Source organism: Rubritalea profundi (assembly GCF_002954445.1).
GTDB lineage: Bacteria > Verrucomicrobiota > Verrucomicrobiia > Verrucomicrobiales > Akkermansiaceae > Rubritalea > Rubritalea profundi.
This window is the reverse complement of record NZ_MQWA01000001.1, coordinates 1,938,243-2,127,010: the sequence shown is the minus strand read 5'-3', so window position 1 is coordinate 2,127,010 and position 188,768 is coordinate 1,938,243. Positions and strand designations below refer to the sequence as shown.

At 49.6% G+C, this 188,768-nt stretch carries 158 protein-coding genes, 3 tRNA genes and 1 pseudogene; 74 read left to right on the top strand and 88 right to left on the bottom strand.

The genetic code is table 11. The annotated features are described in order from the left end of the window. The 8 genes from BSZ32_RS09345 to BSZ32_RS09310 all read left to right on the top strand — a co-directional run. Positions 1-728, top strand: a 728-nt coding sequence (locus BSZ32_RS09345) for a type 1 periplasmic-binding domain-containing protein (RefSeq protein WP_206018791.1), incomplete at its 5' end; no start/stop codon positions are given. A gap of 273 nt (positions 729-1,001) precedes the next feature. Further along, positions 1,002-2,024 carry a rod shape-determining protein gene (locus BSZ32_RS09340; protein ID WP_105043184.1) on the top strand — a complete coding sequence of 341 codons (1,023 nt, stop codon included), beginning with the start codon at positions 1,002-1,004 and terminating at the stop codon, positions 2,022-2,024. A gap of 73 nt (positions 2,025-2,097) precedes the next feature. Beyond that, positions 2,098-2,832: a rod shape-determining protein MreC gene (mreC, locus tag BSZ32_RS09335; RefSeq protein WP_165788755.1), complete on the top strand. Its 735-nt coding sequence runs from the start codon at positions 2,098-2,100 to the stop codon at positions 2,830-2,832. 4 nt (positions 2,833-2,836) lie between these two features. Next, positions 2,837-3,442, top strand: a complete 606-nt coding sequence (locus BSZ32_RS09330; protein WP_105043182.1) for a hypothetical protein — start codon at positions 2,837-2,839, stop codon at positions 3,440-3,442. 4 nt (positions 3,443-3,446) lie between these two features. After that, on the top strand, positions 3,447-5,540 hold the full coding sequence (mrdA, locus tag BSZ32_RS09325; protein ID WP_105043181.1) for a penicillin-binding protein 2: 2,094 nt from the start codon (positions 3,447-3,449) through the stop codon (positions 5,538-5,540). Positions 5,541-5,674: 134 nt separating this feature from the next. Continuing rightward, on the top strand, positions 5,675-7,261 hold the full coding sequence (locus tag BSZ32_RS09320) for an Rne/Rng family ribonuclease (RefSeq protein ID WP_105043180.1): 1,587 nt from the start codon (positions 5,675-5,677) through the stop codon (positions 7,259-7,261). Between the two features lie 8 nt (positions 7,262-7,269). Further along, entirely contained in the window at positions 7,270-7,683 is a 414-nt protein-coding gene (locus BSZ32_RS09315) for a hypothetical protein (protein ID WP_129589676.1), read from the top strand. Continuing rightward, on the top strand, positions 7,680-8,252 hold the full coding sequence (locus tag BSZ32_RS09310) for a hypothetical protein (RefSeq protein WP_105043178.1): 573 nt from the start codon (positions 7,680-7,682) through the stop codon (positions 8,250-8,252). The genes BSZ32_RS09315 and BSZ32_RS09310 overlap by 4 nt, the downstream gene beginning before the upstream one ends. A 637-nt stretch (positions 8,253-8,889) precedes the next feature. Here BSZ32_RS09310 and rplT read toward each other — a convergent pair. Together rplT and rpmI are read right to left on the bottom strand one after the other, a co-directional pair. Further along, on the bottom strand, positions 8,890-9,258 hold the full coding sequence (gene rplT, locus BSZ32_RS09305; RefSeq protein ID WP_105043177.1) for a 50S ribosomal protein L20: 369 nt from the start codon (positions 9,256-9,258) through the stop codon (positions 8,890-8,892). Between the two features lie 150 nt (positions 9,259-9,408). Further along, positions 9,409-9,618, bottom strand: a complete 210-nt coding sequence (rpmI, locus tag BSZ32_RS09300; protein WP_105043176.1) for a 50S ribosomal protein L35 — start codon at positions 9,616-9,618, stop codon at positions 9,409-9,411. Positions 9,619-9,807: 189 nt separating this feature from the next. Between rpmI and BSZ32_RS09295 the strand changes: the two genes are divergently transcribed. Further along, the gene (locus BSZ32_RS09295; protein WP_105043175.1) at positions 9,808-10,179 is read left to right on the top strand and encodes a Dabb family protein; all 372 of its coding nucleotides are present in this window, start codon (positions 9,808-9,810) and stop codon (positions 10,177-10,179) included. Between the two features lie 213 nt (positions 10,180-10,392). Here BSZ32_RS09295 and BSZ32_RS09290 read toward each other — a convergent pair whose 3' ends face one another. The 3 genes from BSZ32_RS09290 to BSZ32_RS09285 all read right to left on the bottom strand — a co-directional run bounded on the left by BSZ32_RS09290 (position 10,393) and on the right by BSZ32_RS09285 (position 12,264). Further along, positions 10,393-11,643, bottom strand: a complete 1,251-nt coding sequence (locus BSZ32_RS09290; RefSeq protein WP_105043174.1) for a phospholipase D-like domain-containing protein — start codon at positions 11,641-11,643, stop codon at positions 10,393-10,395. A gap of 124 nt (positions 11,644-11,767) precedes the next feature. Beyond that, entirely contained in the window at positions 11,768-11,869 is a 102-nt protein-coding gene (locus tag BSZ32_RS20335; RefSeq protein WP_206018790.1) for a DUF1287 domain-containing protein, read from the bottom strand. Next, on the bottom strand, positions 11,869-12,264 hold the full coding sequence (locus tag BSZ32_RS09285; RefSeq protein ID WP_206018789.1) for a DUF1287 domain-containing protein: 396 nt from the start codon (positions 12,262-12,264) through the stop codon (positions 11,869-11,871). Before BSZ32_RS09285 ends, BSZ32_RS20335 begins: the two co-directional genes overlap by 1 nt. 222 nt (positions 12,265-12,486) lie before the next feature. Between BSZ32_RS09285 and BSZ32_RS09280 the strand changes: the two genes are divergently transcribed. After that, positions 12,487-13,278 (top strand): hypothetical protein, encoded by a 792-nt coding sequence (locus tag BSZ32_RS09280; RefSeq protein WP_105043173.1) that lies wholly within the window; start codon positions 12,487-12,489, stop codon positions 13,276-13,278. A gap of 191 nt (positions 13,279-13,469) precedes the next feature. Here BSZ32_RS09280 and BSZ32_RS09275 read toward each other — a convergent pair whose 3' ends face one another. The 5 genes from BSZ32_RS09275 to BSZ32_RS09255 all read right to left on the bottom strand — a co-directional run bounded on the left by BSZ32_RS09275 (position 13,470) and on the right by BSZ32_RS09255 (position 17,173). Further along, complete coding sequence (locus BSZ32_RS09275) at positions 13,470-13,982, bottom strand: single-stranded DNA-binding protein (RefSeq protein ID WP_105044818.1); 513 nt, start codon at positions 13,980-13,982, stop codon at positions 13,470-13,472. A 105-nt stretch (positions 13,983-14,087) separates the two neighbouring features. Next, positions 14,088-14,375, bottom strand: a complete 288-nt coding sequence (locus BSZ32_RS09270; protein WP_105043172.1) for a 30S ribosomal protein S6 — start codon at positions 14,373-14,375, stop codon at positions 14,088-14,090. A gap of 11 nt (positions 14,376-14,386) precedes the next feature. Further along, the gene (pth, locus tag BSZ32_RS09265; RefSeq protein WP_240610601.1) at positions 14,387-14,989 is read right to left on the bottom strand and encodes an aminoacyl-tRNA hydrolase; all 603 of its coding nucleotides are present in this window, start codon (positions 14,987-14,989) and stop codon (positions 14,387-14,389) included. Positions 14,990-15,044: 55 nt separating this feature from the next. After that, positions 15,045-15,674, bottom strand: a complete 630-nt coding sequence (locus tag BSZ32_RS09260) for a 50S ribosomal protein L25 (protein WP_105043171.1) — start codon at positions 15,672-15,674, stop codon at positions 15,045-15,047. A gap of 569 nt (positions 15,675-16,243) precedes the next feature. Further along, a complete protein-coding gene (locus BSZ32_RS09255) occupies positions 16,244-17,173 on the bottom strand; it encodes a ribose-phosphate diphosphokinase (RefSeq protein ID WP_105044816.1) in 930 nt (309 codons plus the stop codon). Positions 17,174-17,576: 403 nt separating this feature from the next. Here BSZ32_RS09255 and pheT point away from each other — a divergent pair, with 403 nt between their 5' ends. Further along, entirely contained in the window at positions 17,577-19,982 is a 2,406-nt protein-coding gene (pheT, locus tag BSZ32_RS09250) for a phenylalanine--tRNA ligase subunit beta (RefSeq protein WP_105043170.1), read from the top strand. 176 nt (positions 19,983-20,158) lie between these two features. Next, a complete protein-coding gene (locus BSZ32_RS09245) occupies positions 20,159-20,755 on the top strand; it encodes a transposase (RefSeq protein WP_105043169.1) in 597 nt (198 codons plus the stop codon). A gap of 53 nt (positions 20,756-20,808) precedes the next feature. Here BSZ32_RS09245 and BSZ32_RS09240 read toward each other — a convergent pair whose 3' ends face one another. From BSZ32_RS09240 to BSZ32_RS09215, 5 genes are all read right to left on the bottom strand, one after another. Further along, positions 20,809-21,447 carry an RluA family pseudouridine synthase gene (locus BSZ32_RS09240; protein ID WP_105043168.1) on the bottom strand — a complete coding sequence of 213 codons (639 nt, stop codon included), beginning with the start codon at positions 21,445-21,447 and terminating at the stop codon, positions 20,809-20,811. 5 nt (positions 21,448-21,452) lie between these two features. Then, the gene (locus tag BSZ32_RS09235; RefSeq protein ID WP_105044815.1) at positions 21,453-22,067 is read right to left on the bottom strand and encodes a DUF1287 domain-containing protein; all 615 of its coding nucleotides are present in this window, start codon (positions 22,065-22,067) and stop codon (positions 21,453-21,455) included. Between the two features lie 45 nt (positions 22,068-22,112). Continuing rightward, a complete protein-coding gene (gene pheS, locus BSZ32_RS09230) occupies positions 22,113-23,159 on the bottom strand; it encodes a phenylalanine--tRNA ligase subunit alpha (RefSeq protein ID WP_165788938.1) in 1,047 nt (348 codons plus the stop codon). A 671-nt stretch (positions 23,160-23,830) separates the two neighbouring features. After that, positions 23,831-24,415, bottom strand: a complete 585-nt coding sequence (locus BSZ32_RS09220) for a nitroreductase family protein (protein WP_105043165.1) — start codon at positions 24,413-24,415, stop codon at positions 23,831-23,833. A gap of 211 nt (positions 24,416-24,626) precedes the next feature. Then, on the bottom strand, positions 24,627-26,153 hold the full coding sequence (locus BSZ32_RS09215) for a DNA recombination protein RmuC (RefSeq protein WP_240610600.1): 1,527 nt from the start codon (positions 26,151-26,153) through the stop codon (positions 24,627-24,629). Positions 26,154-26,272: 119 nt separating this feature from the next. Here BSZ32_RS09215 and BSZ32_RS09210 point away from each other — a divergent pair, with 119 nt between their 5' ends. Continuing rightward, positions 26,273-26,932, top strand: coding sequence for a superoxide dismutase (locus BSZ32_RS09210; protein ID WP_105043163.1), 660 nt, complete (start codon positions 26,273-26,275; stop codon positions 26,930-26,932). A 538-nt stretch (positions 26,933-27,470) separates the two neighbouring features. On the opposite strand, the gene BSZ32_RS09205 is transcribed toward BSZ32_RS09210, so the two are convergent. Next, positions 27,471-28,352: a helix-turn-helix transcriptional regulator gene (locus tag BSZ32_RS09205; RefSeq protein WP_105043162.1), complete on the bottom strand. Its 882-nt coding sequence runs from the start codon at positions 28,350-28,352 to the stop codon at positions 27,471-27,473. Positions 28,353-28,474: 122 nt separating this feature from the next. Next, positions 28,475-29,335: a phosphoenolpyruvate hydrolase family protein gene (locus tag BSZ32_RS09200; RefSeq protein WP_105043161.1), complete on the bottom strand. Its 861-nt coding sequence runs from the start codon at positions 29,333-29,335 to the stop codon at positions 28,475-28,477. A 168-nt stretch (positions 29,336-29,503) separates the two neighbouring features. Between BSZ32_RS09200 and BSZ32_RS09195 the strand changes: the two genes are divergently transcribed. The 5 genes from BSZ32_RS09195 (at position 29,504) to BSZ32_RS09175 (ending at position 36,539) form a co-directional block, all read left to right on the top strand. Continuing rightward, positions 29,504-29,854: a hypothetical protein gene (locus BSZ32_RS09195; protein ID WP_105043160.1), complete on the top strand. Its 351-nt coding sequence runs from the start codon at positions 29,504-29,506 to the stop codon at positions 29,852-29,854. A gap of 9 nt (positions 29,855-29,863) precedes the next feature. Further along, positions 29,864-30,340, top strand: coding sequence for a ThuA domain-containing protein (locus BSZ32_RS09190; RefSeq protein WP_105043159.1), 477 nt, complete (start codon positions 29,864-29,866; stop codon positions 30,338-30,340). A 111-nt stretch (positions 30,341-30,451) separates the two neighbouring features. Continuing rightward, entirely contained in the window at positions 30,452-33,334 is a 2,883-nt protein-coding gene (locus tag BSZ32_RS09185) for a PVC-type heme-binding CxxCH protein (protein ID WP_105043158.1), read from the top strand. A 165-nt stretch (positions 33,335-33,499) separates the two neighbouring features. After that, positions 33,500-34,348 (top strand): NAD(+)/NADH kinase, encoded by an 849-nt coding sequence (locus BSZ32_RS09180; RefSeq protein ID WP_105043157.1) that lies wholly within the window; start codon positions 33,500-33,502, stop codon positions 34,346-34,348. Positions 34,349-34,430: 82 nt separating this feature from the next. Further along, complete coding sequence (locus BSZ32_RS09175; RefSeq protein WP_105043156.1) at positions 34,431-36,539, top strand: GDSL-type esterase/lipase family protein; 2,109 nt, start codon at positions 34,431-34,433, stop codon at positions 36,537-36,539. A 27-nt stretch (positions 36,540-36,566) separates the two neighbouring features. Here BSZ32_RS09175 and ppsA read toward each other — a convergent pair whose 3' ends face one another. After that, positions 36,567-38,954, bottom strand: a complete 2,388-nt coding sequence (gene ppsA / locus BSZ32_RS09170; RefSeq protein ID WP_105043155.1) for a phosphoenolpyruvate synthase — start codon at positions 38,952-38,954, stop codon at positions 36,567-36,569. A gap of 60 nt (positions 38,955-39,014) precedes the next feature. Then, positions 39,015-39,503, bottom strand: coding sequence for a c-type cytochrome (locus BSZ32_RS09165; RefSeq protein ID WP_105043154.1), 489 nt, complete (start codon positions 39,501-39,503; stop codon positions 39,015-39,017). 96 nt (positions 39,504-39,599) lie between these two features. Between BSZ32_RS09165 and BSZ32_RS19275 the strand changes: the two genes are divergently transcribed. The 3 genes from BSZ32_RS19275 to BSZ32_RS09155 all read left to right on the top strand — a co-directional run bounded on the left by BSZ32_RS19275 (position 39,600) and on the right by BSZ32_RS09155 (position 40,606). Next, positions 39,600-39,749: a hypothetical protein gene (locus tag BSZ32_RS19275; RefSeq protein ID WP_206018788.1), complete on the top strand. Its 150-nt coding sequence runs from the start codon at positions 39,600-39,602 to the stop codon at positions 39,747-39,749. A gap of 52 nt (positions 39,750-39,801) precedes the next feature. Beyond that, positions 39,802-40,017 carry a helix-turn-helix domain-containing protein gene (locus BSZ32_RS09160; RefSeq protein WP_105043153.1) on the top strand — a complete coding sequence of 72 codons (216 nt, stop codon included), beginning with the start codon at positions 39,802-39,804 and terminating at the stop codon, positions 40,015-40,017. A 148-nt stretch (positions 40,018-40,165) separates the two neighbouring features. After that, a complete protein-coding gene (locus BSZ32_RS09155) occupies positions 40,166-40,606 on the top strand; it encodes a host attachment protein (RefSeq protein ID WP_105043152.1) in 441 nt (146 codons plus the stop codon). 97 nt (positions 40,607-40,703) lie between these two features. Here BSZ32_RS09155 and BSZ32_RS09150 read toward each other — a convergent pair whose 3' ends face one another. The 5 genes from BSZ32_RS09150 to BSZ32_RS09130 form a co-directional block, all read right to left on the bottom strand. After that, the gene (locus BSZ32_RS09150) at positions 40,704-41,243 is read right to left on the bottom strand and encodes a cation transporting ATPase C-terminal domain-containing protein (protein WP_165788754.1); all 540 of its coding nucleotides are present in this window, start codon (positions 41,241-41,243) and stop codon (positions 40,704-40,706) included. Between the two features lie 127 nt (positions 41,244-41,370). Further along, complete coding sequence (locus BSZ32_RS09145) at positions 41,371-43,275, bottom strand: HAD-IC family P-type ATPase (protein WP_165788753.1); 1,905 nt, start codon at positions 43,273-43,275, stop codon at positions 41,371-41,373. A 223-nt stretch (positions 43,276-43,498) separates the two neighbouring features. After that, positions 43,499-44,815, bottom strand: a complete 1,317-nt coding sequence (locus BSZ32_RS09140; RefSeq protein WP_105043149.1) for an APC family permease — start codon at positions 44,813-44,815, stop codon at positions 43,499-43,501. A 552-nt stretch (positions 44,816-45,367) separates the two neighbouring features. Continuing rightward, positions 45,368-47,005: a DEAD/DEAH box helicase gene (locus BSZ32_RS09135; protein WP_240610706.1), complete on the bottom strand. Its 1,638-nt coding sequence runs from the start codon at positions 47,003-47,005 to the stop codon at positions 45,368-45,370. A gap of 446 nt (positions 47,006-47,451) precedes the next feature. Next, a complete protein-coding gene (locus tag BSZ32_RS09130; RefSeq protein ID WP_105043148.1) occupies positions 47,452-50,001 on the bottom strand; it encodes a DNA translocase FtsK in 2,550 nt (849 codons plus the stop codon). A 485-nt stretch (positions 50,002-50,486) separates the two neighbouring features. Here BSZ32_RS09130 and BSZ32_RS20080 point away from each other — a divergent pair, with 485 nt between their 5' ends. Continuing rightward, positions 50,487-50,615 carry a hypothetical protein gene (locus BSZ32_RS20080; protein ID WP_276308423.1) on the top strand — a complete coding sequence of 43 codons (129 nt, stop codon included), beginning with the start codon at positions 50,487-50,489 and terminating at the stop codon, positions 50,613-50,615. Positions 50,616-50,749: 134 nt separating this feature from the next. Continuing rightward, entirely contained in the window at positions 50,750-51,604 is an 855-nt protein-coding gene (locus tag BSZ32_RS09120) for a hypothetical protein (RefSeq protein WP_105043146.1), read from the top strand. 96 nt (positions 51,605-51,700) lie between these two features. Here BSZ32_RS09120 and BSZ32_RS09115 read toward each other — a convergent pair whose 3' ends face one another. Beyond that, on the bottom strand, positions 51,701-52,183 hold the full coding sequence (locus BSZ32_RS09115; protein WP_165788752.1) for a DUF1802 family protein: 483 nt from the start codon (positions 52,181-52,183) through the stop codon (positions 51,701-51,703). Positions 52,184-52,449: 266 nt separating this feature from the next. Here BSZ32_RS09115 and recQ point away from each other — a divergent pair, with 266 nt between their 5' ends. Beyond that, a complete protein-coding gene (gene recQ, locus BSZ32_RS09110; protein ID WP_105043144.1) occupies positions 52,450-54,642 on the top strand; it encodes a DNA helicase RecQ in 2,193 nt (730 codons plus the stop codon). Here the strand turns inward: recQ and BSZ32_RS09105 are convergent. The 12 genes from BSZ32_RS09105 to BSZ32_RS09050 all read right to left on the bottom strand — a co-directional run bounded on the left by BSZ32_RS09105 (position 54,639) and on the right by BSZ32_RS09050 (position 71,633). Next, a complete protein-coding gene (locus BSZ32_RS09105) occupies positions 54,639-55,439 on the bottom strand; it encodes a hypothetical protein (RefSeq protein ID WP_105043143.1) in 801 nt (266 codons plus the stop codon). The two genes, recQ and BSZ32_RS09105, sit on opposite strands and share 4 nt — an antisense overlap. 129 nt (positions 55,440-55,568) lie before the next feature. Then, on the bottom strand, positions 55,569-58,199 hold the full coding sequence (gene gyrA / locus BSZ32_RS09100; protein WP_105043142.1) for a DNA gyrase subunit A: 2,631 nt from the start codon (positions 58,197-58,199) through the stop codon (positions 55,569-55,571). Between the two features lie 191 nt (positions 58,200-58,390). After that, on the bottom strand, positions 58,391-60,946 hold the full coding sequence (gene gyrB / locus BSZ32_RS09095; protein WP_105044814.1) for a DNA topoisomerase (ATP-hydrolyzing) subunit B: 2,556 nt from the start codon (positions 60,944-60,946) through the stop codon (positions 58,391-58,393). Between the two features lie 141 nt (positions 60,947-61,087). Continuing rightward, entirely contained in the window at positions 61,088-62,137 is a 1,050-nt protein-coding gene (locus BSZ32_RS09090) for a ribonuclease D (RefSeq protein ID WP_105043141.1), read from the bottom strand. 45 nt (positions 62,138-62,182) lie between these two features. Continuing rightward, on the bottom strand, positions 62,183-63,541 hold the full coding sequence (gene rho, locus BSZ32_RS09085) for a transcription termination factor Rho (RefSeq protein ID WP_105043140.1): 1,359 nt from the start codon (positions 63,539-63,541) through the stop codon (positions 62,183-62,185). Continuing rightward, positions 63,538-64,137, bottom strand: coding sequence for a dephospho-CoA kinase (gene coaE / locus BSZ32_RS09080; RefSeq protein ID WP_165788751.1), 600 nt, complete (start codon positions 64,135-64,137; stop codon positions 63,538-63,540). Before coaE ends, rho begins: the two co-directional genes overlap by 4 nt. Before the next feature lie 74 nt (positions 64,138-64,211). Continuing rightward, on the bottom strand, positions 64,212-65,687 hold the full coding sequence (locus BSZ32_RS09075) for a type II secretion system protein GspD (RefSeq protein ID WP_105043138.1): 1,476 nt from the start codon (positions 65,685-65,687) through the stop codon (positions 64,212-64,214). Continuing rightward, positions 65,669-66,775 carry a tetratricopeptide repeat protein gene (locus tag BSZ32_RS09070; RefSeq protein WP_105043137.1) on the bottom strand — a complete coding sequence of 369 codons (1,107 nt, stop codon included), beginning with the start codon at positions 66,773-66,775 and terminating at the stop codon, positions 65,669-65,671. The genes BSZ32_RS09075 and BSZ32_RS09070 overlap by 19 nt, the downstream gene beginning before the upstream one ends. A gap of 125 nt (positions 66,776-66,900) precedes the next feature. Beyond that, a complete protein-coding gene (locus tag BSZ32_RS09065; protein ID WP_105043136.1) occupies positions 66,901-67,947 on the bottom strand; it encodes an Amuc_1099 family pilus-like system protein in 1,047 nt (348 codons plus the stop codon). A gap of 17 nt (positions 67,948-67,964) precedes the next feature. After that, positions 67,965-69,083 carry an Amuc_1100 family pilus-like protein gene (locus BSZ32_RS09060; protein WP_105043135.1) on the bottom strand — a complete coding sequence of 373 codons (1,119 nt, stop codon included), beginning with the start codon at positions 69,081-69,083 and terminating at the stop codon, positions 67,965-67,967. A 4-nt stretch (positions 69,084-69,087) separates the two neighbouring features. Next, entirely contained in the window at positions 69,088-70,923 is a 1,836-nt protein-coding gene (mul2B, locus tag BSZ32_RS09055) for an Amuc_1101 family PilM-like pilus complex protein (protein ID WP_105043134.1), read from the bottom strand. Positions 70,924-71,000: 77 nt separating this feature from the next. Beyond that, on the bottom strand, positions 71,001-71,633 hold the full coding sequence (locus BSZ32_RS09050) for an Amuc_1102 family pilus-like protein (RefSeq protein ID WP_105043133.1): 633 nt from the start codon (positions 71,631-71,633) through the stop codon (positions 71,001-71,003). A gap of 175 nt (positions 71,634-71,808) precedes the next feature. Between BSZ32_RS09050 and proS the strand changes: the two genes are divergently transcribed. Both proS and BSZ32_RS09040 read left to right on the top strand, forming a co-directional pair. Then, positions 71,809-73,320, top strand: coding sequence for a proline--tRNA ligase (proS, locus tag BSZ32_RS09045; protein WP_105043132.1), 1,512 nt, complete (start codon positions 71,809-71,811; stop codon positions 73,318-73,320). Between the two features lie 36 nt (positions 73,321-73,356). After that, positions 73,357-74,157, top strand: a complete 801-nt coding sequence (locus BSZ32_RS09040) for an ATP-binding cassette domain-containing protein (protein WP_105043131.1) — start codon at positions 73,357-73,359, stop codon at positions 74,155-74,157. Positions 74,158-74,223: 66 nt separating this feature from the next. Here BSZ32_RS09040 and BSZ32_RS09035 read toward each other — a convergent pair whose 3' ends face one another. Together BSZ32_RS09035 and thiE are read right to left on the bottom strand one after the other, a co-directional pair. After that, positions 74,224-75,147, bottom strand: coding sequence for a PfkB family carbohydrate kinase (locus BSZ32_RS09035; RefSeq protein ID WP_105043130.1), 924 nt, complete (start codon positions 75,145-75,147; stop codon positions 74,224-74,226). A gap of 6 nt (positions 75,148-75,153) precedes the next feature. Further along, positions 75,154-75,792 carry a thiamine phosphate synthase gene (gene thiE, locus BSZ32_RS09030; protein WP_105043129.1) on the bottom strand — a complete coding sequence of 213 codons (639 nt, stop codon included), beginning with the start codon at positions 75,790-75,792 and terminating at the stop codon, positions 75,154-75,156. Positions 75,793-75,971: 179 nt separating this feature from the next. Here thiE and BSZ32_RS09025 point away from each other — a divergent pair, with 179 nt between their 5' ends. From BSZ32_RS09025 to BSZ32_RS08995, 7 genes are all read left to right on the top strand, one after another. Then, positions 75,972-76,784, top strand: a complete 813-nt coding sequence (locus BSZ32_RS09025) for a tetratricopeptide repeat protein (RefSeq protein ID WP_105043128.1) — start codon at positions 75,972-75,974, stop codon at positions 76,782-76,784. An 85-nt stretch (positions 76,785-76,869) separates the two neighbouring features. After that, positions 76,870-77,457 (top strand): bactofilin family protein, encoded by a 588-nt coding sequence (locus tag BSZ32_RS19745; protein WP_240610598.1) that lies wholly within the window; start codon positions 76,870-76,872, stop codon positions 77,455-77,457. A 183-nt stretch (positions 77,458-77,640) separates the two neighbouring features. Continuing rightward, positions 77,641-78,579: a quinolinate synthase NadA gene (nadA, locus tag BSZ32_RS09015; RefSeq protein WP_105043127.1), complete on the top strand. Its 939-nt coding sequence runs from the start codon at positions 77,641-77,643 to the stop codon at positions 78,577-78,579. 110 nt (positions 78,580-78,689) lie between these two features. Then, positions 78,690-78,977: an ATP-dependent Clp protease adapter ClpS gene (gene clpS / locus BSZ32_RS09010; RefSeq protein WP_105043126.1), complete on the top strand. Its 288-nt coding sequence runs from the start codon at positions 78,690-78,692 to the stop codon at positions 78,975-78,977. Further along, entirely contained in the window at positions 78,974-79,453 is a 480-nt protein-coding gene (locus tag BSZ32_RS09005) for a DUF2017 family protein (RefSeq protein WP_105043125.1), read from the top strand. The genes clpS and BSZ32_RS09005 overlap by 4 nt, the downstream gene beginning before the upstream one ends. Positions 79,454-79,455: 2 nt before the next feature. Next, entirely contained in the window at positions 79,456-80,571 is a 1,116-nt protein-coding gene (gene holA / locus BSZ32_RS09000; protein ID WP_105043124.1) for a DNA polymerase III subunit delta, read from the top strand. Further along, positions 80,572-80,934, top strand: a complete 363-nt coding sequence (locus BSZ32_RS08995; protein WP_105043123.1) for a sulfite exporter TauE/SafE family protein — start codon at positions 80,572-80,574, stop codon at positions 80,932-80,934. A gap of 33 nt (positions 80,935-80,967) precedes the next feature. Here the strand turns inward: BSZ32_RS08995 and BSZ32_RS08990 are convergent, their stop codons facing one another. Continuing rightward, positions 80,968-83,679, bottom strand: a complete 2,712-nt coding sequence (locus BSZ32_RS08990) for an MGH1-like glycoside hydrolase domain-containing protein (protein ID WP_105043122.1) — start codon at positions 83,677-83,679, stop codon at positions 80,968-80,970. A 248-nt stretch (positions 83,680-83,927) separates the two neighbouring features. Here BSZ32_RS08990 and BSZ32_RS08985 point away from each other — a divergent pair, with 248 nt between their 5' ends. Continuing rightward, positions 83,928-85,094, top strand: a complete 1,167-nt coding sequence (locus tag BSZ32_RS08985; protein WP_105043121.1) for a porin — start codon at positions 83,928-83,930, stop codon at positions 85,092-85,094. Positions 85,095-85,096: 2 nt separating this feature from the next. Here BSZ32_RS08985 and BSZ32_RS08980 read toward each other — a convergent pair whose 3' ends face one another. The 3 genes from BSZ32_RS08980 to leuC form a co-directional block, all read right to left on the bottom strand. Continuing rightward, complete coding sequence (locus BSZ32_RS08980) at positions 85,097-86,143, bottom strand: SO_0444 family Cu/Zn efflux transporter (RefSeq protein WP_105043120.1); 1,047 nt, start codon at positions 86,141-86,143, stop codon at positions 85,097-85,099. A gap of 269 nt (positions 86,144-86,412) precedes the next feature. After that, positions 86,413-87,399 carry a hypothetical protein gene (locus BSZ32_RS08970; RefSeq protein WP_129589674.1) on the bottom strand — a complete coding sequence of 329 codons (987 nt, stop codon included), beginning with the start codon at positions 87,397-87,399 and terminating at the stop codon, positions 86,413-86,415. A 184-nt stretch (positions 87,400-87,583) separates the two neighbouring features. Beyond that, positions 87,584-88,990, bottom strand: a complete 1,407-nt coding sequence (gene leuC, locus BSZ32_RS08965) for a 3-isopropylmalate dehydratase large subunit (RefSeq protein WP_105044812.1) — start codon at positions 88,988-88,990, stop codon at positions 87,584-87,586. A 119-nt stretch (positions 88,991-89,109) separates the two neighbouring features. Here leuC and BSZ32_RS08960 point away from each other — a divergent pair, with 119 nt between their 5' ends. Both BSZ32_RS08960 and BSZ32_RS08955 read left to right on the top strand, forming a co-directional pair. After that, on the top strand, positions 89,110-89,451 hold the full coding sequence (locus BSZ32_RS08960; RefSeq protein WP_105043117.1) for a hypothetical protein: 342 nt from the start codon (positions 89,110-89,112) through the stop codon (positions 89,449-89,451). 161 nt (positions 89,452-89,612) lie between these two features. Next, the gene (locus BSZ32_RS08955; RefSeq protein ID WP_240610597.1) at positions 89,613-90,404 is read left to right on the top strand and encodes an MlaE family ABC transporter permease; all 792 of its coding nucleotides are present in this window, start codon (positions 89,613-89,615) and stop codon (positions 90,402-90,404) included. Between the two features lie 62 nt (positions 90,405-90,466). Here BSZ32_RS08955 and BSZ32_RS08950 read toward each other — a convergent pair whose 3' ends face one another. Both BSZ32_RS08950 and BSZ32_RS08945 read right to left on the bottom strand, forming a co-directional pair. Next, positions 90,467-91,084, bottom strand: a complete 618-nt coding sequence (locus BSZ32_RS08950) for an HAD family hydrolase (protein ID WP_105043116.1) — start codon at positions 91,082-91,084, stop codon at positions 90,467-90,469. Between the two features lie 182 nt (positions 91,085-91,266). Further along, positions 91,267-92,700, bottom strand: a complete 1,434-nt coding sequence (locus BSZ32_RS08945) for a UTP--glucose-1-phosphate uridylyltransferase (protein ID WP_240610596.1) — start codon at positions 92,698-92,700, stop codon at positions 91,267-91,269. Positions 92,701-93,064: 364 nt separating this feature from the next. Between BSZ32_RS08945 and sufT the strand changes: the two genes are divergently transcribed. Then, the gene (gene sufT, locus BSZ32_RS08940) at positions 93,065-93,613 is read left to right on the top strand and encodes a putative Fe-S cluster assembly protein SufT (protein ID WP_105043115.1); all 549 of its coding nucleotides are present in this window, start codon (positions 93,065-93,067) and stop codon (positions 93,611-93,613) included. Between the two features lie 49 nt (positions 93,614-93,662). Here the strand turns inward: sufT and BSZ32_RS08935 are convergent, their stop codons facing one another. Further along, positions 93,663-94,244, bottom strand: a complete 582-nt coding sequence (locus BSZ32_RS08935) for a LuxR C-terminal-related transcriptional regulator (protein ID WP_129589673.1) — start codon at positions 94,242-94,244, stop codon at positions 93,663-93,665. Positions 94,245-94,591: 347 nt separating this feature from the next. Here BSZ32_RS08935 and BSZ32_RS08930 point away from each other — a divergent pair, with 347 nt between their 5' ends. Next, the gene (locus BSZ32_RS08930) at positions 94,592-95,737 is read left to right on the top strand and encodes a DEAD/DEAH box helicase (RefSeq protein WP_105043113.1); all 1,146 of its coding nucleotides are present in this window, start codon (positions 94,592-94,594) and stop codon (positions 95,735-95,737) included. A gap of 313 nt (positions 95,738-96,050) precedes the next feature. Here the strand turns inward: BSZ32_RS08930 and BSZ32_RS08925 are convergent, their stop codons facing one another. After that, positions 96,051-96,863, bottom strand: coding sequence for a M90 family metallopeptidase (locus BSZ32_RS08925; RefSeq protein ID WP_105043112.1), 813 nt, complete (start codon positions 96,861-96,863; stop codon positions 96,051-96,053). A 124-nt stretch (positions 96,864-96,987) separates the two neighbouring features. Between BSZ32_RS08925 and BSZ32_RS08920 the strand changes: the two genes are divergently transcribed. The 3 genes from BSZ32_RS08920 (at position 96,988) to BSZ32_RS08910 (ending at position 98,967) form a co-directional block, all read left to right on the top strand. Beyond that, positions 96,988-97,734: an RluA family pseudouridine synthase gene (locus tag BSZ32_RS08920; RefSeq protein WP_105043111.1), complete on the top strand. Its 747-nt coding sequence runs from the start codon at positions 96,988-96,990 to the stop codon at positions 97,732-97,734. A gap of 216 nt (positions 97,735-97,950) precedes the next feature. Continuing rightward, complete coding sequence (locus tag BSZ32_RS08915; protein ID WP_105044809.1) at positions 97,951-98,409, top strand: L,D-transpeptidase family protein; 459 nt, start codon at positions 97,951-97,953, stop codon at positions 98,407-98,409. 195 nt (positions 98,410-98,604) lie between these two features. After that, positions 98,605-98,967, top strand: a complete 363-nt coding sequence (locus tag BSZ32_RS08910) for a putative quinol monooxygenase (protein WP_105043110.1) — start codon at positions 98,605-98,607, stop codon at positions 98,965-98,967. 672 nt (positions 98,968-99,639) lie between these two features. Here the strand turns inward: BSZ32_RS08910 and BSZ32_RS08905 are convergent. The 11 genes from BSZ32_RS08905 to BSZ32_RS08855 all read right to left on the bottom strand — a co-directional run bounded on the left by BSZ32_RS08905 (position 99,640) and on the right by BSZ32_RS08855 (position 115,794). Continuing rightward, positions 99,640-104,757 carry a DNA repair ATPase gene (locus BSZ32_RS08905; protein WP_105043109.1) on the bottom strand — a complete coding sequence of 1,706 codons (5,118 nt, stop codon included), beginning with the start codon at positions 104,755-104,757 and terminating at the stop codon, positions 99,640-99,642. A 49-nt stretch (positions 104,758-104,806) separates the two neighbouring features. Next, positions 104,807-105,181, bottom strand: coding sequence for a GxxExxY protein (locus tag BSZ32_RS08900; RefSeq protein WP_105043108.1), 375 nt, complete (start codon positions 105,179-105,181; stop codon positions 104,807-104,809). Between the two features lie 54 nt (positions 105,182-105,235). Then, entirely contained in the window at positions 105,236-107,320 is a 2,085-nt protein-coding gene (locus tag BSZ32_RS08895; RefSeq protein WP_206018786.1) for a flotillin family protein, read from the bottom strand. Between the two features lie 23 nt (positions 107,321-107,343). Beyond that, positions 107,344-107,868, bottom strand: coding sequence for a hypothetical protein (locus tag BSZ32_RS08890; protein WP_338066237.1), 525 nt, complete (start codon positions 107,866-107,868; stop codon positions 107,344-107,346). 197 nt (positions 107,869-108,065) lie between these two features. Continuing rightward, positions 108,066-108,632 (bottom strand): ribonuclease H-like domain-containing protein, encoded by a 567-nt coding sequence (locus BSZ32_RS08885; protein ID WP_105043105.1) that lies wholly within the window; start codon positions 108,630-108,632, stop codon positions 108,066-108,068. 52 nt (positions 108,633-108,684) lie between these two features. Continuing rightward, positions 108,685-109,518: an RDD family protein gene (locus BSZ32_RS08880; RefSeq protein ID WP_105043104.1), complete on the bottom strand. Its 834-nt coding sequence runs from the start codon at positions 109,516-109,518 to the stop codon at positions 108,685-108,687. A 12-nt stretch (positions 109,519-109,530) separates the two neighbouring features. Next, positions 109,531-111,123, bottom strand: a complete 1,593-nt coding sequence (locus tag BSZ32_RS08875) for an ABC transporter permease (RefSeq protein WP_105043103.1) — start codon at positions 111,121-111,123, stop codon at positions 109,531-109,533. A 156-nt stretch (positions 111,124-111,279) separates the two neighbouring features. Beyond that, complete coding sequence (locus BSZ32_RS08870; RefSeq protein ID WP_105043102.1) at positions 111,280-113,460, bottom strand: ComEC/Rec2 family competence protein; 2,181 nt, start codon at positions 113,458-113,460, stop codon at positions 111,280-111,282. Between the two features lies 1 nt (position 113,461). Next, the gene (locus BSZ32_RS08865; RefSeq protein ID WP_105043101.1) at positions 113,462-114,055 is read right to left on the bottom strand and encodes a tetratricopeptide repeat protein; all 594 of its coding nucleotides are present in this window, start codon (positions 114,053-114,055) and stop codon (positions 113,462-113,464) included. A gap of 120 nt (positions 114,056-114,175) precedes the next feature. After that, positions 114,176-114,751: a pseudouridine synthase gene (locus BSZ32_RS08860; protein WP_105043100.1), complete on the bottom strand. Its 576-nt coding sequence runs from the start codon at positions 114,749-114,751 to the stop codon at positions 114,176-114,178. 11 nt (positions 114,752-114,762) lie between these two features. Beyond that, positions 114,763-115,794 carry a hypothetical protein gene (locus BSZ32_RS08855; RefSeq protein ID WP_105043099.1) on the bottom strand — a complete coding sequence of 344 codons (1,032 nt, stop codon included), beginning with the start codon at positions 115,792-115,794 and terminating at the stop codon, positions 114,763-114,765. A gap of 89 nt (positions 115,795-115,883) precedes the next feature. Between BSZ32_RS08855 and BSZ32_RS08850 the strand changes: the two genes are divergently transcribed. Then, positions 115,884-116,456, top strand: coding sequence for a DUF1877 family protein (locus BSZ32_RS08850; protein ID WP_129589671.1), 573 nt, complete (start codon positions 115,884-115,886; stop codon positions 116,454-116,456). A gap of 242 nt (positions 116,457-116,698) precedes the next feature. Here BSZ32_RS08850 and typA read toward each other — a convergent pair whose 3' ends face one another. Next, positions 116,699-118,534 (bottom strand): translational GTPase TypA, encoded by a 1,836-nt coding sequence (gene typA, locus BSZ32_RS08845; protein ID WP_105043097.1) that lies wholly within the window; start codon positions 118,532-118,534, stop codon positions 116,699-116,701. 448 nt (positions 118,535-118,982) lie between these two features. On the opposite strand from typA, the gene BSZ32_RS18360 reads away from it, so the two are divergent. Beyond that, a complete protein-coding gene (locus BSZ32_RS18360) occupies positions 118,983-119,132 on the top strand; it encodes a transposase (RefSeq protein WP_165788750.1) in 150 nt (49 codons plus the stop codon). A gap of 190 nt (positions 119,133-119,322) precedes the next feature. Here BSZ32_RS18360 and BSZ32_RS18800 read toward each other — a convergent pair whose 3' ends face one another. The 8 genes from BSZ32_RS18800 to BSZ32_RS08810 form a co-directional block, all read right to left on the bottom strand. Further along, positions 119,323-119,499 (bottom strand): DUF2946 family protein, encoded by a 177-nt coding sequence (locus BSZ32_RS18800; protein ID WP_165788749.1) that lies wholly within the window; start codon positions 119,497-119,499, stop codon positions 119,323-119,325. A 258-nt stretch (positions 119,500-119,757) separates the two neighbouring features. After that, positions 119,758-120,966, bottom strand: coding sequence for a cell division protein FtsA (gene ftsA / locus BSZ32_RS08840; RefSeq protein WP_105043096.1), 1,209 nt, complete (start codon positions 120,964-120,966; stop codon positions 119,758-119,760). Positions 120,967-120,985: 19 nt separating this feature from the next. Continuing rightward, on the bottom strand, positions 120,986-121,912 hold the full coding sequence (locus tag BSZ32_RS08835) for a cell division protein FtsQ/DivIB (RefSeq protein WP_105043095.1): 927 nt from the start codon (positions 121,910-121,912) through the stop codon (positions 120,986-120,988). Continuing rightward, on the bottom strand, positions 121,905-122,828 hold the full coding sequence (locus tag BSZ32_RS08830; RefSeq protein ID WP_105043094.1) for a D-alanine--D-alanine ligase: 924 nt from the start codon (positions 122,826-122,828) through the stop codon (positions 121,905-121,907). The genes BSZ32_RS08835 and BSZ32_RS08830 overlap by 8 nt, the downstream gene beginning before the upstream one ends. 11 nt (positions 122,829-122,839) lie before the next feature. Next, a complete protein-coding gene (gene murC, locus BSZ32_RS08825) occupies positions 122,840-125,137 on the bottom strand; it encodes a UDP-N-acetylmuramate--L-alanine ligase (protein WP_240610595.1) in 2,298 nt (765 codons plus the stop codon). Beyond that, positions 125,137-126,222: an undecaprenyldiphospho-muramoylpentapeptide beta-N-acetylglucosaminyltransferase gene (murG, locus tag BSZ32_RS08820; RefSeq protein WP_105043093.1), complete on the bottom strand. Its 1,086-nt coding sequence runs from the start codon at positions 126,220-126,222 to the stop codon at positions 125,137-125,139. Before murG ends, murC begins: the two co-directional genes overlap by 1 nt. A gap of 78 nt (positions 126,223-126,300) precedes the next feature. Beyond that, entirely contained in the window at positions 126,301-126,960 is a 660-nt protein-coding gene (locus tag BSZ32_RS08815) for a helicase-related protein (RefSeq protein ID WP_129589669.1), read from the bottom strand. Positions 126,961-127,133: 173 nt separating this feature from the next. Next, positions 127,134-127,742, bottom strand: a complete 609-nt coding sequence (locus tag BSZ32_RS08810; protein WP_105043091.1) for a hypothetical protein — start codon at positions 127,740-127,742, stop codon at positions 127,134-127,136. A gap of 869 nt (positions 127,743-128,611) precedes the next feature. On the opposite strand from BSZ32_RS08810, the gene BSZ32_RS08800 reads away from it, so the two are divergent. The 7 genes from BSZ32_RS08800 to smpB all read left to right on the top strand — a co-directional run bounded on the left by BSZ32_RS08800 (position 128,612) and on the right by smpB (position 137,964). Continuing rightward, positions 128,612-131,137: a PSD1 and planctomycete cytochrome C domain-containing protein gene (locus BSZ32_RS08800; RefSeq protein WP_165788748.1), complete on the top strand. Its 2,526-nt coding sequence runs from the start codon at positions 128,612-128,614 to the stop codon at positions 131,135-131,137. A 73-nt stretch (positions 131,138-131,210) separates the two neighbouring features. Then, entirely contained in the window at positions 131,211-132,575 is a 1,365-nt protein-coding gene (locus tag BSZ32_RS08795) for a DUF1501 domain-containing protein (RefSeq protein ID WP_105043088.1), read from the top strand. Between the two features lie 92 nt (positions 132,576-132,667). Further along, complete coding sequence (locus tag BSZ32_RS08790) at positions 132,668-133,378, top strand: TIGR04282 family arsenosugar biosynthesis glycosyltransferase (RefSeq protein WP_105043087.1); 711 nt, start codon at positions 132,668-132,670, stop codon at positions 133,376-133,378. Between the two features lie 143 nt (positions 133,379-133,521). Continuing rightward, positions 133,522-135,846, top strand: a complete 2,325-nt coding sequence (locus tag BSZ32_RS08785; protein WP_105043086.1) for a sulfatase-like hydrolase/transferase — start codon at positions 133,522-133,524, stop codon at positions 135,844-135,846. 77 nt (positions 135,847-135,923) lie between these two features. Then, positions 135,924-136,811 carry an NAD-dependent epimerase/dehydratase family protein gene (locus tag BSZ32_RS08780; protein ID WP_105043085.1) on the top strand — a complete coding sequence of 296 codons (888 nt, stop codon included), beginning with the start codon at positions 135,924-135,926 and terminating at the stop codon, positions 136,809-136,811. Between the two features lie 373 nt (positions 136,812-137,184). Further along, complete coding sequence (locus BSZ32_RS08775) at positions 137,185-137,466, top strand: DNA-directed RNA polymerase subunit omega (RefSeq protein WP_206018784.1); 282 nt, start codon at positions 137,185-137,187, stop codon at positions 137,464-137,466. Positions 137,467-137,502: 36 nt separating this feature from the next. After that, on the top strand, positions 137,503-137,964 hold the full coding sequence (gene smpB, locus BSZ32_RS08770) for an SsrA-binding protein SmpB (protein WP_105043084.1): 462 nt from the start codon (positions 137,503-137,505) through the stop codon (positions 137,962-137,964). Between the two features lie 100 nt (positions 137,965-138,064). Here smpB and purN read toward each other — a convergent pair whose 3' ends face one another. From purN to bamA, 3 genes are all read right to left on the bottom strand, one after another. Continuing rightward, positions 138,065-138,649, bottom strand: coding sequence for a phosphoribosylglycinamide formyltransferase (purN, locus tag BSZ32_RS08765; protein WP_105044806.1), 585 nt, complete (start codon positions 138,647-138,649; stop codon positions 138,065-138,067). Positions 138,650-138,719: 70 nt separating this feature from the next. Then, positions 138,720-138,794 (bottom strand) — tRNA-Val (locus BSZ32_RS08760). Positions 138,795-139,143: 349 nt separating this feature from the next. Then, positions 139,144-141,423: an outer membrane protein assembly factor BamA gene (bamA, locus tag BSZ32_RS08755; protein ID WP_165788747.1), complete on the bottom strand. Its 2,280-nt coding sequence runs from the start codon at positions 141,421-141,423 to the stop codon at positions 139,144-139,146. 254 nt (positions 141,424-141,677) lie between these two features. Between bamA and BSZ32_RS08750 the strand changes: the two genes are divergently transcribed. Continuing rightward, positions 141,678-141,752, top strand: a tRNA-Glu gene (locus BSZ32_RS08750). A gap of 131 nt (positions 141,753-141,883) precedes the next feature. Here the strand turns inward: BSZ32_RS08750 and BSZ32_RS08745 are convergent. After that, positions 141,884-143,227 (bottom strand): nucleotide sugar dehydrogenase, encoded by a 1,344-nt coding sequence (locus BSZ32_RS08745; RefSeq protein ID WP_105044805.1) that lies wholly within the window; start codon positions 143,225-143,227, stop codon positions 141,884-141,886. A 213-nt stretch (positions 143,228-143,440) separates the two neighbouring features. Between BSZ32_RS08745 and BSZ32_RS19270 the strand changes: the two genes are divergently transcribed. After that, positions 143,441-143,752, top strand: a complete 312-nt coding sequence (locus BSZ32_RS19270) for a type I phosphomannose isomerase catalytic subunit (protein ID WP_206018783.1) — start codon at positions 143,441-143,443, stop codon at positions 143,750-143,752. 32 nt (positions 143,753-143,784) lie between these two features. After that, positions 143,785-144,372 (top strand): class I mannose-6-phosphate isomerase, encoded by a 588-nt coding sequence (locus tag BSZ32_RS19265; RefSeq protein ID WP_206018782.1) that lies wholly within the window; start codon positions 143,785-143,787, stop codon positions 144,370-144,372. Positions 144,373-144,431: 59 nt separating this feature from the next. Here BSZ32_RS19265 and BSZ32_RS08735 read toward each other — a convergent pair. Further along, a tRNA-Leu gene (locus BSZ32_RS08735) sits at positions 144,432-144,518 on the bottom strand. 225 nt (positions 144,519-144,743) lie between these two features. Between BSZ32_RS08735 and BSZ32_RS08730 the strand changes: the two genes are divergently transcribed. Beyond that, positions 144,744-145,106 (top strand): hypothetical protein, encoded by a 363-nt coding sequence (locus BSZ32_RS08730; protein ID WP_105043082.1) that lies wholly within the window; start codon positions 144,744-144,746, stop codon positions 145,104-145,106. Between the two features lie 85 nt (positions 145,107-145,191). On the opposite strand, the gene BSZ32_RS08725 is transcribed toward BSZ32_RS08730, so the two are convergent. Further along, positions 145,192-146,289: a peroxiredoxin family protein gene (locus BSZ32_RS08725; protein ID WP_105043081.1), complete on the bottom strand. Its 1,098-nt coding sequence runs from the start codon at positions 146,287-146,289 to the stop codon at positions 145,192-145,194. Between the two features lie 104 nt (positions 146,290-146,393). Then, the gene (mqo, locus tag BSZ32_RS08720; protein WP_105043080.1) at positions 146,394-147,902 is read right to left on the bottom strand and encodes a malate dehydrogenase (quinone); all 1,509 of its coding nucleotides are present in this window, start codon (positions 147,900-147,902) and stop codon (positions 146,394-146,396) included. A gap of 179 nt (positions 147,903-148,081) precedes the next feature. Here mqo and BSZ32_RS08715 point away from each other — a divergent pair, with 179 nt between their 5' ends. Continuing rightward, the gene (locus BSZ32_RS08715) at positions 148,082-148,594 is read left to right on the top strand and encodes a dual specificity protein phosphatase family protein (RefSeq protein ID WP_105043079.1); all 513 of its coding nucleotides are present in this window, start codon (positions 148,082-148,084) and stop codon (positions 148,592-148,594) included. Positions 148,595-148,854: 260 nt separating this feature from the next. On the opposite strand, the gene BSZ32_RS08710 is transcribed toward BSZ32_RS08715, so the two are convergent. After that, complete coding sequence (locus BSZ32_RS08710) at positions 148,855-149,151, bottom strand: hypothetical protein (RefSeq protein WP_105043078.1); 297 nt, start codon at positions 149,149-149,151, stop codon at positions 148,855-148,857. Positions 149,152-149,304: 153 nt separating this feature from the next. Here BSZ32_RS08710 and BSZ32_RS18795 point away from each other — a divergent pair, with 153 nt between their 5' ends. The 5 genes and pseudogenes from BSZ32_RS18795 (at position 149,305) to BSZ32_RS08685 (ending at position 153,699) form a co-directional block, all read left to right on the top strand. Continuing rightward, on the top strand, positions 149,305-149,475 hold the full coding sequence (locus tag BSZ32_RS18795; protein ID WP_165788745.1) for a hypothetical protein: 171 nt from the start codon (positions 149,305-149,307) through the stop codon (positions 149,473-149,475). 175 nt (positions 149,476-149,650) lie between these two features. Beyond that, the gene (locus BSZ32_RS08705) at positions 149,651-150,064 is read left to right on the top strand and encodes an esterase/lipase family protein (RefSeq protein WP_105043077.1); all 414 of its coding nucleotides are present in this window, start codon (positions 149,651-149,653) and stop codon (positions 150,062-150,064) included. A 12-nt stretch (positions 150,065-150,076) separates the two neighbouring features. Next, positions 150,077-150,292: a hypothetical protein gene (locus BSZ32_RS08700; RefSeq protein WP_105043076.1), complete on the top strand. Its 216-nt coding sequence runs from the start codon at positions 150,077-150,079 to the stop codon at positions 150,290-150,292. A gap of 134 nt (positions 150,293-150,426) precedes the next feature. After that, a pseudogene (locus BSZ32_RS20330) lies at positions 150,427-152,501 on the top strand (sodium-translocating pyrophosphatase). 574 nt (positions 152,502-153,075) lie between these two features. After that, the gene (locus BSZ32_RS08685; RefSeq protein ID WP_105043075.1) at positions 153,076-153,699 is read left to right on the top strand and encodes an N-acetylmuramoyl-L-alanine amidase family protein; all 624 of its coding nucleotides are present in this window, start codon (positions 153,076-153,078) and stop codon (positions 153,697-153,699) included. A 337-nt stretch (positions 153,700-154,036) separates the two neighbouring features. On the opposite strand, the gene BSZ32_RS08675 is transcribed toward BSZ32_RS08685, so the two are convergent. Next, on the bottom strand, positions 154,037-154,426 hold the full coding sequence (locus tag BSZ32_RS08675; RefSeq protein ID WP_240610593.1) for a globin domain-containing protein: 390 nt from the start codon (positions 154,424-154,426) through the stop codon (positions 154,037-154,039). Positions 154,427-154,557: 131 nt separating this feature from the next. Here BSZ32_RS08675 and BSZ32_RS08670 point away from each other — a divergent pair, with 131 nt between their 5' ends. The 7 genes from BSZ32_RS08670 to BSZ32_RS19245 all read left to right on the top strand — a co-directional run bounded on the left by BSZ32_RS08670 (position 154,558) and on the right by BSZ32_RS19245 (position 165,437). Beyond that, positions 154,558-157,104, top strand: a complete 2,547-nt coding sequence (locus BSZ32_RS08670) for a protein kinase domain-containing protein (protein WP_105043072.1) — start codon at positions 154,558-154,560, stop codon at positions 157,102-157,104. Positions 157,105-157,220: 116 nt separating this feature from the next. After that, positions 157,221-157,958 carry a serine/threonine protein kinase gene (locus BSZ32_RS08665; protein ID WP_338066257.1) on the top strand — a complete coding sequence of 246 codons (738 nt, stop codon included), beginning with the start codon at positions 157,221-157,223 and terminating at the stop codon, positions 157,956-157,958. Positions 157,959-158,037: 79 nt separating this feature from the next. Then, complete coding sequence (locus tag BSZ32_RS08660) at positions 158,038-158,598, top strand: hypothetical protein (RefSeq protein ID WP_105043070.1); 561 nt, start codon at positions 158,038-158,040, stop codon at positions 158,596-158,598. A 100-nt stretch (positions 158,599-158,698) separates the two neighbouring features. Then, positions 158,699-159,130, top strand: a complete 432-nt coding sequence (locus BSZ32_RS08655) for a hypothetical protein (RefSeq protein ID WP_105043069.1) — start codon at positions 158,699-158,701, stop codon at positions 159,128-159,130. A 64-nt stretch (positions 159,131-159,194) separates the two neighbouring features. Next, complete coding sequence (locus tag BSZ32_RS08650) at positions 159,195-159,824, top strand: YiiX/YebB-like N1pC/P60 family cysteine hydrolase (RefSeq protein WP_105043068.1); 630 nt, start codon at positions 159,195-159,197, stop codon at positions 159,822-159,824. A 55-nt stretch (positions 159,825-159,879) separates the two neighbouring features. Then, positions 159,880-162,912 carry an excinuclease ABC subunit UvrA gene (uvrA, locus tag BSZ32_RS19250; protein ID WP_206018779.1) on the top strand — a complete coding sequence of 1,011 codons (3,033 nt, stop codon included), beginning with the start codon at positions 159,880-159,882 and terminating at the stop codon, positions 162,910-162,912. 47 nt (positions 162,913-162,959) lie between these two features. Further along, complete coding sequence (locus BSZ32_RS19245; protein WP_206018778.1) at positions 162,960-165,437, top strand: excinuclease ABC subunit UvrA; 2,478 nt, start codon at positions 162,960-162,962, stop codon at positions 165,435-165,437. Positions 165,438-165,443: 6 nt separating this feature from the next. Here the strand turns inward: BSZ32_RS19245 and BSZ32_RS08640 are convergent, their stop codons facing one another. Together BSZ32_RS08640 and BSZ32_RS08635 are read right to left on the bottom strand one after the other, a co-directional pair. Then, positions 165,444-166,937: a sulfatase-like hydrolase/transferase gene (locus BSZ32_RS08640; protein ID WP_165788744.1), complete on the bottom strand. Its 1,494-nt coding sequence runs from the start codon at positions 166,935-166,937 to the stop codon at positions 165,444-165,446. Between the two features lie 59 nt (positions 166,938-166,996). Continuing rightward, entirely contained in the window at positions 166,997-167,872 is an 876-nt protein-coding gene (locus BSZ32_RS08635) for a hypothetical protein (protein ID WP_105043066.1), read from the bottom strand. 87 nt (positions 167,873-167,959) lie between these two features. On the opposite strand from BSZ32_RS08635, the gene BSZ32_RS08630 reads away from it, so the two are divergent. Together BSZ32_RS08630 and BSZ32_RS08625 are read left to right on the top strand one after the other, a co-directional pair. Continuing rightward, the gene (locus tag BSZ32_RS08630; RefSeq protein ID WP_105043065.1) at positions 167,960-168,343 is read left to right on the top strand and encodes an alpha/beta hydrolase; all 384 of its coding nucleotides are present in this window, start codon (positions 167,960-167,962) and stop codon (positions 168,341-168,343) included. Positions 168,344-168,390: 47 nt separating this feature from the next. Then, entirely contained in the window at positions 168,391-168,804 is a 414-nt protein-coding gene (locus BSZ32_RS08625) for an alpha/beta hydrolase family protein (protein ID WP_240610592.1), read from the top strand. On the opposite strand, the gene BSZ32_RS08620 is transcribed toward BSZ32_RS08625, so the two are convergent. From BSZ32_RS08620 to BSZ32_RS08580, 9 genes are all read right to left on the bottom strand, one after another. Further along, positions 168,794-169,273 carry an asparaginase domain-containing protein gene (locus BSZ32_RS08620; protein ID WP_105043063.1) on the bottom strand — a complete coding sequence of 160 codons (480 nt, stop codon included), beginning with the start codon at positions 169,271-169,273 and terminating at the stop codon, positions 168,794-168,796. The two genes, BSZ32_RS08625 and BSZ32_RS08620, sit on opposite strands and share 11 nt — an antisense overlap. Positions 169,274-169,297: 24 nt before the next feature. After that, the gene (locus BSZ32_RS08615) at positions 169,298-169,765 is read right to left on the bottom strand and encodes a GAF domain-containing protein (protein ID WP_105043062.1); all 468 of its coding nucleotides are present in this window, start codon (positions 169,763-169,765) and stop codon (positions 169,298-169,300) included. 330 nt (positions 169,766-170,095) lie between these two features. Beyond that, complete coding sequence (locus BSZ32_RS08610; RefSeq protein WP_105043061.1) at positions 170,096-171,262, bottom strand: prenyltransferase/squalene oxidase repeat-containing protein; 1,167 nt, start codon at positions 171,260-171,262, stop codon at positions 170,096-170,098. 9 nt (positions 171,263-171,271) lie between these two features. Further along, positions 171,272-172,609: a hypothetical protein gene (locus tag BSZ32_RS08605; protein WP_129589668.1), complete on the bottom strand. Its 1,338-nt coding sequence runs from the start codon at positions 172,607-172,609 to the stop codon at positions 171,272-171,274. 203 nt (positions 172,610-172,812) lie between these two features. After that, positions 172,813-176,142 carry a DUF4175 family protein gene (locus BSZ32_RS08600; RefSeq protein ID WP_165788743.1) on the bottom strand — a complete coding sequence of 1,110 codons (3,330 nt, stop codon included), beginning with the start codon at positions 176,140-176,142 and terminating at the stop codon, positions 172,813-172,815. A gap of 57 nt (positions 176,143-176,199) precedes the next feature. Next, positions 176,200-178,566, bottom strand: a complete 2,367-nt coding sequence (locus BSZ32_RS08595) for a hypothetical protein (protein ID WP_165788742.1) — start codon at positions 178,564-178,566, stop codon at positions 176,200-176,202. Positions 178,567-178,824: 258 nt separating this feature from the next. After that, positions 178,825-181,047 carry a vWA domain-containing protein gene (locus tag BSZ32_RS08590; RefSeq protein ID WP_105043057.1) on the bottom strand — a complete coding sequence of 741 codons (2,223 nt, stop codon included), beginning with the start codon at positions 181,045-181,047 and terminating at the stop codon, positions 178,825-178,827. Next, positions 181,047-181,988: a DUF58 domain-containing protein gene (locus tag BSZ32_RS08585; RefSeq protein ID WP_105043056.1), complete on the bottom strand. Its 942-nt coding sequence runs from the start codon at positions 181,986-181,988 to the stop codon at positions 181,047-181,049. Before BSZ32_RS08585 ends, BSZ32_RS08590 begins: the two co-directional genes overlap by 1 nt. 4 nt (positions 181,989-181,992) lie before the next feature. Continuing rightward, on the bottom strand, positions 181,993-182,988 hold the full coding sequence (locus BSZ32_RS08580) for an AAA family ATPase (RefSeq protein WP_206018776.1): 996 nt from the start codon (positions 182,986-182,988) through the stop codon (positions 181,993-181,995). A gap of 206 nt (positions 182,989-183,194) precedes the next feature. Here BSZ32_RS08580 and BSZ32_RS08575 point away from each other — a divergent pair, with 206 nt between their 5' ends. The 3 genes from BSZ32_RS08575 (at position 183,195) to BSZ32_RS08565 (ending at position 185,345) form a co-directional block, all read left to right on the top strand. Then, positions 183,195-183,497 carry a sulfatase-like hydrolase/transferase gene (locus tag BSZ32_RS08575; RefSeq protein ID WP_105043055.1) on the top strand — a complete coding sequence of 101 codons (303 nt, stop codon included), beginning with the start codon at positions 183,195-183,197 and terminating at the stop codon, positions 183,495-183,497. Positions 183,498-183,828: 331 nt separating this feature from the next. Beyond that, positions 183,829-184,575 (top strand): polyamine aminopropyltransferase, encoded by a 747-nt coding sequence (locus BSZ32_RS08570; RefSeq protein ID WP_105043054.1) that lies wholly within the window; start codon positions 183,829-183,831, stop codon positions 184,573-184,575. Positions 184,576-184,655: 80 nt separating this feature from the next. Next, on the top strand, positions 184,656-185,345 hold the full coding sequence (locus tag BSZ32_RS08565; protein WP_105043053.1) for a spermidine synthase family protein: 690 nt from the start codon (positions 184,656-184,658) through the stop codon (positions 185,343-185,345). Positions 185,346-185,496: 151 nt separating this feature from the next. Here the strand turns inward: BSZ32_RS08565 and rlmF are convergent, their stop codons facing one another. Further along, positions 185,497-186,456 carry a 23S rRNA (adenine(1618)-N(6))-methyltransferase RlmF gene (rlmF, locus tag BSZ32_RS08560; RefSeq protein ID WP_105043052.1) on the bottom strand — a complete coding sequence of 320 codons (960 nt, stop codon included), beginning with the start codon at positions 186,454-186,456 and terminating at the stop codon, positions 185,497-185,499. A 259-nt stretch (positions 186,457-186,715) separates the two neighbouring features. On the opposite strand from rlmF, the gene BSZ32_RS08555 reads away from it, so the two are divergent. Next, a complete protein-coding gene (locus tag BSZ32_RS08555) occupies positions 186,716-187,399 on the top strand; it encodes an ROK family protein (protein ID WP_105043051.1) in 684 nt (227 codons plus the stop codon). Positions 187,400-187,556: 157 nt separating this feature from the next. Continuing rightward, a complete protein-coding gene (locus BSZ32_RS08550) occupies positions 187,557-188,621 on the top strand; it encodes a fatty acid desaturase (protein ID WP_105043050.1) in 1,065 nt (354 codons plus the stop codon). Positions 188,622-188,768 lie beyond the last annotated feature (147 nt).

Genomic DNA, 188,768 nt, shown 5'->3' with positions numbered 1-188,768 from the left:
GCCTACGCGACGAGTTGTTGCGCGGGCGTTGGGTAGGGACGATGCCCGGCGTGCCACGGCTCGCAGCAGAGTTTAGCGTCAATTGTAAGACCGCGGAGACCACGCTGCAGGCGCTCGAGAATGAGGGTCTATTGGTTGGCCAGGGGCCGGGCCACAAGCGCCGCATCACCCTCCCTAAGGGCAACAAGGCCGTGCGCCCGATGCGGGTGGCTATCCTAACCGGTGATGGTACCGACCAGCGCCGAGATTACATCGTCGATCTACAGCACGCACTCGAGGCGGCCGGCCACACCGCCGTGCTTCACCAAAAGTCGCTGGCCGATCTCGGCATGAACGTCAAGCGGGTCGCCCGCTTCGTGACAGCCAACGAGGCGGACGCTTGGGTGGTGCTCGCTGGCTCGCGCGAGATACTGGAGTGGTTCGCCTCCGGGAAGCTGCACACCTTCGCCCTGTTCGGGCGTTACAACGATCTGCCGCTGGCAGCATGCAAGCCGGACAAGCCGCCAGCCTTAGCCGCCGCCACCCGTCGGCTCATCGAGCTCGGCCATCGCCGTATCGTGCTGCTGTGTCGCGAGATAAGACGGCTGCCCGAATCAGGGCATCCGGGTGCTGGGCGAGGTCTCGCTGGTCTGCACCGACCCCGACCCGAGCCCTGCTCAAGCTCCCTACTTTTTGGCTCATCTTTGCTTTTGCACCGCCGCAGGTCGGGAGTGAGCAAGGCTGCCTGATCTATGTCGAGCCACGCGCATCCCAGAGGCATCTTACTTGATTTAAGATTTCCGCGTGTTTCGCGGTCGCAAATTGCTTGATCGTGCTGGCTTGGAAACTGATCACATCAACCCACTATCTGCTTGACCTTGGCGGTTACTAGCCAAATAGTGACTACAGCATCGGGGGGATTTTTTTCTTCTGATAGCTATGTTGCGTGTCCTGCGTAATATGATGGTGGCTCAGGCCGCACCTTTTCCCATTTTTAGCAATTTATAACTTTTTAAACATTAATGTTCGCAAAACTTTTTGGCTGGGGCTCCCGTGATATCGGAATCGACCTCGGCACTGCAAACACTCTCGTAACCATTAAGGACCAAGGCATTGTGCTGCGCGAGCCATCCGTAGTTGCAGTCAAGGCTGGCACCAACCACGTCCTCGCCGTCGGAGATGACGCCAAGCGCATGCTCGGTCGTACTCCTGGTGACATCGTTGCGATCCGCCCACTCAAGGATGGAGTCATCGCTGACTTCGAGGTGACCGAGGCCATGCTTCGCCACTTTATCCGCAAGGCAAACAAAGGCCGCCGCTCGAATCCTCGCGTGGTGATTGCGGTTCCCTCTGGCATCACCGAGGTAGAACGCCGCGCTGTGCGTGAGTCAGCTGAGCAAGCTGGCGCCCGTGAAGTTTACCTGATCGAAGAGCCGATGGCTGCAGCGATTGGTGTGGGCCTTCCCGTACAGGATGCCTCAGGCAACATGATTGTCGACATCGGTGGTGGCACGACTGAAGTCGCTCTAATCTCGCTCGCCGGTATCGTTTATAGCCGCTCAGTCCGCACTGCGGGTGACGCTATCGACGAAGCTATCATTTCCTACATGAAGCGCGCGTACAATTTGATGATTGGTGAGCGCACTGCTGAAGAGATCAAAATCCGCCTGGGCTCAGCTTTCCCACTTCCAAAGGAAATCACTATGGAGGTCAAAGGACGCGACCTCGTTGCTGGACTACCAAAGACGATGAAGATTTCATCCGAAGAGATCCGCGAAGCTATCTCTGATCCAGTCGCCGCTATCGTTGACGCGGTTCGTACCACCCTTGAACACTGCCCGCCAGAATTGGCTGCAGACTTGGTCGACCGAGGACTAGTCCTCGCCGGCGGTGGAGCACTGCTTAAAGGGCTAGACAAGCGCCTCAAAGACGAGACGGGCCTACCAGTCCACATTGCAGATGATCCACTCAGCGCCGTGGCCGAAGGCACAGGAAAATCTCTGCAGGAGATCAACCTCCTGCGCCGCGTGACCAATATGGACTGATAAAGCATGAAGCCGCTGAATCTCATCACCCTTCTTTTATTCCTTGCGGGAGTCGCCTGGTCGCTCACTCGCAGTGAAGAGGCGTGCGCCAGATTCAACGGACATACTACGCTGCCATCGGCCCATTTTTGAAGAGTGGTGCCACTTTAGAAACAAAGGCGAGAGCTTCACTGACGAAGTAGAACATTCTAAAACTGTCACTGCCAAGCTTGATGCGGCAGAGGCTGAACTGGTGAAGCTTCGCACCGAATCCTCCCATCTTCGAAAGCTCGAAGAAGAAAACATTCAACTCCGTGCTGCACTCAAGTTCCAGCAACGTTCCCCTTTCAGCGTAAAAGCTGCAAAACTCATACGCCGCAAGCCTGCGACATGGTGGGAGACCATCACCATTGATCGTGGGCTAGAGCACAATGTGGAAGCCCAGCTTCCAGTGCTCGCTGCAGAAGGCCTCGTTGGCAAGGTAGACCGACCTAACGACGAGACCTCCACCGTGATTTTGCTGACTGATGAGAAATGCCAAGTATCTGCAAAGATAAAGGGCACTCAAGAAGTTGGCATCCTCAGCGGTCAGCGCGCGCAACATGGAGACACACCAATGCTCCGTCTGCGCTACCTGTCCAAAGAGGCTAAGATAAAACCCGGATCAACTGTCGTCACGACAGGCCGCGGTGGACTCTTTCCCGCAAACATCAACCTCGGCACCGTGGTGTCTTCAGAGGTGGGTGCTATTGATGCGGAAGCACTGGTGAAACCTGCAGTAGACTTCGCGGCTTTAGATACCGTATTCGTCCTGCTAGGGCACCATTGAACCAGTGATTAGATACCACATCAGCCTCTTCATTCTCGTATTGATTGCCTGCATCTTGCAGCAATTCATACCTGCTGTGACGGCCTTGTACGATGCTCGCATCTTGCTACTGCATCTTGTGTTTCTCTGCTGTGCTGTCACCGTCGGCTTCTCACCTATGCTAGGACTAGCCTTTCTTTGCGGTTTCCTCTGGGACGCAAATAACACACTCGGACCACAAGGTGGTGACTCGGAAGTGTACATCCATCAAATTGACTCGCTACGCTTTGGGTATTCTATTCTACTTTTTGGACTAATGGGCGTATTGATGCAATGTATTCAGCCATTATTCCGCCGCGGTGTATGGCAAGTATCCGCCATCCTCACTGGCATTTCGGTCTTCCTTTATCTACTTGCCGAGTTTTTACTGATCACCTTTGTCCGCGGCGAATGGATTTTCCCTGGAAAGGTGCTGACACAAATCTGGCTCACGGCGGCGATGACAATGCTCTGCTCTCCACTCATTTTCGCCATTATTTTTAAATTAGCCAAACTCTTCGACTACACCATCCGTTACGATGGACTGAAGCGTCGCTACTTCACCCCCGAAGCGTACACGCTCGACAACTAAGCTCATGGCTCGCCCACGCTACAGATACCGAATTTATATCCTCACCATGCTGGTGCTGGTGGGTAGCGGCGTGCTAATGACTCAGCTGCACGACTTCCAGATCAACCGCCAAGACGAGTTTCGTAAACTCGTGCCCACCAACTACGAAGTTCAAATTCGCGAGCCTGGTGTGCGTGGCGAAATCATCGACCGCAACGGGGTGGTACTCGCGAAGAACAATCGCAACTACCAACTCATCTTTAACCTCAAAGAAATCCATCAAGACTACCTCCAACAGTTTTGGCAAGATCACAAAGGAGAGAAGGACGCCAAGCCACCCGGCATAGTCGAGATCATCAACCAGTGGGTTAGACCAAAACTCGCCCAACAAGGGATCGATGCCAAATACAGCGCCAGCGCGATGGAAGGTCACTACCTGACCCATGGTGGGCTCATCCCCTTCATCTTTCGAGACGACCTTAGCTACGATCAATTTGCCCACTTTGCGGAACACAACCTCGAGCTCCCAGGAGTCTACGTCACGGTCACACCTCGACGCATTTATCCATACGGTTCACTCGCATCACATTGTCTAGGCTACCTCAAGCAATGGGCAAAAGGCGACGTCCCACCCGAGTTCAAGCACTACACTGGCGACCCAAAAGGCATCTCAGGAATCGAAGCAACCATGGATCAATACATGCGTGGCAGCCAGGGCATCCGAACTATTCTAAAGAATGAAAAAGGCAAGAACTTGCGTGTTGTCGACTACCTCAAACCATCTCAAGGCTCAGAGGTTCAGCTCACCCTAGACGCCCGCATCCAGTACCTCACAGAGACAGTCCTCCGCCGAGCTGGCCGCGCCGCCGCCGTGGTGATGGATCCTCGCACTGGCGAAGTCCTAGCAATGGCCTCAGTGCCAGATTTCAATCCAAACGATTTCATCCCGAACATCACATCAAAGCGCTACGCTGAATACCGAGATAATAAATCCGCCCCCTTCCTCAACCGAGCCATCAGTAACTTCCCACCAGCATCCACCTTCAAAATCCCCACCGCCATCACTGCCGCAATCAATGGGCTTCACGGAATGGACTGCGACTGCAAGGGCTACACTCCCTACGGTAAAGCAAAAATCCGCTGCTGGAAAACCTGGGGCCACGGCGTGCTCGGAATTAAGGAAGCTATTCAGCGCTCATGTAACCCCTACTTCATGAAGATTGCCAAGACTGTTGGTACCGCTAAAATGGTCGAATCCTATAGCATGCTGGGTCTTGGCCAACCGACTGGCATCCGCCTGCCTCGCGAGTCCGCTGGCATTCTCCCCGGCAGTATCGATTGGCAACGTCGCTACCGAAATAAAGTCATGACCAACGCTCTCACCGGCATGTTAGCCATCGGCCAGGGTGACTCCGAAGCCACTCCCCTACAAATGGCCGCCCTCATCAGCGCAGTCGCGAACGGAGGCAAACTCTACCAACCAAGGATCGTTCGCGAAGTCAGCCACCCAGACCTCGGCATTCAAATCTCTAACCGCCCAAAGCTCAAAACCAACCTGATCCAGCAAGGACTCGCCCCAGTCCAGCTACAAAACATCCGTGAGGGCATGCGACTGGCCGCTCACAAGATTGGTGGCACTGCCCGCCGCGCAACCCCCGATGGCATCATCATTGGAGCAAAAACGGGCACCGCGCAAACCACCGACCTCGGCATCAAGACGCACGTCGCCTGGACAGTAGCCTTCGCCCCATTCGACAACCCACGCTACGTGGTCGTTGTCGCAGTCAAACGTGGTGGCAGCGGCGGTAAAGTAGCGGGCCCCCTTGTCAAACTCATCCTCACTGGCCTCTTCGCCCAAGAAGAGGGCCACAAGCTTCCACTTAAGAAGCAACAGCCCTACATCGGCAACACCGATCTCATTTCCGAAATTTCACTACCTGACGACAACCCACTCGCCGCAGCCTTCTTGGCAGATGGCGAGACCGGCGAAGAGGCCTCAGCCATCGTCGTCATTCACCCTGAACCAGAAGAACCAGAAGATTTACCACTACCCACTATACGTGCAGAAATTGACCCCCGTGGGTCAGTCATTCCAAGCGCTATTCCCATTCCAGAATAAAATACCAATTTTGGACTATCATCGCCCCCTAACAATCAATAGAAACTAAGCATTACAATTCCCAACACCCTCCAACAACCAATTTCAACAAACCAATTTCAACAAACCAATTTAACCAATTTAACTAATTTATTATGATCAAAAAAATCAAACAAGCACTAGGCATAGCTGAACCAAACCCACGTGAAGGAGTCACTCTAGTCATCAACGCGGAGAAACTCGAACGTCGTGTCGCTCTCGTTGAAAACGGCAGCCTCGAAGAATACGACGTGGAACGCGAAGGCGAAGACAACATCGTCGGCGGCATTTTCAAAGGAACCGTCAAGAATATCGAGCAAGGCCTCAAAGCCATGTTCGTCGACATCGGCATGGAGAAAAATGCCTTCCTTCACTTCTGGGATGCCATTCCAGCGGCCCTCGACGGCGGGCTCGAAGAGATCGAACGCGAAGGACGCCCGAGAAAGAAGCAAAAGAAAATCACTTCAAAGGACATTCCTCGCATCTACCCGATCGGCTCAGAAATCATGATTCAGGTCTCTAAAGGGCCTATCGGAAACAAAGGCCCACGTGTAACTACCAACATTTCACTCGCCGGTCGTTACCTCGTACTCATGCCATTTTCAGAGCAATTTGGTATTTCCCGCAAGGTCGATGACCCGAAGGAACGCCAGCGCCTGCGTCGTATCATGCAGAAGCTCCAAGTCCCTGAAGGCATGGGCATCATCATGCGTACAGTGGCTCAAGGCCAACGCGCTCGCCACTTTGTTCGCGATCTAGCAATGCTACTAGAGCAATGGAATGAAGTAGAAACCAAGCGTGATTCTAAGAAGGCACCTATCTGTACCTTCCGTGAGCCAGGTCTAATCGAACGTACTGCCCGCGATTTCCTCACTGACGAAGTCGACCAAGTCATCTGTGACGACCTCGAAACTACCGAGTTCATGCGCGATGTTGCTGGTAAAATTTCTCGCCGCGCAAAACGCCGCATCCACCACTTCCCGTCTCGTCGTTCGATCTTCAACAAGATCGGCATTCAGAAGCAGATAGACGAAGCATTCCACCGCCAAGTCTGGCTACCCTGTGGTGGTTACCTTGTGATCGATGAGACCGAAGCTCTGATTGCTGTCGACGTCAACACTGGCCGAAATAAAGGCTCTAGAGATGTTGAAAAAATGATTCTTCAGACCAACATGGAAGCAGCAGAAGAAGTCGCCCGCCAGCTGCGCCTCCGTAACATCGGTGGTTTGGTCGTGGTTGACTTCATCGACATGCGCCATCGCCGTGACCAGATGGCTGTCTACCGCGCCATGAAGGAACGTCTCAAACGCGACAAGGCTAAGACTCAAGTGATGCAGATCTCTGCAGTAGGCCTCATGGAAATGACTCGTCAGCGTCTCAAGGAATCGCTGCGTGACACGATGAACGAACCCTGCCCGTATTGCCAAGGCCGTGGCCGCGTGAAGACAACCATGACAATGTCTGTGGAAATCCAACGCCGTCTCCACACCGTGATTCAGCGCAACGTTGAGCAACTCGGCGATCTCATCGTGATGGTCAACCCGGATGTACTCAACCGCTTCAAGAAAGAGGATTCCCAGCTCCTCATGGAGCTCGAGCGCACCCACAATGGTCGCCTTATTTTCCGTACTGATGCTAACCTTCACCGCGAGCGATTCACCGTTATCGATGCGGAATCTGAGAAAACTGTCTTCCAAAGTTAACCATGGCCATGGATCGCAAAGTCGTTGAGGCCAAGGTCGACGAGGTCCTCAGCGCAAAAATAAAAAAGAACGCCACTGCTCGTAGGGAAAAGCAATCTGCTCCCGACATCGGCATGCCAAACATGGGGGCTGACAACCCCTTCGCAGCATTTGGCGCAGGAGGAATGCCCGACCTTTCAGCTATGTCTGGGATGCAGGGGGGTAAACTACCGCTGAAAATGCGCATCATGACCAAGCTAGCCGGCTTAGCCATGAACCCAAAGTTCTCCCGCTTCTTGCAAAAGAAGTGGTGGCCACTCTGGGTTGTCTTCGGCATCTTGCTCTCTGGCTTCATCGTCATTGGCGCGGTTCTTTTCCTCATCTGGAAAATGATCAAAGGCATCATTGGCGCCTACACCGACATGTTTAAGAAACGTTCATGAAATCATTCCTAGCCATACTCTGTATCACCTGCTGGTTCCTCAGTATGGCTAGTTCTCATGCCCAGGCTCTGCTCTCCCCTCCCTTTGGACTCAAATGGGGAGACACTCCAGAAAATCTCTTCGACTGGGCCGAGCGGCAGAAGCTCGATGTCACCCTCAGCCTGCCCGGCCACCAGCGAGACGAACGCCACGTCACGATAAAGAACTCCAAAGGCAACCTCCCCAGCCACGATGCCTCCTCACTCGAGGCGAGATTCAACAAAGGCCGCCTCTACGAAGTCGTGCTGAATTACGCGGATCCTAAAATGAGCTTCGATCTTGCAAAGCTCAAATTCAGCGAAGCGAAACGCGCTCTCACCACCCAGTACGGCCAGCTCAAACTGAGCAGCAAAAAGCGCGGCACCACACGCGACAACTTCACAACCGAAGCCACCTCCTACCACATAGAACCAGTCTCAGGACTCTTTCTAATGCTCAGCTACACTGAGGTCCGCGACAGCCTCCGCAAGACTCGCAAAGCCACCTTTTCTATCATTTACCACAATGATAATGTGATTCCAAAGAAGTAGGGAGTCTGATTGAGACCTATCCTCTGATACGGACTTTCCCAAACTCTAAAAGAGGCCCACTCACAAACCCAACAGACTTTCGGAGCTCAACCCCAGGTTGCCGACTCAGGAGGCTATACCTGGGGTCTTTACCCGCACAAGTTTCCAACGCTGAAAGCGTCGTGGTCGGGTGACTCCCCAGCCTCCCTCTCCACAATTCCTACAGAGTTGGCCTGAAGGAACCCATTCAATCACAGCGTAGCGACTTACGTCCCAACACTAGGCTTAACTCCACAATCCCCTCTCTGGAGTGCTGTGGCTGGACTCAGCTCTGCGGCTTGGCTCGGCTTGGCGGCCGCGGCGGTGCACCAGACCACTAGCTAGCACGATGACTCGATAGATTTGAGCAAAATCCCTGTGATCAAATAGCCTGAAAGAGCAAAAAACACGTCGACCCCGACAAAGCCACCAACCAGTACCTCGGGAAATTTATGGAACACTACTACAGTAAGAACAGCAACCGCCCTCAAGCCTTCCTCCTCACAACTTTACCCTTTCTCCTTACGAGTTTTGCCAGAGGGTAATGAGGGAAAAAAATGCCGTTACCCAGAAAACTGAGTAACGGCACTATAGAATATTTCGTGAATACGGACGCTAATTAAGCGTGCTTCTTCGCGAGAGCTTCTTTCGACTGCTCAACAATGAAGTTGAAAGCGGCGATGTCGTTGACTGCAAGGTCAGAAAGGATCTTACGGTCGACTTCGATACCAGCAGCTTTGAGGCCTTCGGTGAAGCGTGAGTAAGTGATTCCTTGGGCACGGGATGCAGCGGAAATACGCTGGATCCAGAGACGACGGAACATTCCCTTACGCTTTTTACGGTCACGGTATTCATATTGACGCGCCTTGATGACGGCGTCCTTCGCATAGCGGTATAATTTGGAACGGAAACCACGGAAACCCTTCGCACGTAATAATACGCGTTTGCGGCGGGCGCGGCTTGCCGGACTGTTTGTTGCTCTTGGCATTTTCTTTTCCTTTTTTGATCAAACTGTTTTTATAATGCTCCCGTAGTCTCGTTTGACCGTATTCTCACTATGTGAGACTGGTACGTGGAGTTCCTCCCGATTTGCGGGAGGGCGAGTCTGTGCTCGCGGTTCTAGTTCACCGATTGGGGCTTAATGGAATGGAAGGGATGCTTTCACTCGCTTAATGTCCGCGTCGGAAACAAGTGCAGCTTTTCCGAGGAAACGCTTGCGCTTACGATTCTTCTTCTGGAGAAGGTGTCGCTTGCCTTGTTTACGGCGCAGGATCTTGCCTGTACCGGTGACCTTGAAGCGCTTTGCTACAGACTTACGTGTCTTCGCTTTTCCTGCTTTTCTGGCCATGGGACGCGCAATCTAGTCGTAAGCCACCAATATACAAGACGAATTTTCAAAAGACTTGGTGATTTTTTAATAAACAAGAAAATTTGGCACTGATTGGCCAATTAGCATCGGCCGTAGTTTCTACAAATTGTAGAATAAATCCACATTCTACAGCCACAACTACCAATATGTGTTAGTTATAGTGGCACCATGAAAACTATCCTATTTTCACTACTCAGCCTCATCTTGATCAGTTTCACCTCAGCTGCGGAAGAAAAAGGCCAACTTCGCCACCTCGTCATGTTCAAATTCAAGGACGACGCCAAAGCCGAGCAGATAACCAGCATCGAAAAGCATTTCGCCAGCCTGCCAAAGAAAATCAATACTATCATCGACTTTGAGTGGGGCACAAATGTGAGCAATGAGAAGAAAAACGACGGATTGACCCATTGCTTTTTCGTCAGCTTTAAGGACCAAGCTGGGCTCGACGTCTATTCCCCGCACCCAGCCCACCAGGCATTCGTCAAAGAACTTCTACCGATCCTCGATAAGGTCGTCGTGATTGATTACATCGCCCAATAAACTGACTTTCATACCCTCTCTGAACTACTGAGGCTTGACTCAGTTATTGCGGAAGGATGTGGCGCCCAGCTAGCAGAAACCCTCAAGCTCTTTGGTCTTTTTCGCGGTGGAGGTTACTTCATCTTGCTGGCCCTGAAAACTGAACACTTATACTCAGCAACTTTCGGTTCCATTCGTCTTTCTCGCGGTAGAAAATCATCTACCGTCTCAGAATCACAGCTGAGGTTCCACCAACTTGCCGGCCCACCGCCGAGGGAGGTCAACGATCCTAGCCTTAGCATCAGCCGCACACTTTTCCTCGCAGCTCTTCAGGTCATTTTCAAACATCCTCCGTTGTTCACCCGCAAAGCGCTTACTCAGAACATGCACATTGACCTCATCATTGATAAAAAATGTGCGGTCATCAAAATTTCCCGAGCCAATGATCGAAAGCTCGTCATCCACGACGATCAACTTGCCGTGCATCATGCTCGGTTGAAATTCGTAGATTCTCGCGCCGGCCGCTAATAACTCAGGCCAGTGCGACATCGATGTCTGACGCACAATCGGTGTATCGATATGGCCGCTGGGCAAAATAATATCCACCTCTACCCCGCGCGCCATGGCTCGGAAAAGTGCTTTTCGTAGCTGCTTGTTCGGCACGAAATACGCATGCTCGATCAAGAGCGATTGCTGCGCGGCATCGATCGCCAACAAATACCCGGCGCCCAAAGTATCTCCCCTCTCGCAGGGCGCACCTAACACCACCTGAGCCTTCATATTTCCGACTCGCTTTAACTGCGGGAAATAGGCCTCACTTTTAAGATCCACTCCACGCAGCTCCTTCCAGTTATTCATGAACCCGCGTTGTAACTCAGCCACCAAAGGCCCGCGGACTCGGTACATCGTATCCCGCCATTGCCACTTCCCTTTGGCCGCACCATTCCAGCAGTCAGCATAACCAGCACCGCCGGTGAAAGCCAACTTGCCATCCACCACTAAAATCTTCCGATGGTCGCGGTTATTACAGTGCAATAGCCGCAAACAGTTGAACGGCCGGTAGAGTTCTACCTCCACTCCAGCATTACGCAGAGCTGTCAAATAACGCTCATCCAACTTCATAGAGCCCACTCCATCCAAGACCACATGAACCCTCACGCCCGCCTGCGCCCGCTCACACATCGCCATCACCAAATCATAGGTCACATAGCCATCTACTGCGACAAATGTCTCAAAGGTGATCGTTCTCTTAGCGGACTTCACAGCCTCTAACATCACAGGGAAATACTCCTCCCCATTGACTAGGGTATCTATCTGATTCCCCTCAATCCATGCCGCCTGAGCCTCTTGCTCCATCGCCTGATCAAATTGCGGTGAAGCCAATGCCGGCGCTGATGTCCCCATTCCAATGAAGGGACTGTCATCGAGCTTCGCACAGGAAACCAAACCGACAATCGACACAATACAAACCAAATACCTAACCATTTCTATCAAATCGTGCTGAGTATGAAGCCGATCACGAAAAACGCAAACTCTACTTGAGCACACGCACACGCACCCGATGAAGCGGTGAAAGGGAAGAGGTAAAAGATAAAAGACACTAAAATTCCTAATTGGAGCGCTGCGACCCCACCCTGTAATGCCCGGTGAGCGGGTACTCGAAGAGACTGGATTCTTCACGAGCTCCCGAGCCGATATTATGAATCACCATCACCCCCCATCAGCTCCGCGACTATCACTCACAATCATAATGTGCGGCAACCGGCCCGCAACGGTACAGGTCACTAAATCTCCAGGCTGGTAGTCAGCAGCTTTATCCGTCACTGGCAATGACCAGCCTTGTCGCATGAAGTACGTCTTCAAGTTAGGCACTCGACGATGGTCAATACTTTTATCCGTACGCTTGAGTCCCCAATTTTTAGGATACTCGGAAAAATGTTTCCGCATATCCTCATCTACCACTTTCTGCAGGTCTATTCCACGCGCTTTACGTAAGGCGCGTATCACCACATCCGTACACACACCCTTCTCAATGGGCAGGTCACCGCCAGGATACTTCAATCCGACGTAGGCTGGATCATAAGTCACCGCTTCCCAACTTGCCAACGCGCCGCAGCAACAACCTTCTGTGACAGGGTCACTCCTCTCGATCCCGCTAGCTCAGAACCTTTCTCCAAGACTGACTGAGCCTCCATCGAGCCTCCCGTCAGCAACATAATCCCAAAGACACAATAAATGGCATGTAACTTTCTCTGCATAGTTCCTTATATAGATACAGAGAGAGGCTGCCAGTCTTTTTCAGACTCAAATAACCACCCTATAATTACGATGAAAACCCTCACTATTCTAAGCTCACTCCTCCTAAGTTGCTCACTCATGGCCGAGAACGACGGCAAACATGTCAATCAAGGCTTCCTAAAAACTGCGAAAGAATACGACGCCAAAGCCGAGCGCGCAGCCAACAACGACAACGCACACAATGCAGCAATCTTCAAAAAACTAGCGGCGATCAAACGAGAAGCCGCAGTCAGCACTAACGGCTACGACTGGGGCGAGTACCACAAACTCAATGGTCAGCTCAACCTCGACCACGAAAAGGCGAAACACGAGAAGAAGAAGAACAAGCCATCTGGCTTCGAAGGTGCCGCTCAAAGGTACGATCAACTCTCGAAAAAAGCGCTCGATGCTGGAGACTCCGAAAAAGCAGCCACTTACGCACGCCTAGCAGAAATCAAACGCGAAGCCCAAAAGGCCGGCGGCAACTACGATTGGGCCGAGTACCACAAACTCAGTGGACAGCTCAACCACGACAACAAGAAGAAGCCAGGACAAGAGAAAGGGAAGAAGCCGATGCACAAAGAGAAGATGAAGGAAAAGGTCAGCACGAAGACAAAGATGGAGACAAAACCGACCACGCAATCCACTCCGACCAACTACATCACATCAGCTCAGAAGCACGCAGCGCTCGCCAATAAGTCCAATGCAGCTAAGGATAATTTCTCAGCCCAAATTCACACGCGTCTCGCCGCCATCCTGATTGATGCCGCTGCAAAGCAGTCAGAAAACCGAGTCATAGACTGGACCGAGTACAAAGAGCTCAAAGAGCTGCTCGGTAAGTGATCGTTCAGAATCAAAGCCGCCAAACTTTGCTCACTTAACCTTCACCCCCCCAATGTCAAAAGTCTCAAGATCCAAGAGACTGAACACTTAGGCTCTGAATTATTCATTGTTCATTCTAGCGCCGCGACAAAAAGCCTCAAATAGCACAAGGCTATTTGAGGCGTTAAAAAACTTAGTAATCAGACGTGATCCTAAAATGGGATGTCGTCGTCATCGTCGAAGTTAGCAGTCGGTGCAGCTGGTGAAGCACCCTGCTGCTGTTGCTGCGGTGGAGCTTGATATTGCGGTTGCGGAGCCTGCTGCTGTTGCTGCTGGGGTGCAGATTGCTGTGGGCGTTCTTGTTGAGGCTGACCGCCACCACCAGTATTATTATTATTACTTCCCGCAAACTGGACGTTTTCACCGATAACTTTGAGCTTATAACGCTGCTTTCCTGACTGCTGATCAGTCCAGCTATCCATTTGTAGGCGCCCTTCGATGAAGATACTTTTGCCCTTACTGAAGTACTTGCTAACGAACTCTGCAGAACTTCCCCACACAGTGACGTCGACGAACGTGGTTTCATCCACCCATTCTTCACCTTGCTTGATCCGGCGGTTACAGGCGACACCAAGGTCGGTAACAGCTGTACCCTTAGGCGTGTAACGCAATTCGATGTCACGAGTGATGTTACCCATGATCATTACTTTATTGAAACTAGACATGTTGGGGGGACTATAAAAAGAAAATCCCTGCTCGACAATAGAAAAGCCGAGCAGGGATGAAATGTTTTCAGTCGCTGGAAATTTCACGGTCAATGACCGCTAAAATTATCCGATACGACGGTATTGGTGCATGTAGATGCCTTTGACAAGGTCAAGAGCTGTCTTGATCTCAGCAACTGCTTCAGGAGAAGCATTGAAGAAGTAGTTTACGTAGACGCCGCCTTCGATTTGGCGTGCGTTGTAAGCAAATTCTTTGCGGCCAAGCTGCTTCACTTCGTCGAGTGTAGCGCCATTGGCTTCGAGTACTTTGCCTACTTCGCTAACGAACTCGTCAACGGAACCTTCTTTACCTTTGGTGTCGAGAACGACGAGACCTTCGTATTTTCTGCTCATAATTTTTCTAGTTATATTTTGTTTTTGACGTTGTAGACGTTTGCGGCGGCTTCCAGCCCATCTGATAGCGCAAGCTGAACAGCATCAGCTGCTCTTGCAAGTGCGTTTTCAATGTCGGGTCGTTCGTCGGGTTTAAATTGCCCTAAAACGTGCCCGACCATTTCTCCAGGTGAGGGTCCGCCAATGCCTATCTTTAATCGTGGAAATTGATCGCTGCCGAAATGCTGAATAAGTGATTTGAGTCCATTGTGCCCCGCGGCTGAGCCAGATTTGCGAAATCGCAAATTACCCACTGGGAGCGCAACATCATCATACACTACTAGCACTTCTTCCGGTTGCCACTTATAGAACCGGAGTGCGGTTCCAGCTGCTCGGCCACTTTCATTCATGAATGTCTGTGGCTTCATCAGCATGGCGTGCGGATGTTTCGCGATATGTGCTTTCCACTTCAGGTGATGGACAAATTGTGCGCCAGCTCGTTCAGAGAGAAGCTCAAGGACATCGAATCCGACATTATGTCGGGTGCCTTCGTACTTTCTCCCTGGATTACCCAGGCCAATAATCAATTTGATCGCCACTTTGACTGAAGATCTGCCAGCATGGTGTGATTTCACACACGTCAACTAGCGGCATAAAACGTTGCTATGATACGTCAGAAGTTAGTTTATCTTACTCAGCTGCTGCTACTGCGGCACCTTCAGCTACTGCTTCAGCTTCACCATCTTCACCACCTGCAGACTTAGCCGCACGTGTCATTGCGACGAGAGCAACAAGAACATGGCCTTGAAGTGTTGGAGTAACACCTGACGGGAATGTAATATCACCGACTGTGAGTGACTCAGAAATGTCGATATCAGTAACGTCAGCTTCAATTTGCTGTGGAAGATCATTCGGAAGCGCTTTCACCTTAAGTGTGTGAACGAGCTGCTCGAGAGCACCACCAAGTTTGATTCCCTTAGGCTCGCCTTTGAGCACTACTGGAAGCTTTGCTGTGAGAACTGTCTCGTCTGTTACAGCGAGGAAGTCAGCGTGAAGGATGGTACCTTGGATCGCATCGAACTGAAGATCCTGAATGAACACACGTTGTGGTGCGGAACCTTCAACTTGCACATTGATGAGAATTTGTGAGGACGGGGAAGCATTGAGCATGTCGCGGAATGCTTTCGCGTGTACCTTGATGTTCTTGTTCTCAGTTGCTCCGTAAATTACGGATGGGACGAGTCCCTCACGACGCATTGCGTTTAGCGCGCCAGATCCTGTGCGCGCGCGCTCAGTTGCTTGAATTGTTTCAATAGCCATTTTGTAGTTTAATATATAAGTTAGATATCGCCTAAATTTACTTTATTAGACGTTTCTAGGTGCGGTTGATCCTGTGGAAAAATATGGCTGGTAGGATAGTGAGATGATAACCTTTCCACAGGCCGGGCGAGGTTGGTAACGCCTTGATCACGAATTGTCAATTAGTAATCCTGCGATGCAGGCTTAGTCATCAGCCACTAGTCAAGAGTCAATGGGGGGGAGAGTCGCTGCGCTCCAATGAGGAATTAAGGAGAAAGGGGCTAGTAGCTAGCTAGCGGAAAGCTTCAAGTACTTTCGCATTTTTCGGTAGATCGTTTCAGTAACCCATTCGTGAAATAAGTGCTATTCGAGGTAAAAGCTCGTTTCACCAACCTTAGCAACTTGCGAAACTTTCGTCTTTTTCGCGGTAAAATCCCCTGCAACGAAAAAATCTGCTTAATCAGCGCTCAGGTCTCGTTTCATCGTCCCGGCTCTGAACACTGAACACTCCCAACTACACACTTCTCCCCGCTTCATCATCCAAGCCCCTTGACTATTGACCCTTGACCAATGACTCCCCGCAGGGGTCCCTACATATCAAACAACGACGTCACACTCTCACCATTGTGGATGCGGCGTATAGCCTCGCCGAACAAAGGTGCGATAGAGAGTGGGGTCACATTTTTTCCGAAGGCCTGAGGCACTGAGTTGGTTGTGATGAGGTCTTCGATCTCTGAGTCTTCGATCTTCTTACGTGCAGCATCACCAATCACGGCGTGAGACACACCTGCAAAGATACGCTTACAGCCGTTTTCCTTCAAAATCTTAGCCGCCGCACAGAGCGTGCCGCCAGTCTCAGTCATGTCATCGATAAGGAAAGCATCCTTGCCCTCGACATCACCAATCACATTGGTTGCTTCAACCTTCGTCGCACTCACGCGGTGCTTAGCCACGATTGCTAGATCAGCATTCAGAGCGTCAGAATAGGCACGTGCATTTTTCACGCCACCCACGTCAGGAGAAACCACCACGAGGTTTTTACCATCCACACCACATTCGTCCCTGAGATACTTCACCATCACTGGTCGGGCATAAAGATGGTCGACAGGTATATCAAAGAACCCTTGAATCTGCGCGGCGTGGAGGTCCATCGTGACCACACGGTTTACTCCTGCAGCTGAAATGAGGTTTGCCACAAGCTTAGCTGTGATTGGCACACGTGACTTATCTTTACGATCCTGACGAGCATAGCCAAAGAATGGCATTACAGCAATGATGCTTCCGGCGCTCGCACGGCGGGCGGCATCCACCATGATGAGAAGCTCCATCAGGTTATGATTCGTCGGCGGACAAGTAGGCTGGACGATGAAGATATCTTCACCTCGAACATTTTCGTTAATCTGAACAAATGTTTCTCCATCGGGAAATGCATCCACAGTCACGTCTGCAACAGTCGTGCCAAGGTGAGATGCTATATCCTCTGCTAATTGGTTGTGCGCTGAACCTGCAATAATTTTCATAGAACCGGATCGCACTGTGATCAGCAAAAGCGCCACGTTCAACTGTTTTTTTAGCTCTATCACCAGCACAATGGAACAATCTCTACCGCTAAAAATACGAAAGACCCGAAAAGGCCGGCTGGGTGAAACAGTTCTTACCTAGAATCTACAACAATCGCAGGACCGCGCAGACCGCAAAATGAATCCAAACTCCCAGCAGAGGCTGGTTTAACCTTCATGTGTTTTTGGGCGATCCTTCTTTTTTGAGACTTAGGATGAACGCAGAAGGATTGACATTGTAGGGGATTTCCTTCAGTGAAAGCGCGTCAAAATGATGATTAGAGAGTTGATCGGCTTCATTGCCCAAACTCTTAAAACATAATATTTAAACTTAATACAGCATCGTCTAGCGATGCATTTTCCCATGAACGTATCTTTCAACTGGCTCAACGACCACCTCGACCTTAGCGATCACAGTATCGAACAACTCGACGACCTCCTCACTTTCGCCGGTGTGGAAGTAGAAGGAATCGAGCAAAAAGGCCTCAGCACAAAGCTGGTGGTTGTGGCTCAGGTGAAAGAAGCGGTGCAGCACCCAAATGCGGACCGGCTCAAAGTCTGTCAGGTCGACGCCGGTGAAGGCTCACTCCGTCAGATTGTTTGTGGTGCTCAGAATTACAAGGTTGGCGACAAGGTGCCATGCGCACTTCCTGGTGCTGACCTCGGTGGTGGATTTGTGATCAAAGATGGCAAGCTCCGTGACGTTGAGTCAAAGGGGATGCTCTGTGGCGCGAGCGAGATCGGCCAGGTCGATACCGTCGACGGCCTACTTATTCTCCCAGAAGATTCAGTGATTGGTTTGCCGGTGGTCGAGATGTTCGAATCCGACACGATCATCGAAGTTGAAATCACACCTAATCGTCCAGACCTTCTCAGCCACACTGGCATGGCGCGCGAGCTTTCTGCTCTTACCGGCAAAGCGCGTAAACCATTCGATCAACCAAGTCTCGAAACCTCTGATGCTGGCGATGTGATCAAGCTTTCAGCTCCCGAGCGCTGCCCGCTCTACACAGCGACCAAGATTTCAGGTGTTAAAATCACCGATAGCCCAGAATGGCTTCAGACAAAGCTCGAAGCAATTGGCCTCCGTCCAATCAACAACGTGGTGGATATCACCAACTACGTGCTGCACGAGCTAGGTCACCCACTGCACGCATTCGATGCTGCAAAAGTGGACGGAGCACTCGACATTCGCCTCGCAGCTGATGGCGAAGCCTTCAATGCGCTCGACGGCGGTGAAATCAAGCTCGCTGAAGAAGACCTTCTTATTTCCGACGCTGCTGGCAATGCTCTCGCTCTAGCTGGCGTCATGGGTGGTGCTGAATCAGGGGTCACTGAAACGACAACTGACGTTATCCTTGAGGCCGCGTACTTCACGCCATCCTTCATCCGCCGCAGCTCACGCCGCACCGCGCTCACATCGGATTCATCCTACCGCTTCGAGCGTGGCACTGACCCGCAAGCCGTTCTCAACTCCGCAGCATTTGCCGCAAAGTTAATCGTAGAAATCGCTGGTGGTACGATCGAAGGCCCAACAGCAGTAGCTGGTGAAGCCCCGGTGCTCACTCAGCCAGTGACTATCAACGTCACCAAGCTCGACCAACTCATGGGTGGCAGCATCACCCTCGATGCCGCTAAAGAAATTCTCACTAAGCTAGGTCTCACAGAAGGGTCTAACGACTCATGGGAGATCCCAAGCTACCGGCTCGACCTGCAGCGTCACATCGACCTGGTAGAAGAAATTGCGCGCGTCCACGGTCTCGACAATGTTGAAAGCCGTTTCGTCGGTGCCTTCGTTGACGAGAGCGCAGTCGACAAAGCGTACGACTACCAACTCAAGCTCAAGCACCAGCTGGCAGCTCTCGGATTCTACGAGGCGCAGACCATCAAGCTAATCGCCGAGCACTCTAACGACAACATGGTCGCTCAGATGTGCGATGCTCTTCCGCAGCGTCCCCTGATCGATGGCGACCTGGTCAAAGTGGCTCTACCGCTTTCTGAAGATCACGCCGTGATGCGGCCGAGCCTAGTGCCTGGTCTGGTCGCTGTAGCAGCGCGCAACATCCGCCAAGGCCGCAAGTCGCTGCGCTTCTTCGAAATGGGCAAGCAATTCCGCAACGCTGGTGGTGGCAAGGCAAAGGATCTCGAAGCTGAGTCACTTTCGCTGCTCCTCTCGGGAACAGAAGCTCCAGTAAACTGGGCGAACAAAGCTCCTAACATTACTGATCTATTCGACATCAAAGCAGTGGTGGCAGCCATTCTTCCAAAAGCAAAGGTGCAGCTGAAAGAGCGCAAGCGTGATGGCTTCGTTCTCGCTGCCGATGTACTCGCTGATGGTAAGCCAATCGGCGCATTCGCTCAGATGACACCAGCTCGCTGCCGTGCGATCGATGCTAACAACCCAGTCTACGTGGCTGAGCTCGATCTAGCAAAGCTCCAGCAACTGGCTACTGGAATCGATAAAGTGGACCCACTGCCGCAGTTCCCAGGCTCTAGCCGTGACGCAGCGATGGAGGCCCCACTCACGCTCGAGAATGCAGCGATTGAAAATGCGATCAAGAAGCACAACGAAAACCTTCTCGTCAACTACCATTGCTTCGATGTCTTCACCGACGCGACTGGTGAAAAACTAGACGCTGACAAGAAGTCAGTTGCCTACAGCTTCACCTACCGCTCAGCGGACAAAACACTCAAAGCAAAAGAAGTCGATAAAGCGCACCAAGCTCTCCTGGATTTCCTAGCCAAGAGCGTGAAAGTAACCTTCCGTTAGGCCGGAGCGCCAAGCCCCAGCTTGGCAGCAATTTGAATAGCTTTCCGAGCAAGGTATCGCAGCGCAGTAAGATGCTCTAGTTCAAGTAGTGTTTTTCGCCGAGCTAGGGCTCGGCGCTCCGAGAGGTTACCAAGAGCAAGCTTGCATCTAACTAGGGATACACTACTCTGAGAAACATGGAGTTCTCAGAGCACTTACCTTGGAAGTCGCGTGGCTATTTGCCGCATGTGGACGCTGTGGGTGAGCTGCAGATGATTACTTATCGACTGGCTGATTCCTTACCAAGGTCTGAGATCAAAAAACTAATGTTAGAGTTAGAGTCCCACCCTGAAAAAGTACGCTCAAGAGTGAGCCGACGAAGGGTGGAGGCTCTACTCGATTCTGGACTTGGGTGTTGTGCTTTGGGTCACCCCGAAGTAGCAAAGGTGGTCGAAGATACTTTTTTGAAATTTGACTCTGAGAAGTACGAGCTACTCCATTGGTGTATCATGCCAAACCATGTGCATGTATTGATCCGCCCTCACATAAGCTTGGGGCTCATACTCCAATCCTGGAAATCCTATACTGGTCGCTGGGCACTGCAGCATAACGAGAGGTTAGGACTCGGGGTTCCAGAGGAGAGCTTTTGGATGCGAGAATATTGGGATAGGTTCATCCGCAATCTAGAACACTTTGAAAATGCAGCCAGTTATATTAGAATGAACCCAGTGAATGCTCGGCTATGTGCCAAGCCTGAAGATTGGCGCTGGGGAAGTGCTTGGAGTGGTCGTTAGAGCTTGCCAAATAGTTGAAACATTTTCGCCGAGCTGGGGCTCGGCGCTCCGACCTACCACGCAGGTTCCGAGTCAATCACGATTCTCTCACTTGTTTCAGGGTGGGTGAACTCTAACATTGTAGCGTGGAGCTTCATATGACCCGGCCCTGTGCCAGTACCGTAGAGTGGGTCGCCTATGATCGGTATTCCTAGCCCCTTGGCATGTGCCGAGTGGACTCGCAGCTGGTGCGTACGGCCAGTGATTGGCTTGAATTGGACTCGAGTGACTCCATTAACTCGCTCGATAACCTTCCAAATGGTGGTGCCCATTTTTCCGTCTTCAGCATCGTAAATCTGGTGCGGCCGATTGTCGACGTCGAGTCTGAATGGGAGTTCGATCGTGCCTTCGCCTTCTTCGATTACACCGTCTAACAAAGCTATATATTTCTTCCTCACTTCACGTTCTTGAAACTGTATAGAAAGGGCGCGATGCGCTTCTTTCGTGAGTGCTAGTAGCATCAGACCAGAGGTATCCATATCTAACCGATGAACTGCAGAGTAGGCTGGCGCTTCTGGGAAAAGCGCACGTACTCGCTCAGTGACTGAGTCTAGCTTGTCGGGTCCCTTGCCTGGAGCTGACAGCAAGCCGCTGGGCTTGTTGACTACGATAAAGTGTGCGTCTTGATAGACAATGTCGAGTTGAGCGTTCATTGTTGTTAGAGTGGTTTATTTGAGATCCGACAGTGGCCAGTGAGAGGTGCTGTGATTTTTTCGTTAAACAGCACATCGTTCTCGATGACACCAATGGCGACATTGTGGATCAATGCCCAGTGTCCAGAAATGCCTTTGCGATCACTTACGATCATGATGTGAGGTGTGACTCCGCCGATAGCGCAGGTGATGATGTCGTCTGGTTGGTAATTTGTTTTGATCTGATCGATTGGTAGATTCCAGCCCATCCGAGAGAGATATGTTTGTATATTGGGAACTCGGCGGTGATCGATGTTATAATCTGGTGTTGTGAGCCCCCACAATGGTGGGTAAAGCTCAAAGTGAGCAGCCATATCCTCGTGGATTTCCTTTTGAAGATCGATCTTGTGGCCCTTCCTCAGTGTTCTAATAATCACATCCGTGCAAACGCCTCCCTCAATGGGCACATCTCCTTTGGGATATTTTAGACGTTGGTAGCTAGGATTATAGGATGTTGTTTTACCTATCTGCCAACGTGTTGCCGCGATTGTTTTCCGCTGTTCACGAGTAAAATCGCTAGGGTGTACCGAGCAACTCGCCAAACAGAAAATGACAATCAATGCGTTATGAAGTCTCAGCATCCGCTTCGCGATCAAGATATAAGCAACCGAGACGGTCACGCTAGATTAGGAAAACTGCTTGAGGAAGCGGGTGTCGTTGTCGATCAGCTGGCGGATATCTTTGATCCCCCATTGGATCATCGCGAGACGGTCGAGGCCCATGCCGAAGGCGAAGCCTGTGACCCTCTCAGGATCAAAAAGGTCGTCACCGCGGCTTGCGGTAAGCGAAGTGAAAACGGCCGGATCTACCATGCCACAACCTGCGACTTCGATCCACTTTGGAGCCTGTCCCTTGACGTGAAGCTTCACATCGATTTCGAAGCTAGGCTCAGTGAATGGGAAAAAGTGGGGCCGGAAACGGACTTCAGTCTTGTCACCGAAGAGCGCGCGAAGGAAGTACTCGAGCGTGCCCTTGAGGTCACCCAGTTTGACATCTTCAGCAACGAAGAGACCTTCGAGTTGATTGAAGACTGAAAGGTGGGTCGCATCGATCTCGTCACGACGGTAAGCAGAACCAGGAGCTATAATACGCACCGGTGGAGTTGCTTTTTCCATGGTGCGAATTTGCACTGAAGAGGTGTGGGTGCGAAGAAGCTTTCCGCTATCAAAATAGAATGTGTCTTTCTCGTTACGCGCAGGATGATCGTCTGGCGTATTGAGCGCGTCGAAACAATGGTACTCGGTCTCGATCTCTGGACCATCCGCAAGAGCGAAACCCATACGGCGGAGAATCTGAATCGCACGATCTTTAATCAGTGTCAGCGGGTGGAGTCCACCTTCGAGCAGTTCGCGTGGAGGAAGAGTGAGGTCGATTCCTTCTACTGATTTCTGATCCGCCTGTTCTTGGAGCTGAGCGAGCTTGCCATCGATCGCAGTCGTCACAGCCGAACGCGCCACATTTAGCGCCTGACCATAGGCTGGCTTCTCTTCATTAGGGAGGTCCTTCATCGCTGCAGATGCTGCGGTGAGACGACCTTTTTTTCCTAGAAATGCAACACGAGCCTCATCGAGAGTTTTCTGATCTGAGGCGGCTTCAATGGCGCTGAGAGCGTCAGCTGGATTGTTTCGAGTTCCTGTTTCATGAACAGCATAGCCGTGCCATAAATCTCGCAGAGTGTCCAATGGTTTTACCTATCTCGCGGTGTGATAGTTTTCAGTTGGCTGTGTTCAGTTTTTAGAACGAGAACGATGAACAGTCAGATATTTCAATACGCTATTGGCTTCGTTTTACGAAACCACTTCTCTATTCCTTTACTTTTCTTCAGCTAGGCCAAACCGCATGATTCGTCCGAACTTATTGTAATAAGTCAATGTCAGTTTCACTGATAAATCCATGGACCATACAAGCCCCATAGATAAACTCCTTGTCACCTTTTTGCCGAATCGTAAATCCATGAAAGACCGAGGGTCTATTAGCCACATTACGAAGGTATTACCTTCTGAATCATAGACTTGAATTCCTTTATTTGCTGCACCTTGCACCGAAGGTAAATTTCAATGCTTTCTTCATATGCCGCCATCATAGTCAATGAAGCACCTTAAAGCACCCCGATCTTACGATCAATGTCATTTCATAAGGCGACACTTCGAAGTGCTTAAACGAGCGGATCTCATAAGTTATGGTGGGTCTTTTTATTCAGCTTATTCTGGAGGTTTCATTTAAGAACTACAAAGAAAACGATAGAGGCTCTGAAGCGAAAAAGTCTAGCAGACATCTTACGACTTCTTTCCACCCCTCACATTCCCGCCGAAAAATTCCGCGGTCACGTCAACTGGCTATATCGTTATTTGAAGGTCACTTTAGCCATCGCATCGGTGCGCTTACTCACTGGCCATTCTAGACCTTTTTTTGGCCAACCAACATAGAGCAGACCTAGACATTTGTCTTCTTCGCCTAATTCTAACGAGTCAGCAAAGCTCAGGCCATACGTCACGGCTGGTGATGACCAAAATACTCCTAACCCAGCAGCAGAGGCGACCAAGTGGAGGTTTTGCACAGCACAGGCAACCGCCTCGACTTCCTCGATCTCTGGGATTTTACGCTTGGGATCGCGCTTCATGACGAGCGCTACTACGGAATTTGCGAGAAATGGATTCTTCCCCATTTTTTCAAACTTTTCTAGGCGAAATTCTTCAACCGCAGTCTCAGCTTTATACGCCGTCTGTAGTGCTGTGGCGATGGTGCATCTGGACTCGGCAGTGTAGACGAGAAAGCGCCACGGCTCAGTAAGTCCATGGCTAGGTGCCCAGTTCGCAGCCTCAAAAAGCGTCTGCCAAAGCTCTGGGCTAACCACCTTCTCAGAGTCCATCAATGCGGGCTTAATACTACGGCGATGGGCAATGATCTTAGAAATTTGTTCAGTCTGCATGCTGAGCAAGCTGCAAAAGCCGCGCCAACTATGCAATGCTATTTCAGCCTACCAGCCAGCACGGTGGAAGTATTCCTACCGCGAAAAATAAGAAAAACGCTAAAAGGCTAGGACTATGAAATGTACGAGATGAAACATTTCTTTCCCGAAAATGAGCTAGGCTGGAATTATTAATTATTAATTGTTCATTCTTAATTGGAGCGAAGCGACTCTAGATTCCATCACCTTCTGCGGTAAAGCCTTCGAAGTCTGAGTCGTTGGAGACGACTGATGCGAAATCGCCGAATCCTTCCATCTCGTCTGAGCTTACGAGAGACTCTACAGCAGCTTCGATTTCTGCATTACTCACTACTGGAGTCTGAGTTTTCACATCTCTGACAATTTTCTCGCAGGGTTGAGCATCAATGAGTTTTGTTTGCTCAGGAGCCGCGCCGAGGGTTTCAAACTTTCGAGCGCTCACCATGACTCGTGAGTCGAAGGTGCCGACTGCTGAGTTGAAATGATTCACAGTCGTCCCGAGTGAGTTTCCAATCTTGTCGATGTATTCGGTGAACTTAGAAAGTCGTTCATAGAGTTCCTTGCCCACTCCTGAGATTTCTTGAGCATTCTGAGCCAATGCCTCTTGGCGCCAGCCATAGGACACGGCGCGGAGGAGTGCGATAAGAGTGGTAGGAGTCGCAAGGATCACTCCTTGGTCGACGCCTTTTTCAATGAGCGAGCTGTCCTGGGCGAGTGCGGCTGAGAAGAATGCTTCACTAGGGAGGAAGAGCACGACGAACTCTGGGCTAGTCTCGAATTGGTCTTGGTATTTCTTACTGCTGAGCTGCTGGATGTGCTTGCGAACTTGCGCAGCGTGACGAGCGAGCGCAACCTCCTTGACTGCATCGTCATCGGTTTCAATCGCATCGAGATAGGCATCCATCGGAGCCTTGGAGTCGACAATAATGTTCTGGCCACCAGGCAATTTGACGATGAGGTCAGGACGGAGCTTTTTACCTTCGTCGGTGGTTGTCGTGGTCTGCGTTTCGAAGTCGCAATGCTCCTGCATGCCACTCATTTCCACTACCCGGCGGAGCTGCATTTCCCCCCACTGGCCACGGCCGGTCGGCTGACGTAGCGCCTTGACTAACTGGGATGTTTCCTTTTGCAGGCCTAGGTGAGTCTCCTGCATGTGGCGTACTTGCTCGCGCAGTGATGTGTAGGCTCCCTCGCGCGCTTTCTCTAACTCCTGCACCTGCTGCTGCGCCTTATTTAGCGATTCATTGATCGGTTTGACCATCCGCTCGACGGCATCGACACGCTTGTCCATGTTGACTTGAGCTGAATCTTGTTCGGCTTTGAATGAGGTCTTTGCTAGCTGTAAAAATTGTTCCTGACTCGCTTTGAGTGCGTCTTGAGAAAGTGCCTTGAAGGTGTCGCTGAACTTTTGCTCAGCTTTTCCTAATAACTCTTCCTTTTGTTTGTGTGATTTTTGTTCCGCCTCGAGCTTTGCCCGCAGGCCAGCCTCGGAGCTAATGAGATCTGCCTCTTTCACCTTGAGAGAGGTGTTGATCTTCTCTGAGTCTTTGAGACGCGTCGCTAGCTCTTCAGAGCGCTTCTTTTCAGCATCTAACAACCCACCAAGCCTACCTTGGAGGGCAGAAATCGCCGTTTTTTTTCCAGAACTCGCAATGAGTCCAACTACCACTATCACAACAGCAATCGCTGCGCCAAATATTGCCCACATTTCTGGTGTCATTTTATCTATATCTTGATACTTGCGAAAATTCAGAGCCGTACCATACTACCGGCATCAGCTTTACTGTATAGGTGCTAACACACTGAGCAGAGGGCGCAAAACATATTAGAAAAATCATCATGGCATACCAACTTCCAGAACTCGGATACGCGTACGACGCGGTCGAACCACAGATTGACGCACGCACAATGGAGATCCACCACTCCAAGCACCACAATGCATACGTGACTAACCTCAATGCAGCACTTGAAGGTCAGACTGAGCTCCTTGAGCTGCCAATCTGCCAGCTAGTGCAACAACTCGACAAAGTACCAGCAGCTAAGCAGGCAGCAGTACGCAACAACGGCGGTGGTCACCTCAACCACTCACTTTTCTGGAAAGTCATCGCTCCCGGTGGCGCATCCGCACCTTCTGGTGAGCTCGCAGCAGCAATCGACAAAGAGTTCGGTTCATTCGACGCGTTCAAGAAAGCGTTCGCAACAGCAGGTGCTACACGCTTCGGCTCAGGCTGGGCTTGGCTCTGCGCTAAGGAAGATGGCGGCGTAGCTGTTTGTTCCACTCCTAACCAAGACAACCCACTGATGGGTGAGTTCGCTGGCACATGTGGCAGCGCACCCATCCTCGGCCTCGACGTCTGGGAGCACGCCTACTACCTCAACTACCAGAACCGTCGTCCTGACTACATCGCAGCATTCTTCGAGCTCGTGAACTGGGACGTTGTTAGCGGCAAGTATGCTAATGTCATTAACCAGAGTTGCGGCGACACTTACCACGTATAGTTTGTATTCACTTTTAAAAGCAAAAGCGCGATCTCCCAAGAGGTCGCGCTTTTTTTGTGCCCGTAGAAGAGCGCTTCAAGCTTCCTTGTAACTTGCTGGTAAGTTGGCTCTTTTCTAATTTAAGACAGATTCTAGCGAAGCGATCTCTACCGCGAAAAGTACGAAAAATGCCAGTCCGATAAAGTAACTCATTTTGTCTAATAGATCTGAGTGGTGTGACCAACCGAACGACTAGAAACATGAACTTGACCTTCAGCCAAGGAGGCTGTGGTTATGGTTTACCCCGCCATGCGGCTACGCCTTTGACGGGGCTGTTATGAAATTCTCCGTTGGAGAACCCCACTCCAATCAGCCGCAATAACTAGAGGTGGTGCGCATCTCGTATGATTTTTTGTCGTGTGGTGTGAAAAATGTTAGATAAAACCGTCTTCTGTTGTGACAGTTGTTGCCTAGATGGGATTCCGTAACTCTAAAATATTACAAGGGATCGAAAGATGAAACGACAGCCAACGACCTAGAACTTTTCTCAGGAAACACACTATTTGATTCTGTATTGGGATGGCTGAGCTCCGAATTCTTTTTTAAAGGCAGCACTGAAGACAACTGGATTTTGATAACCCACATCGTAAGCGATTGCTTCAACTTTAAAACCGGTTGAAATCAGTAACTCGGCAGCCCTCTGCATGCGAAGCCAACGTAGTTGTTGAATTGGGCTACGCCCGTATTGAGACTTACACAGGCGTCTAATATGTTCGGTACTGAGGCTAGCTATCGACGCCATAGCGTCAAGATTCCACTGCCGTTCTAGGTTTTGCTCTACCGCGAACCAGAGTTTCCAGAGCCGATCATCCTTCTGGTTTGTTGCGGTAAACTCACTCACATAGATATGAATCAGTTGAATCCATTGCTGAGTGACGGCCTGTCGCTGCGGAGCTTTAGATTCATAGAGCATTCCCTGCATCACATTCAAAAACTGCAGGCTCGCAAATTTTTCGACCAATGGTTGGGAGGAATGAATAAGAGGGATTTGTCCATCAGCGTGATGATAGCGCACCCAACAAAACTCCCAGACCTCACCCTCTAGACAGCGTAGAGCATTCGTTCTGTAGGCAGGTAGAAGGCACGCTTCGCCTGCAGAACAAATGTGCCAACTACCATCGATGAGAATTTGCCCTTTCCCCTTCGTTGTGACCAAAAAATAGGCCCCGCTTTGGCACAATCGAACCACTTCATAGGGAGCCTCAGCATGCATGATACCCACATGCTCCATCTGATACGTAGCCAGCGTAGGGCAAACAGGGTACTCCGATAACCATTCTCTAATGTCATCAGCATTCGCGCGAGCACAAGAATAGTGAGTCTTCTCTCCCCAAACGTGAATTTCGCTTAGATTTTCGGTCTCTGTGCCCTTTTTCTTCATACTTCTAAGTCCTTAGCCCCCGCCAAGGTTCCTCTGCGGAAACATCAAGAGCCGAGATGAACTCGTTTTGACATTTCTCGTCCCCCTCTACCTTGATGTCTTCTGCTGAGATCAACATGACTTTAGCACTGAGGTATAGATTTGAACTCTTTGGTCAAATTTGTCAATGACTGCTCCACCCCCATGCGCTCCAGACTGGAAGCTCCGATGAACCCCACGCAGTCGGTATGCTTGTTAATATAAGCTGCATCACTAGGTGTATTGATCGGTCCTCCGTGAGAGAGGAATATGATGTCTTTTCTGACCGTGCATGCCGCATTGATAATGTCCTGAGTGCGCTTCACCGCATCGTCCATGCTACACAAGGCACCAGTCACTCCAATAGAGCCACCCACTGTGGTTCCACAATGCGCGATAATGGAATCCGCTCCCGCCTTGGCCATCTCGATAGCTTGCGCAGGCGTAGTCACGTAGACCGTTGAGAAAAGATCTAACTTTCGGGCTAGAGCTATCATTTCATATTCCTTTGTGACGCTCATGCCAGTTTCTTCGAGCACTTGTCCGAAATGGCCGTCGACCAAGGTATGTGTCGGGAAATTGTTCACCCCTGAGAAGCCCATTTCTTTGATTCTGCCGAGCCAGTGCCACATTCTTCTGCGTGGATCAGTGGCGTGCACGCCGGCAAACACTGGGATTTCCTCTACCACAGGAAGCACTTCATACTCACCGATTTCCATCGCTATCGCATTGGCATCACCATACGCCATCAATCCAGCGGTGGATCCATGACCCGCCATTCTGAAGCGGCCTGAGTTATAAATGATGAGGAAGTCAGCTCCACCTTTTTCAATAAATTTGGCGCTAATTCCAGTACCAGCACCGGCGCCGATGATGGGTTCTTTATTTCTTAGTGTCTCGTGTAATCTCTCGATCACTTCTTCGCGTGTGTAAGGATTTCCCTTACCAGTTAATGGATTTGGCATAATATTGATTCGTTTCAACCAAGCTAGTCGCTCGACTGTCACCCAACGAGAATATCCACCTTAGCTCACAGCACAAAAACCATAGCTCAATACACATTTCACTAAAGAGCCTTTCCCGATCAGGTGTACGGGGCTAACAATACACCTCCGCAGCTCCATCTTCTTATCATGATAAAGTCCTTACTCCTTCTCATCGCCTTGTTGCTTCCGCTTTCGGCCGCTGAGCCGCTCCGTGTTTTTATCCGTACTGGTGAAAAAACGCATGGCCCTGGTGCCCACGACCACCCTCGCTTTATGGCCGACTGGATCAAGCTTCTCAACGATCGAGGCGCCCGGGCGACGGGTGCGCTAGCCTTCCCGACCGCGGAGCAGATCCAGTCAGCGGATGTGGTTATTTTCTACGCCCAGAATGCGGGAAACATAACGCCGCCCCAGCGGCAACTTCTCGACGCCTTCCAGAAGCGTGGTGGCGGACTCGTGTTTATCCACGACACCGTCTGCGGTGATGACGCCCAATAGTTTAAAAAAATAACGGGCGGGGCATGGGAGCACAGACACTCGAAGTACTTTGAAGGGGATTTCGATATCGACTATAAAGACAGCAAGCATCCAATCACTCAAGGGGTGGGTGACTTTTCTCTAGACGATGAAATCTACTGGAACCTCCACATGCTCCCTGAAGCCAAAATCCTCGCCTGTACAAACTGCAAACGGGCGCCCGGGTCACCTCAGATGTGGTCAGTTGAAAAAGAAAAATCGCGTACATTCACAGCCATCCCTGGCCACTGGCACACCACCTTCAGCATCCCGCAATACCGTGCCGTCCTACTCCGAGGAATCGCTTGGGTCGGTCACCGAAATGTCGACTCACTCGTCACCTCCACAGAAATTGAAGCCCTAAAAAACCCTAAAAACGGCCCGAAGATGAACCGTGCTACTGGATTGCCGGTGGGGGGGGAAGTCACGCTGAGCTGTCCCCTCGACACGATGCTCTTTCGGAGATAGAACTCGTTCTCGAGCTCACTGCAAACCTATAGCCAAATCCACATTCACCGGCCATAAAAGCACAGAACGTTGACTCCTAGTCGCTGAGCCACTTAATCCTATAAATTAGTCATGAACCAAAAATTTCACCCTTTCCACCTCTACTTCTTAGCATTGATCTTCTTCCTGCCTCACTTGGACGCTAAACCAGATCCCAGTGATTCAGCCCGCAGAATCGAAGTTCTTTTCCTAGGTAGCCCGAATGGCTCTCACCGTCCACTTGACCGCTTCAAAACGATTCGACAAGCTCACGGGGTCAAGGGCATCAACTACACCTACGCCCACCAACCAACCGCGCTCACCAAAGAAAACCTAGTCAAATACGATGCTCTGCTGGTCTACGGCAACCATGACGAGATCAATGAGGAACAAGAGACAGCGCTGTTAGAATACTCTCATAATGGAGGTGCCTGCGTCTTTCTCCACTCCGCATGTGGCTGTTTCCGCAACTCGGAGAAATTCATCGCACTGCTCGGCGCTCAATTCAAATCTCACGGCAAAGGGGTTTTCCGCACCAAAATAGTCAACCCTGATCACCCAGTGATGAAAGGGTTCCCAGGTTTTGAATGTTGGGACGAAAGCTACGTTCACCAAAAACACAATCAGGACCGAGTTGTCCTGCAGAAACGAGAAGATGAACCATGGACATGGGTCAGAACCAATGGCAAAGGACGCATTTTCTACACCGCAAGCGGCCATGATGATCGCTGCTGGAGCCTCTCAGAGTACCAAGACCTCATCTACCGCAGCATCATCTGGACTATCGGAGATAAGAAAGCCCAACTCATTTCTAAGCTCAAACTGCCAGAGCTTCAGTACACCGAACCAAAAGTGAATATCATCCAGGGTAAAAACTGGCCAGATAAACCCCGAGACCGGGGAGTTCCAGCCACTCACCTGCAGCAGCCACTCAGCGTTAAGGATTCGATCAAACTGGTTCAAGTCCCTGTGGAAATGGCAATTCAGGTATTCGCCTCCGAACCAATGATCGTCAACCCTATCGCCATCAACTGGGATAACAAAGGCAGGCTCTGGGCGGTCGAAGCCTACGATTACCCTAACAGCCACGTCACTAACAGCCCAGGCAAAGACAGAATCAAGATGCTCACTGACACCAACGGCGACGGTAAAGCCGACACAGTATCCGTATTCGCCGAAGGCCTAACAATCGCCACAAGCGTACTCCCCATCGATAAAGGGTGCATCACCACGGATGGCGAAGAAATGGTTTATCTAGAAGACAGCAACAACGACGGAAAATCCGATAAACGACACGTCATATTCAAAGGCATCAACCTCTACGACACCCATGCGTGCGTCTCTAACCTCCACCTTGGAATGGACGGCTGGATTTATGCCACTGTTGGTTACTCAGGGGTAAAGACCACGGTTGCAGGAAAAGACTACCGTATCAACCAAGGGGTGTTTCGCTTCAAACGAGATGGCTCAGACTTCGAACCCATCCAATCGACGAGCAACAACACCTGGGGGCTTGGCTTCACCGAGCAAGGGCGCATCTTAGGCTCCACCGCCAACATGAACCCATCCTTCTATGTTGGAATCCCCAAAAAGCACTATACCGGAACAGACCTTAAGCCTCGCAAGGCACCACGCTCCGACAACAAAGACCGCATCTTCCCGACCACCATCGATTTCTTACAAGTGGATTGGAAAGACCATTTCACCGCCGCGGCTGGTCACTCTATCTACACCGCTCGACTCTTTGATAAATCTTGGTGGAACCGCAGGGCCTTCATCTGCGCTCCTACCGCCAAGCTAGTTTCGGCACCCATCCTTAACTCGGTTGGATCCGGTTTCAAAATCACTAACACTGAGCAAAACATCTACGCATCCGCTGACGCTTGGTCGGCACCCGTTGCTGCAGAAGTAGGTCCAGACGGCGCGCTCTACATCGCGGATTGGTATAATGCCATCGTCCAGCACAACGTCTACGGAGCTAATCAGAAAAAAGGCAAGGGCAATGCCTACATCAGCGAATTCCGTGACAGAAAATATGGCCGCATCTACCGCATCTCACCAAAGGGAGTCAAAGTTCAATCGAATCCAAAACTCGCCACACTCGAGCAACAACTCGATGCCCTCAATAACGACAACATGTTCTGGCGTATTCAAGCACAAGAGACGCTCAGGAAGTCAGGTAAAAAAGCAATCGCAGCTCTTCGCAACTTAGCAAAAGGAGACAGCTATGCCACTCTCCACGCTATCCACGTACTAGGTCAGCTCGGGGAAGACCTCACAGAATTAGAAAAAATGGAACGTAAAACAGCAGGCGTTCAAGCAGCACTGCTCGCCTACTTACCGCGTGATACAAAAACTGGAGTGGGGCTCCTGCGCAAGCTACCAAGTAAAGCCGAAGACACTTTAGCCAACCTTCTTTACATCTCTGAACTCGAGAGATCTCCCGCAATAGCTAAGGCGATCGTCACACTCAAAAGCGAAAACGTGGAGTTCTTCAAAAATGACGACCTTCTCAATCGCGCGCTCGAGTTGGCACTATCCCACCACGGAAACTTAACAGCCCTCGCTGCAGTAGCCACCCCGCGCGTCCCCCTCTCAACGAGCGCTAAACGCGGAGAAGCGATCTATAAAGCAGGCTGTATAGCCTGCCACCAACCTGACGGAGCTGGGTCAGAAGGAGTCTTTCCACCACTCGCCGGATCTGACTGGCTCGCCCGCAACCCTAAGCACGCCATCATGGTTGTAGCTAAAGGACTTAGCGGGGAAATCACAGTGAGCGGAAAAAAATTCAACGGAGCTATGCCTGGGCACCCTCAGCTCAGCGACCAAGAAGTTGCCGACGTGATCAACTTTACTAGAAATAACTTCACCCCCCAACTTGGAGACATCTCTAGGGATTTAGTCACAGAGGTTCGCAAAAAATACAAAGACCACGCCACATTTTTCACTGAGGCTGACATCCTGAAAGAGAAATAAAAAGCGGCGCTCGCTGGCCAGATTTGTGGTGGTGCCAATTACAACGCACCATTAGCATCCATTTTTTAAAAAGCGCTATCTCCCACGAGGTCGCGCTTTTTTGTGTTCCGCCACGAGACGAATGGACACTTGAAACTTTCCCCTTCTAACTCCACACTCCGCCCCATGAAAGTCGGCATCATAGCCAACCCTCACAAAAAGGGCGCAGCAAGCACGATCAATGCCCTAACGGAAGTATTGGCCAAACACAACATCACTTCTCTACTGGAAGATGAATCCGCTAAAATCATTGGGGTCCAGTCTGGATACTCTGCGGCTGAGCTAGCTAAGAACTGTGATGTCATTACAGTGCTTGGTGGTGACGGCACTATGATAAATGCCGCACACCGTATTGGGCCTACTTCCACTCCCATCGCCGGTATCAACATTGGAACTTTAGGCTTCCTGACTTCCTGTACCGACGATGAGTTAGAGCTCTTTGCTCAGGCTCTGATAGATCAGAGCTATAAAGTAATCCCTAGAATACTGCTCGAAACCTGCATCACCTATGCCGACGGAAAAACGGAAAGCGACTTTGCGGTCAACGAGCTGACGCTCTCCCGAGGCCAGACGGGTCGACTCATTTCACTGGATGCCTTCATCGATGGTGCGCTGCTGAACCACTACCACGCTGATGGTCTTATAGTGGCGACACCTACCGGCTCTACCGCTTATTCACTGGCAGCTGGCGGCCCACTGCTTTCACCGATAGCTAAAGCATTCGTGATCACGCCGATTTGCCCGCACTCCCTCACTAACCGTTCACTAGTTCTGGATGATTCTTCAGAGGTTGAGCTGGTGACCACCGATGAGTCCGACTGCCTCGCATTTTACTCTATCGATGGCCGCGACGTCATCGAACTCCCCTGCGATGCCCGCATCAGCATAAAGAAAGCGGACCACCAATTGCACCTATTGCGGCTCAAGGATCGCTCGCATTTCTCGACTCTCCGTAAAAAGCTCAATTGGGGCTAGATCTGCCGAGTCTCAAGGAATCCCCCTGAAAGGTAGTCATGCAACTTTACGTATTTTTACTCACCTTCTCTCACTATTCACCATGAAATCTATTTTACTAACTGGCTTAGCGCTCACTGCTAGCCTTGCCGCTCAAACAAAAATCGCCTGCGTAGGCGACTCTATCACGTTTGGCTCAGGCATTACTGCGCGTGAGAAGCTTAACTACCCAGCCCAGCTCGGCTACCTACTAGGAGAGGACTACGAGGTACGTAACTTTGGTGTGAGTGGCCGCACAATGCTGAACAAAGGTGACCACCCCTACACCAAGGAAAAAGCCTACCAAAACTCTCTGAGCTACCAACCAGATATCGTTATCATCAAGTTAGGCACCAACGATTCGAAGCCCCAGAACTGGAAGTTTAAGGCAGAATTTGCCGATGACACCAAGGCTCTCGTCCAGTCTTACACTTCTCTACCTAACAAGCCACGAGTCATCCTCTGTCAGCCAGCACCCGTTGTTCAATCGAGGTGGGGAATCACTGAAAAAGTCACCCGCGGCGAGCTCGCTCCATTGGTTCGCAATGTGGCTCTAGAACTCAACACCGAACTCGTCGACCTCCACACACCTCTGGTGAACCACAAGGATTGGATTCCTGATGGAGTGCACCCAAATGCTTTCGGAGCAGAAGTCATGGCTCGCCACCTCCATCGCTACCTCACGACCGAGCGCGATAACGAATGGACCACTGAGACAATGGAAGGCGCACAATTTGGAAACTTCCATGGCTATGCGATGCAAAATTTTAAATTCCGGGGAGTTTCCTGCAAAGTTGTCAGTCCAAAGATTGCGGCAGTAGGCAGACCGTGGGTTTGGCGCGCGCGCTTTTGGGGACACCAACCACAATTTGACACAACGATGTTAGAACTAGGTTGGCATGTTGTTTATTGTGATGTGGCCAATCTCTTTGGCGCGCCAGAAGCCACCCAGCGTTGGGACACATTTTACTACGCCATGCAGTCCATCGGACTCTCGAAGACACCCTTTTTAGAAGGCATGAGTCGTGGCGGATTGCCTATTCATAACTGGGCAGTTGCCAATCCGAAAAAAGTCGAAGGAATCTATGGAGACAACAGCGTGATGGACATCAAGAGCTGGCCTGCTGGTTTTGGCTCAGGTAAAGGCAGCGCTCCGACTTGGGAACAATGCAAGAAAGCCTACGGCTTCAAATCTGATGATGAGGCTAAAGCATTCAAAGGAAACCCCGTCGATACCATTGCTCAACTCAAGCAAGCTAAAATCCCATTGCTGTACCTCGTCGGCACAGCTGACCCTGTGGTTCCGGGCATGGAAAACTCTCAACTAGCTGCTCAGATGTTAGATGGCTACGCCGAGATTATTCTTAAAGAAGGCAAAGGTCACCACCCGCACGCACTCCCAAACCCACAGCCCATTGTCGAGTTTGCACTGCATTGTAACGGCAGCTACACGAATCCGGCAGCATTGCCCGCACCATCCGCCTCATTCCGAGGGAAAGCGGCAGGCTGGGGAGGTGGAATCTGGTGGGACCAGTTTGAGAACATCAACAAGCTGAGCAAAGAAAATCAAGACCTCGAGCTCATCTTCTTCGGCGATTCTATTACCCAGTCCTGGACTGGCGCGGATAAGCGATTGGCTGAAAAAGGTGGCCAGCGCCCAGTCGATAGATTTTTTGCAGACAAGTGGAAAACTGCCTCCTTTGGCATCTCAGGCGACCGCACGGAGCACCTACTCTACCGCCTCGCCCACGGCAACTTTGAAGGACTCAAGCCCAAGGCGGTTGTCGTCATGATCGGCGTCAACAACCTGCTCACAGCAAACCACAATGCTGATCAAATCACCGGTGGCATTGAAGCATTAGTCGAGGAACTTATTGCTAAGCTTCCAGAGTCCGAGATCATTTTGTTAGGCACCTTCCCATCTGGTCAGAACCCAGATGAAAATTCACGAATCACCATCGCTCAGATTCAAAAGAATATTGCCCCACTCGGGGAGAAAGACCACGTCACTTACCTCGATCTAGCTCCAGCTTTCACCAACGCTGACGGCACCCTGAAAGCCGAGGCTTACTCGGGTGATAAGATTCACCTCAAGCCAGCTGGCTACGAGACATGGGCCAAGGCTCTGATGCCGACGCTGGAGAAAGTGATGGAGCACTCCGAAACTCAGTGAATCGGAGACATTCGCCTACAATTGAGGCTAGCCTTCTGTGATTTCACTCTCCCGCGCAGCTATTGCCCGCTTGGTTAAAACAAAGCTATCTGGTGTCAGAGAAATTGAATCAATACCTTGTGCAACCAAAAATTGAGCAAACTCAGGTTTATCACTCGGAGCCTGACCACAGATTCCCACCTTACAACCTTGCTCGTGAGCCGATTTGATCAACACCCGAATCATCTCTCGAACAGCCTCGTTATTCTCATCGAACAGGTTTGCCAGTTTTTCAGAGTCACGGTCAACCCCTAGAACAAGCTGTGTGAGATCGTTGGATCCGATAGAGAATCCGTCAAACCTCTCGGCAAAATCTTTCGCTAATATGATGTTACTTGGTATCTCCGCCATCATGTAAACTTGTAGCCCTTCATCCCCCCGGACCAAACCATTCAAGGCCATTTCATTGAGCACTTTGTCGGCTTCTTCTAAAGTCCTACAAAAAGGGATCATCACAATCAGATTCTTCAGTCCCATTCGCTCCCGCACCCACTTCAACGCTCTGCATTCCAGAGCGAATCCCTCTCTATATTCTTCACTATAGTAGCGCGAAGCACCACGGAAACCTAACATAGGATTCTCTTCAACTGGTTCAAAATCATCTCCGCCCAACAAGTCTCGATACTCGTTTGTCTTAAAATCGCTGGTTCTCACAATGACTGGTTCTGGGTACTGAGATGCGGCAATCTGTGCGATACCGTAGGCTAGGCGATCCACAAAAAACTGTTTTTTATCCTTATAATGGTGGGTTAGCACCTCAATTTCTTCAAAAGCATTCTCATTCGTCAAACGGTCAAAGTTTATCAACGCCATCGGATGCACACCAATCTGGTTGGAAATGATAAACTCCATCCTAGCCAAGCCAATTCCGTCGCAAGGCAAACGCCATGATCGATTTGCAGTATCAGGGTTTGCGATATTCAGCATCACCTTGGTTCGCGTCTCTGGTATACTGGACAGATCAATTTCCTCGGTCTCGTAGTCGAGAATACCTTCGTAGACTTCTCCCTTACCTGTGCTCGCGCAGTTGATTGTCACCGCCTGGCCTTCATGCAGAAGACGTGTTGCATTTTCCGTACCTATGATAGCGGGAACTCCCAACTCACGACTGACGATCGCAGCGTGACTTGTCCGGCCACCGTGATCAGTAATCAATCCAGCTGCAATTTTCATCAACGGCACCCAGTCTGGATCTGTAGCCGAAGTGACCAATATCATCCCCTTCTCAAAGCTTCCAGCATCATTCAAACTATTGAGCACCATCACATTCCCCGCTGCAATACCTGAACCTATCCCTAATCCTTCAATCAGCGGCTCAGACTTATTGTTCTTCAAGCGGGAAACTACCATAGTCGAATCCAGCTCCATTGAGCGTACGGTTTCTGGCCTAGCTTGCACAATAGCCAATTCACCAGTGAGCCCGTCCAATGCCCACTCAATATCCATTGGCTTACCGTAATGGCTTTCTATCAACACTGCCCACTCAGACAACTGCATGATTTGCTTATCTGAGAGTGCATACTTCCAGCGCATCTCCATGGGGGTCGGCACATTCTCGACGGAGTCCCCCGCTTCGCTATAAATCATTGTCAGCTCCTTTGAACCCAATTTCTTGCTAATAATGGGAACCACACCCTTCTTACCCAATAATGGCTTATAGACCCGATATTCATCAGGCGTCACAGTCCCCTTCACGATGTTTTCTCCCAGGCCGAAAGAAGCCTCGATCACGACGACATCCCGAAAGCCCGTATCGACATCGAGTGTGAACATCACTCCCGCTGCACCGCTATCAGCACGCATCATCTTCTGCACGGCTACAGAAAGATAGACCGCCACATCCGCGAACCCCTTCTGCTCTCTGTAACTAATCGCCCGGTTCGTATACAGTGACGCGAAACATTTCCGACAGGCGTCCAACATGGCTTCCTCCCCTTTGATATTAAGATAGCTATCCTGCTGCCCAGCAAAGCTAGCATTCGGAAGATCCTCTGCCGTTGCACTACTTCTGACAGCCACATCCACCTGCTCACAGTCATAGTCCCTACTCATCCCTCTATAAGCATCAACGATCTGCTCTCTCATCTCAGCAGGAAACTCCCCCTCTAAAATGAGTTTTCGAATATTTGCGCCCACTTCCTCTAAGCTCAGAAAACCTCCGTGGAACTGCTCCATAAACCTACTAACATCATCAGTAATACCATTGCTCTCGGTAAATTCTCGATAGGCATTTGCCGTGACAGCAAACCCGCTTGGAACCACAATTCCTTGCTTACTCATTTGAGAAATCATCTCCCCTAGCGACGCACTCTTCCCACCAACTAGAGCAATATCTTTGATGGTTACATCTTTTAGCCAAATTACATTTTTCTTCATCGAACCCTAGGTTGTGTTGCCCACTCTTCGTTGTTTCATAGCAGCATCTAACCTGCAGATTTAAGGCCCGTAGAAAGTAGGTCCATAATAGGGATACTCTATATCAGTCTCGAACTTCATGTATCGAGAATTCAAGAACTCTACGAGATTAACCATTTGCTCCACCGTCATTTGGTCATTCAAAGAAGACATTGGCGACAGAATCCCATCACGCTGATCCTTTGCGAAGGTGCCCAAATATTCTTTAGATACAATATGCTGTGGATTAATGATCGAAGTCACTAATTCACCATAACTCTTCAGTTTACGAACCTCTCCTCCAAGCTGTAGTTGGACATCCGACTTCTCTGTTAACTTTGGAAACACTTCTCCTGAGACTGTGTGGCAGCTGTGGCATTTCAGCTCAGTAAATGCGACCATACCCTTCTCTATGTCGCCCTTTGGAAGGACAAATCCTTTCGCCATTTTGTTTTCCTTACTTCCACATGCTGTCAAAAATATCAAAAACGCAAATGCTCCGACCTTCATAATAATTGGGAAATTTTTCATAGTTTTAGGGGGGGTGGATATCCACACTAATAGAATCACAGGACACCCACTCAGCTTCCATTGTCAAAAGATGGTCCTATCTTGCTAAGAACAAGAATGATCACCTTGCTCAGCGTCATTTCCCTCCAACTCGCGGAATTCCTCAACAGGCTTTTACTAGAACGTAACGCGAGTGAACCTGAGGCAATTCGTAAAGCAAAAGAACTTGTCGCCTCCAGAATTGATGAAAAAAGAAATCTCAAATGAAGTCCATGTCTGCGTGCTCTATTTCTGTAATCTTTTCAAATAGACCACTGGCATGACATTCACTGAATATGTCAACCGCCAGCGTGTTGAATTAACCAAAGAAGAGCTCAAAAATACCGAGAAACCAATCACTGAAATTGCTTACGCAGTGGGGTTCCAGTCGCTCTCACAATTTAACCGAAGTTTCCTTAAATTTACTGGTGAGCCACCCAGAGGATACCGACAGCACACCCGGAACATCCCCACTGGACTCCGTTTCACTCAGTGAACAACCTCACTGTATAAGGTCAAGATTGGCAATACTTGCAGCAAGATTTGCAGGACTACAATTCTGAACATAGTGTATATTAGCTTCGGATAGGTGCGCATCTAGCAAAATACGCTACCACGCTCACATCCAACATCCCCCTAATACTATGAAACAGAAACTCATCATTCTAGCCAACGCCGAGAAACTGCGCGCCTACCGATTGACCTCGGATGACCTGCTACAACAGCAGCGCATTGAAGCCATCAAGACTGACCTACACCGTCTTTCACCAGACCCTATTGAAAGCTCCGATGATGATGGCCGTTTTCCCAGCGGAAGCCTACAGCACGGAGCGCCAATGAGACACGGTGAGCCACATGGCAGAACACTCGAAAAAAGGAGACGCCTGCTCGACGCTATGACCAAAGCCATCTGCGACCTCATTGAACACGAAGAATTTGACATTTGGAACCTTGCCGCACCAGCCGAGCTATCAGAACAACTCGTCAAAAGCCTGCCGATTCAAGCGCAGCAAAAACTCACGGATTTGAAAAAAGCCGACTACACCGGACTACCGATCAAAGAAGTGGAAGGTCTCTTTTCATAGCATGGAGCCCCCAGCCGAACTTCTACCTCTTTCCCTAGTAGAGATTTGGAGACGCCTTCGGTGCTCTTTCTTCGTGATGGAGTAGCCTTTTATCCAATCACCGCTTAATCATACTCACCACCCTGCCAACAATGAGAGGGATAGCACTTGATATGACTATCAAAACAAAGCCACCAGCACTAGGCGCCTGCAGAGCTAGAACTCTCGCTAGTGGCGGCAAACTCAGGGCAAAATAAAGGATCAATCCACACAGCACAACCGCTGCCCACACATATCCATTTTTAGTGATCTCATTTTTAAACGGGTGACTCCCAGGCTCAGCCATATTAAACACATGGAGAATCTGGGCCAAAGCAATCACCAAGAAGGAAACCGTCACCGCCTCCTCAGTAGACATCCCCATACTCCCCCTAGCAATAGTAAATGAACCGAGTACAACAACTGTAATCAAAATGCTGTAGAGCATGATTACCCACCATTGCCGCTTGCCAACAATAGGATCTCGCACCGATCTAGGCGGCCTAGCCATCACATCCTCATGACCATGGCAAACTCCTAAGGCTAGGGCCGGAAAAACATCCGTGACCATATTTAAGAACAGAATTTGGAGTGGCAATAAAGGCAGCGGAGCATCCATCGCCGAAGCTATCCCAATCACCATAACCTCACTCAAGTTACACGAGAGTAAATAGACCACAAACTTGCGGATATTGTTAAAAATAACCCTCCCTTGGGCAACCGCGGCAACAATAGAAGTAAAGGAATCATCTTAGCACCATGTCAGCGGACTCTCGCGCCACCTCCGTTCCACGTATTCCCATAGCCACGCCGATATCTGCACGTTTTAAGGCCGGAGCATCATTCACTCCATCTCCGGTCATTGCCACCACCGAGCCATCATCTTGATGCATCTGAATAATGTCGAGCTTGTGCTGGGGTGACACCCGCGCAAACACTTTGACATCGAGGAGGTCCTCCATTTGACCAGCCTTCTGACACGTGTCGATCTGCTTGCCTGTGACCACCCTCGTCGCGACCTCATCATAGATTCCCACATCCTTTGCTACATGCAAAGCTGTACCAGCCTGGTCTCCCGTGATCATCACCACTCGAATCCCTGCATTTCGGCAAGACGCTATGGCCGCAGGGATATCCTTCCTAGGCGGATCAATCACGCACGCAAGCCCAAGAAACTCCAGATTCTCATACGGTTCTACACCCTCCTGCCGAGCATATTTCTGAGCAAATGCCAGCACTCGAAAACCGTCGAGAGCCAGTGCGTTATTTTTATCCAACCACCATTGTCTCTCCTCCTCAAACATAGGTTGAAACTGCTGCCCTGTATACACAGTTTGACAAGCAGACAGCAATGGCTCAGCCGCTCCTTTCACCGCGATTAGGAACTGATCACCGTCACGGTGATACGTCGCCATCATCTTGCTTTCCGAATCAAAGGCCTCTTCCCGGACGCGATGGAATCTACGTTTGAGCTCGTTCTGATCAAGCCCGCACCCCCTCGCAGCTACTAACAACGACGTTTCCATCGGGCTACCAATAAGCTCTGAATCCTCGCCCCCCTCAAGCCCAGTCCACTGAGCATTGTTACAAAGTGACGCGACCCGAAGAACTTCAGCCGTAGACTCTAGTCCCTTTTGATCTCCCGCCAAATCATCCAGTCCCTGCTTCGTCACTATTGAGGCAACCACCATCTTATTTTCCGTCAGTGTGCCGGTCTTATCTGTGCAAATGACATTCGTGGCACCAAGAGTTTCCACAGCTGACAGATTATTAATGAGAGCATTGCTGCGGGCCATGCGCCACATGCCACGCGCCAGAGCAAGTGTCGCAATAATCGGCAACCCTTCAGGTATGGCGGCCACAGCTAGAGCGATAGACGTCTCGATCATCAGGTAAAGATCTCTTCCACGCATCAGTCCAGTAATAAGAATGGAAAGTGCGATAACCACCGTGACTACGACCAGTTTTCTGCTAAGCCGTGCCAACCTCTTTTCAAGGGGCGTTTCTTCATCCTCTGTCGAAATCACCAGCGCAGAGATTTCCCCTAGCTCAGTCATCATTCCAGTGGTCATTACGATGGCTTCACATGAACCCCGTGTCAGAGACGTGCCCTTATAAAGCATGTTAGTTCGCTCTGCTAGCATGGTGTCGTTTGGCAGCACACCACATTGCTTGTCCACTGGAAATGACTCCCCAGTGAGAGCTGACTCATCAGCCTGAAGACGAGAACAAGAAAGAATTCGCATATCCGCCGCTATCAAATCACCGCCCTCAGCCAGGATGACATCCCCCGGAACTATCTCCTCAGCAGAGACCACTTTCACACCACCACCTCGCCTCACTCGGACAAACGACTTATTGTATTTCCGCAGAGAGTCCATCGTACGCACCGCATTCAGCTCGGTAAAAAATCCGATCACAGCATTCAACACCAACACCGCACAGATCGCCAGCCCTTCGATCCAGTCATGAAACAGAAATGCCAATCCTGAAGCCACCGCTAACAACAGGACCAGAAGGCTTTTAAATTGGCTAAAAAATATAGCTAGCCAGCTCCTCGCCACATGTGTTTGTAGCTTATTCGGACCATACTTAGTGAGCCTACTATCAGCCTCCTCTATCGTCAGTCCCGCACTCCATGATGATGACAAACTCTGTAAAAGAGCATCCCCCACCTCATTCCATGGATACTTTTCTACCATACCACTTCATACCAAGAACATAGCTCCGCTTCAACCCCATACAGCATTGATGATACAGAATGCACCTCATACCAATCTGTGTTAGAACAGAGTGGTGTCATTTACTAATCCTTCTACCAACAGATCATGCTACTGGATCACCCATCTAACATCTTGCCTCATTTCACTCCGATTAGTCCACACTGACGGCATAGTTCTGTAACCTTGATTGGATCCAAGCACCCACGATTAGAACAACATAGATAACTATGATAGCAGCCAATTGCTTAGGTGCATGAATTAACTCAAAGCCCAAAATAAGTACGCCGGCCACGAGGAGGCTGATCATAGCGACAAGCGTCAGAAGCACATGCGAACTGGTCTCCCTGCGTTTCTTAAAATTCGCCAGCGCCATGAGGAACGAGACAATGATGAATGTAACGCTACCGAATTCTAATATGACCTGTAAGCCACCACCGAGTACCAGCAGGAAAGCCAGCACGAACATGGTCCAAATAGCGTTACGCGGGATATGTCCTTTGATGCGCAATCGCAGAGCTTTGGGGAAATAACCATCATCGGCTATAACCGCCATCAAGCGCGAGGCTCCAAAGAGGGTGCCACTGATGGCGCTTGATGTGGCAAGCAAGGCACTGGACAACACCGCAAAGTAGCCGAACTTGCCCAATATCCTTTCTGATCCTGCCGCCAGAGCATACTCCTTGCCCGCAATGATCTCCGCCTTGGGAATTGTCGCCAGTGCGCCGATAGCGAGGACCACATAGAGAATTGTGGCGACTACGATAGCGCCATAGATCGCCCGCGGGATGTTTCGTTCCGGCTCGTCGACCTCGTGGTAAGCATGAATCACAAGTTGGAATCCTTCATACGCCACGAAGGTTACTGCGGCGATCATCAGGATACTTGCCCACGAGTTATGGGTTTCAATTAATGGTAGCGCCTGTTGGATATCGCCCTTCCATGTGAGTAATGCTGAAATGATTATCAGCAGGATTATCTTGGTGTAGACCATCACGTCTTCCAGCTCTCCCATGCCTTTCACACTGATCAAATTGACTGCAGCGAAGAACAGGATAACCAAACCCGCCACCAACTGATGGCTCCAGGGATAGTCCGCAATAGAAAATGCAGTACAGAAGTAGGACGAGAACGTGAACGCATACAGGGCCAGCGTGCTGATGTAACCGAAAGCGACCAGCCAACCGATGGCCGCGGCGGCGAAGTGGGAATCTGGATAGGTCTTTTTGAAAAAGGAATAAGTGGCCCCTTCATCCTTATAGAGCCGCGCCAGCTTCACGTAAGAGTACGCAGCACAGAGGGCCAGCAGACCGCCGATGAAGATTGCCACCGGTGCAGAGTTACCGATAGCTTCAACCGATACGCCAAGGATTGCAAAAATTCCACCGCCAACCATGCCCCCCAAAGCAATAGCGATTAATTCTATTAGACCGAGTGGCCGCTTCTGTTCCCTGATTAGCCTCTTGATCATGATTTAAACCAGCCTATAGGCTGCCGGAATTCCCAATGGAGACCTAAGGTAAAGCTCACCAAGTGCGGGCTCTCAGCGCTCTTTGATTTTGCGAGGTCGTTTAAAGTCATCATGTTGGTTTGAACTCACGGCGTGTCAGTGACGGGGAGTTTTTTTATTTTTAGAACTGCCATTTAGCAATGGTCTATTCGTAGCAGTTTTGTCGATTGTTGAGTAGATGAAAGTTCAGTGAGATCCTAGTTCATTTTGCCTAACGCCAGCAATATTTGGCATTTCTTAGTGATACTTAAGCTGACCATACCTCCAAATGAAATTTTCACGAGCCTAAGCTAAAGCACACCCATCATTGACATTCAGTCTACTTTTGATCGTTTTAAAATTATCATAATCGGCGCGGCTTTCAACTATCGTGACCACGCGGCTTTTAGATCTGCTGGCTTTCGGCTGTGAGAGCTGCCACTTGAAGTACAAAAGAGGCTGGAAGCCTCTTCTACGAAAAAGGGCGCACTCAGTGATGAGAACGCCCTTTGAAATTTTATGTTTAAGCGAGGCTTAGATGTCGCGGTCGAGGCGGCATGGGAATGCCTTGCCACGAAGCTTTTGTCCCTTGAGTGCGTCGATCACCTTGTTCTCGTCGCCATCTTTCACCTGAATGAGTGAGTGCTTAGGGAAGATACGGATCTTACCGAGACTACCACTCTCGATGCCTGCTTCAGAGTAGATCATGCCAGCGAGCTCACCTGGAGCCACACCGAGAACACCACCAGCACCGATGAAGACCTGCTTCATTCCTGATGCAACTTCATTGCGGCGTGACTCACGATCGACTGGGCCACGCTCGTAGCGATCTCCACCACGATCACCGCCTCTTTCGAAACGGTCACCACCACCACGGCGGTCATCACGACCTCCACGGTCACGATCACGGCCACCACGGTCACGGCCACCACGGTCTCCACCGCGGTCATTACGATCGTTTCCACGGTCACCACCTGGGCGGTCTTCTTGAATTGCTTCACCTTCACGGCCAACAGTCTCACGCATCATTCCGAAGAGTGTGCCTGCGATGTCAGTGGCTGCGTAGCCCTGCTCGAGGAGACGGTCTACGTAGTTTGTGAATGGTGCGCCTTTTGTCTGCTCTTCGAGCTTTTCTTTAACGCTTTCGAAGAGAACGTCAGCACGCTTGCCTTCGACTTCTTCCTGAGAAGGAACCTTCTCACGAGTAATCTTGCTGCGTGTGTAGCGCTCTACGTTCTGGAGACGGTAAACGTCACGACCGAATACGAAAGATACTGCGCGACCTGAACGGCCAGCACGACCAGTACGACCGATACGGTGCACGTAGTCTTCTGGATCCTGTGGAAGGTCATAGTTCACTACGATATCGACTTCATCGATGTCGAGACCACGAGCAGCCACGTCAGTAGCTATTAGGAGTTCCACTTTTCCTTCACGGAAACGATTGAGAACGCGCTCACGCATTTGCTGGGTGATGTCTCCGTGGAGACGATCTGCTGTGAATCCACGAGCGAGAAGAGCTTCAGTAGCTTCGTCAACTGCACGCTTAGTATTACAGAAAACAACCGCGAGGCGGAATGCTTCCATGTCGAGGATACGGGAAAGAACTTCAACCTTAGAGCGGTTACGTACTTCGTAGTAGGACTGGGCGATACGGTCCACTGTGAGAGCTTTCTTAGCGACTTCAACCTTCTGTGGGTTCTTACCGAACTTGCCGATGAGACGCTCAACATTGCGGTTCATTGTCGCTGAGAAGAAGAGTATCTGGTACTCACCCTTCACTTGGCCTAGAATTTCTTCCATGTCATCGCGGAAGCCCATGTCGAGCATGCGGTCAGCTTCGTCGAGAATGATCAACTTAAGATCATCTGTGCGGAGAGTTTTACGGCGAAGGTGGTCCATGAGACGACCTGGTGTTCCGACTACCATCTGCGCACCACGGAGGCCGCGGATCTGACGATCGATAGGAGTTCCTCCGTAGACTGGAGTAGAGTTGAGTCTAGGAAGGTTGGTGCCGAGTCTGTGGACTTCTTCGCTGATCTGAACACAGAGTTCGCGAGTCGGGGAAAGAATGAGAACCTGTGGACGAGCGATATCGGTATCGATCATCTCCAAGGCTGGAAGTACGAATGCGGCTGTCTTACCAGATCCAGTCTCAGAAAGTCCGACGATGTCGTGACCTTCGAGGATTTTAGGAATGGCGAGTGCTGGATGTTTGATGGTGCTTCGTAGCCGAGGCCGTGCACCGCATCAAGAAGGGGCTTGGATAATCCCAAGTCCGTAAATTTTACGTCTGTCATAATCAGTTATATTTGCTGCTCAAAGCCGCGTCTGATTAATACCTATTCAACAGAAATCAATGGCGGCCAAGGTGGTTCATCCACCTCTGAGGGCGGAACCTATGCGGCCACCTCCGAAGAAAGGCAAGCTTTATTCAGAAATTATTCACAATCGCACGCAATGGCGCACACGGATCATAACTCATTTATAGAGAGAGATACGCATTGATAAACAAGAGCGTCCATTAGAAGAAATCTATCAAACCCAACCTGAAGCATGTCTCTAGTTAAATTCTCAACGAGCACACCGTTCTATAAGGAACGTCCACTTCTCACTTCTTAAATATGGACGTCGCGAGCTTTTGCTCCATCTGCGGGGCCGATCATCTGACGTTCCTCAAGGATATCCATCATGCGGGCGGCACGGGTGTAACCTAGGCGCAGGCGACGCTGGAGTAGCGAGGTGCTGGCTTTTTGCTCGGTCGTGATAACTTCAATACACTTGAGAAGGCATTCTTCGTCGGCGTCCGACACGTCATTCTCATCGCCACCTCCGGAGCCGCCTTTCTCTATGCTCTCTTGAATTGAGGGCTCAAAGACTTGCTCGGATTGTGCCGCACAGTGCTCGACAATAGCTTCGACTTCTTCATCGGAGACGAAGGCTCCTTGAGCGCGTTCTAGCTTGGCTGATCCTGGAGGTAAATAGAGCATATCGCCCTTACCGACCAACTTGTCAGCTCCTTTGGTATCGAGAATGACTCGGGAATCGAGAGCTGAAGAAACTTGGAAAGCAATCCGGCTAGGGATGTTCGCCTTGATGATGCCGGTGACGACGTCAGCACGTGGCGTCTGAGTCGCGATGATTAGGTGGATACCTGCTGCTCGTGCCTTTTGGGCAATACGTGCAATGTTTTGCTCAACATCGGCTGGAGCTGTCTGCATGAGGTCAGCAAGCTCATCAATAATGACAACGATGTACGGGAAGCGGTCTGGCATTTCAGCTTCCTCTTCTTCCATGTCTAGTTCATCGTCGTCACCACCACCGATAGGCCCCAATTCCCCATCTTCCAGAGCGCGAGCGATTGACTCGATAGCCTCAGGATCAGGCTCTTCTTCAGCGGTCTCATCGACCACTTCTGGCTCCACGACTACGGGCTCTTCTTTCTCTGGGCGTGGACGGTCATTGAATCCATCAAAATTTCGGACACCACACTTAGCGAAGAGCCTATAACGTTTTTCCATTTCGTTCACAACCCATCGCAGTGCGGCAACCACCTTGTTAGGATCTGTTACTACGGGCACGACGAGGTGAGGCAACCTGCCATAGATTTGCATCTCCACCACCTTCGGGTCGACCATGATAAAGCGTAGTTCGTCTGGACTAAACTTGAAAAGGATACTCGCAATGATCGAGTTGATACACACCGACTTACCCGCACCTGTAGCACCGGCTACTAGTAAGTGTGGCATTGCAGCTAGGTCGCCGATGACTGTATTTCCATAGACATCCTTACCTAACGCCAGTGGAATCTTGTTTTTCGCCGAGGTGAATGCTTCGTCCTGCAGCAATTCACGAAGAGGCACGGCGACTTTGTTGTCGTTGGCGATTTCTATACCGACAGTGTCCTTACCCGGGATTGGCGCTAAGATATTGATGCGCTCGGCCTTTGTGGCACGGGCTAAGTCTGCCTCTAACTGGGTGATTCGGCTAACTCGTAAGCCCGAGCTTGGGTACACTTCGTAACGGGTGATTGTTGGCCCACGGGTGATATCCCCCGCGGTGACTTCGACACCAAATGCCTTTAAAGTATCTACAATGGTTTTCTGAATACTGAGAAGCTCACCCTGATCCATCCCTTCGTCTTCAGGCTCAGATTCATCGAATGCTAACAGGTCAAAGCCTGGAGTTTCGTAATTCTCAAAACCGTCAGTCGATAGCGAAATAGCATCAGGATTCTTCTTTCTCTCAAAGGGTTTTGCGCCGGGTTCACGCTTGTTATTCCTACGTTGGCTAGAATCGATAATTTGCGGCTTTGGTATCTCCTTGAGCTCCATTTCCACTTGAGGATTTTTCTTATCCTCTTCCGCTCTATTCAGCTTCGCCAGAGCGGCCTTCTTCGCTTTGACTTCCTTTGCACGCTCATTCTCTTCCTGAGCCTTCTCTTTTGTCTCAGCCTTAGCGTTATCGCGCTCTAGCTGTCTGGCGCTACGCTCGGCCTCGCGGGCGGATCGTTTACCTTTCTTCTCGGCAAGTCGCTCTCTATCATTTGCACGTTTCACTCGCCATTGCTTAAAGTTCGCCCAGCAAACCTTGCTGAACTGGATCGGATGGAGCCCAGTCAGCATAATCATCCCGATCATGTAGAGCATCACCAGCAATATGATGGCTCCAGTTTTATTCAAAAGGGCTTCTAGCACATTGGTCCCAAGCCAGAGGCCAGCAAATCCACCTGGTTCGAAAATATAATTTCTCGCAGCCCATTCAGTGAGAACCTCAGTCACATTGAGAAGACATGCTCCAGTCAGCACAAAACAAAAAAGTCCAATCACTGTGCGCTTGGAGAACTTCGCGCCCATGAATGCGTAGGCAATTCCTAACCAAAGCATGCCAATCGGTAAAAGATAACCCGCAGCGCCAAAAACCCTGAGAACAAAGAAAGAAAGCAAAGCTCCAACGACGCCAATCGAATTCTCTCGCGGTATATTAGGCTCATTATCGATAACCCCACCAATGCTTAGAATAGGTAGGTCGTGTGGAGTAAAGGTAATCAACGACAAGGTAAGAATAATTCCCACGCCGATCAATGCTATCCCCGCAACCTCATTGAACCACAAAGGCAAATTGCTTTCAGGTTCTTCTCCACGCACTGTATTCTTCTTTACTGCCATACTCGATTTTCCTCTAACCTCCTCATTTTTGGGGAGAAAACTAGTCCTCAACATCCCAGCCAAAGCAGCCCATGGCAAGCGAGAATTCTTAAGAATGCCTTATTGTTAAGTAACTCCGAAGGAAATCAAGAACGCATGAGCATGGTGTGGGCTTGCCGAGAGTGTGTCTGAGTGAGCTGATTTGTCCGCATGTTTTTACTCATTGCCCATGCTCCAAACCCACCCATAGCCAGAGGCACAATGGCCAACGGGAAAAATAGGAAAGCAAAAGCCACTGTCATAACTAGGCAAACAGTACACCAAAGCACCATGAAGGCTATCGAACAGCCTGAAGCCGCCGCCCCGACCTGAAACATCTCGGTGATAAATCCTGTGGAATCATTCCTCATCGCGTACACTTTATAAAGCCCCCTTTCATCCACGCCCGCTACCGTCACTGTTTCCCCCTCTGAGATCGGGACTGGAGATGCAGACCTGTATTAGCAATGCTTCCCTGCTACCTTTATCATCGCAATATGAGTGGTGGTGGTACTCGTCTCACCACCACCAGAAACATGGGTGGTTCTGGTGAGATCTTCCACGACTCCGTGGTGGATACTGAGATGGCTGGTTGAATGCATGGATGAACACTAAAACGGTTAGCTCCTCGATAGACCAGTGCAAAAAGTGCTGGTGATTGTAGAGCGCAATAAGTCTCTTTGACCGCTGAGCAGATCACCACTATAGTGGCGCACAAGCTTTTCAAATTATGCGCCTTTCCTTTCTCAGTCTCGCCATCAGTTTCCTCTGCCCTTGGGTCGCCAAATCAGAATCGTTAGTGGTGGCCCCGGTGGTCGAAGCACCCGCCACCCAATTTATTCGTGTCGAGCGCGACGACGAGAGCACCCGGCTGCAGACAGCCGTCACTCGCTTCACCCGCGGAGAGGTGGAAATCGATCTCATCGGAGCCGTGCACATCGCGGATGAATCCTACTACGAAAAACTCAATACTAGCTTCAAAGCCTACCCAGTGATCCTGTTTGAGATGATTGGAGGAGAAAACCTAGGCAAAGGACAGGCCGTACAAAAGGAAGGTGAAAAGCCCGCTGGAGCCCTCGGGTTTCTAGGCTCAGCCTTTGAGAAAATGCAACAAGCTCTCGATCTTAAAGGGCAAAAAGACGAGATCGACTACAGCGCCGAGAACTTTGTCCATGCCGACCTCACGATCGAGGAATTTCACAAGCTCAACCAAGAGCGCGAGCAATCGTTGATGTCGTTCATGCTCAAACAAGCCTTTGCCAAGCCTAGCGGCAAGGAGCCTAGCACCGCTGGACTCCTCATAGCCTTACTCTCACGCAACCCTGACAAACTCAAGCTTCAGCTGGTAGACACCCTGGGCGAAGGAGACACCCAAATGGCCAATATAGCCGGTGAAAATGTCATCATTGGCGACCGCAACCTCAAATGCCTCGCAGTTATGCAGGACCAAATCAAAGCGGGTAAAACCAAGGTGGGTATTTTCTACGGTGCAGCTCACTACCCAGACATGGAAAAACGCCTCATCGAGCAGGGATTCAAGCAAACTCAGCAAACCTGGTTAGACGCTTGGACCCTGCCACTCTAATAAGCTGGCTTAGACGGTTGGAAACCGTCGCCACGTAGAGCGACGCCTCCGGCTCGCTCGGCGTTGACTGGCTATTGTGATTTATAAAACACTCTTCTACAATTCAATCCAGCTTCGGCAGCCACCATGAGGCTTGCTATAGGGGACTTCCAGTGACTCGACCAACACTTCAGTTGTGACGTAAGCCACATTGATGCAGCCTGCCGCCATCCCCTTTCCCTCCCAATCAAAGCGCTCACGCACAAGAGCCTCGGTGTAGACGTGTCTATCAGACAACTCCAATACGGCCTCCCAATCAGTGAGCAACTCTGAGCGTTCAACCGTACAGCGATACTTCACTGGAACAATTTCACCCAAATCCCATAGCTTTTTTTGAGTTTGTGGCATCCATTTGTGAGCTGGCTCTCTCACTTGTGCTTGCTGCTTATGAAAGAGTGTTGGAAACAGATAGAATGAGTCGTGAGTGAATTCAAAGCCTCCACGGCCTTCGTGGATTCCACCTTTGCGGATAATCACGTCCTGCGCTCCCATTCCAAGGGCCTCACAAACCACGAACCATTCTTTAAAAGCCACTGCCATGCCCATAGCTAGAGTCTAATCATTGTATTTCCAAGTGGAATTTAACCGGGCTGGCTGTGGACCTGTGCTGCTGCTGTGGATTTTTAGTTGAGACACCTCCAACGGTCAAACACCGGAAAGACCAAGGTCTCGCAAGATAACTTGGTCGCGATTGATAATCGCTCACAAAGTCACCAGAGGTTGCTAACCCGACTTTCGTCCTTCAGCACTCCAGAATCATCTAGCTCTTTATTGACACTTCTGCCAGTAGATGAGTTAATGCTCAGATGAACACGGGAAATTTAGAGAGTGCGTCTACTCTTGAGCAACTGAAGAAACTCTTTGGTTTCGACACCTTTCGAGATCATCAGCAGGAGCTTGTTGAGGGAATTCTATCCGGTCGTGATGCTTTTGGTGTGATGCCCACTGGTGGCGGGAAATCTCTTTGTTATCAACTGCCAGCCTCTATCCTTCCGGGCACAGCAGTCATCGTCAGTCCATTGATTGCCCTGATGAAAGACCAGGTCGACTCGGCCCGATCAAACGGCATCAAGGCAGCATTCCTCAACAGCACACTGGCCCCCGCCGAAGTCCAAGCGATCGAGAAGGACTACATCGACGGCAACCTCGACCTACTCTATCTCGCGCCCGAGCGACTTTCGCTCAGCAACACCGTCAGCCTGCTAAGGAAAAATCAGCAGGGAGCGCCCAGCTTCATCGCCATCGATGAGGCCCACTGTATTTCCGAATGGGGTCATGACTTTCGTCCCGATTACCTTTTCACCAGTCGGCTCAAAGAACTCTTCCCACAGAGTCCACTCACCGCTTTCACCGCCACCGCCACCGAGCAAGTAGCGGAAGACATCGAGAAGCGTCTGCAACTGGTAAACCCGGTGAAAATCCGCGCCTCTTTTGACCGCAAAAACCTGTTCTACGAAGTCCTCGCAAAACGCGAAGCTCCGACTCAGATCGTCGAGTTCATTCGCGAGCGCCCACAGCAAAGTGGCATCATCTATCGCACCTCCCGCAAAAGTGTGGAAGAAACCGCCAACATGTTAGTAGCGAATGGTATCAATGCCGCACCCTACCACGCCGGACTCGCTGCCGAGAAACGCTCCACCACTCAAGACGCATTTATCCGCGATGACATCACCGTGATGGTCGCCACAGTCGCCTTTGGCATGGGTGTTGATAAGGCCGACGTGCGCTTCGTCATTCACGGAGACTTGCCGAAAAACATCGAAAGCTACTATCAGGAAACTGGCCGAGCTGGCCGCGATGGCGAGCCTTCGCACTGCCTGCTACTCTACTCTGCTGGCGACCTCGGGAAGCTTCGATTTTTCATTGAAGCCATGCCAGATGAAGCCGAGCAAGGCCGAGCTCGCCAGCTCCTCGCCTCGATGGATGCCTTCGCCAGCGTTCCAAGCTGCCGAAAGATCAGCTTGCTCAACTACTTCGATGAAACCTGTGAAGTTGAAAATTGCGGTAGCTGCGACTACTGCGCTGGCAGCTTTGAAACCGTCGATGCCACGCGCGACGCGCAAATCGTACTCTCGGCAATCATGCGCACTGGCAGTCGCTTTGGTGGCATTCATATTTGCGATATTGTCTGCGGCGCAAACACCGCAAAAATCCGTCAGTTCGAGCACAACAAACTCAAGACCTATGGAGTCGGCAAAGACAAGCCAAAGACCCATTGGCGCAGCGTGATTGATGCTTTAGTTGCCGGCAAAAAGCTCGCTCTAAGTCCTGACAAATTCCCAGTGCCTCAGATCAATGATGCAGCCACCGAAATTCTGTTCGGACGCGACAGCTTCCAGATCGCCATCGACAAACGAGTCGTCCCAGAGAAAGCGCAACACCGCGCTGAAGAGATCGACTGCGATCACGACTTCTTCCACCACTTACGCGCCCTCCGTAAAGAATTGGCTGACCTCGAAGGCGTGCCTCCCTACGTTGTGTTTTCAGATAAGGCGCTACGAGCCATGGCAGCCTACCATCCATCTAACGACACCGAGCTACTCAACATCCCTGGAGTTGGCCAAAATAAGTTAGAAAAATACGGGCAACGATTCCTCTCATCTGTTCACGAATACCTCTGCAATCACCCGGATCTCACTCCATCCTCAAAGCCTCTTAAGAAAGCTGCTGCACCCAGAGTGAAACAGGGCCTCACAGAAACCTTCCGCACCACCCTTGAAATGCTGGGTAAAGGCATGACTCCTTCGTCGATTGCCAGCGAGCGAGGACTCGGGCTCTCTACCATCGAGACCCACGTTGCAAAGCTCATCACCGAAGGCGAATCGCTCGACTGGCAACTATGGATCGATGAAGCCACGAACCAACTTTGCCGACAACTCTTCGCTGAGCACGGCCACTCGGCACTCAAACCAATCATCGAGGCTAGCAACGGGAAAATCACCTATGGCCAAGCAAGAATCATAGCCGCCATCATGCAGTCTGAAAAGATATCGAGCTAACTCTGTGGTAAAACCCATTCAGACCAAGGACCTTGAGGGACATCCGAGCTTTCAACAAATTTCCAAGAAACTCGCTGGCTGCTCTTCACTTCCAAGAAATCTCTCACCGCCGGGCTCACATCTAATCCAGCATTGCCGTTACGGTTCGGTTTCGGTCGGCTATTTTGAAACACGTAGGCATGGTCATCTGTGTAAAATGGTCCGCAGTCTTCCCATTGCGCATAGCACACTTTGTGACCAAAATGAATGGCCAGCCAGCGCCCCTTACACACCGATTTTCCAGGCGCCTTAGCGGACCGCCAAAACCACTTAATCAGCCCTGATGCTTCCGGTTTAAATCTCCCGCCACCGCGTGCCACATCATTGTAGGGCAGAGCTATATAAAATGGGTTCAGCCTCGGTTTAAACTTAGCAGGGAAAAAGCCCTTCCGATTATTTGGGTCATCAAACCCGCCATAGCTGTGTTTCCAATTGGGATCCCATGAACTCGCATGATTATGCACTGGGTTATTTTCAGTCGCATCTTCGCCCACCCAAAAAACGGTAACAGGAATATCGCGCTTCCAAGTGTATTGGTAACGACTCGATGCTCCATCAAAACCTTCCACAACGATCTTACCTTTAGGAGGGACTCGGTATGGATCGCGCAAGGAACCAAACCCCTGCCTCATCTGATTGAGATACGTGGTATGCGCGCTTTCTAGCCGTTCACTCAAAGCAACCTGCGCACCCACAGAGGAACTCAGCGTAAATAGAGCGCTCAGTAGCCACATCATTTTTCCTCCGCGAAATAACATCGCATATTGTTAGCAGCTAAGAACTTTCCTTTCAATACACAAATATAGAGCCTGGCCTTCTCCCGTCATTTCACCTAAAAAAAAGCCCTGTAGGAAGAACCTACAGGGCTTGATTTTAAAAGATATTATCTATTCTTCTGAGCCACTCTCTTCTGGAGCGTCTTCGGTAGATTCAGCTGGAGCTTCCTCACCGTCGACGGCTTCATCTTCCAGAATCTCGTCCTCATCATCTGGGATGACGCGGGCTATATCAAGAAGTGTGACACCTGGCTTCATGCTCACTAGCTTGACACCTGAGGTGTTACGGCCAGCTTCGCGGATATCAGCACAGCGAATTCTGATAGATTGACCATCAGAGGTCATCAGCATCAGTTCGTCTTCTGGAAGTACCATGGAAGCACCGACGACATCGCCAGTTTTCTCATTGCACTTCATGGTGATGATTCCCTTACCAGCTCGCGTCTGAGCTCGGTAGTCGGAAAACGGAGAGCGCTTACCAATACCATTTTCGGAAGCGACTAGGAGTGTTCCTTCATCGTTCACAATTGCCATGCCGATGACATAGTCACCGTTGACAGGTTTGATACCACCGACACCAGCAGTTGCTCGGCCTTGAGCTCGTGCTTGGTCTTCCGTGAAGCGGAGGGAAAGCCCCCTGCGAGTAATCAGGATTACTTCGTCGTCACCCGATGTAAGACGCACATCGATGAGGGTGTTTCCTTCATCGAGCTTGATCGCGATGATGCCATCCTTGCGGTAGTTCTTGAAGTCAGCGAGCGCTGTCTTCTTGACCTTACCTGAACGAGTCGCGAACATGAGGAACTTGTCTTTCGCTGTAAGCGTGATGTCGTTGCCATCTTCGTCGAGCTGACGCTCGAGTCGCTGAGTGGCAGCCACTACTTCATCTGGACCGAGATTGAGAACACTCTTGATGCTGCGTCCTTTGGAGGAACGTGAACCTTCAGGAAGGCCATACACCCGCTCTACAAAGACACGACCAGTGTTAGTGAAGAACATTAGGTAATCATGCGCCTGCGCTGAGAAGAGGTGTTCGACAAAGTCTTTTTCGTCATTCTTGTTACGCGTCTCCATTCCTCTGACTCCCTTGCCTCCGCGAGCTTGGACTCGGTATTCGGCGCTTGGGGTGCGCTTGATCAGACCTTTGTTAGAAAGGGTCACGATCATGCCGTCATTGGCAATAAGATCTTCGATAGCAATCTCACCTTCGTCAGGAAGGATTGGGCAGCGACGTGGTGTTGCGTGTTTGTCTTTGATCAGCAGAAGTTCATCTTTAATGATAGCAAGAACGCGCGGCTCGGAACCAAGAATATCGAGGTAATCAGTAATTTCAGCAAGAAGCTTATCGTACTCAGCCTTGACCTTATCACGCTCCATACCAGTGAGCTGGTAGAGGCGCAGTTCGAGGATCGCGTTGACCTGGCGGTCAGTGAAGATGTACTGGCCGTCAATGATACTAGCCTGTTCGCGTAGAAGAATCCCTAGACTCTCGGCCGTCTTCTCTGGGAAGCTATATGCCTTGAGGCGGGTACGGGCTTCGTCACGGTTCCTGGAATCACGGATGACCTTGATGAAGTCATCAATGTGAGCGAGAGCTATCAAGAATGCTTCGAGATTCTCAGCACGTGCTTCTGCCTTATTGAGAAGGTAGCGGGTGCGGCGGATAATCACTTCACGGCGGTGTTCGATGAAGGCGTCAAGACAGTCGATGACTGACATCTGCTTCGGACGGCGCTCGTGAATCGCCAGCATGTTGACGCCGAAGGATGTCTCCATCGAAGTGAGCTTGAAGATCTGGTTCATCACCACCTGCGGACGAGCATCGCGCTTGAGAGTGATCTCAATGCGAGTCTGATCATCCGAAAGGTCACGCATACCAGAGATGTCGACGAGGATTTTCTCCCGAACAAGCTCTGCAATGCGTTGCTGGAGAATAGCGCGGTTCACACCGTGTGGCACCTGAGTGATTGTAAGGATCGCAATACCCGAAGCCTTTTCCTCGATCTCCATGGTACCGCGCATCTTGATGCTGCCACGTCCAGTGCGGAAGTAGCTGTCGATACCTTTGAACCCACGAATCTCACAGGCCCCAGCAAAGTCAGGGCCTTTGATGATCTTCTGCATATCCTCGATAGAAATCTGAGGATCGCCAATACGAGCACAGACACCGTCGATCACCTCGCCCATGTTATGAGCTGGAATATTGGTCGCCATACCCACCGCGATTCCTGTTCCACCATTGACTAACAAGTTAGGGATAGAAGCTGGAAGAACCACTGGTTCTTCACGTGTTTCATCGTAAGTGGGTCTCAAGTCAACCGTCTCTTTTTCGAGATCGATCATCATCGCAGCACCCATATGCGTGAGGCGGGCCTCAGTGTAACGCATCGCGGCCGCTGCATCGCCTTCCACGGAACCGAAGTTACCCTGGCCGTCGACCAGAGTCTCGCGCATGGTCCACGGCTGAGCCATGTTGACGAGCGTCGAGTAAATCGAGCTATCACCGTGTGGGTGGTACTTACCCATCGTGTCACCGACAATACGCGCACATTTTAGGTGCGCCTTGGCTGGTGAGAGCGATAGGTCATTGAGCATTGCGTAGAGGATGCGTCGCTGGGACGGCTTGAGGCCGTCACGCGCATCCGGCAATGCCCGAGAAATGATCACTGACATGGAGTACTCCAAGAAGGACTTGGACATCTCATCCGCCACATTGATCGGCTTAATTGAATCTATAGCCATAGTTTATTAGTTTATTAGTTCATTGGTCAACGGTCACTAGTCAATGGGCAGCTGCACTACCGATCGATTTAATATATACGTTGAGTCGTTTTTTAAGTTTTTCTATAAGGAAATAAATCTCCAGTTCATTGGTTTTGTTATTAGTTTTCTTCCAACTAATGACCAGTGACTATTGACTGATGACTACGTCTTTATACGTCGAGGTTTCTTACGTTAAGCGCGTTGTCTTCGATGAAGCGCTTGCGCGGTTCAACGATATCGCCCATCAGAACGTCGAACATTTTGTCGGCTTCGATCGCATTTTCTTCATCGAGGCGAACTCGGAGAAGCTGACGCGTGTTAGGATCCATTGTGGTGCTATAAAGCTCCTTGGCGTTCATTTCACCCAGTCCCTTAAATCGTTGGATACGCATTCCGCGACGACCAATTTCTAGCACAGTTTTGAGCAGCTCGAAAAGGTTGAATACGGGAACGGACTCGACATCATCTCCGTGACCTTCAACCAATTCAAAAAGTGGTTTATCGTCGGAGAAGAATGGCTCAGTCGGAACTCCAAGCTCTTGGATGCGCTCTAGAATTTTCTGGATCGCGTGTGCTTCGTGAAGTTCATGCTTCATTCCGCGACGTTGGATGCCATTGAATTTCTCTTTGAACTCAGCCTCTTCTTCCTCAGTAATCTCTTCACCAAACAGGCGGAGGTCACGGTTTTCAGCAGCAAAGGTCAGCAGCTCGCTTTCGGTGTGAATGTAGTGGATGGTCTCTTCGTTACCTTCCCGAACACGCACCATGAATTCTGCTAGATGACCGTCACAACGAGTATCTAACACGTCGCGGAAGTCACCACCGTGGCCTTCGAGAGCAGCGGTATATCCTTTGAGTTGCGCTAAGGAATCCAGAACACTACGCAGGACGTCAGCATCAGTCACTGCGTCTTTACCATTTTTCACTAGGCGAACATCTTCAGAGCCTAGCTCGATCAAAATCTTGTTCAGAGCATCATCGTCAGCGACGTATTCTTCACGCTTTTTACGGGTAATTTTGTACAATGGTGGCTGGGCTATGTAGAGGTATCCAGTCTTCACGAGGTCAGCCATATGACGGCAGAAGAATGTCAGAAGCAGCGTACGAATGTGAGACCCATCAACGTCGGCATCGGTCATGATGATGACTTTATGGTAGCGAACCTTCTCGATATTGAAGGCACCTTCTTGCTCACCTTCGCCGATTCCAGCACCGATCGCAGTGATCATTGCCTGAATTTCTCGATTCTGCAGAGCTCTGTGAAGTCGTGCTTTCTCAACGTTGATCACCTTACCTCGTAGGGGAAGGATCGCTTGAGTGAGGCGATTTCGGCCAGATTTTGCCGAACCACCCGCGGAGTCTCCTTCCACAATATAGATCTCAGATTTTGCCGGGTCGCGTTCGGAGCAATCCGCTAGCTTTCCGGGAAGTCCACCGCCGGACATCACTGACTTTCGCACAGTTTCACGCGCCTTACGTGCTGCTTCACGCGCACGGGATGCGTTGACAGCCTTGTCGATAATCTGCTTTGCGAGGTTGGGATTCTCTTCGAAATAATCCTGCAGCCCTTCGTAAACAATCGAGCCGACCACACCTTCGATTTCGGCATTAACCAGCTTGTCCTTGGTCTGTGAGCTGAATCGCGGGTTTGGCATTTTCACGCTGATCACGCAGATGATACCTTCGCGGACATCATCACCAGAAAGCGATGGATCTTTATCCTTGAGTAGCTTATTCGCTTTCGCGTACTGGTTGATAGAGCGTGTTAGAGATCCACGGAAACCTGTGAGGTGGGCACCACCATCCGCGTTCGGAATGGAGTTAGCATAACACAAAATGTTATCCTGATAGCTGTCGTTGTACTGGAATACCACGTCTACAAAGACGTCGTCCTGCACCACCTTACCGTCGTAGTCGACCTCGACTTTTCGTTTACCTCTGATAATGACTGGAGACTCATGCACGGTTGTCTTGTTCTCACCGAGCTGAGTGACGAATTCTTCGATACCCTTCGCGTAGTAGAACGTTTCCTTCTTACGGCTCTCTAGACGCTCGTCCTCGAGAATGATTGTGAGTCCAGGATTGAGGAATGTGAGTTCACGCAGGCGTGTCGCCAATCGGTCAAATTCAAATTGGATCGTATCAACAAAGATTGTCGCGTCTGGGAAGAATGTCACCTTAGTGCCAGTCTTTCCGGACGGGGCTTCTCCAATAACTTCGAGCGGCTGCACTGTCTTGCCTCGCTCGAAAGTGATCTGGTGCACCTTGCCTTGGCGCGTGACCTCGGCTTTGAACCAATCAGAAAGAGCATTCACACACTTCGCACCAACACCGTGGAGGCCTCCAGAGTATTTGTAAGCACCTTGGCCAAACTTACCACCAGCGTGGAGGCTGGTGAGTACTAGCTCGATCGCAGGAATTCCGAACTTAGGGTGGATATCCACAGGGATACCACGGCCATCATCGGAAACAGATAACGAGCCATCTACGTGAATAGAGACATTGATGATTTCGCAATAACCCGCGAGGTGTTCATCAATAGAGTTATCTAGAACTTCAAAAACACAGTGGTGGAGGCCTCGAATATCGGGATCACCGATATACATACCAGGACGCTTACGGACGGCCTCTAAGCCCTCCAACTTGTCGATCTGGGCGGCTCCATATTCCTGTTCACCGGAAACATTTGTATCAGCCTCTTCGGGCTCAATAGGTGTATCAGACATGAGTTCGACGAAGGTATAATTTCCACCCGACAAGACAAGGAATAACGCCTCTAATTTGAAGTTTTTTTTAGCTCCTGTGGCGCGCACAAAAAAGCCTCCAACACAAAGGTGCTGAAGGCCATGAAAGGTCGTCTTCTACGACTACAAATCAAGCAGTTCACATTGCCAGCGCATCAGTACAGCTGAAGGCTCTACTTCGTTCGCTGAAATGGCTTCGATCGACGCTTTTGAGATCACCAAGGAAGCCTCAATATCCAACTCTGCAGCCGCCGCATCTCGCTTCCTGGAAAGAGCATCACAGCGCCCCTCGAAAGCGTCATCTTTCACGCGACGCTTCTCGCCACGTACGCGCTTCGGCCACATATTTTCAGGAACTTTTTTTGCCTCATCAATGGCAGCATAAAAGTTCTTTCGGCGTGAGCTCCTAAAATACTTAGGCAAGGTAATTTCTTTGCCATCACAGACATCACTGACCCATGAGACAATTTGCTTGTTACCGCAAACCATGAATGGAGGTTTATTCCATTCACTCGCCTCAGCATCACGCCAGTACCACAGAGCTCTGAGGTACAAAAGTCCGTGCGGCTTGAGCTTTCCAGCTCCTTGGATGCGCCATGGATCTTCTTTTACCTGAGGGCGCTCAAGCACCTTAGCCTTCGCTTGATGGCAGCTTTCTACAAACCACTCATAGCGGCCTTTTTGCTGAAGTTGCTCAAGCAACATATCCACCATCGGTTTGAGGTAAAATACGTCATTGATGGCGTACTCAGCCATTTTTTCAGTGAGGGGACGCATTGACCAGTCGGCCTTTTGCGATGCCTTTGATAGCTCGACTCCGAGAAAGTGCTCCACCAGATTGGCATAGCCAAATTTACGCACACCGAGTAATCGCGCCGCAATCTGCGTATCCCAGACAACTGGAGGAATTGTATCGAGATCACGCCTCATCAGCGTGATGTCGTAGTCAGCTCCATGCATCCAGAGCTCAGAGGTTTTGAGTAAATCCGTGAGTGGGCTAAGATCTTCAATTGCGAGCGGATCTATCAGCACATGTTTTTCTCCATCACTGTACTGAAGTAGGCAAAGCTTCTCGTGGTAACAGTGCAGGCTATCAGCTTCTGTATCTAGCGCATGAAATTCTCGATTACAGCTATCTAAGAATTCTGCTAATTCTTGAGTGGTTTGAATCATATAATTTTTCTATATTATCAAGAGTGTTACGATCTATTTAGCAAATTATAAGCCCTTCAACAACAACTCAGTATTGTTCTGAGTCTTATCCAAAGCCTTCAATAAGGTCATGATTGAGTCACCTACAGGCAGAGCTGCCAAGACTCGACGAATTTCTAAGACGGCGCGCATTTCATCTGGGTGATAGAGTCGATCATCATTTCGAGTTCCACTCTGCGGGATATGGATCGCTGGGTAGATTCGGCGTTCGGCCAAATCCTGATCCAGCCTGATCTCCATATTTCCAGTTCCTTTAAATTCTTCAAAAATAACTTCATCCATGCGGCTCTCAGTCTCGACGAGTGCCGTTGCTAGGATCGTCAGGCTTCCACCTTCTGCAACATTCCGTGCAGCTCCGAAGAACTTACGGGACTTCTGAAGCGCCGCCGGGTTTATACCCCCACTACCGATGGGGCCACCGCTCTGAGCATTGTTATGACCTCGAGCGAGTCTTGTGAGGGAGTCGAGCAAAAGAACAACATCCTTACCAAGTTCAACAAGCCGCTTTGCACGCTCTAGCACTAAGTCTGCCACTTGCGCGTGACGGCGAGCTGGCTCGTCAAATGTGGAACTAAAAATATGCGCATCCACAGTTTCTTCGAAGTCAGTCACCTCCTCAGGACGCTCGTCCAGAAGGAGAATAATCAATTCGATTTCGGGATGGTTTGCTTTAACTGATTTTGCAATTTGCTTGAGCAAAATAGTTTTACCTCCACGCGGAGGGGCAACAATCAAGCCGCGTTGACCTTTTCCTAGTGGAGCAACGAGATCAACTAAGCGGACACCCAATCCACCTTCTTTCCCGTTTTCCAGAATGATTCGCTCATTCGGGAACATCGGTGTCAACTTATCGAAATCTTTTGGTTTTAAATAATCTCCGACTGCGAGCCCCTCGATCTCGAGAATCTCCATTGCTGAGAGGTATTTATCACGCCCACGAGGAGCACGCATGCGCACCTTGATACGCTGACCCACTAAAAGTCCGTGATTACGGATAAGCTCACCACCTATATAGAGATCGTCTGGTGAGGTTTTGAAAGAACGGATCGGATCACGCAACATCGCGTAGTTGTCCTTGGCCTGCTCCATGTAACCTTCACCTTCCAGCACTGAACCATGCTTCGCGTAGAAGCTCAAAATATCAAAAATGAGTTGGCTTTTAGTTGCCGTTGGCTGTGAGCGCACAGGCAAGGACTCGATTATATCGTGGAGCTCAGCCAAGGGCTTCACGCGGAATTCATTCACACAAATAAATTCAGGAACCACAATAGGTTCTTCCTTTGCCACCTCTGGGGTCGGCTGAGATTGTTGCACTAACTCCTCCGGAGCCGGCTCATCTTCTGCTGATTGATTTTCTTCACTCATCGGTAATTATTTTCTATAAATCGTTTTAGCTGTGCTTCTAACACATATTTAGGCCCCTCATTCCAGAACACAACGTCGGCACACTTCTCCTTATGAGAAATGGGAAGTTGCGCCTCAAGAATGGCATGGACAGTCGCGACATCGAATCCGCTTCTCATCATCAGTCGCTGCTCTTGCGTCTCGCGCGATACAGTGACCACCAGATTTGCATCCTGACCGAAGTCAAAGGCTCCTTCAAACAAAAGGGGCACGTCTGCAATGAACGATGTCGTCCCAATGGTTTTAGACGCGATTTCCAAACTGACAAGACATTCTTTTCTCACCAAGGGGTGAATCAAATTCTGAATCTCCCGTCTAAGCTCAGGTTCTGCAAACATTCGTTCGCGCAGATAGGCTCGATTCAACTCGGCATTTTCCAAATATGCAGACTCTCCTACGAGTCTCACCAAAGCAGCTGCAACATCGGCCCTCTGATAGAGTTCTGCCACACATTGGTCCGCATCAAAAATAACAATGTGTGGATCGAGGGAGCGTAAAATCTCCACACAAGTTGACTTACCTGTAGCGATCCCGCCCGTCAGTCCAAGTACACGCATTGTCATACATAAAAGAAGCGGGGCAGCCACATAGTGCTACCCCGCTTGTAAATCAATCAATGAATTTTGCTGAATTAATTCAGTGGGGGAAGCACGCCACCACCACTTGTTGAATTAAATTCAGTAGGCTCCCCCATTGAGTTACGCACTGACCGACCAGTGGCATCAATGACATTCACTGACACAAAGATGATAAGGTTACTCTTGGTGTGATTTTCAGCATTAGACTGGAAGAGACGCCCGATGAGAGGAAGGTCACCAAGTATAGGCACTTTATCTTCTACGGTCTGCACTTCTTCACGCATCAATCCACCAACTGCCACAGTGTGACCATCGTAGATTGTGAGGCCTGTGTTTACCTTACGCGTAGAGAATACTGGCATTTCGATGCGGTTTTCAGTAATGGTAATAATCACTGGGTTACCGAGAGCATCTGTTGCCGTACTCTGAATCGGTGATCCATAGTTGATGAAGCCTTCGAAATCAACAATCTCAGGAGCGAAACGCAGATCGATGGTGTAATCATTATCACCGAGAGTAGGCTCCACTTCGAGAGTCACACCAGTGTTACGAGTTTCGAACGCAGTCGGAGTAGCTGGAGTCACAGGGAAGACGTTAGCTTGCACCACAACACCACCATTACCACCACCATTACCACCACCACCAGTGGAATTCGGAAGCTGAGGTGGTTCGTACTCAGTAGGGTAGATAAACTCACGGATGATCTCGATAGTCGCTGTCTGACCAGATTTAGCAACAATGCTAGGAGCTGTCATTATGTCAGATCCTTTCTTCTGAGAGAGTCCGCGCATAATCATTTGGAACTGACCATCAGTAAAAAGACCTGTCAAAGACATTATACCTGGAGCTATTGAAGTGTCTTGTGCGCCACGGTCAGGATTATTCAGGAATGAATCAATACTATCACGTGTGATCGCGTAGTCACCGCTACGGTTACCACCAGAGACAATGTTTCGCACCCCAGTTGCTGGATCAACTGGGAGGCCGGGAACATTAACTCCATTCACTGGGTTAGCGAAGTCACTACCATTGCGTGGAGCTCCGTTACCGTTAGTACCACCACCAAGGAAGGTAGTTGCAGCACTATTCAATGGAGTTTGCGAAAGGATCCAGTCAAAACTAAGCTCTTCTGTGTTTTCTTGATTGATTTCCACAAACTTAGTAGACATGCGGATCTGCTTTGGCAGCTGATCTTTAATCCCATTTACCAAGGACTCGATCATATCGAGGTTATTTGCAGTGTTACGCACACTGAGTACGGAACGCGCTTTGGAGAAACTCGCGGTCGACCCCTCTGGGAATACCACACCAGAATCAGTGAGTAGATCTTTCACTGGACGAGTCGGAGCGAGAGCGCCGCCACCGCCACCGTCATCATCTCCAAACGGATCGTCGCTAGCACCACCACCGCCAGTACCGCCAGCGCTCATAAGCGACAAGAAATCTGGCGGCACAGTGAATAAGCGCGTGTAGAGTTCTGTGTCATCAAAGTCTGTCGCGGGGAGGAGAACTACAGCATAGTCTTCCACCTTGTAACGGAGTTAGTCACATCACAGATCTGCTTCACAACTACCTCGAGAGGTACGTTGCGCAACTGAAGTGAACTGATAGTCTGGGAGCCTAGCTTAGCCGTTCCACCGAACTCACCGGCTTCAGCATCTCCATCAGCATCAATCACAGCAGGCGTGCGAACAACGAAGTTCACACCCCTCTTCGATGGCACGAGCTCAATTGTATCGAGTTCACGAGCGCGCAGGCGCAAGATATCGATAGCTTGATCAACCGTAACATCCTGAAAATCGACTACAGGAAGAATGATATTCTGGAGCTTCCGGCGGATGTACAGAGCACCAGTCACATCAACTATCGTTGGGTTCACGCTAGCCTCAGAGAAGTTTACGTTCGGTGCAACTGCGATCTCCCACGCTTTATCAACTTCCATCAGAAGCTCAGCACGAGTATGATCGTATGCAGCACGGTAGTAATCAGACTTTACGTCCGCAATTTTTTCCATGCCACGGCGCGCCGCTTCGTTGTAGCGGTCAACGCGAAGAATTTCTTTGTACTCTTCCTTGGCTTCATCGTACTTACCTAGATCACGATAACCTTGTGCACGGTAGAGTTGCTTACGCACCTTCTCAGAATCCTGAGTGTGTTCGTAAGTGAGTGCTGGGTTGGTACGAATTGGGTCATCTAGGTATTCTAACTGCTGTTTCGCTGCCACATTGAGCGGATCTTTAGCTATGACGTCTGAAAGAGTCTGGCGCGCATCAGCGTAACGGCCCACACGACGATAGGTCTGACTGAGTGCAATAGAGCCATCTACTAGATGACCAGTGTAGGCGTGACGTCGGTCAGCTACTACTGGACCTGAAGGTAGCAGGTTGATTGCTTTGCGGTATTCCGCGACAGCTTCTTCAAACTTGCCTTCAGCGTAAAGCTTTCGGCCGTCAAGTAGGGCTGCATCCGCTTCTTGCACTTGTGCAGCACGACGGGCGATCTCTTGTTGAACAAGGGAATCAGCGTGTGCTACATGGGATGCTAGCGGCATAACTGCAGCCGCCGCCATAAGGATGGCAGCAGTGCGACTGTAACGATGCGTAGGTATTTTTTCCATGATTGGTGTGTAGGTTCTTCTAATTTAGGGGGGCTTGTGAAGCTCTTTTTTCAGAAACTTTCAATTTCTGTGAAAATTTTTATTAATTTAATTTTTATCTTTGCCTGATTCACTAACAGTGGATGCTATTTTTTCTTATGAACAATAAGAGTTTTAGCCTCTAACCCACCATCGAAACGCCAAACAATTTCGACAGTGAACACGTCGGCCTGTCCAACAATTGGTTCGATTTTTGTGACCTGATAGGGGCCATTCTTCGCCTTTGGGTCATAGGGGAGCGAAAATTTCTCGAGTTCCTTGACCACAAAACTGGATCCTTCTTGGCCGAGAGCGTGCAAAGTTAGGGTCACTGAGCGATCTTGGATTTCGTTGAAGCCTCCAGTTTTTGGACCGCTGCGGAACAAAGTGAAGTTCTGCTTAGCTGTGCCTTTGAAGCGCGGCGTGGTATCTTCTACTTCGTAAGTATCCTGCTCACGTCCGTTAGGACCAGCCTTTTTGGCAGATCCAGATGCGAGCACGAAACGATTATTGGGATCCATTCCTTCTTTAACAAAGAACGAAGCCCCATGTTTTACACGCTCACTGAAAGTGCGAGTGGGCTTGGTGTCTTGGTAGTAAATCGTGATAGAGCTCTCGTCAAAGGAGCTCCAGCGCATCTGCATCTTGAAAACATCCACGCTTTCACCAACAATTTTAACCAGCGGGGATGGGTACGAAGCCTTATCTGTTGGATCCGTCTGCGCATCGAACTCTTCACGGTTAGTAAAACCATCCTTATCTTGATCGCGCTCGGGCGCATTCGCAAAACTTAGATCAATACTGTGCTCGCGCCACCACTTATTAGTGATACCTTTATGAACGTTTGGACCCTCATAAATATCAACTGGGTCAAGGGATCCATCAGCCATGTAGAGTGGCTGACCTACGAATAAATCAACCTCACGTCCATCAATTAATTTCGGACGAATTTCAGCTGATTTCTCACGAGCTTCTAACACCGCAGCCATCTCCGCGAGTAACTCCTCACCAGGACTATTGTCAATATCCGCCGGTAGAGCTTTAGCACTAGGCCCCCCGTCTTCACCGAGGAAACTCGTGGCCACGACGCCAACCAATATAGCTGCTGCTCCACCGAGCGCCGCCTTTTCATAATTTTCTTTTAGCCAAGACATTTTTCTAAAAAGTAAGGTTAGCTAGCTGAGCTAGATTGTTCAATTTTTGCCTTTTCTTCAAGCTCTTCAAGCTCTTCAAGCTCATCAAGAGTCAGCACAAACGACTGATTCAATAAGATTAGATCAAGCTTGAGGAAGACATTCACCTTTTCATCACCAAGAACTGGCTTCAACAGGTGCGTATCATCACTATCGGAGCCTACCATCGGCACATCGGCCGCGGCTGGAACTGGAGCTCCAGCATCCTCAGCAGCGGCAGCTCCATCTCCCTCAGCGCCATCATCATCGATGAGGAAATCAGCAGCAAAACCAAAGGCATCATTAGCACCCGCCGCAGGAGCTGCTGACTCAAACTTCGCATCACCTTGCGTAGGTGGAGTCATGCGCTCATTCTGTATACGTATGGAGCGAATAACGAATGGGTACTTATCCGTGTTAGCTATATCTTCCAGGAAATTTGAGAGCCCTTTCTCATCGGATCGGAATGACAACTCAAGCGGCATGACATAGTATGCAGGCTCTTTCACAACAGCCTTTACGTTTTTGCCCTTTTTGCCCTTTTTGGCTTTTCCGGCAGATACTGGTGCCGACTCTAAATCAAATTTAGCGCGCACTACATTCAATAGCGCTTCGGGCTCATTGCTCGCCAACTTGGCAAACAACCACTCCATCGCTTTGATCTGATAACTTAGCTCACCCGTAGCTTCGAAACGAGGAAACTTATTAGCGTAAGTCTCAAAACCGTAGACACATTGATCTGGCAACTCGACTTCATTCTTCTTAAATTTCTTATTTAAGCGGTTGCGGTAGCTACTCACGATTGCACTGAACTTATCTGACGCAAAGTCTTCAACCTCTTCAGCTTTCGGGCGATATGCCGCGAATTGACGTTGCAGGTCACTTGCACCTTTTTCGTAATCGTTCACAGTCGATTGCTTTTGCTCCAAATTTTCTCTATTTGGAAAGGGCTGCACACTCTGAATACTCTTCTCATTCCTGAGAGCTTTCTTCAATTTTGCCTGTGCAGAAGCGATATCATCGCCTTTCCCCATCGCTAGGGAAATGAGTGCGATTGAACCAACTGCGGTGACCCCTGCTAGAGCGGCCGTAAATTTATTTTCCTGTATCCAGCTCATGGTTTTATCGGAGAGGTAATGGTTTCTTAAGTGGTATGGTCACTGTGAATGTTGCCGCAAAATCGCCTTCCTTCAGCATACTCTCAGTTTCGGAGTATTCAGAAGCTGTGAGTGTTCTTGTTACTGGCCTATTGCCACTTTTATCTTCAACTTCAAGAGTGAAAAAATGTGATTCGGATGTAAGCATCTTAACGAGATCGTTCACCCGTGATGCGCCACCAAATCCACGCCAGAGACCCTTGATTCTGACAGCGTTTATTTCAGGTGCCACATAATTCCTATTCGGTCGATTTCGTGCCAAAAACTCAGGCTCATCCAGCTTTGGCTCAATCACCCCAGAGACGCCATACTGTAAATCAGCAAAATCGCCACGAACGGCTTCCTCAGCGGGCTTCTCGCTACCCACTTGATAGTTAATCAAAGGGCTCACATCTGTAACCCAAACATGAGTATGACCAAAGCGTTGCTTAAGATCATCAACCACTTCCAGCCAATATCTTTGTCCGTAATGCGCCTGCACAAATTGATCAGAAAACTCCTGAATTACTGCCTCTCGCTTGACTTCGTCTTCTATCGGTTCAGCAAAGTCATTGAGTCCGTCAATGCGCTCGCTTACAATTTTAAGCTTACGTTCAGCATCACCCGCTTTCATCGAGTTAGAGTTATACAAAGTAGCAAACGCAGCCAAAGTAACAGCGGCGGCGCCAATCAAAAATGGACGGCGGCGAGTCTCATCACGTTCGCTCTGAACCACTTCAGGAACTAAATCAATACTTACTAGAGCGCTATCGATAGAGCGTAGTGCCACACCTACAAGCTCACCAAGCTGGTGCGCCTGTGCGGACACCTTATCCACGTCAATTTCTTGGCCTACTGAAATTCGCTTAAGTGGGTTGAAATACTCCACTGGCAAACGAAGCTTCTGCTGGAAGAAATCTCCAACTCGAGGGAGGTTAGATCCACCTCCGGCGAGGAAGACTCGCGTAGGAGCGCTGCCGCCATGCTGGCTACGGTAGAAATTGGTGGTCCGCGCGATTTCCGCGGGCATACGATTGAGAGAAGTACGAATACAGGATGCCAGCGCTCCAGTGAGCTCATCCATGCTTGATGTATGCCGCGTATCGAGAGCAACCATGCCGTTAGACACCTTTTGAGACTCGGCCTCGATGTATGGCACATTATACTCCTTAGAAATAGCGCTAGTGATCGCAGCTCCGCCGATAGCGATACTCCGGGTAAACACACGCTTACCTTCCACATAAATAAGATTACTAGTACGTGCTCCGATGTCGATCAATAGGCTAGTCTCTCCAATGTCTCCGTAGTTATAAAGAAATGCATTGGCTAGAGCCATTGGCGCGGTGTCTACATCTCCAGTCTTAAGACCCGAGTCAGTAACACAGTCATTGAGTTCATCCAGAGCATCCCCTTTGATAGCGACGAGAACGACCTCACGTTCAGAGCCTGGTGACTCGAGTAACTGCCAATCCCAGATCACTTCATTGATAGGAAATGGTACATGCTGCTGAGCCTCGAATGCGACCAACTGCTCGAGGTCATCGTCCTCCAGCATCGGCAACTTCACAAAGCGCGTGAAGACCGATTGACCTGAAATTGCGTAATCGACCTTATCCTTATTCAGGCCTAACTTACTAGCTAGCTCGCTCACTGCCAATCGCACCTGTGGAAGACGTGTCATTTCGGCAGATGGATCAGCAAGAATTCCTGTCGTCTCGTAGGCCTTTAGGATCAAGCCTCCGTTCTTAGAACGAGAGAAATGCCCCATACTCACTGTCTGTGAGCCAATATTGAGTGTTATAATAGACTGTGGATCAGCCATAATTGTATAATTATTTTAAAAGTGTATCCTCTAGGACTCACGAAAACGAAGTGAGCCCATCCAAAAATTAATTCCGCCTAGCGACGTTCAGGCTTGATTTCAGCATAACGATCCCACCACAAAAACTTGAAGGGTGTTTCGTTCTTATTCAAGAGAGGGATGCTGTCGTTTCGAGAAAGCTTACTGCTGACCCACCAGCCAATTTTACCTTTAGAGGTAAAGTAACGACCCTTGTTAATCTTCAGCGAAGTCCCATTCACTAAAATCTCACCCCCAACGTGGCTCACTACTCTTTTGCTAGCGCGCTCACTACCACTAATTCTCATGATGGCTGATGGAGACAAATAAACTGAAGAGTGGACATCCTCGCCAACAGGAACATTCACATACTCCACTTCCTTCTCTAGCATTGCGTAGCCTGCCCCAGTTGGATTCTCTATCGCCACATACCATTTCACAGTCACACTATCTACATACTTTTGTTTATAGGTCTTTGGCATCTCCACCCGAAACTTCACCTCAGCCTCAAGCCAATCTTTGGGCTTCCATTTCTTAAACCCAGTATTGCCGCCTAACTCTGGCGACACTATGTTATTAAATTGAGGGTCCGACGCTTCCACTCTCCCTGCTTGAGCATTCACGGGCGCAGCCATGGAAAGAGCTAAAAGTGCGGCTGTTGAAAACAGCATTTTGAGTTTGGATTTTTTCATAGGTAAATAGGACTTCCCTTAGAACTAACGGAGCCGAACCCCACTTGGCGAGGATAAATATACAAAAACATGAAAGATCTGGTCAGATGAATCATTATTGATATCTCGCGATAATTCAAATTCGGCTCCATCCACCCTTGCGAAAATGTAATTCCAACGCTAAACCATCCTCTATATGGCTAAGCAAGCGAAAACAGCGATACAACCAACGCGCTCAGAAGACTTCCCAGAATGGTACCAGCAAGTTATCAAAGGTGCTGACCTAGCTGAGAACTCAGAAACGCGTGGATGCATGATCATCAAGCCTTGGGGCTACGCACTCTGGGAAAACATCCAGCAGCAGCTTGATAAATATTTTAAGCAAACTGGCCACCAGAACGCCTACTTCCCACTCCTCATCCCACTTTCCCACTTTGAAAAAGAAGCAGAATGCGCGGAGGGCTTTGCCACAGAATGCGCCGTGGTCACACACCACCGCTTAGAAGCGATCAAGCAAGATGATGGCACCACAAAAATGGAGCCAGCCGGCAAACTCACTGAGCCATACGTCATCCGCCCGACCTCTGAGACTATCATCGGAGCCGCTTTCTCACGTTGGACCGAATCCTACCGCGATCTCCCACTCCTCATCAACCAATGGGCAAACGTCATGCGCTGGGAAATGCGCACCCGCATGTTCCTTCGCACAGCAGAATTCCTTTGGCAAGAAGGCCACACTGCCCACGAGACGAAACAGGAAGCCCTCGATGAAACCCGTCAAATGCATGCCATTTACGAAAAATTCCTTCGCGAGCATCTCGCCATCCCAACTATCCCAGGTGAAAAATCAGAAGCCGAGCGCTTCCCCGGTGCAGACATGACCCTCACCGTCGAAGCGATGGTGCAGGATAAAAAAGCAATCCAAGCTGGCACCTCCCATTTCCTCGGACAAAACTTCTCCAAGGTTCAAGACATCTCTTTCACTGGCCGCGACGGCTCCACCCAGCACGCATGGACCACCTCTTGGGGCGTCTCCACACGCCTGATAGGCACACTCATCATGGCACACTCTGATGACGACGGACTCATCATGCCTCCACGTGTAGCCTCCCAACAAATCGTCATCATCCCGGTCACTCCGAAAGAAGACACCCGCGATGCAGTCATCGACGCCTGTGAAGCCCTTGCTCAAACTTTACGCAGCAAAGACTTCCACGGTGAGCCTCTCAGAGTTCTCGTCGACAAGCGCGACATTCGCGGGAAAAAGTGGGAGTGGGTCAAGAAAGGCGCGCCCATCCGCATCGAAATCGGACCACGCGATCTAGAGAGCCGCAAAGTCTGCCTCCAAAGACGCGATCAGCCATCTAACGAGAAAGCATTCCTAGCCAAAGAAGAGTTCTTACAAAATGTAGAGAGCACCCTACAGGAGATTCAAGACACACTGCTCGAACGCGCCGCAACATTCCGCGACGCTAACACACAGGACTGCTCAGACCCAGCGACCTTTGAAAAACACTGGAGCTGCGAATCCCCAGGCTGGCTCGTCACCCCTTGGGCTGGCACCACAGAGGAAGAGGAAACTCTCAGCAAGAAGCACAAAATCGCCATCCGCTGTCTCCCACTCGATCAGCAAGACGGAGAAGAATCACCTTGTATCCTCACTGGCAAACCGACCAAAACCCGCGCCATTTGGGGACGTAGTTACTAATAGCGCCACCCCTAATAACTAAAACCCAACTCACCCATGCTCGAACTCAAGGACGTAAAAACGCATTTCCCAATCAAAAAAGGCCTCATCTTCACTAAACAGGTGGATACGGTCAAAGCGGTGAATGGCGTCACGCTCTCCATTGCTGACGGCGAAATTCTTGGGCTTGTTGGTGAATCCGGCTGCGGGAAATCTACTCTATCCCGCACCATCATGCAGCTCATCCCCGCTACCGAAGGAGAGATCACACTGGAAGACATCAATCTCACCAGCCTCCGGAAAAACGAAGTGCGTAAGCACCGCCTCGATTTTCAAATGATCTTCCAAGACCCATACGCCTCGCTCAACCCGCGCATGACAGTCTTCTCCACCCTTTCTGAGGCCATCACCCAACGCCACCCTAAACTCAGGAAAAACAAGACGAAGCTCACTGAGGCCGTCATAACGCTAATGGAGCGCTGTGGACTCGACCCCTCATTCATGCAGAAGTACCCGCATGAATTTTCTGGCGGCCAACGTCAAAGAATCGCCATCGCCCGAGCTCTCGCCCCAGAGCCAAAACTCATTATCGCTGACGAGCCAGTCTCAGCACTGGACGTCTCTATTCAATCGCAGATACTCAACCTCCTGTTAGACTTGCGACGAGATCTCAACCTCACGATGATCTTCATCTCACACGACCTTTCGGTAGTACGGTATTTAGCAGATAACATCGCTGTCATGCACAAGGGAGAAATCGTCGAATACGGTGATTCGGAGCGCGTCTTCAACCAACCTGAGCACGCCTACACCAAGCGGCTACTAGAAGCCATACCCCACCTCCTAACTGAGGCTTAAGCCCCCTCCCCCTAAACACAAAAACCCCACCATCATTCACAATGGTGAGGCCTAAAAAGTTTATTTCTACCAGCTAGAAATCTCTTTCAGCTTTGCCATGCGAGCATCTAAATCAGCACGCGTCATAGACTGAAGCTTCTGAGTGGAAAACGCCTCACAGGTGAAACTAGCCGCCACAGTGCCACGCACCATTGCCTGGCGTAAATGCTCGAAACTGAAACCTAGGGTGTCGAGACTTGCTAAGTAGCCGGCCATTCCACCAAGGAACGAATCTCCAGCACCCGTAGGATCTGTCACCTCTTTCAGCGGCCATGCTGGGCAACGGAAAACATCTCCGTCCTTGGCGAATAGCATCGCGCCGAATTCACCCAATTTGATAATCACATGAGCCGGCCCTTTTTCTAGCAAACGCTCACCAGCTAACACTAGGTTCGATGTCTTAGCTAATTCACGAGCCTCTGACTCATTAAGAACGAGAAGGTCTATCTTCTGAAGAACCTCGTGCAATTTTTCGTTGGCGATAGCCATCCATAAATCCATCGTATCAGCGATCACATAGCGCGCGTCACTTGTACAACCAGCTAACATCTGAAGTTGATTCTCTGGCGACATATTAGCCAACACAATTAGCTGGCTATCGGAAATCTCTTGCGGGACTTTGACTTCCCATCCCTCAAGAACATTCAGAGCAACCGCATGGGTCTCGCGATCATTCATATTTTCCATGTACTCTCCAGACCATGTGAAGGAAGCACTCTCCGAACGCTCCACACCAGTGAGGTTCACACCATGTGAGGACAACATATCCAAATGCTCCTGCGGATAGTCATGGCCGATGATACCAACCAAATTCACGGAATCGTGATAAAAACTTGTCGCTAGGGACGCATAGGAGGCCGAGCCACCTAATAGATTACTCGCCTCAGCTGAGGGAGTTTTTACATTGTCGATGGCGATAGTTCCACCGACGATTACTGATTTCTTTTTCATAAATTTTTACTGCTTTAAAAGCTGGGTCACTATTTCGCGTGCCGCCTCCACCACATTCTCAGCCCTGAGCACATCTGAAACAACAACCACACGCTGAGCTCCAGCTCTCTGTACTTGCGCTAAATTATCACGACGTATGCCGCCTATGCAAAAAACTGGAATCTCTTGACCAACAGTCGACTGCACTAGCCCCACATTCTGCATCCCAATTCCAGCACGTCCCACCTTTGTCGGAGTTGGAAAGATCGGCCCAAAGCCAATATAATCAAAACCCTCTAACAATGCTTCCTTCGCCTGCTCCACGGAGTGAGTCGACCGGCCTACAATCATCTCCTCACCCACAATATCACGCACATCAGCCAGACTTCCATCGTCTTGGCCGATATGAACACCATCAGCACCGACTTCGAGCGCTATTTCTGGATAATCGTTCACGATAAAGGGCACTCCTTTTTTTCGGCAGATCGGCTGCAACAATTTCGCTAAATTTCGAATTTCATCTAGCCCACAGCCCTTCGCCCTCAGCTGGATAATTCCAGCGCCTCCATCGAGTAAAGATTGGGCCACTGAAGTCGCTCTTTCTGCAGTCACATAGCCTAGATCGACAATGCCGTAAAATTGGGCCGATTTTAGTTTAGATTTCATAAGTAAATTCGATCTGAAGGACGTGGTTACGGAACACGATCTATCCCATACCACTGTCATTTCAACTCAATTCCCCCCCAATCATTGAGAATCTACGAGTCCTCTCATCATTTTCCTTGTCAGATCCTGCTTTCTTCCTTGCAAGACTGCCCTCAGATCCTTACCACCACCCATAACAAATGGACGACATACCAACACCTATTGCCGAGATCGATCACGGCCCATCCAAGTTTGAAGTTTTCCTCGATGAAAACATGAAACTCATTATCATCGCAGCCATCGCCATCTTTTTAGGCGTATTAGCCTATGTGGGTTACACTGGCTACAGCTCAATGCTCAGCGCTCAAGCTGGTGAAGACCTCGCTTCGGCGGATGATGAACCCCAACTACAAGCTGTGGTTTCAGCCCACGGCAATACTGCATCCGCTGGTGCCGCAGCCTTGCTCATTGCAGATATTAAAGGCACCGAGTCAGCTGAAGATGCTATCAATGCCCTTCGCAACTTTGTTTCCACCTACCCTGATCACGCAGCCATCCCAACAGCCACAACTAGCTTAGGCCTACGATTTCTGAATGAAGGAAAACTAACTGAAGCCGAAGCTCAGCTCTCAGCCGTACTCGACATAGAAAATGCCGAGCACATCACACCTGTTGCTCAAATCGCACTCGGCGACATTGCCCAGAAAAATGGCGACAACGAACGCGCTAGGGAATTCTACACAGCTGTAACTAACCTCATCTCTGACGACTCCTCTGACATCGACAGCATCACAAAGTTTTCCTCCTATAAAACAATGGCGAGCAATCGACTCCGCTTCATCGGTGCTGTGGCACCACTAGAAGTAGAAAAGAAAATTGCTCCAGTTGCACCGACGACTCCTGCTGTTACCACCCCTGCGAACGCCCCCGAAAGCACTCTCCCAGAAGCGCCAGCTAAAGAAACTTCTGCTACCGAAGAAAAAGACGAAACAAATTCACAAGTCCCTGAGTAGTATATAGTGTAGCCCCAATTATTCCTCAATCCTCTTCGGGTGACCGAAGAAGCCATTTATAACCATCAAAAATTAAATACCAGCCGTGTCTGTATTCAAAAAATATATCAGCAACCAAAACGAAGGTACACCATCTCAAGGTGCTCCAACTCCTAGCTCTAAAAGCGCACCCCCTGCTGCATCCGCTAGCGCATCATCCAGCGCATCATCCAGCGCATCACCAACTCGCTCACAGGCGAATCAAAAGCCGGTTGCGGAAAAACGCGCTCAGAAGTCCAACACATCGCAGATTGCTGCTGGCAGTGGTCGCAACATGCTCAGCTCTGATGTCGAAATCAAAGGTCAAGTTCGCTTCACCAACGACCTCGTTGTAGACGGCAAGATCGAAGGGGAGATTGATTCTGACGGATCCCTCACAGTCGGAGAAAATGCACGTGTTCGCGCTGAGATTCGCACACGTTCAGTAGTCATCTACGGCAAAGTTCACGGTAACATCACTGTAGCTGATCGCGTTGAGCTAAAAGCAAATGCTGAGCTTGTTGGTGACATCAAGGCTGCAACACTCTCTATCGAAGCTGGTGCTATCTTTGTCGGCAAGTCCACTGTTGGCGCCCCTGCTGCCGGAGCGACTCCATATGTGAAGCCCGCTGCATCTACTCCAGTAAAAAAGTAGAACTCGGCCACAGCATCCTAAATTCTGAGCAGACCACTGCTAAGAATCCGGTGTCTAAAGCCGCCGAGAATACTGATTCAACAGACTCTAGGCCACACAATCAACTAGATCTAGACATCTAAATATTTCAAACGGACACCCTTTCCAAAGGGCTGTCCGTTTTCCCTTTCTACACACTATCTTATGGCTACTACCGCTATCGACCTCACAGAAGAGATCCTGCGCCTCAAAAAAGAGCGCAATGCCGTCATCCTAGCTCACAATTACCAAGTGGGAGAAATCCAAGATATCGCAGACTACGTCGGCGACTCACTCGGGCTCGCTTACCAGGCTCAAGCCACGGACTGTGAAGTCATTGCATTTTGCGGTGTCCACTTCATGGCCGAGACAGCCAAGATCCTCAACCCGAACAAAATTGTCATCCTACCTGACAGCGATGCTGGGTGCTCACTCGAGGAATCCTGCCCAGCTGAAGACCTCGCCGCTTTTCTAGAGACGAACAAGGAGAAGAACTACTACGTCATCGCCTACATCAACTGCTCAGGCGGAGTCAAAGCTCTTTCCGACGTCATTGTCACCTCCGGCAATGCCATCAACATCGTCAACAAGGCTCCTGCTGAGCGCCCCATTTTATTTGTCCCCGACGCCAACCTCGGCGCATGGGTGATGGAGCAAACCGGCCGCAAGATGGATCTATGGCAGGGCTCCTGCTATGTCCACGTCGAGTTCACTCAGAATTCTATCAATAAGATCAAAGCTGAGTACCCGAACGCACTCGTCGTAGCGCACCCAGAGTGTACTACCGCTGTCCGCATGCTAGCTGACGAGGTTTGTTCTACAGAAAAGATGATATCCTACTGTCAGAATGCCCCAGTCAAAGACATCATCGTAGTCACTGAGTCAGGAATGCTTCACCGCCTACAGAAGGAGGCTCCTGATAAAAACCTCATCGCAGGCCCTACCGACAAGTGCGCATGTAACGACTGCCATTTCATGAAAATGAACACGCTGGAGAAACTTCGCAACTGCCTCCGCGACCTCAGCCCTTCAGTTGAAATGCCCGAAGAAGTTCGACAGCGCGCTGAAGCTCCAATCATCCGCATGCTGGAGCAATCAAAGTAAAACTCACTCTTGATTTCAACAGCCACTACCGCCCCGCGCAGTAGTGGCTTTTTATTTCTCTCAACTTCCTAGTTGATGCAAACCATTTGGCTATGCATCATGTCCAACAAATGCGATTGGAATCACCCAGCACCGACTTTCAGACAAAAACAACCACTCAGACCACCACGCCTTGGTCGGTTGTTATTTTTGACGACCCCGTGAACCTCATGGCCTACGTCACCCTCATCTTGAAGCGAATTTTTGGTTACAATAAGACACAAGCCGAGAAGCTCATGTTAGAAGTCCACAATGCGGGTAAATCCATTGTCTGGACTGGCGAAAAAGAACAAGCAGAGCTCTACGTGCAACAACTGCACTGTCACCAACTCAAAGCCACCATCCAAAAATCCCAATGAGAGTTGCACCCACACTTGACCGCAGCTTGCGGATCGATGCTGAAAACGCCACCGACTGGTTGATCTTAGAAATGATCTGCACTGACGCAAGTCAGATGCCTGATGAACCCCTTGCTGACAAGTTAGCTCTCTACATGGCTGCCGATGAAGACTGGGCGGAACTCATCACCCCAGAACTAGCGGATCAGTTCAGTAGCCAGATCATTCACGTCTCCCGCTCAATCAGTACTGCAGATAAAGCTCTGGACCTCACTGGTTCTCTTTTCATCAAGGCTGAAGACGCTAACTCTTGGTTCGGTGCTATCAACCAGGCGAGGCTATCACTAGAAGAACGCTTTGAGATAAGTAGATTCGATGACCTTGCTGAAGAGCAAGACAACCTAGAGTTTGAAGACCCAGCCCTCAAGGCCGCAATCGTTCGCTACCATTTTTATACTAGCCTCCAGTCCATCTTGCTGGAGTACATCCTCGACTAATAATGCCCGCTAACAATATTTACGTCATCTACGGCACAGACGACGGCGCCTGTGCAGAAGCCGCACTCAAACTCTTCAACAAGCTCAAGCCTGCCGTAGGCGATGACTTCGCCAATGACATCATTGACGGCAATGCTGACAATGCTGAACACGCACACGACATCTCACACGAAACTATTCAAGCGCTCCAAACCCTGCCATTTTTTGGTGGAGGTAAAGTTGTTTGGCTCAAGCGGGCAACCTTCATGGGCTCCGATAGAACCAGCGAGGCCGAACGCGCTAAGCTAGGAGTGGAAGCCATCAAAGACACTCTCAGCGCAGGCATAGGTGACGACTGCACCTTCATCCTTTCTGCCACAGGAATCGACAAGCGCAGGAGTTTTTATAAGTGGGTAAAAAATAACGCCACACTCCAAGAGCACAACAAGCTAGACACCTCAAAAGATGGCTGGCAGGAACAAGTTGGGGTCATGGTGCAAAAACGTGCTAGAGAGCTCGACCTCAACTTCACCAGCGAAGCGATGGAACTTTTTGTCATGCTCGCTGGTGAAGACACTCGCCAGATCAAAGTTGAGATCAACAAGCTCGACCTCTTTCTAGGTAAAGACCGTCGCACGGTAGAGCTCGACGATATCCGCCAGATGGTCCCGCTCTCTCGGGCTGGACTCGTCTTCGAGGTTGGACGTGCAGTTCAACGCCGAGATGGTGTAAGAGCGCTTGAGCTGATCGACCAACAACTAGACCGAGGTGAGTCAGCTATCGCTATCCTCCGAGCATCTTTGATCCCTACGATCCGCAATCTTTTCATGGCACGAGCAGCCGGGGAGAACATGAAACTCCCAATGCATAACTACAATGCATTCTCAGACGCACTCAACCGCCTTCCAGAAATGGACCGAGCCTGGCTCCCTCAGAAAAAGGCCGGAGGGGTCAATGCCTACCCACTCTTTCTCGCAGCAAAAGACGCGCAAGCATTTCCATATCCAGCCTTGAAAAAATCCATGGAGTCCTGCCTCCAAGCCGACCACTCACTCGTCAGCTCAGGCCTAGACCACCGCATGGTACTCCACCGCTTAGTCGTAGAACTCATGAGCACAGCACAGCAAAGACGCAGATAAATGATAAAAACCCTCCTTATTAGCCTCTCTGTTGGAGCCGCCGCTGGACTTCTTGGTGCACTATGCGGCATTGGTGGAGGCATCGTCATGGTGCCAGCATTCACTCAGCTCTTGGGTCTGGAGCACAAACAAGCGGTAGCCACATCACTCGCTATCATTATCATCACAGCATTAGTCGCCACTACTAACAACTCCCGTGCCGGCCTCGTTGATTGGCGGATCGTACTCTGCGCGGCTGTCGGAGCAGCAGCAGCTTCTTGGTTTGGATCTGACCTCATGCAGAGTCTCCAGTCGAGCACGCTCACCCGCATTTTCGGTATCACCCTCCTCGTGTTCGGAGCCAAAATGCTGATAAAGCCGTAACAGCTTCAGCAAAGTCAACGCCGAATTTGAGCCCTATATTGTTTCTTCTTGATTAGCCTCAGCCAATTGCTTTCTGGCTCGATCACGCAACAAGGTTACCACCAGTGCTGTCCAGCCAGTCTGATGGCTCGCTCCTAGTCCCTGCCCTGTATCGCCATTGAAATACTCATAAAAGAGCACCAGCTCATCCCACTCTTGACCCTTGCAATAATGGTCTAGTTTAGCCAAAGCTGGGCGGCAGCCCCCCTCACTCGGTAAGAACATACTCACTAGTCGATCGTTGATCCTGTCCGCCACATCGCCTAAGCTTAGCTGAACACCTGATCCTGTTGGGAATTCTACTGTGAAGTTGTCACCGTAGAAGTGCTGATACTTCCTTAGCGACGCAATGATAATGTAGTTCACTGGAAACCATATTGGCCCACGCCAGTTAGAGTTGCCACCAAACATATAGCCAGTCGACTCCCCTGGCACGTAGCTCACTTCGTGTTTCTCACCTTTCCAGACGATACTGTATGGATTTTCTTTATGATCTTTTGAAAGTGAGCGCAGCCCGTACTCTGAGAGGAATTCATCTTCATCTAACATACGGACTAACATTTTATCAAATCGATCTCGCAGCGGTAGCATAAGCAGCCGTGACTCCTTATCTTCGCGCCGTTTATCACAGTAGGTTGTGTACTCAGCTAGATCTGGCCGGTTTTCGATAAACCAATCGAGTCGCTTTTTGAAGCCAGGCATTTTATCGACCTTCTTCATGTCGATTTCGGCCACCCCCATCATAGTCAGTAAGCCAACCATGGAACGGACCTTCATTGGGATTTTTTCGCCATTCTTCAGAACCAAATGGTCATAGTAGAATCCATCGTCTTCACACCAAAGCCCTCGTCCGGATTCTTCGTTCATCGCCCTAGCTATACGCACAAAGTGCTCAAAGTACTTTGATGCCATATCCTCATAGGCTGGACGCGTCTCGGCCAACTTCAGGCACATTTCTAACATCTGGGAGCAGAACCCACCCATCCATGCTGTCGCGTCTGCTTGTAGGATATGGGCGCCATCTCCGAGCTCTTGAGAACGATCAAACACTCCAATATTATCGAGCCCAAGAAAGCCACCTGAGAACAAATGGTTGCCATTCACGTCCTTGCGGTTGACCCACCAAGTGAAGTTTAAGCTTAGTTTTTGAACAGCTTTCTCTAGCCACTCTAGATCCTCAATCCCATTACTTTCAAGACTCTGGTATACCTGCCAAACTGCCCAAGCATGGACTGGTGGATTGACATCAGAAAAATTCCATTCGTAAGCCGGAATCTGGCCATTCGGGTGCAGATACCACTCACGTAAAAAGAGCAAGAGTTGCTTCTTCGCAAAATCGGGGTCGAGACGGGCAAAAGCAACCATGTGGAAAGCACTATCCCAAGAGGCGAACCACGGGTATTCCCACTTATCGGGCATCGAGAGAACGTCACGCGCAAACATGTGTCTCCAATCCTTATTTCGCCCTTCCTGTCTAGCAACTGTAGCATTCAATTCACCGTTGTCCCCCTGCAACCAATACTTAACGATATAATAGTAAAATTGCTTAGACCACAGCAGGCCAGCATAGCCTTGAATCGCAACCCGGGTCTCCTCTTCGGAAAGCCCTTGTGGCATCATGCATTCATAAAAATCTGACTCCTCAGCCTCGCGCAATCCCACCACCTCATCAAAATCTTCAAAGCGCTGACCTGTATCATTCTCCTCCGCAATCAATCTACAACGTAACTCAAAGGTCTCACCTGCAGCCACACTCACCTTCACCCAAGCTGCAGCTTTGGTTCCAGTCATCGCAGGATTCACCGCTTCCTTCCTCACATTGATGAGGTATTCGTGAAATGCATCTTTGAGGTACTTTGACTTATTCTCCTGCTCGAATAGCGACTTAAGATTCGAGTCATTTTCTGTAAATAACCATTCAATCGGAGATTCTTCTACCTCGTCGACATAGAAATGAAACTTACCCATATCACAATGCTCTAACACCAACCTATCTCCATCTAGCTTTATACTCGGCTTATCCCATTCTGATTCGAAATGGTCATCGCCCCAGCCCCAGCTATTGCGCATCCAGATACTAGGCAACAGGTGAATAGTCTGCTCATCAGAACTATTGTTAGTCACCCTGAGTCTCCAACAAAGGTCGCTAGGAGATGCCTTCGCCACGGTAGTTTCTACATCCCAGTACATTCCATTGACAAAGACACCCGTGTCCTCAATGCCGTACTCGGCCTCATCTGGCCCTCTATGCTCATTAGTTTGCACTAAATCGGCATAGGGGTATTCCGCCATAGGATACTTGTAGAGAGCTCGTGTGAAAGAATGCGTTGGCGTGCTATTTAGATAATAATAACATTCCTTCACATCTTCACCGTGGTTTCCCTGAGTTCCACTCACGCCGAAAAGGCGCTCTTTAAGAATCGGGTCCTTACCATTCCAGAGAACGGGCGCAAAATTGATCCTAGATTTCCTGTCACACCAGCCCAACAGACCATCCTCACCCCAACGATACGCCCGGCTTCTCGCTTGATCGTGGGTGAAATAATTCCACGCATCGCCAGATTCTGAATAATCTTCACGCACTGTCCCCCATTGGCGCTCAGCCAAATACGGACCCCAACGTTTCCAGTTCTTCTCAAGTGAAGCTTCCTCAGCCAACCGTATGCGTTCGGGGGTATTATTTTCGCGTTCAGTGATAGTGATCATCTCGTAGGAAATCTAGCACGTCTCTAAAAAATTGTGAACATAAACAGTGTCACATTAATTGGTTAGGCCAACGATGGTTCATCAGACCTAGGTATAGACTCTGATTCCCTCCACAAAAATGCCATCCCATTTGGTTGAAAACTTGAAATCATTCATTTTTAGCCTTTCTGAATTGCACTCCTCGTTTGCCCCACGAGAATGATTCACGCAAAGGCATCACACTGTAAGAACGAGACTGTAAATCGATTATGAAGACTTCACCATCACAAGTTCAAAGACTGGCATCCACCTTTATACTAGCACTGACAATGACTCAAGGCTCCGCAACTGCCGGAGAATTGTCCTCAGATACAATATCTCAAGAAGTGGATACCTTCGAAGAAATTTGGTCACTCGCCACTCTCTATGGGAATGAGGGAAATCCTATTCTACAGAAATTTGCTATCTCCGGCCGTTTCCACGCTGATTACTCCCACCTTGAATCCAATCAGGGCGACTACAGTGACTTTGACGCCCGTCGCCTACGAATAGGCTTCAAATCTCAATGGTTCCAAGATTTCACTCTCCATGTGGAAGCTGACCTTGATGCCGAAAATGTGGATTTCGACTTCGACTCGGAGAGCTACAAGGGACTCACCGATGCCTATCTCGGCTGGTCACCGAACAAACAGTGGAACTTAAAGTTGGGCAAACAATCCGCTGGGTTCACTCTCGACGGCAAGACATCTTCTAAGAAGCTCCTCACGCTTGAGCGAAGCAATTTAGCCAACAACCTATGGTTCAGCAAGGAATACTTCACAGGCATCAGCGCATCGGTGAAACACAATAAATGGAGCTACTTCGCCGGAGCCTTTTCATCTGCAGTACCTAAAGAACTCACGGAATTTGACGCTGGGAATTTTGGCATTTTAAGCACCTATTACGACCTCACAGATCAAACTGGCGGAGAGGAGTCCATCCTAACTCTCGACTACGTGTACAACGAGCCACACCAGAACAATGGCACACGCTCCTTCGAGCAAGTCGTCTCGCTCAACCACCGCTACGAAAATGACTTATGGGGGCTTCGCTCCGAGGTTTCAGCTGGCCAAGGTTACGATGACCAGAGCGATGTTTGGGGAGTATCCATCATGCCATTTTACAACCTCAACGATAAGCTCCAACTCGTCACACGATACACCCACATGACAAGCGCAGATGCCAATGGCCTGCGATTGAACCGCTACGAAAATATAATCGAAAGCGGCCGTGGTGACTCCTACCATGAAGGCTACGCGGGTCTCAACTGGTACATCTATAACCACAAACTAAAGTGTCAGTCTGGCGTCACCTACACACAGATGAGAGACCTGACCAACGATGGTGGAGCCTATGACGGCTGGGGCCTGAATTTAGGGCTCCGCATGTATTGGTAAGCTTAGGATTTTTTCTTAAATCTAGCCACGACGCTATAAGTCATGAGTCCTGCTAACAAGACGCTCAGCACATAATTCACGGGAGTATTGCCCATCGCATGCACGTGCTCGACTTGCGCTGCAAAATCTATCTGCAGCCGTTCAGCCATGAAATTCGTCAAATACCCAAAAGCGAATCCAACACCAATCACCCCGCCGAGATAGGCAAACAATGCGCGTGTCCCCAGCTCCACTTTCACCAACCCCATGGTTGCCAAGTTCGTGGCTGGACCGACTAACATAAAGACTAACACCGCCCCAGGTGAGACCCCGGAGAAAAGTAAACCCGCAGCAATCGGCGTGGACGCAGTGGCACAGATATACATCGGCACTCCAATCGCCGCCATCACCACGAAGGCCAAAAATCCATCACCCCATTGAGCTAGAAATTCATTGGGGACATAGGTTTTTACCAAAGCCGCGAACACCAGACCAATCATCAACCAAAGTGTGATATCCTTTACTAAATCAACACAAGTGAAACGTAATCCGCTCTTTAACTTGCCCAGCACCGCTCCAGCACTTGGAGTAGGCTCTTTACTACAGCAAGAAACTTCCTCCTCAGGCTCTTCCTTTTTACAGCAACATGCTTTCTTCTTGACTGGCTTACTTTCCTCGTCGCGGCCCACTAACAAACCTGCTGCAATAGCACTCACAATCGCAGCTATTGGCCGGACTATCGCCATGAAGGGACCGAGCATCGCATAGGAAACAGAAATCGAATCTACACCCGTTTCTGGTGTAGATATCAAAAAAGAAGTCGTCGCAGCTTTAGATGCTCCACTGCGGCGAAGCCCGACTGCTGCAGGAATAACTCCGCAGGAACACAGAGGCAATGGCGCTCCAATCAAAGCGGCCTTCACTACACTCGTAAACCCGGGCTTTCCCAAATGCCTAGCCAGAAGGTCACTTGGCAAATAGGATCGCATCATCCCCGCTATAAACAACCCCAGCATCAGCCAAGGTGCGGATTCCATAAACAATTCTGTAAAATTTCTGATCAGCTGCATGAGTCTCACTCAATGTACGAGCACTCCTCATGTTCTCAAGGCCTTTTTCAGGCCAGAGCTATACTGCCTTCCACCCCTCAGGCTGTCAAAGGTCTGAAAGTCGATGTGAGATCACGTGGACGCGATAAGAAGGCACCAAAGTCACCAGACTTTGCTAACCGGACCTTTGACCTTCCGACTTTCGACACGTTCCAACTAGCAAAAAACTCGCCTCTTCCAGTTCTGCTTCCTAGCCAAAAGACTCAACAAACTGAAACCCAACGCCACTCTTAACGACCTCTTTTGCCTCCCCAGCCACGCATCCATTTGCTCTGGCTCTCAAGGCTCTGATGGTATTGTTTTTGCTGAGGTTCAGTCAGAATCCCATCGAAGCGGCTGACTTTAGCATCCAGGCTAGCTTTCTGCATTTCTTCGACCTTTAGCTTTTTTTGATCGGCATCGAGCGATTCATCAGCCTCAATGATCATACGCTTCTCAATTACGGAGGTATCGATATACATCATCATACCTCCACCAAAGTGAGACATCATAGAAGACATCGGCGACTTTTTATCAGCGCCCACCTCGGCCTCGGCATAGAGGATATCGTAGACTGCATCTTTTTGCGTATCATCTAGATTCACAATCCCTTGTATACTCGCCATTGATTTCATTGCCTTGGTCTCGATACCATTCTTACGCTCACTCGATTTAAGGGCCATATAATCCCCCAGTTGCTCATCGCTCAAAATATCTTCCATAGCAGCTCCGAGGTCATCATCCCCCATGACAGCAGCCACCTTCTCCATCCCCTCCAAGCTTCGCATGTTTTCAAAACCTCCAGCCATCAGCTCTTTATATGCCTCTGTCTTTTTTGCATAATGCGCTCTGAGTTGCTCCTCTTGCTGTGGCGTTAGGCCTAGTTTCTCCACAAGGTTTGCGATCTTGGTCTCAAATTTCTCTTTCTGCCTATCGATCATACGGCTGCCCATTTTTTTACGAAAATCAGCACGTCGTTTTCCACGTTCTGCATCCTTGGGAGTTGCTTCCTCAGATTTCTCAGCCGACTCAGACACGGACTTCCGTGGGCTGTTCGCCGCCGAAATGGCTGCTGATGCGCTGGCTCCGCCTAGATTACTTGGTCGAGCCTGTTTTGGGTTTTCACTAGCTTTAGCTTCCACTGTTGGAGGCTGCCCGTCGGAAGAATTACTTAACATCCAACCAGCACCGAAGCTAACAGCTACCGCTGCGCCAACTATTATGTATGTAAAGTTCATAAGGAGTATTTGTTTGTTGTGGATTGTATAGAGATTCACATGAATCAAAGTAATCAATCTTCTAGATAACCGGACACACTATACCCTTTTTGTCTTCCTCAAAGCAAAAAATATTCAGCTATTGTCAAAGCTGAATCTTTTGTAATGTATTGACACTCAGAATTAGATCTGAGGTTTCTGTCAACTAGCAACTAAGCTCGCGCACGTCGCTAACTTTGCCATTGATCGCAGCTGCTACCACCATGGCCGGGCTCATGAGGATCGTGCGGCCAGTTGGTGACCCCTGACGGCCTTTGTAGTTACGGTTTGAGGAACTCGCACAGATTTGGTCGCCGACCAATTTGTCTGAATTCATAGCAAGACACATGGAACAACCAGCTTGGCGCCACTCGAACCCAGCATCGCGGAAAACCTGATCGATCCCTTCTTGCTCACATTGGTGGGCAGTGATCTGAGAACCAGGAACTGCGATCGCTTTCACGCCGTCAGCAACCTTGTGGCCTTTGAGAATTTTTGCGGCTTCGCGGAAGTCGGAAAGTCGGCCATTAGTACATGAGCCGAGAAATGCAACATCAATTGGAATCTCACTTACTGGTGTGCCTGCTGGCAGCTTCATGTACTCGAGAGCTTCTTCAATACTTACCTTTTCCTCAGGAGTCTTAGCCTTGGCTGGATCTGGGATGAGCTCGGAAATACCCACTCCGTGGTCTGGAGAAATCCCCCAAGTCACCGTTGGCTCGATGTCCTCAGCGGCGAAGTCGACTAGATCGTCGTACTCAGCATCTGCATCGGAAGCAAAGCTATCCCAGAGCGCTACAGCAGCATCCCAATCTGTATCTTTCGGAGCGTATGGACGGCCTTTGAGGTAGTCATATGTTGCCTGATCTGGATTCACATATCCACAACGCGCACCACCTTCGATGGACATGTTACAAACAGTCATGCGCTCTTCCATCGTCATGCGATCGAACACATCGCCGCCGTATTCGTAGGCGAAACCAATGCCGCCTTTTGCTCCAAGGTGACGGATGATGTGAAGGATCACATCTTTCGCGTACACCCCTGGCTTGAGATTTCCTGTCACGTTGATGCGGCGCACCTTGAGCGCGTCCATTGCGAGAGTCTGGGTCGCTAGCACGTCACGCACCTGAGTGGTTCCGATACCAAAAGCAATTGCTCCGAATGCCCCGTGAGTCGCAGTGTGTGAGTCACCACAAACAATCGTCGTTCCCGGCTGGGTGATCCCCTGCTCAGGTCCCACCATGTGGACGATACCCTGCATGCCTGTATTGAGTGAAAAATACTTGATGCCGTACTCTTCCACATTCTTCTTCAACTCATTGATCATCGCCTCAGCGAGATTGTCTTCGAATGGCTGAACTTGGTTCGTCGTTGGCACGATGTGGTCAACGGTCGCAAATGTGCGCTGCGGGAATTTCACTGCTAGTCCCAGATCACGGATCATACCGAAGGCCTGCGGTGAGGTAACTTCGTGAATCAAGTGTGAACCGATAAACAACTGCGTGCGCCCATCTTCCAAGATTCCAACGCTGTGCGCGTCCCATGTCTTTTTATAGAGTGTCTTTCCCATAACTGTGTCCGCCATTGCAACGGGCGGGGAACTTGCACTACTTCCCCCACAAAGTCAAAAACCGATCGTGGAAGTTTCCCGCGTATTGCTTCCTCCTGTTTTCTATGAAAGAATGAACTATGTCCTCGTCAGAAAACAGCTCACTTCTCCCCTTCATCTTGATCTCTTCGGTAGTCGTTATCTGCGGTTATCTTTTTATCACAAAAATGCTCACAGATAATGTCAGCAAAGCAAACCCGAAGCCCCAGGTCGAAGAGCTCACAACCGCACTGGGCGCGCTCCGTAGCGCACAAGAAGAAGCAGCGAAGCCCGCCGAAAATGAGATTTCCACACCTCTCACCCCTGCTGCTACAAAAATCCCAGCTAACAACGTCACCGACAACCTCCAGTCACAGCTCAAAAAACAGGAACAACAGCGAAACGAAATGATGCGTTCGCTCAAAGGCGCATCAGATAAATAACATTCTTTAACCCCCTACTATTTTTTCAACTCCAAGGGGAGCGAAACGCCTCCATTGAATCGGAGCTGAAACGGCTCTAAGCTCTTAAATTTCTAGCACCGGCAGGAGTCGAAGACCTCTTTTTCCTTTCTCCTCTCACCTTTTTCCTCTAAAAAAAATCTGTGCTCGCTCTTCGCATCATAGGAACCCCCGTACTCAGCTTTTTCAATTACTTGGGCGAGCTCAGCAAACTAACCCGCGAGGTGGCTATCTCATTGTTTAAAGGGAAGTTTTGCTATCATCAATTTGTAAAGCAAATCGCCGAGATTGGCTATCGCTCGCAGCCCGTCGTTATCGTCACTGGAGCCTTTACCGGTTCAGTCCTAGCTGCGCAGGCCTTGTTCCAGCTATCTCAGATGAATATGGAAACGATGGGCGGCGCTCTCGTTAGTGTCGGAATGCTCCGTGAGCTGGGCCCCACCATCACTGGCCTCATGCTCGCTGGCCGGGTCGGAGCCGCGATGTCTGCGGAGATTGGCACGATGAAAGTAACCGAGCAAATCGATGCGTTACGCTCGATGGATGTCCACCCTGTCGACTACCTAGTGACCCCTCGCTTTTGTGCGATGGCGATCTCCGTCCCCCTCTTGATTGCTGAGTCCGCTTTTTTTGGAATCATCTCTGCATGGGTCGTCGGCACCCAAATCTTCCACGTCTCCTCAGCCTATTGGCTCAATCACATGAGCCAGCACACGGATCTTTCTGATATTAGCATCGCCATCATCAAGGGCTTTGTCTTTGGCATGCTCATCGTCCTCATCTCTTGCCACCAAGGACTCAAGGCTAGCAATGGAGCTGTCGGTGTAGGCCGAGGCACTACCAATGCGATGGTACTTTCCTCACTCGCTATCCTTATCTTCAATTTCTTCCTAACAATGGTTCTCAACATCATCTTTCCTCTCGGTTTCTCATAAATAAAAATGCCCGAAGCTATAACAGCTTCGAGCATTTTCAGAATATATCGAGCAAGCTAAGCTTACTTCACAATGTGCATTGCTGCTGGCACAGTGACAACCTGCATACCAGCAAGCTGAGCCGCCATGATGCCAGGTGCGGCATCCTCTAACACTAGACAATCTTCTGCCGCCACATTTAAACGCTCAGCGCAGTTCAGAAATACATCAGGAGCGGGCTTACCACACGCTACTTCATCAGAAGTCACCACTTCGTCAAACAACTCACAGAGACCAACAGCCTTGAGCGTTGCCTCTACCACCTTACGGCTTCCACCTGAGGCAATACCTAAGGGCATCTTACCTCGGAGTGATTTCGCGAAGCTTACCACATCTTCATTCACTTCGACGAGGTCGAGCTGATTAAGGAATGATTTACGCTTAGAGTAGGACACCGCATCAGGATCTAGATCGAGGTTAAACTCACCATTGATCACTGCCACGATATCTTTGGTGGGACGACCGCCCATTGAGTAAAATACATCTTCAGGGAAGACATCCTTGGGTGCTCCATTGACTGCGAGAGCTTCACACCACGCTTGGAAATGCGCAGACATAGAATCTACTAATGTGCCATCGAGGTCGAAAATTACGGCCTTGTAGCCTGACTTGGGGATATTGAGAGAGTCTAACTGTTCCATTGCTTAGATTTTTGCAGTTATTTTTTAATGAAAGCAAGCGCAGAAAACCTGATAGAGTAACAATTTATTCACAATCTCACATATTCTAACAAAAAAAACACGCGGACAGCTCATAAGAAAAAAGGGCTAGCTCTAGATTGAGCCAGCCCTTTTACATGTATGAAATGGATTAATAATTTTAATTAGAGGACAACATCCTCGTCTCGATAAAGTCCATTAGCAATCCAAGACGTTCCGGGTTTCTCATTGCTAATGCTAACTGTACCGCGGATTTCTACCATATCAGCAAAGCGCACGGGTCCACTAAGGCTCAACTTTGTAGCCCCTTTTAAAGATGGAATACCTAGTCCTTCGAGGCTATCGACCAACTTATATTCATCGCTCAGGCTCACCACTGGCGGCTTACCGTCGCGCTCTTTAACTAGGACTATACGACCATCTTCGGTAGTTTCATAGGCATCAGAACGAAGCGTGAATAAATCTGCAGTCGTCTTAACTGGGGCAAAGCGAGAACGAGGCACACAAATCGCATCAGCCCTCTTGAAGCACTCGATCGCAGCTCCCATCGCTGTCTCTAACTGGTAAACAGACTTAGACTTCTTATTACGAGGATCGACCGTTTTCTTGTTGATAATCACCGGAAGAGGCAAAACTCCTCCTTGAGCATCCAGCTCGGACTTCAGAGCTTCGAGATTTACCCATAGGCTGTTAGTGTTGAAGTACTGGTGCTTCTCAATGTTTTGAAATTCAATTAAATCAGAATCCGCAGTTTGTGCCACCTCTCGTAATAGTAGCTGTTGGTCAGCTTTACGAATTGCTAGATGCCCGCCCTTTTTATCGACCTCAGTTCGGCGCGTGGCTTCCATCAAAAATGGCTTAGTGCTTTCTGCGAAGTAACGAAGAATTCCCGGGTGGAGCACTGCTCCTAAATTATCTGAGTTAGAAACGAAAGCGTACTTCACACCGTCGGCTAAAAGTTTATCTAACCAGCCAGAACCTGCTATTGCAGGATAGAGGTCACCATGGCCAGGCGGACACCATTCTAGGCTTGGGTTCTCGGAAAACTCCACAGGTCCCATCGAGTCCGCGTCAATCTTAGGAATTTGATTTTGGTGAAGCTCTACCTCTTCTTTCGCGGCTAAGCCACGGTCAGCATACTGAGCGAGGTGCTCCAGCGTATCTTCCGAAGTACTAAAGCTGTTCATCAAAAGAAACTTCACCTGAGCTCCAGTGCTGTCGCGGAGGTAGGAGACTTGATCAACGATAACATCGAGGAAAGTGGAACCATCCTTCACTTCAAGGAGGCTTTTAGCCTTTTGCAGCCCCATACTAGTCCCTAGTCCACCATTAAGCTTGATGACTACAGTTTGAGCCAACAATGCAGGATCGAACTCTTCGCCATCATTGGAAAACTCATCGAGTTCAGGAAGTTTTATCACAGGATCAATGCTCTCTTCCGAAATATCGGTAGAATTACCTTCACACAAGATTGCGTAATTACGCTCAAAACTAAGGATAGCAGCCTCACTGACACCAGCCTGCTCCATCTTTTCTCTAAAAGGGGTAAATGAACTCATCTGTAGTCCTTCCATCGCGTATTCGCTCCAGCAAGTCACGCCTGAAATTTCTCAGCCCTCTCAAAACTCCCATGGCCCCTCAACCACACCAATTTGATCAACCTCGAAATACCCAATAAAAATCGGGGATAAGTATCGAAAAACTAAGATTTTAGAGGCCAGATTTATACGCTGGCAGCTTTTTCAGACAGTCGGAGTTTTTAGGGCGTGGGGCAGTCCAGCTCGCCGGACGTTTCCGAGAAACGTCCAGGCCTTTCAATTCGTGAAAATTCGAGCCATTCGTGGTAATAACTGTTTCACCTTACCAGCCATTTCGAAATTTTCGTATTTTTCGCGGTAAAAACTCTCACCAAATATCGGATTTTCACTTGAAACTTCCACCTTCCCACCCAACAGTCAGCCTATGAACCAAGAGATCATTCTCGAACGCGAAGTCGAAGCAGTCCAGATCCCTAGCGGTGACGCCGTTACACTGCCAATAGGCACTCCAGTAGTTGTCACTCAAACACTTGGTGGCAGCTACACTGTAGCGACCCAAGCTGGACTCGCTCGTATTTCAGCAATGGACTCAGATGCCCTCGGTATCGATGAAGCTGAAATCCAAGAGAAAAAGGAATACGCCAACGCCCTCAAGGACGCACCTCTCGAAGACCAAGTCTGGGGACAGCTCAAAGAAGTCTACGATCCAGAAATCCCAGTCGACATCGTCAACCTCGGTCTCGTTTATGATTGTGTGCTTACTGAGAAAGACAACGGCAAGACTGAAGTGAATGTTAAAATGACACTCACCGCTCCAGGTTGCGGCATGGGACCAGTCATCGCGGCTGACGCCCAAGCTCGCGTCATGTCACTCGACGGTATCGAAGACGCGCAAGTCGACCTCGTTTGGGATCCAGTCTGGAACCAAGACATGATCACTGAGGAAGGTAAGATGAAGCTCGGCATGATCTAAGCTCACTTCTCAATCAATTTTCTAAAGGCGACCTGCCCGGTCGCCTTTTTTAGTCCCGATCACCGAGATTACCGTGGAGGAATTTGCTCATCAACTCGACATGGGAATTCACCTCGAAATGACGGTAAATATCTTTGGTGTACCCTGAGACCGTATTCTCTGTGATCGACATTTGATCCGCTATTTGTTTCCGAACCATTCCATCTAACAATAAATTTAAAACAATGCGTTGCCGTGGGTAAAGCTTTGGCACCTTCACTCCTCTATTCTCAGGCCACCCCAGCATATGAAGCCAAGGCACCTCACTTAGAATAATGTGAGCGATCTTTTTATCTCGATTACTAAATGGTGTATCGTTAACTCGACGGTAAAGCCCAATGGAGCTCATAGAATCTTGATCCAATGGCTTTGAGCTTAAAATCAGCGAGCCAATGTCAGCGTCTCTCCAATACTGGCCAGCTTCGATCTGCTCAGCCTTGTTGAGAACATCAATCTCATCACGAAGCATGGTTACGTGCTGCTTCGAGGAATTCACCTTTTCGTAAAATTTCTCCGCAAACTCCCCCGACCCTGGATGCTCCAAGGCTAGTAATAATTTTGAAAACCGATCCGGATCAAGGCCTCCATGCATGAACCCCACATAAGTTTGCACACCTCCAGGCTTTATCTGGCACCCCAATGCCCACACCCAAGCATCCACTTCAATCAAAGTGCACAGCCCATCTATCAAAAAGCGCTTTTTTCCGTGTGATCACCCTCCACAGCAGCCGTCTCACCTAAGAGTCTAACAATAGATTTGACATCGTCTTCACTTATCACAAACGCACACATTGAAGTCAGCTTTACACTAACAGGCTGAAAAACACGAGTAAGAACTCATACCCCTATACCACGCTTCGCATAGGCCTTGCTATTATAGCGGTTTTTCATCACAACTCAGCAACTTCCCCCCCTCAATATTACATTCCAGTAGTTCTCATGTCTTTTTCATCCACAGGTCTTAGCGACATCTTTCTTTCGGCCCTTGAATCCCAAGGCCACGACACCCCAACTCCCATCCAGCAAGCAGCCATCCCAGCTATTCTTGACAGAAAGGATGTCATGGGAATTGCGAAAACTGGCTCAGGAAAGACGGCCAGCTTCGTGCTACCCATTCTGCAGAACCTTCTCAAGCAAAGCAGCGCCAAGCATCGCGAGCCAGCAGCACTCATTCTAGTGCCTACACGCGAGCTCGCCGATCAGGTGCTCGGCGTCATCCGCGATTTTTCTGCGGAACTCCCTCAGCGCATCAGCTCGCTTGCTATCTATGGTGGCAGCTCGATCAATACCCAGATGCAATCGCTAGGCAAGATCGACATCCTCGTTGCCACCCCTGGACGCTTGATCGATCTGATAGATAAAAATGCGATCAAGCTCAGTTCCATCTCCACCCTCGTGCTCGATGAGGCAGATAAAATGCTCAACCTCGGTTTCAAAGAAGAAGTCGACAAGATCTTATCCTTGCTCCCCGCCACACGACAAAATCTACTCTTCTCAGCAACCCTCAGTCCAGATCTCACTGCCATCCAGCAAGTGCTTCTGAGCGACCCCGTCATCGTAAAAATCGAACCTGATCCGGAAGAAGTAGAGGACATCATCAACGAGCTCGGCTATTTCGTCAAAGAGGAACGCAAGGGGCCCTTGCTCCGCTACCTCATTAGACAGAAGAAACGCCAACAGATCCTCGTCTTTGCATCCTCAGCTAAATCTGTCGACTCCATCGTCAACAAGCTCAGGAAAAATAAGATCGACGCTGCCCCTATTCATTCACAATTGAGTCAAGGAGCACGCCGCGAAGTCCTCCGCCAATTCAAAGAAGCCAGCTTCCGAGTCCTCGTAGCCACTGACCTAATAGCGCGTGGTATCGACATCGAGGCTCTCCCCTGCGTCATCAACTACGAGCTCCCACGCTCACCAAAAGACTACATCCACCGCATCGGCAGAACCGGCCGCGCAGGTTCCCCCGGCGATGCCATCACCCTCATCACCATGGACGAACTCCCCCACTTCCGCGTCATCCAGAAAAAGACCGGCAAGACAGTCCCGATGCAGCACAGCGACGGCATCAACCTGCACGGTTGTTAGATTCCCTCTGCTATCGCGACCACGCGTTGTGTCCGGACTTTCGACTTTGGGACGTTTGACACTAGAAAGTGTCGAAGGTCTGAAGGTCGAAAGTCTAGTTACAAAGTCTGGTGACTTTATCATACAGCTAGTCGAGCCGAGACGGCTCACGCTACGTAGAAAAGTGCTTCCAGCCTCTTTGCACCAGCGAGTCCCCACAAATTCTGTAAATTTTGTAAACTCTGTCAAAAAAAACCTGACTCAGTGTCCCACTGGAGCCAAATGCTAGTTGCTGCCAAGCTGGGGCTTGGCGCTCCCGGCATTAGCCCGTGCGTTAAGTCCAGGTCTCTGGGTCGACGCCATAGTAGCTGACTAACTGTGCGTAGAGTTCTGGGTATCTTTTTTTCAGTTGCTCAGGCTTTTCGTAAAATGTCTCAGTCGCCACCGCAAAGAACTCGGCTGGATTTTCTGCACCGTAGTCATCGAGCACAGTCCTTTTGCCCGATTCCACGCGCTTTTGGAAGAGGTCAAAGGCTGGCTTGAAGGCGGCAGCCCAGGCGTGGTAGGCGCCATTCGATTTAAGGATTGGCACGCCATCACCAGCGCCGTCAGCCTGATCTAACTGATGCGAGAATTCGTGAATTGTCACATCGTGTCCGTCGTCGGCATTTCTGCCACCAGCGACCACACTGCCCCATGACAGCACCACAGAGCCAGTGCCCCAGCTTTCGCCAAGACGCACATCCTCAGCACCGTGCTGACCTGGAGCTCGGTAGGCTTCTGGGTAGAGTAAAATGCTTCTGAGCTTGGAATAGTAATGGTGGGGCGAACGCAGCAGCAGGATACAAGCCTGAGCGGCAATCACCCGCTGCATGTGTGGAGTCACCTCCTCCAACCCACCACAGGGCTCAAATATTTTTTCCTCGATGAACACGTGCATCAAGCCTTCGAGATCGTCACGTAAGTTCTCGGGTAGCCGAGTGTAGAGCACAAAATCGTTTCCCAGCTCCTCTCTCTGCTCAGGGTTCAAGCGCATTTTGTGTAAATCAGCCCGGCGCTGCTGCCGTTTCTTCTCCAAGTTTCGAATCACCAGAAAGGCACAGCCTAACACCGCCATAACAAAAAGGACCAAATAAATTTTACCCATGGAAAAGTACTAAAGAACTCTCCAACAAATGCCAAGCCCAGAAGAGTCGAGCTGACACGGTTACTAAAACCTACAACCCAAAAAAATACATGCAAAGAAGTCGGCGGTTGGTGTACTTTACCTTATGCCTATAAGTAGAGAGGGATCTTCAACGTCTTGTGCCAGCTCTCCGACTCACACCATCGTCGATAACTTTGTCGCGCCTACGTGTGACGGTTTTGTGAAGATTCTGTATCAAGATGACGACATCTTGTTGATCAACAAACCCAGTGGTCTACTCAGCTTGTCGGGTAAAAACCCTCTCAACTGGGATTCCGTCCACTACCGATTAGTTCACGGCCAAGAGGGGCTGAGCCCTGCATTCCCACAGGCAAAATTACCGCATCGATTAGATTTGGGAACATCGGGCATTATGGTGGTGGGGCTGCATCCAGATTCGGCGCAACATCTCAATAAACAGTTTCAAGCACGCAAGATTCAAAAGCTTTATGTAGCCTTGCTAGACGGCTGGGTTGCCGACGACCAGGGCCAGGTTACCGCGGCCATAGCGAAAGATAAAAACCTTTTCCCTCGGGTGAAAATTTGCCCCACCACAGGCAAATCGGCCATCAGTGAATACACAGTTTTACAGCGTCTAGATCAACCGCGTCGGAGCTTGGTGCAATTTACTCCTCATACCGGGCGCACACACCAATTACGCATTCACAGCCTGGAAATGGGCCACCCCATTCTTGGCTGTGATCTATATAAAAACGAGCATAGTGAACAGCTGTCAGACCGTTTGCTCTTACACGCTAGTGAGCTGTATTTCGAGCATCCTACTTCCGGCGAACCATTCCATGGAGAGTGTCCCTGTCCAGAATGGCTCTGACTCCGATCAGTTCCACCCGTGTTTTCAGCACATCGATAACTTAGGTTGATAGAAACGGGAATTTGTATTAGGGTGGGATTTGTGTGGGAAATCTCTGTCATCCTGATTAATTTGCATTTGCCTAAATCTTTGGCTCTAACCAGTGCTGTAATCTCTGTGGGACTTGTTTCATGTGTGCCAAGCACTCAGAAGATTCCGGCGAAGGCCACGCGTGTCATGTCCCAATGGTACGACGGCCAAGGACCGGGTGCTATTTCTCTCTCGATCAATCTCGGAGATCAAAACGTCAAGGTGATGCGGGGCAATCGAGAGATTGGCTGGGCCTACGTGGCTACAGGAATCGAGGGCCGTGGGACGCCAGCGGGCACCTATCACATCTCCGAGAAGATAGTGGATAAGTATTCGAATCGCTATGGCTGGATAGAGAACGAGTTTGGCGATATCGTGAATAGCGATGCGTCACCCGGCGACTCTGTGGGTCCGGGTGAGCGTTATATGCCAGCACCGATGCCCTACTGGATGCGCCTGACCGATTGGGGGATTGGGATGCACATCGGATATATCCCGCAGCCTGGAGAGCCCGCTTCACACGGCTGTATCCGAATGCCGAAAGAGTTCGTGCCGACACTTTTCAATATGGTCGATATTGGGACTCGGGTAAAGATCAGTTATTGATGCTAATTTTTTATGGGCTTCACGCCTTTGCTGACGAGAACGTAGAAAAACGGGACGACTATCACGTCGATTTTTAGTTTTACAGTTTCATTATATTAGCTAAATTTCAGGCCTAGCAAGTTAGACTAACGGTAGCTAATTGCTGCGCTAAAACGTTAGGCATTTATTAAAATCATCAAGCCAAAGGAATATTTCATGGCTACAACAGACAAATGCTGCACCCTAGTGCCCTACTTTAAAGTAACAGAAGGTAAATTAGGTGAATTCAAAGAACTTTGTGAAATGTTTGTTGAGGCTACTAATGAAGAATCTAAGTGCTTATTTTATGGGTTCAGCTTTTCTGGGGATTTGGCGCATTGCCGTGAGGGATATCAGGATGCAGAAGGAGTATTATCTCATCTAGAGAATGTTGGTTCCTTATTAGGAGAAGCATTAAATATTTCTGAACTTACCAGACTAGAAGTTCATGGCCCCGAAGAAGAACTTGCGAAACTTCGTAGTCCATTGGCTGAGTTAAATCCGCAGTTCTTTGTATTAGAATACGGATTTCGTCGGTAAGTTATTTAGCCCTAACAAACGAACGTACGGGTAACTGGGGCGGGCTGCTGCCCATCGTAAAACTTAATGGGGGATTTCGTGTCGACGCTCACACTACACGACAATTTTTCATACAGAATTACCAGAATTTCTCAAAATTATCAAAATGGGTATCTGATGCATCAAAGTTCATCATACCAGAGTCAATAACACTTTCTCCCTTGGAGTGCTGGGGCTTGACACAGCTCTGTGGCTGGGGCGGCTTGACGCGCGCGGTGGCAGGACCACCCAGAATATAACCACTCCCCTAACTCTCAGACCACACAATCAGCAACAGGCTTCACCCTATCGGTCGGAACACTGAACACGGAAAGCCGAAAACCTCCTACCCATGTGTCAAGCCACAGCCTCACCAGAGCTGCGTCAAGCCTCAGCACTCCAAGGTTTTGTCACACTGAGCGATCACACTGAGCGATCACATTGATTGTAGAATCCAGTACTTAAATTTTTGTCGTGTAGTGTGAGGGACGAGTATAAATCTGACTACATGGAGATATCGCCCGAGTATTGATTTGAGTGGTGACCGCGTCACCCCGTAAATGTCTAATCCCACCCTGTAACGTGCAAAAATGACTCGATAAAGAATCGCACGTCTAGCTGGTATGGTGCAGTTCATCAGCATGCTGACGTAGATCACTCGCCTTGCCGGACTTCAGGCTGGATATCTATTGGAGATTTCTTGCTCTTTTCGATGCCCGAGATCTTACCATCGTTTTGGCCATCTCCATCGACGTCTTCGACGGGGACGATTTTGATGTCGACCTCGACTGGCACAGCACGGAGGCCGGCGATGATTTTTTCTAGATGGCTAATCGTAGTTTCTCCAAGGCTTTGTGGCTCGGCGTAGTGGGTCGAGGCTTGGACAATGCCGTCCTTGATAGAGTCGAGTCCATCGTTGAACTGAGTGAGCTGAGCTACGATTCTGGCGACCGGATCGTTGTCACCACCAGCAGCTCCTAACAAGAGGTTCTTAGAAAAGCCTTTCTTTATATCATCCCATCTTTCGGTCTCCTCCTCAGTGAGGAGATTCTCCATTTCACGGAACTTTAGGATGTTAGATTCTGCTCCCTTAGTGAGTGTCTGAGATTCGTTCTCGTAGTGATCGACCACTAGCCCCTCGACCTCCTTCTCAGTCATCAGCGGCAATACCTTTTCGGCGATGCGGTTCATGTTTCGGTAGGACCCTTGGAGCTTGAATGCTGGCTCAGTACGATAGGCGTCTTCCTGCGCAGCCGAGCGTATGTACTCGAGATTCACACGGAGAATAGAATCTCGTACCCTATAGAGGTGCTTGGTCACGCGCACCATCTCACCGATCTCCTCTGGTGTGTAGTTGCCCTCGAAGTCGACACCTTCTTGGCTGTCAGTACGGGCAATCTGCATGACGGCGTAGACGTCCTTCTGGCTTCTACTAGAGAGCTTACTCAAGATGGTGTTAGAAGTGAGCGAGTTCTCGATGTAGGAACCTTTGAAGTCTTCGGCATGACCGCCGATGATGTCACCTAGGTTATAGGTGTCGGCACGGTTCGCTAACATGTCAGGGATCTGGAACTTACCACCAGTCTCGGTGTATGGGTTACCCGCCATCACGACAGCGACTTTCTTACCACGAAGGTCGTAGGTTCTAGCAACGCCCTTGTAGACTCCTTCGATCTTACGTTGACCATCACAGAGTGAGATGAATTTTTGCAAAAACTCAGAATGTGTGTGCTGGATGTCATCGAGGTAAATCATGACATTGTCTCCCATCTCCAAAGCCAAGTTGAGCTTCTTCACTTCTTCTGCAGCGGTGGCGTTAGGAGCTTCAGATGGATCGAGCGAGACCACATTGTGGCCCAATGCTGGACCATTGATCTTCATGAAGGTCAGCCCCAGTCTGTTCGCCACGTACTCCATCAGGGTTGTTTTACCATAACCTGGAGGTGAGATAAGCAAGAGCAAGCCCATGCGGTCGGTACGGGTGTCCTTGCCGGCTGTTCCTATTTGCTTGGCCAGATTGTCTCCGACCAATGGAAGGAATACGTTATTGAGAAGTTTGTTGCGAACAAACGAGCTCATCACCTTCGGCTTGAACTCATCGAGACGCATCGTCTGACGCTTTTCCTCCACTAGCTCTTGCTTGAGTTTTTGATACGAAGCAAAGGTGGGGGCGACCTCTCGCTCGAACAATGATAAGCGCTCGGAGAATTGATTGTAATCCAGCTGGTAGGCTCCGTTAGAAATGACCTTGTGGTCACCAATCATTCCAGAAACCTCAGCTGAGACGCGCACGTTTTTCACATCGCGCTGGTCAAAGCCTCCCCGAGTGAGATGAGCTGCAGCCTCTGCTACTACTGATTTAGCAACGACAGTTCCTGCGTCATCCTGCTCCTGACTATTCGACAGGAAGCCAGCTAACCAGTCCTGGTTGATTTGGTAATTAGCCACAGCATCAGCTAGTAAAGTTTCCTCATAGGACTTCTCTGCGTGCTTAACGGTGAGGCTGTGCTTGAATTTCTTCACTAGCTCCGCAGCTTCGGGAGAGACAACAAAGGCCTCACCATTTGAAAGTTCTTCAAACAGGTAAGCAGCTGCGTCTTCAGCTCTAGCCTCAGCAACTAGAGTCACCCCAGACCAAGTATTTAACTGGCCGACGAGTTCGTTGACCAAGGCGTGTTGTTCATCCTGATTGATCCCAAATATTTCTCTGCGCTTGGCGTGAGCCCGGATTTTACCCGCGAGCAATTCCTTGTTCTCACCTTCCCAAGCAATCCAGAAAAGCATCGCTAGTGCTCGATCGCGCGCATCGAAGCGCAGCAGACCAATCCCGGTGTGGATCGGTAAAATAGCAGCTAACAGCCTAGCTGCATCGTTATCATGCACACCTTTGGTATAGCTCTCCGCATAGCGAGGCTGCATGAATTCTTGCACGGTTTGCAGTAACAAGTCGGCGACCCAGCTCTCTGGTTGCTTAGCCAGCTCTCGCCCTCGATCTGAATCGAGAAGTTGCTTCACTAAGTATTCAGCTCGGTAGACTGCTTTGTTTTCAGAAATGACTTCTTGGTTCCAGACATCTTTTGTCGCGAGAAATTCTGGATCGCAAATTTCCTCAAAGAAATCCGTACCACTGAGGTGGAAATTCATCACCCCATCCTGTGGCAACACCGTCAGCTCTAGTTCCTGAGTGTTTACGTTGAATTTATTTTTACCGAACTGGATGACATCTTTACCATCGACGTAGAGTTCATTGCGATCCTTGAGAGCTCGGACTGCATCTTCACGGACTGTCTTAAGACGAGTCTGAATGTCATCGCCTTTAACACTATCTCCGAGATCGATGAGCTCGTCGATGATATCACGAACCTTCTCGATCATCAGATCGCCAGCGAAGTAGCCATTGATCTCGTTGATTTCTTTAAACCCAGAAGCTCTGTTCGAAATTCCGCTGAGGATGCGCTCAGCCGACTTTATCAACCTGTTAGCGCGTTTACTCTTAACTTCTAGCAGCTGTTGCTTGCGTCCATCAAAAGCATTGTAGACTTCTTCACGTTTGGTCGTGAGTTCCTCTACATATTCATCGAACTCGGCGAAACGTCCTTCAAGCTCTTCGATCTGCACCATCACCTTGGTGAGGTAACCGTCGGTCTTTTCAGCGGTATCGCAAAGGTCAAGGTAGTTGACCACTGCCTGGCTAAGAAGATTCATCTGCGCCCCAAACTGGGCAACACCCTCGGAGCGCGAGAGCTCTTTACGCTTATTTTTAAGCTCAGCTTTGACTCCATTGAGCGTGGAATAGATAGCCGAGATACTTTCGATGATAGCAGTGGTCTGAGTGGAATCCTCGATCTTGAGGTTGGACACCACATCGATCAACATCTCTAGCTCTTTGCCCGCATCAGAAATTTCTTCACCTAGGTCATCGGCCTCAGTCACCTTTGTGAGGGATGCTAGAATTTTGCGTTGCTCACCAACACGCGCTCTGTAGGGATCGAGCGCCTCGGGGAGAAGTAGGAAGCTCACCGTCTTTCCTGAGACAATCTCAGTGGCTGCAATAATCCCCTGCTCTAGTTCCTCTACCCGAGCGAGATCCATGTAGCGCATTTCGCGCAGCCCAATGACTTCACCACGGATGGTGCGTAGGCCAGCAAGTTGCTTCACAAAACCGACAATGTCGTCTGGTGGACTGTGCTCGGCATCGCGTAATAGACGCTCGCAGCGCGCAGCGACATCCTTGATTCGTTCCGCCGAATTCTTCCTCAGACGTTGAACTTTCTCAAATTCTTCAATCGCACTATTCGCCGCTTGTTGGATTCCTTCAAGTGGTTCGGCGAGATTCTTGGTCGCCTCATTAGAGATCCAGAAATAACTATCCAGCAAGACTGTCGCTTGCTTCACTAGGTCGATATAGAGACCGGCATAGTTATCTTCTTTATCTAACAGCGTCAGAAGTTCTTTACTCTCCGCCATTGCGGAAACCAGCTCGGCATTACCAATTTTATAGAGATAACTTCCTTTATCCAACTCTTGCGATGCGACGGCATCTGCAGAGAGAATGGGAGTTTGCCAGACTTGGAGGGTGTGGTGCTTCTGCGCCTCGTCCTCGGTCTTAAAATAGATCAGCTCACCATTGTCGAAGACCGAGTAGCCATTACAGACCACTGGAGTTTCTACGGTTTGCTCGATTAAGTTGTAGTTGAGTAAGGCGTAGTCACCGCTGGTACGATTGTAGAACGCAAAGAGTGTGTCCTCACCATTGGCTGAGGAAATCTTGCGCTCGAAACGCATATGCTCAAGTCCATGATCGAATGTCTTGAGTTCGCCACTGAGCAGGTAGTAACCATTGGCAAAGATGATGCCATGGTCTTCTGGCAGCAACACACAGGACTCACCAATCGCATCGATCCTGTCAACCGATTGGTTCTTCTCATTGAAAACGAGGTAACGGTAGTTCTTCTCACGGTAAGGAAGAATTTTAAGAATGATAAGCGGCCCAACAATCGCATAGGAAATCTCCGCGTCATCGAGGGTTTGGTCCTGGTCGACTACCTCCTCCGCATAGATACCTTTGCCATCCGCTGTATTATCTTCGATTTTAACTGTTAGGTCACCTCCCACAGTTTCCACGAAAACTTTATCTTCGATAGAAATATGCGGATGCTCACCACCGCGGTGCATGTCGCGATTTACCCGCACCCAGCTAAAGCCATGTTGATCAGGGAAAACGTATTCGTAATCAAAACGGTTGCCCATATACTTCAGCGAGCCGTCACCATTGATGACAAACTTGAAGGTCTTTACGTCTGTGATGTCCTTGCCGACGCGTAATGCGATATACACATTCGGTCCGATGTGCATGAACTTCGCAAAGATCGTTTGCTTGTAGTACTTGTAAAGGTAGGCGAAATCAGTCGCAAACTCGCTATCGTCGATTACCTCATCGATAGATAGTTTAGTAAAACTATGATCAGATGGGTCGTATTGATAGACAGCAAAGACATCTGCGAGATCTGTAGTCTGCTTCAGTCCAAATTGGATATTGTATCCGAATAGGAAGCGATTTTTACCGATCGCTATGAGATCTCGCGGCACGCAGTTGTGCTCAGTGGTGACACGCTCGGTCGACACAAGGGACGACTCGACGGCACCAAAGATTTCCTTCCGCTCCACGTTCAACGCATCCAAGCGTGAACGAAGTTCGACCGACTGCTTCTCCAAGCGAGCCCGAATCACTTCGTAAGCTCCACCTTCTAACTGTTTATTATCTTCTGACATCTTTTTTTTAACCACAGACCACACAGAATCCACGGAAAGCTTTTGAAATTTATACGATTACTCTTTGGAAAGACGCTTTGGGATAACTCCCAAAGTTAATCACGTAACCCACTCTCATACCCGTAGCTTTAAGATAATTGTGAAGTTGGGCGATGTGGGCGGAGTCAATCGATTTACATGCCTTTAGCTCCAATATAATTTTGCCGTAGCAGATCAGATCCGGCTCATACATTTTGCGAAGGCGGTGCCCTTTATACTCTAATTCAAGTTTAGGTTTGGAAACCGCAGGGATTTTTTGATCCCTCAGCTCGATCTCCAAACACTCTTGATATACAGCCTCAAGAAAACCACAGCCCTTGTCTTTATACACTTCGAAAACTGCACTTAGGACTGCGTAACTTTCATCTTTATATAAAAATTCCATTTAGCAGGCTTTCTGTGTTTTCCGTGTAGTCTGTGGTTCTCCTATTTCCTCTACTTAGAGGAATTTTGAGGCTGGTGAGTTGGTGAGGCCGAAGCGTTCTGCTGCTCCTAGGAGCCCGACTAGCTTTCCGCGGGTTTCACCGTCGGCTTGTGGGATCATCTTCCCTAACAATGCACTGACGGTTAGGTTCTTGACGTCTTCAGTTTCGATACCGAATTGCTCAATCCAGCTACTGATCTGACTCTTGAAGTATTCTGGGTCACCATTGAAGAATGTCTCCTTCACGTCTGTAATAACCTTAGAGTTATTGACGATGCGGTCAGCGACTTTGCCCTTCGTCACCGCACTGGTGATCTGGTCAAAGAATGCTGAATCACCACCGACGATGTCGATCTTAGCCTGCTTGAGAGCTTCACCGATAACCACAGCTTGCTGCTCTGCTACCTGGCGTTGGACATCGATCTCGGCAAGTTCGATGATCTTCTGCTTATCAAGCTCGAGCTTGAACTCTTCGTGGTCCTGACCAGCTTCTTCAAAGAGCTTCATCGCAGCAGCTTTCTGCTCGATACCCTTCGCTTCTGCGGCGAAGCTGAGAGCGTCTACTTCAGCCTGTGCCGCACCTTGCTGCTTGAGAGCTTCTGCATCTGCAAGCTTCACCTCTACCTGGCCGAGGCCTTCAGCAGAAGTTTCCTTGGTCACAGCCTCAGCGAGCATCTTCTTAGCACTTGCCTCTTTCTCAGATGCTGTGAGTGCCGCTTCAGCTGTGATAATGCGCTCTTCAGCTTTCATCTCACTCGCTAGCTTGCTAGCTTCAGCAGACTTCTGAACTTCATAGGCTTCTTCGTCGGCCTTGAGAATGGCAGCCTCTTTACGAGCTTCCGCTTCCTTCACTTCACGGATGAGTCGATCCGCTGCATCTGCTTCAGCGTTAGTAACAGTCACTTGCTTGTGACGGTCTGCTCCAGCAAAGGCTTCTGTATCCTTGATCTTCTCTTGCTCGATAACCACTGTCTTCTCTAGAGCCACGCGGTCTTTGATGACCTCTTGGATGTTCTTCTTCTCGATCTCTACAAACTTCTCTTTCTCGATCGATTTGAGTTCAGTGACACGCTCGCGCTCGATAATCTCGAGGTCACGTTCACGTATGACACGCTCAATTTCGACAGCATCAGTACGCTCTTTATTGCGCAATGCTACGAGCACCTGACGTTGCTTGTTCTCTTCAGCGACTTGAATTTCTTCTTCTGAAGAAATGCGAGCACGCTCGGCTTTCTGATTCTCTTCTTCACGCACCTGATCTGATGCTGCTTGCTCACGGAATTGTGCAACTTGCACTTCGCGTTGCTGTTTAGCTTCAGTCTCAGCGAGTTGACGTTCAAGCTCGAGGATAGCTTCTCTCGCTTCCACGTCCTGCTGCTTAATGACTTTTTCTTTATCGCGTTGGATATTGTTAGAGAGCTTTGCTTGATTTGCTGTAAGCTCAGTAATTTTCTTAATACCTTCAGCATCAAGAATGTTATCAGGGTCGAGCGACTCAATCGGAGTTTGCTCTAGGTAATCGATCGCAGCATCATCGAGCACGAACCCGTTGAGATCAGTACCGATGCATTTAAGAATTTCTTCACGGAATGTGTCACGCTCTTCGTAGAGCTGAATGAAATCAAACTGTTTACCCACAGTCTTGAGTGCTTCGGAAAACTTCGCATCAAAAAGCACACGAATTTCAGTTTCAGAAGAAGCTCGGTCACAGCCGATGGCCTCAGCCACACGGATGACCTCCTCCTTCACGTTGTTCACACGAACGAAGAACGCAACCTTGATGTCTGCACGCATGTTGTCCTTACAGATCAATCCATTCTTCCCTGTCCGGTCGATCTCAATGCGCTTCAATGAGATATCCATGTGTTCCGCGCGGTGGACAACGGGAAAAACCATCATCCCTGTGAAGGTTACTTTAGTCTCTCCAATTCCTGTACGAATCAATGCTGTGCCTTTTTCTATTTTACGGAAACAGTTAGCAAACACCCATAAAACGACTACGGCGAGGACTACTATGAATATGGCTCCCCCACCAAGTAGAGTGCTGAAATCGAATGCCAAGTAATGCATTGTCCCTATATTTGTCAGTGTATCTATCATTATAGTATGTTCTTATTTTTGTTTTAAATTTGTGTGCAAATGTAGACGCCATCTTTCTCGTCTCTGCTGATAATCGTGACGATGTCACCTTTTTTGAGTACGGGCTGGCCACTGGCCAATCTACTATTGACCAATGCCGTTGCCCCTTTTTCGCGTAACACACGCACTTGCCCAAATTTTTCAGTTAGATGGGATGTTACAACGGTAGCGGATTGCCCTAGGATGGGTTCTTCATCATCTTCTCCTGCACGAAATGCCTTAAACACTGGCACCAGCGGCTTTGTGAGAACTGCTGCTATAAGGCAGCTCACAAAAAAGCCGATGACCCATGTTGCCAACCCCAGCCATACGAGCCCATCAGAGTTCCAGTACAGTATGGCTGCGATGTTGATGAGCCACTTACACAACGACACGACACTTAACACCAACATGAATGGCACATCGGTAGCATTTACCAGTTTCAGGAAGCTTGTAAGTAGACCGCCTGAATTTCCAACATCTCCATCAAAATCCGTATCTGAGTCGAAATCAAATTCAATGAAGTCCATGTCCACAGTGCCCAACAAGGCCAACAACCAATAGAGGCAGCATAAAGCTAACAGTATTGTAAATGGTAATACCCAGGGATTTAATGAGAGTTCGAAGAGTTCTTTCACGACGAAAACACTAGATGAAATTCTAGCAGATTCCGCCATTACAAAGATTAGATATTTTTCCCCCGTGAGGAAGGAAAGATTTCAGCGGCTTACTTCCAGTCGACGGCAACCTCTGCAGGGTTCCCCCCCTTATCTTCGTAGCGCACTGCGCCGTGCTCGATTCCGTATTCGTGAACGCACTTGGTAACTTTGACGTCAAAGCAACAGTACTCGGCAATCTTCATCATGTAGGATTCGTCGCCAGTCTTCTTGTAGGCATTCCACCACTTGAGGGCGTCTAAACCGTCTGCTGTCTTGCCCATTCCTAGGCTCACTTTAGCTGCTGAGTCTAACTTCAACCTGAAGCCTAACTTATCTTCAGCTTCCAGATATTGCATCATGTCGAGGTTCACCGTCTGCGCCGCTAGATCATAAATTGTGTAGCCTTGGAGGACGGGATAGTCGAACTGGATATGATTCCAGCCAACGACCAGATCAGCACGGACCAATTGATCTACGAGAGCATCCATTTGATCTTCACCGTAGACGCAGTATTGCTCGGACTTAGTCGAATACGTCACGGCCACTGAAACCCCCATCTTTGCTTTATTTTTGGCACCGCCTACGGCAGAAAAGCTCTTTTGGGTCTCGAGGTCGAAGTAAACAATATCGCGCATAGCTGAATTTAGATGTAAGAAGTATCCAGAGTAACTGCAAGTATAGGATCGCTTATTTCAAATTATCTAGAAAATCTTGCGCCCAATTATCCTTCTTCATCTCGTCTATCATTTCTTCAGGTAGACTCACATTGAGTAAGAATGACATAGCGAAAATACTCGCCACGTAGGCTAGCACATGAATTCCTGAAAATGGTCGTACCACCACTCGGTAGCGCTTAGGAGTATCCCACAGGAAGTACCCGAATCTCCGCGACAAGAACCACGATATACCCAGGGAGATTGGCCAAATTTCGACAATCCCCATACCTAGGCCTAGTATCCACACTCGCAGTGAGCGCAGCACGGAAAACTTTAAAGGAATAGCATGGCCAAGGGCATCGGTCGTTCGCAGCCCTAGCAAAAACTTTCCAGGTGAAGCCTTCCACAGATGAATCATGATGGCATCTAATAAAACATAGGCAAAACCTAAAGCAAGCAGCGGCAACACAGAATCGCCTTGCGCCATTTCAATAACTTTCTCTTGAAACACGGCAAATATAAGAACCATGTAGAGCAGGAAATCATGCATTCTAGCAAAAAAACGACGGGCCGCGTAGAGTGGCGGCGCCTTACTTAGCTCCTCGGCTATCGCTTTCTTTATCTTCTCAGTTTGATTTTTTACTGACTCCGGAATCGGCGGAGGAGTGATTAACTCTGAAACCTCTTCTGCGAGGTCAAACATGGTCTCAAACTGAGCTACATCTCCCAGTGGGCCCCAAGATGCAGCCCCTTGGTACCAGCACAGCGTCTCTTGAGTGAGCTCACCAGAGTCGATACGATCACGGATATCAAAGGTCTCGAAAGGTCCTGATTTCTCCTCATTTATTAACAACCAAACTTTCATTTCATATTTCAGTTAGAAACTTCTAAGTGAGCGGGCAGCATCTGCACGAGAAGCCATCCAGGCGGGAGCATAGGCCGCGAGCGAGCACAGCACAAAGGCGCCAATGCTCACATAAATCATCTCATTCGAATGGATCTCGTACGGTAGATCTCCACCGTAAAACGCTTTAGAGAAGGGATCAAAACCGAATTTCCTCATAATATCTTGGAGTACCGATAAATTAGTCAGAACCAATAGACTCATGCCCACTCCCGTGACCGAACCCACGAGCCCCACGATGACTCCTTGAAGGGCAAAAACATTTGTCACTTGAAATGGAGTTGCTCCTAGAGCCTTCATTACACCAATCTCACGCTTTTTCTGCAGTGTCACAGTGAACATCACCGCTCCAATAGAAAAAACTGCAATCAAAGTGATGAAGGACAAAGCTAAAGTCATCATAAAACTCTGCATGCTTATCATCCCAAATTGTTGCTTATATTCCTCCATCCAAGTGACAGGAACCCATCCATCTGGAACCACACCTTCTAACTCTTCTTCCAGCACAGAAGCTGCTAGATAAGGATCTTTTAGGCGAAGGGCTACGCCATTTACTCCTCCTGTGGTTCCTACCCCAGCGAGTTCTTGCGCGAGATGCAGCGGCACGAGTAAGGGTGGGCCAGGTGCAAATCGATCGGTCCTGTAAACCCCTGCGACTCTGATTTCTTTAGGCAAAGCCAGCTCATTCAGCTGCAGCTCTTCTTCCTGGTCGAGACTATCAATATCAATCGTCTTCAGTTCATCAAAAGCTCCATTTAGCTCCACTAACCGACCCGTTGGGTAATAATTATAGTCATCATCAAAATCCTCAGACTTCGTCATTTCATTGATTCCTTCAAAAATATCTCGTTCGCCTTGTCGGAGATTCTTGTTTCCTAATTGTGTGAGGAAATCTCGAAATTCGATCACGTCTTGGTAGAGAACTTTCTCTTTTCCATCCACGGTAGTCCAGCGAGGCTTTAGCCACTCACGAATCTCAGTGAAAAGCTCTGGGTCCTGATCGTAAACCGAAGGCGTTCCCTTTCTCTCCAGCAGGGGTTTGAGCTGTTTGATATTTCGATTTGAAATCACCTCCAAAACATCACCGACTGAAATTCCGTGTTCTTCTGCGAAAATAGAAGAAATAACCGCCACTTCACTGGTTCCACCTAGAGAGTCTCGGTCAGCAACAAATTCCATTCCGATAGAGACATCCCCATCTTCCTCTAATTTTTTAAGATCCGCCATGGTCTCAGGATCTTCAGTGTCGAGCCCCCGCATGATCACTGGAATCACACTCCCATAAATGTCTACGATCACAAAATCACGCACCAACGGGTAAGCGCTCACCACACTGGGTAATTGCTCAATCTTAGCCTCTAAAGTGCGCCATTGTTCTTCCGCTGAAACAACATCACCATCCTGATTGGGCATATCCCATCGCTGACTCCGCATCACAGTGATATGTGGAGCCTCTCCTAATACTCGCTCTTTCACCATATTCTCAAAGCCAGACATCACTGACATCACGACCAACAAAACCATCACCCCTAGTGCCACTCCAACCAATGAGATCAATGTGATCACGGATACGTGTGTCCGCAGCGGGTTGAGGTAGCGTAAGGCTAGGAGTAGACTAAAATTCTTTGTAAAAATAACGACTAGTGGGTTGGGTTACGGCGGTGAAACTCGCATTTCATCACGCAATGTCCAATGCAAAATCTGTCGGTTGATCGTAGTCTATCAATCTATTGACCTCAACTCACCTTGGAGTTGAGAAAATAAACGCATCTGACCATTTGACCACTCTAAAATCAAAGCACCTTGCTGGAGTAGTGTATAATTGGCTGCTCCATCAAACGCAGCTCGACCGTCGCTACTCACTACTATTTTCGCCCCCACTTTCTGCAAGAAATCTCTGCCCAGCTGCTCATCTCTCTCGTGCTTACCCAGCATCAGAATATCAGCAGCCACGTCCGTATTATTCTCTAACACCCAGTGCTCGAATTTATAGCCAGAATCAGCAGTGAATAAAATGCGCGAGCCTCGCCAATGGAGACGTAAAACCAAACAGCGATCATCAGCTAGCCCCTCTGAGCGTTCTGCAGCATAAACCACTTCTATCCAACTTTCATCCCCCAAGGGCAAGCGATCCCCAGTCTGGATTACATGCACGCTCACGTCTGCTACCTCAAGAAGTCCAACGGCATTTTTGAAACTCATACTCATTGCGCTGCGCTCAGGAATGACGCATTGCTTCAGCTGGATAAGCTCTAAGAATTGTTCCACACCACCACAATGTTGGCTATCGGCATGGCTTAAAATCAGGCTATCCATTCTGGCTCCATTTTTACTCAAACTAGGAAAAACCTCGCGCCGAAACTCTCTAGCGCTTCCCACATCTAACATCACCCCTCCACCAATCCCGAAATAAACAGCTGCGGCCCCATCTGGAAGAGCATAGATCACGACTCGCTCTCCCTTTTGCCATGGTCGGGCAACCACATGCCCACCTGGGATAACAGCCGCGCGGCTAACAATAGACTTCGAGCTGTGAGCTAACTGGCCATTCCACTGGTTCACTCCCACTCCTAGCGGCAACCATATAGTTCCCAGCACTAATGAGGCTCCCGAGCTGATCAGGATTAAGTAGAGCAGTAAGACCAATGGCAGACTTACAAATATGGAAATGGGAGCCAGCAAGCGGAAATACATCCACGTCAAAGGAGAGGAACCGCACCACGCACAACTCGCCACCACCAAGGCGCCCTGAACCTTTCTTCTCATTCGCAAGCTCCACTCCTGCCAGCGCGAGTACAGACTGCGAGGTAAAAAGGGATCTACGTAGCTAAACCAATGGAAGCATTTCGTCACGACTCCCCCAAGCAATGCGATCGCCACCAACACTCCGAAGGATAACTGGAATCCCGGCTGGAAAAGCATGTGTCCATCCCAAAGCAATGCCACGATAGCCCCAGCAGCCACGCTGTTAGCCAATACAATTCTCCGCTGCACCAGCCAGGCACTCAACAATACAGCGCCCATCACTGCAGCACGCATGGCAGGTGGTCGCATTCCGGTAACCAAAGCATAGAAAAACATCCCAGCAATCACGCAAGGCACCCACACTCGTCTACCACAGCCAAAAGCTTTGAGTAAAACCGCAACCATGCTGCCGACCATCATCACATGGAGACCACTTACAGCAAACACATGAATCGCCCCACTATGGCGAAAATCCGCAAGTAATTCTGCACTCTTTTCTGGGCGTTCACCCAAAGTCATAGCTCGGATAATCTTGGCTTCATCACCCTCTGGATCCAGTCCCAGTGTCAGTCTTTGGCTCAGCCATTCGCGTACCGAATGAGCTGATCTTTGCACCATGAAACGTGAAGAAGTTTCGCCTAATACTTCACATTCACGCGTGATCAGCACTCCAGCCACCCCTTTCCGGTGAAGCCATTGGCTTTCATCAAAGACGTGAGGGTTCAGCGGAATGGCAGGCTCGACAAGACGACCGCTCAATCTCAAGCGCTGTCCCATTTTCCAATCGGCCTCATACTCTGGCAACCAGATCTGTAATTTCACCCTGGGCTCTCCAACTGACAGGCCTAGGGCTTTCCCTCGTTTCACTTCTGAAGCCAACCACACATCCCCACTCCACCAGCTACCATACTCTTGGGCCATTGCCTCCTGTTTACTCAGCTGAATTGAATGGTGAAATCCAGCGACACATCCTAACAAAATACACAGTAGAAAAATTCCTCTGCGGCTCCACAGCCCCAGAGACACGGCTCCTAAAAATAAGAATGCCGACCACCATGAAGGTTGGTCAGCATAAAGCACTGCAGCGATGACTGCTATGGCGGGAGCGGCCAGTGGACATCTGGCTAACTGGTTTTCAAGCCAACGAGGGCCCTTCATCCTAGAGCACTCCCAGCTCTCTCAATTGATGAGTGGCGTTGGCAGAATGACGCGTCTCTGGGAAAGTTGTACACACTTGTTGAAGAATCTGCACTGCGGCATCCCGGTTGTCCATATTCTCCAATTGCACCTCAGAAATACGAAACATGAAAAAGGCCGCATCATCCACTTCCCATTCCCGTCCATCTAAGGCCTCCACTAACATAGCCAATGCCCCTTCGGCGTCATCTAACTGAACTATCTGAATTTTAGCCATTTCAGCCCACGCCAAGCGGTTGTGGGAATCCTCAGTCACCACCTGACGCAAGGACTCGACTGCGCCCACATAGTCGCCTTGAGCTTGTAAGGCCCTAGCCTCACGCATAGGATCATCGTTCTCAGCCACTCCACCCGGATCACTAAACATCAACCGAGCTATCCCATCAGAGATAGCTGGGAGCACAAAAATAAGGAACAACAAGCCTGCATAGAGCCCCGCGAGAACAGTGACGGATAGACGGAAGAAAATGTCATCGTCAGACGAAGACTCGTAGACGTAGTTCACAAGAAATGCCATTCCAACGCCGACAGTTCCGAGTATTATTGGTTTTACCATAGATGTATTTTCCGAAAGTAGAGCTAATGGTCTAACACGTATCTAGACACAGTAGCAAGCACCAAGGCTCGACAAATACAATTAAGCTCAATCGCGACACGCCTTGGCCCAGCCTACCGATTAGGACTCAAACAATTGAGCTCGCTCGGATTCACTAATCACTCGCCACTCACCTAGCTTAAGATCTGCTGCCTCGAAATTACCAATTTTCTGCCTAATCAAGCGTAAAGTTGGGAAACCCACTTTTGCTGTCATTCGCCTCACTTGCCGATTTTTTCCTTCAGTAAGCTCCATGCTCAACCATGCCGAACGCTCGGCCTGAGCCGCGCCTACTGGCGGCACTCGATCTAATACATTAGGAACCTCTTTGAGTAGGCTAGCTCGGCATTTTTTAGTACGATGACCACGGATTTCAATCCCTCCAGATCTAAGCATTTCGATCACCGAATGCTTCGGGGTTCCATCGACCTGCACGAGATAGGTTCGTCTGTGTCCATGCTTCGGGTGAATGAAGCTTTCCTCAAAACCCTTTTCATCGGAAAGAAGGAGAAGTCCCTCTGAATCCATATCCAGTCGACCCACCGGCATCGTCTGAGGCGGCAGGTCAAGATCTGCGAGAGTCTTTTGATCTGGGTAATCGGGGTTTTGGTTGAACTGACTAAGTACGCCGTATGGCTTATTGAGTATAATAATCATCGTTTTAAAGTTTAGTATTTGAGGTCGGGCATATTCAACACGTGACAGATGTGCTCTGCAGTCATCTCCCCCATCGTCGTTATATGTTTAAATTTGTCTATTTTATGCATGATGTCTAACTCCCGCCCTAGTGTATCAACATGTACATCTGGGCAAATCTCAGAACGCTTCATGATCTTCAAAATGGCCGAGAGCCGGCGGCGCTCAGAAGCCGCACGGCGAGCCATCTGCGAGCGCTCTTCCTCCGCGTACTGGCTGATCGTTTGCCGGTTGAGCGAATCAAAACTCAATTTCGTAATCTTACGGTTAGATCGGAAATTATAGGAAAGGTAGATACGCCCTTGTCCCTCGTAGGACTGCTGATCGAAATCAATCGGCCTCACCCTGTACTGCACTTCCTCGAAATCAGGAGTGATATCCACAACATAGTTGACCGAGCGCATATCACCTAACAGACGAATGAAACACCGTTCGTTGAACTTGGTAAATTCCTTCGCGATACGCACCTTGTTAAGTTCCGGATTATCGAGGTAATCGCGGAGGAAAGCATCTCCGGGAACTCCAGCGATGTGATCCTCAATCAGCGTATTCCCATTCACCAAATAGTTTATCCTATTGGGCGAGAGGATGTGCTCCAGTTCTAGGCCAAAAATCCTTGAAGAATCAGCAATTTTCACGTAAAAGTAGTCTGAGTTATCGTTGAACTGGTTCGTAATTTTGATCCTAAAAGGACGTGAATTACCAAACTCTCCGAAGTCGATGCGGTCAACCGTGAGGTGCTCGTGCAGAGGAGTGTCACTACCAATTTTCAAAGCAGTGTAAATGCTTATAAGATCTTCACTCAGCTTCTTTTGTTCCTCTGGAGGATACATCACAGTGAGCCAAAGCGTCTCATGACCAGTGGGATCTTCGTATGGCATCGCGCCAACAAAACGTAAAAGATCATCATAAACCTGAGGGATATTGGAATGACGCCCAAAGTGGTAAAGATATTGGTGCAAGGAATTGCCTACAGGGTATTGCTGCTTTCTACGTGAAATCATTGCTAGATCAAAATGACCATAGTTTTAGCGACTAGCAAGCACGATTGGTACTTGCTTCTCCACTCTACATTCTTAATCCTTTCCCATTCATGATCACCACCTTCACTCGCGTTGCAACCGATGACTTAGACGCACTCATCGATGATGAAGAACTCGTACTCAGTCTCGTCAACGACCTGGGGTTTGACGGACAGCTCGTTCAACAACTTGCTGGCAATGCTGCAGCAGCCAATCCGGAAGTTCTGTTTCAAACTTTAGAAGGCCGCTGGAATGGCCAAGGACAAGTTTACTCGATCGAAGATCAAATCGACCTTCTCGAACACATTGTCCAACAAAGCTCTGAAGATCATTCACCACTAGCCCAGCTTTCCAAAGCCGGCAGAGCGACCAGCATTCACAACGACCACGGCCCCATCCGCGTGCTCTTCCCGTCGCAGATTGACGCAATCAACGACTCGCTCACCTCTCTGCCAGTGGAAGTCCTCCAAGGAAAGGCCCAGCTAGAATCTCTCAACGCAGACGCAGTCCGTCCCCATAAAGAATGGACCCAGCAGGAACTCATCAGCGCCCCACTCTGGCAAATTCATGATGGCCTCTGCACCTTCTTCCAAAATGCCACTGATAATGATGAGTACATCCTCATGGCAAGGCAGGAAGGGTAAACTATGACGATGGCATTATAGAGATCGTTACAGATCTCACTACTCCTATATTTTATAGGCCCTAGCTATCCTTTTCTCAGCCCCAAAGGGGTGCCCTACCGTAGCCCAGTGCAACGCACTAGGAAATTGGCAACACGAAAAAAGCTTTGTAGAGGCGTTCCAATCCCACACAAAACAACAAAAAAGGCGATTCCCAATAGGAACCGCCTTTTGAAATTCTTAGATTTGAAATCTAAAGTCGTTTACACGTTAGCCTCAACGCTCTTTGACTGACGCTCAGAGCGCTTACGCTCGTTCGGGCAGAGTACGCGCTTACGGATACGGAGGAAGTTCGGAGTCGCTTCTACGAGTTCGTCAGCATTGATGTATTCGATAGCACGCTCGAGACCCATTGCGAGTGGTGGTGGAAGAGTCACTGTGTTGTCCTTACCAGCCGAACGGTGGTTAGTGAGTGCCTTTTCCTTAACAGGGTTGACTGAGAGATCCACGAGGCGTGGGTTCTCACCGATGATCTGACCTTCGTAGACTTCTTCACCAGCTTCGATGAAGAGCTTGCCACGCTCAGTGATTGGAATCAGTGAGTAGTTCATCGCTGTACCTGTCGCCATAGAGATGAGCGCTCCAGTCTTACGAGTGACGATCTCACCACAGTGTGGTGCGTACTCCTTGAAGAGGTGGGACATGATGCCGTGACCGCTTGAAAGGTTGAGAAGTTCGAATTCGAAACCGATGATTCCACGAGTGGAGATCGTTGCTTCGAGTGTTGCTCCGTGAGCATTCGTACCCATGTTCTCGACGCGACCCTTACGAGTTGCGAGTGACTTCATCACGCCACCGAGTGCATCGTCTGGACATTCTACGTAGAGTGTCTCGAATGGCTCCATCAGCTTATCGTCGACGCGCTTAGTGATAACACTAGGGCGGGAAACGAGAAGTTCGAAACCTTCACGGCGCATTGTCTCTACGAGAACTGCGATCTGCATTGCACCACGAGCGGCTACGTTGAACACACCTGCGTGTTCAGCGTCTGAAACTTCGATAGAGATGTTTGTTTTGATCTCACGGTCAAGACGCTCACGGATAGCGCGGGATGTGACGTGCTTGCCGTCACGGCCGTTGAATGGTCCGTTGTTGATGCTGAACTGCATCGTGATTGTCGGTGGATCGATGTCGATGAATGGAAGTGGCTCAGTATTTTCTGTGAGAGCAAGTGTCTCACCGATGTCGATGTCTTCGAATCCAGAAATACCAACGATGTTACCAGCGGAAGCGACTGCAGATTCTTCAGATGCATTTGCACCGTATTCGAATACGCGGGTGATCTTGCTACGCTGCTTAGTGCCGTCCTTGCGGAGGAGCCAGATATTGTCACCTTTTTTAGCTGTACCTGAATTCACTTTACCGAGAGCAACACGGCCAACGTAGTTGTCCCAGTCGATGTTGGAAACGAGCATGCGGAATGGCTCTTCAGCATTTGCTATTGGAGCAGGAACGCTGTCGATGATGCCTTGGAGCAATGGAGTCATGTCCTTGTGCTCGTCTTCTTCGAGGTTGCCCACGAAGAAACCGTTTTTAGCGGAACCATAGAAGAAAGGAGCTTCGAACTGCTCTTCAGTTGCTTCGAGGTCGAGGAAAAGCTCGAGAACCATGTCGCGTACTTCTGATGGACGAGCGAAGTCGCGGTCAACTTTGTTGACAACAACGATTGGCGAAAGGCCTTCAGCGAGGGCCTTCTTAAGAACGAAACGAGTCTGAGCCTGTGGGCCTTCATAGGCATCAACCACGAGGAAAACTCCGTCTACCATTTTCATCACGCGCTCTACTTCACCACCGAAATCGGCGTGTCCTGGAGTATCGATGATGTTGATTGTGTGGTCGTTCCAGTGAATGGAAGTGTTCTTAGACTTGATGGTGATTCCTTTTTCTTTTTCAAGATCCATGGAATCCATAGCACGTTCAGTGACCTGCTGGTGTTCGGCGTAGGCGCCGCCAGCTTCAAGTAATTTATCCACTAGCGTAGTCTTGCCGTGGTCAACGTGTGCAATGATTGCAATATTTCGGATCTTGTCAGTCGTCATAAGATATTGATTTTGAGAAAGTGATTTGAGTTGGAGGGAGGTCGGACAATCTCCATAATTCGCTTAATTGCAACGCCAAACTCACTTAATTATACATTTTAGAAAAATTATCACCAGAAATATAACTTAAGTAACAGAGTGTAGATCACTTACACTCTCCTTCTCAGAAAGAATTAGCTCTCAATATTTGGCTAACTCTACCCTTGTAACTCATATCCACCTCAGTCCAATGTTTTCAGCTTAAAAGCCCAAAAGCACCACTTCCAGCGAGCCTGAAACCCAACTTTCAGGCCTATACACATAAAGTTACAAAAGAAACCGAATGAGAATATCGAGGAGGTTGCTCAAGGGATTCACGATAAACTTGCAGCATCAAAAAATGCTCAGGAGTAGCATTAAACAAATGAGGCAGTGAAGCTGCATACTCAGATGGTTGAGAACCTCTGAGGTGGATCCCGAATTTAAGACTCGGGTCGCTCTAAAAGCCATCAAAGGAATCAAAACGATTCAGGATATCGCGAAGGAATTTGAAGTCCACCCTGTGCAAGTCTCCCACTGGAAAAAGAAGATGCTCGAAGGAGCTGCCAACGTGTTTTAATCAGGCAAAAAGAAATCTACTGAAGACGCGTTTGCAACTCAGCGAGAGCAGCTCCACGCTAAGGTTGGACAACAGGATGTCGAGATTGATTTCCTACGAAAAAGCCCAAACAACTCGGCCTGTGAGGGATCGTATCGGGTTGACTGAAACTGATAATTTTAACATTAGCATGAGAAGGCAGTGTGAACTCCTAGGTGTCGCTAGGTCTCATCTGTGAGCTATCAGCGGGCTGCAGAAAGCTCGCAAGATCCGGAGAGGAATCGAGCAAAGCTATTTTGTGATCGGCGCTGAGCCGCAATCTCCCAGCATCGTCAGTTTTGATCGGAGTGAGTGAGGTGTTTTTATCGATAAGGGTGGTAAGTGTCATACTTATCACACCTACGCCTAGAACGGTGCAGCGAGAAAGAGTTTAGAGAGGGCCTCGTACTGACCGCTTACCCTTTTGGTGATCATCAGTGTTTCTTGGATCGCTCCATCGAAGCTCTAGATCATGTGCGCAACACTCAGATGCGCAATTCTGCTGTATCGGATGTTTCCAATGTTAGTTGGGAAAAAGTGGCTCGAACAGTGGTGGCCACTATCGAGCTTAGCACTAAGTAATAGTGTGGTTGCAAAAAACAACTATCTAAAATGGCCAGACGGCTTTGGCTAATTTACCGAAAACTCCTGATTTCTCCTTCGGGCTATCTTCGTCCATCAGTTGAGCGTAGCGTATGAGTCCTACCACTGTGGAATATTGTGGATCGCGGAAGTACTCATGGATACCACTCACTTCTGGTTGCTCTGGGCGGTAGATAGGCAGATGGAAAACATCATTTGCGAGCTCACCAAAACCGCGCATCAAGCTAGATCCGCCAGTAAGGAACACTCCAGTTCCCACTTTTTCTAGAGCACCATCGGGAAGTTTTTGCCTCACCAACTGCAGAGTCTCTTCGAGCCGACCACGGATGATGTCGTTGAGTAACTGCCGCTTGATCTCTAATTCTGGGAAACCTTTATCGTCTGGGATAGTGACTGTGCCTACCGAGCGGGCGGGGTCACCAGAGGCGTCGCCTTCGGTGCATTTTACCTTTTCAGCTTTGGAAAGTGGCATCTGAGTCACCAAGTGAATGTCATTGGTGACATGATCACCACCCACTGGGATACAACCAGAGGCCGCCACTGCACCATCCAAGTAAAGCACGTAATCCGTCGTGCCGCCGCCAATATCGATCACCAAAGCTCCCGCTTCTTTATCCTGACGATTTAGTGCTATCTGTGCTGAGGCAATAGGAGCGAAAACGATATCATCGACATCGAGAGGAATTTCACGGGTACACTTGATGCTGTTTTGAATCCTAGTCTTGACCCCGTGTACAATATGGAAATCAGCTTCCAGCGTGCGACCTAACAAGCCAACTGGGTTGCTCGCCTGCTCGTTGCCGTCGATCCAGTATTGGCGTACTATGTTGTGGAGGTAGACGTTATCTGATGGGATTGCGATATCTCTGGCGATCTCCTTGGACTCCTCGACGTGCTCAGTAGTGATTTCTTGATCATCATCAGGAAGTCGGAAGGTTCCGCGATTATTCACACCTGAAATGTGAGAGCCGGTGACCGACAGAAAGACACTGCGGATATCGACATCGCACACATCTTCAGCTTCTAACAAAGCTTCGCGCACACAGGTGCGGACGTTCGCGATATCGGCAATTTCCCCCTTACGGACGCCAACAGACTTCGTTTCACCCACCCCAAGAATCTTGACTGAACTATCAGCCTTCACTTCCCCCACCACCATGCATGTCTTGCTGGTGCCTATCTCTAGGCCCACGTATATCTTTGATTTAGCCATCTAGGTACCTACCACTCGATTAGTCGTTCACACTTGTTAACCCATCATTCGCCTGAGCTGAGGGTTCTTTAAAATTTCCTGGAATATTATGTTTGGGCAAGAGGTTGATCCACTCTAATTCCCTACCAGTTTCTTTGGCGTGATTGCGCGCCGCGATGAGATCATTGAGCTGACGCCGATGCTCATACATTCCAAAAGTCGCCTCTACACCGTCATTGCTAGTGATGACCAACTTATAAAAATTTGCTACTGCCACTCGCTTCACCGTCCACTCACCTTTGACCACATCATCAACAAGGGTGATCAGAGACAATGCTCGGGCGGCATTCTTATTCGTCATCTTTTCTCCTAGTGGAAATTCGTGTGCTTCAGCCACACCAATATCAATGACTGGTAAATTCCGTGCCACATCCCAAAGACTACCTTGGCAGGTAAAGATCACACCATCCGCATCCATCAACATTCCAGAGAGCGGATTCCTCCCAGCCATACCGAGTTTCGGGCAGGCAATCCATGCGACAGGCACACGCTCGGTGAGCGTTATTTTCACGGTGTCGGGGAGGCGGCGCTCTACAACGGCAGTCACGACTTCTGGCCGAGCAATCAGCCGAGCTTCGGCAAGATCAATATCAAAAGAAAAAATAGTTCCATTTGGATCGATTTGCGCAATTTGGGCGACTTCACTTTCGTTAAGAAAGCCATTCGTCTTGAGTTCTAGGTGGCGGAGGGCGAACTCTGGGCTAGTGAGAAAATGGTTCTGCACATAGCGAGTTCCATAGATGCCCGCAGCACCCAGCGCAGCTAGAACAATAACGATCTTAAAGACACCCCAAACAGCCTTGCGTGATTGAAAGAAAACGATACGCGGAGAGCTGACCTGCAAGTGAAGCATGCGGTCAGAGCGTTGGCGCACGTAGCGCGTATTCGTCTGTTTCTTTCTAAACATTTCTTGGGGTCTGCAGCGAAATTTCTGCGATCTTTAAACAAAGTTTACCGAACGAATAGCCAGCCTCTTTCGCTGCTTTTGGCAGCAGACTACTCGCAGTCATTCCCGGTATAGTGTTAGCTTCTAACACATAAGGATTCCCATCGGCGTCCAATAGTACATCAACTCGGGAGTAGACTTCAACTCCCAAAGCGCGATGCGCCGCTAAAGCTGCACCTTTTACCTTTTGCGTAGTTTCAGCATCCAGCTCAGCGGGACAATAATAATCAGTCCCACCTTCACCAGTCATCCACGGATACTTGTTAGACATATCATAGAATCCACTGCGTGGAGCAATATGCACAATAGGGAAAACCTCATCCTCTAGCACACCCACAGTGAGTTCCTTGCCCTCGACAAATTGTTCGACCAGCACCTCGTCACCATACTTAGCCGCATCTTCGATCGCAGCGCGAGCATCCGCCTCCTTCTGAACGATGTGTACTCCAACGCTGGATCCCTCACGAGGGGGTTTCACTACGTAAGGTAATGGCATTTTAGGCATTTGCACACCAGCACTGCAATCGACAGTTTCGGAGGTCGGCGTTGGCACGTTCTTTTCAATGAAACGATGCTTACTCGCCACCTTATCAAAAGCTAACAAACTAGAAGCAGAGCCGGCACCCGTGTAGGCAACTCCTTGCTTTTCGAGTTGGCTTTGCAATGTTCCATCCTCACCGAAGGTTCCATGAATCGTGTTGAAAACAAGTCCCACGCCCGAGGGCACCACGATTTCATGGGTGCTGATTTCAAGAGCCACCGCATCACAGCCTTCGTCAATCAAGGCTTGAAGCACAGCCTTTCCTGTTGCCATAGAAACATCGCGTTCAGAGCCTGGACCACCCATGGCTACTGCTATTTTGATCTCTTTGTTCATTGTTCTAAATATTAAAAAAGGAAAGTATCTTCACCGATGATTTGCACTTCTGTCTCCAGCTCAACGCTCTTCTCTTGTTTCGCCTTTGTGCGGATTTGGTCAATCAGGCCGAGCACATCCTGCGCGGATGCCTTTCCATCATTCACAATAAAGTTCCCATGTTCGAGCGAGACCCTCGCCTTGCCAACGCTCGAGTCCTTGAAGCCCAATGTGTCGACTAACATACCAGCCGGCATCAGCTCAGGATTCTTGAAAATACATCCAGCACTGGCGGCAAGCGGCTGCGAACTACGACGCTTCCCCATCGAGGTTTCCATCTTTTGCTGGATGGTTCCATGGTTAGAGGCCGAGCCTATGAAGCGCGCACTCAAGGCAAAGCTACGACGAAGCTCGGGCACATTCCGATAAAATGCTTTGATCTCGTCACGGTTACGGGTCCGAATCTCACCATCTTCGTCGAGGAATGTCACCTCCACTACTTGATCAAAGGTCTCAGTCCCCATTGCTCCAGCATTCATGCGAAGTCCGCCACCGACATTCCCTGGGATTCCTTCCATCCACTCAAAGCCAGTCAGACCAGCCTTCTGAGCCACACTCGCGAGCTTTTTAAAACGCACACCAGCTCCAGCAATAATAGTATCACCTTCGACTACAACCTCACCAAAGACACCTTTCGATGGATGAATGACTACGCCTCGGATACCGCCATCACGGACTAACAAGTTAGATCCACGTCCGAGAACTCGAACTGGAATCCCACGCTCACGGCAATACCTTACAACTCTCGCAAAACAGTTATGCGTCAAAGGTTCTACCCAAAATTGGGCAGGACCACCGACCAACATCGTGGTGTGCTTACGCATCAGCTCGTACAAATGGACTTTAGCGTTCCCTTCGCCACACTCGCCGAGAATGTCCTCTAAGACCACCTGATCACGCGAGATTTTGGTGCCAGCTTCGTGCACATTTCCGGCACCTAGAGTGATCAGCATATCCCCTTCTTTTAGAGCATTGCCCACAGCGTAGTGTGCTTGCTGGACCGATCCCACAACCTCAGCCTGTATATTTCCATGCGCCTTCATGGCGTCGACAATAGTTTGACCACTGACTCCATCAATCGGTAATTCAGATGCCGGGTAAACGTCAGTCACGAAGACCCGATCGGCAGCCTGCAGGACTCTACCGAAATCATCCGCCAACTTCTGAGTGCGGCTGAAGCGGTGTGGTTGAAATAGAACAACTATCCGTTTGGGATTGAGCGAACGAGCTGTCTGCAATGTCGCCGCGAGTTCAGTGGGGTGGTGACCGTAGTCATCGATTACTCTCAAGCGCGAGCTGAGATACTTTGTTTCAAATCTACGGCGAGCACCGGCAAAAGTAGCCAGCGCCCGTGAGGCGTCGTTAAATGAAACCCCACAGACAGCAGCCAGAGCTATCGATGCTAGAGCATTGAGTGCATTGTGCCGGCCAGGAACACCTAGCTCAACACGTCCAAGATTTTCACCTTGGTGAATCACATCAAATGCGATAGTTCCTCCCTGTTCTTTAATGTTTTCTGCCACGTAGTCGGCATCGCTCCAGCCATAGGAAATCGAATTTTCTCGGGATCCGCAGAGCTCTGTAGCAACGGGACATTCACCGCAATAAATCACGCATCCTGAAGTTCGGTCTAACAAGGTAGTGAAGACCTGCTTGATGTGATTAATCCCACTATAGAAATCGAGGTGCTCTTCTTCCACATTGAGAACCACGGCGTGCTTTGGCTGATAGAGCGCCAGCGTACCATCGCTCTCATCTCCTTCAGCTACCATTAGCTCACCTCGTTCGTCCCAGTGCGCATTGGCTCCTAAAACTGGGATTTCAGCTCCCACATAATGAGATGGATGCACCGCACCACGGCGTAACACATGCGCACTCATTGCAGACGTTGTGGTCTTTCCATGCGTCCCTGAAATGACGATTCCGTCCTTGGTCGCCAAAATGGCAGCGAGGCATTCGGCGCGGCGAACCGTCGGGATGCCGGACTCGCGCGCTGCGGCCAAAGCCACATTCTCATCACGAATCGCAGAGGAATACACCACTACATCAGCATCAGCGACAGAGTGTGCATTGTGCGGGCTCGAAAATGCTAATCCAGCGCGCTGTAGACGCTCGGTCTCCGCGCTGGTGACGCGATCACAGCCGCTCACATTATGGCCCATGCCTAACAGAAGAGAAGCTAGGCCGCTCATACCTGAACCCGCAACACCAATAAGGTGAACGCGCATTGGAACGTCCGGCTGCATCAATCTCTCACTAAAATCCTTCATTACAAACTCTCAATCACAGTACAGACACGAGTCGCCGCGTCTTTCACTCCAAGTGCCGCTGACGCAGCACTCATTTTTTCTAAATTTTCTGACTTCGCGAATATGTGAGTGACATCTGCCACTAACATCCCGGCATCCAAGTCTGACTCCTGCCTGAGCACCGCCGCATTGGCGGCAGCAAAGACTTCGGCATTTTTCGTCTGGTGGTCACCCGCGGCGTACGGATACGGCACCAAAATCGAGGCTAAACCTAAGTAGGAAATTTCGCTCAAGCTCGAAGCTCCAGATCGCATTATTGCCAAATCTGTGACAGCGTAAATGCTCGGCATGTCATCGCAAAAAGCGATAAGCTTGTGGTTCGGGCAATGCTCCCCCATCTCAGCTTTGACTCGATCGTGATCAAAATTACCCGTGATGTGGATGAACTGAATATCTGGCATCGCCTTTGAGGCTTGCACTACTAGGCTGTTTAGTTGTTTAGCTCCCTGACTACCACCCATCACTAACACAGTCTTTAAAGTGGGATCCAGGCCAAGCTTCTCAGCGGCTGCTTCACGTGCAGGAAGGCTGTATAATTCCTCACGCACAGGCGTGCCTGTGATCTCGATTGCAGATTCAGGAAAATAGGGGCGAGCTTCCTCTACCCCTAACAACACCTTATCACACCATTTTGCGGTGAGTCGGTTTGCTTTACCAGGCAAGGCATTGGAGTCGTGAACAAAGGTCTTCGCTCCTAACTTTTTGCCAGCCATCACGGGTGGTAGTGAGGTGAACCCACCCATGCCGATCACAGCATCCGCTTCAAACTTCCTCAGCAATCCCTTACACTTAGCCGTCGTCTTCAGCAACTTCCACAGAAAAGGAAGCATCTTGAGCGAGAGCGTTGCTGGTTTAGCAATTGCTGGAACCGTATCAAATTCTAGATCACCGTATTTTGCAGATGCTTGAGCATCTACTTTTTTCTCAGAAATAAGCAACCGCACGGTGTGCCCGCGGCGCTTCATTTCTTGCGCCACTGCCACTCCAGGAAAGAGATGCCCTCCTGTCCCTCCGCATGCTATTACTACCTTCTTTTTACTCTCCATGATCTGCGACTCACAGCATCGACAGCAGCACAACAAACTCAAGAAAAAACTACTGATGTGCTAAAAAAATAGCACACCTTAGCGCGTGTACTTCTTCGGCTTCCACTTCTTCTTTTTGTGCTGAAGCGGCTTGGAGCGAGGTCCCTTCTTCGGCGTCTTATTACGCTTCACACGTTCCTTCAGCTCAATAGTGTCGTACTCAAATCCCTCAGCGACTAACGCATCTATGGATGTCTCTAACTTAGCCTCTAGTTGCTCTAGGGAGTTCTTGTTTTGAGGCGTGAGTAAAGTATACATTACGGAAACTGTATCGAGCCTAGTGAGATAGTCTTCCTCAAGCTCTGGGTAATCATAGTTGATCACTACAGGCGTACCAGTCCAGTCGATAGCTCTAGCGACAGCATCCGTCACTACGAGAACTCTGCACTTCCCATCTTTGAAACTAGCAAGTGAGCGATCCTTCACCTCTTGCTTTTGCTTGCCGTGCAGCGACTCTGTATGAATTCCCTCCTTGTTGAGTTCACTCGCAAGTCCATGCACACTTTCCCGAGTGCGGAGGAATACCAGCACCTGCTCCCAATCGCTATTTTTCTCTAGGAGGTGAAGCAGAAGGTCTGCTTTCTGTTGCTCAAAAACGGGGTAAATGTATTGCTGACTGTCTGACATGGCGCGTTCGGGACTAACTCCCGAGAACCATTCATGCGTCAGATTCCCCACGATGTCGAGACTTGTCCTCACCAGTCAATGCCTAATCTGTAGTAGTCCATCCCCATAAAGAAGCTGCCCCACCTAGGATCATTTGTACGGAAATCATCACCCACAACATACCCATCAGTCGCTCAATGGTGGCGGCATTACTGGAGCAGATCGAGGGGCTTGGTAAAACTAGAACTCACTTAAGGTATTTATCCTTAAGCTATTGCGTTTTTTTTCAACATTCCGTAGGCATGCACCTTGACATTCTCGTGCAAGTCATTGACTTGCTCATAATCCTGACTGACCAGGTCAACTAGTTGGTACTTCCCAATCATTTCATGGACATCATCAAATACCCGCTCACTCCGCATTAAATAGCCAACAAATCGCTGATTGAATTGCTCAATATACTCTACAGGGACAACATGAGAAGTGGCTATTTCTGGATATACCGAAAAGTCGATATACCTATTTGATGCAGTAAAAATGTGATGTTCATGCTTAGGGTTATCAGTCATGTCAGCCGTAAGGCTCACTCGGGTCGTGACTGATCTTAAGTTGTGCTTTTTCTGAAGTAGTTTCTGATTCCAGACCTCTTCGTCCCATTTTCTCTCAAAGAACATAATAGAATAACTATGTACGCCATTGTCATTGTTAGCGTATGCTGTGAGATCAATCTCCACAGCGTAGACCCTACTCAAATCGACCGTCTTTATATCCGGTCCAGAAAATGCTCCAATCTCATTTCCGTAATACAACACAGTGATTGCTGTGGAGATCTCTCCGCGGACGTCAAGTAAGGATAAATCGTAAAAATATTGCATGCGTTGGGGGGGGGTTGGGGGTTGGGGGATTCGCACTGACAAGTAAATACTCATATAAACAATTAGTCAACATAATCTCATCACTACGATATAGAAAAATATCAACTTCTCCTAACTAAGGGTTAGCTCAACTCAAGAGAAAGCTTAGATAGCCATCTCAATCAGACACTTCTTTTAAATGTGCCTTTTCTGTGACGTTTGCCTTTGTCCCTGTGTCAGCGTAGTTGTCCACCCAGTTGAAATAGAAGATTCCAGAAGGCCTATTTAATCGTTACGTATTTACTAAAGAAGGGGGGGGATTCCACTTGGCTATTCTGATTGTAAAGACACGCCTAACAACGTTGACCCGAAGTAAATAATTTCAACTGGAATGCAGACAATTCGCATCACACTACAACTCCCTGAAGGGATTCCTAGACACAGATTCATGACTATTAACCACCAACCCACAGTCAACGCACCGCTATCAGTGGCAGCATGACGTACTGATATGAATAAACTATACCATGGAGAGATCGAGCCTCAAACGTTTTCGGGTTGGAACGAGCTGGCGAGCTATTCCGAAAGAGCATCCGAAATCCACGTCATTACATTCTTCGTACGACGCGAGCAGCACTTTCGTCGATGGATAGGGCGCGTATTGAAAGTAAATCCAGATGGAGCCCTCAAAAGAACCGTTGCTGCGGCGAACGGAGATAGCTCCAACTTATCCGAGTTGCATCGTGAGGTTTACAGCGCCCGGCAGGACTCGAAATCTGAATGACCATTATAAAGCTTAACCTCGCGATCAAAACGCGCCCACACAGCTAAACACAGTATTTGACACGCACTGAAAGACGCCATCTATTTATTACCTAATGCACTGCATCATGAAGTCCTTCCTTAGCCCAATCACACTAGCCATGGTGGTAAATTTTTGGGCGACCTGCTCCCATAGCTTTGCCGAGGAAGTTAAGTTCAATCGAGACATCAGGCCGATCCTCTCTGAAAATTGCTTTTTCTGTCACGGCCAAGACCCAGAACACCGCGGCGGTGAGCTCCGGCTTGATCTCCGCGAAGCAGCCATAGCTACGCGCAAGGACTCACCGCCAGCCATCGTCCCAGGTGACCCTGAAGCAAGTGAATTGATCAAGCGGCTAATCACCACCGATCCAGACCTCATCATGCCTCCAGCAGACGCTCATCTCGTCAACCTGAAAAAGGAGCAGATTCAAACCCTAAAGAAATGGATTAAATCGGGAGCCGAGTACGAGCCGCACTGGTCGTTTGTCCCGCCCACCAAGGCCGCACTCCCGCAATCACCAGCCACACAAAACCCTGTCGATAGCTTTATCAGAGCGCGCTTGAAGACCGAGGGACTCAAGCCCAGTAAGCAAGCTCCCGAGGAAATTTTAGTGCGCCGTCTCTATCTCGATCTCACCGGGCTCCCGCCATCAGTTGAAGATATCAACCGCTACCTCTCTGATACCGCACCTGATCGTTGGGGGAATTTGATCCGGCAGCTAATGGACTCGCCACACTTCGCCGAACGTCTCGCGATGCCATGGTTAGATGCCGCGCGTTATGCCGACACCCACGGGTTCTCGATCGATGACCACCGCGACATGTGGGCGTGGCGGGATTGGGTAATCCATGCTTTCCAGAAAAACCAACCCTACGATCAGTTCCTCACCGAGCAAATTGCTGGCGACCTGATTCCCAATGCGACCCCTGACCAGATTGCCGCCACCGGATTCCTTCGCAACAACATGAGCACCCATGAGGGCGGCACTATCGCCGAAGAATACCGGGTCAACCAGAACCTAGATAAAGTGGATGCCGTTGCCACAGCGATCCTGGGACTCACCATGAAGTGCGCCCAGTGCCACGACCATAAATACGACCCAATTTCTCAAAAAGAATACTTTAGTTTCTACGCCTTCTTTAACGCCTCATCTGAACCCGGAGAGGCAGCCACCAACGCCAACACTCCACCATTGATGGCCTATACCTCGCCGCTGGCAAATGGCGGAATCGATGGATTGAAATCTCGCGTCGCCGAGCTCGAACTCTTCAAACGCTATCCTCCAGCACACCTCGTCAAAGCTCGCGAGCTCTGGGAAGCAGAACAAAAGAAAAAAGCCACTGGACCGTTAGCTAAATCCCTAACCGCCAAGCAAGAGACACGAAGCACCGCAGACTGGAAAACCGTCAATGATGGATTTATCAGTTCAAGCTCCCCCCTGGCTACCGAAATGAAGATCTTCCTAAAAACTCTGGGGGTTGAAATCAAAGTTCTCAATAGAGACATCAAGCGTGGTCAGACCACCGTCATGGTGATGGACCACAAGCCAGCGTTGCGCAAAACCCACATCCTCATTCGAGGAGCCTACGACCAACTTGGCGAAGAGGTTTCAACGGGGGTTCCTGCCGTCTTGCCCGCTATCGGCGGCTCAGAATCGTCCACACGACTGGACCTTGCACGCTGGATCACCGACCCTAAAAACCCGCTTACTGCACGCGTCGCAGTTAACCGCACATGGCAAATGCTCTTTGGCCGCGGTATCGTAGAAACTGCTGGTGACTTTGGAAACCAAGGATCTTGGCCGAGCCACCCGGAGTTACTCGATTGGCTAGCTGTCGATTTTGTCGAGAACGGCTGGAATATCCGCCACGTTCTTAAAACAATTCTCAACTCGGAGACCTACCGCCAGTCGGCCGTGTCCTCAGCTGAACATCAAGAAAAAGACCCACGCAACCTCTTCTTTGCACGTTCGCCAAGACCACGCATCCCCGCTGAAATCATCCGCGATCAAGCTCTGGCTCACAGCGGGCTACTCAATCGCGCCGTAGGTGGACCCAGCGTCCACCCACCACAACCCGAGCTGTGGAGCGAGGTGAGCCACTATGGCTACACCAGCCCATTCACCTCACAAATTTTCCTCCATGGCCAAGAGGACACTGCCTACCGCCGCAGCATCTACACCTTTTGGAAGCGAACATCCCCACCGCCATCCATGGTGCTGTTCGATGCTCCTAGCCGTGAAACATGTTCGGTCGTTAGAGGAAGCACCAATACTCCTCTGCAAGCGCTGGTCCTGATGAATGAACCTCAGTTCGTGAAGGCTGGCTTAGCTCTAGGGCATCGCATACTGCACCAAGGTGGCAGCAACCATAGCAGCAGAATCAACTACGGATTCCGCCTCACCATGGGCAGGAATCCATCCCCTCAGGAAGCCCAGATCCTTGAAAAATCCATCTTAGAAAACATTCACCGCTTCACTAGCGACCTGCGTGCAGCTCAGCAACTTATTCAAAGTACAGTGAAAGCCACAAAGCAAACTCCCGAATTGGCTGCTTATGCAATCCTCGGCTCCACTTTACTGAACTTAGACGAATCGATCACTCGCCCATGAACCACTTGAAGACCACCTCAATTCAATCTCGCGCCGGAGCTTCCTAGGACTCACTGGGCTAGGTATTGGAGCAATGGCTGCCAAAAGCCTATTGGCCTCTGACTCGCTGGCTTCAGCTGCCAGCGCCCCGACAATTGGCACCCCCAATTTTGCCCCCAAGGCAAAGCGGGTCATTTATCTGTTTCAGTCCGGCGGGCCATCCCATATCGACCTCTTTGACCACAAACCCAAGCTCGTTGATCAACACGGCAAAGAACTTCCCGACTCGGTCCGCCAAGGCCAACGGCTTACCGGAATGACCTCTGGACAAAAAAGCCTCCCACTCTGCAAAAGTATTGCCAAATTCAGCCAACATGGAGAAAGCGCCCAGTGGATAAGTGACTTGCTACCACACACTTCGAAAATTGCCGATAAAATCGCCGTCATCCGGTCGATGCATACAGAAGCAATCAACCACGACCCGGGCATCACATTTATCAATACCGGCTCGCAGTTCCCAGGACTCCCCAGTATGGGGTCATGGATATCCTACGGCCTTGGCAGCATGAACGAAAACCTGCCATCCTATGTGGTCCTTTTATCTCAAGGCACAGGAAAAGACCCGGGCCAGCCGATCTTTTCACGTCTATGGGGCAGCGGATTCTTACCCTCCAGCCACCAAGGTGTGCAATTCCGCAGCGGCAAAGACCCCGTCCTTTTCCTTAATGACCCAGCAGGAGTCTCGCGCAATGACAGACGCAACATGCTCGATGATCTGGCTCAGCTCAACCAGATCCGCCACGAGCAAATGGCTGACCCTGAAATCCTCACTCGGATCAGCCAATATGAAATGGCCTTCCGCATGCAGACGTCCGCACCAGAACTCGCTGACCTCTCCGATGAACCGGACTCAATTTTTGAATTATATGGTGAAGATGCCCGCCAACCTGGCACCTACGCCTATAATTGCTTGATGGCCCGCAGAATGGCCGAGCGCGGTGTCCGCTTCACCCAGCTTTTTCATCGCGGCTGGGACCAGCACAATAGTCTAAAAAGTCATTTAGCAAATCAATGCAGCGACACAGATCAAGCATCCGCCGCACTCATCACCGACCTCGAGCAGCGTGGCTTACTGGATGACACCCTCGTTGTCTGGGGTGGAGAATTTGGCCGCACAGTCTACAGCCAAGGGAAGCTTGGTACAGGAAGAGACCACCACGGCCGATGCTTCAGCATGTGGGCTGCCGGTGGCGGAATCAAAGCGGGTACCAGCTATGGACTCACTGACGACTTTTCCTACAACATCGTTGAAAATCCAGTCCACATCCGCGACTTGAATGCCACCATTTTAAACTGCCTCGGCATGGACCAAAACCGATTCACATTTAGCTTCCAAGGCCTCAACCATAAGCCTACAGGAGTACAGCCAGCCAATGTCGTGAGTGGCATTCTCAGCTAAAATCCCCTCTATACCCCCAACTAGATTCACTCGACTGTCAGAGCATTCCCTCTTATTAATAAGCTTACCGACCCCAAAATGTCATTGAAGCTATGAATGCCCTGCTCATTTTCCTTAAAGAACCCACACCGGGAATGGTGAAAACACGCTTAGCTCATTCCGTGGGCCACGAGGAAGCAGCAAGACGCTATCGAGCTTTGGTGGCGGTGCTCTTGCAGCAACTCGAAGGACTCAAGGACACCCACGTGAGATTTTGTTACGCACCCGATGACGCCGGTGACGCAATCAGCTTCTGGATCCTCCCCCAACTCAGAGGTCACACGGCCAAACAAGCTGAAAACTTCTTGTTCACTCCGGAAAAAAATGCGCCCGCATTCACTATCGATTTCAGAGCCCAGGGCGATGGCCACCTCGGCAACCGGTTGGAGAGAGCTGCCTCGCAGGCCTTTGATGAAGGCTACACGAAAGTCGCCGTCATTGGCTCAGATTGCATCCACTGTGGGGCGCGATGGATCAATACGGGCTTTTCTCATGTGAAGCAAGATAGTTGCCTGATTGGCCCCAGCGAGGACGGTGGCTACTACCTCCTCGCTACCGCGCAAAAGTCCCCTCAGCTCTTTCAAAACATCAACTGGAGCTCGGAAAACACCCGATCAGAAACCGAACTAGCAGCCACCAAGATGGGACTCACTCTCGTCCATTTACCCGAACTCAGAGATGTCGACGACGAAGAAGACTGGGATCACATCCTCCAATCAGCGATTGGCGGAAAGCTCACTGCCGCGCTCAAGCGCGAGGTCTAATACGGCCTAATTCTAGGTTACTCATCGCTGCCGCCCCTCACTTACAGACCTAGAGGAGCCCGTCTAATAGCTAAGAAATTGTCTTGAAAATACTCAATACTGGAGCATCTAGAGATGCACTCAAGTAGTTTGCAGTCAATTTCATGCCCTACAAAATACTCCACACTCTCCTCTGGCTCTGCGGCCTATGTTATGGATTGATTCCCTTTTTGCGTCAGCATGAATTTGGGAGCAATAAGATCTCCCCCTACTTGGGCGAGAGCTACTTAGGTAGCCACATTTTGATCTTTCTAGGACTGGCTGCCAGTGGTGCAGCTCTCTGGGGGGGGCTGTCACGCTGGCTCAACATAGGGGACTTTAAAGAACACAAAGCGAAGACGTGGATGATTACCACCCTCTGCGGACTTGGCCTTATACTCACGCTTGGAGTACTGGACCTACTTACCGGTTATGCTTACCTAGCGGCTGGTTTCGTCTTAGCGCTGGCGATTATCACCTGCGCTATAAAGTTCTCCCACCACCCCACTCCGACTCGTGCTGAGTTAAAGATTCTTGCCGCATGGCTGATGCGTAAACACCCGTGGAATGGTCCGTTTTTCTTCGCTCTCTACACCCTGCTACTGTGGCACAACTACGAGCTCATTTCGGGAATGCTAGAGCTTGGTTTTTGGCACAAGATCAGTCTTTTCATCAACCGAATGTTCACCCAACTAAGCCTGATCGGCGTGCTTTATTTTGCCACTCGGCTCTCGATTGATACTGGCCCACGCTGGATTCGCCCATGGGTTTGGGTCATTGCCTCGATGGCCCCTATAGCCATCGTGCTCGACCGACTTCTCCACGGCTACTGGAACCAGACATTTCTCGGATTCCTCAACAAACTCGGCACCAAGGGCCTGATGAATTTTGGAACCGAACTCCAAGGAGCAGGCATCCACCTCACAGCTCCCGCCTTTGCCGGTATCGGACTCGCCGTTGTACTCGTCTTCTGCATTCTGACTTATGGTACATCTCGCCTTGCGAGGAAATGGAAACTCCACACCGCCCCCATCTGGATGCTTGTCGCCATCGTTATAGGATTCACAGGAGCATCCGTTGAACAAGCCATCGGAAAATCTTGGAAACCTCGCCGGAGCTGGATGCAGGAATATAAGGAATTTGGCATCCAACTCTCGCCAGTACGTCCACCCGACGGACTCGCACATTTTCAAGTGACCTTTCGCGATCACCATTGGCAAGACCAGCAGCAAGAGTTCGATCTGAAACAACGCCCAGATATTTACTTGGTCTTTATCGAGTCATTCCGCCACGATGCACTGCGCTCTGACGTGACCCCATTTCTCTACGAATTTGCAGAAAACGAAGCCCAGCCAATCGGCCACACCTGGGCCGCCTCCAATGGCACCCACCTATCGTGGTTCAGCACCTTTACCAGCCAGACCTCGACAGCTCGCGAACACAGCCGTGACCTCGCAAGAGAGCAAGACTGGCCCGGTCTCCCCATCTTCCACATTCTCCAGAAATCGGGCTACGACCTGCAGGTGCACACCGCCAAGAACCTCGACTTCCGCGACATGCGCCGCCACTTCCATGGGCTCAACGACTCCCCTTTCAGCACGATACGTGAAAACGTGGAGGGCGACCCCAGCTTTGACCTCAGTTACCCTGAGCGCGAAGTCATTGTCTTCAACGACCTACAGAACCTCATCAGCACTCGCGATGCTGGCGGCCATTTCACCATCGCTACGATTGACTCGACTCACTACAAGTATTCATGGCACGAGGACTTCGATCCTCCATTTAAGGAATACTACCCTCATGCCTTCTTCCCCTCTTCGCCATCAAGTGAAGAAACTGAGTTGATCAAAAATCAATACTTCAACTCGCTCGCATGGGCTGATTCACTGGCTAAAGGTTTCTGCGAGCACCTCAAAAGTGTCGGGCAATATGACGACTCGATCATCATCTTCACCGGCGACCACGGTGAGGAATTTCAAGACCACGGCGGCTGGCTCCACGTCTCATCGCTCGAAGACGAACAAGTCAAAGTTCCGATGCTCATCAAGTGGCCCAAATCGATTGGTCGAGGTCCTGAGGTCGCCGAAGCGAGCCACCTAGACCTCATGCCGAGCCTGTTGCATTACCTCCGTGATGACTCCACCCCACTCGACACAGCAGGAGTCTCACTACTCAGCTCACCACCAGCCCGAACAAGCATCGCCACCACGGCCCAAGGAGGGATCACCAAAGAGGCCATGCTCTTGACCAGAGAAGGATACAAAGCGTTTTTCACCTGGCCACACTACTTTGATGGACGACCTGGCACAAAACTCACGCTCACCCGCTTCATCGGCCCAGAAGGAGACATAGAACTCACCAGCCATGAGGAATATGAAGTAGCCCTCAAGAGCCACTTCCCAGATGCTTTTGAGCGCTTTTTTGAGTCTTTTGAACTCAAGAAAAAATAGCCCCCAGCTCACTGCCGGAAATAAGCGCAACGCATATCCAACTTGCTAGAACCCCCAGTATTCGCTATTGCTGGAGCATGGCAACAGTGCTCATCATTGGCGGTTCAGGCTGCGTCGGAATAGAGACCACACATGCGCTCCTTTCGCGTGGTGTGGATCATATTATTTGCCTCTCGCGCGGCACTACTGCAGTCAATCCGATCCAAGGAGTACAGTACGTTCAGGCAGACATCCTCGATCTCCCATCGATTTTTGCGGTACTCAACGACCATGCAGTCACTCACGTCCTTCATGCCGCAGGCTTGCGCACCACGGATTGTAAAAATAACCCCGCGCGTGCAGTAGAAGTCAATATCACGGGGACCAACAATGTACTCGAAGCCATCCGTCTCTATGGCAAAATTCAACGTCTCATTTTCACTAGTACCGCCGCAGTTTACAAAGTTCCTGATGACGGGAGCTTTGTAGATGAACTGGCCACTACTATTCCGCTCAATCCCTACACAGCCACCAAACTAGCGGCAGAACAACTCATCGAGTGCTATGCTCTGCACTATCAGATACCAGCCACTATTTTACGTCCACAAATCATCTATGGTCCGACACGTGGCAGTGACGGCTCCACAGCGGGTATTACCCAAGCCATCAAGGCCGCTCAAGAGGGAAAGCATTTCACGATCCCCTTTGGAGGAAGGACTGGATTCCACTACAGCCGAGACGTTGGCCAGCAGCACGCCCTCGCATTATTAGAAAGCCCCGAGCATTTCGCCCGCTACAATTTACCCGCTCAATCCCTAAGCATCGCCGAGATTTGTTCCGCTATCAACACCCACCATGGCAAGCAGCTAGTCGACTACAGCGACAGCCCGTATCCTTTCGCCCATGGACTCGACAGCAGCGCATTCCTTCAGGCATTTCCAAAGGCCCAGCGCACCAGCTTCTCTGACGCTCTAAAGCGCGAGTAAAGGCAACCTAATCTTCCAGTAGGCCTTTAGTTCATCCCACAGTATCACTTGATCCCTTTATATCTAGGAAGATTATGCGTCCTATTCCAAACCTCTGAATGCCTTTTCTGAGAATACATACAAAAAAAGCTTGCAGCAAACTAGGATCCAGTGCAGGGTATTTGCATGACACAACGCAAGTTGTTCGTCTGGCCAGAATCGGTATTTCGGGGGGAATTTTCCGGTTCTGTGCCTAACATTCCTAATCAAGCCCAATCATGCGCCACAAGTTGCAGATTGGGCTTGATTCTTTTAAAGAAAAGAGGTTCAACCATCCCTTGTAAAGCTCGGCAACCAACTGCCACCTTAAAAAATCAAAACACGACACTGGAATATGGACGACTCAAACATCATCCCGTTTGAACAACCTAAGCCAGTGAATCGATTTCCAGGAACATCTATGAAAAGCGACCTAGTCGAACAAGCAGCAGAGATCGTCAGCGATCCACAAGTACTCATCAACGTAGTCTCTCAGCGCGTACGCCAACTCAACACTGGCCGAGCTCCACTCGTTGAAACACTCCCAAGCATGGGAGCTGCTGACATTGCACTTACCGAAATCATCGAAGGTAAGCTCAAAGTCATTCCTGGCACATTTGAAAATCTAAAAGAGTAGCCTCGCTCCTTCACCAACCAGCGATTTGAGAATCCTATGAGTGACGAGATTTCTAAAAACAGAAAAGCCCGTCACGAATACCACATTCTCGAGACCTACGAAGCTGGCATGGAACTCAAAGGCACGGAGGTGAAATCCATCCGTGCTGGCAAAGTCAACATTGCTGACTCCTTCGCTCGCGTCGAAAAGGGTCAGCTTTTTCTATACGGCTGTGACATCCAACCATGGGAAACCGCAGGATCATGGTTTCAGCATCAGTCACGCCGCCCACGTCGCCTTTTAGTGCACAAGTCCGAGATTCTTAAGCTCGACCTACAAACCTCACAAAAGGGCTGTACTCTCGTCTGCCTCCGGATGTACTGGCATAACCGCAAGGTCAAAGTAGAGATCGGAGTCGCCAAGGGCAAGACCCACACCGACAAGCGTCACGCACTCAAAGACCAAGTCGAAAAGCGCGAAGCTCAGCGTGAAATGTCACGCTTCAATAAGGGCCGGTAATCCGCCCTGTCCTTAGTCAATAAGGCCGACACGATGAAGTCCTATTCACCTCGCACAAGGTTACACCGAGGCGCTAAAACAATAATGTCAGTGCCTCAGCTTACTGCTGGGCAGCTATAGCTGCGATCACTTCAGGGTACAGCGAATGCTCTTCCAGCTGAATACGTGCGTGTAGAGTCTCGGCAGTGTCTCCAGCTATTACAGCCACCTTAGCCTGCTTAATGATTGGCCCGGTATCCATGCCCGCGTCTACATAATGGACCGTGCAGCCACTTTCACGGGCACCATCTGCAACAGCCTGCTTCCACGCCATTAGGCCTGGGTAGGCCGGCAGCAATGAGGGATGGATATTTAGTATGCGCTCGGGAAAGATGTCTAGCATCGGCTGCTTCACCAATCGCATAAATCCAGCGAGGCAAACAAGCTTCACTCCAGCCGCTTTCAGCTGGGCCGCAACGGCGCTCTGACTCTCATCAGGGAACTTTGTCTTAAATCCCCCACAATCGATCACCTCCGCAGGAATACCAGCCTTACGCGCTCTCTCTAAGATATAGCCATCAGGGTTGTCACTGAGCACCAAAACAATCTCCGCATCGAGAGTCCCCGCCTCTATCGCATCAAGAATCGCCTGCATGTTAGAACCTGAACCTGAGCCTAGAACGCCGAGTTTGATAGTCTGTGACATTGGAATGATAGTGTGAAATTTAACTAAAAAAAAACCAGCCTTCATAAAGAAGGGCTGGATTATAAACAAGTGGTACAGGAAGAGGGATTTGAACCCCCGACCGCCTCGGTGTAAACGAGATGCTCTACCGCTGAGCTATTCCTGCTTTCACTTGCTGCGTGTCACCTTGCGACGACAGCGGAAATATCCACACAACCACAAAATACGCAAGCTAAATTCGGATCAAATCTTCACTTTTTTCAGAGATCAACTCTAGATCCCATTGCTCACCTGACCACAAGCTCGAAGCCCTCTTGATGAAACGATTTCCAACTGAAAACTTTAGCAATCACAAGTATAATGAAACTGCCACTTCATCTAGTTGAAGGAACAAAATAGCCGACATCACGAGTCCTATCACCTCTACCTTCAGAAGATCAGCATAAAAAAAGAGTCTCAATCCTTTATAGGACTGAGACTCTCTCAAAAAAAATCAGAGCTAACTAAAGTCCAATCTAAAATTCGTAATCAACGTAGAAGTTGAACTGGCCACCTTTATCAGCCGTTGGGTCTGGTGATTCGAGTGGGAATGCATAATCGAGTGCAATCGGCCCGAATGGAAGATTCATACGAATACCAAATCCTGCATCAGAATAGTAGTCGCTGATATCAAAGTCGAAGCTATCGAGGTTCACAAATCCAGCATCATAGAAGAAAGCACCACGTACTGTGGAAACAAGTGGGAAGGACCACTCGACAGTAGCATAGCCTGCGGAATCTCCACCGATCACATCTCCCGTAGCTGGGTCACGTGGGCCGACGTCACGGTACTCGAAACCACGAAGGTTACGAGCTCCACCAAGAAACTGGCGGTCGTAGATTGGTGTGACACCAGAAGAGGTTTCCACCATATCAACCGAGCCACCTAACTCGAGAATTGAGTCAAACCAGAGGTTCCAGTATTTGGCTCCGGAAACATTAAAGATGAATGAGTCAGAATCACCGCCTAGAGCCTCAAACACACTGGTGATTCCAGTATCGATCTTGTGACCTTTACGTGGGGTTTGGAGGGAATTACGACTATCGTACACATAGTTCAAGCCCAGCGCTGGTCGAGTAAACTTTCCGTCAAATTGCTGGAATAGCGAATCATTCGGAACATCGCTTTCCACATCCACACGGATTTTTTCGTAGCGCAGGTCTACACTCAGGTAGGAACGCTTGCCCAGTGGCTTACGAAGGAAGATAGCACCACCGACGTTGCGTTGGTCGTATTGATCACTCAGGTTTTGAGCGCCACGATAGAATAGCTCAGTTCCCAAGGAAAGCCGCTGGCCGAGGAACCATGGCTCCGTGAGTGATATTTTGAAATCTTGTGTCTCTGAACCAGCACGGAGATTCAGTCCAAAACGCTGGCCACCACCACGGAAGCCCCAAGGGTTTGAAATATCAAAGTTCGTTTCCTCTACGTTGATGTAACCCACAATGCTATCGATAGAACTGAATCCTAGACCGAAACTGAGCTGACCAGTATTTTTCTCATCGACGATGATGTTGATGTCGCGGTAGCCGTCCTGAGACGACGGAGATCCTTCAGCCACAACATTTGAGAAATAATTAAGACCCTCAAGTCGCTGGCGGGTAGTTTCTACATCCACTGAGTTGAAATTATCACCAGGCTTGAGTGGCACCTCACGACGGATGACTCGGTCCTTCGTCTTGTTGTTGCCTTCGATAGTCACACGGCCTACTTTGTAAGGTTTACCTTCGGTAATGCGGTAAGTGATATTGACCTGACTAGGTCCCGCGTCGCGAATGTCTGGGTCAACTCTAGCATCAGCATAGCCTCTGGATCCGTAGTAGCTGCGGATTGTGCGGATGTCCTTGCGCATCTTCTTCGAGGAGAATCCATCGCTAGCGTTCAAAGTCAGCACAGGAGAAAGCTCGGCGGAACTGAAGACCTTCATGGGGCCAGCAAAAGCGATTTGGCCTATAGTGTACTTGATCCCTTCGTTGATATCCATCACGAGATTCACTTTCCCTTTCTTATCTGCCTCACGACGGAAGCCACTGCTCGCTACACGAAGATATCCACGGTTGCGGTAGTAGTCGAGAACCCGATCTTCATCTTCATCGAGCTTAGTCACGTCAATGCGTCCAGACTTTGTAAGGAATGAAAGTAGACCTTTTTCTTTCGTCTCCATCTCCCCCTGCAAGACATGTGACTTGTAGGCATTGTTCCCGCGAAACTTGATATGACGAACCTCAGTTTGTGCACCCTCATCAATGGTAAGAATCAAATCTGAATAGCCCTTGCGGTTGGTTGACTGAATACGGTGGCTGACAACAACATCTGGATAGCCATAGCCTAGGTAGTACTTCTCAATATTCTTACGTGCATCGTAAATAGCAGCATCACTCAGTGGAGCTCCTGGCTTCAGCTTTGTTTCCTTCGCTAGTTTCTTATCAGTGAAGTTGACGTTCCCAGCAAATCCGACCCCGGCCAAGGCTGGCCGTGTGACAACTTCTACAATCAATGTCATTCCCGCTCCACTTCCCTCGCCAGACATTTTGACGTCGTCGACTAGTCCGCTTTCAACAAGCGAGCGAATGTCATCGTCTAGCTTCTCCGCGCTGAACTTCTGACCAGCTTTCACTGACATCAAGTTACGGATGCGAGCTTCGTCTACAGTCTTCGCCCCCTTGTATCGAACTTGAACGGAATTGATCTTCTTGTCTGTGAAGTCTTGAGCGCCGGCTATTGATAGGCCTAGCATCAAAGCTAATACACTCATTAGAGCAATTCTTAGGCGAGATAGGGCGATAGATTTTGTCATCAGGTCGTGCATGGTTAGTTAAGTAGGCCGAGATACAAATCTCAGAGCGCTGATAACAACCTTAGTCACCTTCAAGGTCAAGGCGAATCAATGAGTTGTAGCCCAACAATTTTCTTATTCTCAAAGGAAAATTAACTTCCAATGAAATTTCATCTTGCGCGAACCCACTAAGCATGATTCTTTGCGCCACGCCGCAAGGCAACCATTACTGCGTCCCGTTCGTCTAATGGTTAGGACTCCGCCCTTTCACGGCGGCAATAGGGGTTCGAATCCCCTACGGGATGCCATTTCATTTACTTGAAATGCTTAGATAAAAAGGCTCATCGATATCGATGAGCCTTTTTTGTTGTTTGCCATGCTGGACACAAAAAACACAGCCCGATCAACGAGCTGCGGTCTAGACAAAAGTGATTCGCGACTAGGATTTGCCGATGCACGAGGCTTTGAAACCGATCGATTCAAGCTTTTCTAGGTCGAGGATATTACGTCCATCGAATATGTGCGCAGGCTTGACCATGTCTTTATAAATCGCGGCGTAATCTAATGCCACAAACTCATCCCATTCTGTGAGAATGAGGACTGCGTGCGCATCCTTTGCGGCCTCTTCTGCAGAGTTCGCAATTTTGGTCGAATCAGATGTGAGATGCTTGATCTCCTCAGCAGGCACTTGTGGGTCATAGACCACGATGTCTGCGCCTTCTTCTAGCAGGTCGCGACAAATATAGATTGCTGCTGATTCACGGGTATCATTCGTGTCTTTCTTAAAGGCGAATCCTAGCACTGCAATGCGCTTCCCTTGGAGTGTATTAAATAGGCTGTGAATCACCTTACGAGTAAAGCGCTTGCGCTGGTACTCATTCATGGTGATGACCTGACGCCAGTACTCAGCTACTTCAGGCAAACCAAAGTGCCCGGAAAGGTAGACTAAGTTCAGAATGTCCTTCTGGAAACATGAACCACCAAAGCCAACTGAGGATTTGAGAAATTTGGGGCCGATACGGCTGTCCATTCCAATGGCATTCGCCACCTCTTCGACATCCGCTCCTGAGACTTCACAGACTGCGGAAATTGCATTAATTGAAGAGACCCGCTGAGCGAGGAAAGCATTAGCCACGAGCTTAGAAAGCTCTGATGACCATACATTAGTGGTGATGATTTTTTCACGAGGAACCCAACGATTGTAGACATCGACCACGGTCTGCACTGCCTTCTTACCAGATTCCGTAGAGTCGCCACCAATCAAAACTCGATCAGGGTTCTCAAGGTCGGTAATAGCTGTACCCTCTGCAAGAAATTCTGGGTTAGACAGTATCTCAAATAAATGGCCTTTGTTGTAGCCGTCGAAAACGCTCTTTACCAACTCTGCGGTACGAACTGGAACTGTAGACTTCTCAATAACGATTTTAGGGCCGTCACAGGCTTCCGCAATCATCCGGGCACAGCCTTCGATATACCCAAGCTCCGGAGCCTGGCCTGCACCAATACCGTAATCCTTGGTCGGAGTACCTACGGAAATGAAAATGATGTCCGCAGATTTGATGTGAGACTTCACCTCAGTCGAGAAGGTAAGGTTCTTTCCACGTCGCTCTTCAACGATCTCTTGAAGACCTGGCTCGTAGATCGGCAAGCAATCAGAATTCCATGCTGCAATGCGCTCTTCATTCAAGTCAACTACAGCCACATCAATGTCATGACATTTCTTAGCGATCATCGCCATGGTCGGGCCACCAACGTAGCCAGCTCCTATACAACAAATTTTCATCATTCTCTATGGGGTATCAGTTTGCTAGGTGAAGCTCTCTTCACCCATAACTCTGGCACTGGTATAAACAGCCAAATATCACTTGTCCACACTTCAGAAGGAGATTTCTACATGATGCGCTCTGAGGCGAATGACACAGAACCAGCACAAACTTCTGTATTTTCTCTGCGATTTCATAAAAAGTAAGCAGAACTTCAGTAAAAATTCACCACCATGTCAGTACTCACATTCCAACCAATTTACCAACAACGCGTATGGGGCGGCAGAAAACTAGAGACCATCTACCAAAGAAAACTCCCTGACTCGACGACACCTTACGGAGAGTCTTGGGAAATCTCAGATCGGCCCGAAGCGCAATCGATCGTCACCACTGGACCACTCAAAGGCAAATCTCTGAGTGCATTGTGGAGCAGCCAGCGCAAAGAAATCTTTGGCGACTATTCCTCTGATAACTTCCCCTTGTTGATCAAAATCCTCGATGCCCAGACCGATCTTTCGATCCAAGTTCACCCTCCCAGCACCTAGCAGCCGAGCTCAATGGTGAGCCGAAGACCGAAATGTGGTACATCGCCCATGCTGAACCTGGCGCTCGGATCTATGTTGGCCTTAAATATGGCACAACCCGCGAAGCCTTCGCAACCGCGCTCAACAATGGTGACCCCGACAAGCTCGTGCACGCGATCATGCCAAAGGCTGGAGAGTCGATACACATCCCATCTGGACGACTTCATGCCATCGGAGCTGGGCTGGTAATTTACGAGATCCAGCAAAACTCAGACACGACCTACCGGGTATTCGACTGGAATCGGGTCGGGCTCGACGGCACTCCACGTGAACTTCACATAGAAGAATCCATGAAGTGCATCGACTTCGATGACTTCGAACCCACTATGGACACGCCTAACGGCAACACTCTAGCCGAATGCGCCTACTACAAAGTGGATCAATTCCAGCTATCGGAAGGCGACTCAATCAGCAACCCCGCGGATGACAAGTTCTCCATCCTCACCGTGGTAGAAGGCTGCCTCACCGACTGCGATGGCAGCCTCCACAGAGCCGGAAGCTTCCTGCTCAATCCCGCTGGAGCGAAAGGGATGATTGCTAGCACTGATTGCATCATTCTACAAACAACTCTCCCTCAGTAAGGCCGAAGTCACACAATCCACGACACAAAAAAGCCTCACAAATGTGAGGCTTTTTTAAATGGTGCTCGAGGGGGAATCGAACCCCCACGGCCTTAACGGCCACTAGATCCTTAGTCTAGCGCGTCTACCAATTCCGCCACCCGAGCAGGTGTTGTTTGGTCGGCGCAGTTCTAGTAGAAATCCTCTCAGAGGCAAGGAAATCTTTGCTAATTTTTTCGAGCTGTCGGGTTATCACGAAGAATCATCATTGAGTTCCAAGTAAATATGCCTTATAAATGTTAGCGCACATTGTAATCAACAGATCTCTCAACTTCAGCTTTACTTAATCAAATCGAAGCGAAAGCCTCAGTAATCCATACCCAAAAACCATTATGAACGAAGAAGCAACACCCAACGAAGAAGCTAAACATCAATTTGATTCCTTCTCAGATGCTTTTGGTCAAGCTAGCTGCGATGCTCAAGAAAAAGCGCGCGCCGCAGCTCCCAAGCTAAAGGAGACAATCTCTAATGGTGCATTTGAAGCCGCCTACAGTCTGGCCTATGGTGCCGTTTTTGCAGGAGCATTTGCTCACGAACTCTTGCCTCAGTCACTCAAAGACGGACTAGATAAAGGTGCCCAAGCGGGCAAGGATGCCGCCCGCAAAGCGACAGAAAAGGCTAAAGAACACTTTTCTCATCAGCAGGATCCAGCAGCACAAGTGGCCATGGAGCTGCCAGACACGCCACCAGCGTAATCATTTTCATATGTGTGTGTGTGAACGTCCAACTAAGTCAAGGAGCTGGAAAAAATACCCGTCTGATTCATTTCAGGCGGGTATTCTATTTCCCAGCTGGCGCAAGTAGAGCTGAGACAGTGAGGTCAACAAAGCTCCCAAGCGGCCCATTGTATTGGATCACGCCCTTATCATCGAGCACATAACAGACGGGTGAATCCGTCACACGGTAAACTCTGTAAAGGTCACCATTGGGGTCCGTGAAATTTTTGCCGCTGGTTTTTTGAGCCATTTCAATCTCACGGAGATCGCTCAGTGAGTCACGGTTGACTCCGACTATTTGCACCTTCTTACCTATGTAGTGTTTCTCAATTTTGCGGAGGTAATCGAGCACTTCAATCGGCTGCTCCCAGCTGGTCCAGAATACGAGAACGACTACTTTGCCCCGAAAATCACTCAGTCTCATTGGCTGGGATCGACTATCTTTACCAATCAAGTCGGGCGCAGTGGCTCGCTTGGAAAGCTTAGTCATCCGGTAAACTTCCTCTTTCGCTAGATCCGCAACAGTCAATTTTCCTACCTTCGTGTCTGCAGCATTGATAATGGCCTTGCGGATTAAGTCTAACCGACGCTTGTTGATTTCGGCACTATCCCCCATCGAAGCCAAGACTCCTGACAAGGCGAGGCAAGCCTGACCACGCAATGGTTTGTTGCGTTTGCTATTGATGATTGATTCGATAAATCGAATTTTCTCCATAGTAAGGTTCACCACTTTCCCATCAATGCTTGCCTGTGCTGGCTGAGAATTCGACTTCCCAGCTGGAGCTAAAGCAATACAGAATTCCCCTAACAATGGTGAGTCCGCATGAAATTTCCCGATCAGACTAATGATATTACTGACCTCGTGCTCAGTCAGTCCGCCATGGTAATTGAGCAACCAAATGATGTAGGGCATCGTCCACTTTTGCTTTAGAGCTTTACCGATCTCCCCCACCATTCGTTTACTATACAAGCCCAGTTCTGGACGCCTTTTCACAACGGCGAGTTTCTGAGCGGCAGTTCTCGCGCCTAGCATCTGTTGCTGCCACTCAAGCTCGGCGAGCCGGCACTCTTTAACAATGCGTTCAGCTCCTTGCGGAGTACCCGCAATGGCTGAGACACCAGCAACCGCGAGGGCACATAGGATCAGGAAGATCTGTTTCATGGCGGCAAAGTAGCAGTCGCGGCAGCAATGACAAGCCCCAGAAATAAAACAGCTCAGACCATAAGGCCTGAGCTGATGAAAATCGATTTTAGGGCTCTACAATATTAAAGAATTGCGAGCGCTTTATCAGCACGCTTGCGTTCTTTTTGGTAGAGCTCGGCATCATTTGCCAAGACCTTTCCAAAGGAACTGACCATGGTCTTAAGCTCACTCAGCCAAGCTGCGCTCTTCAGCTCTTCACCAAAACAACGGTCAAGCACCTCAAGAATGATGGCAACAGATGTGGAGGCCCCTGGTGACGCTCCGAGCAATGCGGCGATCGTCCCATCTTGTGAAGAAACAACCTCCGTACCAAACTGAAGTTTACCACCGACCTCTGGGTCTTTCTTGATGATCTGCACCCGCTGGCCAGCTGTCTCAAGCGTCCAGTCCTCATCCTTGGCATCTGGGAAAAACTCACGGAGCGCTTTCACCCTATCCTTGTGCGTATTGACACACTCTTGGTAAAGGTACTCGGTCAGTGACATGTTATCGCGACCCACTGCCAGCATTGGCCAGAGGTTGTCTGGCTTTACTGAAGAAATAAGGTCAAAAATAGAACCTCGCTTGAGGAATTTTGGCGAAAATCCAGCGTAGGGGCCAAACAGCAAGCTCTTCTTACCGTCGATCACCCGAGTGTCGAGGTGGGGAACTGACATCGGTGGTGCGCCAACTGCGGCTCTACCGTAGACCTTGGCAGCATGCTTCTCAATGATTGCTTCATCCTGACAGACCAAGAATTGGCCACTGACTGGGAATCCGCCAAAACCTTTACCTTCGCGTACTCCCGATTTTTGGAGCAACTTGAGAGAACCTCCACCAGCGCCGATGAAGACAAATTTCCCGTACACTTTTTCGGAGCTTCGCTCACCATCACGACGCACGCGCACCTTCCAGCCTCCGTCGCTGGTGCGATCAATATCACGCACACTTGTTTCGGTGGCTAATGTCACACCATCAAGTGAGGTGAGGTAGTTAATGAGAATATGAGTAAGCGAACCAAAGTCGATGTCAGTACCTCCGTCGACACGTGTAGCAGCGATCTTCTCACCTTCCGCACGGCCAGCCGCTAGCAATGGAGCCCACTCACCGATCTCGTTGACATCTTCAGAGTATGTCATCTCGCTAAAAAAGTGGTGCTCCGCCATCGCCTTGAAGCGATTCGCTAGGAAATCAACCCCATCTTCACCACGCACGAAACTCATGTGAGGAACTTTACGGATAAAATCTTCAGGAGCATCGATCACTCCTTGTTCCACTAAATAGGCCCAAAATTGCTTCGATTGCTCGAATTGCTCGTTGATTACGACCGCTTTGTCGATAGTCACAGAGCCATCGGCATGCTGCGGGGTGTAGTTGAGCTCACATAGTGCCGCGTGGCCTGTGCCAGCGTTGTTCCATGCGTGGGAGCTCTCCAATGCAACACTCGGAAGAGCCTCTATGATCTGAATGGTAGTGTCAGGCTTCAGCTTTTTGAGCATAACGCCCAAGGTAGCGCTCATTATACCACCACCGATGAGGACTACATCGGGATTATTGTTTAACTCGCTGTCCGTTACTTGATTGTTGCTCATAGTGCTGCTAAATGGGAAAATTGATGGGCAGCCAGTATGCCACAAGCCGCGAGTTGTCAAACCCATCCGCAGCAATTACTCGGTGGGTAAAATTTTAGGTATGACTCACAGCTGGATCCTCCTTATACTTAAACTTAGAACTTATCCTAATCCATCCCAAGCAATCCTCCAGTTCTACTATGTACCTTCCAAATATCAGCATCTGCGGCGTCGTCGATTTCCAAAAAATCGAGCGTTCGCCATTCACTCACATCATTTCCATCTGGCACCCTAACCCCAGTCTCGCAAGCTTCCAGAAGCAAATGCACATCGGTTTCCCCAATGCTGACATCCACTTTGCAACCTTCGATGACACGGAAGTCACAAAGACCGGCCAAGCTCCCGGCCAGGTTGATGTTATTTCCTGCCTAGAGTACGCAAGGGATATCCCAGAAAATGCCCACCTTCTGATTCACTGCATGGCTGGAATCTCAAGATCCACCGCGACCGCCATGGCTGTTATTTCTGATTTCTACGGCCCTGGCAGCGAGCGTGATGCGGCGCTAAGCGTCCAAAAAATCCGCCCCATCGCCAATCCTAACAGACTAATCCTCCAATTGGCTGACGAAATTCTCAACCGAGATGGAGCACTCACCAAGGCTGCAGACCACGTCTTCGGCCAATCACTAGGCGAAATGAATAAAGGCTGGTAAACAGCTCTATTGGCTAATTCTCTGCTTCCCACTCAAGTAGATTACACGTTCCTGACCTTAGAGTTGCTTACTATACTCTTGATTTCTAAACATGCTCAACTCTGGCACTTTGATCTGTATAAATTCATGCTTACTCGTCTGGTGACACGCGTTACATCGGTCCACCAACTTGAGGTAATCACTCTCGAATTTCGGTGAGTCACCAGCCTTCACAGACGTCTCCAGCTGCTCAATCTATGAGACCAAAAGTGCTGCGTGAGTTAAATAACATCCACCTCATCTTCACGCACTCCAGCCTCTACTATTTTCTCAGCTTGTTCTTCTAACTCATGTAAATAAAACCCAGCAAGTTCCCAATTTCCCTCAAGACCTGCGAAGTGCAATTTATCCATGTACTTCTGCATCTGCCCCATCGGTTGGGCAAGTTCGAAATCTTCCTCCACATGGGAGCTGATGCTGGACTTTTGCTCACCTCCATCAGCCTGCTTCCACTGGAAATAACAAAACATCGCTACCAACACCCCCCAAATCAATACTCTCTCAAATTTCATCATCATTCTATCTGTCACTCGTTGAGGCCATCTCCAGCCAGTTATTCATCTCCATGAATACGCATCCATACGCGACTATTACAGTATTTATTACAGCCCAGCTACGGTCAGCCCTCTTTGCTCTTGTTTCTTTAGCCCGCACCTTGGTAGAACTGATCTATGCAAACCATCAAGAGATCCATTGCTCTGCTTCTCACAGCCACCATTTGTCTCAGCTATACCAGCTGCATCACTAAGCAAACAAAGCGCAAAGGGAATGTCGTCGTCGAGGAAAAATACGTCGTCAAACGTCCCGTGAAAAAGTTTTTAGAGACCGTAGAGGTTGAGTAACCCGTCAAACACAACGGGAACCTCTCCAAGCCCCAGAGGTCACACCATATTGGTGGGGGTATGCTCCAAGGGAAGCCTCCAGCAACTAGTGTTGGTGACGCGGCCAAGGATTCCAAGCGTGGCAAGCCACGACGATAGAGCTGATAGACATCCGTGATTGAGCAGCTCCAACGCAATGCCCAGGAAGCTTTTTCAGCCCGAAGAGTGGTTCCTCAGTACCCTTTTTACTACAAGTCTCCTTTTACAGGCTGAGAGGCCCAATGTCATTTTCATTTTAGCGGACGACCTCCGCTATGGTGACCTTGGCTGCAATGGACAAACAAAGATACTCACTCCAAATATTGATTCCATTGCCAGTAATGGAATGCGTTTCACCTCTCACTATTCAGGCCAAACTGTCTGCACCCCATCCCGCGCATCGCCTTGTTCTGACGATGATGCCACTGAGGCTGTGGTTCTAGTGCATGGTTTAGCTAGATCTCCAAAGTCAATGAAGCCGCTCGCTGAGTATCTCAAAAAGCACGACTTCGAGTCGCACCTTCTTTCCTATCCATCGACAAAGGCTGATGTTGCAGTTCTCTCTAAATAACACATAGAGCCGATGCTGAATAAACTCCCACAATCAGGCTACACCCTTTGTATCATTGCTGGAGACCGGAGCATCAATTCGATCAATAGCCGCATGATACCAGGTAAAGATGACGGCAAGGTCTCTATCGAAAACACTAAAATCGAAGGAACGCACCAACACATCGTCCTCCAACGTCCGCACCCGATGATCATGCGCGCTCCAGAGACATTCCAGCTGTTAACTTAACGTGACTATTCTGTTACGTGTGTTTTTTCATTGCCTCTAACCTACTTTGTTATAGTTTATTAAATGAACCATTTCTTGAACAATGTTAGAACTAACGTGTAAGAAAACAGCCCCAGCATTAAACACTCCTAACAATGACGAACAATTACATTCTCACCCCCATCGCAGGCCTTATTGGATTAGCCATTGCAGGAGTCATCCTAAGGACGGTTATCAAAAAGGATGGAGGGGAGGGAAAGGTCGCTGAGATCGCCGAGAAAATCCACAAGGGAGCCATGATGTTCATGAAGCGTGAATTCATGTTGATTTCTCTGTTTGCGGTAGTTATTGCCACCTTAATATCTGTTTTTCAAAATCCAGAGTATGCCACGTACCAAGCGATTGCCTTTATTTTTGGCTGCTTGGCCTCCTCGCTTGCGGGCTTCATAGGAATGTACACCGCGACTAAAGCCAATGTCCGCACCACGATAGCTGCAAAAAATGAAGGGGCAGCCTCCGCGCTGAGTGTCGCTTTCTTCGGCGGTTCGGTTATGGGCCTCACGGTGGCTTCGATGGGCTTGATTGGTCTAGGAACTTTATTCTGGGCCTTCGCCACAGGTGACCACAAAATCCACGTGGCAGAAATCATGGAAGGCTTTGCGATGGGAGCTTCGCTCGTCGCCCTTTTCTACCGTGTCGGTGGTGGAATTTTCACCAAGGCGGCAGATGTGGGAGCTGACCTCGTAGGCAAACTAGAAGCAGGCATCCCGGAAGACGACCCGCGCAACCCAGGTGTGATTGCCGACAACGTAGGTGACAATGTGGGAGATGTTGCCGGAATGGGCTCAGACATTTTCGAGTCCTATTGCGGTGCGCAAATTGCCACCATCGCGATTGCCGCCGCAGCGGGTGCCAGAATTTCCCAAAACGGCAGCGCCGAACTCTTTGAAAAAGCCGGCATCCTAGCAGACAAAGCGGAAACGCTGATGTACCTGCCGCTGGCTCTCACCACAGTGGGACTCCTCTGCTCGGTCCTTGGAATCATCATGGTCAAGCTGATGGCGGCAAAAGAACCTGCGGCCGCATTGAGGATCGGAACGATAGGTTCCGCCATTCTTTTCATCATCGCCTCCTTTATCACCTGCGCCCAAATGGGCCTGAGCAACAATCCAGCTTTTGCCGTCTTCGCTGGCGCAGTGGGGGGATCATCATCGGCCTCGTCACCGAGCATTACACCGGTGGTAAACCTGTGAGAGATCTCGCTAAACAAGCGGAGACAGGGGTCGCCACCCTCATGATCGCGGGGCTCGCCCTCGGCATGCGTTCAGTCGCCATTCCACTACTCACGCTCGCCGTCACGATCAGTGTCTCCTTCCATTTTATGGGACTCTACGGAGTCGGTCTCGCAGCAGTCGGCATGTTAGGAACTGTTGGTATTACAATGGCTATCGACGCCTACGGCCCAGTAGCCGACAATGCTGGTGGCATCGCTGAGATGGCAGCAATGGGGCCGGAAACGCGTAAAATCACAGACGGTCTCGACGCGGTAGGCAACACCACCGCTGCTATAGGAAAAGGATTTGCCATTGGCGCAGCAGGGCTATCAGCACTTGCATTGATCACAGCATTCATCCAGAAATCTGACATTTCACTCAACCTTTCAGATAATTCCATACTCGCCACCTTCTTTGTCGGCCTCTTCATCGGCGGCATTGTCCCTTTCCTCAATGGAGCCATCACCATGACTGCGGTGGGTGAAGCCGCCTTTGAAATGATCAACGAAATCCGTCGCCAGTTCCGTGACATCCCGGGCTTACTCGAAGGAACAGCGGAACCCGAGACTGATAAATGTATTGATATAGCAACTAGGGCCGCCACTAAAAAAATGATCCTCCCCGCCTTGCTAGCCGTGGGAACTCCTATTGTCGTCGGATTTGGATTCAATGCCATCAATGGCACCGGAGCCATCGCCCTCACCGGAACTCTTGTCGGAGCACTACTCGGCTGTATTCTCATGGCTCTGATGATGTCGAACGCCGGTGGAGCCTGGGACAATGCCAAGAAATACGTGGAAGATGGAAACTTGGGGGGTAAAGGCTCAGACGTCCACAGCGCGTGCGTCGTCGGTGACACCGTCGGTGACCCCTTCAAAGATACTTCTGGTCCATCCATGAACATCATCATCAATGTCATGGCCATTGTTTCACTTGTGATTGCTGGGCTCCTCTAACATCCCATTGCACAGTCTTCTAACCATGTAATCCATCACTATCACGGTCGTCCTGTTAGCCATCAGCCTTCTCTCCAGAAGATGGGACCGCTGTGGAGGCAAAAGTGACTCCCCTTTAGCTCACTAACATTCCCACATGTTAGATCCGATCGCTTTTATCTCCTTGCCCCAAGGTGGTGAAATCATTCTGATGCTCATGGTTAGTACAATTTTCGCGGGAGTCTTCATGCTCCCCTTTTGGATGATTCTCAAAAAGGCAGGCTTAAGCCCAGCTCTCTCCTTGCTACTCTTTGTGCCAGGAGGCCTTCTAGTTTTGTTATTCATACTCGCTCTCAGCCGTTGGCCGGCACTTGAAAGCGCTTCAGCTAACCAGTCATAGTAACCCATGTTTCGCGGGTTATTGAAGCGTACCAAAGAAACTTAATAATTCCTGAAAGCTAAAACTCTTTAATTACCTGATTATTTGGATGCTGCTAGAGCTGATTTCTTGACAGATGCTGTTGATTATGCGAGTTGATTGTCAGCTCTTTGCGCCCTAGGCGCATCACCACACAGCCTACTCTAAAAGGATTCAATGCCCCTAACACGCCTCATTTCATTCATCACTTGCCTATGGTTCGCCAGCCATGGAATCAGCCAAGCTAGGGCATTTAGCACCGTTGTGATCGATGCGGGACACGGCGGAAAAGACTATGGCGGCAGTTACGGCAAGGTCTATGAGAAGCACCTCGCCCTCGACACAGCGAAACGGGTGGAGTACATGCTCCAGAAAAAAGGCTACCGCACCCGCATGACCCGCACTAGTGATGTTTTCTTATCGCTACAAAAGCGAGCATCCATCGGTAACCGTTACGGCAACTCCATTTTCGTCTCAATTCACTATAACTGTACATACCGACGCGCAGCCAAGGGGATTGAAACCTTTTATTACACGTCGCACTCCAAGCCACTGGCTCAATACGTCCACAATGCCATTTTACGCAAAACTAGAGCCAACGACCGCAAGGTCAAACACGCCCGCTACTACGTCATTCGTAATGCCAAGAACCCAGCAATCCTATTTGAAGGCGGCTTCCTCACCAACACAAGCGAATGCCGTGCCTGTAAAAAAGGCAACTACCGTCAAAAAATTGCAGAAGGTATCGTCTCTGGTATCGACCAGTACCAATCAGCCCGACGCTCAGGTCGAGTTCGCTAGCATTAGACTCACTCACTAGAGCCCCCCCTCCCGCACTTTTCTGGGAATAAAGGGGTCACATTCGCCTCTCATTAATATGCCAAGCAATCCAACTAAAAAGCACTCCAGCCATCGCGTCCTCACATGGGTAGTCGCTGGCCTAGCTTGCTTTGGCATCCTTAGAGCCTTCGGAGCATTTCCTTCCTCTATCGTGCCGTGCTGAGCACCTAGCTCAGCTGATTCGGTCGAACCAGCATGCAAATAAACGACTCTCAATTCGATCGGAGTGACGGCGGCATCCGCTCCGATTGGGCACTCTGGCTCGATATCCAACTACAGTGCTAACGCACGGATCTTGTCACGCTCGCGGATTGAAGTTAATCCCATTTCCTTCAGGTACATTTCTCATGAAATCTGCTACCTGTAAAAAGAAAGCATCTAGCTGCACAGCCGCATCCTCTGGAATCTCAGCTTCACGCATCGAAGCAGCCATCAGCTCCACCCACCGATCCCGCTCACGTGCACCTATTTTAAATGGCATGTGACGACCTCGAAGCCTCGGGTGTCCCCGTTTCTCGGTGTAGGTCGGATCACCAGCTAAACGGAACATCAAGAAATCAAACAATCTCTCTTCAGCTCCCTGCATATCACCCTTGGGGTACATCGGGCCTAGAATGTCATCGCTAGGCACCTTTGCATAAAAAAGCTTCACCATGCGTTCTAAGCCTTGACGGCCTACCCTATCCATAATTACTCTTTCATCCATAACCAGCGTGTCGTTGTGTTGTAGCCTTTTAATCTCTATTGAGCAAGGCTTGACCTTTTATGTAAAGTCATTGTAACTCTCCCGGCACGACCCCCAAGTATTTTAATAGTACCATGTCTGACGTCAATTCACACCAACCTCTAGAGTTCATTCCACCGAGTGTCGACCACCTGGCTGAGCTTCTTCCTGCATATAAATTCGAGAAACTCATAGCCAAAGGTGGCATGGGGGCTGTCTATAAAGCAACTCAGACTTCGCTTGACCGCCCGGTGGCAGTCAAGGTGCTCCCACCTGAACTAGGAGAATCTGAGTCCTTCCGTGAGTCCTTCATCAAGGAAGCCAAGCTCATGGCTCGCCTCAACCACCCCAACCTCATCAGCGTCTTCGACTTCGGTGAGGTTGATAACATGCTCTACATCGTCATGGAATTGGTCGATGGTGCCACTCTCTATGAGAAAACCTATGAAAGTCACCTTGATCAACAAGGTGCGTTAGAAGCAACCATCGCCATCTGCCGGGGCCTAGCAAATGCGCATGAGGCGGGAATTCTTCACCGCGACATCAAGCCTGCCAATATTTTCATCACCCATTCGGGCATCCCCAAGATCGGCGACTTCGGGCTCGCCCGACCATCAGGCGACACCGAGTCGGGAGTCATTTTTGGCACCCCAGGCTACACCGCCCCTGAAGTTTTAGCCGCTCCCGACACAGTAGGTCCAGCCACTGACATTTTTGCTGTGGGCGTCATGCTCTATGAGCTACTCGCAGGGAAAATTCCCGGCGACCTCTATGAGCCAGTCACCAAGCATTCTAAATGCGACCCGATGATTGACAGGCTCATCCGCAAGGCCATCGCTTCTGATCTGACTCAACGCTACTCCTCAGCCGAGGACTTTGCCGACGATCTCGAAGACGTCTTCCGTAAATCTAAACAACAAGAAAGTAAGTCTAGCGCATCACCTTTTCTAACCATACCGGCCACCAAAAAGCCTGCTAACTTGGCCTCCAGTTCAAATGTTAAGTCTGCTCGAACCTCAAAAACATTACTCAAGTCTCCTCCTAAAAAAGTGACATCTGGCAGAGGCGGTAGCAATGCACGCAATTTCATCATCATCATCATCCTGCTTGGTGCCATTTACGGAGTCCTCCAATGGAAGGATACGAGGGAAGCTCAAATTGCCCAAATTGAAGCGGACAACGAGAAACTCGCAAGTACCCGATCGAAGCCTCCTCTGAAGGAGCCAGCGCAACCCCCTGTAGTCACCAAGACCGTCACTCGAAAAACCTTAGAACAACTACGGACTCGCTTAGTCGAAGGGGATCGACCAATGAACGAAATGCCAAAGGAGACAATCTCCCTCGACAATGGTGAACGTTTCGTTCTCTTTATTGATAAAGAACTGACATGGCATCAGGCTCAACTATGGGCTGCCAAGCATGGCGCCCAGCTAGCAACGGTAGACTCCAGCTCAGACGTCTCAGCAATACGTAAGTCAATCCCATCCGGTGAGAATGTCTGGATTGGTGCCGCTACTGCCGGACACGAACAGTGGGCATGGACCGATGGCACCCCTTGGACCGACGACTCCATCGATATCCGTAAAACTTCCAAGCTCGCATTCGCCCAGCTCGATAGCGATATGTTTGCCTCAGCTATGAAAATCACCGACAGAGCAAAGTTTCTCATCGAGTGGAAGGCCGACAGCTCACAGCCAGCAGCTCTCAATCAGCAAATGGAACGCGTAGCTGAAACACTCGATAACCCAACCCCTCTCTACCCGCCAGGATCATTCATATTCGGCAGCCGCAGCTTCTACCTCTGCCCATACCCATTGACTCTTGGCCAAGCTCAAAAGCTTGCCACCTCGGCTGGTGCACACATTGCAACGCCGTCGGACGAAGTCGAAACTATATACTTCAGTGAATTGATCACTGCCAACGTCCCCTCTGGACAACTTTGCCGCATCGGCGGAATCCTCGACAATAATGAGTGGAAGTGGCTCAGTGGCGAAGAATGGAAAGGTGCCGACTGGGACGACAACTACCCAAAAAATAAAAATAGCATAGTCATTGCCTCCTCCTCAAGCAAGTGGCGAGACGCCTCACAGGATAAAAGGGTGCCCTACACTTTGTTCGAGTGGAGTAAAGACGCCCCTGCTGGTGGCGCTATCACACCGTCTACAAGTGGTGGAGCCAGTACTTCCGAATTTTCGGCACTCCAATCAAAGGCTTCTAAACTCGTCAAAGACGCTTACGATAAACGCGAAGAAGAACACACGAAAAACGTCGAACGAATCACGAGGGATTTGGACCTCTACCTTAAAGGGCTTACCAGAACTGACAAAATCCGTCATGCTCGCTCAGTTCAACGGATCAAAGAGATCACCGGCGGTAAAGACAGGATAGAAAAAAGGGTCGCGTCCATGGGGAGCAGCATTAAAATTGAAAAACTCACCATTGCCACTTACGAAAAACAAGGCCGCATTGACTCCACTTACGACGAGACTATCGATAAGATTCGCCTCCTCTACCAGAAGAAGCTTAAAGACATCATTCAAGAGCTCGAAAGAAAGGGCCAACTCACTGCTGCTAAACAAGCGGTGACATCTCTCAAAGTATCTTCAGCAGGCACCCAAGCCTTTGTCGAGAGCTTAAACTAGCATGTTTTTCTCTACTTTCCGACGGCTCCCTCGCGTCAAACACTTGCTTCAAATTGCCGGTTGAGACAACTCACCCACGAATCGGCGTTTCCAATCTCGCGAAAGTAGGATAATGTCTGCTTCTCAAGCTAACACATCCCCCCCCGCTAATCTCACCTGGGCATAGAGGATGTCTCAAGGAGACAAACCACCCACACCCGAAGAACTCAACCCCTTTTTTCCCAGCCTTCGAAGTCACGGACTTCATCGCTCAAGGTGGAATGGGTGCAGTTTTTAGAGCCACGCAAATCTCACTTGATAGGCCAATGGCTATCAAGATTTTACCCTACGAAATGGGGCTAGACCCAGAGTTTAGTTCCAGCTTCGAGACCGAGGCCAAAGCGATGGCTATGCTCAATCACCCGAACCTCGTTAAGGTATTCGATTTCGGCAACATTGAGGGAATGCTCTACATTGTGATGGAGTTAGCCCCAGGTCGCTCACTCTACGATTTAATTCACGGAAAAAGTGTCGAAATGAGTGAGGCTAGCCGTCTTATATCAGACATGTGCCGAGGACTAGAACATGCGCACGATGCTGGACTTATCCATCGTGACATAAAACCTGCTAACGTCCTTATTGATGACTCTGCTCACCCAAAGATTGTCGACTTTGGCTTGGCTCGGCCTCTCAGCAACACCCACGATGGTGGGACGATCTACGGAACAAAAGGCTATACAGCGCCAGAAGTCCTCACTGATCCAAACAACATCGACCAGCGGGCTGATATTTTCTCCGTAGGAGCCATGCTCTATGAGCTGCTCACGGGCCAGATGCCACCCCATCCGTATATCCCCTGCATCTTCCCTCAGTGATTCAGATCCAGCGTTCGATACTATTATCCTCAAAGCAATTCACCCTCAAAGGAGTTTACGCTACCCCAACGTTGGAGAAATGGCTGAAGAGCTCGATGAACTTGCAGCCCGACTTGAACAAGTCGCCAACCAGCCACTCGCGGCTCCAGTTGCGGCACCCGCCACCAGCTCGCGTCCTCACACTAGAATCCAGGTAAAACAGCCGTCCTCAGCGCCAAGCATCGCGATTGTGATCATTGCTCTCATCATCCTTGTAGCTGCTGGCATTGCCTTTGTGCTGAATCACTCGTCCAACGAGAAAGAAAACCTCGCTCAAGCTAAACTCCAACTACAACATAAAGCTCAGGCCAAAGAAACTGAATTGCGTAAAGCTGCCGATCTCAAAGCAGCTAAAGTCAAACAAGAACAAGACCGACTAGCCAAACATCGCGCGGAGATGAAGCGCCAACAACTGATCTTGCAGGACAATCGCAAACTTTCAGAAGAAGAAGACAGAATCGCAGCACGAGCAAAAGCTCGAGAGTTCAAACGAGAGGGAGCAGGCCAAACGAGAAAAGAGAGCCCAGGCTGCGAAAAAAGCCGCAGCGCTTGCGGCGGCACAAGCGATCCCAGAGTTCGACCACCTCTCCTTCATCAATAAAATACGTAAGCTGATCTCCGACAACACCGATGAGTCTATTTCTGATTACGATGCTAGCCTCGCTAAAAATGCAGACCGGTATATCCGTTACGCTAAGCGTGTGATCCGTAAGCTAGACTCAGAGGAAAGACCGACCGCAGAGCTCGAAGCTAAACCCTACTACAAGAAAATCCTCACTGAGGGGCGCATCCCGAAAAAAATCGGAAAAACACTTTATTTCCTCGAAGAGGCACACTCAGATCACATCCTAAAGCAGAACACAATCGATCTTGAGTACGCTCCCGATCTCGAAGTCTGGCGTGAAGTCTACATTTCTAACTGCCAAGCTAGATGTGAAAAGTTAGATACTGAAGCTCACTCCGAATCCATCCTTTACCTCACCAAAGAGATCGAACTCGTGAAACAAGAATGGCAGAGAATCCTCCTCATCGCAAAAGCTCGTGTAGTCGAGGAACCTCAAATCGAAAGAGACGAACCCAAAAAAAAGCGAAAACTGAGAAGAAGGGTACCAGACGCTAGAATAGATTTCTAAGGACATCTAATTATTTATCGAGTACTGTGTGAGTAACACCTCACATTACTCGATTCTTTTATCTATGACGCGCCTCCTTTTCCCACTCATCATTCTGCTTTCAGCCGTCCTCTCTTTTGGCTATGGCCAACACAGCAAGCACACCCCCTATGCTCTCAAAGATGGTGACATCGTCTTTCAAAGCGGCCACCGAGGACAAGCCAATGCCATCAAAGCCGCGACTGACTCAGAATGGACCCATGTGGGTGTGGTTTTCAAGCGCGAGAACCAATGGTGGGTGCTCGAGGCCGTTCAACCTGTAAAATACACCAAATTAGAGGACTTCATCAAACGAGCCCCAAAGAGCTTTCACGCTCGCCGCCTAAAAGACTCTTCCGCTATCACCCCTGAATGCCTCGCATTGGCTCACACATGGGGAGCACAACAACTCAACAAAAACTACGACCTCAAATTCCTCTGGGATGATGAGAAACTCTATTGCTCTGAGTTGGTCTGGAAAATTTACAAGCACGCCGCCGACATCGAGCTCTGCGAACCTCGAGCTATGGAGTCCTATAATCTCTCCGACCCCGACGTCGCGGCCCTTGTTAAAAAGCGCTTTGGCAGCATCGACAATTTACCTAAAAATTCCCCCACTGTCGCTCCCTCTGACCTAGCTGATTCACCTTTGCTCATCGAAGTTCCTAGGAAATGACGCGGATCATTGATTCCCGATTTGCCACGCTCCAGATCACGGCTAGACTGCTGCCGTGCCAGAGAACATTCCAGCGATCCAAATTCGAGGTGCCCGCCAGCATAACCTGAAAAACCTCGATCTCGACATCCCTAAAAACCAGTTCACGGTCATCACTGGCCCCTCTGGATCCGGCAAGTCGTCACTCGCATTTCATACCCTCTACGCCGAGGGCCAACGCCGATACGTCGAGACATTCTCGCCCTACGTCCGCCAATTCCTCGACCGGATGGACAAACCCGCGGTCGATCGTATCGACAACATCCCGCCGGCAATTGCAATCGAGCAAAAAAACTCTATTCGCTCCACCCGCTCCACCGTCGGCACCCTCACCGAGCTCAATGACTATCTCAAAGTCATCTATCCAAAGCTAGCCAGAGCATTTGATCCAAATACTGGAGAAGAAATCAAGCCAGACTCGCCTAGTTCAATCGTAGATTGGACATACTCCCAACATGCCGGCAAGAACATCCTCGTACTCTTTCCCATCACCATTTCTGAAAACGCCACCACTGCCGAAGTCTTCAACTTTCTCAACCAGCAAGGCTACCTCAGAGTTCTCAAAGGTGAAGAAATCTTGCGCACGGATGACACGGATGACAGCAATCCATGGGGCGAAGCATCGGCCGTTATTATTCAAGATCGCATAAAACTAACAAAAGCTAACAAGACTCGACTCCACGAAGCGCTGGAAGCCGCACTCAACTTTGGCAAAGGCCATTGCTCGATCCAATTTCAAAATTCAAATAAAGAATCTCAAATCCGCGGGTTCAGCACGGAATGGCACAACCCAAACACCGGTTTCACACTCCGCCCCCCCACTGCCTCGCTGTTCTCATTCAACTCCCCACTGGGAGCCTGCCCAGAGTGCCGAGGCTTCGGCCGAATCATCGGAATCGACCTTCAAAAATCTGTCCAAGACCCCACTCTCACGATCAAAGAAGGAGTCATCAAACCCTTTCAAGGTGAACGCGGAGCTGAGTGCAAAGACGACCTCATTCGCTGCGCACGCGTCCAAGGCATCGACACTAACACCCCCTGGCACCTCTTGCCTAAAAAGGATCAAGAATGGGTGCTCAAAGGCGAAAAAGGCAATGCCGACAAACTCTGGAAAGCGGGTAAATGGTATGGAGTTCGCGGCTTCTTTGACTGGATGGAAACCAAGGCGTACAAAATGCACGTCCGCGTCTTCCTCTCCCGCTACCGCGCCTACACCGAGTGTCCAGCGTGCAATGCCACCCGCCTCAAGCCAGAAGCTCTCTGCTTCAAGATCGAAGGTAAATCCCTCCCCGACCTCTGGCACATCCCACTGACAGATCTCAATGATTGGTTCCACAATCTCAAATCAGAAATCAAAAACCAGGAATCGAGTTCACTGAAGCACGCGATGAGTGAAATCCAAGCGCGCTTGTCCTACCTCAATGAAGTCGGCTTAGGCTACCTCACCCTCGACCGCCCAGCCCGCAATCTATCAGGTGGCGAGATCGAACGCGTCAACCTAACAACCTGCCTCGGAGCAGCCCTCACCAACACGCTCTTTGTTCTGGATGAACCTACCGTTGGCCTCCACGCCCGCGACGTCAACCGCCTCATCTCCATCATGCACAACCTGCGTGACAAAGGAAATACCGTCGTCGTCGTCGAGCACGAAGAGGCTGTCATGCGCCAAGCTGACAACCTCATCGATATAGGCCCAGCTGCTGGTGAACATGGAGGAAACATCACCTTCCACGGTCCTCTCCATGACATCCAACAATCAGCAATCAACAATCCGCAATCGATTACCCTCCCTTACCTTACTGGCGAGAAATCAATCAAGCCTCCCGCAAAGCGACGGAAGTCACGCAAGAAGCTCAGCTTCACAGGTGCCTACAAGCACAACATTGACAACCAGAACATCGCGCTCCCCATCGGCACATTCATTTGCCTAACAGGGGTGTCAGGCTCCGGTAAATCGACCATGGCCAATGATGTGATCCACCGCAACCTGCAGAAGGCCTTCCTCCACACCACCGATGAAGACCCAGCGTTCATCAAATCGATCAAAGGCATCGACCATATCTCCGGTGTCGAGCGTGTGGACCAGTCTGCTCTCACCAAAACACCCCGCTCCACCCCAGCCGTCTATGCTGGAGCATTCGATGCGATCCGCGAACTTTTTGCTCTCACCGATGAAGCTGATGCGCAAAACCTCAAAGCCGGCTATTTCTCCTTTAACTCTGGCGCTGGCCGATGTGAGCGCTGCTGGGGAAATGGCTTTGAAAAGGTAGAAATGCAGTTTCTCAGCGACCTCTACATCACCTGTCCAGAATGCGAAGGCACACGCTACAACTCTGCAGCTCTTGAAATCAAACTGAGAGGTAAATCCGTCGCTGACGTACTCGCCCTCACCATCACCGAAGCCCTCGAATTCTTTAAAATTCCAGAGGGTGAGAAGAAGTCTAAGACTCTCACTCTTAAATCTAAAATCCACCGAACTCTCAAGCCGCTCCTCGACGTCGGCCTTGGCTACCTCAGACTCGGACAACCACTCAATACCCTCTCTGGTGGCGAGTCCCAGCGCATCAAGCTCTGCCAACTTCTCTCGAAAACTAAAAAAGTCACCGAAAATGGCCAACTCCTCATCCTGGACGAACCCACCACTGGACTCCACTTTATCGACATTGAAAAACTCCTTAAAGTTTTCCAATCCCTCGTCAATGCTGGCCACACGCTGCTGGTGATCGAACACAACCTCGACGTCATTCGCTCCGCCGATCACCTCATCGAAATCGGACCGGGCGCAGGAACTGCCGGTGGCCAAGTCGTCTTCCATGGCTCGCCAGAAGAAATACTAACAACTGACACCGAGACGGCCAAAGCACTCATCAACGATCAATCGCCATTTGCAATTGACTCCACTTCACACTCATCACTCAGCACTCCTCACTCAAACTCCATCCAGATTTCTGAGCCCGCGAGCACAACCTCAAAAACTTCGATCTCACCATCCCGCGCGATGAACTCGTCGTCGTCACCGGCCTCTCAGGATCAGGAAAATCCACGCTAGCATTCGACATCATTTTTGCTGAAGGCCAACGACGTTTCCTCGACTCCATGTCGCCCTACGCGCGCCAGTTCGCAGGTCAGTTAGAGAAGCCCGACATCGATAAAATCGAAGGCCTGCCTCCGACTGTGGCCATCGAGCAACGCGTCTCCCGCGGCGGTGGAAAATCAACAGTCGGCACAGTCACCGAGATCTTCCACTTCCTCCGCCTACTCTATGCCAAGCTCGGCACCCAACATTGCCCAGAGTCCGGCGAAGCCGTGGTCTCACAAACCCAAGACGCAATTGCTAAGCAACTTAAAGCCGCTTTCAAAACCAAGTCTCGCAGCCTCCTGCTCGCACCACTCATTCGCGGGCGTAAAGGCTACCATACCGACGTCGCTGCGACCGCTGGGCGCAAAGGAATTGAGCTTCTCCTAGTCGATGGGAAACTCATCGCTACAGAAGAATTTACTGCCCTTGCCCGCTACAAAGAACACGATATCTTTGCGGTCATTTGCGATAATAAAACACCTAATGCCGACCAACTCACCCAGGCTCTCAGCTTAGGAAAAGGGCAATGCTCGGTTGCAAAAGAACTAACCACTGGCAACTGGCAACTCACTACCTACTCCACCGCCCGCGTCTCCCCAGTCACTGGCATCTCATTCCCAGAGCTCGACCCCCACCACTTCTCATTCAACTCATCTCGCGGATGGTGCACAGACTGCCGCGGCTATGGCTCTATCACCCAATCCATCGGCAAGAAAAAGAAGAAACGCAAAGCTAAGCCGAACGAATTCAACTCCGAGGCTGAAGCCGAAATCGCCGAAGAACTCAGTCATTCTTCCCAGCCTGATGAAGACACTATCCGCATCACTTGCCCTGAATGCCAGGGCGATCGAGTCAACCACAATGCCCGCTTCGTTTTCATCAATGACAACAACATCGCCCACATATCCAGACACTCGGTCACTGATGCTGCTGAGATGTTAGAACAATGGGAATTCATAGGCCGCGACAAACTCATAGCCCGTGACATCCTCCCAGAAATCATCCAACGCCTTCGTTTCCTAGAGAAAGTCGGCCTCAACTACCTTTCACTCGATCGCTCAGCCGACACGCTTTCCGGCGGTGAATCCCAGCGCATCAGACTCGCAGCCCAGCTAGGATCAAACCTCACTGGAGTCCTTTACGTGTTAGACGAGCCAACCATTGGACTCCACCCCCGCGACAACCAGCAACTACTCGACACCCTCGAGGCTCTCCGCGCTCGTGGCAACTCCTTGCTCGTTGTCGAGCACGATGAAGAAACCATGCGTCGCGCCACCCAACTCATCGACCTCGGGCCCGGAGCTGGCGTCCTAGGAGGAAATGTCGTGGCAAATACCACGGGCAAGAAATCACAGCTCAAAAAGACACTCAAGGAGTTCCCGGATTCCCCCACCTTGCTCTCCTTCGCCGCTCCACTACAGCACCCGTTGTTAGGCAAGCGCCGTAGTATTCCCAAAATTGCGGAGAAAAACGCCTGGCTCAAACTGGCAGGCTGTTGCCACAACAACCTCAAGGACATTGACGTCCGTATCCCGCTAGAGCGTCTCACCACTATCTCAGGAGTCTCAGGTTGCGGCAAATCCTCGCTCATGCGCGGCACCCTCCCCCACGCCATCAAGAAATCCACGACCCAAACAAAAGACACCTCTAACTACTTTTCCAAAGCCACTGGATTCGATAATCTAAAATATTGCTATGAAGTCGATCAATCGCCTATCGGCAAAACCTCACGTTCTTGCCCTGCTACCTACGTCAAAGTTCTCGATGACATCCGCAAGCTTTTCGCGGTAGTCCCAGAAGCCCGCATGCGTGGCTACACTGCCTCGCGTTTCAGCTTCAACAATGCCGAGGGCCAGTGCCCAGAATGCAAGGGCAATGGACGGATCAAACTGGAAATGGACTTCCTCCCCACCACTTGGGTCCCATGCCACGCCTGCTCAGAAAAACGCTACAACCATGCCACTCTAGAAATTCTCTACAACGGGAAATCGATTGGTGACGTTTTAAAAATGAACATCTCGACTGCCGCCGAGTTCTTTAAAAACCACACCAAACTCCACCGCACGCTCTCGTTGTTAGACCAAACGGGTCTCGGCTACCTTAATCTAGGTCAACCCTCGCCAAGCCTCTCTGGAGGTGAAGCCCAGCGACTCAAACTCGTTGCCGAGCTCACCAAGGGACGCAAGTCGATCCGCAACATGACGAGGCAACATACCAACCTCTATCTGATAGAAGAACCCACCATAGGACTCCACCAGGAAGACGTGCGAAAGCTCATCGAGGTCCTCCATCGCCTCGTCGACGAAGGCCACACGGTAGTGGTCATCGAACACCATACCGCCATCATGGCAGAAGCCGACTACCTCATCGATATGGGACCAGAAGCTGGCGACCATGGCGGCACCATCGTCGCCCAAGGAACACCAGAGCGCGTTGCTAAAAATAAAAACTCCCGCACCGCCCCCTTCCTAGCCGATGCCCTCGCAGCGCACTAGAAATCATCAATCACCACTCAGCTGCGCTTTAGCCTCAGGAGTCATATATTGCGCACCAGCATCATCGAGAGCTGCCTTCATCTTTCCTAACAGGGTTTTAGCCTTAGCTGGATCCTTGGCGGCTAGGTTATCTGACTCGTATGGATCAATTACGAGATTGAACAACTCGATACGTTTGCCCTCAGGCTTGTCGTAGTGGTAAATCACCTTCCAGTCACCATCGCGATAGACAGTAAAATTGCTGCTCCGGTGTTTGTGAGGAAAATGCATAAGGAAGGTCTGCTGTTTCTCACCGCTATGATTTTTCAAGTACCCAGATAGATCGATTCCATCTACCACATGGTTCGCAGGGATCTTGACTCCAGCCGCCGACAGAGCTGTCGGCATGATGTCACAAATGCTGCCAAAATCAGCCGTCACCACTCCCGGATTGATAGGAAATTGCTTTTGCAGTTGAGAACTCGCACTTGGTTTTGCCCAGCTAACAATAAAGGGCACGCGCATGCCTCCTTCGTAATGGGTTGCCTTTTTACCTCTCAATGGAGCGGATGAAGCCACTGCGTGCGTCCCACCCAAAGGGGCATCGGAACCATTGTCCCCAACAAAAATCACCAGGGTATTCTCAGCTTCACCAATCTTGTTGAGATGCGCTAGGATGTCCTGTAGAGATTTATCCATCCCTTCAACTAGAGTCGCATAGGCTTGTGCCTTTGCTGATTTTCCTGAGTCCCTATAATTATCAGAAAATCTTGGGTCTGAATGGAAAGGTGCATGCAGTGCATAATGGCTCATCTCGACAAAAAATGGCTTCTTCGCAGCATGGACTTTATCGATAGCTTTATTCACCTCGAGCGTGAGCGCTTCTGTCAAAAATGTTTTAGTCCCGTGGTACTGTTCCAAATGAAGCACTGGGTGTGTACCACCCTTGCCGTAATTTTTTTCACCATAATAACTTCCTGGCTTACCAATCGCTGACCCAGCGATGTTGACATCAAACCCGAGGTTCGTCGGGTCAACTCCCTCAGATTCGAAAGGTCCTAGGTGCGCTTTGCCGCAGAAAACCGTCCCGTAGCCTGCATCACGTAAAAGCCCGGGAAGAGTCACATCTCCTGGCTTCAACCCCTTCCAATTCCAGTCTGCTGGCCCTGCATTTTTCTTATACGGATTGATCCACTGCGTCACATGGTGGCGTGCAGAATTTTGACCATTGAGAATACTCACTCTCGATGGTGAACACACGCTGTTGGCATAAAAGGAAGAGAACACCACGCCAGAGTTAGCTAAACTCTCCATCGCAGGCGTTCGGTAAAATGTATTCAATGCCGTCTTTACCAGCTTGCCATTCTTGTCCGCCAAAAAGGGCTGCGAGGTATCCATCAACCCCATGTCATCGACAAGGAATAACAATATGTTAGGACGCTCAGATGCCGTCGCTGCTCCAGCCGTTAGTAAAGCACCTACCGCGGCATGTGCCGCAAGAGTCCATAATCTAGGTCGCATCAATCTCATACTCATACATACTCCATCCAAATAGAATTTCTTACTGGGAGCTTGCTACCCTAGCCATTCAACGTTTTAGCTATCTTTGCATCGATCACAAAATTCTGACTACCAAAGGGCTCCACAGCGCCCCCCTCATTCACCTGATACTCAAATATTTTGATCGGTTTGGTTCCCGGTACAGTAGACATCAGGTACACTCGGATGCTGAGCGCCTCTTTGCCTGTGCTTCCCTCCAGGCTCTTGGTAGCAAATTGCACTTCATTGAGGCCGTCCCTACCTCCACCAATCACCACCTCAGATGCCTTGGTGTCTTGAAAACGATGGTCAGAGATTTTGTTCACCTTCATCTTCACCTCACGACCTGGACAAAAGACGTACACCTTCGCTATGTACTTGGCTGGATTTACCGCGATAGGCATTTGCGGTGGCACACCTGACGCTTGAAAGTCCTTTTGCTCGACATACGTGAGGTCGCCCTCCTTGAGCTGCTTGCGCACCTTTGGTAATGCCAGGAGATTGATAAAGTCTGCCGTGTCGTACTTCCAGACTCCGCCCTCATTGACAAAGTGCAAGAGTAACAAATTCTCTGCTGGGTCCCCGCCGACATTGAAATTCACTTTACCAAAGTACACCGAAGTCGCCGTCGCCCCTTTTTTATGGGCACTCAAACTTTTCAAGTTTTCCACCGATGGTGGGGCCGCTGGCAGCTGAAACACTGCTTTAGGAAAAGGTCTGCGCTCAGAATAGATCCGGTTGCGGATCGTAAGCTGCCGATTCTTCGAAGTCGTCGCCGCCCAGCTCCGGACATCTTGATTGACCATTGCGCTGCGCCATTTCCCATAAACCCCACTCAACTGACTCTGAAGCTGAGGGTTATTACCCTGAGCACTCACTCCAGAAACACTCAAAATCAGTAATAGTGCGCCTAACATTAAAAAAAATCTCTTTTGGATCATGCAAAGCATTGCACAATAAACTAGCTCAGAGGTAAAACCTAAACCTCTACTAAAAACCAATCCATGGATTCCTCCGATAAAACCGTCTCCCCCATCGCCGTTATCCGCGATGAAGAACTCCTCAAGGACGCAGAATCTATCGTGTACAAGCGCACTGAGCAAGGCGAGCTAACGCTCCATTGCTTCTACCCAGAAGGACATAGTGAAAACGACAGACGCAGCGCTATCATCCTATTCCACGGAGGAAAATGGGACCAGTCCATGGTCACTCAGTTTGTCCCCCAAGCCCTCAACTTCGTCGCCCTTGGCGCGGTAGGAATCGTCACGGAATACCGCACCTCATCCGTCCACTCCACCACGCCTCTCGAATCCATTAGCGATGCTCAGACAGCCATCCTCTGGATTCGTAAAAATAATCGTTACCTCGGGGTCGACCCGAAAAAATAATTGCTGGTGGCTCAGGCTCTGGAGCCCACCTCGCCCTCTGTGCCGCCATGCATAAGAAAGTCGAGCACAACGGCTTTTTCTCAGGCGCCCCCAATGCACTCATCCTCTGGAGTGCCATCTTCGACACCACCAAACGTGGTATTGGCATGGAGAACTTCAGCCACAAGCGCGACGCGCGACGCACGAGCCCTAGCAAAAACATCCGCCGCAAGCTTCCACCCATGCTCTTTTTCCACGGCAACGAAGATCCTATTGTTCCTGTCGCGAGTGTTGAAAAATTCGCCCAGCGCCTCAGTAGTAAACGCAACGTCGCGCGCTTCGTTCCCTTCAACCGCGCGACCCATTCTTTCTTCAACTTCAATGTCAACCAACACTACTTCGTGCAAACTCTCGAGTCTGCCGAAGGATTTTTGATAGATCAAGGATTCCTTGATCCCACCTCAAGCGAGGTTATTGGATAAGCTCAAATCGGCGTGTTTCTAGGTTCTTCCAGACCTCACCAGCACGGAAAACCTGGCCGTGCATTGCCAGATACACTCCAGCTGGCATTGATTGCACTGCTCCTAGTGCCGTTCCGACATTGAATACAGCATCGGTTTCGCGGAAACGCGATGGAGCTAGAGCCCCAGTCAGCACAATCGTTTTCCCTTCAACTCCAATAAGGAATTCAGCAGTCGCACACATCGTGTCCGTGCCATGGGTGATCACAATTTGTGATTCTTTAGCCTCCTCACATCTTTTACGGATCAACTCTCTATCAGCCTCTGTGACCTCTAGACTATCCTTTTTCATGAGCGAATCACAGTGATAGGGTAGAGTAAACCCCACCTCTTTAAAAATATGCGGAACTGTTGGTTCGCCGATTTCATACTGAGATAGAGCATCGAAATAGATTTTATCTATCGTGCCTCCTGTAGTTAACACCAACATAATTTCGGATGTAGTTTGTTCAGCCTACAACGCCTGAGCTAACCAAGTTGCCACTTGATTGAGCTGAGAAATTTCCTCTGAAGAAAAGTCGTAAGGCTCCTGTAGGCCTATGCCAAATGTTCCTTTGAGTTCGTCCCCCTTGAGCATTGGAACCGCAATGGAGCCGGCTACTTTGGTCCTCTTAGCGTCCGGTCGCGCCACCCCTGAAGTATCCGTCTGAAGGTTGCACATCTCTACAGCTTCACGCTTCTCAGCGGCAGCTCCAGCGATCCCTTTCCCGATAGGTATCAAATTCACCTTATCCAGTAAGAACTCTGGGATCCCTTGCTGCGCCACAAGCTCTAGCAATTCAGTTTCCGTATTTAAACTGTGAATCGTCCCCGTGCTAAAAGAAAACGCCTCAAGTACGACGTCAAGGATCGCCTGATAGGCGCCTTCGGTAGAAAGATCTGCGGGATGGGCAATAAGTTTTTCAATCACTTTAGTATTCATATTAATTGTTACGCTCTAGACTAGGTAATTCTTACTCCAAATCCCTTCTCCAGATCAAGCTTGGTTCTCCCCTATATTTCTCTGTTCAAGTTGCGACAAGAACACCGAAATACGGCACACTTTTATTTCCTGCCTTTCTCCCTAAATCCTGCGCAAACATAGCCATGCGCGTGCCATTCTGCTCTGTCCCCCTATACATCACACCCCTATACATCAAAAAAATCCTACCCTATCAACTGGCCGATTTTTGGAAGTACCAATCCTCCTAACTTTGGATACCAATGCCCTGGAAGAAAATGAGGCTATTTGAAAGTGCTGCAAGATTGTTGGTTATCTTTGGTAGATTGGAAGAAGTTGCAGGGAGGGAGTGAGTGCAATGATTGCCAGAGAAGTTGAGTAAGCCGATCCGTAATGTGAGGCTGATCCAATATTTGGCCAAAGCCCAGAGGAACTTTGTTTGGGTAGGAGGTAACGATAGCACTCTTTCATGCATCGAGCCCAAAGAGCACCACCCATTTGAAATGAAGCCTGCGTCACGTAGTAACAAGTGTAGTAAGGGTAGTATTTCCCATCGTATGCGAGAAAAGATCGGCGGTAATCGGCACTAAATCTGCTAAGATAAAGACATGATTTTTTGAGAGCTGGATGGTTATGTTTTCCAGCAAGTGCAACACAAAGAGTACCAGCAGCGGTCATCACGAAGGAACTTGGTGTCGTGCCGATATACCGAAAGCCTCCATTGGAGTGCTGGTTTCCAATGACGTAGTGGGCGATGCGGTTCATGACCTTTTCCGGGACGTCAAACCCGGCATTACGAATCGAGCGCAGTGAAGCTGCATACCAACCAGTGACCGAGATATCGCTTTCGGTGTGATCGGTCCAGGGACGAGTGTAGCGGAATCCGCCATCATCTTGGGCAGTGCTTTTTCTGATGTCCCAGAGTTGCAGTGTACACTTGAGGCCATTCGTGATGCCTTGTCTGATTCGGAAAGCTCGTTGAGGCTCGGTTAGTCCGTAGACTTCCCCAAGCATTAGCATACAAATAGCGTGGCAATAGGTCTTTGAGGCACCACCTTGACCATAAAAGTCACCTCCTTGAGGTTTGGTGTTGATCAAAGGGTAGTTAATCTCCTGTTCCGCAAAAAGTCCGCTTTTCTTTTGGACGGCAAGGACGTAGTTTAACGCTTTGTCGAGTTGTTTACCGTAGGGTCCCTCGCCAGGTTTATGACCTCGAGAAAGAAATGCCATGATAGCAAAGGAGGTGATGGCTGGCTTGGCGTGGCCGACTGTACGGAAGCTCCCATCTTTCAATTGGAGCATCGCGAGAGCTTTCAGTCCTTTGTCCACACTGTAGGTCAGACTTTTAATTTCCTTGTCGGAGAGAGCTTGAGGAAGTGGATCAGAAGGAGCAATCAGGGAGAGAGGAGCCTTTTTAGTCTGGCCAAAACAGGAGCTCAGAGAGCAGATAAGCAGAGTGAGATAGATGAGAGTTTTCATGAATGTTCTTTATTGCTCTTTGTTGGCTTCGGCAACTTCACGGAAGTATTGCTGGATGGCTTCACGATATTCCTCGGGAATATCCGACTCAATATCTTGAGTCAAACTTTGTCTGAGTTCGCTCGCGAGCTTGTTCCAGGTCACTTGCCCATCGAATGACTGCGTCTGACGATTTTTCCAGGGAACAGCGACTTGTTTGTTGAGGCGTTCGGCGATGTTTTGACCTTTTTGGCTGGCCATTTGTTGCGCTTTAGCGGCAGCACGCTGAGCCTTTTTAGCCTGCTGTTTTTGCTTTGCACTGGCTTGCTGCATCTGGCGGCGCTTCTTTTCCATTTCCTTCTTTTTCTTTTCAGAAGTCTTCTCCCAATCCTGCTTCATCTTCAGATTTCTAGTTGTACCAAGGCCGAGACCCATCTTTTTTTCGTCTGACTGTCGGGCTTCTTTCTCAAGAGCTGCCAGAGCTTTTCTGAGGGCTTCTTCTATTTGCTCTTCGCTAGGGTCTTTTACTGGTTCGGCACCTTCTGGTGGAGACGGTAGTTCAAGTTTGTTCTTAGCTTTGACAAATTCGACGACCGCAAAGTCGAGTAGTTTGACTCCTTTTTTTAACAACTCTGCAGCTTTTTGCTGGTGAGGGATTGCATTTTTCAGCCCAGGACCTTGCAGGTGATCCACTACTTTTTTCTGCGTGGAGAGGAGATCTATTTCCATGATTTGACTGAGTTCTTCAATCGCTTCATCTCCTTTTTCAGAAACGCCACTCAACGAAGAAAGTTCGCCTGAAAGACCGAAAACGGCATCCGCAGTTTCGGCATTTAGTTCCTTTTGCAGTTGAGTAATGAATGCCTGGTAGTTTTTCTCTTCCAGATGGTTTAGGAGAGAGATGTTCGACTTTATCGACGGCAGCATGGCTTGATGATCTTTTAGTCGGATATCGGTGAAATCTGGATCAAGATTTTCAATTTTGCCATCCGAAAGGAGAGTCTTTGCTCGTTCACGATTTTTTTCGAGCTGTCCAAAAAGGCTCCTGATTCCCTCGATTTGATCGGCTGGTGTTTCAGCCATCTTTGCGGCGATATTCGAAATATCGGAGAAGGCCTTTGTTAGTTTTGCACGCTGTTCCTCAGAAGCGCCTTTAGGAATCCAAATTTGAGCATTCCCCATAGCATTTGTAGTTTGGCTAGAGAAATCCAAGAAACGTCCTTGTAAAATGATTTGGAGTTTCCATGGAAGAGCTTCTCCTTTACCAGACAATTCATGGGTGAATTTGGCGAGCAACAATTGCCGATTCCTTAGTCTTGAAAACTCCTCCCTATAAATGCCTCCGTTTTGTTGTCCGGAGGTGAGCATTTTCACACGCAGTTCAGGGTTCTCTTGCAGGAGCTTACTTAACCGCTTGAGGACTTCTCTTTTAAGTTTGAGTGAGGCAATGAGGCTTTGAACGTTTTGATCTGACAGCTCAGCACGGAGCGTCGGGTAGGGGTTGCCCGGTCATGTGCCACCTGGTGGCATGTCTTCGATTGTGAGGGTATGCATTTTTTTGAACTTATGGGTTAGGTCGCAATCTCCTCCATCTTTATCATCGATTCAAACTGGGATTCTGTTTTCTTTAGTAACGCGATGACCCAACGGAGTCGCTCATCGATTGAATCGAGTTTCTCTTTAATTAAGTCCGGCTTCGGATTATTCAGAGCCTCTTCCATTGCCTTGATCGCGGGAAGGAATCCATTCTCCACCATGGCCTTCGATTGCAGTCCGAAGAATGAGTATGGAGTGTCTGCGCTCAACTTTCTGAGCTGCTCTGCGCGGTTCACACCGTTTTTAAGAATCACGATCAACTTGGGAGAAACTTCGCGAGATGCCTTTTTCAAGCCCTCACCAGTGCGAGCCACATTTTTTTCTTTTAATGCATCATTAAAGCAAATTTTCGCGGTAAGCTGACGACCTTTTTGTGCGTTCTTTAATATCTCATCGAGGACTTCTTGAATTGCGATTTGCTTCTTTTTTAGACCGTCACCAGCGAGAAAGTGCTGTGCATATTCGTCTACGACTACTTCTGCAGGTTTGGATTTTGAGGGGGGCTGATTCTGGGTTATATCAAGTTTTCGCTTCTTAACCTGTTTTTCTGCGGGAGGAATGGCGGAAGGTCGATTATTCTCGTTACGGCTCTTTTCTTGTGCTTTGCCGATAGCATTTATTGCCTTGTCGATTTGTTCTTCGGCTTGTTGAAGTTGAGATGCTGAATTACTAGAACCAGTCGCTTGTTCAATAGATTGTTTGGTTTTGGCAATTGCCTGCGAGACGTCGTCTTTGACAGGGTCTGAGTCAAGCTCTTGGGCCATTTTCTGAAGATCATCGACTCGGTCGGAAAGATCCTCAAAGTTCTTGCGCTGTAGCCCCTGTAGCGCTTGTTGTCCTTGCTGTCCCGAAATTTTCTGTCGGATTGAATTAGCCTGCTGCTTTGCTGCCGACAATGCTGATCGAAGTTGTTTTAACTGTGACTGTTGACTAAGCTGATTTCCTATTTTTTGAACTGCTTTCTTTACTTCCTGATCTAGACGGTTAAGTGCGGTTTGTGCCCCTCTAATATTATTTCCGATTTCGCGTAGTTTGCCTGAAGAGACATTAGAGGACTTGCTATTACCAAGGCTTTTCTGTGCCTTAGCAATTCCAGTTTTCACGTCTTTCCACTGAGATTGGGCTCCTTCAGCCAGCGAATTAGCTGACTGATTTGCCTTCTCGAGGTGCCGGCGCGTTTTTGCCGTAGCGCCCGTTGTTGACGAGTCATCTTTTGCGGCTTGACTTCGCTGACCATTTTTTTGTGAAGACTTGAAGTCTCCATTCTGACCTTGTTTCTGTTGTGTATCTTTAATCTGAGCTTTGATGGCCTCTTTGTTAGATGACTCAGCATTGGTCAGTTGATTTTTAAGATCTCCTATCTTTGTAATCGCTTGCTGAAGTTCTGCTTTTTGTTGCTTGAGCTGTTGAATGGCAGAGTTCTCTTGGTCGGCCTTATTTTTGGCGATTTCCCCTTCAAGTTGGCGCCTCATTTCATCAAGTGCTTTACGTGCCTTATCGATTTCAGCTTCGCTGGCTTTGAGATCGCTTGTTGGATCTTGTGCTGTCTTTGAGTCCTCGAGTTTTTGATCTGCTTTATCAATCCCATTCTTCAGGTCTAGCGACTCCCTAGTGTTGTTATCTTGAAGCTGGTCGGCGTGTTTTCTTGCCTGGCTCAGATGCTCCTGAGTCTCTTGAGTAAGCTGCTTTTGATTTCCCCTGTTAGGTTTGAATTCTCCATTTGACAGCGCCTTTTCGTTTACCTCTTTGGCATTTCTGAGTTTTTCCTCAAGCTGCTTTATTTGGGCTAAATCTCGTTGGAGATCTCGTCTTTCCCCTTCCAGTTCATCTTGAGAGAGCGGTTGCGATGCCTGGAATGAAGCGGCCCCTCTTGAGTCAGTCACTTCGACTATATAAGTGAGCTTTGAGCCTTTTTTGATCGGTAGTTTACTGAGATCAAGAGATACAGAGGATTCCAGCTTCTTTGTTCCTTTTTGATAGGCAAGGTCGATTGGAAAGCTGAAGCTTTCTTTTGTTCCGTCTGGATTTGTGACCTCTGCTACTAACTGAGCGGCTTCGACTCCGTAGTCGTCAGTTGCTTGAAACTTAACATCAAGTTTTTCGTCGGCCTTCATCGCAAAAGTCTCCGTTTCTTTGAGAAGACGGACTTTGGGTGCTTTGTCGGCGAGTGAGATCAAGCTGATCTTAAATTTTGAGCTGAGATTGCCGACTTTTGAAGTCATCTTGAGATCAGCGTGGATAGTGTCAGCGAGACTCAGATTGTGGATGTAGGTTTTTCTTGCGCTACGAGTCAGGAATTCCTGAATTACTTTGCGGTCTATGCGCTTGTCGAAGGTAGCTTGAAGAATCTCTTGGTCCACTTTGATTTTAAAATCAACTTGGCTTCCTTGAGGTATTTTGAGTTGGCGGGGAAGCTTTGTCAGAGTCCATGGCGCAAGCTTTGTGTATGCTGGGGGGGAGATCTTGATCTGAGCACTGACAATCGAAGGCTTGTCAATGATGCTGACCTTTTGCCAATCGATCTGGGCATCACCAGCTTCGATTCGGTAAGAAAAGTCTTCGGACGCTTTTGAAACTATGTAGCTGACGTATCCGGTGTTTTTATCGATATCGACCCAGCGTTCTTCGATTGATCCGTTGGCCGAGCGTTCCTGGATTTTTGCTTGTACTGGGATTTTCCCGGAGATGGCAACTGCAATGGAAAAGTCCTGACCTCGTGGGTGAAAAACTTCACCCTCATTTTGAGTAAGTAGCGTAAGTGAGTTGTCGTTCCAGGGGTGAACAAGTCGATCCCACAACTTAGGAAATGATTGACCCGTTATGACGATGAGAGTTAAGAGTAGGGCAATTGACGCTGCAAAGGTGACCCCGGCCCAAGTGAATGAGCGGCTTTTGACTAATTGCGTCCCTCCGCTTTTGATTTTAAAATCATCGACCTGCTCTCCTACCGCCTTGAGTAACTCGGGGGAGTGGTTTGTTGAATCTTTCAGTTCCACCGAGGTTGTTAGTCGTTCCTGTAGGGCTGGGTTGACCTCATCGAGCCATTTAGCTGTTTCTGCTTGATCAGACTTAAACTTCATTTTCCCCCAAACCCATTTTAGAATAGCCATGAGGGATCCGAAGGCCGTCATCGTTAGAAGGAAACGCCACACTGGGGATTGGAACCCGAGTTTCCAGTCAATGAACATGGCAGCTACTGCGATCAAGAGAGCGGCGCCACCGAGAGCCAGAAAAAGATAGAGAAATCGAATGCGTATTCGTCGGCTCTTCTCTATCGAGAGTAATTCCAGGGATTTTGATGACAAAGTTGAGTGCTCGTGTTTCATGGTAGCTTGGTCGGGTTCAGTCAAATCAGGAGGAAATCAGGAGAGGCCGGTCAGTCGACGCAGAACCCATTCAGAGGCTGCGACAAGGAGAATGGTAATAAGAAACCACCACGTGTTCCAAAGAGGACGTTTTGATGTTCTCTTGAGTGTTTCGGGTTTTAGATCAAGAGCTTCGATCATGAGAGGAAGAGTTGCTGGGCTGATCGTGGCCGCAAGTGGGAGGTTGTTCACTTGGCTCCAAAATTGGGAGGGAGCAGCGGGTGTCTGTAGTTCCAGGGCTTTAATTCCTTCTCCAACCGTCAGCGTGACGGGATCTTGGTCAGGATTGAATTTTTGATCAGCTTCCAAAATTGATTGAATGGCTTCCCCTGAGTAGCCGAGCTGGTAGTTCCCTGGGGGGATGTCGCTAAAACGGACAAAGAAGTCTCCCGGTCGGTCGGCAATTGGGACGGGCTTCATTTCGGCGATGATCGTGCCCTCTTTGCTTAAGGTTGCGTTAAAGTTGCGGCTATTAAATGGCTCTCCGTATTCATTTCGAATTCGGAGACGTCCCTGGATTTCCTCACCCAACTTCCAGAACTGTCGGTCAAGTCTCGTCGCGATCAGGGTGTCGCTAAACCCAAAGCTATCGACACACATTCCACGAATCAATTGCCCCCAAAGTTTTGCATGATATTCGTCTCCAAATCGGAAGCGCAGGTGGTAAAGACAAGGGGCCGCAAAGTAGGCGATTCGACCGCTGCCATAGCGCTGTGTTGCGCAAAAATCGTAGGTTGTTCCATTTTCCTTATCAGTTGCGGTAAGGAGTGTGCGCGCAGACTCCTTTGCCTTGAGCCAAGGAACGAGAGTGTGTTGGGGCGTGACCTGGAAGATTGATTGCCAGACCTGTTGGGTTTGGCCGCGATTGAGGAGAACCATACGGTTGATGGGTTCATTGACAGGAGGGTGCACGATGAATGAGCCATGAATCACAGAGTCAGCAACCTTGGTCATGGGAATTAAAGGTTCTAAGGGGCCGTCAATAAAGCGAGCTGGCATACCGTTGGGACCAGCCATGATAATGAGGTTCCCTCCTTCGTTGACGTAGTTGGCAACAAGTTTTTGATGCACAGGAGTGAGGTATTCAGGAGTGAGGTCTCCGAGAATGACAAGATCATAGAGCTTCCATGACTTTAAGTCGAAGGGCAGTGTCATGGGTTGTTTGGGATTTTTTCCAGGGAAGCTGTGACTCGGTTGGAAGACGATGCTGCTCATCTTAATCGAGGGATCTCGATTAAAGAGGTTTTGAAGGTAACGCGTTTCCCAGCGCGGAAATGTGTCGGAAACCAAGACCTTGTAGTGGTTTTTGAGAACGGCACAGTCTAAGATATGCGTGTTATTTTGGAGGAGCTCATCTCCTGTAATCGGGGATAATTCGATTTCGAACTTGTGTGTGCCAGGGCCTGAGGCTTGCCATTCAAGATCGACTTGTAGATTTGTGCCGTCTCCTTTCAAGAGAACCTCTTTGCTTGCCAAGATTTCGTCCCCTTCTTTTAAAACAAGAGTTACTGTTTCAGGAGTAGTGTTCACAGAGGAAATCAGGACCGTTGCTATGAAGGTGTCTTTTTCTTGGATTCTCGAGGGGCAGACTACCGACTTGATGCGCGAATCGGGAAAGGTATTGGGGTCTCCAATCGGAAAAACGAGCAAGGGTTGGCTCAGGATATCATTGGAGAAATTCTTTTCCATATCACCTGAGTCAAAACCGTCGGTGACAAGCATCGAGAATTGTCTTCCTTTCGTGTGATCGCGTCTCCCGATGTTATTTAAGCTTTGGTATAGCTGAGTTTTAGCTACTCCGGTTCGATCCACCTCGAGAGTCTTATTAATATCTTGTCGAGAGAGTTCATTTGAGAATGTTGAGAACCGAAAGTCGTAGCGCTTTGAAAGATCTTCAAACATATTTTGCGAACCTTTGAGCCAATTATTAACGAAATTTATTCGAGGGGTTTGTTTTGATGCTATCGTGGCTGGCTTCTGCACAGCGATGATTCGCCGCAAACTACGAGCGGTTTGAGAAACGAGCTGTGATGAACGATTCAGGTCGATGAGGAAGTCATCCGAGTTGATGTCATTGAGGACACTTTTTGAAGACTCTAACGTTTTCAATGGCGCTTTGAGGAGTCTGGTTAATGAATGATTACTTTTGAGGGGGCTGAGTTTTACGCTAACCTGATTGAGAATTTCGAGGACGCTCTCGATCTCGGCATCGAAATATTTTGGAGATCCGCTAAGCTGGCGGGCCAGCAGATTGAGGCGAATCCGAGCGGCCTCAGTTAGAGTGAGAGCCTCGTCGAGTGGCTTTGGGTCTGAGAGACTCATCCAGACAGAGGTGTTTGGACCAGCTTCGTCGATGAGAGACATACTCTGTGAGACATCAATGGCCAGATTTGCAGAGACTGGGAGGAATTCTTCAATAGTTTTAACCGCTCGTGGTTGAGCAATCAAGATCCAGACCAACAGGCACAACATTGAGCGGAGAAAAAAAAGCGACCAGCGCGACAGCTTAGAGTGATCTTGGGTTTGCTGACGAAGAAGATAGAGGAAAAAAGCCATCGATAGCCCTGCCCCTAAGACGAGCATGACGGGAGGCAATGATGTTTCGATACTTGTCATTTCTTTCTAATAAACCGGCTTTAATTCGATCCTGCCTGAAGTGCTTAGTCGGCTTTTTGCTAGGCGGTGAGCAAGGATGGCTTCGACGAGGAAGAGCAACCCTGCCAAAATCGCAAACCAGATGGCTAACGACCATTTTCCTTTGTGTTCTTCCAATTCAGAGTTCTTTGAGCCGTAAAAGCTTCCGCTGATGAGTTGTTTTGCCTTGGTATCGGCGAGGGCGATGAGGTTCGATTCGTCTTCAGGTCGTTTGACTATAAATATCTGGGTAAGCTCTTTTCCATCAGCATCTTGGAGGCCTCTGATAGTGTAGCGACCTGGGAGAAAAGTATTTGCCGTTTGAAACTCGCCACTCAGCCTTTTAAGTTGTTCGGTTGAGCCATCGGGCCGGGTGATGATGAGAGCGATTTGATCATCGAGGGAGTTGAGGTTGGGAACTCGCAGGAGTTGACCTGGATCAAGGTTTTTTATGGAGATCCCATGCCCGACACATTCCCGAAGTGTCTCTCGCATGATTGGAACGAAGGTCTGGAGAATGGGGAGGTTCGTACTGCTCCGATTGAGATCGCACATTTGTAGAATGACTCTGCCAGGTTCTGCGGGAATGGAAAGTATGACGTGGTGCCCATCGGGGGTTTGAAGCAGCTTCTCATTATCGAGAAAATTGACCTCACTGAGCTGATGGAGCTTGGTGATTTTTGCCCGGGAGAGGTCGAGGTTTTTCGCGGCGATAGCATTGGCGTAGTCACTATTAGTAGAGGTCGCCGCAAGTCTCATGGGTTTCTTTTTGTCAGGGCTTTCCAGGAGTGTCGTCTGGCTTAGTGAGTCTAGATCTAGACTCTTCAATAATTGAGTTATCCACGAGGGGAGGGCTCCATCGCTCTGGCTCATCATGAGCCAGAGACCTCGGCCGGAGGCGACAAAATCTTTGAGTTGCTTGTAGGAAGCTGGAGGGAGGGAGTCAGCATTTGCAATAATTACGGCGAGATGGTCATCGAGCTGAGTCTTGACTAGATCTTTACTCCGAATGACTCGAGGCTTAAAGACGGAACGGCTCTGAGTGGGGGGAGCTTTTTTATCCTTAGGATTGCGTGATAGATGCCCCCCCATGGAGGCTACAATAAACTGCGATGGAAGGATTTGCCCCTTTTCTATTCTTTGCGTATCATCAACAATGAGAATCGGAAGTTGGGTGGTCGAAGATACCGCGAGGAAAGCGCTATTATCAGCCAAAAGTGGGTCATTAGCTACCTCGAGGCGACATTCGACAATCTGGCTTCCGGAGTCTTCAATGGAGAGAAACTGCTCAAGGTTAAGCTCGCTCTCAGGATGCAACTCTACGAAGTCCAACCGCTCTACCTCTCGATCATTAATTAGCCAGATCACGTTAGCATCGTAGATCCGATCTTCAGAGTAGTTCCGCAAAATCGCACGGAAGCGCTGCTTTGAGCCAGTCGCAATGGTGTCGCGGTTCGTCTCCAGTGACACGACTGCAGTTTGAGAGCCTCGATGGACAAAAAACTCCTCAAGATCAACGAGTTGCAGAGATATGTTTGGAGCATCTGAAACCCGCTTATCAATGGCACTCCATCGATCTTTTTCTTCAGCTTGCCATGAGCCTTCCTGTAGATCGTGTATGACGACTAGGTTGCGTTTCTTTTTTTCACTGTTTTCGGATGGAGAAGCTAATGCGAGGAGAATGGCTTTGGCGATGCTGTCCCCTCCTAGGTCGACCTGTTGCGTCTTAATTACTCTGGCAAGGCTTTCGCGGTTGTTCGGGGTGAGAGCCAGTGGTTCGTCTTTAAGCCAACGAATTTCTGCTCCAGCTAAGAGGACCCGAACGGTGGAGTGGTCTGGCAGCCCCTCAAGCTGATCTAATACAGCTTGACGGATCTGCTCTTGGCGAGGGACTCCATCTTGGCCCTTTGTCAAGGTCGACATGGAGATGTCCCAGATGAGGACGGTTTCCAGTTGAGAATCGGTGAAGAATTTTGAGATGAGGGGCTGAGCAAAGCTGAGAATAAGAAAGATGATCGCTAGAGTGCGAAGAAGAAGGAGTAGACGGTCACGCAGGCGTTGCCTTCTTGAGCTTGCGCTATTGATTGATTTTTTGAGGAAATCCATGGCACCCCACGCCAAGACCTTCGACTTTTGGCGGGTCAGAAAGTGGATGGCGACCGGAAGACCGACAGCCAAGAGACCTATAAGAAATATCGGAGAAAGGAACATTATTTCTTAACTCTGGATTGGCGCTCAATGAATTTCGTCAATGCAAAGCCGACTGGTTGATCAGTGACTAAGGGTTCGTAACCAGCTCGATTAGATAGGCAAATTTTACGCAGAAGTTCGACGTGATCCTCAACGGCAGCGCGGTAGGCTTCGGCCATTTCTTGAGGATTGGCATCGAGATACTCTTTTGATTCGAGGCTGACGAATCGGAAAGGGTTTTGATAATCGAAGGTAATTTCTTCGGGTGCCAGAGTTTGGATCAAATGGAAACGGTGTTTGCGGCCCGTGAGGAAAGCGAGTTCCGGTTCAAGGGTTTGAAGATCCAACAAGGCATCTGAAACAACGATCACTCTAGTCGGGTTTCGGAGACATTTCCCCAGTTGCCTTAGGCTTTCCGCAACTCGGGTTTCTCCTGATGCTGGAGTTCGGTAGAGAGTTTGTAAAATATGGCTGAGTTGTGTGCTCGAGGTTTTTGGCCAGAGGAGCCCGGGAGCCTCGTCCCCTGCAATAAGTAAGCCAACTGGGTCTCGTTCTTGAAGAATCGTTTTCGCGAGAAAGGCAACAACGGCTTGTGCAAAATGATACTTGGAACGGGTTGACTCGGCAAATGACATTGAGCCGCTTGCATCAACCAAAAAAACTGTTTCGAGGGTAGAGGGGTCGTCGTAAAGTTTAATTTCAAGGCGATCAGATCGGCCAACAATTCGCCAGTCGAGCCTCCGCACCTCGTCGCCGGGAGAGTAGCTCCGGTGCTCTGCGAATTCAGTTGTACCGCCACGGAGCCTGGCTCGATGAACACCAGTCTGCATCCCCCTTACACGCTGAGTGACCGGAAAACTTGCCTTTTTGAGGTAGGCCATGTCTTCTGGAGTGAGCCATTCCTCAAGAAGGTTGGTTTGGGGGGCTGGTCCTTTCCTTCGCCGTTGTTCAACTGAGCTCATTTGGCTAGAGTAGTTGAGAAATGATTTCTTCTGGAGTGATCCCCTCTGATTCGGCGTTGAATGTCAGAGCGACACGATGTCGAAGAATCGGATATGCCATCGTTTGGATATCTTCAGTTGTGGCATGTTGGCGGCCGTGCAGAACTGCCCTTGCTTTGGCGGCAGATGCGAGAAAGATGCCTGCACGAGGACCAGCACCAAATGCTATCTTATCTGCTAAGTCGGGAGGAATGTCGGCAGAATTGGGTCTAGATCTTCTCACAACTGTGGCTGCGTAATCTACGCATGTTTTGGAAATTGGAACCTTCCGGATGAGGCGTTGCATGTCTTCTAGCTCTTTGCCCGTGATGACAGGAGTTAGAGTGATCGAATCCTCACTAGAGGCCTTCTCAATGATCTTGGACTCGTCTTCAGCATCTGGGTAGTTAAGCAGAATCTTGAGCATAAAACGGTCAAGCTGAGCTTCAGGAAGAGGGTAGGTGCCTTCCTGTTCGATGGGGTTTTGGGTCGCTAAGACAAAGAAAGGTTTGGGTAGTGGATGAGTGGTTTGACCAATGGTGATTTGTCTTTCTTCCATAGCCTCGAGGAGAGCACTCTGGGTTTTGGGAGGAGTCCGATTCACTTCGTCTGCCAAAACGAGGTTGCCGAAGAGAGGTCCCTGTTGAAAGCGGAAGAAGCGTTCACCTGTTTCCATATCTTGCTGAAGAACTTCAGAGCCGGTGAGGTCGCCAGGCATAAGGTCTGGAGTAAATTGAACCCTTTTAAAGCTGAGATCGAGAAGAGAGGCTATTGATGAAATGAGCTTGGTTTTAGCCAGGCCTGGAGCACCCTCCAGAATACAGTGTCCCTTGCACAGGAGGGTGATTAAAATCTGCTCTATTTCCTCATCAAGTCCAATAATAACCTTGGAGAGTTCAGTTTTAATGCGGCCAAATTTCGTTAGAATATTTTGGGTGGTCTCAAGGTCTGAGTCCATCGGTGCTTTTTCTTTTGTTAACATTGAGAGGGTAATAGTGTAGGTGCTGGATAAAGGCAAAAGTCGCGGAATCAAGAATTACTCCGGAGACTAATCATACTAACGTTTTAGCGGCTGAAATTTGTCTTAATTATTTTATTTTCTGGAGGAAAATAGGCAATTTTGAGGGCAGCACAACATTTTTTCTGTGGAAATTGCACTAGAGTAAAGAACAAAGTCCTCCGCTAAGTTTGAGTCATAACCCCGACAAGCAAGGGTTTGAAGAACCTATTATTACCTTTAACCCAAAACCGAAGCTAAAACAGCCGTGGCAGACGCAAGAAAACGACGGGCATAATGTCGCTTTGATCACTAAAAAATCCTTAAATTTTATTGATCGTAATAAGGATGAGCCGTTCTTTTTGATGGTCAGTCATAACAGTGTCCACGATCCGATGATGAAAAAAGCTGCGCTGATCTCCAAATACCGTGCCAAATCAGGTGTCGATATACCCGAAATACCGCCGTGGTTGCGGCGAGGATTGAAACCCTAGATGCAAGTGTTAGACGTTTGCTAGAAAAATTAGATCAGCTGAATCTACGTGAAAATACCCTCATGGTTTTTTCAGCGATATTGGCGGTCATTAACTGATTGAATGGTTTGAATAAAGATTATTAAAATCGGGATCTCATATTGAACTTTATGATTTAGACAATAATCTGGAAGAAACCCATGATTTGGTATCGAGCAAACCATAGGTAGCGAATGTATATAACGTTTCACAGAAGTTGTCTGAAAAGTTAAGCTCGTACTAGAGATCTGCCCCGTGATACGCCTCACTTTTATTTTCTGCCTTTCTACCTAAATTGTGCCTAAACATGCCTATGCTCGCACGTTTTGAAGAACTCGATTTCCGCCCCACTCCACTAGGTGACCTCGTCCTGCGCCGCCGGACGATGACGACTCTGGATAACCTCGAACTCTACGAAATCTTACTTGGCCCCGAGTTCTTGATGTCGAGCTTGTTCACCGAAGTCGAAGAACAACTCTCACACCGCGGTCTAGAGGCTGCTTCTACAGTATTTCCTGGTGAAAGCCAGTTAGACGTGGTGGTTGGCGGACTTGGGCTCGGGTACACTGCCAGAGCAGCACTCGAGCACGACTCGGTACGCTCGCTGGTTGTCGTAGATTACCTAGAGCCGGTTATCGAGTGGCACCAGCAAGGGCTCGTCCCACTCGGCAAAGGCCTCACTGCTGATCCACGCTGTAGCTTCGAACACGGCGACTTCTTCAAACGCGCACACGCAAATGACGGCGAACTCAGCTTTGACCCCAGCGATAACGACAAAAAGTTTCACGCTATCTTGTTAGACATCGATCACACTCCTGAGTTTCTCCTGCACGACAGCCATGGCTCATTCTATCAACCAGACGGTTTGAGAAAGATGGCCGAGAAAATCCACCCAGGTGGCATTTTCGCACTCTGGTCAGACGGCTACCCGATCGAGGCATTTGAAAAGAACCTCGCCGAAGTCTTCCCACACTGCGAGTCCCACGTCGTCCACTTCCATAACCCCATCATGGGTGGCGAATCGACAGGCACTGTCTACGTGGCAAAGACGCATGCTTAAGAGCATTTTCATGCCTATTGAATCCAAGCCCAGCGACCTCTAGGCTTGTTCATCTTGAAATTTTAGTGAAGCTTGCCGCCATGAAGCCTTACACGAACCTCGGCGAATCAAAAATGGCTGACGGCACCGTTTTCTCTCTGCACAAGCACGACGGGAACTTTTACCTAAAATACAACGGTTTCGAGCTAATGAGTACGGCCCTGACCTACTCTGAGCAGATGCTGTCCGAGATTGGCTGCGCAGACATCCTCGAAGGCAAGGCTTCACGCCCACATCACCCAAAAGTGTTGATTGGCGGGCTAGGACTCGGCTTCACCCTCAAGCGTGCGCTCGAACTCGTCGGCAAGCCTGCGACGGTAGAAGTCGCTGAGTTGATGACTCCGATCATCGAGTGGAACCGTACATTTCTAGTCGAACACAACGGCCCTTTGCTCGAGGATCCGCGCACCAAGATCACTCAAGGCGATTTCTTTGACATCCTCAACAGTAAATCGAAGGGCAGCTATGATGCGCTCCTTCTGGATATCGACAATAGTCCTGACGATTTGATCACTGAAGGCAATGACAAGATGTATTCTCCGAATTTCCTCGCAAAAATAAAAGACGTCCTGACGCCAAATGGTTGTGTCACTTACTGGCTTGCCGAACCCGCTCCTAAATTTAAGAAACTCTTGGAAAAAGCAGGGTTCGAAGTCGAAGCGCACCCCGCTAAACCACACGAGAAGTCGAAGCGATCAAGACACTGCATCTACCTTGCACGCCAAAGGTAGTGACCTCATAAATAGGCTGGCTAACTGCGAAAACCCCGAAAGCTCAGCCTGTGGATTCCAGGTAGAGCGATGTAAAGCCACACGCAGTCCAGAAAAGTAGCTTCGTCCTGCTTTCGTACGTTTTAGCATTTTTCGCGGTAAATCCATTTCATCAGCCCACGAAGGTCCACGCGAGGATGCGAGTGATCTTGTTTCCCTGCTTCATCTCAATCTCTTTGATCTCTGTTGCATCCAGCTTTCTCAAAAGCTTGATCGAGGGTTTGAGGTTCTCACTTTTTGAAACTAGTGTGGTGAACCAACGGCATTGTTGGGCAAAAATCTTACTCTCTTTCATCATTCTCTTGAGGAATCTAATCTCTCCTCCAGCACACCAAAGTTCCGCTTTTTGACCTCCAAAATTCAAGGTCGTCTCGCCTTTTGTTGGGCTCTCTTTCCGATTATTTGCGAGATTAGCGAGTTTTTTGCGACTCCCTTTAAGCGCCTCCTCAAGTGAGGCATGGAAAGGTGGGTTGCATACGCTCACATCAAAGCGCTCACCCTCTTGAATAATCCCTCCGAAAATGTGACCTTTGTCACCCTGTAATCGGAGTTCTAAAAATGCCTCTAATGAAGGGTTTCTGCGTACTATTGCGGCCACATTATCGAGCGACAAAGGATCAATATCACTGGCCACACAGTGCCAGCCGTTCACTTGGATAGCCAACAGGGAATAGATTCCGTTCGCCCCAGTGCCGATATCTAGCAATTTGACTGGAGAACCTCCAGATCGTGACTTTCCACCCAAGCCACAGTCCCTCAACAGATCTGCAATATAGTGAATATAGTCAACGCGGCCAGGGATGGGTGGACAAAGAAACCCCTCAGGAACATCCCAGCCCATAATCCCATAATGATGCTTCAGTAAGACCGCATTCAATGCTTTGACCGCCGCGGGGTTCGCGAAATTTATCGATTCGCCTCCATGCTTGGTAGTTTCCAGATAGCCGCCTAGAGCTGGGTGCGACACGATCAAGCCAGGCAGGTCATACCCTTCATTGTGTAGATTGCGTGGATGAAGTTCCCCTCTACTCTCCTTCGCTCGTTTCACTTTCTTTGATACTCTTTTTTTCACTCGATTCTCTATCCTTTCATTTCCACACTACACACAAAACAATGTTATACTAACTAAACTCGCAGACACGAGAGTAACTCAAGTGGCGAGGGCTGACGGCTATCATAAAGATAGTTTTTTGACCACTCAAGCACTCGTCAAATTCGCCCATTTGTGGTGAAATTTGCTTTATCACCTATTCTATTGAGCTGACAGGTTATTACTCCAAAAATTTCAGTATTGCCCAGACCCCTCATATTTTTGTAGCCTATGCACTGTTATGGCCTCAACATCCATCCCAGACCCAAAACGCATTCTTGTCGTCGACATAGGAGGAACAAACATCAAACTCCTAGCCACCGGCGAAGAGAAACGCCTCAAAATCCCCTCTGACTCAGATCTCACACCAGAGCGTCTCGTTCAACAAGTCTTGGAAGCTACCAGCCATTGGCAATACGATGCCATCTCTGTGGGCTGCCCCTGCGTAGTGAGTCGCAACAAACCGACCAAAAACCCACACAACCTAGGTTCCGGATGGATCGGGTTCAACTTTGAAAAAGCATTCGGTCTCCCGACCAAGGTCATCAATGATGCAACCATGCAGGCCATAGGTTGCTACAAGGCAGGCACCATGCTCTTCCTTGGATTCGGCACTGGCCTAGGAACCACTCTTATTAAAGATAACACACCAGTCCCACTAGAAGCCGGTCACCTGCCCTACCGAAAGGAACGCAGTTTCGAAGAATATGTAGGTAAAGCGGGGCTTGAACGCCTCGAGCTGAAAAAATGGAACCACCATGCTCTTAAAATCATTGAGATCCTCCGCCACGCCTGCAATGCCGAAGATGTTGTCCTCGGTGGCGGCAACGCCGAGCTAATAGAAGAACCCCCTATCAACACCCGCCGCGTAGACAACCACGCCGCCTTCAATGGTGGGTTCCGCCTGTGGCAAGAGAACTGGTAAGATCGGCACCCTCTCGACTGCCCTACCTTTTTTCCAGAACTAGACGATTGCCGAAAATCGTTCCAGCTTTGGTAGAGTCACCAACCAGAGTTATTTAGCGGTCATCACGCCTAAAATTCACCTTATTTGTCGGTATTTGTTTGCAGATGAGTAAAAGATGGACGAGAAGACTATTCTAGTGAGCAACGAAACCACCATTGATAAAGCCGAAGTCTACAAGGATGCTAAAGTCTGGCGGAAGATTGTGGTGAAGCACCAAAAGCCAGATCTGGCGAAAGCTAGTTGGCAGCTAATCAACACATTCGTTCCCTTTTTGGCTACTTGGGTGGCTATGGCTTTCGCCTACGATTATTCGATTTGGTTGACAATCCCACTGATACTTCTTGCTGGCGGGCTAGGCGTCAGAATCTTCATCATCTTCCACGACTGCGGCCACCAATCATTTTTCAAATCACGTAAAGCCAACGACTTCCTGGGCTACCTATTAGGTGTCCTATGCTTCACCCCATATAGGTTTTGGCACTGGGAGCACAAGATCCACCACTCCACGACTGGTGACCTCGACAGGCGCTCTGTCGGAGATGTCTGGACAATGACAATCAAAGAATACGAAGCGTCGTCTTGGCTGATGCGTGCGCTCTACCGCTTCGTTAGGAATCCATGGATTCTATTCACCTTCTCCCCAATCGCCCTCTTTTTCATTTGGCAACGTTTCTCCACAAAACGGGCGAGCATGAAAGACCGACTTTCTGTACTGTGGACCAACATTGGCATTGCCGCCATGATCGCCGCAGGTTGCTCTATTTTAGGCTGGGAGAAGTATCTCATTCTCCAGTTCTCTGTCAGCTGTGTCACCAACACCGTTGGGGTATGGCTCTTCTATGTGCAGCACCAATTCGAAGATGTCTATTGGGCGCGCAATGAGGAATGGAATTTTGCAGCCGCAGCACTTGAAGGAAGTTCCTTCTACAAATTACCTAAAGTCCTTCAGTGGTTTTCGGGGAATATTGGCTTCCACCACATCCACCACCTTAGCTCGCGTATCCCAAATTACCGACTAGAAGAATGCCACAACTCTGAGCCCATATTCCAAGAGGTTCCTCCGATGACTTTACGCAGTAGCTTGGCATGTTTGAAGTATCGATTACACGACGAGGAAAATGGTCGATTGGTTGGCTTCAGCTACCTTAAACAGCACCGTATGGCTCAGGCTAAAGGATAGATTGCCCGCATTCACCTAGCAAAGGACATATTCCTAGCAGACCACACTACACGGCAATTTTTCATACAGAGTTACCAGAATTTCTCAAAATGGGATTATGATGCATCAAAGCTCATCATGCCAGAGTCAATAACCACTCTCTCCTTC

Bases quoted from the DNA above. Each gene is read 5' to 3' on its own strand.
- bamA (WP_165788747.1), bottom strand. From the start codon at position 141,423: ATGAGTGTATTAGCTTTGATGCTAGGCCTATCAATAGCCGGCGCTCAA.
- BSZ32_RS09215 (WP_240610600.1), bottom strand. From the start codon at position 26,153: ATGACACCAGAAATGTGGGCAATATTTGGCGCAGCGATTGCTGTTGTG.
- BSZ32_RS08780 (WP_105043085.1), top strand. From the start codon at position 135,924: ATGGCAACAGTGCTCATCATTGGCGGTTCAGGCTGCGTCGGAATAGAG.
- BSZ32_RS08905 (WP_105043109.1), bottom strand. From the start codon at position 104,757: ATGTCAGAAGATAATAAACAGTTAGAAGGTGGAGCTTACGAAGTGATT.
- BSZ32_RS08980 (WP_105043120.1), bottom strand. From the start codon at position 86,143: ATGCAGCTGATCAGAAATTTTACAGAATTGTTTATGGAATCCGCACCT.
- BSZ32_RS08895 (WP_206018786.1), bottom strand. From the start codon at position 107,320: ATGATAGATACACTGACAAATATAGGGACAATGCATTACTTGGCATTC.
- BSZ32_RS08635 (WP_105043066.1), bottom strand. From the start codon at position 167,872: ATGTTAGGCGCACTATTACTGATTTTGAGTGTTTCTGGAGTGAGTGCT.
- BSZ32_RS08580 (WP_206018776.1), bottom strand. From the start codon at position 182,988: ATGTTAACAAAAGAAAAAGCACCGATGGACTCAGACCTTGAGACCACC.
- clpS (WP_105043126.1), top strand. From the start codon at position 78,690: ATGCGATTGGAATCACCCAGCACCGACTTTCAGACAAAAACAACCACT.
- BSZ32_RS08620 (WP_105043063.1), bottom strand. From the start codon at position 169,273: ATGTTGGTGTTAACTACAGGAGGCACGATAGATAAAATCTATTTCGAT.
- BSZ32_RS08870 (WP_105043102.1), bottom strand. From the start codon at position 113,460: ATGAAGGGCCCTCGTTGGCTTGAAAACCAGTTAGCCAGATGTCCACTG.
- BSZ32_RS18800 (WP_165788749.1), bottom strand. From the start codon at position 119,499: ATGACACTTACCACCCTTATCGATAAAAACACCTCACTCACTCCGATC.
- BSZ32_RS08610 (WP_105043061.1), bottom strand. From the start codon at position 171,262: ATGAAAACTCTCATCTATCTCACTCTGCTTATCTGCTCTCTGAGCTCC.
- BSZ32_RS08775 (WP_206018784.1), top strand. From the start codon at position 137,185: ATGGACGACTCAAACATCATCCCGTTTGAACAACCTAAGCCAGTGAAT.
- BSZ32_RS09155 (WP_105043152.1), top strand. From the start codon at position 40,166: ATGAAACAGAAACTCATCATTCTAGCCAACGCCGAGAAACTGCGCGCC.
- BSZ32_RS08915 (WP_105044809.1), top strand. From the start codon at position 97,951: ATGTCCCAATGGTACGACGGCCAAGGACCGGGTGCTATTTCTCTCTCG.
- BSZ32_RS08675 (WP_240610593.1), bottom strand. From the start codon at position 154,426: ATGGATAGGGTAGGCCGTCAAGGCTTAGAACGCATGGTGAAGCTTTTT.
- mqo (WP_105043080.1), bottom strand. From the start codon at position 147,902: ATGAGCAACAATCAAGTAACGGACAGCGAGTTAAACAATAATCCCGAT.
- BSZ32_RS08960 (WP_105043117.1), top strand. From the start codon at position 89,110: ATGTCCTCGTCAGAAAACAGCTCACTTCTCCCCTTCATCTTGATCTCT.
- BSZ32_RS09140 (WP_105043149.1), bottom strand. From the start codon at position 44,815: ATGATCAAGAGGCTAATCAGGGAACAGAAGCGGCCACTCGGTCTAATA.
- BSZ32_RS09205 (WP_105043162.1), bottom strand. From the start codon at position 28,352: ATGAAGAAAAAGGGCACAGAGACCGAAAATCTAAGCGAAATTCACGTT.
- BSZ32_RS09070 (WP_105043137.1), bottom strand. From the start codon at position 66,775: ATGGAAAAAATACCTACGCATCGTTACAGTCGCACTGCTGCCATCCTT.
- BSZ32_RS09150 (WP_165788754.1), bottom strand. From the start codon at position 41,243: ATGGATGCTCCGCTGCCTTTATTGCCACTCCAAATTCTGTTCTTAAAT.
- BSZ32_RS08595 (WP_165788742.1), bottom strand. From the start codon at position 178,566: ATGTCTCTCATCGACGAAGCTGGTCCAAACACCTCTGTCTGGATGAGT.
- BSZ32_RS09180 (WP_105043157.1), top strand. From the start codon at position 33,500: ATGAAAGTCGGCATCATAGCCAACCCTCACAAAAAGGGCGCAGCAAGC.
- BSZ32_RS08715 (WP_105043079.1), top strand. From the start codon at position 148,082: ATGTACCTTCCAAATATCAGCATCTGCGGCGTCGTCGATTTCCAAAAA.
- BSZ32_RS19245 (WP_206018778.1), top strand. From the start codon at position 162,960: ATGTCGCCCTACGCGCGCCAGTTCGCAGGTCAGTTAGAGAAGCCCGAC.
- BSZ32_RS09290 (WP_105043174.1), bottom strand. From the start codon at position 11,643: ATGGTTAGGTATTTGGTTTGTATTGTGTCGATTGTCGGTTTGGTTTCC.
- BSZ32_RS09255 (WP_105044816.1), bottom strand. From the start codon at position 17,173: ATGAAAATTATTGCAGGTTCAGCGCACAACCAATTAGCAGAGGATATA.
- BSZ32_RS08985 (WP_105043121.1), top strand. From the start codon at position 83,928: ATGAAGACTTCACCATCACAAGTTCAAAGACTGGCATCCACCTTTATA.
- BSZ32_RS09235 (WP_105044815.1), bottom strand. From the start codon at position 22,067: ATGCTGAGACTTCATAACGCATTGATTGTCATTTTCTGTTTGGCGAGT.
- BSZ32_RS09175 (WP_105043156.1), top strand. From the start codon at position 34,431: ATGAAATCTATTTTACTAACTGGCTTAGCGCTCACTGCTAGCCTTGCC.
- BSZ32_RS08615 (WP_105043062.1), bottom strand. From the start codon at position 169,765: ATGAATACTAAAGTGATTGAAAAACTTATTGCCCATCCCGCAGATCTT.
- gyrB (WP_105044814.1), bottom strand. From the start codon at position 60,946: ATGTCTGATACACCTATTGAGCCCGAAGAGGCTGATACAAATGTTTCC.
- BSZ32_RS09315 (WP_129589676.1), top strand. From the start codon at position 7,270: ATGGATCGCAAAGTCGTTGAGGCCAAGGTCGACGAGGTCCTCAGCGCA.
- nadA (WP_105043127.1), top strand. From the start codon at position 77,641: ATGGCTACTACCGCTATCGACCTCACAGAAGAGATCCTGCGCCTCAAA.
- BSZ32_RS09280 (WP_105043173.1), top strand. From the start codon at position 12,487: ATGAAAACCCTCACTATTCTAAGCTCACTCCTCCTAAGTTGCTCACTC.
- smpB (WP_105043084.1), top strand. From the start codon at position 137,503: ATGAGTGACGAGATTTCTAAAAACAGAAAAGCCCGTCACGAATACCAC.
- BSZ32_RS08865 (WP_105043101.1), bottom strand. From the start codon at position 114,055: ATGGTAAAACCAATAATACTCGGAACTGTCGGCGTTGGAATGGCATTT.
- BSZ32_RS09195 (WP_105043160.1), top strand. From the start codon at position 29,504: ATGATAAAGTCCTTACTCCTTCTCATCGCCTTGTTGCTTCCGCTTTCG.
- rho (WP_105043140.1), bottom strand. From the start codon at position 63,541: ATGAGTGAAGAAAATCAATCAGCAGAAGATGAGCCGGCTCCGGAGGAG.
- BSZ32_RS08830 (WP_105043094.1), bottom strand. From the start codon at position 122,828: ATGAACAAAGAGATCAAAATAGCAGTAGCCATGGGTGGTCCAGGCTCT.
- BSZ32_RS08605 (WP_129589668.1), bottom strand. From the start codon at position 172,609: ATGCTCACCTCCGGACAACAAAACGGAGGCATTTATAGGGAGGAGTTT.
- gyrA (WP_105043142.1), bottom strand. From the start codon at position 58,199: ATGGCTATAGATTCAATTAAGCCGATCAATGTGGCGGATGAGATGTCC.
- BSZ32_RS09295 (WP_105043175.1), top strand. From the start codon at position 9,808: ATGAAAACTATCCTATTTTCACTACTCAGCCTCATCTTGATCAGTTTC.
- BSZ32_RS08640 (WP_165788744.1), bottom strand. From the start codon at position 166,937: ATGCGACCTAGATTATGGACTCTTGCGGCACATGCCGCGGTAGGTGCT.
- BSZ32_RS08990 (WP_105043122.1), bottom strand. From the start codon at position 83,679: ATGATCACTATCACTGAACGCGAAAATAATACCCCCGAACGCATACGG.
- BSZ32_RS08565 (WP_105043053.1), top strand. From the start codon at position 184,656: ATGAAGCCTTACACGAACCTCGGCGAATCAAAAATGGCTGACGGCACC.
- BSZ32_RS08790 (WP_105043087.1), top strand. From the start codon at position 132,668: ATGAATGCCCTGCTCATTTTCCTTAAAGAACCCACACCGGGAATGGTG.
- BSZ32_RS09185 (WP_105043158.1), top strand. From the start codon at position 30,452: ATGAACCAAAAATTTCACCCTTTCCACCTCTACTTCTTAGCATTGATC.
- BSZ32_RS20080 (WP_276308423.1), top strand. From the start codon at position 50,487: ATGCTTCCCTGCTACCTTTATCATCGCAATATGAGTGGTGGTGGTACT.
- recQ (WP_105043144.1), top strand. From the start codon at position 52,450: ATGAACACGGGAAATTTAGAGAGTGCGTCTACTCTTGAGCAACTGAAG.
- typA (WP_105043097.1), bottom strand. From the start codon at position 118,534: ATGACGACTGACAAGATCCGAAATATTGCAATCATTGCACACGTTGAC.
- BSZ32_RS09115 (WP_165788752.1), bottom strand. From the start codon at position 52,183: ATGGCAGTGGCTTTTAAAGAATGGTTCGTGGTTTGTGAGGCCCTTGGA.
- BSZ32_RS08785 (WP_105043086.1), top strand. From the start codon at position 133,522: ATGCCCTACAAAATACTCCACACTCTCCTCTGGCTCTGCGGCCTATGT.
- BSZ32_RS08550 (WP_105043050.1), top strand. From the start codon at position 187,557: ATGGACGAGAAGACTATTCTAGTGAGCAACGAAACCACCATTGATAAA.
- BSZ32_RS09245 (WP_105043169.1), top strand. From the start codon at position 20,159: ATGGAGTTCTCAGAGCACTTACCTTGGAAGTCGCGTGGCTATTTGCCG.
- BSZ32_RS08935 (WP_129589673.1), bottom strand. From the start codon at position 94,244: ATGCATGGAGGCCTTGATCCGGATCGGTTTTCAAAATTATTACTAGCC.
- mrdA (WP_105043181.1), top strand. From the start codon at position 3,447: ATGGCTCGCCCACGCTACAGATACCGAATTTATATCCTCACCATGCTG.
- BSZ32_RS09050 (WP_105043133.1), bottom strand. From the start codon at position 71,633: ATGAAAAAATCCAAACTCAAAATGCTGTTTTCAACAGCCGCACTTTTA.
- BSZ32_RS09025 (WP_105043128.1), top strand. From the start codon at position 75,972: ATGGACGACATACCAACACCTATTGCCGAGATCGATCACGGCCCATCC.
- BSZ32_RS09270 (WP_105043172.1), bottom strand. From the start codon at position 14,375: ATGAGCAGAAAATACGAAGGTCTCGTCGTTCTCGACACCAAAGGTAAA.
- BSZ32_RS09105 (WP_105043143.1), bottom strand. From the start codon at position 55,439: ATGTTATTTCGCGGAGGAAAAATGATGTGGCTACTGAGCGCTCTATTT.
- BSZ32_RS09210 (WP_105043163.1), top strand. From the start codon at position 26,273: ATGGCATACCAACTTCCAGAACTCGGATACGCGTACGACGCGGTCGAA.
- BSZ32_RS09275 (WP_105044818.1), bottom strand. From the start codon at position 13,982: ATGTCTAGTTTCAATAAAGTAATGATCATGGGTAACATCACTCGTGAC.
- BSZ32_RS08860 (WP_105043100.1), bottom strand. From the start codon at position 114,751: ATGATTATTATACTCAATAAGCCATACGGCGTACTTAGTCAGTTCAAC.
- purN (WP_105044806.1), bottom strand. From the start codon at position 138,649: ATGTCACAGACTATCAAACTCGGCGTTCTAGGCTCAGGTTCAGGTTCT.
- BSZ32_RS09260 (WP_105043171.1), bottom strand. From the start codon at position 15,674: ATGGCTATTGAAACAATTCAAGCAACTGAGCGCGCGCGCACAGGATCT.
- BSZ32_RS09040 (WP_105043131.1), top strand. From the start codon at position 73,357: ATGCTCGAACTCAAGGACGTAAAAACGCATTTCCCAATCAAAAAAGGC.
- BSZ32_RS08555 (WP_105043051.1), top strand. From the start codon at position 186,716: ATGGCCTCAACATCCATCCCAGACCCAAAACGCATTCTTGTCGTCGAC.
- mul2B (WP_105043134.1), bottom strand. From the start codon at position 70,923: ATGGCTGATCCACAGTCTATTATAACACTCAATATTGGCTCACAGACA.
- sufT (WP_105043115.1), top strand. From the start codon at position 93,065: ATGAACCAAGAGATCATTCTCGAACGCGAAGTCGAAGCAGTCCAGATC.
- BSZ32_RS09160 (WP_105043153.1), top strand. From the start codon at position 39,802: ATGACATTCACTGAATATGTCAACCGCCAGCGTGTTGAATTAACCAAA.
- BSZ32_RS09005 (WP_105043125.1), top strand. From the start codon at position 78,974: ATGAGAGTTGCACCCACACTTGACCGCAGCTTGCGGATCGATGCTGAA.
- BSZ32_RS08810 (WP_105043091.1), bottom strand. From the start codon at position 127,742: ATGCAATATTTTTACGATTTATCCTTACTTGACGTCCGCGGAGAGATC.
- BSZ32_RS09320 (WP_105043180.1), top strand. From the start codon at position 5,675: ATGATCAAAAAAATCAAACAAGCACTAGGCATAGCTGAACCAAACCCA.
- BSZ32_RS09090 (WP_105043141.1), bottom strand. From the start codon at position 62,137: ATGATTCAAACCACTCAAGAATTAGCAGAATTCTTAGATAGCTGTAAT.
- BSZ32_RS20335 (WP_206018790.1), bottom strand. From the start codon at position 11,869: ATGGTGATTCATAATATCGGCTCGGGAGCTCGTGAAGAATCCAGTCTC.
- BSZ32_RS08660 (WP_105043070.1), top strand. From the start codon at position 158,038: ATGGCTGAAGAGCTCGATGAACTTGCAGCCCGACTTGAACAAGTCGCC.
- BSZ32_RS08995 (WP_105043123.1), top strand. From the start codon at position 80,572: ATGATAAAAACCCTCCTTATTAGCCTCTCTGTTGGAGCCGCCGCTGGA.
- BSZ32_RS09220 (WP_105043165.1), bottom strand. From the start codon at position 24,415: ATGCAGACTGAACAAATTTCTAAGATCATTGCCCATCGCCGTAGTATT.
- BSZ32_RS09130 (WP_105043148.1), bottom strand. From the start codon at position 50,001: ATGGCAGTAAAGAAGAATACAGTGCGTGGAGAAGAACCTGAAAGCAAT.
- BSZ32_RS08630 (WP_105043065.1), top strand. From the start codon at position 167,960: ATGGATTCCTCCGATAAAACCGTCTCCCCCATCGCCGTTATCCGCGAT.
- pheT (WP_105043170.1), top strand. From the start codon at position 17,577: ATGAACGTATCTTTCAACTGGCTCAACGACCACCTCGACCTTAGCGAT.
- BSZ32_RS08795 (WP_105043088.1), top strand. From the start codon at position 131,211: ATGGCTGCCAAAAGCCTATTGGCCTCTGACTCGCTGGCTTCAGCTGCC.
- BSZ32_RS08950 (WP_105043116.1), bottom strand. From the start codon at position 91,084: ATGGAACAGTTAGACTCTCTCAATATCCCCAAGTCAGGCTACAAGGCC.
- BSZ32_RS08930 (WP_105043113.1), top strand. From the start codon at position 94,592: ATGTCTTTTTCATCCACAGGTCTTAGCGACATCTTTCTTTCGGCCCTT.
- BSZ32_RS19275 (WP_206018788.1), top strand. From the start codon at position 39,600: ATGATCACCTTGCTCAGCGTCATTTCCCTCCAACTCGCGGAATTCCTC.
- BSZ32_RS08685 (WP_105043075.1), top strand. From the start codon at position 153,076: ATGCCCCTAACACGCCTCATTTCATTCATCACTTGCCTATGGTTCGCC.
- BSZ32_RS08625 (WP_240610592.1), top strand. From the start codon at position 168,391: ATGCATAAGAAAGTCGAGCACAACGGCTTTTTCTCAGGCGCCCCCAAT.
- BSZ32_RS08900 (WP_105043108.1), bottom strand. From the start codon at position 105,181: ATGGAATTTTTATATAAAGATGAAAGTTACGCAGTCCTAAGTGCAGTT.
- BSZ32_RS08920 (WP_105043111.1), top strand. From the start codon at position 96,988: ATGCCTATAAGTAGAGAGGGATCTTCAACGTCTTGTGCCAGCTCTCCG.
- BSZ32_RS09240 (WP_105043168.1), bottom strand. From the start codon at position 21,447: ATGAACGCTCAACTCGACATTGTCTATCAAGACGCACACTTTATCGTA.
- coaE (WP_165788751.1), bottom strand. From the start codon at position 64,137: ATGCGTGTACTTGGACTGACGGGCGGGATCGCTACAGGTAAGTCAACT.
- BSZ32_RS09165 (WP_105043154.1), bottom strand. From the start codon at position 39,503: ATGAAAAATTTCCCAATTATTATGAAGGTCGGAGCATTTGCGTTTTTG.
- murC (WP_240610595.1), bottom strand. From the start codon at position 125,137: ATGAAGGATTTTAGTGAGAGATTGATGCAGCCGGACGTTCCAATGCGC.
- BSZ32_RS19265 (WP_206018782.1), top strand. From the start codon at position 143,785: ATGTGGTACATCGCCCATGCTGAACCTGGCGCTCGGATCTATGTTGGC.
- BSZ32_RS08880 (WP_105043104.1), bottom strand. From the start codon at position 109,518: ATGAAAGTTTGGTTGTTAATAAATGAGGAGAAATCAGGACCTTTCGAG.
- murG (WP_105043093.1), bottom strand. From the start codon at position 126,222: ATGGAGAGTAAAAAGAAGGTAGTAATAGCATGCGGAGGGACAGGAGGG.
- BSZ32_RS08705 (WP_105043077.1), top strand. From the start codon at position 149,651: ATGCCCAGGAAGCTTTTTCAGCCCGAAGAGTGGTTCCTCAGTACCCTT.
- BSZ32_RS08835 (WP_105043095.1), bottom strand. From the start codon at position 121,912: ATGTTTAGAAAGAAACAGACGAATACGCGCTACGTGCGCCAACGCTCT.
- BSZ32_RS09060 (WP_105043135.1), bottom strand. From the start codon at position 69,083: ATGAGCTGGATACAGGAAAATAAATTTACGGCCGCTCTAGCAGGGGTC.
- BSZ32_RS08910 (WP_105043110.1), top strand. From the start codon at position 98,605: ATGGCTACAACAGACAAATGCTGCACCCTAGTGCCCTACTTTAAAGTA.
- BSZ32_RS08885 (WP_105043105.1), bottom strand. From the start codon at position 108,632: ATGCGCGATATTGTTTACTTCGACCTCGAGACCCAAAAGAGCTTTTCT.
- BSZ32_RS08890 (WP_338066237.1), bottom strand. From the start codon at position 107,868: ATGGACTTCATTGAATTTGATTTCGACTCAGATACGGATTTTGATGGA.
- BSZ32_RS08730 (WP_105043082.1), top strand. From the start codon at position 144,744: ATGAACGAAGAAGCAACACCCAACGAAGAAGCTAAACATCAATTTGAT.
- leuC (WP_105044812.1), bottom strand. From the start codon at position 88,990: ATGGGAAAGACACTCTATAAAAAGACATGGGACGCGCACAGCGTTGGA.
- BSZ32_RS09200 (WP_105043161.1), bottom strand. From the start codon at position 29,335: ATGCCAAATCCATTAACTGGTAAGGGAAATCCTTACACACGCGAAGAA.
- rpmI (WP_105043176.1), bottom strand. From the start codon at position 9,618: ATGGCCAGAAAAGCAGGAAAAGCGAAGACACGTAAGTCTGTAGCAAAG.
- BSZ32_RS08650 (WP_105043068.1), top strand. From the start codon at position 159,195: ATGACGCGCCTCCTTTTCCCACTCATCATTCTGCTTTCAGCCGTCCTC.
- rplT (WP_105043177.1), bottom strand. From the start codon at position 9,258: ATGCCAAGAGCAACAAACAGTCCGGCAAGCCGCGCCCGCCGCAAACGC.
- BSZ32_RS08585 (WP_105043056.1), bottom strand. From the start codon at position 181,988: ATGAGCTCAGTTGAACAACGGCGAAGGAAAGGACCAGCCCCCCAAACC.
- BSZ32_RS08570 (WP_105043054.1), top strand. From the start codon at position 183,829: ATGCTCGCACGTTTTGAAGAACTCGATTTCCGCCCCACTCCACTAGGT.
- BSZ32_RS09120 (WP_105043146.1), top strand. From the start codon at position 50,750: ATGCGCCTTTCCTTTCTCAGTCTCGCCATCAGTTTCCTCTGCCCTTGG.
- BSZ32_RS08925 (WP_105043112.1), bottom strand. From the start codon at position 96,863: ATGGGTAAAATTTATTTGGTCCTTTTTGTTATGGCGGTGTTAGGCTGT.
- BSZ32_RS08855 (WP_105043099.1), bottom strand. From the start codon at position 115,794: ATGATTTCACGTAGAAAGCAGCAATACCCTGTAGGCAATTCCTTGCAC.
- BSZ32_RS08670 (WP_105043072.1), top strand. From the start codon at position 154,558: ATGTCTGACGTCAATTCACACCAACCTCTAGAGTTCATTCCACCGAGT.
- BSZ32_RS08745 (WP_105044805.1), bottom strand. From the start codon at position 143,227: ATGAAAATTTGTTGTATAGGAGCTGGCTACGTTGGTGGCCCGACCATG.
- BSZ32_RS08725 (WP_105043081.1), bottom strand. From the start codon at position 146,289: ATGAAACAGATCTTCCTGATCCTATGTGCCCTCGCGGTTGCTGGTGTC.
- BSZ32_RS08710 (WP_105043078.1), bottom strand. From the start codon at position 149,151: ATGATGATGAAATTTGAGAGAGTATTGATTTGGGGGGTGTTGGTAGCG.
- BSZ32_RS09310 (WP_105043178.1), top strand. From the start codon at position 7,680: ATGAAATCATTCCTAGCCATACTCTGTATCACCTGCTGGTTCCTCAGT.
- thiE (WP_105043129.1), bottom strand. From the start codon at position 75,792: ATGAAATCTAAACTAAAATCGGCCCAATTTTACGGCATTGTCGATCTA.
- BSZ32_RS09065 (WP_105043136.1), bottom strand. From the start codon at position 67,947: ATGTCTTGGCTAAAAGAAAATTATGAAAAGGCGGCGCTCGGTGGAGCA.
- BSZ32_RS19270 (WP_206018783.1), top strand. From the start codon at position 143,441: ATGTCAGTACTCACATTCCAACCAATTTACCAACAACGCGTATGGGGC.
- BSZ32_RS08970 (WP_129589674.1), bottom strand. From the start codon at position 87,399: ATGAACTTTACATACATAATAGTTGGCGCAGCGGTAGCTGTTAGCTTC.
- BSZ32_RS08700 (WP_105043076.1), top strand. From the start codon at position 150,077: ATGCTGAATAAACTCCCACAATCAGGCTACACCCTTTGTATCATTGCT.
- holA (WP_105043124.1), top strand. From the start codon at position 79,456: ATGCCCGCTAACAATATTTACGTCATCTACGGCACAGACGACGGCGCC.
- BSZ32_RS09035 (WP_105043130.1), bottom strand. From the start codon at position 75,147: ATGAAAAAGAAATCAGTAATCGTCGGTGGAACTATCGCCATCGACAAT.
- BSZ32_RS08590 (WP_105043057.1), bottom strand. From the start codon at position 181,047: ATGTTCCTTTCTCCGATATTTCTTATAGGTCTCTTGGCTGTCGGTCTT.
- proS (WP_105043132.1), top strand. From the start codon at position 71,809: ATGGCTAAGCAAGCGAAAACAGCGATACAACCAACGCGCTCAGAAGAC.
- BSZ32_RS18795 (WP_165788745.1), top strand. From the start codon at position 149,305: ATGCAAACCATCAAGAGATCCATTGCTCTGCTTCTCACAGCCACCATT.
- BSZ32_RS09340 (WP_105043184.1), top strand. From the start codon at position 1,002: ATGTTCGCAAAACTTTTTGGCTGGGGCTCCCGTGATATCGGAATCGAC.
- BSZ32_RS08850 (WP_129589671.1), top strand. From the start codon at position 115,884: ATGATCACCACCTTCACTCGCGTTGCAACCGATGACTTAGACGCACTC.
- ppsA (WP_105043155.1), bottom strand. From the start codon at position 38,954: ATGAAGAAAAATGTAATTTGGCTAAAAGATGTAACCATCAAAGATATT.
- ftsA (WP_105043096.1), bottom strand. From the start codon at position 120,966: ATGGCTAAATCAAAGATATACGTGGGCCTAGAGATAGGCACCAGCAAG.
- BSZ32_RS08800 (WP_165788748.1), top strand. From the start codon at position 128,612: ATGAAGTCCTTCCTTAGCCCAATCACACTAGCCATGGTGGTAAATTTT.